General features: G+C 49.3%; 162 protein-coding genes, 7 tRNA genes, 2 riboswitches and 1 other annotated feature. Of the genes, 38 read left to right on the top strand and 131 right to left on the bottom strand.

Annotation, left to right across the window (positions count from 1 at the left end):
• Positions 1 to 241: 241 nt before the first annotated feature.
• Both erpA and BLW29_RS25110 read right to left on the bottom strand, forming a co-directional pair.
• Positions 242 to 604, bottom strand: a complete 363-nt coding sequence (gene erpA, locus BLW29_RS25115) for an iron-sulfur cluster insertion protein ErpA (RefSeq protein WP_090984771.1) — start codon at positions 602 to 604, stop codon at positions 242 to 244.
• 137 nt (positions 605 to 741) lie between these two features.
• A complete protein-coding gene (locus BLW29_RS25110; protein WP_090984769.1) occupies positions 742 to 1,386 on the bottom strand; it encodes a PAQR family membrane homeostasis protein TrhA in 645 nt (214 codons plus the stop codon).
• A gap of 286 nt (positions 1,387 to 1,672) precedes the next feature.
• Here BLW29_RS25110 and mqnE point away from each other — a divergent pair, with 286 nt between their 5' ends.
• Both mqnE and BLW29_RS25100 read left to right on the top strand, forming a co-directional pair.
• On the top strand, positions 1,673 to 2,776 hold the full coding sequence (gene mqnE, locus BLW29_RS25105) for an aminofutalosine synthase MqnE (RefSeq protein ID WP_090984767.1): 1,104 nt from the start codon (positions 1,673 to 1,675) through the stop codon (positions 2,774 to 2,776).
• Between the two features lie 161 nt (positions 2,777 to 2,937).
• Positions 2,938 to 4,005 carry an NAD(P)/FAD-dependent oxidoreductase gene (locus tag BLW29_RS25100; protein WP_090984800.1) on the top strand — a complete coding sequence of 356 codons (1,068 nt, stop codon included), beginning with the start codon at positions 2,938 to 2,940 and terminating at the stop codon, positions 4,003 to 4,005.
• Positions 4,006 to 4,040: 35 nt separating this feature from the next.
• Here the strand turns inward: BLW29_RS25100 and BLW29_RS25095 are convergent, their stop codons facing one another.
• The gene (locus tag BLW29_RS25095) at positions 4,041 to 4,313 is read right to left on the bottom strand and encodes a YuzB family protein (protein WP_090984765.1); all 273 of its coding nucleotides are present in this window, start codon (positions 4,311 to 4,313) and stop codon (positions 4,041 to 4,043) included.
• Positions 4,314 to 4,403: 90 nt separating this feature from the next.
• On the opposite strand from BLW29_RS25095, the gene BLW29_RS25090 reads away from it, so the two are divergent.
• Positions 4,404 to 4,649, top strand: a complete 246-nt coding sequence (locus BLW29_RS25090) for a NifU family protein (protein ID WP_090578360.1) — start codon at positions 4,404 to 4,406, stop codon at positions 4,647 to 4,649.
• Positions 4,650 to 4,734: 85 nt separating this feature from the next.
• On the opposite strand, the gene BLW29_RS25085 is transcribed toward BLW29_RS25090, so the two are convergent.
• From BLW29_RS25085 to BLW29_RS25030, 12 genes are all read right to left on the bottom strand, one after another.
• Entirely contained in the window at positions 4,735 to 5,523 is a 789-nt protein-coding gene (locus BLW29_RS25085) for an SDR family oxidoreductase (protein WP_090984799.1), read from the bottom strand.
• A 27-nt stretch (positions 5,524 to 5,550) separates the two neighbouring features.
• Positions 5,551 to 6,246, bottom strand: coding sequence for a Cthe_2314 family HEPN domain-containing protein (locus BLW29_RS25080; RefSeq protein WP_371264790.1), 696 nt, complete (start codon positions 6,244 to 6,246; stop codon positions 5,551 to 5,553).
• A gap of 54 nt (positions 6,247 to 6,300) precedes the next feature.
• Positions 6,301 to 7,227 carry a COX15/CtaA family protein gene (locus BLW29_RS25075; protein WP_371264789.1) on the bottom strand — a complete coding sequence of 309 codons (927 nt, stop codon included), beginning with the start codon at positions 7,225 to 7,227 and terminating at the stop codon, positions 6,301 to 6,303.
• Between the two features lie 159 nt (positions 7,228 to 7,386).
• Entirely contained in the window at positions 7,387 to 7,737 is a 351-nt protein-coding gene (locus tag BLW29_RS25070) for a thioredoxin family protein (RefSeq protein WP_090984761.1), read from the bottom strand.
• Between the two features lie 36 nt (positions 7,738 to 7,773).
• The gene (locus tag BLW29_RS25065) at positions 7,774 to 9,411 is read right to left on the bottom strand and encodes a copper amine oxidase N-terminal domain-containing protein (protein ID WP_090984759.1); all 1,638 of its coding nucleotides are present in this window, start codon (positions 9,409 to 9,411) and stop codon (positions 7,774 to 7,776) included.
• Positions 9,412 to 9,533: 122 nt separating this feature from the next.
• Positions 9,534 to 11,177, bottom strand: coding sequence for a putative polysaccharide biosynthesis protein (locus BLW29_RS25060; protein ID WP_090984757.1), 1,644 nt, complete (start codon positions 11,175 to 11,177; stop codon positions 9,534 to 9,536).
• 21 nt (positions 11,178 to 11,198) lie between these two features.
• Positions 11,199 to 11,921 (bottom strand): ThuA domain-containing protein, encoded by a 723-nt coding sequence (locus BLW29_RS25055; RefSeq protein WP_090984755.1) that lies wholly within the window; start codon positions 11,919 to 11,921, stop codon positions 11,199 to 11,201.
• Between the two features lie 19 nt (positions 11,922 to 11,940).
• Positions 11,941 to 12,417 (bottom strand): DUF456 domain-containing protein, encoded by a 477-nt coding sequence (locus BLW29_RS25050; RefSeq protein ID WP_090984753.1) that lies wholly within the window; start codon positions 12,415 to 12,417, stop codon positions 11,941 to 11,943.
• Between the two features lie 7 nt (positions 12,418 to 12,424).
• On the bottom strand, positions 12,425 to 13,177 hold the full coding sequence (locus tag BLW29_RS25045; RefSeq protein ID WP_090984751.1) for a Cof-type HAD-IIB family hydrolase: 753 nt from the start codon (positions 13,175 to 13,177) through the stop codon (positions 12,425 to 12,427).
• A gap of 431 nt (positions 13,178 to 13,608) precedes the next feature.
• Positions 13,609 to 15,696, bottom strand: a complete 2,088-nt coding sequence (locus BLW29_RS25040; protein WP_371264788.1) for a peptidoglycan D,D-transpeptidase FtsI family protein — start codon at positions 15,694 to 15,696, stop codon at positions 13,609 to 13,611.
• 22 nt (positions 15,697 to 15,718) lie between these two features.
• Entirely contained in the window at positions 15,719 to 16,900 is a 1,182-nt protein-coding gene (locus BLW29_RS25035) for a transglutaminase-like domain-containing protein (protein WP_090984749.1), read from the bottom strand.
• A 60-nt stretch (positions 16,901 to 16,960) separates the two neighbouring features.
• A complete protein-coding gene (locus BLW29_RS25030) occupies positions 16,961 to 17,416 on the bottom strand; it encodes a hypothetical protein (RefSeq protein WP_090984747.1) in 456 nt (151 codons plus the stop codon).
• A 185-nt stretch (positions 17,417 to 17,601) separates the two neighbouring features.
• Between BLW29_RS25030 and BLW29_RS25025 the strand changes: the two genes are divergently transcribed.
• The 3 genes from BLW29_RS25025 (at position 17,602) to BLW29_RS25020 (ending at position 19,553) form a co-directional block, all read left to right on the top strand.
• Positions 17,602 to 18,810, top strand: a complete 1,209-nt coding sequence (locus tag BLW29_RS25025; protein ID WP_090984745.1) for an MFS transporter — start codon at positions 17,602 to 17,604, stop codon at positions 18,808 to 18,810.
• A gap of 126 nt (positions 18,811 to 18,936) precedes the next feature.
• A complete protein-coding gene (locus BLW29_RS31625; protein ID WP_218147134.1) occupies positions 18,937 to 19,068 on the top strand; it encodes a sporulation protein YjcZ in 132 nt (43 codons plus the stop codon).
• Positions 19,069 to 19,178: 110 nt separating this feature from the next.
• Entirely contained in the window at positions 19,179 to 19,553 is a 375-nt protein-coding gene (locus BLW29_RS25020) for a DNA primase (protein ID WP_090984743.1), read from the top strand.
• A gap of 26 nt (positions 19,554 to 19,579) precedes the next feature.
• Here BLW29_RS25020 and BLW29_RS25015 read toward each other — a convergent pair whose 3' ends face one another.
• The 3 genes from BLW29_RS25015 to cyoE are packed head-to-tail and all read right to left on the bottom strand — an operon-like array spanning position 19,580 to position 22,000.
• Entirely contained in the window at positions 19,580 to 20,506 is a 927-nt protein-coding gene (locus BLW29_RS25015; protein ID WP_090984741.1) for an AEC family transporter, read from the bottom strand.
• A gap of 1 nt (position 20,507) precedes the next feature.
• Positions 20,508 to 21,128 carry an SCO family protein gene (locus BLW29_RS25010; protein WP_090984739.1) on the bottom strand — a complete coding sequence of 207 codons (621 nt, stop codon included), beginning with the start codon at positions 21,126 to 21,128 and terminating at the stop codon, positions 20,508 to 20,510.
• An 11-nt stretch (positions 21,129 to 21,139) separates the two neighbouring features.
• A complete protein-coding gene (gene cyoE / locus BLW29_RS25005; protein ID WP_090984737.1) occupies positions 21,140 to 22,000 on the bottom strand; it encodes a heme o synthase in 861 nt (286 codons plus the stop codon).
• 218 nt (positions 22,001 to 22,218) lie between these two features.
• On the opposite strand from cyoE, the gene BLW29_RS25000 reads away from it, so the two are divergent.
• Both BLW29_RS25000 and gerQ read left to right on the top strand, forming a co-directional pair.
• Entirely contained in the window at positions 22,219 to 22,641 is a 423-nt protein-coding gene (locus BLW29_RS25000) for a cell wall hydrolase (RefSeq protein ID WP_090984735.1), read from the top strand.
• 45 nt (positions 22,642 to 22,686) lie between these two features.
• Positions 22,687 to 23,211, top strand: a complete 525-nt coding sequence (gene gerQ, locus BLW29_RS24995) for a spore coat protein GerQ (RefSeq protein ID WP_090984733.1) — start codon at positions 22,687 to 22,689, stop codon at positions 23,209 to 23,211.
• Here gerQ and BLW29_RS24990 read toward each other — a convergent pair.
• On the bottom strand, positions 23,186 to 23,485 hold the full coding sequence (locus BLW29_RS24990) for a hypothetical protein (protein ID WP_090984731.1): 300 nt from the start codon (positions 23,483 to 23,485) through the stop codon (positions 23,186 to 23,188). The genes gerQ and BLW29_RS24990 overlap by 26 nt on opposite strands.
• 195 nt (positions 23,486 to 23,680) lie before the next feature.
• On the opposite strand from BLW29_RS24990, the gene BLW29_RS24985 reads away from it, so the two are divergent.
• Positions 23,681 to 24,667: a metal-dependent hydrolase gene (locus tag BLW29_RS24985; protein WP_090984729.1), complete on the top strand. Its 987-nt coding sequence runs from the start codon at positions 23,681 to 23,683 to the stop codon at positions 24,665 to 24,667.
• A 180-nt stretch (positions 24,668 to 24,847) separates the two neighbouring features.
• Here the strand turns inward: BLW29_RS24985 and BLW29_RS24980 are convergent, their stop codons facing one another.
• A complete protein-coding gene (locus BLW29_RS24980; protein ID WP_090984727.1) occupies positions 24,848 to 25,078 on the bottom strand; it encodes an alpha/beta-type small acid-soluble spore protein in 231 nt (76 codons plus the stop codon).
• A gap of 117 nt (positions 25,079 to 25,195) precedes the next feature.
• Between BLW29_RS24980 and BLW29_RS31545 the strand changes: the two genes are divergently transcribed.
• Complete coding sequence (locus BLW29_RS31545; protein ID WP_177186814.1) at positions 25,196 to 25,372, top strand: DUF5325 family protein; 177 nt, start codon at positions 25,196 to 25,198, stop codon at positions 25,370 to 25,372.
• Positions 25,373 to 25,418: 46 nt separating this feature from the next.
• On the opposite strand, the gene trpS is transcribed toward BLW29_RS31545, so the two are convergent.
• Positions 25,419 to 26,408, bottom strand: coding sequence for a tryptophan--tRNA ligase (gene trpS, locus BLW29_RS24975; RefSeq protein ID WP_090984725.1), 990 nt, complete (start codon positions 26,406 to 26,408; stop codon positions 25,419 to 25,421).
• Between the two features lie 86 nt (positions 26,409 to 26,494).
• Positions 26,495 to 26,747, bottom strand: a binding site (T-box leader).
• Between the two features lie 173 nt (positions 26,748 to 26,920).
• On the opposite strand from trpS, the gene BLW29_RS24970 reads away from it, so the two are divergent.
• The 3 genes from BLW29_RS24970 to BLW29_RS24960 all read left to right on the top strand — a co-directional run bounded on the left by BLW29_RS24970 (position 26,921) and on the right by BLW29_RS24960 (position 28,494).
• Positions 26,921 to 27,844 (top strand): permease, encoded by a 924-nt coding sequence (locus BLW29_RS24970; protein ID WP_090984723.1) that lies wholly within the window; start codon positions 26,921 to 26,923, stop codon positions 27,842 to 27,844.
• Positions 27,845 to 27,856: 12 nt separating this feature from the next.
• Entirely contained in the window at positions 27,857 to 28,183 is a 327-nt protein-coding gene (locus BLW29_RS24965; RefSeq protein ID WP_090984721.1) for a DUF1980 domain-containing protein, read from the top strand.
• Between the two features lie 104 nt (positions 28,184 to 28,287).
• Positions 28,288 to 28,494, top strand: coding sequence for an alpha/beta-type small acid-soluble spore protein (locus tag BLW29_RS24960; protein ID WP_090984719.1), 207 nt, complete (start codon positions 28,288 to 28,290; stop codon positions 28,492 to 28,494).
• Between the two features lie 65 nt (positions 28,495 to 28,559).
• Here BLW29_RS24960 and BLW29_RS24955 read toward each other — a convergent pair whose 3' ends face one another.
• Positions 28,560 to 28,970: an O-methyltransferase gene (locus BLW29_RS24955; RefSeq protein ID WP_090984717.1), complete on the bottom strand. Its 411-nt coding sequence runs from the start codon at positions 28,968 to 28,970 to the stop codon at positions 28,560 to 28,562.
• A 249-nt stretch (positions 28,971 to 29,219) separates the two neighbouring features.
• Between BLW29_RS24955 and BLW29_RS24950 the strand changes: the two genes are divergently transcribed.
• Entirely contained in the window at positions 29,220 to 30,479 is a 1,260-nt protein-coding gene (locus BLW29_RS24950) for a methyl-accepting chemotaxis protein (RefSeq protein WP_090984715.1), read from the top strand.
• 89 nt (positions 30,480 to 30,568) lie between these two features.
• On the opposite strand, the gene BLW29_RS24945 is transcribed toward BLW29_RS24950, so the two are convergent.
• Positions 30,569 to 31,228 carry an SGNH/GDSL hydrolase family protein gene (locus BLW29_RS24945; protein WP_090984713.1) on the bottom strand — a complete coding sequence of 220 codons (660 nt, stop codon included), beginning with the start codon at positions 31,226 to 31,228 and terminating at the stop codon, positions 30,569 to 30,571.
• Between the two features lie 13 nt (positions 31,229 to 31,241).
• Positions 31,242 to 32,201, bottom strand: coding sequence for an alpha/beta fold hydrolase (locus BLW29_RS24940; protein WP_090984711.1), 960 nt, complete (start codon positions 32,199 to 32,201; stop codon positions 31,242 to 31,244).
• A gap of 73 nt (positions 32,202 to 32,274) precedes the next feature.
• Between BLW29_RS24940 and BLW29_RS24935 the strand changes: the two genes are divergently transcribed.
• Positions 32,275 to 33,264, top strand: coding sequence for a polysaccharide deacetylase family protein (locus tag BLW29_RS24935; RefSeq protein ID WP_256208878.1), 990 nt, complete (start codon positions 32,275 to 32,277; stop codon positions 33,262 to 33,264).
• A gap of 59 nt (positions 33,265 to 33,323) precedes the next feature.
• Here BLW29_RS24935 and BLW29_RS24930 read toward each other — a convergent pair whose 3' ends face one another.
• The 6 genes from BLW29_RS24930 to BLW29_RS24905 form a co-directional block, all read right to left on the bottom strand.
• On the bottom strand, positions 33,324 to 34,094 hold the full coding sequence (locus tag BLW29_RS24930; protein ID WP_090984709.1) for a 3D domain-containing protein: 771 nt from the start codon (positions 34,092 to 34,094) through the stop codon (positions 33,324 to 33,326).
• A gap of 110 nt (positions 34,095 to 34,204) precedes the next feature.
• Positions 34,205 to 34,407, bottom strand: a riboswitch (cyclic di-AMP (ydaO/yuaA leader).
• A 66-nt stretch (positions 34,408 to 34,473) separates the two neighbouring features.
• Positions 34,474 to 35,613: an ATP-binding protein gene (locus BLW29_RS24925; protein WP_090984707.1), complete on the bottom strand. Its 1,140-nt coding sequence runs from the start codon at positions 35,611 to 35,613 to the stop codon at positions 34,474 to 34,476.
• 79 nt (positions 35,614 to 35,692) lie between these two features.
• Positions 35,693 to 36,319, bottom strand: coding sequence for a TetR/AcrR family transcriptional regulator (locus BLW29_RS24920; RefSeq protein WP_143044461.1), 627 nt, complete (start codon positions 36,317 to 36,319; stop codon positions 35,693 to 35,695).
• Positions 36,320 to 36,453: 134 nt separating this feature from the next.
• Positions 36,454 to 37,155 (bottom strand): CAP domain-containing protein, encoded by a 702-nt coding sequence (locus BLW29_RS24915; protein WP_090984705.1) that lies wholly within the window; start codon positions 37,153 to 37,155, stop codon positions 36,454 to 36,456.
• Positions 37,156 to 37,270: 115 nt separating this feature from the next.
• The gene (locus BLW29_RS24910; RefSeq protein WP_143044460.1) at positions 37,271 to 38,230 is read right to left on the bottom strand and encodes an HNH endonuclease; all 960 of its coding nucleotides are present in this window, start codon (positions 38,228 to 38,230) and stop codon (positions 37,271 to 37,273) included.
• Between the two features lie 27 nt (positions 38,231 to 38,257).
• Positions 38,258 to 39,139 (bottom strand): AraC family transcriptional regulator, encoded by an 882-nt coding sequence (locus BLW29_RS24905; protein WP_090984701.1) that lies wholly within the window; start codon positions 39,137 to 39,139, stop codon positions 38,258 to 38,260.
• A 99-nt stretch (positions 39,140 to 39,238) separates the two neighbouring features.
• Here BLW29_RS24905 and BLW29_RS24900 point away from each other — a divergent pair, with 99 nt between their 5' ends.
• Entirely contained in the window at positions 39,239 to 41,269 is a 2,031-nt protein-coding gene (locus BLW29_RS24900) for a beta-galactosidase (protein ID WP_090984699.1), read from the top strand.
• 78 nt (positions 41,270 to 41,347) lie between these two features.
• Entirely contained in the window at positions 41,348 to 42,211 is an 864-nt protein-coding gene (locus BLW29_RS24895) for a CAP domain-containing protein (protein WP_256208877.1), read from the top strand.
• A 145-nt stretch (positions 42,212 to 42,356) separates the two neighbouring features.
• On the opposite strand, the gene BLW29_RS24890 is transcribed toward BLW29_RS24895, so the two are convergent.
• Positions 42,357 to 43,235, bottom strand: a complete 879-nt coding sequence (locus tag BLW29_RS24890; protein ID WP_256208876.1) for an AraC family transcriptional regulator — start codon at positions 43,233 to 43,235, stop codon at positions 42,357 to 42,359.
• Between the two features lie 160 nt (positions 43,236 to 43,395).
• Between BLW29_RS24890 and BLW29_RS24885 the strand changes: the two genes are divergently transcribed.
• Entirely contained in the window at positions 43,396 to 44,238 is an 843-nt protein-coding gene (locus BLW29_RS24885; RefSeq protein ID WP_090984697.1) for a phytanoyl-CoA dioxygenase family protein, read from the top strand.
• A gap of 43 nt (positions 44,239 to 44,281) precedes the next feature.
• On the opposite strand, the gene BLW29_RS24880 is transcribed toward BLW29_RS24885, so the two are convergent.
• The 4 genes from BLW29_RS24880 to BLW29_RS24865 all read right to left on the bottom strand — a co-directional run bounded on the left by BLW29_RS24880 (position 44,282) and on the right by BLW29_RS24865 (position 50,229).
• On the bottom strand, positions 44,282 to 45,298 hold the full coding sequence (locus BLW29_RS24880) for a glycoside hydrolase family 172 protein (RefSeq protein ID WP_177186813.1): 1,017 nt from the start codon (positions 45,296 to 45,298) through the stop codon (positions 44,282 to 44,284).
• Between the two features lie 44 nt (positions 45,299 to 45,342).
• The gene (locus BLW29_RS24875; protein ID WP_143044459.1) at positions 45,343 to 48,180 is read right to left on the bottom strand and encodes an alpha-mannosidase; all 2,838 of its coding nucleotides are present in this window, start codon (positions 48,178 to 48,180) and stop codon (positions 45,343 to 45,345) included.
• Positions 48,181 to 48,395: 215 nt separating this feature from the next.
• The gene (locus BLW29_RS24870; RefSeq protein WP_090984691.1) at positions 48,396 to 49,415 is read right to left on the bottom strand and encodes a Gfo/Idh/MocA family protein; all 1,020 of its coding nucleotides are present in this window, start codon (positions 49,413 to 49,415) and stop codon (positions 48,396 to 48,398) included.
• 28 nt (positions 49,416 to 49,443) lie between these two features.
• The gene (locus BLW29_RS24865) at positions 49,444 to 50,229 is read right to left on the bottom strand and encodes a sugar phosphate isomerase/epimerase family protein (RefSeq protein ID WP_090984689.1); all 786 of its coding nucleotides are present in this window, start codon (positions 50,227 to 50,229) and stop codon (positions 49,444 to 49,446) included.
• 140 nt (positions 50,230 to 50,369) lie between these two features.
• Between BLW29_RS24865 and BLW29_RS24860 the strand changes: the two genes are divergently transcribed.
• From BLW29_RS24860 to sdaAA, 3 genes are all read left to right on the top strand, one after another.
• Positions 50,370 to 51,170: a helix-turn-helix transcriptional regulator gene (locus tag BLW29_RS24860; RefSeq protein ID WP_090984687.1), complete on the top strand. Its 801-nt coding sequence runs from the start codon at positions 50,370 to 50,372 to the stop codon at positions 51,168 to 51,170.
• A gap of 118 nt (positions 51,171 to 51,288) precedes the next feature.
• Entirely contained in the window at positions 51,289 to 51,987 is a 699-nt protein-coding gene (sdaAB, locus tag BLW29_RS24855) for an L-serine ammonia-lyase, iron-sulfur-dependent subunit beta (protein WP_090984685.1), read from the top strand.
• Positions 51,984 to 52,877 (top strand): L-serine ammonia-lyase, iron-sulfur-dependent, subunit alpha, encoded by an 894-nt coding sequence (sdaAA, locus tag BLW29_RS24850; protein WP_090984683.1) that lies wholly within the window; start codon positions 51,984 to 51,986, stop codon positions 52,875 to 52,877. The genes sdaAB and sdaAA overlap by 4 nt, the downstream gene beginning before the upstream one ends.
• Positions 52,878 to 54,033: 1,156 nt before the next feature.
• On the opposite strand, the gene BLW29_RS24845 is transcribed toward sdaAA, so the two are convergent.
• The 6 genes from BLW29_RS24845 to BLW29_RS24820 all read right to left on the bottom strand — a co-directional run bounded on the left by BLW29_RS24845 (position 54,034) and on the right by BLW29_RS24820 (position 63,196).
• A complete protein-coding gene (locus BLW29_RS24845) occupies positions 54,034 to 54,741 on the bottom strand; it encodes a DUF554 domain-containing protein (protein ID WP_090984681.1) in 708 nt (235 codons plus the stop codon).
• A gap of 139 nt (positions 54,742 to 54,880) precedes the next feature.
• Positions 54,881 to 56,968: a right-handed parallel beta-helix repeat-containing protein gene (locus BLW29_RS24840; protein ID WP_090984678.1), complete on the bottom strand. Its 2,088-nt coding sequence runs from the start codon at positions 56,966 to 56,968 to the stop codon at positions 54,881 to 54,883.
• A 98-nt stretch (positions 56,969 to 57,066) separates the two neighbouring features.
• A complete protein-coding gene (locus BLW29_RS24835; RefSeq protein WP_256208885.1) occupies positions 57,067 to 58,644 on the bottom strand; it encodes an ABC transporter substrate-binding protein in 1,578 nt (525 codons plus the stop codon).
• Between the two features lie 107 nt (positions 58,645 to 58,751).
• Positions 58,752 to 59,654, bottom strand: coding sequence for a carbohydrate ABC transporter permease (locus BLW29_RS24830; protein WP_256208874.1), 903 nt, complete (start codon positions 59,652 to 59,654; stop codon positions 58,752 to 58,754).
• A 14-nt stretch (positions 59,655 to 59,668) separates the two neighbouring features.
• Positions 59,669 to 60,616, bottom strand: coding sequence for an ABC transporter permease subunit (locus BLW29_RS24825; protein ID WP_090984674.1), 948 nt, complete (start codon positions 60,614 to 60,616; stop codon positions 59,669 to 59,671).
• A 198-nt stretch (positions 60,617 to 60,814) separates the two neighbouring features.
• Positions 60,815 to 63,196, bottom strand: coding sequence for an AraC family transcriptional regulator (locus tag BLW29_RS24820; RefSeq protein ID WP_090984673.1), 2,382 nt, complete (start codon positions 63,194 to 63,196; stop codon positions 60,815 to 60,817).
• A gap of 153 nt (positions 63,197 to 63,349) precedes the next feature.
• On the opposite strand from BLW29_RS24820, the gene map reads away from it, so the two are divergent.
• A complete protein-coding gene (gene map, locus BLW29_RS24815) occupies positions 63,350 to 64,093 on the top strand; it encodes a type I methionyl aminopeptidase (RefSeq protein ID WP_090984672.1) in 744 nt (247 codons plus the stop codon).
• A gap of 120 nt (positions 64,094 to 64,213) precedes the next feature.
• Here map and pyrB read toward each other — a convergent pair whose 3' ends face one another.
• The 9 genes from pyrB to BLW29_RS24765 all read right to left on the bottom strand — a co-directional run bounded on the left by pyrB (position 64,214) and on the right by BLW29_RS24765 (position 74,182).
• Entirely contained in the window at positions 64,214 to 65,134 is a 921-nt protein-coding gene (gene pyrB, locus BLW29_RS24810; protein ID WP_090984670.1) for an aspartate carbamoyltransferase, read from the bottom strand.
• A gap of 82 nt (positions 65,135 to 65,216) precedes the next feature.
• Complete coding sequence (locus tag BLW29_RS24805; RefSeq protein WP_256208872.1) at positions 65,217 to 66,569, bottom strand: TrkH family potassium uptake protein; 1,353 nt, start codon at positions 66,567 to 66,569, stop codon at positions 65,217 to 65,219.
• 160 nt (positions 66,570 to 66,729) lie between these two features.
• On the bottom strand, positions 66,730 to 68,700 hold the full coding sequence (locus BLW29_RS24800; RefSeq protein ID WP_090984666.1) for a glycoside hydrolase family 127 protein: 1,971 nt from the start codon (positions 68,698 to 68,700) through the stop codon (positions 66,730 to 66,732).
• Between the two features lie 150 nt (positions 68,701 to 68,850).
• Positions 68,851 to 69,216, bottom strand: a complete 366-nt coding sequence (locus BLW29_RS24795) for a hypothetical protein (protein ID WP_090984665.1) — start codon at positions 69,214 to 69,216, stop codon at positions 68,851 to 68,853.
• A gap of 174 nt (positions 69,217 to 69,390) precedes the next feature.
• Positions 69,391 to 72,762, bottom strand: a complete 3,372-nt coding sequence (locus BLW29_RS24790; protein ID WP_177186811.1) for a GH36-type glycosyl hydrolase domain-containing protein — start codon at positions 72,760 to 72,762, stop codon at positions 69,391 to 69,393.
• Positions 72,763 to 72,922: 160 nt separating this feature from the next.
• On the bottom strand, positions 72,923 to 73,576 hold the full coding sequence (locus tag BLW29_RS24785; protein WP_090984663.1) for an HAD family hydrolase: 654 nt from the start codon (positions 73,574 to 73,576) through the stop codon (positions 72,923 to 72,925).
• A gap of 332 nt (positions 73,577 to 73,908) precedes the next feature.
• A tRNA-Leu gene (locus BLW29_RS24775) sits at positions 73,909 to 73,990 on the bottom strand.
• Positions 73,991 to 74,029: 39 nt separating this feature from the next.
• Positions 74,030 to 74,102: transfer RNA gene (locus BLW29_RS24770), tRNA-Lys, on the bottom strand.
• Between the two features lie 5 nt (positions 74,103 to 74,107).
• A tRNA-Glu gene (locus BLW29_RS24765) sits at positions 74,108 to 74,182 on the bottom strand.
• Between the two features lie 269 nt (positions 74,183 to 74,451).
• Between BLW29_RS24765 and BLW29_RS24760 the strand changes: the two genes are divergently transcribed.
• The gene (locus BLW29_RS24760; protein WP_090984659.1) at positions 74,452 to 75,504 is read left to right on the top strand and encodes an LLM class flavin-dependent oxidoreductase; all 1,053 of its coding nucleotides are present in this window, start codon (positions 74,452 to 74,454) and stop codon (positions 75,502 to 75,504) included.
• 69 nt (positions 75,505 to 75,573) lie between these two features.
• Here the strand turns inward: BLW29_RS24760 and BLW29_RS24755 are convergent, their stop codons facing one another.
• From BLW29_RS24755 to BLW29_RS24720, 8 genes are all read right to left on the bottom strand, one after another.
• Positions 75,574 to 77,190 carry a response regulator transcription factor gene (locus tag BLW29_RS24755; protein WP_177186810.1) on the bottom strand — a complete coding sequence of 539 codons (1,617 nt, stop codon included), beginning with the start codon at positions 77,188 to 77,190 and terminating at the stop codon, positions 75,574 to 75,576.
• Between the two features lie 28 nt (positions 77,191 to 77,218).
• Positions 77,219 to 78,997: a sensor histidine kinase gene (locus tag BLW29_RS24750; RefSeq protein ID WP_090984655.1), complete on the bottom strand. Its 1,779-nt coding sequence runs from the start codon at positions 78,995 to 78,997 to the stop codon at positions 77,219 to 77,221.
• Positions 78,998 to 79,103: 106 nt separating this feature from the next.
• Positions 79,104 to 79,985 carry a carbohydrate ABC transporter permease gene (locus BLW29_RS24745; protein WP_256208870.1) on the bottom strand — a complete coding sequence of 294 codons (882 nt, stop codon included), beginning with the start codon at positions 79,983 to 79,985 and terminating at the stop codon, positions 79,104 to 79,106.
• A gap of 19 nt (positions 79,986 to 80,004) precedes the next feature.
• Positions 80,005 to 80,862, bottom strand: coding sequence for an ABC transporter permease (locus BLW29_RS24740; protein ID WP_090984653.1), 858 nt, complete (start codon positions 80,860 to 80,862; stop codon positions 80,005 to 80,007).
• Positions 80,863 to 80,988: 126 nt separating this feature from the next.
• Positions 80,989 to 82,650 carry an extracellular solute-binding protein gene (locus BLW29_RS24735; protein WP_256208868.1) on the bottom strand — a complete coding sequence of 554 codons (1,662 nt, stop codon included), beginning with the start codon at positions 82,648 to 82,650 and terminating at the stop codon, positions 80,989 to 80,991.
• 105 nt (positions 82,651 to 82,755) lie between these two features.
• Complete coding sequence (locus BLW29_RS24730; RefSeq protein WP_090984651.1) at positions 82,756 to 84,060, bottom strand: Gfo/Idh/MocA family protein; 1,305 nt, start codon at positions 84,058 to 84,060, stop codon at positions 82,756 to 82,758.
• A 21-nt stretch (positions 84,061 to 84,081) separates the two neighbouring features.
• Positions 84,082 to 85,071: a Gfo/Idh/MocA family protein gene (locus BLW29_RS24725; RefSeq protein ID WP_090984649.1), complete on the bottom strand. Its 990-nt coding sequence runs from the start codon at positions 85,069 to 85,071 to the stop codon at positions 84,082 to 84,084.
• Positions 85,068 to 86,069 carry a Gfo/Idh/MocA family protein gene (locus BLW29_RS24720; protein WP_090984647.1) on the bottom strand — a complete coding sequence of 334 codons (1,002 nt, stop codon included), beginning with the start codon at positions 86,067 to 86,069 and terminating at the stop codon, positions 85,068 to 85,070. Before BLW29_RS24720 ends, BLW29_RS24725 begins: the two co-directional genes overlap by 4 nt.
• A 141-nt stretch (positions 86,070 to 86,210) precedes the next feature.
• Here BLW29_RS24720 and BLW29_RS24715 point away from each other — a divergent pair, with 141 nt between their 5' ends.
• Positions 86,211 to 87,095, top strand: coding sequence for a helix-turn-helix domain-containing protein (locus BLW29_RS24715; protein WP_090984645.1), 885 nt, complete (start codon positions 86,211 to 86,213; stop codon positions 87,093 to 87,095).
• Between the two features lie 152 nt (positions 87,096 to 87,247).
• Here BLW29_RS24715 and BLW29_RS24710 read toward each other — a convergent pair.
• The 5 genes from BLW29_RS24710 to BLW29_RS24690 form a co-directional block, all read right to left on the bottom strand.
• Positions 87,248 to 87,329: transfer RNA gene (locus BLW29_RS24710), tRNA-Leu, on the bottom strand.
• 36 nt (positions 87,330 to 87,365) lie between these two features.
• Positions 87,366 to 87,440 (bottom strand) — tRNA-Glu (locus tag BLW29_RS24705).
• 83 nt (positions 87,441 to 87,523) lie between these two features.
• Positions 87,524 to 87,614: transfer RNA gene (locus tag BLW29_RS24700), tRNA-Ser, on the bottom strand.
• A 5-nt stretch (positions 87,615 to 87,619) separates the two neighbouring features.
• Positions 87,620 to 87,695 (bottom strand) — tRNA-Asn (locus tag BLW29_RS24695).
• A gap of 28 nt (positions 87,696 to 87,723) precedes the next feature.
• Entirely contained in the window at positions 87,724 to 88,203 is a 480-nt protein-coding gene (locus BLW29_RS24690) for a SprT family protein (protein ID WP_090984643.1), read from the bottom strand.
• A gap of 126 nt (positions 88,204 to 88,329) precedes the next feature.
• On the opposite strand from BLW29_RS24690, the gene BLW29_RS24685 reads away from it, so the two are divergent.
• Positions 88,330 to 88,683: a hydrolase/acyltransferase gene (locus BLW29_RS24685; protein ID WP_090984641.1), complete on the top strand. Its 354-nt coding sequence runs from the start codon at positions 88,330 to 88,332 to the stop codon at positions 88,681 to 88,683.
• Between the two features lie 123 nt (positions 88,684 to 88,806).
• Positions 88,807 to 88,941 carry a cortex morphogenetic protein CmpA gene (gene cmpA, locus BLW29_RS24680; RefSeq protein WP_090984639.1) on the top strand — a complete coding sequence of 45 codons (135 nt, stop codon included), beginning with the start codon at positions 88,807 to 88,809 and terminating at the stop codon, positions 88,939 to 88,941.
• A gap of 101 nt (positions 88,942 to 89,042) precedes the next feature.
• Here cmpA and BLW29_RS24675 read toward each other — a convergent pair whose 3' ends face one another.
• The 4 genes from BLW29_RS24675 to BLW29_RS24660 form a co-directional block, all read right to left on the bottom strand.
• Positions 89,043 to 91,247: a Tex family protein gene (locus BLW29_RS24675; protein ID WP_256208884.1), complete on the bottom strand. Its 2,205-nt coding sequence runs from the start codon at positions 91,245 to 91,247 to the stop codon at positions 89,043 to 89,045.
• Positions 91,248 to 91,356: 109 nt separating this feature from the next.
• Positions 91,357 to 91,992 (bottom strand): MBL fold metallo-hydrolase, encoded by a 636-nt coding sequence (locus BLW29_RS24670; RefSeq protein ID WP_090984635.1) that lies wholly within the window; start codon positions 91,990 to 91,992, stop codon positions 91,357 to 91,359.
• A 1-nt stretch (position 91,993) separates the two neighbouring features.
• Positions 91,994 to 92,560 carry a thioredoxin family protein gene (locus BLW29_RS24665; protein WP_090984633.1) on the bottom strand — a complete coding sequence of 189 codons (567 nt, stop codon included), beginning with the start codon at positions 92,558 to 92,560 and terminating at the stop codon, positions 91,994 to 91,996.
• Between the two features lie 87 nt (positions 92,561 to 92,647).
• A complete protein-coding gene (locus tag BLW29_RS24660; protein ID WP_090984631.1) occupies positions 92,648 to 93,274 on the bottom strand; it encodes an undecaprenyl phosphate transporter UptA in 627 nt (208 codons plus the stop codon).
• 155 nt (positions 93,275 to 93,429) lie between these two features.
• Between BLW29_RS24660 and BLW29_RS24655 the strand changes: the two genes are divergently transcribed.
• The gene (locus BLW29_RS24655; protein WP_090984629.1) at positions 93,430 to 93,876 is read left to right on the top strand and encodes a cupredoxin domain-containing protein; all 447 of its coding nucleotides are present in this window, start codon (positions 93,430 to 93,432) and stop codon (positions 93,874 to 93,876) included.
• Between the two features lie 104 nt (positions 93,877 to 93,980).
• Positions 93,981 to 94,292 carry a dehydrogenase gene (locus BLW29_RS24650; RefSeq protein ID WP_090984627.1) on the top strand — a complete coding sequence of 104 codons (312 nt, stop codon included), beginning with the start codon at positions 93,981 to 93,983 and terminating at the stop codon, positions 94,290 to 94,292.
• 112 nt (positions 94,293 to 94,404) lie between these two features.
• On the opposite strand, the gene BLW29_RS24645 is transcribed toward BLW29_RS24650, so the two are convergent.
• The 15 genes from BLW29_RS24645 to BLW29_RS24575 all read right to left on the bottom strand — a co-directional run bounded on the left by BLW29_RS24645 (position 94,405) and on the right by BLW29_RS24575 (position 108,860).
• Positions 94,405 to 94,767: a hypothetical protein gene (locus BLW29_RS24645; protein WP_090984625.1), complete on the bottom strand. Its 363-nt coding sequence runs from the start codon at positions 94,765 to 94,767 to the stop codon at positions 94,405 to 94,407.
• A gap of 93 nt (positions 94,768 to 94,860) precedes the next feature.
• Entirely contained in the window at positions 94,861 to 95,151 is a 291-nt protein-coding gene (locus tag BLW29_RS24640) for a MazG nucleotide pyrophosphohydrolase domain-containing protein (protein WP_090984623.1), read from the bottom strand.
• A gap of 134 nt (positions 95,152 to 95,285) precedes the next feature.
• Positions 95,286 to 97,382: an O-antigen ligase family protein gene (locus BLW29_RS24635; protein ID WP_090984621.1), complete on the bottom strand. Its 2,097-nt coding sequence runs from the start codon at positions 97,380 to 97,382 to the stop codon at positions 95,286 to 95,288.
• Between the two features lie 153 nt (positions 97,383 to 97,535).
• Positions 97,536 to 98,249, bottom strand: coding sequence for a PilZ domain-containing protein (locus tag BLW29_RS24630; RefSeq protein ID WP_090984619.1), 714 nt, complete (start codon positions 98,247 to 98,249; stop codon positions 97,536 to 97,538).
• Positions 98,250 to 98,378: 129 nt separating this feature from the next.
• Positions 98,379 to 98,482: riboswitch (cyclic di-GMP riboswitch) on the bottom strand.
• A gap of 31 nt (positions 98,483 to 98,513) precedes the next feature.
• On the bottom strand, positions 98,514 to 99,596 hold the full coding sequence (locus tag BLW29_RS24625) for an HD-GYP domain-containing protein (RefSeq protein WP_090984617.1): 1,083 nt from the start codon (positions 99,594 to 99,596) through the stop codon (positions 98,514 to 98,516).
• A 36-nt stretch (positions 99,597 to 99,632) separates the two neighbouring features.
• Complete coding sequence (locus BLW29_RS24620) at positions 99,633 to 100,319, bottom strand: GGDEF domain-containing protein (RefSeq protein ID WP_090984615.1); 687 nt, start codon at positions 100,317 to 100,319, stop codon at positions 99,633 to 99,635.
• 12 nt (positions 100,320 to 100,331) lie between these two features.
• On the bottom strand, positions 100,332 to 102,002 hold the full coding sequence (locus BLW29_RS24615; RefSeq protein WP_143044458.1) for a histidine kinase N-terminal 7TM domain-containing diguanylate cyclase: 1,671 nt from the start codon (positions 102,000 to 102,002) through the stop codon (positions 100,332 to 100,334).
• Between the two features lie 139 nt (positions 102,003 to 102,141).
• Positions 102,142 to 103,335: a class I SAM-dependent methyltransferase gene (locus BLW29_RS24610; protein ID WP_090984611.1), complete on the bottom strand. Its 1,194-nt coding sequence runs from the start codon at positions 103,333 to 103,335 to the stop codon at positions 102,142 to 102,144.
• A gap of 17 nt (positions 103,336 to 103,352) precedes the next feature.
• Positions 103,353 to 104,009 (bottom strand): DUF6483 family protein, encoded by a 657-nt coding sequence (locus BLW29_RS24605; protein WP_090984609.1) that lies wholly within the window; start codon positions 104,007 to 104,009, stop codon positions 103,353 to 103,355.
• 34 nt (positions 104,010 to 104,043) lie between these two features.
• A complete protein-coding gene (locus tag BLW29_RS24600; RefSeq protein WP_090984607.1) occupies positions 104,044 to 104,883 on the bottom strand; it encodes an alpha/beta fold hydrolase in 840 nt (279 codons plus the stop codon).
• A gap of 27 nt (positions 104,884 to 104,910) precedes the next feature.
• The gene (gene yyaC, locus BLW29_RS24595) at positions 104,911 to 105,456 is read right to left on the bottom strand and encodes a spore protease YyaC (RefSeq protein ID WP_090984605.1); all 546 of its coding nucleotides are present in this window, start codon (positions 105,454 to 105,456) and stop codon (positions 104,911 to 104,913) included.
• A 97-nt stretch (positions 105,457 to 105,553) separates the two neighbouring features.
• Positions 105,554 to 106,138 (bottom strand): GNAT family N-acetyltransferase, encoded by a 585-nt coding sequence (locus tag BLW29_RS24590; protein WP_090984604.1) that lies wholly within the window; start codon positions 106,136 to 106,138, stop codon positions 105,554 to 105,556.
• Between the two features lie 18 nt (positions 106,139 to 106,156).
• A complete protein-coding gene (locus BLW29_RS24585) occupies positions 106,157 to 107,305 on the bottom strand; it encodes a Gfo/Idh/MocA family protein (protein ID WP_090984602.1) in 1,149 nt (382 codons plus the stop codon).
• 82 nt (positions 107,306 to 107,387) lie between these two features.
• Complete coding sequence (locus BLW29_RS24580) at positions 107,388 to 108,146, bottom strand: sugar phosphate isomerase/epimerase family protein (protein WP_090984600.1); 759 nt, start codon at positions 108,144 to 108,146, stop codon at positions 107,388 to 107,390.
• Between the two features lie 84 nt (positions 108,147 to 108,230).
• The gene (locus BLW29_RS24575; protein ID WP_090984598.1) at positions 108,231 to 108,860 is read right to left on the bottom strand and encodes a hypothetical protein; all 630 of its coding nucleotides are present in this window, start codon (positions 108,858 to 108,860) and stop codon (positions 108,231 to 108,233) included.
• 104 nt (positions 108,861 to 108,964) lie between these two features.
• Here BLW29_RS24575 and BLW29_RS24570 point away from each other — a divergent pair, with 104 nt between their 5' ends.
• Positions 108,965 to 109,192 carry a DUF1128 domain-containing protein gene (locus tag BLW29_RS24570; RefSeq protein WP_090984596.1) on the top strand — a complete coding sequence of 76 codons (228 nt, stop codon included), beginning with the start codon at positions 108,965 to 108,967 and terminating at the stop codon, positions 109,190 to 109,192.
• 65 nt (positions 109,193 to 109,257) lie between these two features.
• On the opposite strand, the gene BLW29_RS24565 is transcribed toward BLW29_RS24570, so the two are convergent.
• From BLW29_RS24565 to BLW29_RS24550, 4 genes are all read right to left on the bottom strand, one after another.
• Positions 109,258 to 109,716, bottom strand: a complete 459-nt coding sequence (locus BLW29_RS24565) for a hypothetical protein (RefSeq protein WP_090984594.1) — start codon at positions 109,714 to 109,716, stop codon at positions 109,258 to 109,260.
• A 185-nt stretch (positions 109,717 to 109,901) separates the two neighbouring features.
• Positions 109,902 to 111,512, bottom strand: a complete 1,611-nt coding sequence (locus BLW29_RS24560; protein ID WP_090984593.1) for a UDP-glucose--hexose-1-phosphate uridylyltransferase — start codon at positions 111,510 to 111,512, stop codon at positions 109,902 to 109,904.
• 42 nt (positions 111,513 to 111,554) lie between these two features.
• On the bottom strand, positions 111,555 to 112,544 hold the full coding sequence (gene galE, locus BLW29_RS24555; RefSeq protein WP_090984591.1) for a UDP-glucose 4-epimerase GalE: 990 nt from the start codon (positions 112,542 to 112,544) through the stop codon (positions 111,555 to 111,557).
• Between the two features lie 49 nt (positions 112,545 to 112,593).
• Positions 112,594 to 113,769 (bottom strand): galactokinase, encoded by a 1,176-nt coding sequence (locus tag BLW29_RS24550; protein ID WP_090984589.1) that lies wholly within the window; start codon positions 113,767 to 113,769, stop codon positions 112,594 to 112,596.
• Between the two features lie 214 nt (positions 113,770 to 113,983).
• Between BLW29_RS24550 and BLW29_RS24545 the strand changes: the two genes are divergently transcribed.
• A complete protein-coding gene (locus BLW29_RS24545) occupies positions 113,984 to 114,841 on the top strand; it encodes an AraC family transcriptional regulator (RefSeq protein WP_090984587.1) in 858 nt (285 codons plus the stop codon).
• A 111-nt stretch (positions 114,842 to 114,952) separates the two neighbouring features.
• Here the strand turns inward: BLW29_RS24545 and BLW29_RS24540 are convergent, their stop codons facing one another.
• The 4 genes from BLW29_RS24540 to BLW29_RS24530 form a co-directional block, all read right to left on the bottom strand.
• Entirely contained in the window at positions 114,953 to 115,114 is a 162-nt protein-coding gene (locus BLW29_RS24540; protein ID WP_090984779.1) for a DUF1328 domain-containing protein, read from the bottom strand.
• 316 nt (positions 115,115 to 115,430) lie between these two features.
• On the bottom strand, positions 115,431 to 115,559 hold the full coding sequence (locus BLW29_RS31915) for a hypothetical protein (protein WP_256208866.1): 129 nt from the start codon (positions 115,557 to 115,559) through the stop codon (positions 115,431 to 115,433).
• Entirely contained in the window at positions 115,560 to 116,087 is a 528-nt protein-coding gene (locus tag BLW29_RS24535; RefSeq protein WP_090984586.1) for a hypothetical protein, read from the bottom strand. It abuts the gene before it with no gap.
• A 96-nt stretch (positions 116,088 to 116,183) separates the two neighbouring features.
• Positions 116,184 to 117,269, bottom strand: a complete 1,086-nt coding sequence (locus BLW29_RS24530; RefSeq protein ID WP_177186809.1) for an asparaginase — start codon at positions 117,267 to 117,269, stop codon at positions 116,184 to 116,186.
• A gap of 299 nt (positions 117,270 to 117,568) precedes the next feature.
• Between BLW29_RS24530 and BLW29_RS24525 the strand changes: the two genes are divergently transcribed.
• The gene (locus tag BLW29_RS24525) at positions 117,569 to 117,748 is read left to right on the top strand and encodes a hypothetical protein (protein WP_090984583.1); all 180 of its coding nucleotides are present in this window, start codon (positions 117,569 to 117,571) and stop codon (positions 117,746 to 117,748) included.
• 97 nt (positions 117,749 to 117,845) lie between these two features.
• Positions 117,846 to 119,078: an NAD(P)/FAD-dependent oxidoreductase gene (locus tag BLW29_RS24520; protein ID WP_090984581.1), complete on the top strand. Its 1,233-nt coding sequence runs from the start codon at positions 117,846 to 117,848 to the stop codon at positions 119,076 to 119,078.
• Between the two features lie 6 nt (positions 119,079 to 119,084).
• Here the strand turns inward: BLW29_RS24520 and cls are convergent, their stop codons facing one another.
• Positions 119,085 to 120,512 (bottom strand): cardiolipin synthase, encoded by a 1,428-nt coding sequence (cls, locus tag BLW29_RS24515; RefSeq protein ID WP_090984579.1) that lies wholly within the window; start codon positions 120,510 to 120,512, stop codon positions 119,085 to 119,087.
• 156 nt (positions 120,513 to 120,668) lie between these two features.
• Between cls and BLW29_RS24510 the strand changes: the two genes are divergently transcribed.
• Positions 120,669 to 121,121: a bactofilin family protein gene (locus tag BLW29_RS24510; RefSeq protein WP_090984577.1), complete on the top strand. Its 453-nt coding sequence runs from the start codon at positions 120,669 to 120,671 to the stop codon at positions 121,119 to 121,121.
• 120 nt (positions 121,122 to 121,241) lie between these two features.
• Here BLW29_RS24510 and BLW29_RS24505 read toward each other — a convergent pair whose 3' ends face one another.
• The 27 genes from BLW29_RS24505 to BLW29_RS24370 form a co-directional block, all read right to left on the bottom strand.
• Positions 121,242 to 122,024, bottom strand: a complete 783-nt coding sequence (locus BLW29_RS24505; protein ID WP_090984575.1) for a hypothetical protein — start codon at positions 122,022 to 122,024, stop codon at positions 121,242 to 121,244.
• A 224-nt stretch (positions 122,025 to 122,248) separates the two neighbouring features.
• Positions 122,249 to 123,058, bottom strand: a complete 810-nt coding sequence (locus tag BLW29_RS24500) for an ABC transporter permease (protein ID WP_256208864.1) — start codon at positions 123,056 to 123,058, stop codon at positions 122,249 to 122,251.
• On the bottom strand, positions 123,042 to 123,980 hold the full coding sequence (locus BLW29_RS24495; protein ID WP_090984571.1) for an ABC transporter ATP-binding protein: 939 nt from the start codon (positions 123,978 to 123,980) through the stop codon (positions 123,042 to 123,044). Before BLW29_RS24495 ends, BLW29_RS24500 begins: the two co-directional genes overlap by 17 nt.
• Before the next feature lie 111 nt (positions 123,981 to 124,091).
• Positions 124,092 to 124,316 (bottom strand): hypothetical protein, encoded by a 225-nt coding sequence (locus BLW29_RS24490; RefSeq protein WP_090984569.1) that lies wholly within the window; start codon positions 124,314 to 124,316, stop codon positions 124,092 to 124,094.
• A gap of 232 nt (positions 124,317 to 124,548) precedes the next feature.
• Positions 124,549 to 125,001: a hypothetical protein gene (locus BLW29_RS24485; protein ID WP_090984567.1), complete on the bottom strand. Its 453-nt coding sequence runs from the start codon at positions 124,999 to 125,001 to the stop codon at positions 124,549 to 124,551.
• Positions 125,002 to 125,049: 48 nt separating this feature from the next.
• Positions 125,050 to 125,562, bottom strand: a complete 513-nt coding sequence (locus tag BLW29_RS24480) for a DUF1854 domain-containing protein (protein ID WP_090984565.1) — start codon at positions 125,560 to 125,562, stop codon at positions 125,050 to 125,052.
• Between the two features lie 147 nt (positions 125,563 to 125,709).
• Complete coding sequence (locus tag BLW29_RS24475) at positions 125,710 to 127,575, bottom strand: stalk domain-containing protein (RefSeq protein WP_090984563.1); 1,866 nt, start codon at positions 127,573 to 127,575, stop codon at positions 125,710 to 125,712.
• A gap of 299 nt (positions 127,576 to 127,874) precedes the next feature.
• The gene (locus BLW29_RS24465; protein ID WP_090984559.1) at positions 127,875 to 128,384 is read right to left on the bottom strand and encodes a VanZ family protein; all 510 of its coding nucleotides are present in this window, start codon (positions 128,382 to 128,384) and stop codon (positions 127,875 to 127,877) included.
• On the bottom strand, positions 128,374 to 129,330 hold the full coding sequence (locus tag BLW29_RS24460) for an LCP family glycopolymer transferase (protein WP_090984557.1): 957 nt from the start codon (positions 129,328 to 129,330) through the stop codon (positions 128,374 to 128,376). The genes BLW29_RS24465 and BLW29_RS24460 overlap by 11 nt, the downstream gene beginning before the upstream one ends.
• A gap of 121 nt (positions 129,331 to 129,451) precedes the next feature.
• The gene (locus tag BLW29_RS24455) at positions 129,452 to 130,825 is read right to left on the bottom strand and encodes a sugar phosphate nucleotidyltransferase (protein WP_090984555.1); all 1,374 of its coding nucleotides are present in this window, start codon (positions 130,823 to 130,825) and stop codon (positions 129,452 to 129,454) included.
• Positions 130,826 to 130,913: 88 nt separating this feature from the next.
• Positions 130,914 to 131,945 carry a GDP-mannose 4,6-dehydratase gene (locus BLW29_RS24450; protein WP_090984553.1) on the bottom strand — a complete coding sequence of 344 codons (1,032 nt, stop codon included), beginning with the start codon at positions 131,943 to 131,945 and terminating at the stop codon, positions 130,914 to 130,916.
• Positions 131,926 to 133,296, bottom strand: a complete 1,371-nt coding sequence (locus BLW29_RS24445) for a UDP-glucose dehydrogenase family protein (protein WP_090984551.1) — start codon at positions 133,294 to 133,296, stop codon at positions 131,926 to 131,928. Before BLW29_RS24445 ends, BLW29_RS24450 begins: the two co-directional genes overlap by 20 nt.
• Positions 133,297 to 133,309: 13 nt before the next feature.
• A complete protein-coding gene (locus BLW29_RS24440) occupies positions 133,310 to 134,428 on the bottom strand; it encodes a CapA family protein (RefSeq protein WP_090984549.1) in 1,119 nt (372 codons plus the stop codon).
• 41 nt (positions 134,429 to 134,469) lie between these two features.
• Entirely contained in the window at positions 134,470 to 136,062 is a 1,593-nt protein-coding gene (locus BLW29_RS24435; protein ID WP_143044457.1) for a lipopolysaccharide biosynthesis protein, read from the bottom strand.
• On the bottom strand, positions 136,034 to 136,987 hold the full coding sequence (locus BLW29_RS24430) for an ATP-grasp fold amidoligase family protein (protein WP_090984545.1): 954 nt from the start codon (positions 136,985 to 136,987) through the stop codon (positions 136,034 to 136,036). The genes BLW29_RS24435 and BLW29_RS24430 overlap by 29 nt, the downstream gene beginning before the upstream one ends.
• A gap of 82 nt (positions 136,988 to 137,069) precedes the next feature.
• Positions 137,070 to 138,233, bottom strand: coding sequence for a glycosyltransferase (locus BLW29_RS24425; protein WP_090984543.1), 1,164 nt, complete (start codon positions 138,231 to 138,233; stop codon positions 137,070 to 137,072).
• A 50-nt stretch (positions 138,234 to 138,283) separates the two neighbouring features.
• A complete protein-coding gene (locus BLW29_RS24420) occupies positions 138,284 to 139,591 on the bottom strand; it encodes a hypothetical protein (RefSeq protein WP_143044456.1) in 1,308 nt (435 codons plus the stop codon).
• 2 nt (positions 139,592 to 139,593) lie between these two features.
• The gene (locus BLW29_RS24415; RefSeq protein ID WP_090984540.1) at positions 139,594 to 140,688 is read right to left on the bottom strand and encodes a glycosyltransferase; all 1,095 of its coding nucleotides are present in this window, start codon (positions 140,686 to 140,688) and stop codon (positions 139,594 to 139,596) included.
• A 41-nt stretch (positions 140,689 to 140,729) separates the two neighbouring features.
• The gene (locus BLW29_RS24410) at positions 140,730 to 141,935 is read right to left on the bottom strand and encodes a glycosyltransferase (protein ID WP_090984538.1); all 1,206 of its coding nucleotides are present in this window, start codon (positions 141,933 to 141,935) and stop codon (positions 140,730 to 140,732) included.
• Positions 141,932 to 143,041 (bottom strand): glycosyltransferase family 4 protein, encoded by a 1,110-nt coding sequence (locus tag BLW29_RS24405; protein ID WP_218147133.1) that lies wholly within the window; start codon positions 143,039 to 143,041, stop codon positions 141,932 to 141,934. The genes BLW29_RS24410 and BLW29_RS24405 overlap by 4 nt, the downstream gene beginning before the upstream one ends.
• Before the next feature lie 4 nt (positions 143,042 to 143,045).
• The gene (locus tag BLW29_RS24400) at positions 143,046 to 143,807 is read right to left on the bottom strand and encodes a WecB/TagA/CpsF family glycosyltransferase (protein ID WP_218147132.1); all 762 of its coding nucleotides are present in this window, start codon (positions 143,805 to 143,807) and stop codon (positions 143,046 to 143,048) included.
• Between the two features lie 79 nt (positions 143,808 to 143,886).
• Positions 143,887 to 144,882 (bottom strand): GDP-mannose 4,6-dehydratase, encoded by a 996-nt coding sequence (gene gmd, locus BLW29_RS24395; protein ID WP_090984535.1) that lies wholly within the window; start codon positions 144,880 to 144,882, stop codon positions 143,887 to 143,889.
• 24 nt (positions 144,883 to 144,906) lie between these two features.
• Positions 144,907 to 145,845 carry a GDP-L-fucose synthase family protein gene (locus BLW29_RS24390; RefSeq protein ID WP_090984533.1) on the bottom strand — a complete coding sequence of 313 codons (939 nt, stop codon included), beginning with the start codon at positions 145,843 to 145,845 and terminating at the stop codon, positions 144,907 to 144,909.
• A 19-nt stretch (positions 145,846 to 145,864) separates the two neighbouring features.
• Positions 145,865 to 146,563, bottom strand: a complete 699-nt coding sequence (locus tag BLW29_RS24385) for a sugar transferase (protein ID WP_090984531.1) — start codon at positions 146,561 to 146,563, stop codon at positions 145,865 to 145,867.
• A 15-nt stretch (positions 146,564 to 146,578) separates the two neighbouring features.
• Entirely contained in the window at positions 146,579 to 147,469 is an 891-nt protein-coding gene (gene galU, locus BLW29_RS24380) for a UTP--glucose-1-phosphate uridylyltransferase GalU (protein ID WP_090984529.1), read from the bottom strand.
• Positions 147,470 to 147,734: 265 nt separating this feature from the next.
• On the bottom strand, positions 147,735 to 148,424 hold the full coding sequence (locus tag BLW29_RS24375) for a CpsD/CapB family tyrosine-protein kinase (RefSeq protein WP_090984527.1): 690 nt from the start codon (positions 148,422 to 148,424) through the stop codon (positions 147,735 to 147,737).
• Positions 148,405 to 149,154 carry a YveK family protein gene (locus tag BLW29_RS24370; protein ID WP_090984525.1) on the bottom strand — a complete coding sequence of 250 codons (750 nt, stop codon included), beginning with the start codon at positions 149,152 to 149,154 and terminating at the stop codon, positions 148,405 to 148,407. The genes BLW29_RS24375 and BLW29_RS24370 overlap by 20 nt, the downstream gene beginning before the upstream one ends.
• 281 nt (positions 149,155 to 149,435) lie before the next feature.
• On the opposite strand from BLW29_RS24370, the gene BLW29_RS24365 reads away from it, so the two are divergent.
• Positions 149,436 to 149,804, top strand: coding sequence for a helix-turn-helix domain-containing protein (locus BLW29_RS24365; RefSeq protein ID WP_090984523.1), 369 nt, complete (start codon positions 149,436 to 149,438; stop codon positions 149,802 to 149,804).
• Positions 149,805 to 149,861: 57 nt separating this feature from the next.
• On the opposite strand, the gene BLW29_RS31540 is transcribed toward BLW29_RS24365, so the two are convergent.
• The 3 genes from BLW29_RS31540 to gltB form a co-directional block, all read right to left on the bottom strand.
• Positions 149,862 to 150,005: a hypothetical protein gene (locus BLW29_RS31540; protein ID WP_177186808.1), complete on the bottom strand. Its 144-nt coding sequence runs from the start codon at positions 150,003 to 150,005 to the stop codon at positions 149,862 to 149,864.
• Positions 150,006 to 150,349: 344 nt separating this feature from the next.
• Complete coding sequence (locus BLW29_RS31535; RefSeq protein WP_177186807.1) at positions 150,350 to 153,181, bottom strand: right-handed parallel beta-helix repeat-containing protein; 2,832 nt, start codon at positions 153,179 to 153,181, stop codon at positions 150,350 to 150,352.
• 184 nt (positions 153,182 to 153,365) lie between these two features.
• The gene (gene gltB, locus BLW29_RS24355) at positions 153,366 to 157,970 is read right to left on the bottom strand and encodes a glutamate synthase large subunit (protein ID WP_090984521.1); all 4,605 of its coding nucleotides are present in this window, start codon (positions 157,968 to 157,970) and stop codon (positions 153,366 to 153,368) included.
• 321 nt (positions 157,971 to 158,291) lie between these two features.
• Between gltB and BLW29_RS24350 the strand changes: the two genes are divergently transcribed.
• Together BLW29_RS24350 and BLW29_RS24345 are read left to right on the top strand one after the other, a co-directional pair.
• Entirely contained in the window at positions 158,292 to 159,632 is a 1,341-nt protein-coding gene (locus BLW29_RS24350; protein ID WP_177186806.1) for an SGNH/GDSL hydrolase family protein, read from the top strand.
• Between the two features lie 112 nt (positions 159,633 to 159,744).
• Entirely contained in the window at positions 159,745 to 160,116 is a 372-nt protein-coding gene (locus BLW29_RS24345; protein WP_090984517.1) for a hypothetical protein, read from the top strand.
• A 283-nt stretch (positions 160,117 to 160,399) separates the two neighbouring features.
• Here the strand turns inward: BLW29_RS24345 and BLW29_RS24340 are convergent, their stop codons facing one another.
• The 4 genes from BLW29_RS24340 to kapB all read right to left on the bottom strand — a co-directional run bounded on the left by BLW29_RS24340 (position 160,400) and on the right by kapB (position 164,534).
• Complete coding sequence (locus tag BLW29_RS24340; protein ID WP_090984515.1) at positions 160,400 to 162,421, bottom strand: YhgE/Pip domain-containing protein; 2,022 nt, start codon at positions 162,419 to 162,421, stop codon at positions 160,400 to 160,402.
• 433 nt (positions 162,422 to 162,854) lie between these two features.
• On the bottom strand, positions 162,855 to 163,439 hold the full coding sequence (locus tag BLW29_RS24335) for a TetR/AcrR family transcriptional regulator (protein WP_090984513.1): 585 nt from the start codon (positions 163,437 to 163,439) through the stop codon (positions 162,855 to 162,857).
• 92 nt (positions 163,440 to 163,531) lie between these two features.
• Positions 163,532 to 164,098, bottom strand: a complete 567-nt coding sequence (pyrE, locus tag BLW29_RS24330) for an orotate phosphoribosyltransferase (RefSeq protein WP_090984512.1) — start codon at positions 164,096 to 164,098, stop codon at positions 163,532 to 163,534.
• A 43-nt stretch (positions 164,099 to 164,141) separates the two neighbouring features.
• Positions 164,142 to 164,534 carry a sporulation phosphorelay system protein KapB gene (gene kapB, locus BLW29_RS24325; protein ID WP_090984510.1) on the bottom strand — a complete coding sequence of 131 codons (393 nt, stop codon included), beginning with the start codon at positions 164,532 to 164,534 and terminating at the stop codon, positions 164,142 to 164,144.
• A gap of 185 nt (positions 164,535 to 164,719) precedes the next feature.
• Here kapB and BLW29_RS24320 point away from each other — a divergent pair, with 185 nt between their 5' ends.
• A complete protein-coding gene (locus tag BLW29_RS24320; protein ID WP_090984508.1) occupies positions 164,720 to 165,835 on the top strand; it encodes an MGDG synthase family glycosyltransferase in 1,116 nt (371 codons plus the stop codon).
• 544 nt (positions 165,836 to 166,379) lie between these two features.
• Here BLW29_RS24320 and BLW29_RS24315 read toward each other — a convergent pair.
• The 6 genes from BLW29_RS24315 to BLW29_RS24290 form a co-directional block, all read right to left on the bottom strand.
• On the bottom strand, positions 166,380 to 167,369 hold the full coding sequence (locus BLW29_RS24315) for a C40 family peptidase (RefSeq protein ID WP_090984506.1): 990 nt from the start codon (positions 167,367 to 167,369) through the stop codon (positions 166,380 to 166,382).
• 314 nt (positions 167,370 to 167,683) lie between these two features.
• Positions 167,684 to 167,920: a hypothetical protein gene (locus BLW29_RS24310; protein WP_090984504.1), complete on the bottom strand. Its 237-nt coding sequence runs from the start codon at positions 167,918 to 167,920 to the stop codon at positions 167,684 to 167,686.
• Positions 167,921 to 168,025: 105 nt separating this feature from the next.
• Complete coding sequence (locus BLW29_RS24305; RefSeq protein ID WP_090984502.1) at positions 168,026 to 168,604, bottom strand: class I SAM-dependent methyltransferase; 579 nt, start codon at positions 168,602 to 168,604, stop codon at positions 168,026 to 168,028.
• Positions 168,605 to 168,748: 144 nt separating this feature from the next.
• On the bottom strand, positions 168,749 to 169,231 hold the full coding sequence (locus BLW29_RS24300; RefSeq protein ID WP_090984500.1) for a zinc ribbon domain-containing protein: 483 nt from the start codon (positions 169,229 to 169,231) through the stop codon (positions 168,749 to 168,751).
• Positions 169,232 to 169,470: 239 nt separating this feature from the next.
• Positions 169,471 to 171,093: an ABC-F family ATP-binding cassette domain-containing protein gene (locus tag BLW29_RS24295; protein ID WP_090984498.1), complete on the bottom strand. Its 1,623-nt coding sequence runs from the start codon at positions 171,091 to 171,093 to the stop codon at positions 169,471 to 169,473.
• Positions 171,094 to 171,165: 72 nt separating this feature from the next.
• Positions 171,166 to 172,101, bottom strand: a complete 936-nt coding sequence (locus BLW29_RS24290) for an MBL fold metallo-hydrolase (RefSeq protein ID WP_090984773.1) — start codon at positions 172,099 to 172,101, stop codon at positions 171,166 to 171,168.
• 146 nt (positions 172,102 to 172,247) lie between these two features.
• On the opposite strand from BLW29_RS24290, the gene BLW29_RS24285 reads away from it, so the two are divergent.
• On the top strand, positions 172,248 to 173,426 hold the full coding sequence (locus BLW29_RS24285) for a conserved virulence factor C family protein (protein WP_090984496.1): 1,179 nt from the start codon (positions 172,248 to 172,250) through the stop codon (positions 173,424 to 173,426).
• Positions 173,427 to 173,550: the final 124 nt, after the last annotated feature.

Raw genomic sequence — 173,550 nt, 5'->3', positions numbered from 1 at the left:
TGCTTTGTAGCTCTGAAAATGGATGTGTTCTACTTCCATTCTTAACCTACGACTTGAAGCAAATACGGGGCTGTTTTTACGTTCATCATAGCTAGCCGTTCAAAATGGCTGATTTTCATGAAATAGCCACGCTGGCAACCGTTAAACTTTTTTTCCACCGAATCAATTCTTTTCAACGGGTTTTTAGCACAAAAAAACCTCCCGGGACTCAATCCCCAGGAGGTTTCGTACTTTCAAACAATTAGCATTCGCCGGCTTCTGCAGGTTTACCCGCATCTGTTGCCGTTCTGAACGACGAACCGCAGCCGCATGTTGCAGATGCGTTCGGATTGTTAATCGTGAAGCCTCCGCCCATTGCGGATTCTTTGTAGTCAATTTCAAGGCCGTTCAGGTATTTCACGCTGTCTCCGTCCACGACAACCTTCAACCCGCTGAACTCCATCGTTTTGTCTGTATCGTTAAGCTCGTCATCGAAGCCCATGCCGTATGAGAATCCGCTGCAGCCGCCTTCCTTCACGCCAATGCGCAAGAACAACTCAGGTGACTCTTCAGCCTCCAGCATTTCCTTGATTTTCTCGTTTGCAGTCTCGCTTATATTAATCATGGTATCCCTCCTGAAAATAGGGAGTTTGACGGAGTCAAACTCTCACTGATTTGGTTACGTAATAAACTCACTATATATTTTATAGTATACTCCACATCGCAGAAGGACTCAATACACGGACAACCCAATTGTGATGGTTACGCAGGCAGCACATAGAGCAGAATGGCGAAGAAATGCAGCACCGAGCCGCCAAGTACAAATAAATGCCACACGGCATGATGATACTTAAAGCTGCGCCAAACATAGAATAATGTCCCCACCGTATACAACACGCCGCCGATAATCAGCAGTTGCAGTCCACCTGGCGCCAGATGCGCTTTAAGCGGCCCCCAAGCAAATACGATAATCCAGCCCATTGCGATATAAAGCAGCGTGGACGTGAAGAGGAACTTAGAGGCGTAGAACGCCTTGAACACAACGCCGCACAATGCGAGCCCCCATACAATGCCGAACAGCGTCCATCCCGCCGCACCTTGCACAATATGAAGCACGATCGGCGTGTACGTTCCGGCGATGAATAAATAAATGCAGGAATGATCCATAATTTCAAACACATTCTTCGCTTTCCCTTCCGGGAAGCTGTGAACGAGTGTAGACGAAATATACAATAATAGCATCATGGAGCCGTAAATCGTAAAGCTGACCACATGCGAAGCATTTCCTTTCATTGCAGCAAACACGATTAACAGCACCAGCGCAGCAACACTTAGTGCAGCACCTAGGCCATGCGTGATCGCGTTAGCTACTTCTTCCCTGCGAGAATACGTATATGTATTCGCCATGAAGTCCACCTCATTCTTATTAACTGTTTCGACGCTGCTCCTTATTGTAACCCAAATGGCATGGGATCGAAAGGAAGATGCCTCCTGCTGCTTCCATCCATTAGGTCCTCTGGCATGACTTAATAGTTGCCGCTCTTCATGATGAGGTTTATAATAAGGGAAGTTATTTGTGTGGGGTTCTTGGAGTGAGGGTAAGTAATTTTTTTCACAATGTTGTTTTTTTTCAATTTATACATTATACACCGGACCTGTAAATGAGTGCCCGGCGGACTGGGAGGATACTCTTATGAATGTCGTAATACCTACAGATGCTACACGAATGCAAGCTATTGTTGAGAAGGTTCGTGCTGGCGAACGTCTCAATCGGGAAGATGGAGAATTTCTTTATCGTTCCGACGATTTGCTCACCATCGGTCAAATGGCGAACGAAGTCAATCTCAAGAAGAACGGTCGGAAAGTTTATTTTATCGAGAATATGAGCTTATACTTCACAAATGTTTGTGAAGCTCATTGTGCGTTCTGCAACTTCCGCAAGGATGAAGGTCAAGAAGGTGCTTACACGCTTACCGGCGCGCAAATGATCGAGTATGTGGAGAAGCATATTCATCCGGATGTACGCGAATTCCATATCGTCGGCGGCCATAACCCGCATGTGCCTTTCCAGTACTACGTAGATTCGCTTCAAGCGTTGCATGATCGTTTCCCTAATGTTGCGCTCAAGGCGTACACTGCAGCTGAAATCGACTTTTTCTCGCGGATTAGCGGCCTAAGCTACAAAGAGGTTATTCAAGAGCTTATGAAAGCCGGCCTGCAAAGCTTAACGGGCGGCGGCGCCGAAATTCTGTCTGACGAATACCGCAAAAAGATGCGCGTAGACAAAGCCGATGTTTCCCAATATCTTGAGGTACATCGCACGGCTCATAATCTGGGTCTTCGCACACACACAACGATGCTCTACGGATCTGTCGAGAAAACCGAAGATCGCGTCAACCATATGCTTCAAATCCGTGATCTGCAGGATGAAACGAACGGCTTCCAAGTGTTCATTCCACTTTCCATGCAGCCAATCAGCCCCAAAGCAAGCATCCGCCGACGTAATTCCGCCTTTGACGATTTGAAGGCCATTGCGATCAGCCGCTTGCTGCTTGATAATTTCCAGCATATTAAGGCGTATTTCATCAACATTGGTACACAACTCACACAAGTTGCCCTTACAATGGGCGCTTCCGACGTACACGGCACAATGGTAAAAGAACGGATCAGCCATGCAGCTGGCGCACTTACGCCTGAAGGCATTACGCGCGAAGATTTGATCTGGCTCATTAAAGGGGCCGGTCGTATTCCGGTTGAGCGCGATACGTTCTACAACGAAGTGAAGGTTTTCGAATAAGCAGGTTTTGGCATCGTTATTGGATAGGACAAGCACTGATGGCTAAGGTCGCAGAGGCATATACTACGAGTAAGAGCAAACAGCGGACGCCGGCTTCCGGCGCCGCATAACTAACGAAATGCAGAAGATTTCTATTGCACACAGAGAAAGTTGGGATTAAGATGAAACGTTTTGTCATTCTTGGCGGCGGTTATGGAGGACTAACAGTCGCCCACTCCTTGCTGGAGGGCGAACTGCCAGACGACACAGTTGTCGTCCTTATTGACCGTATGCCGTTTCAAGGGTTGAAAACGGAGTATTACTCTTTAGTAGCGGGAACTGCTGCAGATATTGATCTGCGTGTTGCATTCCCTTCCGATCCGCGTTTAATTGTAACTTATGGCGAAGTAACCGATATCGATTTGGATGCGAAGCATATCCAGCTTGCCGGTCAAGATCCGCTTGAATACGAGTGGCTCGTAGTCGCGCTTGGCTGTACGGACAAATATCATGGTATTGATGGTGCGGAGCTCTACTCCAACAGCATTCAGACGTTCTCCGGATCACGTAAAACGTATTTGGCACTAAACGATGTGAAGCCATACGGACAAATAACCATTGTTGGCGGTGGTTTGAGCGGTGTAGAAGTAGCATCGGAGCTGCGCGAAGGCCGTCCTGACCTCAATATCCGGATCGTCGATCGCGGACCGAGCATTCTGTCTGCATTCCCGGGTAAGCTTCAGGAATATGTTTCATCGTGGTTTATCGAGCATGAAGTGGAAATGCGTGGTCATGTTTCGCTGCATAAGCTTGAAGAAGGATGCTTGTATGACCTGAACAATCCAAGCCCTATTCTGTCTGACGTAACGGTTTGGACTGCAGGTATTCAACCTGTTGCGCTGGTTCAGCGTATGAACTTGCCGAAGGACGCACAAGGCCGTCTCATCATCAATGAGCACCACCAGCTGCCGGATTACAATGATGTATTCATCGTCGGCGACTGCGCCTCCCTGCCGTTCTCGCCAAGCGCACAGGCTGCAGAAGGGCAAGGCAAACAGGTTGCAGAAGTCATGCAGGCGATATGGAGCGGCAAAACACCCAAACTTGGCAAAATCAAGCTTAAAGGCGTTCTCGGCTCACTTGGTAAAAAAGCCGGCTTCGGACTCATGGGCCGTACCCCTCTTATGGGCCGCGTGCCACGTGTCCTCAAAAGCGGTGTCTTATGGATGTCGAAGCATCATTTCGGCTAAACTAGTAAGATATGGAACCTAACTGGTAGTACTGGTCACATATCGTCGATAAGTCGATCTAATGCTTCACGGTCAGCTTGCTGCTTCACAATGGCCTTCATCATTAGTTCTTCCAGCTCTTCAATGGTTTCGCCGGCGATGATCTCGCCATTCACGAGACCAAATGGAGCCAAATAGCATTCGCCGCAATTGCCCAGGCAGCCGTACTCGATCACATCATAATCCGGATTTTCCTCTAGTTTCTTCATGAGACGGTCGGTGCCATGGTGCATATTGCTAGCACAAAATTCTATCATAGTTTTTAACATTTTTATTTAGTCACCTACACTTGAGTGGTTGATATCCATTTTCAATTGCTCTGCTTTGTACTATAATAGGGGAGAAAGGAGTGGATTGCAATGAGTGAAAATGCACAAAGCACAATGTACGATGAAGTTTTGGATGTTCTTGACAAGCTGCGCCCGTTCTTGCAGCGCGACGGCGGCGACGTTGAACTCGTCGACGTAGAGGACGGCATCGTGAAACTTCGTTTGGTGGGTGCTTGCGGCAGCTGCCCAAGCTCGACAATTACGCTTAAAGCAGGGATCGAACGCGCTCTGCTTGAGGAAGTCGAAGGCGTACAAGAGGTTATGCAAGTATTCTAATCTCTTAACCTCTTCACCCATTATTTACAATAAAGAGTCTTGCCGTTATCCCGCCTCTAAGGCGGATACGGCAAGACTCTTTTGTTTAGTTGGATGATGTTTTAATGGAGGTCTTAATCGGATCGAAGCCTCCGGTTACATCGACGATATTCCCTGTCAAATAATCCGATTGCGGCAAGCAGAGGAACGTGATGACACGGGCGACATCCTCCCCGCTTCCTGGACGTCCTCTCGGCGATTCATCATCTTGCTCACCGGAAACCTCCGCGATCGTCCTCTCCTTGTTCACGCCGCGAATATCGCCCGGACAAACCATATGAACCGTAATGCCGTTGCCTGCCTCTTCGACAGCCAGCGTCTTCGTGAAGGATACAAGACCCGTCTTGGCAGAAGCATAGACGGCTCTGTGAGGCCATGCACGGCCTTCTCCGGCATGACCGAAGCCGAAGTGGATAATACGTCCCCACTGCCGCTTACGCATCCCTGCGAGCATGTGGTGATCCAGCAGCATGACGCCAAGCAAATTGCCGTTAACCAAGCCGATCACTTCTTCTGCGGTATAATCCGCAAATAACCGCCGCTCGCGAATGAATGGGCCGGCGTTATTGATCAGAATATCAATGCTGCCGGTTTGCGACCATGCCTGCGCCTCTGCGGCCAGACGAGCGACATCGCCTTGAACGGCGACGTCTGCGCCGATTGCCGTTGCACGAACACCAAATTGCCGAGTAATTTCCTCAGCGAGCAAGAGCGCCTCCTGCTCGCTTGATTTATAGTTCAGCACGATGTCGCAGCCCATTTGAGCCAGTGACATCGCTGTCATTTTGCCTAAACCTTTCGCACTGCCTGTAATTAAAGCCGTTCGTCCTTTCAGCTCCATGGGCACCCTCCCAAGTTCAGATCATTTTCTCATCTGGCGATAAGCATGGTGAAAGGTTAGCTTCAATGTGTCCAGCACCATATCCATCATTTCATCCAGATCGCTCATTTGCTGCGAAATATTCTCCAGTTGATGCTGCTCTGAATATGAATCATGGCTTTGTCTGAGATCGTCCTGCATTTCCGAATTCATAAAATGGATCTCCGTATTCCGCCGTTTGCGGATTCGGTTCATCGTCGGTTTACCAAGCTCCTTGAGCTCGAATAAAGGCAGCGCCAGCTCTGAATATGCCTTGCGCTGCACCATCGTACGCAGCACGGTGAAATACGAGAAATGCGGCTTGACCCGCTCTGTTTGTAAACCAAGATAGTCGTTCATCAGCGTCCCTAATTTATCAAGCAGCGAGAACAGACGGATGAAGGCATTCTTGTCAAAGTACACGTAGCGGTGATAGTTCAACTGCTCTTCAGGCGACATAACCGAATAGGAAGCCGACGTGATCATGCCGCTGAATTTGCGGGCTGCATATTGACTTTGCTCAAGCTCATCCAGCGAGGAAATAAGACCAAGTGTGTAAATTTCGTATTTGCGAAGCTTGTGATTCTCATCATGACTCCGCTCGATTAACTTATGAAGCGCAGCAGCGTACTGCTCCATCGCTTGCAAAGTTTCGAGCAGTTTGCCATCCGAGACACGCGGCGGTTCACCAAACAGCATTCTAAGCACTAGGCAGTCCTCCTGAAGTTACAAGTTGTCTTCTTAGAGATGCATTTAACTTCGTCCTTCACGCCACTTCCATGCTCGAATCATAAAGTCGCACAGGATCCCGAACAGAATGGAGATGATGATATTGTGCAATATGCTTGTGAAAACAAACCAATCTTCATTGCCGATCGTCTTCGTAAGCAGTGCTCCGCTCAGCACTTGGCTGATGACAAGCACGAAAACGATAAATATCGAACTGCGAAGCGCCTGATTGCCGCTTGCTACGCGCTTCACATGCATCATTAACCAGGTAATCAAAATAAACAGTACGGCGGCAGCAACACGGTGAATGAAGACGTAACTTGTGGCGCCTTGCATATCGGGAATAAGGTCGCCGTTGCAGAGCGGCCAGCCTATGCATCCGCCCGCTGAATCGGTGTGCCGGATAAAGGCACCTAAGTAAATAACGGCATAGCTATAGATCAGAATAGCTAATGACAAGTAAAACACGGATTGGGGTACAGGAGCAGCAGGCTTGTCCGTTAGCTCGCCTCTCTTCATCCTGCCGGTCCATAGGAGAAGCAGCAGCGTAAACATGAAGGCCATAATAGAGAACCCAAAGTGAAGGGCCAGTACGGCAGGCGTTGTCGGCCATACAACCGCAGCAGCGCCGAGCAAAGCCTGCAACAACGTGAAGAATCCTGAGCCTGACGCGTAAATAATCGGCTCTTTGTAATTGCGGTACCACTTCAGCGTTGCAATAAATGTCGCAAGCACAAGCAGGCCGATGCCTCCGCTAATCAATCGGTGCGAATACTCGATTAACGATTCCAGCGTATACGCCGGTATAAATTTGCCGTTACATAGCGGCCAATCCGTTCCACAGCCGCGACCGGAGTCTGTATTCGTCACAAGCGCACCGGCAATCAACACTAAAAACATCCCTATGCACGTTACAATCGCAAGTGCACGATATCGGTTAGAATTCAACATATCCACCTAACTTCCGGAAAGAATCACCTCAATTATAACGAACTATGTAGGCAAATACCATGTTCAAACTGTGAACACAGACAGCCCTTAGCTCGAGACAGAAATGCCCGCTCTGCGCCAATTCGGACACATTGCGGGCTTCCCTGACCCTGGTATTCGTTATGTGCTTGGAAGTGCTTCCGCCACTTGCACGGCCCGATCCAGAAACTGCTCAATTTCCTCCCGTGACTTGCGCAGCTTGTTGACGAAACGAACAAGCTCCTGGCCTTTCTTGAACGCGATAAAGCTTGGAATGCCAAGAATGTTCAATTCGCTGCACAGATCCGGCAAATCGTCGCGATCGATTTGCAGAAACTGAATGCGATCTCCATAGCTGCTTTCGATATCAGGCATGAAGGGCTCGATATAATGGCAATCCTTGCACCAGGTCGTCTTGAAAACCGCTACCGTTACGAGATCCTCGCGATTTACGGCATCTCGGAATGCTTGTTCAGTTGTAATCATCTGCATGATAATGTTGTACTCCTTTCAATGTTCAGGCTTTGCTTAAGGCTCGCGTGAAATGACCAGATAGTCATCCTCGTAATCGTCGGTATTCCATTGCAGCGTTCCGCCGAACGCCTTCACGAAATCGCGAGCCGGTACATAAGTGACACCATTAATGACCGTAGGCGGGAAGCTCCAATTGACGGTCTTTCCGTTTAGTTTAACATTATTGCTGCCGGTTCTCATCCCAAGCCTAGAACCGGTCGCATCATCGTATACGACTAGTGTGCCTGCTTCCTTCCGAATAGTTGCATGAAAGCCGTTAACAGTTCGGCGAAGCGGAATCAGCGTTATGCCGTCAGGCGTAATAATCGGCGGAGTTGCACTGTATGCCGCATACATTGTAATCGCTTGTTTACTAATATGCGCTTGGTCCCGAAGCAAGCTGTATAAGACGGAATCCGGCTCGAGCGTGCGAAGAACTTCGTAACCCTCCATCCCCATCAATTGCTCGCCATCGATCGCAAGACGCGGAGCTGTCGGTTGATCCGGCGTCACGCTGCCGTTCACATTCCAGCGATCGCTCGTCACTTTGAGCCAGATGCCTTCAATCGGTGAGGAGCCTTCCAGCTCTCCTATTCCTATATGAACGTCATCAAATTCTTCCTCACCAACAACAGCCACAGCTGCTTGATCTGCAGCTGCAGCTTCCTTATCTGCCAAAGCATCCAGCGCTGCCAGATCCGGTTTGATCGAAGCCTCGATCACCGACTTGCGAATATCAAGCTTGCTGTCGATAAACAGATCGCCTTTCACATACGTGTCTTTGGTAAAGATCTGATTAAGCTCCTCTTGACTATTCAGCTCTGTCTCAGCGATTCCGTCCTTCAGCTCTGTGAGCATTTCCACAACGCTGTCGGTCGCTTCCTCTATGCTCTCCCCATCGATCTCTTCTTCAGGCAGCGAACCGAATATGCTCTCTGCACCGGTAGATTGCAGGGCTTCGCTCTGGCTCTGAACCAGATCGAGCAATTGGGTGAGCATGTCTTTCAGTCCATCCTTATCGCTGAGAAGCGCATCTACGTAGGATTGCGCCCAATCCCACAGCTCTATTCCCGTCAGCTCCGCATGAATTTTCATCCCGCTAACGGTTTCGCCGGCTACTTGCTCTTGCCCGACATTGACGGACAAGTGCTTCGGATTCGGCAAATTATGAATCGCATAATCGCCCGCGACATCCATCATCTGCTTGGCGGTTTCCGTCAGCTTAGCTTCTGTGGCATCGTTAAGCCCCCCTGATCCGCCTTCTTCCTCCGAACCAATCAGACTAGCCATATGTAAGACAATCGGGCGTTTCGCCCCTTCAAGGTCAATGACAGTCAGCTTGTCATCCATCTGAGCGTTAAACGCAATGGATTTCTCGCCAAGCGACAGCTTGCCCTTAACGGACATGGCACCGGCCTGCGCGACCATCACATGATCAAGCTCAAGCTTGACCGATGATATCAAATCGAGCACTGCCTTCTCTTCATCTGTAGCATCAGCAAGCGCATTATCCTTCAACAGCAGCTTGAATTCCACGGACTGGCTGCCTTCATACGAGGTAACCTTCAGCGACTGCTTCAGCATCGCATTGAAGTCTACGCCGCCGAGTGCCTGACATCCGGCCATCACCAATACAAGAAGGGATAAGAGCAATAAGCATGAATTCCTCCAGAACCTAGGCCACTTTTTCAATAAAAAAACTCCTCTCCAGCGGTAAAAAGACTAAGGTCCATTTTACCATGAAGAGGAATTTGTGGGAATAACAATCCAGTAAGTTAAGAGCGCGCCGCAACTCGCATCAGCGGATTCAGCAGCTTGCGCAGCGGACCTGGGAACTGCCGGACATCTTCGGCCTTCACGACACGAAGCAGCACAAGCAGCGCGACATAAAGTCCGAACGAGATACCTCCTGCAGCGATACAGGATATCAGGAAGGTCAGCTTAGCCGGGATCCCGCTAATATAGTGTCTGCATATATAATCGATAAGCCAGCCTGCGCCGGATGCCACCACGATTGTAATGGCATAGCCGACCCAACGCCGTCCGAGGATGGACAGCGAAATTTCCTTGCGAATGGCGCGGAAATTGAGCGAAGCAATCGTCATAAAGCAAATCGTCGATGAGAGGATCAGACCGTAAACGCCCAAGAACGGCGCCAGAGCGAGACTCGTCACAACCTTCACGACAATTCCGATCAGAGCATGCCGCATCGGCATATGCGGCTTGTTCATGCTGGTTAGAACGGTATTGCTCGTCATCATCGTAATTTGGAAAATCGTTCCGCCCGTCAATGCAGCAATAGCCAAACTACCGCCCGTATTGGCGAAGAGCAAACCATTAATCGACGTAGCGGCAATCGTCATAATGAGCGCAACCGGTACGCCGGTAAAGACAACGATGCGCATGACAAGCGAGGCTTGACGCTCTACCTCTGTCATATTACGCACGGAGTAAGCGGCGGATATAACCGGAATCATCGATTGACTGAGTGCGATCGCCAGAATCGGTGGAATGCCCGCCAAAGCTTGCGCCTTTAACCCAAGCCAGTCGAGCGTTTGGCGCGCATCAACAGCATTGTAATACCCATGCGTCAGCTTCATGAAGAGCGACGTATCAAAGAAATAAATAAATTGCACGGTCATCGAGGTAATGACGATCGGCACCGATATTCGGAACATTTCCTTATAAATCGTCTTGAAAGACAGAGGTGCACGCCCCGTCTTAGCAGCCGATTTCGTCTCCGCCACCGGAGCCGCGGCTTTCTCCAGCGCATCATGTCTGCGCAGCTTCCTGGCGTAGAATAACATCACGCAGAAAGCGCCGACACTCCCGAACACGCTGCCGAAGGTCGCAGCGGCCGCGATCCAGCTCTGTCCCCAGCCCCAAGCAAGTACGATATAAGCTAAGCCTACCGCTGTAATAACACGGAGAATTTGCTCAATGATCTGAGAGATGCCTCCGGCTGCCATAAGCTGACGACCTTGGAAGTATCCTCTCATCATCGCAATGATCGGGAAGAACAGCAGCGCTGGCGCAATGGCCCGGACGGCCAAATCAGCGCCGGGGTTCTCAGCGATATGCGTCGCATAGAAGGGAGCAAATATAAGCAGCAGAATCGTGATGACCACACCGGTGATGGAACCGAATAAGAGCGCCGCTTTGTAAATCCGCTTCGCTTCATCGGGACGGCCCTGTGCATAACGCTCAGAGACCATTTTGCTAATTGCGCTTGGGATGCCACCGGTTGCTACGATAAGAAGCATTAAATAAATATTATTAGCGACGGTAAAATAACCGCCGCCATTACTGTCTGTCATATAGTCCAGCGGAATGCGCTGGAAGATCCCGAGAAACCGGGCGACCAGCGCTGCCGCTGCGAGTATGATTGTTCCTTTAATTAAAGAATCCTTTTTAACCATTGGTTCTCCTGACCACGAGCTTTATTTCGCTTTGATGACTTCAAGCGGTTGATGGTGACCACGAACCGGTGCAGCCGCATTGGATGGAGCCGCCCAGCGGATACCGTTCTTAATCACTTGAAGGATCGTTTCGTTGTAATAAGTCGGGTACGTCTCGTGACCAGGGCGGAAGTAGAATACTTTACCTTGGCCGCGGTGCCAAGTGCAGCCGCTGCGGAAGACTTCGCCGCCTTCGAACCAGCTGACGAATACGAGATCATCCGGCTGCGGAATGTCGAAGTGTTCGCCGTACATTTCTTCGCGCTCCATCTCGAAATACTCCGGAATGCCTGCTGCGATCGGATGAGCCGGGTTAACGGTCCAGATCCGCTCTTTCTCGTCGGCTTCGCGCCATTTCAGGTCGCAGCCAGTGCCCATGAGCTTCTTGAAGATCTTAGAGAAGTGACCGGAATGAAGCACGATCAGACCCATGCCATTCATAACGCGTTTATGTACACGCTCAACGATCTCATCTTCCACTTTATCGTGAGCCATGTGGCCCCACCAGATCAGAACGTCCGTATTCGCAAGCACTTCTTCCGACAAGCCGTGCTCCGGCTGTTCCAATGTAGCTGTTGCAACTTCGAAACCATCTGTACCGATACCTGCTTTAATAGCTTGGTGAATCCCGTCCGGATAAACCTTAATGACCGCTTCGTTCGTTTTCTCATGCATAAACTCGTTCCATACCGTTACTTTAATCAACTTCGTGCGCCTCCTCAAATTAGATCCAAATGATAAAAATAATAATCATAGCCGCTTGCATAATAAATTTGGCGACCATGCTGGAGAACAACCCAACTACCGCACCAAGCCCTGCTTTGAGGGCCTTGTCCACTTTCGCGCCGGTAAACAGCTCACCGATTACCGCGCCAAGCAGCGGTCCAAGAATGATACCGAAGGCAGGAATGACGAACGGTCCGATAATCAGTCCGATCGTGCTGCCAATCACCGAGGCCCTGGAGCCTCCATACTTCTTGACGCCCCACGCACTGACGGCATAGTCCGCTATGAACAGCGCAACAACAATGAGCGATTGGATCGTCCAGAACCAGAAGCCAAACGGAGAGAACGAGATAAAGAAGCCATAGACGAAGAATGCCGCGTAGATCGCAAGCGCACCCGGCAGAATCGGATAAATGGCTCCGGCCATACCAATTACAAACAAGATGATGACTAAGATCCAACCGGCGATCTCCATGCTGTACTCATCCTCTCAGCACATAGTCCTGAATCACTCGCGCAACCGCATCCTCGTTGTGATGCACCGTGACGACATCCGCCGCGGCCTTCACTTCATCCTGCGCATTGCCCATCGCAACGCCTAGGCCGACGGCGCGGATCATCGCGATATCGTTCAAGCTGTCGCCCATTGCGGCAACCTCCGACATGTCGATGCCTAGCAGCGTGCACAGCTCGCGAATAGCCGAAGCCTTGGATACGCCTTCCGGATTCATCTCCAAATTCCACGGCGAAGAATTCGTAATTTCCAGCCCGCCCCAGCTTGAAGTCTCTCTCAGAATCGCTTCGCGCGTTGCCGCATCCTCGGTGTGATAACCGAATTTCAGCCAATGATGATTCTCGTAGTCGCCGGCAGGCTCGATCCACTGTTCCTTATTGTAGATCCCCATCGTGGAATAAGCCCAGTACCAGCATTCCGGATACTTCAATGCTTCCTTGTGGAGCCTCTTCAATGTGGATGCCGACATCAATGTGCGCTTGTGAAGCACATGCGGACGCTTCCAAATTTCTCCACCGTTCACCGTGATCATCGGCGTATCCAGCTTCAACTGCTCTGCATAAGGCAGTGCGCTCGGAAAGCCTCGTCCGGTCGCGAAACAAACGGTTACGCCGGCATCCAGCGCTCGGTGAATCCACTTCGCATTTTCACTGCTAATCTCTTGCCGATCGTTAAGCAATGTTCCATCCATATCGAGTGCGACTAGCTTGATTGTTCCCATGAAGCCCTCCCTATAAAGCGAACTGCAGATGCTGCAACCGATCAATGTACCAATTCTAGCACACTCTGAACAGAATCCAAACCTGCTCCATGAACGTCCGCGGCAATCGCGCCTAGTTACTTTTCTAATTATAGTGAGTCCTGCACGTAAACGCGTTATTCAATCTTGTGCTTTTTGTGTTCCATCTTGCTCTTATACCCCTAGAAGTGTACCGGTAAGAAATAAAATAGCGTACAGCAGGCGGCGAAGGGCGGCGTGCTTCTTGGAACGGCGCATATGGATCCCTCCTTGCGGTAGTGGATGGCATCCTTTCATGTTTTATCTTATGCAAAAATGTTTCTCATGTGCAACTTATCGGTTCTCATAAAAAAGGAGCTGCCCCTAAGCCAATTTGACTTCGGGACAACTCCATATAAAACTGTATGCTACTCTTATTGTGTCGCTGTATCCGTCTTGCCGTTCCCTGTTGTCGTGCCGGCCGGCGTTCCGGTGGTGCCTGTTGTCCCGTTCGTCGGAGGCGTCACCGGAGTCTTCGGCTTCTTCGGCACGCCATTCAGACCGATGGCATCGTCGTACGCATCGAGAATCTTGCGCGCAACAGGCGCGGCTCCATACGAGCCAAAGCCGCCTTCCGGAATAACGACCGCTACCGCAATGACTGGGTCTTCCGCTGGAGCCGACGCGATAAATACAGAGTTCTCAACGGTTGCTCCACTAACTTGCTGCTGTGAAGTACCGGTTTTGCGGAGCACCTTGTAAGGTGCGTTGTTGAACTCCGTTACGCTAACATTCAACATCCCGTCCTCGATCTCATCCCAATATTTCTCCGGGAAATTAACGGTATTGAGCACCTCAGGCTGAAAGCCCTGCACAACCTTGCCATCCGCATCGCGGATTTCCTTCACGAACTGCGGCTTCATTCGTTTGCCGTGACTGGCAAGCGTTGCTGCATATTGGGCAAGCTGCAGCGTCGTATATCGTCCCATCTGGCCGAAAGAAGCCAGAATTAACGCAGACTGCACGCTGGCTGCTTCTTTCTCATGGAAGTACCCGATAACGCCTTTGCTCTCGTTATGAAGTCCGCTCTCGGTATTTACGCCAAGGCCGAATTGTTTCACATAGGAATCCCAGATCTCAACGCCGTTCTTCGGCTCTTTTCTGTAAAGCGCATCCCCGACCATCTTGGCCATGAAGGGGTTGGAGGATTTCGCGATGGCTTTGGCCGGATCGAGCACACCGTACACATGCCCTTTGGCATTCCCGATTCTGCGGCGGGTACTGCCCTCTCGACCGTAGAAGAACGAACCGGTATCCGTATACGTTTGCGTCGTCGTGAACAGCTTCTCGTTTAGCCCGATCAGGATAGACAACGGCTTCTGCGTCGAGCCCAGGAAGACTACCGAGGATGGATGTTTACGCTGCTCCTTCGGATCGCTGTAAGGACCGATTACCGAGCTGATCGTACCATTCTGCAGCACATACTGGATGCTGTCATAATCATCCTTGCTGATCGTGCCGCCTTCCCAGATGTTCGGATTGTAATCCGGCATACTGGCCATCGCGATGATTTTGCCGGTCTTCACTTCCATCGCTACCGCGTAGCCGGTCTTCGCATTTTTCTCATGGCGATCGGGATCCGAGGTCGTTTGCAGGAAATGAAGCTGATCCATAATCGCTTGTTCCGTAACTTCCTGCACATGACGATTAATGGTCAAATATACGTTATCGCCTTTATCCGGCTTCGTAATGACCGGCGGCCCAATCACTCGGCTTGCGGCGTTCACCGGATACGTCTTCAAGCCGTTCTTGCCTCGCAGCACATCCTGGAACATATACTCCAGGCCGTCGTAGCCGACATCCTCTTGCTGCAAATATTTTAGGCGAGGATCATCGGTTTTGGCCCGATCCTTGTACAGATTATTCTCGGCACCGCCGCCGAATTTCTTCAAGTAACCGACCAATTGGACGGCAAACTGGCTCGTATCGTAATGACGAATGCTTTCCTCTACGATATCGATTCCCTGAAACAAATCGCGGTTCTCCATGAAGTAGGCGATCTCCTGCTGAGTCAGCCCGCTCTTGATGCGTCTAGGGACGGTCACCGTATTTTTCTTATAATCCAGATCCATGTTTTTGATAATTTGCTCTAATGTCACAGCAGTCTTCGGATTTCCGTATTTCTGAAAAACTTCAAACAGCTTCTCGGCAATAGCGATAGAATCTGCCTTCTTCATACCCGGCTCTATGCTGTAATGCAGCGACTGGGTCGAAGTCGAATAGGCAATCGGCGCACCGCCCGAGTCATAGATATTACCGCGAATCGGCGGGATCAGGACATCCTTCGAGCCCCGTTTCTCTTCTTCCTCACGCAGAGAGGGCCCATCAACAAACTGCAAAATTGCTAGCCGAACAATAAGAATACTGAAAACAGCAAACGTAGCAAAAAAGAATAAGTTCAACCGAAACGAAAAATTTCGCCGGTTCACAATCTCCCGCTTCTGCGGATCATCCTGCACCACTGTAAATCTCCTTTCTACACGGTCAAGTTTCCCTTATATGCGTGCTCGAGAACCCAGCCGGGTTAAACCAGTCGCCTGAGGAGGCCCATGTTGCGTCAAGCGGAATCCAAGCACCGCTGCTTGCCAAACGCACCTCATTCCAAGCATGGGGTCCATAGCTGCCGTTGCCTGTTGCGCCGAGTCCCGTAACGACACGCACATCAAGCCCGACTGAACGAGCCATCACCGCATACAATCTAGCCACATCTATACAGACGCCTTTTCGGGTATCAAAAGTTTCAGTTGGCGTTTGTTCTTTCCAAACACCGTGCTCTACATAATTATTGGCTTTATCCCAGTCATATGCAATACGTGAACCGATCCAATCATAGAGTGCCCGCGCCTTCGCCTCGTCATCATCGGATTGTTTCGTCACTTCTGCCGCAGCAGCCTCGATGTTGGCAGGGACCGCTGCATCAATTACCTCATACTTGCGCTGCAGCACACGGCGAAACTCCGCCTGAACCGCATCGGTAATGACCGGTCCGCGCTTCAGCACATCGCCGGCAACCGGGTCCAGCAGCTCTGCAGCCGTCTTCGCATAGATCGCAGACGCTCGAATGGCATCCGCCCCAAGTGCATGTGGAGCAAGTGTAACATACACAAACAGTACGGCAATTACGAGAAAAGCTCGTCCACCGCCCAGCAGTGCGCCGATTAATGCCCCTGTTGTCCTGCTGGCAGTTCCGGAGAGCTTGCCGTATGCGGAAGCCCGGCCCCGCCGAATCACCTGATCCGCCTGGTTCGCCGGCCGCATCACCGCATCATAGAGCATGTAACATAGCGGCTCCAGCAACCGAAGCAAGTATCGAACGAACGTGTACAAGATCAGAAACAGCACGCCGAACCGAAGCAGTTCAAAGTCGCGCAGGCTGGTCACGACCGTGTACCATAACTCTTTCCCCGCACTGAGCTCTTCCTGCGGCACGACGATGTGTCTGCCTTCCAGCCAATCACGGATTACCGGCGATAGCCGCGATGCTCCTTTACCGGCAAGCACGAGCGCAATCACGACCGAAACCGCTTGCCAAATAAAAAAGAAAAGGTGCTTCGCGGATCCCGACGCACCTCTTCTCATGCCTTGAATGAATGAGCCAAGCAGGATAATCAGCACCATGAGCGCAACCGGTTCCGGTTTCAATAAGGGAGCGACCCAAGCATTCATGATGAAGCCTCCTTCCATCGCCTAAACGTAGACTTGTCCATAAACTTGCCTTCGACTAGACTAGACGTTCTTCTTTGCTTGATCAATTAAGGACTGGATTGTCGCATCAATCTTCCAAGTGCCTAGCGGCGTACCCCGGAAGGTCACTTTCACTTCTTTCTGGCCAGGCGTTCCGTCCAGCGCTAAGTTCTTGGTTTTCACCGTAAACGTACCGTCGCTGTTCGTTGTAAATGTAGCATCCTGCGCTTCGCCGGCCATCGCAGAGATTGCCTCTTGCTTCACGCTGTCCGCAACCTTCGTGCCGAGCTCGGATCCGAGATTCTTCAATTCTTCAAGCGAATGTCCGCTATAGAATACGACGCCTGCAAGAATAGCCACTACGATAAGCCATTTCACGACCGTCTTAACGATACGAACGACGATGAACAGCACAACCAGCGCGATAACCAGAAACAGCCATTTGTCCTTGAAGAATTGTACGTACGTGTCCAAATCATAGTTAAAATCCAAGCCCATCGATTGGTCTCCTCCATTATACCTGCCAAAAAGTCTACATACAAAACATTATAACCCATGACCCTACCACCGTAAACCAACTGAACGCCGTGAGACATATCACGGCCTGGCCAAGCGTACAAGTAGTAACATACTGTCCACACTGATATCGCTGCGCGCTTATGCAAATCCGAAGGAGGATTCCCGTGAAAACTGCGATTTGGCTGTATTTGTTTCTGTTTGTGGCATTCTTTGATTTACATGCCCAGTATCCCATCTTGACCCCGTTTGCCGTCTCGCTCGGCGCGGCACCGTCCTTTATCGGGCTGATGATGGGACTTTACTCCATCACCCATCTGCCGGGCAATCTCATAGCCGGTTATGGGGTCGACCGTTACGGCAGCCGACTCTTCATCGTCTTCAGCCTGGCTGCAGCCGGCGGCATCCTGCTGCTGCAAGCCATGGTGACGAATCCATGGCAGCTGCTTGTGCTTCGTTCTATCAGTGGATTTGTACTCGCCTTTCTGTCGCCTGCTTGTATGTCGCTGCTCGCACGCATTGCTACAAGCCAAATCCGGCAGCGCAAGCTCATGGCCGGCAATGGCCTTGTGCACACCGTCGCATCGGTAATCTCGCCCGCAGTCGGCGCTTATCTCGTGGCCCAGATTGGGTTCACGACGGCTTTCACCGTGCTCGGCTGGATTCTCATCGCGACAGCTGCTTGCGCCATGTTCTTTATCCGCGAATTAGCCCCGCTGAAGGCTACTACGCCTGACTCCACAGCGCTGGCAACGCAAGCGAATGCTGAGGCGCTTGGCATGCGGGGAGCCACGAAGGAGGAGCCGGCGCCTCCCATACCATGGCTGATCTTCGTGCTGCCGATTGCGATGAGCTGCGCCCAAGGCATCCTTTCCTTCGAGCTGCCGCTCATGTCAACGACGAAGGAAGGGATGATGACAACGGGGCTCTTGTTCTCCATCGTCAGCCTTGGCGCACTATTCACGCTCAGCATGCTTTTCCTCAACAAGCTCTCGCCGTTTCTTCGCTCGCTCTGGGGAGCCTTCATGCTGGCACTCACTTATTTCGCCATCGCAGCCGGTATCCCGCTTCCCTTCATGGTCATGCTGTTGTTCGTCGGCATGGCCAAAGGCGTCATCTTCCCGGCGCTCTCCTCGCTCCTCATCGAACGAAGCGGCGGAGCCCGGTACGGCCGGATGTTCTCGATCTTATCCATCGCCTTCTCCATCGGCGCTTTCATGGGCCCGATGCTTGCTGGGCAGTTACGCGAATTCATCTCGCCTTATTATATTGCTTTCCTCAGCCTCATGATTGCCGTTTGCGTGCTCCCCTTCTATGCTTCGCCCACCAAAGCGGGCGGATCAAGCTCCAGCGCCCATTTTTCCGGAACTGGGTAATTGCACAGGGCTGTTATCACTCAGGGGCATACATTACAGTGTGGCAAGAGGCTAGATGCTTTTCAAAGTGAAGCAGAGCCCCAAACGCCCTGTTAGACATCATGCGAAAGAGGGGTGACATTCACAATGTCTCAATTCGTAGATGCTGATCGCGGAGGACATGGCTGCCATCAAGGCGCATTTACTTCTGCTGGTTCCATCCTGGTGCTTTTCATCCTGCTCGTCATTGTAATTTGCGGCTGTGGCGGCTGGTACTAATCCACATCCCCAAATCACGGACATAAACGGCTTGCCTAACGGCAGGCCGTTTTTCGTTTTCCATGTTCGCGTAGCATATAATAAGATGGTGGAAAGAGGTGAGAACTGCGATGGATGATATCGCCATTATTGTAGAGGGCAAGAACGACAGAAGCCGGTTGCGCCGTGTGCTTGCGGAGGAGACTCCGATTTTCTGCACGATGGGCACGCCGGGCGTCAACCAAATCGAGAAGCTGCGCCGACAGGTCGGCGACCGACATGCTTACATTTTTACCGATAATGATGCATCCGGCAGACGAATCAGAGGCATGCTGCGGGATGCGTTCCCGGATGCCGACCATATCCATACACGGCGCGGGTTTCCAGGTGTAGAGAAGACGCCAGAGGAATACTTAATTGAGCAATTAGAAAAAGCGGGCCTCGAGGAATACATCGTGTATCCTGCTCAAGGCACCGCCCTATGGAGTAAAGAAGATGGATTCTAAGCATGCAATCCTATAATAGCGAAAAGCTAAACGTTCAATACGAAGATTACGAGCGTTACCGTTATAATGCTTAAGACGGTTGAAGCCAACACAGCCTGCGAAGCAAACTCCTGCTCGTTGTCGAACTCCACTGCGAGCAGCACACTGGACAGCGAGGTTGGTACGCTGGAGGATACGATGAGCGCCTTTGCCATCAGCCCATCCAGTCCAAGCATCCACACTACGGCAAACGCCAGCACCGGTCCCAGCAAGAGACGCATGCTGCACGAAATCAGCACTTCCTTCACCATGAAGCTGTGAATGGAAAACTTCATACTCCCGAGCTGCACGCCAAGCGTAACAAGCGCCGTACCGATAAAGGCGTTAGCCGAATAATCCAGCGGTACGGATAAGGCATCCGGGATCGGCACATGAAATCCTCGCATTAGAAACCCGAGCGGGATCGCATAGATGACTGGCTGCTTAAGAATCGTCCGTATAATCTCCTTGCCGCTGATGCGATGTGCGTTGACGCTGTAGATCCCGTAGGTGTTCGGCAGCAGTGCCTGCAGCATCATAATCAGCACTTGAATGGACAACGTGAACGGATTAGAGGCAAATACAAGCTCATTGAGCGGGATGCCGTAGTTCGCACTGTTATAGAACAGCACGCTGTTTCGCATCGCCCCGCGCCTTCCCCCGGCAATTCCCCGCAGCCGAATGACGGCTTCCACGCAGATGTACATAAGCCCCATAAAGATAACGAAGAACAGCAGGACGGTCATCGCCGATTGCAGCGTTACCTCCGTCGTATACAATAATTTAAAAATAATAGCCGGTGAAAACAAGTAAAAGTTCAGCTTGGATAACGTTTTGATGTCCAAAGAAAAAACCCGATGCAGCGTGATGCCTATAGCAATCATGACTGACAACGGGATAATGTTGTTCCATAATATCGATAAGAATATGGCCATGCTACTCTTCAACCAATGCGTCTATGACGTTAACAATCTTCTCCGGACTTTGCGTCTCGTCGATCGAACCCGTAAGGTACTTGCGAACAACGCCTTTTCGGTCAACGAACGTGATCGTGTCCGTATGCGTGAATAGGTTTGTTGACTCATCCTTGAGAAGTCCCAGGCCAAAGTCCTTCATCAGCTGCTTCGTCTGTTCCTCGCTGTCCTCCCGGAGGAACTTCCAGCCGCTCGCATCGATGTCAAACTTCCCCGCGAATTTCCGCATCGCCTCGGCCGTATCGCGCTTCGGATCGAAGGTGATCGACATGAATTCCACGTCTTTGCCGAAGGTTCCGTTCTCCTTCAGCTTGTCCTGCACCTGTGTCATTAGATAAGTCGTAGGCGGGCAGATGTCCGGGCAATTGGCATAGAAGAAATAAATAACCCGCACTTTGCCTTCGGAATCGTCAAGCGTGACTTCTTTTCCATCCAAATCCGTCAGTTGAAAGCTCGGTGCCTTCAAATTCTGATCCAAATTCGGCTTCGCGTCCTTCGATGAGGAGAGGTACAAGTAAACCGCCATGACCAAACATAAAGCCAGAACTGCAATTGCAAATCCGTATTTGCGAATAATAGGCATGAATCGCCCTCCTAACCGATGCCGTTCGTATCGACGATCATGACTAGAAATACGATCATCAAATAGTTAATGGAAATGATAAAATTCGTCTTCGCCCATTTGTTGTCATCCTTCGCCTTAAGACCGATCAACGTGTGAACCAGCCAGAGCACGCCGCCGAGAAGCGAAATGATCAGAAACGCATAGCCAACGTAGCCATAAGTGAAGAACAGAATGCCTGTCGGAATCAACAGCAGAATGTACGGGTTCATCTGGAGCTTCGTGCGATGAACGCCTTTGACGACCGGCAGCAGCGGGAAACCCGCCGCGCGATATTCCTCCACCCGTCTGATTGCGAGCGACCAGAAATGAGCCGGCTGCCACAGAAACAGGAGTGCAAACAACAACCATGCGCCTTCATCCACAACGCCGGTTACCGCGCAGTAGCCGATTACCGGAGGCATCGCACCTGAAACACCGCCAATGGACGTGCTCCAAGTCGAAGTGCGTTTCAGCCACATGGTGTAAATGACGACATACACGAAAAACCCAAGCAATCCAAGCCAGCCGCTAATCGGATTCACCATCGTGAACAGCACGGTAACGCCTGCAATGCCAAGTACGATCCCGTACACCAATACGTTAGTCGGACTAAGTCGATTGGTCGGAAGCGCGCGGTTCTTCGTGCGTTCCATCTTCTTGTCCAGCTCGCGATCCCAATAGTTATTAATGACACATGCCGAGGCCATCGTGAGTACCGATCCAATCAACATGTAGAGCAGCAGCAACCAATCAATATCCCATTTGGAAGCGACCCAAAAGCCGCCAAACCCCGCGAATGCATTCAATCGTACCAGGTTCGGTTTTGTCAGGGCCACATATTCTTTAAACACAGCCAGTCTCCCCGCTTCCAATGCCTATGAGTGAAAATTAACCCATCTTTTTTGTTTTAAAATCGTTCTTTATCATACCGAAAAAACAAGCTGTTGACAATGTTCGCGGTTCTTGTTCATGAATTTGACACCTTATGGAACCATTTTGCCCATATCTCAATACACTATCAATGTGGTTATTGGCCCACCTGATGGAAAGGATGTGGAACTCAGGCGATATGGCAGCTATTAAATCCAACTCCGAAGAAGTCAAACTGCTTGCAAGGCTCCTCCGCGCTGAAGCTGAAGGCGAAGGCAACCAGGGCATGTTGATGGTAGGTAATGTTGGTGTCAACCGTGTGCTCGGCAACTGCATCGACTTCAAGAACATTCGCACCATTCAACAGATGGTATACCAAAGCCCCGGGGGATTCGAAGCAACGCAGAAAGGCTATTTCTATCAAGCTGCCAGAGACAATGAGCTCGCGCTGGCCAAACGCGTCATTAACGGTGAACGCCTGTGGCCTTCTACGAACGCATTGTGGTACTTCCGTCCGGCAGGCAGTTGCCCTCCAACATGGTGGGATCAGAGGCTCGTCGGTAAATTCAAGGCACATTGCTTCTATGCTCCGAAACAGAGCGAGTGCCCGGCAGTTTATTAATGATCCTTTTAAAGTTGACAATGCGAAAGTGAGGAATTAAATCTTATGTCAAACGGTTATGGGTACAATACAGCGGTTAGTCCAGCAAATACGGGAGGGTTTCCGGGCGGAGGGTATGGCGGCTATGGCTACTACCAGCATCCGACAGCGACACCGATGCCGACACCGGTGCCAACGCCTTTCGTAGCAGGTGCTTCTATGGCTCCGCCCATGGTACCAAGCGGTTCATTCATTACACCGTCCGGCGGTAATGTCGTAACGGTTCCGGTTAGTGAAGAGTCTTATGTAGAGAATATTCTGCGGATGAACCGCGGCAAAATGGCTACCTTTTACATGACGTACGAGAACAACCGGGAATGGAACGCCAAAGTATTCCGCGGAATCATCGAAGCCGCTGGACGCGATCATATCATCATCAGCGATCCGTCGACAGGAATGCGTTACTTACTGCTTACGCTTAATCTCGATTACGTGACATTCGATGGCCCGATCAACTACGAATATACGTTTAACGGCCAAACGATTACGAATACGACGCCGGTAGCTACTCAGGTACCGGCAGGCCGCTAATCGGCTTAAAAGTCCAGGCATGGACTTTAGGGGCGCCGCCCGGCACCCACTGTGACATCTCCCGCCAAGAAGAACGCTCCCCGCAGCGTTCTTTTTTGATGTCGAGCGCTTCCTGCTCGCTAGCCGCTTCCCACATCTCAACGAAGAGCAGCGGCTGGTCGGTGCCCTCGTACAGCTTGAACGCCTCGCCATTGCCGGGCTTGTCCGCAATCCAACTACGATATAAGGCTTCACTTTCAGGTGCAATATGATACTCGACAAAGCAGATATACATGTGGTTTTCTTCCTTTCGACAGCAATGTTAATGAGCCTCGCAGAGCCCGATTCCGCGTTAACAAATATTTATTTATAATCGCCCACGATTCGGAAAATACTTAAGCGTACAAATAGAAGTATCACCGTTCTCTTATTTTTACACAAATTGTGCATTTCCACACCAAGGCATATTGAACATGAGGAGGTTCCCTGTATGGATAGCGGAACGCATTTGGTCATGGGACTTGGACTCGCAGGGCTCGCCTCTGTTGATCCGGCCGTCGCCTCTGACCAAACGCTCTATGCCGCCGTGCTGATCGGCACAGTGCTTGGTTCACAAGCTCCCGATCTCGATGGATTGCTGCGCTTCAAGAGCAACGCGGCTTACATCCGAAACCATCGCGGCGCATCACATTCCCTGCCGGCCATTGCCATCTGGTCCGCGCTGATCACCTTGCTGCTCCAATCGTTTTTTCGCTTTCAGCTTCCATGGCTCCATCTAGGGGGCTGGGTACTGCTCGCAGTCGTCGTCCATGTATTCGTAGACTTGTTCAATACGTACGGCACGCAGGCGATGCGGCCGTTCAATCAGAAATGGATTTCGTGGAACATAATTCATATTTTCGACCCGGTCATCTTCTTGGCTCATCTCATTGCGATCGTCATGTGGGGGCTTAAGATCGGTAATCCGCAAATCGTATTCCCTTTGCTCTACGCGTTCTTAATTGTCTACTATTGCTGGCGCACCGCAGCCCATTACGCACTTCAGAAGCAGCTCGTGCGCATCGATACCGTCCATGAGCCCGGTGACCGCTACATCCTGATTCCAACCATATCGCTATATGATTGGAATGTCGTGAAACGCCGCGCTGACGACTCTTTCCTAATCGGCGACTATCGGCATGGCAAGCTGCGCTGGATGGACCGGGCCAAATGCTCTAACCACCCGGCCGTTGAGAAATCGAAGAACGATCATTCCATTCGCGCTTTCCTCTACTTCACCTCCTTCGCCTGCGCCGAGGTGCAGGAGCATCCTTGGGGCTATGAAGTCCGCTGGTCGGATGTGCGATATCGTCATCGCAAGCAATATCCTTTCGTCGGGGTGCTGCTGATGGATACGGAGTTCAAAACGTTAGGCTCCTACGTCGGATGGCTAAGCGAGGATCGGCTGCAGAAGCGGCTGAGAATGAATACGTATTGACTTAGAGAAGCCTCTTCTTGCACAATAGAAGAGGCTTTTCGCTTGTACTCGTTTAGGAAGCTTATTCGAAAGAAACAATAAGAACATTTGATTCTGTAAACACACAAAGCAGAAGCTCAAGGTTGCCCTTGAGCTTCTGACTGTTACTTCTTCGGTAATTAGTTGTTGCTTAGCAGCGATCTAACGGTAGTTGGATTGACCCGATAGTTGCTGTTCAGCAATTTGGACGAGTTTACGAGTGATGTATCCGCCCAATGAACCTGCGTCTCGAGTCGAGACGTTGCCATAGTAGCCGTCTGAAGGAATTTGAATACCCAACTCTTGCGCTGCCTCAAACTTCATTTGTTGAAGCGCTGCGGTTGCTTGCGGTACGACCAGCGTATTGCTGCTACGAGATTGTTGACTTGCCATGTGGAATTTCTCCTTTCATCTCTTACGATGGTGTGTTGCAAACTTATTATGATTCGTTTGCGAGAAGAATATGCTAAAGTTCAAAAACAATTTTATAAGGTTAAGGAGAGTGCGCAAATGTCGAAGCCAATGGCTTTGTTTTTCGCGGTTTTATCGGTATTGCTCATGAGTGCGACAGCTATTTCCATTAGCTATAATGGGTGGGTTGCCGTGCTTATGTTCCTATTGACCATCTGCAGCATCGGTGCCGGGTTTGTCGTGAATGCCAAAATGAAACGCCGCAATCAAGGGTGAAGCCTCCCTTGGCTGCGGCGTTAAACTTTCTTACAATATAAGAAACTTAAGAACGAGGCAGAAGGAAGCCCATTCTCTCTTTCGCATCGCGAAGCGTCTTATCGGCAATGACGGATACACGCTCTGCACCTTGCTTGAGAATCGCATGAATTTCGCCCGAGCTGCGGATTTCCGCATAACGCTGCTGGAGCGGCTCAAGCTTTGCAACGACATGCTCTGCCAGCTCCTTCTTGAACGCGCCGTAACCTTGCCCCTCATAACGCGCTTCGATTTCATCAAGCGTAAGCCCCGCGCAGTGCGAGTAGATGCTCATCAGGTTGCTGACTTCCGGCTTCTCAGCCGGATTGAACTTCACCTCGCGGCCGGAATCGGTCGTTGCCCGGCTGATTTTCTTGCGGATCACATCAGGCGGATCAAGCAGCGCAATGTAGCTGGCCGGGTTCGGATTGCTCTTGCTCATCTTCTTCGTGCCGTCATCGAGCGACATAATGCGTGCGCCGACTTTCGGAATGTACGGCTCCGGAATGGTGAACATATCGCCGTAGCGCTGATTAAAGCGCTGCGCCAAGTCGCGCGTAAGCTCCAGATGCTGCTTCTGATCGTCGCCAACCGGAACAAGGTCTGCATTGTACATGAGAATGTCGGCAGCCATCAGCGTCGGATAAACGAACAGTCCGGCACCGACGGAGTCTTTCCCTGTTGATTTGTCTTTGAACTGTGTCATCCGTTCAAGCTCGCCCATATAAGCAAGCGTCGTAAACAACCAGCCGAGCTCCGCATGTGCAGATACATGAGATTGCGCGAATACGCTCGCCTTAGCAGGATCAATACCTGCCGCGATGAACAGTGCCGCAACCGATTCCGTTTGTTCTCTTAGAGCCGCCGGCTCTTGAGGCACCGTGATCGCATGCAAGTCTACGACCATGAAGAAACATTCATGGGTTTCCTGAAGTTTAACGAAGTTTTGAATCGCACCGATGTAGTTGCCGAGTGTCAATTGACCGCTTGGCTGGATGCCGGATAATACGCGTGGCATAGTCGGTTCCTCCCTTATGGTTGATTGGTTGTCATTCTGAAGTCGTAATGTAATGCTAAATTTGAACGCAAAAAAAGCCCTCCGCCGCAAGGGACGAGGACCGTGGTGCCACCCTAATTTGTTTACGAACTGCGTATGAGAACGCGCTTCTGCTCCGTAAACCTCAAGCTTCCTAACGCGAAGCGAAACGAAGACGCATACGGCAAGTCGCTTCGGACCGCTTTCCTCATCTCTGCTCAAGGATCCATTCGGCAGTCGGACGCATGCACCGGTTCGCACCACCCACCGGCTCTCTGAAGCATTCATTCCCCGCTTACTTATTCCTATCATTGCATTTACGTGAATTATACTCTCTCCGGATGAAATGTCAAGCGTGCTCTTCGCCTATTCTGTTCACTTAAAATTGTCTCCGGACGGCTGTCCTGCTTGGCCCACTTCGAGCATACCTTGTAACGTAGGGAAGAGCCTGGACGATCCTCCCTCGCCTTGCCGAAAGGAGACCTCGACTAGCCATGCATGATTTCCAGCATATATTCATCAGCATTATCATAGAAGCCTTCCCGTTCATCCTGCTCGGCGTCTTCTTCTCAGCACTCCTGCAGGTGTTCGTTTCCGATGCGATGATCGCCCGAATAACGCCAAACCATCCATTCGTCGGCGTTTTATTCGGCTGTTTGCTCGGGCTGCTCTTACCGTTGTGCGAATGCGGTATGATTCCCGTCGTGAGGCGGCTGATTCGCAAAGGAATGCCTCCTTACATCGGCATGGTGTTTATATTCGCCGGCCCAATCATTAATCCCATCGTATTTGCTTCTACACTGAGCGCTTTCCGCTCCGAGCCCGCCATGGCTTACTCTCGAATCGGACTTGCATTCATCGTATGTATGCTGCTTGGACTGCTCATGGTTCGTTTCATGAAACGAAGTCCGCTCAAGCTCGGCATGCATTCGTTTATTGGCGGACGCTCCGGCGAATCGGCTTACGGCCACAACTACAACTATGGCAGCTTGAACAGCGGCTTCCGCGAACGCATTCACGCTACCTTCAATCATGCCTCCGATGAGTTTTTTGATATCGGCAAATATTTGATCATCGGCGCCTTCCTAACGGCCGTAGTCCAATCCGCAGTCGATCCGAGCGTACTGCTGTCGTTCAGCGAACATCCTGCTGGAGCGAATATCTTCATGATGGGAGCCGCATTCGCATTGTCGCTTTGCTCCACCTCGGACGCTTTTGTCGCCTCGTCGTTTCATGGCATCTTGGGTCCAGGCGCGCTTCTGGGGTTTCTGGTGTTCGGCCCGATGGTAGATGTGAAGAGCTTGCTCATGCTCTTCTCCGCGTTCCGCAGCAAAGTTATTATTGCCATCAGCTTGTACCTGGTAGCTGCTGTGTGGCTCTTGTCCATCGTGACAGAGAAACTCATCTTCAGACAATAAGGAGGCGTGGATATGCTGGCTACCGCGCAGCGACGAGCCGTTATTCATCATCTGATCAGAAGCTGCATTCTCACCGGCTTCGGTGTGTTCATTATCTATTTGGTCCGGACAGGAAGCCTGCTTCAATATGTAGAGCCTGCTCTTAGCCTCTATGTGAAGCTCTCCGCAATGGGACTCTTCGCTACCGCCATCTACCAGCTTCATTCTGCCTGGGACAGCTGGCGAGGTGTTGATGCGGCCGCATGCGACTGCAACCACGACCCTTCCCAATCCGCGATTGCAAATGTCTTCTATTATGGATTGTTCTTGCTCCCTCTTGCACTTGGCTTCCTTCTGTAAGCGGGAAAATAATTGGAAAAAATTACATTCTAAATCATGCCAATTTAATCGTATAAAAGCTTCCAGTGAATCCATACTAAGGGTACACAAAGGAGGTGATTAGGATGGCTTCCAGCTTGGTCGTACCTGGTGCTAGTGCAGCACTTGATCAAATGAAATATGAAGTAGCAAGAAGTCTTGGCATTTCTTTCGCTCAAGACGGATACTACGGCGACATGTTAACTCGTGATGCCGGCTATATCGGCGGAAACATTACTCGCAAACTTGTTGAAATTGCAGAAATGCAGCTTGCAGGTAGATCTTCTCGTTAAATCGCCGTATTTAGGCAAATAAAAAGCTGCCCCAGAGTGCCGAGGCAGCTTTTTGCTGTGTCTTATTAAGGAGCATCCCGAAAAGAATGCTGTGCAAATTTAGGCGTATAGCGGAACATGCTGCTGGCCATGTTGTAGTTGCTCTCGAACAGAATGCTTGCTGACCATGCGCCGGTGCCGGTGCGAACCGAGAAATCGTACATGATTTCTCCATGTGTCCAGTTCCGCTTCAGCTTGATGGAATCGATTGCCATCTGCCTGAAGGCTTGTACTTGTTCATGCGTCATCCCTTGCTCAGACTGCCCGATTTGACCGTTTCTGCTTTCAATCGGATGATGACGAATGCCATATTTGCCGACAGCATTATTGCGAATTTGAATGATTACCGTTCCGGCTTGAGCGTGAAGCAGCTCCTCTGCCAATTGCTTAAAGACGTAGTCCACTTGTCGAGTTAAAGGCATTGCGTCCACATTCATAGGTTTTCGCCTCCACGATCCTTATTTAGATGATTCTTCCAAGTCATCCAATAGGCCCATTATATGACATGAATTTCGTTCGCACAATCATAATTATACAAAAACATTACAAGAATTTAGTTAATTCGACACCTACCTTACAAACTATCCTCCTTCTTTCGACACATTCGCCCCGATATAGACGAATATAGACAAAAAGTACTATGGTGCTATAATATAACTATTCCATATAAAGGAGAGCTTCCCATCATGCAATGGTTCCATTCCTTATCTATTCGAAATAAGCTCCTTGTCGGCTGTTACACGATTGTTGCTGCATTTTCCATCGCTCTATTGCTTGGCCTTGCACTTACCGGCGGAAGTCTCATACTTGGATTAGTCATCATTGTTCTTGCCGCAGCTGTTACTTTTCCTCTTGTCAGAGTAATCGAGACAGCGCTTACATCTTCGATTGATGAAATGACCTCAATCGCGTTTGGTATCGCGAAAGGTGACTTTACGCAGAAGGTGGATGTATCCTCCTCCGCATCGCTCGGCGAACTTGGCCATTCCTTCAACAGCATGGTGGACAAGCTCCGCGATATTCTGAAAGAAACCTCGACCATCTCAAGAATCGTCAACGACACAAGCCGCAGCATCTTTGATAAGAATATTGATTTAAAGAAAGTGATGGAGCAAGTAGCCTCCTCTGCAGGCGAACTTGCAACCGGGGCGAATCAAATTTCCGAGGATGTCGGCGACATGGCTGACTCCATCCGCGAAATCGAAGACAAAGTATCCTCTTACGCGCACTCCACGAAAGTGATGAACGAACGCTCCGAACAGACGCTCAGTTTGGTTGAACGCGGAAGGCAAGCGGTCGAGAGTCAGTCGACGGGGATGTCGCGCAACGTCGAGGCAACCTCCCAAGTATCTGAAGCCATTGAAGAGCTGGCACGCAAAGCAGCGGGTATCTCCGCCATTACGCGCACGATTTCGGATTTGGCTGAGCAAACCAACCTGTTGTCGCTGAACGCATCCATCGAAGCGGCACGCGCCGGTGAGCATGGACGCGGCTTCGCAGTCGTTGCCCAGGAGGTCCGCAAGCTTGCAGAGGAGTCCACTTCCTCCACGAAGGAAGTGTTCAATCTTGTTCGCAGTATCGACACGGGCGTTAAACAAGCCATCCAGAACATCAAAGTCAATGAAGAGGTTGTTCAGCTTCAAATGAAGATGCTTCGGGACTCTGAAGTGATTTTCACGGAGCTTGTGACAAGCGTTGAGTTTATTACCGAGCAGATTGCACAATTCTCCGGCGAGAGCGACCAAATGATGGAGAGCGCCCGCAAAATTTCAAGCGCCATCCAAAGCATCTCTGCGATAACGCAGCAATCCGCAGCGGGAACCGAACAAGTATCTGCATCGATGAACGATCAAATCGGTTCTGTCCAGGCCGTTGTTAACGAAACCGAGAAAATGCAGCAGACGGTTATGCAGCTGCAGCGTACAATGGCGATTTTCAAAATCTAACTACATACCACCATGAAAGAAGACCTCCCGCTCCAGCCTTCGCTGGTTGATCGGGAGGTCTTCTGTTGTATCGGCTGAATCAAATGAACTTATAGCCCTTGTGAATAATCGAATCCGACCGCTTGCAGGAAGGCTCTCGCGAGTACCGCATGACCGGCTTGACTGGGATGAACGCGATCCCATGCGATCGTCGCCGGGTAGATATGCTCCATAACCCGGTTGAAGGCAGCCTGCGTATCCACAAACAGCGCATCATGCTTAGCTGCCAGATCACGAACGATTGCGCCGTAGCGATCCATCTGAGCTCTCATCGCATCGTTTGGATTCGGTTCAAGGTAGAACGGCGTCATGAGTACAAGCCCTTTCAGCTTCGGTCTGGTCTGAACGATGAGTTCCTCCAGTGTTGCTGCGTACTCTTCCGGGTAAACATGCGACTCTGTAATCAAAGGCGTATCGAATTGACGCCACACATCGTTGGTGCCAATCATAATCGAGAGCCAATCCGGCTTCTGATCCAGCACATCCGTTTGCCAGCGCGCCTTCAAATCAAGCACGGTATTGCCGCTCGTTCCGACGTTGACAACGCGAATGCCGCGCTCCGGATAGGCTGCCGTCAATAAAGCATCAACAAGACCCACATAACCTTTGCCAATGGCATCGAACAACCCTTCTCCTACAGGTCGAGCGCGGCCGCAATCCGTGATTGAATCCCCAATCATAACAAGCTTATCCTTGACCTCCAGCAACATGAACGTTCCCTCCCTATTCTGCTAAGAAAAACTGCATAATTTTATCATTCAAGCCCGGTAATCCTTCGTGACCGAAATCCGGGAAAATTTCCAGGCGTTTCGTCGAGTTAATCTTATTATAGGCTGCAAACTGTGTGGACGGCGGGCAGATCGTATCCATTAAACCTACGCCCATCAGCACCTCACCTTGAATCCGGTCGGCCAAATGCTGAATGTCTATGTAACCCAGCTTCGTGAAAATTTCATCTTCGCGCTCATGCTGCGGATCGAAATGACGGAAGTAAGTACGCAGCTCATGGTAGGCGTCCTTCGCCAGATCCATTTCCCATACGCGTCTATAGTCGCTGAGGAACGGGAATACAGGCGCGAGCTTGGCTACTCTCGGCTCAAGCGCCGCGCAAGCAATCGTCAAGGCGCCGCCTTGCGAGCCGCCCATAGCATAGACTCTGCTTGAATCGACTTCAGGCATATTCAGCGCGATGCCTGCCAATTGAGCGGTGTCGAGGAAGATGTGACGGAACAGCAGCTGATCCGGCTCATCGTCAAGACCCCGGATGATATGGCCATGATGGGTATTGCCTTTCACATTGCCGGTGTCTTCGGACTTACCGCCTTGGCCGCGGCAATCCATAGCGAACACAGAATAGCCAAGGGATACATAAGCAAGACGCTCCGTCCAATCGCCGGAGTGCCCGGTATAACCATGAAATTGTACAACTGCAGGATGTGGCGCTTGCGCGTTCCGAGGACGCGCATATTGCGCATGAACACGCGCACCTTTGACGCCGGTAAAGTAGAGATCGAAGCATTCCGCCTGCGGCGTTTGGAAGGAACTAGGAATAAGTTCGACGGCAGCATCAGTCTGGCGCATTTCCGTCAATGCACGTTCCCAGTATGCATCGAAGTCAGCAGGTTTCGGATTGATTCCTGAATACGTTTTCAATTCATGTAGCGGCATATCAATGGCTGGCATGTTCTATCCCCTTTTCAACTTATTCCCTTACATGTTACGTGTTTGAGACTAACCGTGTAAAGAGGGTCTTTTCATGCATGATCAAAGAACGGCAGGGCAAAATGAGAGCGAAAGGTTACTTCACGGCTATAATCGCACGGAGCGGAGGACGAAGACCATGTTCGGGATGCCTGTAACAAAGCGGGTGTTAGTGCTGCTGATTGCTTGGATCGCATTATTAAGCTCCTCTTCGTATGCCGACAATGCCCGGCCCTCATCGGACGGTTTGACGCAAGCCGGCAGCGTCAGAAAGCCTGGGCAAGCGACAGACGGACAGGGGATCAATGCTGGTGCCAAGCATGCCCAGCCTTCTTTCAACAGCGAGCAGAAACGCAGGAAGAAACGAAGCGCCGTGTCATGGGTAAAGCTGCAGCAGCAATTTCCCGGTTCATTCGTTGTATGGGGACCGCGAGGATCAAGAAGAGTGGCGCTGACCTTCGATGACGTGCCTGATCCGCGCTACACGCCTCAGGTACTGGAAATACTGGCTCGCTATAAAGTAAGAGCGACCTTCTTTGTCGTCGGCAACCGCGCAGCGAAACACCCTGCTCTTGTAAGGCGCATGCGCAAGGAAGGCCATATCATCGGCAATCATTCGTATGATCATGCGGTGTTCTCACGCATCTCCCGCTATGCCTTCGAGCAGCAAATTTGGCAAACCGATTGGATTCTGCGTCCTCTAGCCGGATACAGTCCCAAATTTATACGGCCTCCCTACGGCGAGATAACCCCGCAGCAAGTCGACTGGCTGCGGCGGCGTGGTTACATTGTAGTCAATTGGGATGTGGATTCCGTCGATTGGAAAGGCCTGGACAGCAACAGCATTCTCATCAACATCAAGAGAACGCTGCAGCCCGGTTCGATCATATTGCAGCATGCCGGAGGCGGCGAAGGACAAGATTTATCAGGCACGGTCGCGGCGCTGCCAAAGCTCATCCGGCTGCTCCGCAGCAAAGGCTACCAGATCGTCACGCTGCCCGAGCTGTTGAATAAACCTGAAGCTCGCGGTGCACGGACTAGGTAATCGGGAAACGAACAAAACGGCAGCCCCATCGACCGGGCTGCCGTTTGCGTCTCTATATGCTATTCCAGAACGAATACTTTCACGTATTGGAAGCCAAATGTCCTGGCTTGCTCTTGTGATTGCGGTATAAAAATATCAATACGCTGGCCTTTAATGGCACTGCCTGCATCTGCTGCAATGGCCATCATGCCGCCACTCGGAAGTCCACCATGGTCATAGCCGGTAACATAGACCTTGCTGCCAAGCGGGATAACCTTCGGGTCAACTGCAATAGTGCCAAGCTTCAGCGGGTTACCGAAGTAGTCAACAGCGCCCCATGAGCCGTTCTCAGAAGCAGCGGCCGTATAAGCACTTGCTTTAGCTTGAACAACTTCCGAATAGTTATAATTGCTGTTGCCGATGGTGATGATTTCTTCTTTTTTGTCCACCGAGGTCATTTTCATCGACTTGCCTACTGCTGCTTTAGATGCCGTTTTCACAGCTTTTGGCGCAGCCTTCGCTTTGGCTTTCGGAGCCGCCTTTGCTGCTGGCTTAGGTGCTGCTTTAGCCGCAGCCTTAGCTTCCGCCTTCGGCGCTGTCTTCGCATTCGTCGACGTCTTCACAACACTCGAGGCCGGGATCACGATGCTAAGCCCCGCGTAGATGTTGGTAGGTTCAATCATCGGATTAGCTTTCAACATCTGCTCCAATGAAATGCCGAATTGCTTGGAAAGCTCCCAGAAGGTGTCGCCGTCTTTGGCGCTGTACGTCGATGCCGCGTTTGCCGAGTGTGTAAGAACAGCAAAGCTGAGCGCTGCAATGACCGCGCTTTTCTTCCAAAGATGTTTCATCAAGTTGTATTGCCTCCTTTTGATTTACGGCTATCATCCACGTCGTGCTTGTGCGGATTTATTCCGTCATCGCGATAAAGGACACACAGCCATACAAGCTATGTCATAAACTTCCTTATCGCATGCGGCCTGCGAGGTTAGTTGTCGGATTCGGATTGAGGAGTTCAACCCTACGCTTCGTGAAATAAGCGATTCACCCCAGCGCCATATGCGCGTTCAGCGCTGCATTCCCTTATGAGAAATGCAGGCCGGAGGGCAGTTATGCCACTCCCTAAAAGATCCCCCGTACGTTACGTTTCGGCTCGCGTAATAGAATACCATATCCAGCAAAGCAAATCCTACCGGTAAATACAGGGACATCGCGCGAAAATACCTTTTTTTAGACATTTCGCGGAAGAAAAATGCTCACCGTCGTCCCTTTCTCGGGGATGCTCGTAATGTCCATTCGACCTCGATGACCTTCGATAATGCGATAACAAATCATCAGTCCAAGACCTGTCCCGCTGTCCTTCGTCGTGAAGAACGGACCGCCTAGTTTGGGCAGCTGATCCTGTGGTATACCAACACCTTGGTCGATGATCTCGACGATCAATTCGCTCTGCTGGTGCAGCGTCATGTCAATCGTGATTACGCCTCCGCTCGGCATGGCCTCTATCGCATTCTTGAGCACATTGACGAATACCTGCTTCAGCTGATTCTCGTCGCAAAGCAGCTCCGCTGACGTGGCATCCGCATGCGAGACGATCTGCACATCGCGCAGAATGGCCTGCGTCTCAAGCAGCGTCAATACATTTTGAATGATTTTGACCAAGTCATGCTTACGGAACTGATTGGCCTGCGGCTTGGCAAGCGCCATAAATTCCTGCACGATCGAATTGATTCGGTCTAATTCGACAAGCATAATATCGAAATACTCATGATATTGATCAATCTTCGTCTTCAGAAACTTAGAGAAGCCGATCAGCGAAGTCAGGGGGTTGCGAATTTCATGAGCGATTCCTGCGGCCATTTGGCCGGCCACAGACAGCTTCTCCGATTGAATCAGCGCTTCCTCTTCCTTCTTCCTCTCGCGCATATCGCGAAACACGCTTTGCACAACAGTGCCTTTATTCAAGTAATTGCGAATTCGCGTGCTCGATACCTCGACATCGATGATCTCCCCGCCTTCGGCAATCACCTTGCAATCTAGAAATTCATTGGGCTCGTCCGTCTGCATAATCGCTTGAACTCGTTCCGCGGATCGCTCCCAATAATCCGGATGTATGTAACGAAAGGCCTTCTCGCCTGCAAAGATTCCGCTGTCCGTAATATTCAACAGTTTAAGACCTGCTTGATTGGCGAACAGGATTTCGTTCCCGTCATGTACAAAAATCGGCTCCGGCAAATATTTAATCAATCGTTGATAATTGTGCATATCAGACCTGGCATCGACATCGTCCACGCCATGATTCCCTTTACCCAGCTTCCTCTTCACATTCACTGCAAGCGGCTTGTTACAATATACGGCTTTACGCCTCATGTCTCATACCCTCCGGGTGATGAAGTATTCCTAAGGATTTCGCCTCTAATTCTTACAAACCCTGCTCAGTGAGAAAGTTTTAATGTGAATGCATGCCGCGAATCAGCGTATGTATGCCTTGCTTGAAAATCGGCAACGTCCGCGCGAGCAGTTCATCCGTCGGTTCCGAGTGGTTGCTGTAGGTGCTGATGAAGCCTTGCAGGTAGTAAAATAAGATCCGGCCATTATTCAATGCCGCCTCTTGCGTCACTTCCTCTGACCTTTCAGAGACGGCAGTATGCAACACCTTCATAATGTGAGCGAACAATCGGTTGCGAATGACGTTGACCTCGAGTTCCGGCTGCAGTTCATCCACTCGCACCGAGGCGGACATGAACAGGACGGTCTGCAGACTGCCGCTCGTCAGGCTGAAGAGGACATATTCGCTGCATACGGCGAGCAGCTTATCCCGAGCCGCCGTGTCCGGCTTGCTGATTTCGTCCAGCAGCTTCTGTTCGAGCGTGAGCAGCGAAGGAATCGCAATCTGCTGAAGCAGTTCTTCTTTATTTCGGAAATATAAATAAATGGCGGTATGGGAGCAGCCTGCTGCTTTGGCAATTTCACGCATCGTTACGGCAGAATACCCCTTCTCCGCGAACAACGCTGCCGCTGCCGACCGAATCGCGGCTTTCATCTCTTCCGTTAATTGTTGTCTTCTTGTAGTCATAGGACTGGCACCTCGTATTTCGTTCGTTTGATAACCATTGGTCACAGAATAACCGATGGTTATAATAACGTCAACTTTTTCACGCAAAAAAGAGCGGCCACTGTGCGGCCGCTCTTAACTAATTGAATCTATAATTAGGACGTAAACTCTTGTACCCACTCGCCGTTATAATAAGCAACGCCGATTTTATTAAAGTTTTTGCTGAGGATGTTCGCTTTGTGGCCCGGGCTGTTCATCCATGCCTGCATGACTTCTGCCGGCGTACGCTGACCCTTCGCGATATTCTCACCCGCATAAGAGTAAGAAACGCCATAAGCACGCATCATATCAAACGGCGAACCGTATGTGGGCGAATTATGATCAAAGTAGTTGTTCGTATACATATCCTTCGCCTTGTCCAAAGCGACTTTCGTCAAGAGCGTATCGGATTTCAATGTGCCCAGACCTGCATTGGCACGTTCCTTGTTTACCAAAGTGACGACTTGAGCGGCGAACGTGCTCTTATCTGTTGTGCTGGTTCCTGTGTTGGTGTTCGAAGATCCATTGTTTGACGATCCGCTGTTCGAGGAACCTGTCGTTACCGGGACTTTAATCGTCATGCCAGCCCAAATGATATTCGGGTTCGCAATGTTGGGATTCGCAGCAATCAGCTTGCTGAGGCTGACCCCGTATTTCGTGGCGATTTTGTACATCGTGTCGCTGTTCGTAACCTTATACGAGACGGAACTGTTCACTGTGGCTGCTTCTGCCTTCTGCAGGGCTGCTCCTCCTCCGGCTACGATCATACCGGCTGCGAGTACGCTAGCTACACCTATACGAAATGGTTGCATCTTCATGAATATTTCCTCCTTGTTATGGTTATCGTGTGTGCCGACCTTTCGACGCCACCCATGTTAACACGAGGAAATGGCAAAAACACCTCATAAAATATGGAAACGATCCGATTGGATGCTAAAAATCATCGAATACGAAGTCCAATTTGTCCGCCTTCTTCAGGTTGCAGGCGGCGCATGCGCAGACGCAATTGGCGGGAGACGAAAGTCCTCCTTTTGACTTCGGCAGCACATGGTCAATCGTGTCCCCGTAACGGCCGCAATACTTGCAAATATAGTCGTCTCGTTGCAGCACCAGCAGCCGGAAATCCGTCTTCGTATAGAGCTTGTGGATCAAGCCCGGATTGATAATGCCCGCAGCACCTTCCTCCACCATTCGCACAGCCATCTCCGTCGGAATATCGGTCGACCAGCGTTTCCCTGTTTCGCGGTGACCGCGCAGCCGAATATGTCCGCGGCCACGATCGTTAAGGAGCGAAGTTTTGTATGTAAAAGCGCCTTTGATTGGATTTATGTTCCGATTCGGCGGGCGAACTGCAACCTGTTCAACTGCGCTGATTTCCGCTTTTAAGCTTTTGATCTTCGCGGCTTTCGATCGTTTGTGGCGGCGTTTGCGCTTCCGCTTCGCTGCAGGTACTGGCGCTGCTTCGTCCGCGGTAGCCATTGCGGATGATTGTCTTTGTACAGCAGCTGCATCCTTCTGCTCACAGTCACTGGCTGTCGCTACGGAGGCAGCCTGTCCATCATGGACAGGGGCGATCAGCTTGGACCCCACACTGCGCTTCTTGCGGCGACGCTTCCGCTTCCTTACCGGCTTGGCAGGAGTTTCATTCTCGGCATCAGCATCCGTTACGAACTCATGCTCCTCGCCGTGCTCATCCTCATGTTCTTGTTCATATTCCAGAAACCGGACAGCCTCTTCCACGCTGTCAAACGCCGCATCTCCCGGCGCTGTCTGCCGCTTCCTCTTGCGCAGACATGTTCGGCAAATCCCGCGCCTGCCGCTGCTTCCCGCGCGTTTCGTGAATGCTGTAAGCGGCTTCTCTATTCTGCATGCCGTGCATGGCTTCATCTCCATCGCAATCACTTCCGCTCCGTTTCCTTATCAGGTCGTCGTTAAGCCGTGCAGCTTACGAAACTGCTCCGGGGTAATCCCTTCCGCTTTGCCGAATGCGGCAATGAAATGGCTGGGATCGCGGTAGCCGGATAGTTGCGCAATCTCTTTAATCGACCTTTTGTCGCCAAGGCTCATCATTTCCTTGGATTTAATCATCCGCAGTCGAATTAAGTAAGCATAGGCCGTAATGCCGAACGCCTGCCGGAATAGTGAATTTAAATAACGGGAGCTAATGCCAAGCTGCTCCGCCATGTCGGTCAGGCTGATATCCGGATCTCCGTAATGGAAATCCAGCCAATGCAGAAGCGGGTCCAGCTTCTCCAGATGCTGGAATACGGAGGAACGTCCGCCCTTCTGCCCGTAAATTTTGATCATCGTAAGAAACCGGTACAGCTGCGCGGAAGCATTCAGACCTGTCCTGTCCTCATCATGCTGCGCTTGTTTAATCATGCTCTCCAACTGCGAGGTAATTGGCGCGTCTTCGTTCCAATTCAGCCATTCCGTTTGCCGGATGCCGAGGGAAGCCAACATCGAAGCTGCCAAGACTCCGCCGAACGTCACATACATGGTCGCCCACTTCTTGCCCGGCTTCGCTGTATAGAAATGAGGGACGTCCGGAAATAGCAGGGAACCGTTGCCTGGCGGAAGCGAATACTTGATTCCGTTAAGTTCAAACTCGCCTTCGCCCTCTATTGTTTGCAGCCAGTGGAAGCACGGATAGCCCTTTGTCCGGTCCACGGCTTCTTGGTCTGGATTGATTCCGATACTATCTACATAAAGCGGCAGCTCGTACTCACCTAGCGTGAACATGTAGCGGCTGCGCTGCTGACCGTCATTGAACCCTTTATTCCGCTCGATGATTTGTTCCATATTATCATATCCTGCCTATTCTTTTTTATATATCTCTAATCCGCATCTTACCATAAAATAAAGCTGTTATCATTCACTTCACTGGAGGAATTTGCGAATATGGATACTTCGAAACTGCCCAAAATGTTATATGGCGGCGATTATAATCCCGAACAGTGGGATTCCGCCATCTGGCCGGAAGATATGCGTATGTTGGAGCTTGCCGGAATGAACATCGCTACTGTAAATGTTTTCTCATGGGCGATGCTCCAGCCAAGCGAGGATACTTATGATTTTGATACCCTTGATCGGATTATGGACATGCTCCACGCAAACGGCGTTTATGCCTGCCTGGCAACGAGCACAGGTGCTCATCCCGCTTGGATGGCTAAACGTTATCCCGAAATTCTGCGCACGGATTTCGAAGGACGGAAGCATAAATTCGGTGGACGCCATAACTCCTGTCCGAACAGCGCGGTGTACCGGACTTATTCCACTCGTCTTGCCTCGAAGCTTGCAGAGCGTTATCAGAACCATCCTGCCGTTCTGCTGTGGCATGTTTCCAATGAATATGGCGGCGAATGTTACTGCGATCAATGCGAAATCGCATTTCGCGGCTGGCTGCAGAACAAATACGGCACGTTGGACAAACTAAATGAACAATGGAACACCCGTTTCTGGGGACATACCTTCTACGAGTGGGACGAAATTGTGCTGCCAAGCGCGCTATCCGAGCAATGGTCGTATGACAAAACTTGCTTTCAGGGCATCTCGCTCGACTTTAGCCGCTTCAATTCGGACAGCATGCTTGAATGTTACAAGCTGGAATATGATGCGATTAAGGCCTACACGCCTGAAATTCCCGTTACGACTAACTTAATGGGAACCTATAAACAAATTGATTATTTCAAATGGGCCAAGCATATGGACATCATTGCCTGGGATAACTACCCGTCCATGAATACCCCTTCCAGCTACGTGGCGATGACGCATGATCTGATGCGCGGGCTTAAAGGAGGCGCGCCGTTCCTGCTGATGGAGCAAACGCCGAGCCAGCAGAACTGGCAAGCGTATAACACGCTCAAACGTCCCGGAATTATGCGCCTATGGAGCTATCAGGCCGTCGCGCATGGTTCGGACAGCGTCATGTTCTTCCAGTTGCGCCGTTCTGTCGGCGCATGCGAGAAATACCACGGCGCGCTTATTGAGCATGTCGGTCATGAGCATACCCGTGTATTCCGCGAATGCGCACAGCTTGGAGCTGAGTTGAACGCTATGGGTTCGAAGCTTCTTGGTTCGAGACTGCCGAGCCGAGTCGCTATCATGTTCGACTGGGAGAATCGCTGGGCCATCGAATATTCGAGCGGACCGACCGTTGATTTGAAATATCTCGATGAAATTCATAAGTATTACCGCGCGTTCTATGATGGCGGCTACCAAGTGGACGTCGTGTCCTTCGAGGACGATCTCTCCGCATATGACATCGTGATCGCTCCGGTTATGTACATGGTCAAGCCGGGCATGGCTTCGCGAATCGAAGATTTTGTCCGGGACGGCGGCACCTTCGTAACGACCTTCTTCAGCGGAATCGTGAACGAGAACGATATCGTAACGTTAGGCGGATATCCGGGGGAGCTGCGCCCGCTCCTTGGCATCTGGGCCGAAGAAATCGACGCTCTGCTCCCTGACAGCAGCAACTCTGTCGTAATGAAAGATCCATTAGGTTCGCTGGAAGGCACCTATCGCTGCCATTTGCTTTGTGACCTTATCCACAGCGAAGGCGCAGAAGTCATTGCCGAATATGGCGAGGATTTCTATGCCGGCATGCCTGTCCTTACTCGCAATAAGTATGGCAGCGGCGAAGCTTGGTATGTCGCTTCCAGCCCGGATGAACAATTTATGAAGGGTTTCGCTGATGTATTGTGCAAGCAGCACGGTATTGCTCCATTGCCGGGCAAGCAGCCGGGCGTTGAAGTCACGCGCAGAGTGATCGATAATCGCGGTTATTTATTCGTTCTGAACCACAATGCGGAGTCCGTCACGATCGAGCTTGGAACAGATTCTGGCACCGACCTTATTACCGGAAACACATACGCTGGGCAAGCTGTCATTAATGGCCGCGATGTCCTCATCCTTGAGCAATTTGCTTGATATTGCCTAGCTCCGAGATCGAATAGCTCCTTTCCCCGCTGAACATATTAGTTGGTGTGAAAGGAGCTGGTTACTCAAATGAGAAGGTTTTTCGGTACATTATTCGGAATTGTATTAGCTTTTGGTATTGGCGCTCTTATCTACAATGGGGTGTCGGATCGCAACGTCACGCCAAACAACACCTACCACTCGGCAAGCAGACACGACCTCAACCAGCAGCGTTTGAGCATCAAATCCAATGATGATCTTCTGCCGCTGAACACAGGTCATCGCATGCTGCGGACGAATCAGCCAGGCACGATGAGAGCACAAAACCTTGATCTGGGCAAAATTCCGTGGTATCAGCTTTATTACGGCGGTACTTGGAATCCGGGTGGCGGCGGTGCAGCGAATCCGGGCACAGGGTATCCGAACGTTACCTACCCGGGCGGCAATAAGTGGACCGGTAATACCGGAAACACTGGGAATACCGGGAATACAGGTAATACTGGCAATACAGGAAACACCGGTAATGCTGGCAACACCGGCAATGCCGGCGGGTCCAACGCAGCGGACAGCTCCTCCATCTCGCAGCAAATCCTGCAGCTGGTTAATGCAGAACGTTCGAAAGCCGGCCTGCAGCCGCTGTCGCTGAATGCATCGCTGTCCAAAGTGGCACAAGCCAAATCGAATGATATGCGTGACAAAGGTTACTTTGATCACAATTCTCCAACCTACGGCAGTCCGTTCGATATGATGAAACAGTTCGGCATCAACTATTCCTATGCCGGGGAGAACATTGCAGCTGGTCAAAAAGGTGTACAAGCGGTTATGACTGCTTGGATGAACAGCCCGGGTCACCGTGCCAACATCCTCAGTGCTAACTTCACCCAACTTGGCGTCGGCTATGCTCCAGGCGGCAGCATGAGTCCTTATTGGACGCAGCAATTCATCAAACCTTAAGCAATTGTCTAAACAAAAGCTGTCCCAACTTGTGTCACGCGACACTTTGGAGACAGCTTTTGTTTTGATGGAGCGAGATGAGAACTAAGCGTTAGTTTGTCGTTCTTGTTGTGGGATGGCGGCGGTTTTGCAGTCGGGGGTTAGGCTACGTGCAGCGTTTGCTGCGATATTGGCCCGGCGCTTCTCCGACCTCCTTCTTGAACGCTTTCGTAAAATGATGCACGTCGGCAAAGCCGCAGTACGCAGCGATCTCTTCAATGGTATTGTCCGATCCCGTCAACAGCTCCTGCGCATGGTGAATGCGCAATTGGAGCAAGTACCGATGCGGTGAAACCCCTAGCTGCTCCTTGAACTTCGCGCTGAAACGCGAGGGGGAAAGGTTCGCTCTTGCTGCCATTTCACTGACCGTGAGCGGCTCGGCCAAATTCAAGGATAAGAACGATGTAATCCAATTCATCCGCTGCGGCGCCGCCTTCTCCGTTTGCTTCAGATCGGTGTGATCCTCCAGAATGGTTAGAATCACTTCCGTTCCGAGGGACTGTGCTCGAAGCTGCATGAGCGGATCGCGATGCTGCCAGCACTCCACCATCGCGAGAAACTTGTCCCGCAGCGCGATCGGATGCTTAGGCTGCAGCCTGACCGGGATTGTAACACCATGAAAGTCGTTCAGCCTCGGCTGAATGAGATGGCTGTACGGCTCAAGATCAATCTGACCGCTTCGCGTCGGAAATCGGTCCTCCCTGAGCGAATCGTAGAAGAAATCCATATGGGCAAACGGCGTAATCGTATTCGTTTTCCCTTCCAGCACATTCAATACATTCGGTTGAATCAGACAAAAGTCGCCTCTTCGAAACTCGTAAGGGACACCATCTACTTGAAACACGCACTCTCCTTCTTGAAAATAAACGAGCAAATAATCAAGCAATCTCCGTTCCGCAGATAACCACGGCTTCCGGACGGCATAGTCGCTCTCCCGAATGTAAGGAACAATCGGCTGTTTCTCCATCAATTCAGATAAGTACATGTAGGTAAGCTCCTTAGCCGCAATCGGTATGATTTGCTTTTATTATATAATAGGCGCAGTTGTTTTTGACAAAAGAATTGAGAGATCGAAACAAAGTCAGCAGCAGCAGCTGTGCTTTATAATTAAAGCATCTTAGCAGTACTAAGGAGATTCGATCATAATGACGACCACAAATCCATCTAATCTCGCCGAGCTTCCGCAGCTTGACAGCGATTATACGTTGACGACAGAACAAACCGATTTCTATCAGAAGAACGGGCATATCCTGCTGAAGGGCATTGTGACGCCTGATGAAATGAGCTTCTACGAGCCGCTTATCGAACAAACCGTGCGTCAGCACAATAACCATACGAAACCGGTTGAAGAGCGGGATACGTACGGTAAAGCATTCATTCAAATCGGAAACCTATGGGTCATGAATGAAGGAATCAAACGTTTCGTCTTGGCTCGTCGTTTCGCCAAAATCGCAGCCGAGCTTATGGGCGTGGATGGCGTTCGGATCTATCACGATCAAGCGTTGTTCAAAGAACCGGGCGGCGGTCATACGCCGTGGCATCAAGACCAAGTGTATTGGCCGCTTGAAACGCCAAACACCATTACGCTTTGGATGCCGCTTATTCCGATTTCCGAGGAAGTCGGCTCGATGACTTTCGTAGATGGATCACATACGTCCGGCTACATGAGCCGTCAATTCATCTCCGATGAATCACATAAGACGCTTGGTTCCTATATTGAAGGCAAAGGCCTTGCAAAGACGAACTACGGCGCTATGTCCGCAGGTGATGCGACATTCCACGCAGGATGGACACTGCATTCTGCACCGGGCAATCCAACGGATTCCATGCGCGAAGTCATGACCATCATCTATGTCGCCGATGGCGTCAACACGATGGCGCAACCAGACAGCAGCGCGCGCGAGAACGATTTAAAGTCCTGGTTCCCAGGCGTAAAAGCAGGAGAACCCGCTGTTTCCCCGCTCAACCCGCTTGTTTATAAGAAATAATACTAAAGGCTAGCCCTCAAAGCGGGGGCTAGCCTTTTTTTGCTTATGGATAAGATTGATGATCCGTGTCGCGCCGTCTATACATGCTCATCAACTTGTCCACGGGGAGCTCTTCGGGAAGTGCCGCAGCCCTATCCTGATACCAGTAGGCGGTCGAAGAGTACCAGTACGGCTTCAGGTGCTTCGCCTCCCATGGATTCACGAACGAGATGCTGAGATTTTTATCGAATGCAATGGCATCACGTTCGTGGAACCTGTACATGCTGATCATCGAACGCAGCGTGTCTTTGAGCGGTACGCCGTGCAGCTCTGCGTAGAATTCACCATCCCTGAAGTACCATCCGCCATTGAAATAATCTTCGAGTCCGGTGCCAACGATCGTCGGGTGCTCTCTGTCTTCCGTGTCGACGAACATATATTCAGGAGCTTCCAAGTAAGACAAGTAGTTGAGCTCCTCTCCTTGCATGGACAGCGAGCAACCGATGTAATGGCCGCGTCCTTGAATATCTACCAGAGGAAGCGGATCGGTACCTCCAAGACGGGCAGTCCGGAAGAGGCAATGGAACCGCCCGGAGTCCTTCGGCAGTTCGTCGTATACTTCGTAGTTTGCGTTAAAGAAAACATCAAGCGGGATGCTCTCATGCAAGTTCTCGAGCTCAATGCGCACTTGATTAAATGGCATCAAGAAGTAGGAATAGAAGCCTCCGCTCGACATTCCGATATACCGTGAGACGAAGTGTCGAAATTCACAATGGCCGATGCCGAAGAAGTCGCCGATCGGACATTCAACGGACGGTTTAGACTCGCCATCCCAATAGATACGGATGATGAGCTTCTTTAACGTAGATGTATCATTCTCGGCTTGCGTATCCCAATGTCGCCAGAACCATCCGGGAAAGGTCAGCCACATCCGGCTGATAATGCCTGGTGTGTCGCTCTTCACAATCGTGCGAGGAGGCTCCCCGGGCATGATTCTCACCGTCTTGCTCTTGGTGACGTGATCGAAGGTCGTGAATTGCCTTGTTGTCGCTTTTCCAATTTCGTATAAAGGGGGAAACATCCTCATCTCTCCTTATAAAGAGTAAGCCTTTTCATTTAATTTGATTAGAAGTCAATACGTACCGCAGCAAGGGAATACGGCGAAACATCCACGTTTAACGTATCGCCCGCAAGCGTCACGGAGCTATCGCCCGGAATCAGGTTCTCATTCACATCGACCGCGTAAGCTCTTACCGCTCCCTTAAACAGCTTAAAGGAAGCCGTTGCGCTTTTCCCATCCGTTTCGTACATCCGAATAATCCAGCTGGCCCCGCTGTTTCCTTCCGGCACTTTGATCGCCGACACGGCAACCGCGTCATCCAACTGCTCGATATACCCCGCATTCGCCGGCTTCGAGCCTGACCGCTTCAAGCCTGACAGCACATTCAAGGGGTGGTTAATCCGGTACGCATGCTCGATGACATCGCGGCTAGACGCCGATGCCTCCGCCAAACAAACCGACAGTTTAATCCGATGATGGTTGCCAAGCTCCGGATATGGATCCGGTTCATACGAACCTCGAATGAGCGAGACAGACATCGCATTATCCGTTCCCCGGAAACCGTATTTGTTGTTCGTCACGATGAACAACGTTGGCTTATGCGGATCATCAGCACGCAATGCCTGCACAAAGCTGTTACCCGGTAATTCCATGTCTCTGGCTTCCCGGACAATCGTTCCGAACGGAACATCATATTTATAAGCTTCGCTCGCATAGCCAATCGGAAAATAAAACTGCAGCTGCGGAATCCCAACCTCTCTGCTTCCCGCTTCCTGCCAGTCGCATTCTACATGGTAATCAAGGCTTCTGCTGCCTGCATCCAGTGAAACCGCGATGCGAAGCGATGAAGAAGTCTTGAACTTCATTTCATAGCTGATCGTTTGACGCAAGTCACCGGAGACCGTCTTCTTTAAGATGACACGCTCATGAAGGCTGTCGATTTGCATAAACCGCCCGACCCACCATGCCGCCATCCCTTTACTCGGATCCTCCTGAATAAGTCGGAATAACCCTGCGGGTCTGGCCGGATCAATCAGTTCCTCACCGGAGGACTTATCGATCAGGGATATGACAGAGGCATCTCTTGGATCGAAAACAACCCGTACATGATCGTTTTCGAGCGAATAATCCTCATCCCGGTCAACCCTCGGATCGCCGATGATAATTTGCGAGGAGTATCCATCTCCTTCGGCAACAATCAGGGTACCGTAGCCGCACGCCGGCACCTTCACGCGCGCAAGCAATCGCAAGTAATCATGCGACCAATAGGCATTGCGGCCGCTATCCAGAACCTGGCTTGGCATGGTCTCGCCCGCAGCCGTCTTCACGACAATCGACTTAATCGGGCTCTTCCAATCCCAGAGCAGAATCTCGACCGTTTCTTCCCTCGTTTGAAGCGAGGAATTAAAGAGATGCACGATACGCGTGCTCCCGGATCCGCGCTCAACCTGCGTAATCTTGAAATCGCGAGTCCCGAATCCGACACCCGCTCCTTGCGCCGTATTCGTGGCCGTATGGCCGATTTCTATCTCCGACGTATCAATATCGGCTGCGATTCGCTCAAGCGCAAGCTTCCGGTTCGTTCCGGCAATCGCCATCGTATTCTGAAACAACCCTAGGGCATGCTCGCGCGTTTCGATAACCCCGGATCCCGGCAGAATATCATGGAACTGATTAAACATGACGCCACGCCATGCTTCCTCGTAAGCAGCTCCCGGGTAACCTGCCCCATGCGCCGCTGCGGCTACCGAACTGAACAATTCGGCTTCGTTCAGCGTTGCTTCCGAAACACGATTCGCATTCTTAATGCGGGTCTGGGACGTGTAACAGCCTGTGAAGACGACATTCAATTCCCCTTTCACGACCGGCAGTTGATCCTTGATCCGCTCCGCTTCTTTGAAATAATCCGCATAACCGCCGAACCGTATCGTAGGACAAATCGGCCATTCCTGCATCGCCCGCAGACGATTCAAGTCACGTCTGGTCGGCCCGCCACCATGATCGCCTACTCCATAGACATACAGATAAGAATTCAAGCCTGTCCTGCGACAAATATCCGGCACATAAGACGTGAATACAGGACGGACAAAATCGTTATACCAGGTCAGCTCTCGATAGACGATGACCGATTTCCCGGAAGGCCCCTCCCAGCGTGTCAGCGGATCTCCCTCAGCACCGCGGCAGTGGTAGTAATAGCTCACACCGCCACTGGCTAAGATCTCAGGCACCTGCAAGCTATGTCCAAACGTGTCCGGCTCAAAATCCATATTCAAGCTGTCCGGCTCGATATCAAACAATTTGCTAAGATATCGCTTCGTATACAGAATATGCCTCGCCAAACTTTCGCCGCTTGGCATATTCTTATCCGCTTCCACCCAGTGCGAGGCCGTAATTTCCCAGCGACCTTCCTTCACTCGGCGTTTAATCTCCTCCAGCATCGATGGAGCATATTGCTCTACAATTCGGTAAATCGACGCTTGCGATTGAGAAAACGTAAACTCCGGATACTCCTCCATCAGATTGAGCATCGTGCGGAACGTATCGATGGTGACGGAAACCGTCTCATCCCAGCCCCACATCCAATTCATATCGATATGCGCGTGGGACACTGCTATTACGTCGTAACTTTTCGCATCGGCAGCTAAGCTTTGCAGCATTCCTTCCGCCTCAAGCGCAGCTTGCTTTACGATGGCTCCATCCTCGACAATGCGCTGTTCTATGTAATCAAGGGTACTCGCGATAACCGCGTCATACTTTAGTCCATTCACCTTCGAAAGCTCTTGTGCAAATACCAGCTGCGAGAGAATACGATCATTCCATTCATTGCGACCGCTATATTCGAGGTCATCCCAATAAGATTGCGGTTCCGGTCCGATCAGTCGTCTAATTCTCGTTTCGTTCATTTTCAATTCCCTTTCCTCTCCGAATAGGATTTGAAGAAAAAATCAGCACAAACGGCACAAGCTTAGCATAGCGTTCCAAGTCCACTTCCACAATCAGGAATTCTTAATCTATGGTGAGGTAATCTTAGCTTATTAGGACGAAAAAATGACCCGCAAGCAGTCACATTGAATGATCAATTGTGCTGCCTGCGAGTCATCGTAGTTGTAAGTGTGTATTAGAGAGAAATAACGCGGCCTGTCGCTTGGGATTCGAATGCAGCCAGGATAACTGCAAGCGATTTGCGACCTTCTTCGCCGGAGATGCTTGGTTTGGTGTTTGTCAGAAGCGATTCGATGAACGCATCTACAACGCCGCTGGTTTCTTGCTTATCGTTTGTGCTGATTGCACCAACGTTGTAGCGTTCAACTGTGCCGTTACGAAGCTCAACGATGATTTGATCCTTCGGATCCGTACCGATCTTCATAACGCCGTTCTCGCACCAGAATACAGTGGAGTTGTCTTCGCCTTTGTAGTACGTCCAGCTTGCTACAAGCGTGCCGATTGCGCCGCTCTTCATACGAAGCAAGCAAGTCGCGTTATCGTCAACATCTGTTCCTTCTTTATCAAGCGTACCGATGTAGCCTGTAACTTGCGCAACTTCATCGTCAAGCAGGTAACGGATCAAATCGGACTTGTGCACGCCAAGGTCGCCCATTGCGCCCATGATTGCTTCTTCTTTACGGAAGAACCAGCTGCCTTTGCCGTCTACGCTCCAGCCTTCAGGGCCGGGATGGCCGAAGGAAGTACGGAACGTCAATACGCGGCCAAGCGCGCCGCTTTGAAGAAGCTGCTTCGCTTTCACGTGTGGAGGCATCAGGCGTTGGTTGTGACCAACCATCAGATATACGCCGTTCTTGCTGGCAGCTTCGATCATGGCAGCCGCTTCTTCGTCTGTGGAAGCCATTGGCTTCTCAACAAGCACGTGAGCGCCTGCGTTTGCAGCAGCAATTGTAACCGGAGCATGCAGATAGTTCGGCGTACAAACGCTGACAGCCTCTGGTTTAATTTCGCTAAGCATAGCTTCGTAGCTTGTGAATGCTTTCGCATTGTATTTCGCTGCAAGTTCCTCTGCACGTTCGATAACGGGATCTACGAATGCCACGAACTCTACGTTCGGGTTAGCAGCGTATTCCGGAATATGACGGCGCTGAGCGATCGCACCGCAGCCTACGACGGCTACTTTGATTTTCTTCATGTGAAGCAACTCTCCCTTTGATCAATAATTATGCTTTATGGCCGTTTGCTACCAGCCAATTCATGCTTGTTTGTACGGATTCAAGCGGCGGATTTGCACAGCTGTCCTGCTCAACTACCAGCCATTCAACGCCTGCTTTGTTAGCCGCGTCGATAATATCGTTTAGCGCAAGATCACCATTGCCAAGCTCGACGGTGTCGATATGGTTGACCGATGTTTCTTTGCGGAAGTCTTTCAAGTGAAGCAGCGGCAGACGGCCGGCATATTTGGCGATATAAGCGAGCGGATCTTGATTGGAGTATTGCACCCAACCGATGTCCATTTCCACTTTAAGCAGATCAGCATCTACTTTCGTGTACATCGCATCGAAAATGTATTCGCCGTCGATTTGAGCGGCAAATTCAAAGTCATGGTTGTGGTAGCAGAATTGCAGACCTTCGTCGCGCAGACGAGCGCCGAATGTTGCGAATTTCGCGATCAGCTCGCGCCAGAACGCTTCTCCGCCAGCCAATTGCTCAGGGGACAACCAAGGGCAGATCACATAACGTGCGCCAACGGTTTTGAGGTATTGGATTTGTTCGTCCAAGTTTTCTTCAAGCTGCTGCAAGCCAACATGGCTGCCGAATGCTTCAAGGCCAAGCTCTTGCAGAAGGTCGCGCATTTCTTCAGCCGGGATATCTCCGTAGCCTGCAAATTCAACGCCTTCATAACCCATTGCCGCTACTTGGCGAAGCGTGCCTCTGAAATCTTTAGCTGTATCGTCACGCAGTGTAAACAATTGTAATCCGATTTTCACTTGTGATCTTCCTTTCATAATGACGGATGAACGCCTGATCGGCGTCAAGCCCGGTTAGTTGACCAATCTGACAACCATTATAGTGGATATCGAGGCGTTCGTAGATGTATTATATAACAGTGACATGTACAATTTTGCTGCAAAATGGAGAGAGACCTTTGAATACCGAAATTATGAGCTGCAATTACTCCTATCATTCACAGCCATTTCAAATTACCAATCGGGACGGATTACGCGCCTACGTGTTTCGTTTGCAAGTGGACGGCAGCTGTGAGGCATTCGTCGACGGGCGGATGCAGCGAATTGAAGCCGGTGATCTGCTGCTCTTTAAGCCTGGTGACTACTATCAGTTGAACATCGCGCCAAGTCACTCTCAAGAAGAAGAGGATGCGCAAACCGAAATCTCAAGCGGCGATTATTACGTCATCTGTCGCGGGAGCTGGCTCGACGAATGGTGGAGCCGCAAGGATCGCCCTCAGCGGGTAAAGGTTGTTCCGGATGAACGCTGGCTGTCCGTCTGGCAGGCGCTTATCTTAGAGAAACGGCGCTTTGAAGCAGAGGATCGCGAACTGGCCGATTACTTACTGCGCTCGTTATGCCTCTGCATTGACCGTGCGATTACAACACAGTCTGTGTTTCAAGGGAAATCTTTTGTCGCCACACGCATGAAAAACTTCATCGACGAGAATGCCGCACGGTCGTTCACGATTGCGGAGGTTGCCGAATGTGCACGGCTAAGCGTATCGCGCACCGTCCATCTGTTCAAGGAATGCTATGGCATGACCATCATTCAGTATACCCAAAATGTCCGATTATCCATGGCCATTGACCGCATCAAATACAGCACCATGACCTTAGAGCAGATCGCGGTTACATGCGGCTTCGGCAGTTATTCTTACTTCTATCGGGTGTTTCGTCAGAAGTACGGCGTGTCCCCTGCAGCCTATCGGCTGAGCTAGCCATTACGAACATTACGAATAACTTGAACATGAGTTCACTTTGCTGTTCTTGGAAACAATAGCATCATGTTTCCGGCCTAATTTGTCCCCCATATTCTAATCGGAGGTCTGCTGCCGCATGCGATTCAAAGACGTATTCTCCATAATCGGACCCTCCATGGTGGGCCCTTCAAGTTCGCATACCGCAGGTGCAGTCCGTATCGGACTTGTTGCCAGTCAGCTTCTGGGCGGCGTGCCGGATCAAGCGGAAATTATTTTCTACGGCTCCTTCGCCGCCACCTATCAAGGACATGGTACGGATATTGCGATTGTCAGCGGACTCCTTGGATTCGCCACGGATGATTATCGCATCCCGCAAGCGCTCGATATCGCTAGTGATCGCGGCCTTGCCATTTCTTTCGAACAAGGCAAAGGACTTTTCTCCCATCCCAATACCGTAAAACTCGTCTTATCCGTGGATCAGCCTGTCCCGCAGCAGCTATCTTTAATTGGAACCTCCATCGGAGGCGGTAATATCGAAATCGTCGAATTAAATGAATTTGCCGTTAAGCTTACCGGTAACTACCCCACGCTTGTCATTCGGCATGCTGACCGCCCCGGCGTGATTGCCGACCTGACTTCTTTGCTGAAATCGGAAAGCGTCAACATCGGCCATATGTCCGTCGATCGTAAAGGTCGAAGCGGCGATGCACTGACTGTGCTTGAGCTGGATGCTGCCTTGCCAGCTCCGCTGCTGGAGACTATCAAAGAAATCAGCCATGTGCAAGCCATTTATACCGTTGATCTAAGTCAATCAGAGGGGAGTGGTACGTCATGAATTTTCGGACGTTATCCGAGCTTGGCGAGCTGTGCGCGCAGCGCGGGCTTTCGATTGGGCGGTTGATGCTGGAGGAACAAAGCGCGGAGTCAGGCAAGTCTCCTGCGGACGAATTCGCCAAGATGACCGCCTATTACGGCGTCATGAAAGAAGCGGTCCGCCGCGGTCTGCACGAGAATACCACTTCGCGCAGCGGGTTGACCGGTCTAGATGCACAGCGCGTACTGGCGAAGAGACAAGAGCTCGAGCCCAGCCTCGGCGGGTCGGCCAGCGATGCGATGGCGTATGCGCTTGCGGTGTCTGAGGTTAACGCCTCGATGGGCCGCATTATCGCAACGCCAACGGCAGGCTCATGCGGCATTATCCCCGGCGTCTTCGTCAGCACCCAGGAGCGGTTCGGCTTGGCTGACGAAGAACTGGTCTATGCCTTATTCGCCGCCGGCGCCATTGGCTATGTCATCGCCAACAATTCCTTCGTCTCCGGCGCCGAAGGCGGATGCCAGGCGGAGGTTGGCTCCGCCATCGGCATGGCGGCCGGCGCGCTCGTGGAGCTGCGAGGCGGCACACCTGCGCAAGCGATTCATGCCGTAGGTCTCGCGCTGAAGAACACGCTCGGATTAATCTGCGACCCTGTCGGCGGACTTGTAGAAATTCCGTGCATCGTGCGCAACGGATTCGGCGCCGTTACGGCACTGGCTGCCGCGGATATGGCGCTTGCCGGTGTTCGCAGCGTCATCCCCTCCGACGAAGTCATCCAGGTCATGCTCGAGGTTGGCTCAGCCATGCCAGAGATCCACCGCGAAACAGCCGGCGGCGGCCTGGCCCAAACGCCGACCGGCCGCAAAATTATGAGCGACCTGAAGCATAAGAAAAAACCGCAGCAGACGTAACAATTAGCAGCCGCAATAGCACACTCCTGATACCAACCGGATGTATTTAATAGAAATGCTGCCAATTCTGCAACAATTCTACGAAATAAGAGCTTTCTGAGAGAGAATGTTGCATAATAGGCAACATTTTCTCCCGGAAAGTTCTTTTTACTACCTATCCTCTTTGAATTGTTGCATTTAAAGCAGCATTTGATGGAATTCGGCCCCCCAGAGTGTGAATTGTTGCACTTGAGGCAGCATTTCAGCGCAGCGTTGGTCGTGAGAGTCGAGTTGAACCGCTGAGAGTCGGTTTTTCCGACTCTCAGCCTCTTTTCGGCGCGGTTTCGGCGCTGAGAGTCGCATTTTTCGACTCTCAGCTACCGGAGCGGAGGTAGATTAGTTAGTTGAATCGCTGAGAGTCGCTTTTTCCGACTCTCAGCTACTTTTCGGCGCATTTCCAGCGCTGAGAGTCGCATTTTTCGACTCTCAGCTACCGGAGCGGAGGTAGATTAGCTAGTTGAACCGCTGAGAGTCGGCTTTTCCGACTCTCAGCCTCATTTTGGCGCGGTTTCGGCTCTGAGAGTCGGATTTTTCTACTCTCAGCTACCGGAGCGGAGGTAGCTTAGCTAGTTGAATCGCTGAGAGTCGGTTTTTCCGACTCTCAGCCTCATTTTGGAGCGGTTTCGGCGCTGAGAGTCGCATTTTTCGACTCTCAGCTACCGGAGCGGAGGTTGATTAGCTAGTTGAACCGCTGAGAGTCGGTTTTTCCTACTCTCAGCCTCATTTTGGCGCGGTTTCGGCGCTGAGAGTCGGATTTTTCGACTCTCAGCTACCGGAGCGGAGGTAGCTTAGCTAGTTGAATCGCTGAGAGTCGGTTTTTCCGACTCTCAGCCTCATTTTGGAGCGGTTTCGGCGCTGAGAGTCGCATTTTTCGACTCTCAGCTACCGGAGCGGAGGTAGATTAGCTAGTTGAACCGCTGAGAGTCGGTTTTTCCGACTCTCAGCCTCTTTTCGGTGCGGTTTCGGCGCTGAGAGTCGCATTTTTCGACTCTCAGCTACCGGAGCGGAGGTTGATTGGTTAGTTGAATCGATGAGAGTCGGTTTTTCCGACTCTCAGCCTCATTTTGGCGCGGTTTCGGCCTTGAGAGTCGGATTTCCCGACTCTCAGCTACCGCGATCAAATGCCCAGCCACTTTAGAATCGGCACAAGACAAGCGCCAATTAGAATCGACGGCAGCAAATTCGCGACCTTGATTCGCATCACGTTCAAGATATTAATGCCAATGCCCATAATCAAAACCCCGCCGATAGACGTGATTTCTACGATTATATCGTCCAGCATCGTCTGACCGATCCAAGTCGTAATGACGGAAGCAAACAGCGCAAGTGCTCCTTCATACAACAGAATTGGCACCGAGGAGAAAAGTACACCTACGCCTAAGGTCGATGCAAAGAGCAGCGCGAGAAATCCATCCAATATCGATTTAGTAAATAAGATGTCATGGTTGTTATGCAAGCCGCTCTCCAGCGACCCAAGCACCGCCATAGCCCCGATGCAGAATATGAGTGTCGTCGTAACAAACCCTTCCGCGACGCTGCTTGGCTTGTCTTGCGATATTAATTTCTGCAAACGTTCACCTAGTAATTGCAGCTTATGCTCAATGGCAAGCAGCTCGCCAAGAATCCCGCCAATCGCTAAACTAAAGGCCACGAGTACAAAATTGTTGGACTTAAGCGCCATGCCGATACCGAGAACAAGAACAAGAATCCCCATTCCGGCCATAACCGTTTTTCTCATTTCTTCTTTTACATGAGGAAGCACGATGCCAAGCGTGCCTCCCCCAATTATTGCAGCTGCATTTACGACTGCCCCCGTCAATACCACCTTGTTCTACCCCTTTATGGTCACTTCCCGTCTATCGTAACATGGAAGCTACTCGTGATAGAACTCTTCACACACCTCATCCAGTGAAAATTTGCATCTGGCCCCTGCGCGTCGCACTGAGGTAAACTGCTCAATTTATTCAACCCCGCGGAAACGGGAAGGTCTCCTTCAAGCCCATGCTGCTCATATCGATCGCTTCCCAGCCAAGACCGAATGCTGGCGATGCCGGATCCAGCGTAAATTGCACGTGGCCGCCTTCCCCTTCTGTGATTAGCATCGCATCCGCGTTCAAGGTGTGCGCATCAAATTTGCCATCCACCATATTGCGCCAAGCTTCCCATGGAATTGGTACGAGGCCTCGCTTGTCATCCCCGTAGATGCCGCTCACGGTCAGCTCCTTCGTCCCATTGTCATAGAGATTGAAGTCCGCCTCCAGCAGCCGGTCATCCTTCCAATTGACGAAATGATACAGCTGATCCCCCGAGCTCACTGCAAGGTTACGCAGAATCGTTATATCTCGATTCTCCTCACCGGCCATTTCTTGCGTGCCGAAGGCAGCCCGCGCATCGTTCCGTACCAGCAGATTGTTCTCAATCCGGTTGCCGATGCCTTTGGAGAACACAACAAACCACAGCACGCCGCTGCCCGCGCTGTACAAATCATGGATCACATTATGCGAGACGTGATAGTGATCCGATGCATCGTCCAAATAAATACAGAAGCCGAAGGAGAAATAAATGCCGCTGTGATGAAACCGATTGGCGATAATCCGGTTGCCGGTTCCCGCTCCCCAAGACTCCAGCATCCCGCCATCTTGGCTGTCCTTCATCACATCCCAGAAGTTATTGCGAGTAATCAGGTTGTTCCGCGTGTGCGTGAAATCCCAATGATTCTCCCACGTAACCTCCGTCCCGTAATAGGATGACTCCATGGCGCCTTGTCGTAACCCTTTCAGCGAAATGCCATATCTCGGCATGCCGTGAATCTCGTTATGTGACACTTCATTGCTTCCGCTTTGATAAAGCTGAATGCCTGAGCTGTGACCAATGAGTTCACCGCCGAACCGGATCAAATTATTCGTAATGAGATTCCCTTTGCTCACATCAGCCTGCTCGGCGCTATCATAGTCGCCTTCTCCCGGAGCGATGCCGATCACATAGACACCGTTATAGCCGGTATGCTCAATCAGATTGTCCGAGATTTCATTCCCCTGACAATATCCATTCAGTACGATGCCGCTGAAGCCACTGTTCCAGAGCCGGCAGCCTCTAACGGAAATACCGCAGGCATTCTCGAGATAAACGAGTCCATGTCGGCTCTCCAAGTGCTCGCAGTTGCTATCCGGCATTCGATATTCCTGCGCATAATCGGAGCACTCCACCGTTAATCCTTCAAGCACAATGCCCTTCACCGGGGTGTCAGGCGAACTGCCTACCAGCTCAATCACCCGCTTCATAGCAGGAGCTGCAATCACTTGCTCCTCAATGGGCAGCTGCCTCGGATAATAGTATAATTCGCCGCTAGCCGCGTCGAAGTAATATTCCCCCGGTTCCGTCAAGAGCGACAACGCCCCTTGAACTCTGTACCGCGAGCCTTGGTCGATCCCCCATGGCGCAGGTTCTTTGAACGAGACTATCCCTTCTTCCCAACTAATACGGTCGATCGTTTTCGTTTCCGTGAACCAATTCCACTCGCCTTCCCCAGGCCATATGTGGATCTGCGCACCTTGCGTACCCGGCCCGTGCTCGAATCTCGGAACATCCTCCTTATGAAATCGAAACCCGGTTCTCGAATCACCGTCTCCTCTACCGGCAACGACATGGTAACCTTGTTTGGGACTCCTCGCCGTCCATGCGCGTTCCCCATTCTCATAGAGCGTATGAATTGCACTACCTGCATTCAGCCGGACACGATAGGTATGGTCATCATAAGGCTCCCAACCTGTAATCGCGCTTCCGCCGCTAATCGTGACACCTTCTTCATCCTGTGCAGTACCGCGATAGGTCACCGAGTACCCATCAGCAGCAGAATCACGCTCATCCAAACGCAGCGGTTCCGTCAATTCGTACCGCCCGCCGCTAATCCAAACGGTAATGTCCTGCTTATAGGCTTCCGCCAGCTTCATTCGTACCAGTTCCCTAGCGCGTTCAAGTGTCCGAACAGCCGCCTCAGCAGTCATCCCCGTGTTAGCATCATCGCCATCCTTAACCGAAACAAACAACTCCATCTGAATAGCCCTCCCGTTCCATGTAAAAAGAGGCAGAGGTACCGTACTGCTCCCCCTGCCTCTTTGGCTTCGTTACCTCTTACCAGTAACCCTTATGATTACTTCAGGCCTTGCTTCACAAGGAACTCATCCCATTGTTTCTGGATCTCTTGGTCGATCTTCTCTTGACCTGCCGCTTTCAGCTTCTCGATATATTTCGGCATGATATCGGCAGGATCAACGGCACCGGTTTCCAGTGCTTGCGCGAATTCATTGTTAACCGCATTTGTGTTAGCAAGCTCCGACTTGATCGGATCTTGGTTAACGGAGAAGCCATACGATGCAGCAACCATTGCGCTGTTGTTCAGATCGATCGTTTTTTGCCATACATCTGCGGTTTGTGGCGCTTTCAGGTAAGCATTGAACTGGTTACCGAACACCCAGTCTACATTCGGCGCATAACCGGAATCTTTGATCGGCTCGATGTAGTCGCCGTCTTTCTTCGTATAGTGTTTGCCTTCAATACCGTAGCAGATCAAGTTGTACAGGAATTTATCTGTGTTTAACAAGTTAATGAACATTAAAGCACGTTCCGGATTTTTGGACGTTTTGCTAACGACCTGCATAGCGCTCGCGATACCTGTGAAGTAGCTGTCGGAAATCGGAGCATAGATAACTTCATTGCCGCCGTTGTTATTCATTTCATCGATCTCGCCGCCTGGCTTAGTCGTAAATTCAATACCGACTGCGACATTGCCTTTCTTCTCCAGGTCTCCGAAGTTTTTGAGAATCGGAGCATCCTCGTTGATGTAGCCTGCTTTATACCATCTGTGCATCGTTTCGTAGTATTCTTTCTTCGCATTGATTTGCTCTTCACCCGTCAGAATGGAATAATTCGGGTCGTCTTTCTTGTACGAAACGGCCAATCCGTCTGTACCCACCCAGTCAGGACTTGTATAGAAGCCCCATGAGTTCATGCCCATACCGAAAGGAATGACATCCTTTTCGCCTTCTTTAACTTGTTTCAGGAACGGCTCAATGTCTTTATATGTGTGGATGGTGCTGACATCAAGGTTGTATTTGTCGGCAAAACGCTTCTGAATGACCAAGCTCTTCGTCTTAGCCGCAACTTGGTAAACCGGGAAGCCATATACTTTGCCGTCATTGGCTTTCATATCCGGCCAGAATTTATCCGGAATGTTGGCACGTGCTTCAGGTGCATATTTGCTGATCATGTCGTCAGTAAGTTCAAGCAGTGCGCCTTTATCGATGTTTGCTTGATAGCTGAGCAGCCAGTATTTAGAGCCCCATGCGACATCGAATTCTTCGCCTGCAGCCATGATCGTATTGAGCTTCGGATCGTATTCGTCGAAAGAAAGCGGCTTCAAATCAACCGTTGCGTTAATTTTCTCTTTCAAATATTTATTGATTTCGTCATTAACGGCTTGTTGATCCGGTCCTGGCGGGTTACTTGGATAGTAGAACGTTAATTTTACTTCAGGAAGCTCCTCTTTGACAGGCTCTTCTGCCGTATTATTCGCAGCCGGTTCTTCCGTCGTTGTATTGGTTGTATTCGTTGCGGCCGTGTTCTCGGTCGCATTCTTGTTGTTCCCATTGTTATTGCTGGAACAAGCTGCGATGATGCTGAAGCATAGAAGGAGTAAACACCATTTAAGAACAGTAGACGATGATTTCATTTTCACTTGAAAGACACCTCCGTTTTTAGTTAACCCCATACCTTGTATTTAAGCAATAACAACTTTGTAATTCCTTGCCTCCTCACCACCTCTCATGGAATTCGACTTTATCCTTTCAAGGAACCAACCGTGATGCCCTTTACAAAGAACTTCTGGAAGAAAGGGAAGACGATGAGCATTGGCCCACCTGCCATGATCGCCATTGCCATGCGAACCGATAATGTCGGGAAATTAGCGAATTGCAGCTTGCTGGCCGCTTCTGCCAACGGTGAATTGGCCAGAAACTCGATTTGCGACAGGATCCGAACAAGCAGCAGCTGCAGCGGTACAAACTTATCGTTGTCAATAAAGAGCAAGGATGTGAACCAATCATTCCAATAAGCGAATGAAATGAACAGTCCAAGCGTGGCAAGTGCAGGCGTCGATAAGGGAAGGATGATTTGGATAAATATCCGCGTTTCACTGGAGCCGTCTACTTTCGCGGATTCAATGATTTCAAGCGAGATCTTGTCCAGGAAGCCCTTCATAATGAGAATATTGTAGGGACTGAGCAGCAGCGGAATAATAAGCGCACCTAGCGAGTTCTTGAGATGCAAGTACTGTGTCATCAGGATATAGAACGGAATTAATCCACCATTGAACAACATGGTAAAGAACACATAGAACGTGAGCGGGCGGTTATATCGAAAATCTCGCCGAGAGATCGGGTACGCCGTCAGCGCGGTAAGCAGCAGCGCAATCACCGTACCAACGACCGTAATCGTAATCGTGACGCCATAGCCGCGGAGCATAATGGTTGGTTCCTTCAGCACAATGCGGAAGGCCTCCAAACTGAATTCACTCGGAATGAAGCGATACCCATTCTGAACGAGACTATTTTCAGAGGTAATCGATACCGCGATAACGAGCAGAAACGGAAGCACAATAAGCGCGCTGACGATAATGAAAAATACATTGATGAACCAATTAGATTGCTGCATGGATTTCGCATTCGCATTCGCATTCGACATGTCCACAATTCCTCCTAGAATAAAGCGCTGTCCTTATCGACTCTACGCACCAGATAATTCGCTGATACAATGGTCACCAAGCCGACCACAGACTGCAGGAATCCGACAGCTGCGCCTGAGTTAATGTCACCAAGCTTCGTGAGTGCACGATAAACGTAAGTATCAATAATATCCGTCGTAGCAAAGTTGAGCCCCACGTTATTAGGTACAAAGTAGTGCAATCCGAAATCTCCGCGGAAAATATTGCCAAGACCCAAGATAAACAAAATAATAATAAGCGGCTTCAGCAGCGGCAGCGTGATTCGCGTCATCATTTGTACTCTGGATGCACCGTCCAGCCTGGCCGCCTCGTAATATTCGCTGTTAATGCCCATTATGCCGGCGTAATAGACGAGCGTGGAGAAACCGACACCCTTCCATACCGATACTAATGGCAGAATAAAGAGCCAAGGCGTAGTCTCAAAATACCAGTTATGCGGCTCCATCCCGAGATTCTGCAGAATACCGTTCAAATAACCGCTCTTATGCTCCAGGAACGCATAAGCAATGTAACCCACGAGCACCAGCGATATAAAGTAAGGCAGAAACATCGCGGTTTGGTAAATCTTCACCATTCTTCCTGACACTTCATTAAGCAGCAAGGCGAAGAGCAGCGCGGTTACCGTGCCAAGCACGATGTACGTACAGTTGTACAGCAAGGTGTTGCGAATGATACGAAGCGCATCCTGCGACTTGAAGAGAAATTCAAAGTTGTCGAATCCTACCCATCTGCTGCCGAAGATGCCTTGATCATACCGAAAGAACTTAAACGCTAGAATCAAACCGACCATCGGGAAATAATTAATGACTAATTTGTAAAGAATGCCTGGCACGGAAAGCAACAGCAGCTCTCTGTTCTTGCGTACATGCCGCCATTCTCGGCTCAGCCAGTTTCCTTTGCTTCTTTGACCCGAATCCATCATGACTTGTGACCTCCTCCTTCTGACCTTCATGTTGCCATGCCAGGGCAGCGAAATATAGAATACGATTTTCGAAAAGCTGTATCTTGCACGTGTAAAATGTTCGAATTTATGCAGTTTACAGGCTTATAGACCTAATAAAACCGCCGTTCCCACTGCCTCGAGAGGCTTTGTGGAAACGGCGGTCATAAGATAAGTCCGTTATGAGATGGATTTCTTCATTCGATATTCCTTTGGCGTACTTCCAAACTTCCCTTTGAACAACCGGAAGAAATAGCTCGGATTGGAATATCCGCATTTCTCCATAATTTCGATGACCGTATAATCATCCGTTTCCAGCAGCAGCTGTGCATGCTTCAAGCGGACTTCGTTCATGTATTCCGTTATGGACATCGAGGTGCTGTCTTTAAACATCTTGCCGATGTAAGCCGACGATAGCTTCACGGTAGCCGCGATGGATTGCTGACTTAAATTGATATCTGCGTATTTCTGTTCCACCAATTCCTTAATCGTCTCCAGAATCATATCATTGCGTTCCATCGTTGCCGGACGTTGACCTTCGCAGATCCTAGCGCAAAGCGCCAGCAGCGCAATGTACATTTCCTCCAGCGTTTCTTTCTCCTGCGTAATTTGAGTCGCATATTCCAAATCGACATCAAATTTGATAACGCGGTTATTGGCAATGTCCGCCGCCGTATTCTTCACCACCCATGCCAAGTTGGAGACAGCCCTCAGCATATCGTCATATCCGAAGGTTGCAAGCAGCGTAAATGCCTTCTCCAGCTCGCTTCCCGCCTCGGACATTTGACCTTTCTTCAACGCTTCTGACAGTTTACGTTCGATGGCATCCGGGATGGCGGATTGCTTGCTCAGTAAGTTCTCTCTAATCTGTTCGGGGACTATCGTAGCCATATGACCATGGATAATCTTATAGCTGCAGAGCTGCAGAGCCTGATTATAAGCCGACGAAATATACGGAAATTGCGGAATCGGGTCGCTTACGCCGCATGAGAGCGAGATGCCATAGAAATGAAGGATCGTTTGCTGGATTTCTCGCACAATCGGTACGACCTGCTCGGAGAACGTTGTTGCTGAATCCGGTATAAGTGCTGCATGACCGCCTTGGTCAGCGCTCGCTGAATCATTCGATACGATCAACACCACATGGTCGCCTCGCACCTCAACCACTTCGCAGCGATACCGCTTCGCCATAATTTCATGCGCGATGTTAACCATTGCAAAACTGTACAGCTTCTTCGCAGCTCCCGTCGTATTGCGGTCAAACGCCTGAAATTCATCGATTCGCAGGACACAGACCAGTAACTCGTCCTTTACCGCTATGCCAAGCCCATGCTTCTCGATGACTTCGAGCATATCATGATGCGTAAACAGACTGCTGTCCGTCAGCAGCTTGCGCAAATAATATTTGCTCACGATTTGCTCCGAGCTGATCTCCTGCAGCTTATCCGAAAGCCGCATGTAATTGTCGCTCATCAGATGGAACTCATCGCCTTCATAAACGGCAGGATTCTGTTCGTCTCGCGGTGCTTGCAAGCGAATGCGGCGCAGCATCCTTTCGATCGGCGTATAGAGCTTATAGGACAGCCATATCGATAAGCCAATGGACAGGACCAGGAAGATGCCCGTGATGGCAAATGATTTCGTCCGCGTTGATCGAACATCCTTCATCAGCAAATCGTAGGATTGCACGTAGATGATCGTCCAATTCCGAACTCCGTCATCCATATACGAGACGAGCTGCTTTTTCCCATCGATATCCCCGACCACAAAACCGGAGAGCTGCTTGTTCATGTCCTTATCACGCTGCACCAGCTGTTTGATTTGGTCGCGCTTAGCCTTGTCCTGTTCGGTTACAGCGTCGTCGGAGGAATAGAGGTGGCCGTCTTGATCGGCAATGTAAATTTCATTCCCCTCTTTGTCGCTGCTGACGGCATCCATCCGCTTCAAACTCTCGAATACCCAGTCGGACTTGATGTATAGAATAATAGCCGATTCCGCCCTGGAGAACGGTTTCAGCGAGTTCGTAACGAGAAATGCGAAGGCATCGATTCCGCCGTCTGCCTTCTCCAAGCTGACAGGAATCAGCCGCGAGGTTGGATGCGGCTTCGAAGCATCGAAGAGCCAATCGCGAATTTTAGCTTTTGTTTGGCCGCCGTCCAGCAGGAAGGCGCTTGTCGTGCCGTAGATTTCATTTTGCGTGTGATTATAGATGGCCATGGAATGCAGGAAGGAAGCGCTGTCCATAATGCTCGACAGCCGTTGGTAACCGCGAATGAAGTCCATCTTAGGCAGCTTCATGTCGAACAGGAGCGTGGCAAGTTGATTGTCTTTATTGACGTAGTTGGAAAGATGCGTAATGATTTCGTTCATGTAAGTGAGATTATATTGAATTTGCGATAATACCTTGAGGTTAGACTGCTCTTGGTTGCGTCTGACGGAGTCCTCCAGCACATACGTATTCGCTACGGACAGTGCCATGAGCACTACGACCATGGAAAGCATGATGGAGATTAAGACACGCTGCAAATATTTCTTCGACTTATAGATACCGAAGCCTTTCATAGTTGCTCCCCCTTTAGCACCGAAACTTCGTTTACCTATTATTATGTCAAATGTTGATTCAGACTGCTAGATGTATTTAGCGCGGTGTCGTAATGTCGGTTTCTTTACGAAGGGCGATTTTTTCATTATAATTAGCCATTAAAGAGGTGTAACATGATCATAATTAAAACCAAAGATGAAATCGAGCATATGCGCAAAGCAGGCGAAATTCTCGCAGCCTGCCACCGCGAAATCGCAAAAATGATTAAACCCGGCGTTACAACGAATGAAATTGACCAATTTGCCGAGAAATTCATGGAGCAGCACGGCGCGAAGCCGGAGCAGAAAGGTTACAAAGGCTACGCGTACGCAACCTGTGCTTCCGTCAACGACGTCATCTGTCACGGCTTCCCTTCGGCTGTGCCGCTGAAGGAAGGCGATATCGTCACCATTGATATGGTCGTCAACTTGAATGGCTGGCTCGCTGATTCCGCTTGGTCCTATGCGGTAGGCAAAGTATCCGCGCAAGCGAAGAAGCTGCTCAAAGTAACCGAAGAAGCGATGTACAAAGGCATCGAGCAAGCCGTTGTGGGCAACCGCATGGGCGATGTATCGAACGCAATCCAAAAGCATGCCGAAGCAGAAGGCTTCTCCGTTGTTCGTGAGTTTATCGGTCACGGCATCGGGCAAGATATGCATGAAGAACCGCAAGTGCCTCACTATGGACCTGCGGGTCGCGGAATCAGACTGAAAGCCGGCATGGTCATGACCATCGAGCCGATGCTGAATACCGGCGTATGGCAAAGCAAAATCGATTCCGATGGATGGACGGCACGCACGATGGACGGCGGTCTCTCTGCTCAGTATGAGCATACCATCGCCATTACGGACGAAGGTCCGATCATTCTTACCAAATAATAATGACGTATAAAAGGCTGTATTCGGAAAGTGCGCTCTGCGCCGCTTTGCCGAATACAGCCTTTTTATTTTCACCGGCGGGGGACACTGTTCCGGAGAAACAACAACTTCACAATCACTCTAACTAAAGCATTTCTCCACAAGCGCCATCCGAATATACAATCCGTTCTGAGCTTGTCTGAAATAAGCCGCCCGCGGATCGCTGTCGACTTCCGGATGAATTTCTCCGGCACGCGGCAGCGGATGAAGAATCATGGCATTCGCCTTCATCTCATCCAACAGCTTGCGGTCGATAATATACTGGCCTTCCGCCTTGCTGTACTCCTCCGGGGAAGGGAATCGCTCCTTCTGAATTCGCGTCTGGTAGAACACATCCGCCTTCCTGGCAATACCGGACAGATCCGTCGTTTCCTCGTAGGATATGCCTTTCTCATCCAAGTACTGTTTGACATAGGAAGGAATTCGCACATTATCCGGCGAGATAAAGGACAGATGTACATCTTTGTAATTCGCCAGCAGGTAGCTCAGGGAATGCACGGTACGGCCATAAGTCAGGTCGCCGATCATCGCGATATGCAGCCCATCGATTCTGCCGAATTCCTTCTGAATCGTATACAAATCAAGAAGGGCCTGCGTGGGATGCTCGCCGGATCCGTCGCCCGCATTGATGACGGGTACATTGGAAACCGCGGCCGCGCGCTTCGCAGCTCCGATATCCGTATGGCGCATCACGATGAGATCGCTGTAGCCCGAAATAATGCGGATCGTATCCTCCAACGTTTCACCTTTAATGGTGGACGAGAATTGGCTCGCATTCTCCGTACCGATGACGCGGCCGCCCAGTCGGTGCATAGCCGATTCGAACGAGAATCGGGTCCTCGTGCTCGCCTCGAAGAAGAGCGTGCTCATTATTTTGTTCGGGAAACGCTGATTGCCGCCTTCCTTCGCTACCAGCTCCATGCCTTTCGCGGATTCGAACAGCTCATCCAGCTCTCCTCGATCGAATTGCTTCGCTCCGAGTACATGATACAAACCACTCATACTTCGCCATCCCCTTTACGCGCGTTGTCCATTCGATTATAAGCTAGTCCTACCCGTACATTCAAACCATCCTGGTGATAAGTTATCCAATAATCAGCTTCTCTTCAGGGTACTTAATATCCGGTTTCTTCTTCCCGGAAGTGAACAAGGAGAAGAACAGGAACATCCCGATTCGACCGATGAACATGAGTAGAATGAGGGTGATTTTGCCCGAAACATGAAGCGATCCTGTGATGCCCGTCGACAGTCCGCACGTGCCGAAAGCGGAAGTGACCTCGAACAGCACGGCAGAGAGATCATAACGATGCCCTTCCGCCATGAGGACGGCGAATATGCCTACGATGACGAGCAGCACGGACATGCATAAGAAGACAAAGCTCTTATAGACGTCATCCTTGCTAATCGAGCGGTTGAAGAGCCGAATTTCCTTCTCGCCTTTGGCAAAGTTGATCATCACGATAACAATAACGGCAATCGTCGTCGTTCGGATACCTCCGCCAACGCTTGACGGACTTGCCCCTATGAACATCAATACCGAGATGAGCAGCTGTGACGCCTGATGCAGCGAAGACATATCGATGATTGTAAGACCTGCGCTGCGCGACGTGATAGAAGTGAACAACGCATTCATCAATTGCTGATGGATGGGCATATTCGCGAACGAATGGCCCGCTTCCGTGAGCCAAATCACTACGAAGCCGAGCAGAATAAGCACGGCGTGGGTGACCATCGTAACCTTCGTGAATAAGGAAAACCGAAACCGCTTCTGTTTCTTCCTAGCCCATTCGGTCAGTTCCGCAAGTACGGGAAACCCAACTGCACCAAGTACAATCAATAACATCGTTACGCTCTGCACAAAGTAATCGTCCGAGTAACGAATAAGCGAATCCCCGAACAAGTCAAAGCCCGCATTCGTAAAAGCGGAAACGGCGTGGAACAACCCGTTAAAGAAAGCACTCCATATCGTATCTGACGCGCCGGTCGTATAGAAATAAACACCGAATATAACCGTTCCTAGCAGCTCGATCGCAAGCGTGAGCAGCAAGACAAGCCTCATCAATAAGACGAGTCCAGACAGTTGATTCCGGTTCTGATCAATCATAATGAGCTTTCGCTCCAGCAGACCGATATTCTCCCCGAGTAAGAACCAATAGAAACTGCCGAGCGTCATAATACCAATCCCACCGAATTGAAAGGCGAAGATGAGGACAGCCGCTCCGAAGACGCTGAAGGAATCACCTGTGCTGACCGTTGTAAGTCCAGTAACGCTCACTGCGCTGGCAGCAGTGAATAAAGCGTCAATGAATGACAAGCGCACGCCCGGCTTCCAACTGACCGGCAGCATGAGCAGCAGCGTAATGAACAGGATTCCCAACACATAAACAGAAACGATCAGCCTCGCCGGGGACATTTTGCGGATTAATTTTCTGAGCATAAGTAAGAACATGACTCCTTAAGTAGACCTGATATAATACCGACTCTTCTAGTTTAATCGACAATGTTTTTGGATACAACTTCCTGTCAGTCGCTCGGTTCATTCCTACCCAAAAAAGCCGCCCCACGAAAGGGCAGCCTTGGCATGCAGTGTGAATCGTTTACCCGGATAAGTTGGATTCCTTCTGAAGCCACACGGCCATCTCGCCCGGTTCGCGGTTAGCCCATGCAAAGTAAGGAACAGCCGTAAACGTCACGTTCGTGTAGCGGGAGCCGCTTGGACGATACAGCGCCTGATTCCAATCTTCTGTGGACCGTACTGCAGCCTTGCCGTGAAGCATGACCATCGGAACTCCATTAATGTCACTAGTAGAATGACTGTACTCCGGCTGACGAAGAATCGTCATATCGAAGATGGTAAACGGATTGTCTACAGCTTCTAAGCAGTATACAACAGGTCCGCGCATGAGCGCGACTTTCCCGCTGCTCTCGGACACAAGCGGATTGGATTCAATTTCAACAACCGGCATCGGGAAGCGGAGCGAAACCGTACCCTTCCTAATCAAGCTCACCGGTATATGCAGATAACCATTTTTCAATACGAGACCGTCAGTGATTGTGTTGCCGTCAAATACCACTGTACCGTCGATCTCCACTGTTGGATTCGTGCACCAGCCCGGCATACGGAATGCAAGAGCGGCACCTTCGACAGTCTCTCCGCCTACTTGAACCGTTACCGTTTCCGTCCATGGATAATTCGTTGCCTGCTCTACTTGCATCGATCCCGAAGCCAGCTTGATATTCGCTTTGCTCTGCACATATTGGCTGATATACAACGTATCTTGCTCCGTAGCATAGACGTATTCGCCAATGGCCGCAATGAACCTCAGAATGTTCGGCGGGCAGCAGGAGCATTCGAATACACGCTCACGTCGGTAGTTAGGGAACAGATTCCGAGTATCGTGGACGCCTTTCAAGAAATCATTATGAGCCGGCACAGACTGCAGCGCATTATCGTAGAAGAATCCCGTCCCATCAAGAGACAGTCCAGCCAGAGCACCGTTATACATCTGACGCTCAATGATATCGGCATAACGCGTATCCGGCTCAATGGAGAACATCCGCTGCGCGAAGAATGCCATGGCAATAGAAGCGCAAGTCTCCGCATAGGAGCTTTGATTAGGCAGCATATAAGCCGCGCCAATGGCTTCGCCAAACCGTTCAGCGCTTACCCCGCCGGTTACATACATCTTACGAAGCGTTGCATCATCCCATAGCCGTAAGCAAGCTTCATACAATTCCTTATCGTCATACTCTCTGGAGATATCAGCCATCGAGGAGTAGAAATACATCGCTCTCACGGCATGACCTGCTGCAGCTGGCAGCTGGCGCGCTGGCGCATCATCCTGCGCATACGTATCGTTGTACAATAACTGGCTGTTAAGAGGCGGGCTAGCCGGCCAAGTTCCGTTTCTCACGGAGAAAATGCGATCACGCGCTTCCGTACCGCGGATGTCGATAAAATGTTTGGAGAGCTCCAAATAACGATCCTCTCCGGTAGCCTGCCACAACCGAACAAGTGCCAATTCAATTTCCTGGTGACCTGGAGCCGCATAGTTTGCAGTGCCTTCAAGCTTGAATGCGGTTTCAATGCAGTCAGCAAAACGTGTCATGATATTCAGAAAGCGCTTACTACCCGTGGAGTAATAATGAGCCACAGCGGCTTCCATCATATGACCTGCCGTATAGAGCTCATGCGCAGTGCGGTCTTTGAAACGATTCACCGGTTCGCATGTCAAAAAATACGAATTGAAATAACCATCCACATCCTGGCCCTGTTCAATATAATCAATAACCGTTTCCAGTTTCTTGCTAATTTCTTCATCCGGATGGTAGTACAAAATATAAGCTGCGCCTTCCATCCATTTGGCCACATCAGAATCCCAGAAAATATGCGGTTTGTTGTCCATGCCTTCTTGCCAAGACAGTCGCATCGCGTCAATTCGGCCTGTTTCGTTGAATCGGTCATAAATTGCGTTTACGGTAGCGCGGGCATTGGTGTGCTGCCATTTGCCCCAGAAGCCTTCACCTAGTGATATGTCTTTCCAATTCACTTGCGTTAATTTGCTCATTGTAGACTCAAATCTCCTCTGTCTCCATGTCGTATGTGGTCGAACCTCCTCTGTTTCTTCGACATGGAATAGATTAACACCTTCTGCATAATCAAATTTATTATGAGCCAAAAGAAGACAGCCTTCGAAACGATTCGATGGCTGTCTTCTTCAGATGGGTACAAAATAATACGGGCTTTCATCACAATTCAGGTACTCCGTCACAAGCTGCTCCCGCATCTGCTCGATGAAATAAATCGGATCTGCAATGTAAACCGTACCGGATGCCGCAATGGCGTTGATCTTGCACTGAATCTGTTCCATCACCTGCTCAGGGACATAATACGTGCCGTCGGCGGAATCTCTCGCTTTAATCCAGCAAGTGCTGCAAGTCTGGGATTGATACTCCTGCAGCTTGGCAATTGCCTTAAAATTACGGGTATCCAGATAATAATCAATAAGTGCTTCGTTCATGACTGTTGATGCAGCATCGTGCTGGATATAAATCTTGCTGTCGCTGCGCGAATGTTCCTTCATACCGGATCCCTCGCAAACGCAACTATTATGGTAGGTATTCCACACTATTCCATATGAACCACCTTAATACTATATATCACAAAATTTAGGATGTTGGCACTATTTTCAATACAACTTGTATTCAACGCGGTATACAAAAAAGCGCATCGATACGATATCGATGCGCCTTGCAAATTACATATAGATTTCGATTACATTCTGATCTGTTCGCAATCCGGCAAGAAGCGTCTCACGGCTAATCCGTACGCCGCCCTGACGGTAACGGTTCGCTGTCGGCTGAAGCGAAGCCTCCACTCCGTTAAGGGTTACCCGGCGTTCAGCACTGCCGCCATCCAGATGATAGACGAAACGGATCGGCTTAGCCAGCAAACGGAACTCAAACTGCAAACCGTTCAGATGTTTCGGCAGCACAGGGTCAATGACAAGATCGCCGCCCTCTTGGCGAATGCCCAGACAGTTGGAGATGAGCTGGTTCATGTAGATTCCCGGGCCGCTGGAGTACACTCTCCATCCGCCCTTCACTTGAACCTTGCCTTGTCTTAACTCATCGAATCGCTCCTGTGCCTCATAACGGTCGCCAAATTTCCCGTCGGAACTGCTGAAGTAGGCATTGCTCTGACGAATTTCCGCATTCGGCACGACGTCGCGCAACCCAACCGGATTAATCATCTGCAGCCCTTTCCATGCTTCATCTTGGAATCCAAGCTTGGCCATCGCTTCGACAAAGCGGATATGCGCATGCACATATTGCAAACCGATTTCCCGTCCGAAGTTAGAGGCTTGCTCTGCACGCTTGAAGCGCGTGCTAACGCCGCCGTTATAGACGGCCGGTTTGTTCATCAGACGAACGCCATCCGGGAAATACAGCTTTTCCTTAATGATGTCGTAATGGGCATAGGCTTGCTCTTTGGTGAGCAGCTCGCCGATCATGCTCCTGGTCATCGGCAGCAATCGGTACTGGATGCCTGTCTCGTTCTCATCCGGGTGAATCATCAGCTTCACCTGATCCGGATTCTCCATGTACAAGAAGCCCGGAATCGTGCCGGTTGGCAGCATATAACGGTTAAAGTCGGCTTGAATGCCAGATGCCAAAACACTAAGTTCATCCGACAAGTCCTTGTTGTAATTAACGAGTGCCGCAGCTAACTGCTTCATCACTTGGTAGGTCAAGGATACGGTCCAACTACTGACCAGATACTTCTTGAGCTGCGCGTTAGCCGGCTGCAGCGTATCGTCCCAATCCCCGTCACCGTAAGAAGACAAATTCGTGCCGTGCAGGAAATGCGCTTTAATATAATCGATTTCTTTGCGCACATGACCGAGCAGCGAATCCGTCTGTTCCGTTAACCCAAACGTATGCCGATCCGTGTACGGAAGCTGCACTTCCAGAATGCTGTAGTCTTTGGTCACATTCAAATAATCGCCGATGACCTTCAGCGGCCATACAATAATGTCGCCGTGACTTTCTTCCGATTGCACCTTGTTGTACTTGTCGTACATAAACCACTGCGGCCAGTTGCCTGTATCCTCATATTGATGCGTGAATACAGTCTGCAGGATCGTACGAACAACTTCATATTTCTGCGTAGCCATGAAATATTCCACCGGCCCTTGACAGACGTCACGCGAGCCCCAAGCGGCCCCGCCATATTGCTCTAGACCATGCGGCGTGGAGAAATGAACGAGCATGTTGTGCGTATACCACCAAGCGAGCGTATTCACTTTCTCCAGCTCGTCCGATACGGCTCCATCTAAGGAAAGTTCAAAGCCATTCATCACGCTATAATAGAAGTCACGGTAACGAGCTGCTTCATCTTCCACATTGCGAGTCACAAAAGGCAGCTCTTCACCATTCAATAGTCCCTGAATCGTTAAGCTCCAATTTGTGGCAGCAGCAACACTTAACACAACTAATGAAGCATCGCCGGGCTGGACATGTTCCGCCAGCAGTCGCTCATCGCCGATGCTCATCGAAGCGCCTGAGAGCTTCATGCGGTAGCATAGATCTGGGTAAACGGAGCGGCTGTATGAACGATCATCCGCGCGGAATGTAACAACATCGCCTTCTTGCTCCATGCGGAACGGGACTTCGTATTCGTTATTATCCATCGTTACCTGGTTCGTTACCAAATAACGATACGATTTGCCGTTCTCGGAAACAACCTGCAGCTGCACCTCCGGGGTATCCACCGTCGTAAAGCTCGTCACGACAATCTGATCCTCAGGCAATTTATAAACCCACTTGGCATAGTTGAAGCCAATCTCGTAGGCGGATGGCAGTGCCAGCAGACGATAGCTTCCTTCGAGCTCGACATAGATGCGTTGACCGGATGTCTTCATCATATTGAGCGCATTGCGAGCATTGGACATCATTTTGTTAAACGACGTGTTGCCTACTACGATATGCGAATTGAAGATACCATACATGAATGAGGTCGTTGCCAGAACCTGCTCGTTCATCCGATCGTTATTGCCTGTCATCATAATATGACCATGCGGACGTTCTACCCGTAGCTCTTTATCCTTAAGGACAACATGCTCATGCGTAGGCGTAAAGAAGGACAGCAATGTCTCTCCATCCCGCTCTTCCTGTTGACGCGATGGGTAACGCTGCTCAATCTCGGCTTCGGTCAATGATGCCGATTGAAGCGGCTGTCCGATCGTCGAATGAAGCGAAACCTTCTCTACCTCTTGAACAGCGTCCAGCGGCGCCTGTGATTCTGCCCATGCCCAAGCTTCCGCAATCTCGTCACCAAATTCAAGCGCAGCAACGGCATCGGTATGATTGTCCTTGTATAAGCCATAGAACACGACGCGTGCCGAGCCGAACAGCTGTATCCGATCCGATTGCAGTGCCGCATAAGCAAACTCGTATTGGTAGACCTCATTGGCTAATGATGCCTGCTTAAGGCCTGCCGCTTCATTGGTTCCTTTGTAAGACAAGCCGAACAGCTGGAATCCATCGGTGGAATAGCCGATCGCACCCGTTAGCGCCCCTTGCTGCAAATACGGGAATTTCCCTTGCTGAGGCTGATTCTGTCTGGAGCAAATGACGCAGCCTTTGCTCGTGTCTTGGAACACCGAATGACCGATATACTGCGAGACGTAAGCCTCATTAGAGCGGACAGCGCCACGGTTGGCGATGCCGATATCTTGTCCATACACAAGATCCACTTGAACGCCATCACCGCTCAAGGCGATATCCCAGAACCATATGCCGCGATCCGATAACCGGAAAATAACCTTGTAGGAGATACCCTTCGCCGATCCCTCCCACACGGCAGCATGCTCAGAATAAGCAAAGCGGCTTTGCGATTGGACGCCTAACAATGGAAAAACTTCCGCAATCGTTCCATCTTCGGCAAATAGCCTGAGATACACATTGTTAAACGATCCGTCGATAGCATTGGAGAGTACTTGATTGATAAGTACATCTCCGTGAGAGGCCTGATACAAGTCTCCGCTGTTCAAAAAGGTAAACTGCAGGCCTCCCCCGCTTAATGAGATTCTGGAAAGGGATTTGCTCGTTTCGACTGAGTTATTCACGTTAGTCCACTCTCATTTCCATTTTATTCGTTTGTTTTAGTGAAACGTATCACTAACTCTATAATACCATGTTCGGCACCTTTCCCGCATGATCGAATTCACAAAAAAAGGGGAAGCGACGTCGAAACGTCACTTCCCTATTGCCTGATCTATTCGTTCTTCATTTATCCTCGTTCTCAAGCAGCTTATAAAATTGTGCCACACTGTTAAACAAGCCATCCGGCAAAATATCATAAACCGAGCTTTGATAAGTAGATAACCAACGTACGCCGTACGTACGAAGCCCGGCTGCCTTACCTGCGAGAATGTCTGCATTACTATCCCCAACAAATATGGCATTAGATGAATCTACACCTAATATATGCAGCGCTTTATGTATACCTTCCGGATCCGGCTTCGGTTTATCGACGTCATCGCCTGTAATCGTGACATCAAAAAATTGTTGTAATTGTAACGCCTCGGATGAGATCGCAAATGCACGTCTGCTTTTCCCGGTAATGACGCCAATCTTCACACCTTGCTCCTTCAGATGCTGAAGTAAATCTACCAGTTCCTGTTCATTAGGAACATTATGGTCATGTCCCTTCTCATAGAACGAGTAATAATCCTCAATGGCCTGTAAGACCGCAGCTTTGTTTGTGAAGTTCTCATCTATAATGCCTTCCTCTGTCGGACCAAACATGGCAACAAGCTCATCGTTGGTCACCTCGCGATGATCATGCTGTTTAAACACGGATCTAAAGGCATTGAACGATAATGGTAATGTATCGGCGAGCGTTCCATCAAAATCAAATAAGACGGCCTGAATAGACATACGAGAACTCCCCCTTGTTTATAAAAGGATATGATAACCATTTTATCAGATTAACGGCATTCTCACTCATGTAGACTTCCTGGTTCGCTTCTTGCGCCGAAAACCCGGTAATCTCACTCATGTGGACCTCCTGGTTCGCTTCTTGCGCCGAAAACCCGGTAATCCCGCTCATGTAGACCTCCTGTTCCTGCTTCGCTTCTTGCGCCGAAAAACCCGGCATTCCCGCTCATGTAGACCTCCTGGTTCGCTTCTTACGCCGAAAGCCAGATTGTTAATAAACAGAAAAACCCGTAATTCCTTATGCTACAAGGAATTACGGGTTTTTCTTGGAATGCGGTCGGAGGGATTTGAACCCTCACGCCTTGTGAGCGCCACCCCCTCAAGATGGTGTGTCTGCCGTTCCACCACGACCGCGAAGTGATATGTGATTGTCCATATCGAATGAGGTAAAAGTGAGCCATGTAGGACTCGAACCTACGACACCCTGATTAAAAGTCAGGTGCTCTACCAACTGAGCTAATGGCTCGTAAATGGTGACCCGTAGGGGACTCGAACCCCTGTTACCTCCGTGAAAGGGAGGTGTCTTAACCACTTGACCAACGGGCCTAATTTTCGTCGTTTTTCGACATGCTTTTCAAACGACAAGTGTTATTATATCTAAACCATAAAGCAATAGCAAGCATTTTTTTCAATTCATTTCACAACTTATATTTTACAATTATAGCCAAAATAATTCAGCGCCTCCCCCATCGATACGTTCCCCTAAAAACCTACTAACTATTCGATATTAGCTTGTTTTTCTTCCGCAGATCTGAGTACACTAGTAGTAATAAAGGAGGAGAAATAAATTGACCACCACTAGCACTACTGCGAATATGGAAATCGGAATTAGCACTTTCTTAGAAGCAACGAATGACCTTACGACCGGTAAAGCCGTTAACCATGCGGAGAGATTGCGGCATGCGGTTGAAGAAATCGTTCTCGCCGATCAAGTAGGACTTGATGTCTATGGAGTAGGAGAGCATCATCGCTTGGATTATGCCGGCTCCGCCCCTGCTATTGTACTTGCTGCTGCAGCAGCTATGACGAAACGCATCCGACTCACAAGCGCGGTAACTGTTCTGTCCTCGGATGATCCGGTCCGCGTCTATCAATCCTTCTCGACTCTAGACGGCATTTCGAACGGGCGTGCGGAAATTATGGCAGGACGTGGTTCGTTTATTGAGTCCTTCCCGCTCTTCGGTTATGACCTAAACGATTATGATGAACTATTCGAAGAGAAGCTGGAGCTGCTGCTCGCGATTCGCGACTCAGAGAAAGTCAGTTGGCGCGGCGGCCATCGCCCGGCCTTCCAAAATCTCGGCGTCTACCCGCGCTCGGTTCAGCAGCCGCTCCCGGTTTGGATCGCCAGCGGCGGAAATCCGGAATCCGCGGTCAGAGCCGGCATGCTTGGGCTGCCAATTGCGTTCGCCATCATCGGCGGCATGCCCGAGAGCTTCGCTCCGCTAGTCAAACTATATAAAGAAGCGGCCGTTCGCGCGGGACATGATCCGGCAACCTTGCAAATCGCGACTCATTCCCATGGTTTCGTCAGCGATACAACGGAACAAGCCGCTGAAGCCTTCTTCCTCCCGACTCAAGCCCAAATGAACGTCATTGGGCGTGAACGCGGCTGGACCCAGCCTTACAGCCGTGCCACGTTCGACGCGGCGCGCAGCCTTCGCGGCGCTCTCTACGTTGGCGACCCGGAATATGTCGCTGAGAAGATCCTTCTCCTGCACAAGAACTTAGGCGTGACGCGTTTCTTCCTTCATGTGAACGTCGGCACGATGCCGCATAAGGAAACACTGCATGCCATCGAGCTGCTTGGCACCAAAGTAGCACCGATCGTGCGCAAGGAGCTTGCCCGTTTGGAAGCCAACGAATAAAGAAACGAGCGTGCCTATCCTCGCAGCGACATTGCTGCTGAGAATGGGCACGCTCTCTATTCCACTTCGTTAATATTTATGGTTCGCTTCAGAAACAAGAATGGCAGACGACATCTTTCTTCTAAACTCTTGAGGTGTCATCCCATTTTGCTTTTTGAAAAAACGAATAAACGCCATACTCGATTGATAGCCGGCTTTCATTGCGACATCTTGAATTTTAATTTTGTTGCACTTCAACAGTTCCTTAGCCGTTGTATTACGCATATCCGCAATGTAATCAGATAGCGAAATCCCCGTCTTCTGCTTATAGAATCGGGAAAAATACGAAGGATTAAAGTTCACCTGTGAGGCCAGCATAGGAAGTGTCAGATCATCAGCTAAATGTGCCTCGATATACGTATGCAACTTATCGATCCACTCCGGCGAATTCTCGCTTGCCATGGTTCGCTTATACTCGAAAATGGAGGATGCAATTTGCTTATATTGCTGTTGAAGCTCTTCCCAAGGTTTGTCACCGCTAAGATGAATCCTTTTATATATCTCTAAAGCCATGTCCAGCTCATCCGTCATTTGGCAAGCCATGATGTTCGATACAAAAACGGCATGGAGCGCATGAAGGCATTCCAGCTTGTGCAGCCGAAACGTCGAATCCTCCAATAGAAAAGCCTTCAGCTCATGAAACAATTTCGTAAAATCAGCTTCGTTTCCGCTCGCTAAATAATTGTCTAACAACCGAATTTTATGCAGCTGAAAATAGTTTGTACCGCTCTCATTTTTGCCCGATTGTACGGTAGTTTCGCTAAGTGCTCCCGTTTCGATCATTCCCAAAGAAATATCTGTTCCACGGGTGATTTCCCGCTTCAAATTCTCAAAAACATGACGAAACCCACTCCAACCTGCCGGTAAATCGTGCAGAACGAAAGCGATCTGGATATCGAGCAATTTTCGGCACGTTTGGCGAATCGGTTCCAACTTGTTGCGAATATAGGAAACTGTTTCAGCCCCATCATAACCATCGCCGTGCTCTTGAATTAAGAGTAGAAACTGAGAATCATGGCCACTAAGAATAAATAAACGGGCGCAGTCCCCCGTATATTGCTCAATAATATTTTGAACGGTGGCGAGCAGCCCTGCTTTATCTTGCTCCTTCACATCGTCCCACTCTTTAAAGTTCCCCATCACCATCTGCACAGGCAAATCAGCCCGAATAGAGGGGTTCATCCCCACCAATGCATGAATTAGGTCAGTCTCATTCGTTTTCTCTTCGCTTAGCAACTCCCATGCACAGGCTTCCTGTGGAGCCGTATCGGCCAAGGTCATATGCCTTTCAGTACCGTGAATTAAAGTTCTGGCGACGTTTTCTTCGTTCAGACTAGTAATTGCTTTTTCAACGGTCCGGACGATTTTGTCGTCCCCTTCAATTTTCAAAATATATTCGAACCCACCGAGCGATATCGCGCTGCGCACATAGGCAAAGTCATCGTAAGCCGTTAGAAAGATCACTTTGCAGTTTGGCCAGCTCACCTTAATCTCCTTTAGCAGATCGATGCCATGCATGCCGGGCATTTTGATGTCACTCAGCACGATATCGATCTTTTCAGTTCTCAGAATGTCGAGTGCCTTCGTTCCCGAATATGCCTTATACAATTTCAAGTTTAAATGTGTCATGCCTTGCAGCAGCTCCATCAAGCCATCTGCTACGATGGGCATATCGTCAACGACGAGCAACCGATACATCTGATTCCCCTCCCTGCCATGTCCTAAGCTTAATCTGCACGTGCAGTCCGCCAAGACGTGATCTTGCAAAAGTAAGACCGCAGTCCTCCCCATAACGTAACTGAATGCGTCTGTGAACATTTACGATGCCGATCGAGCTATCGATTTCATCCATTTCATTGGTGATTTTCCCGTTCAATAGTTCGATCATGGAATCATCCAAACCATTGCCGTTGTCTTCCGCATGCATGAAAATCTCATCGCCGTTCTTTTCAAAATGAATCCATAGCTTCCCATCGCCCTCTTGATGCTCAAAAACATGCTTGTACACGTTCTCGATGATTGGCTGAAGGACAAAGCGAATGACGGTCCCTTCGTTTGCGATCCATTCAGGTGTCTGAAACTCGACTTTTATTCGATCGCCCAGACAAACCGTCTGGATATCCACATACGTGCGAGCATGATTGATTTCTAGTTCCAACGGAATTTCATCCGTTTTGTCGCGCGTTACGATTTGGAAATAGTTACCCATATACATACAGAATTGATAGGCTTGTTCCGTATCTACTCTCTTGATCAACCGAGACATGACAAAGAAGCAATTATATAAAAAATGCGGATTGATTTGTGACTGCAGTCGCTTCAATTCTGATCGTTGACTTCTGATTTCTTGCTCATAAACCTCCTGAATCAAGCATCTTAGCCGCTCAACCATTTTGTTAAATCCCCGGTATAAATTACCGAACTCATCCTTTCGATTGTCCGGTAAGACCGGATACGTGTGAATGTCCCACGTTCGATTAAAGGCGTATATAAGCTTCCTCATCGGACGCAGGATCACCTTATTAATGGAGTAGGAAAAAAATATGATGATGATGACGGAAACAATAGACATCACCCAAAACCAGTTTTTGAGCGTTGTCATCGGACCGAGCATATAGGCTTCCGGCGTAAACGTCACGAGATAAGTATTGATCGCGGGTGAGAATCGATAAGATACGATGGTTCGCTTCTTATTAAGGCTCATGGTCGTCAAGCCGCTCTGAATTTCCTTGTCCTGCTGGCTGTGTAAAAACGACTTTATTTCCTCGACCTCGGTTTTGTTCCTCTGATCGCCAATCTCCCAATTCTGCTTCAAATTAATAAGTACCGCATTCCCTTGACCGGGTCTTGCTACGGTGTACAGCATGTCCTGTATCTGCTTAGTCGACAGTTCGATGCCGAGCACGAACAATGGGCTTCGTTTCACATTCGCCGGATAGGCCAGACTCAGAAACAATCGGTCGTTCCAAAAAATGATTGGGCCGCCGCTATTCTGCTTCCTCAAGGCTTCGAATTCCGGCTCATTGATACCTTCATCGAAATCAGCCTGCGTGACCGTCCTTCCGATCAAGGGGATGTAAGCTTTGGCTGCGGATATATACAGGCTGGAATACTTCATTAAGTACAGCCGTCTTTGCAGCGCGTTTACAAGTACTATTCGTTCGTACTGACTAATTTCATCACCGATGGAACTTAGTTTCTGAAGATCCTGATCGACGACATATTCGGGTAGCGAATCCGATATCCGACCAATCTCACTCTCCAGCATATTCATAAAATAATCGGTTCTGGCCATCGTAGACTCCGACATTTCGTACCGGATTCCTTCCGATCCCTTCACGTTAATTCGCAAGGTAATTAGATATAGAGGCGTAATAACCAGAAAGAACGTAAGAAACAGCTTTATAAAAATAGAAGGCGTTTTTAACGATGCCAACTTATTCATGAAGTTCATAATATCCACACCTGCTCAACTCATACTCGGAAGAACAATTTCCTCGCTAATTATGTCACGAGCGCATTAGCTTAAGCAATGTGAATGGCTGCCATCCTGAACTCACTTATTCCTTCACGCTTCCCATTACAATTCCTTTTGTAAAAAAACGCTGCAAGAACGGGTATATGATCAGAATAGGTACGGCTGCAACGAAAATTTGTGCGGCTGTACTCGTACGATCCGATAGTCTCAACATATCGAGATCATCCGCGGAGATGAATCTGAAATCTTTCTTAATAATGACGGTCTGCAAGAAAGTTTGCAGCGGGTAATTTTCGGGGCGGTTCATCAGCACGAGCCCGTCAAACCAACTGTTCCAATGTCCTACTATCGTAAACAAGCCAATCGTCGCCAGCGCAGGGGCAGATAGCGGCAAATATATTTTAAACAAGGTAACAAAATGGTTAGCGCCGTCTATTTTAGCCGACTCTTCCAATTCTTTAGGTAAACCGCGGTAAAAGTTAAGCAACAGAATGACATTAAATACCGGTACGGCTCCGGGCAAAATAAGCGCCCAAATCGAATCCAAAAGTCCCGTGGCTTTAATCGTCATATACCACGGAATCAAGCCGCCGCTAAACAATATCGTAATGACGAAGAACCAGGCATAGCCGGTTCGAAAGAGAAAATGACCGGACTCCTTGGATAAGGGGTACGCCGCCAGCACGGTTAACAGCATACTGATGGACGTGCCTAGCAGCACTCTTTTTATCGTAACGATGAACGCCGTAAAATACTGCGGTTTGTTAAAAATATTTTGATAAGCTTCAGTCGTAAATTCAACGGGCCATAGCGACACTGACCCTGCCGAAGCAGCTGAGCCCGAGCTAAAGGATAAAGCAAGGATATGAATCATTGGCAGAATACATAGCAAGGAGAGCGCGCCAAGAAAGATGTAATTCATGATTAAGAACAGAGATCTGCTCCGCGTTAGTTGGTGTATCACAATGCTGCCTCCGTCCTCATTAGAAAATTCTGTAATTGGCTAACCGATAAGCGAGGAAATACGAAAGTGATATGAAAACCAGGGATACGAGCGATTTTATTAGACCGATCGCCGTCGATACACCATATTGGAACTGTTCCATGCCAAGTCGATAGACGAGTGTATCGATAATGTCTCCGCTCTCGTACACTTGCGGGCTATACAAATTAAAAATTTGGTCAAAGCCTGCATTCAGTACATTGCCTAAGCTTAATGTCGCTAATAAGATAATGACGGGCAGCATCCCCGGCAGTGTGATGTGCCATGTTTGCTTCCATCTTCCTGCACCATCCATCGAAGCGGCCTCATATAAAGAAGGATTAATTGACGTAAGCGCTGCCAAATAAACAATGGTACTAAAGCCAAACTCTTTCCAAACGTCAGAAATGACGATAACAAAAGGAAACCATCGATTGTCCCCCAGAAAATAAATCGGCTCGATTCCCAGCATGCCCAGCGCCTTCGCCACAATCCCCGTCGAAGGTGAAAGAATATCGATCAAAATACCTCCGAGCAGTACCCATGACAAAAAGTGCGGCAAATAAACGAGTGTTTGAAATACCCTCTTGAACAGCACCTTGCGAATTTCGTTCAATAAGAGAGATACAATCAGCGGTACAATCAAACCAGCCGCCATTTTCATTAGGGCGATGCTAATCGTATTGAACAATACGCGTTGAAGATCGGGATATTCTAAGAAAAACTGGAAATTCTTCCATCCTACCTTAGGTGAATGCAAGATTCCTTTCGAGGGAATAAACTTTTCGAATGCGATCGCAATCCCGAACATGGGGATGTAGCTGTAAATAAAAAGGAGGATGACACTTGGAAAAATCATCAGATGCAGCGGCCACTCCCGGATCAACCTTTTACCCAACACTCGTTACACCCCATTTAGGATCAAATAGTAAATAAAATGAATATAGGAGGGTTCCCCCTCCTATATGGTTATAATTAGCTTTGCTTATTGTTGCTTCGCATACCAATCGTTGACTTCCTTCGTCATCTCTTCGCCGCCAAGCTTGTTCCATTCGGTCACGAACTTGTCGAATTCATCAATGGAAGTTTGGTTCATAATGATTTTGGTGAATACTTCCCGCTCTTTTGCAACCAGTATCCCCTTCTTATCCTGCATCGTTTGCGTAGGCGCTCCAAAGAATTGATCCTGCTCGAATCGATTTTCTTTCGAATATTGCGTCATGATCGAGAAGGAACCGCCTGGCTTGGCGATCATCCAATGGAACCAGCCGCTAATGTCGCCATTCAAGTATTTCTGTGCCGCATCGTAACGATTAAGCAAGTCCGGATCGTTATTCAAACCGCTAGGGTCCTTCGACTCAATCGCTTTAGGAAGCGTAATGCCTGCTTGAATATAACCATCCTGCGCTAACACGCGGATCGGATTGGCTTTGAAATAGAGCTTGCCTTTATCTTCAAGTTCTTTCCCGTTATAGTACACTTTCTCTTGATCCGACATTTTGAGCTGTACTTTGACCCACTGGTTGATCAGTTGAATGACGGCTTCCGGATTTTTGCAGTTTTTCGAAACGACAACATACCCGTTAACGCCTAAACCGATCTGTGTTTTAGCAGGAGTCTCATCAATCGATGGCAATCCATAGACTTGCCAATCCTGAACCAATTTGTTGTCTTTGATCGCTGCGCTTGCGATTGGCCATGCGCTTAAATAGAAACCGCCGTAAGCCATCCCGATTTTATTGGCTGCAACGAGTTCATTTTCTTTATCCGGATCCTTCGTACCGAATTCCGGATCGATTTGACCTGCTTTATACATATCTTGCAGTTGTTTCAAAGCCACTTTTGTCTGAGGTTGAATACTGCCGTAAACGAGCTTACCGTCCGCATCCTTCTGCCAAATGCCCGGATAAGCATGGTACCCGTTAAAAAATCCGCTCAGTCCATAATCGTCCATCAGTTCTTTGTGCAGCGCCAGACCGTACGATTTACCTGTCCCGCCTGGGTCCTTATTCGTAAATTCCTCGGCAATTTTCAATACGTCTTGCATCGTTTTCGGCTCGGGCAGATTCAGCTTGGTCAACCAATCCTTACGAATCCATAAATAATTCGACGAGTTATACGGGCTGTCCGAAAGCGGTATGGCAAGCAGCTTGCCATCTACTTGTGCGGATTTCATCTGAACTCCGCCATCTTTCGTAAAATGCTTCTTCGTTTCTTCGCTGGCATATTTATCGAATACTTCAGTCAAATCCATAATCATATCGGCGTCAATCAATTGCTGCAGTTGAACCTGGCCATTAACAGAGAAGAAGTCGGGAATGTCATTGGATGCAATCATCATGTTAAGCTTTTGTTCAGCCTGTTTCGAATCTGCAACCCACACATTTTTAATACGAATACCCAAATCTTTCTCATAGGCGTCGTAAACGGCGTTTTTGTCCATCGACTCGCCCGGGTCCCATTTAATATCGGATGGATTACTGCGAACTGTCGTCAACTCGACTACTTTTTTGTCTGAATTAGCAGTTGACGTTGAGTTAGACGCGCTTTGTGAAGTTTCATCCGTGTTACCGGAACTGCAAGCGCTTGAAAGCACAAGCGCACATGCGACAAAACCAAAAGCCGTTGTTCTTTTCCACATCTTCATTGCGTGTGTCCCCCTTAATGATTCTCTACATTAATCCGACTTCATTAATTATGATAGAGCTAAGGGCAATGAAATTCTATCTACCCGTTTTTACTTTGTATACGATTATTTACTTGTTTCCCTATACCCAATGGATCTATCCTTACGAACGGAAGACGCAGCCATAATATGCTTGCCGAATTCAGCAATCTCGATGGATCTCCCTTTGTTTAAGCGCGATTCTTCGGCTGCAAACGCCATCAAGTGACTACGTACCGAAGCCGCTGCGGAAGTCAAGCTTTCCCCGCCTGTATACGTGCGGACTTCGCTTATGAAGCTGCTCATAACCCCTGCATCCCCGCCGCCGTGGCCGCTGCTCGGCACATGAATCGAAATTTCATTCTTCTCTTTCGTTACGAAATCGTGCACGACGATTTTATCGTCGTGGCCGCTAATTTGACCCTTCGTGCCCATGATTTGTATGATTCGTTCCTGCTCCATTGTGAATCCGCACATGCTGAAAGTAGCCGTGGCACCGTTTGCGAACTCCATGTTCACAACCTGATGGTCCACCACATTATTATCAGATTTATACACACACCGCCCGTATGGGGATGTTTGCAGCCCTTTTACGATCGCTTCTCTGCTGGCATCCTGTGTGAAATGCCAAGCCCAGCCCTTGCCATCGCCCAGATAGAATCTCGGCGCCGAATAAGGGCATTGCGCTTCCACTGCGCAGCCGTCTAAACAACGATCCGCAGAGCCTTCCGGCGCATTGCCGGAATGAAAATGCATCAACGAGCCATACGAGCTGACGCGAACGCACGGCTGGTCCATCAGCCAGGATAATATGTCCATGTCATGGCAGGACTTCGATAGAATCATCGGGCTTGACGTATCGGAGTTGTTCCAGTTGCCGCGAACGAAACTGTGTGCAATATGCCAATAGCCAACATTTTCGTTCAGCTGAATGGAGGCCACTTCGCCAATTCGTCCTTCATCAATAATCCGTTTAACCGTTGACCAGAAGGGGGTATAACGCAGCACGTGACAAATCGTCAGCAAACGATTGTTTTCCTTTGCCGCCTGCTCCATTTCGATGCATTCTCGCGGATCTGGCGACATCGGTTTCTCGAGCAGAACATGATAGCCCTTATTGAGAGACTGAATCGTCGGCTCATGATGCATACGATCCTGCGTACAAATCATCATAATATCCGCCAGTTGCGGCTGCTCGAGCACTTCTTCCCAAGAAGCAAAGCATTGTTCTGCAGGTATGTGATGTTCTTGCGCAAACTTCTCGCGTCGTTCTTTATCCGGCTCGGCTACCGCGACAATCTTCAATTCGTGCGGGTAATCGAGTGCATAAGGCGCATAGCTTCGAGCACCTCGGGATCCTGCTCCAAGAAGTACAGCTGTCAATGGTTTCATGATCTATCCTTCTCTCTACGTTTACTCTAAAGATACCGGTTGCCCATTCGCTGCTGATTTGTACCCAGCTAAGGCAACTATCGTTGAACGCAAGCCATCTTCGCCAGTAATTGGCACCTGTTCTCCATTCAGCAAGGCATGGACAAAGGATTTTACTAAGAGATCATCCATGGAGTCTCCCCAATAGGTCCATTCGCCTTTGCCGGTTTCTTCACTATACAGATCATTTTTTTGCGCAAAACCATCGATCGAAAGCGTCCCCTTTGTCCCAATGACCGTCATGGTGACATCTCCCCACGTAGGGAAAGCAGAGTTCCGTGACCAGCTTGTGTCCAAGACGCCAACAGCCCCATTTGCGAATTTGACATGGATCATTCCGGCATCATCAATATCGATCTTTTCGTGAAATAACGTGCCAGCATAGGCGTATACTTCTTTCACTTCAGACTGGGTAAACCAATTCATTAAGTCCATGACGTGAACGGTATGGTCTAATAAAGCTCCGCCGCCGGCAAGCTCTTTTTGAAGAAACCAGCCTGAAGGAAGTGAACCGCGATTAGTTCCCTTAATGGCTAAGATATCGCCAATCTGACCTTGATCAATGGCTTCTTTCGCTTTAATAACAGCTGCCAAGTAGCGGCAGGGAAACGCCGTCATAAGCTGGACTCCGTTTTCTTTACACGCAGCAATCATGGCTTCCATCTCTGTAACGGAGAGGCCAAGAGGCTTTTCACAAAGCACATGCTTACCGGATTTCGCTGCTGCTATAGTGATCTCTGCATGTCGGCTGTTTTCCGCACAGATCACAACCGCATCCACGTCTACGGCCAGCAAATCCTGATATTTCTCAAAATAAGGCAGCTCGTATTTGCCGATAACGTTCTCAACGCGGCTATAAAGCTCGTCTGCGATGCCCACGACTTCGACATTGGCCATTGCCCTAAGTGCATTCAAATACGAATGAACATGGCCATGAGCAAAACTAATCATTCCGATTTTTAATCTCTTCATGGTGTTACCTCCCCTAGCGCCTTGCTCCGTTGCAGATGGACACATTTGCCTGTTCGTATAGACTCCAGTGCAGCTTGAGTAATTTCTAACGCTTTATAGGCATCGTGATCAGTTACGATTGGTTCCGTGCCTTCTCGTATGCATTGAATAAAATGGGCTAATTCCAAGTTATAAGGGCTAGTGAATCCAGGACTTTGAGGTACTTCCGCGAAACGTCGGTCTTCCGAGTCGGAAGGCGCTTTGCAAATTTGCAAGGAGCTGTTTTTCTGACTGTCGCTGCGAATAATGCCTTTGCTTCCGGCGATTTCTACAGCGGTTTGGAAAGGACCCTGATAGCCCCAGAAAGCTTCCAGATTCGCAACGGCTCCGCTTTCAAAGAGCAGCGTAACCAATGCGTAATCAATGTCATCCGCACGTTGGTTTAAGCCAAATACAGACTTGACCTCCCCCATCGCCCATCGGAAGAAATCAATATCGTGAATCATGAGATCGGTAATAACGCCGCCGCTTTTATCATCATCAAAGAACCAGCGTCCGGGGTGAGAGCCAATGCGTTTGGCATGGACTACACCAATGCGCCCCAGTTTCCCATCATCGATCGCTTGCTTCATTTGAACGTATTCGGGGAAAAATCGGACAACATGTCCGACAAAAAGCCGAACACCATGTTGTTCACAACAGCGGATCATCTCTGCGGCATCTTCGAGATGTAACGCAAGCGGTTTTTCACAGATCACATGCTTGCCGGCTGCGGCTGCTTTCAAAGTAAATTCTTTATGTAGATAGCTGGGTAATGTCACACTGAGAATATCGAATTCTATTTCTCTCAGCATGACGTCAAATGAGGTGAAAGCCGTTGCTCCCGTCTTCTTGGATAGTTCTTGCGCTAAACTGAAATCGATATCGCAGACGCCTACCAGCTTTACATCCGGGATATTCATGTAACCGCGGGCGTGCACATTTCCCAATCCCCCGCAACCAACAATGGCTACTTTCATTCTGCTTCACTCCTTATTTTCGTCTTTCATAACGACTGACTACGTTATATGATATAAACATTGTCGCTTATCCGAAATGCGGGCATTTATGCTTTTTATATCCATATTCGTGCTTATTGAAAGTGTGGTGTCGAGGTATACATGCGTATTTTCAAAGAACCGATCCCTTATCAAAACCCTTCACTCTGCATGAAAGTGTGGAGGTTTACGGATTCAAGCAAAGAGCGGAAGAGCTCAAATACCTGGCATTATCACAATGAGGTTGAGTTCATATTGGTCGAGAAGGGCAGCCACGAAATGCAAACACCGAATCATACCTACACGCTTAATGCGGGAGACGTGATGGTGATTGGATCTTCTCAACTGCACACCGGAAGAAAGCTCAGTGACAACGATCTCAGTTACATTGTGCTTCACATTGACTTCCGGCCTTTTTTCGATCCGGCCATGATGATGTACTATCGGCATTTCCTGGAGATCCTTCATCCCTTAGAGAAGCTGAATTACATTTTCCAGGAAAACGAACGCGTGAGAAATGACATTGCGAGGATGATTTCCGAAACACATGAAGAGGTTATGGATAAAAAGAAGGGCTACGAAATCGCGGTTAGCATGCATATCAAGTATTTGTTGTTGATGCTGCTTCGCTATGATACGCGGGAGCTGTTAACGTCACAGTCGCATGTGGATGCGGATGTAGACGTGATTCGATCGCTCGTCACCTATGTGGATGAACATTTGGCAGAGAAAATAGACATGGGAGCGGCAAGTCAACTTGCCGGCATGAGCTACTCCTATTTTTCGAAGTATTTTAAAAAGAAGATGGGCTCGTCCTTTACGGATTATGTGAATCAGAAACGAATTTCTAAAGCGGAACGACTGCTCGTTACCGAAAACCGCAGCGTGAACGAAATTGCCGAGTCCGTAGGGATCGAAAATATGGCTCATTTCTACGAGCTGTTCAAGCGATTCAATGGATGTACGCCAAAGCAATACGTAAGCAAAATGAACGGGAGAATAAACTAGAGGCTCCTCCAGCTGCGCAACCTACAACAGCCCCCACCATGAAAGCATGGTGGGGGCTGTTTAACCTTAATGAAAGGTTTCCATCATTATTGCATCTGGTATAAAACAAAAAAACCCTTAAATAATAAGGGTTTCTTGTTTTAAAACGGGAATGCGGTCGGAGGGATTTGAACCCTCACGCCTTGTGAGCGCCACCCCCTCAAGATGGTGTGTCTGCCGTTCCACCACGACCGCGAAGTGATATGTGATTGTCCATATCGAGAATGAAGATGGTGACCCGTAGGGGACTCGAACCCCTGTTACCTCCGTGAAAGGGAGGTGTCTTAACCACTTGACCAACGGGCCTCTTTGTTGCAAGCTCCCTCTCGCTGCTAACGAGATTGGAGAATTGAATGTCCACGAAATAAGTGCGTTCCATTCAGAAAAAATGGCGGAGAAGGAGGGATTCGAACCCTCGCACCACTTACGCAGTCTAACCCCTTAGCAGAGGGTCCCCTTGAGCCACTTGGGTACTTCTCCATCAATGGCTCCCCGAACAGGACTCGAACCTGTGACAACTCGATTAACAGTCGAGTGCTCTACCAACTGAGCTATCAGGGAATAGTAATGAGTGACAAGAAATAATGTATCATGTCTGAGAATTGAAGTCAAGCCTATAAAGCAACAAAATCCCCCGGCATTTTCCACATGCATAGCGGCGCGGATCGGTCTTTCTTTTGCGCAAATATTCAGTCCCGCAGCTGCGACAAACGAGCTTAAATCGATAGGGTTCCTGCTTGCGTTTGATCCCATCCGGCAGAGATTTGCAAAATCGCGTTCCGCCTACTTTGGCTAGCAGCAGCTTGAAATCCGCATCTCGATGCTGGTATCCCCGCTTCAATATATGCAAATGATAATGACAGAGCTCATGCTTGATGATCTTCTCGGTTTCCTCTTCACCGTAATTGGTCAATTGATGAGGGCTGATCTCGATATTGTGCGACTTCGTAAAATAGCGTCCTCCCGTAGACTTCAGTCTTCCGTTGAAGGTTGCTTGGTGCCGAAATGGAATCCCGAAATACTGCAAGGAAACCCGTTCCACCCATTCCTGTAGCTGATTATCCTGCATTTGATGGACTCCCTTGAATTTGTAACCTCATAATACTTGAATTTTAAAGGATGAATACGCTACACTGTCAAGTAGTAAAGATGAATATCAGCTTTGATGATTGGTTTATAGAGGGGAGAAGCTATCATGCCAGAAATGCGTTATATCATAATGAAAAACGGACAAGATGTTTCGTTCGTAGAAATGCCTGCCTCGCATGCGTATCAATTAAGCGCGCTTAATTTGCGCCTGCATAAAGAAATCGACAAGCTCACCGCCTCCGAAGTGCCGGTACTTCCTTACGCGATTGCAGAATGCGCAGATGCAGAGCTTCACGATAAGTCTATTGTCATCCACTCCGGGCTTGATTACATGAATCAGCTGGAGAAAGACTTCTCGTCCGTTGAAGAGAAATCTTACCCGCTCATCTCGCTGCTCACTGAAATTCGCGCGTTGCAGGCGCAATTAGAGCAGTGGTACGAGGAAGAACTCGACATTTAAGCTTCCGCTTCGCCTGTTTTTGCAAAATCTTGAACATTCGCGCTAGTTGGACCTGCACGGACATTCGCCCACTTCCATACACTTATTAGTACAACAAGTGATGGCTGGAAGGAGGGCGAAGCTATGCCGCAATGGCTGTGCAATCAACTGATGCGCGCTTTTCTGAAGAAAGACCACAGGCAAATTCGTCTATTGAACGATTGCTGGTATTTCTACCGTACGAGTCAACGGCCTGATGAGGATTCTGCAAGCTTGTAAGCGATTTGTAGAAAAAGGGTGCTATCTCTTTGCAGTGACGCTTGTGTCGTGACTGCTCGAAGATAACACCCTTTTTGCCGTGTAGAGTTGTGCTGTGCTGATTAATCCGGTTTGCGCATCGTCAGGCTGACTCTGCCCTTCTTAAGATCGACGCTAAGCACCCAGACCGTAACGGTATCCCCGACGGAGACAACATCCATGGGATGTTTTACGAATTTGTTGCTCAGCTGCGAAATATGGACGAGCCCGTCATTCTTAATGCCGATATCAACGAACGCGCCGAAGTCGATAACATTGCGTACCGTACCATGAAGCTCCATACCCGCCGTCAAATCCTCGATGCTTAACACATCCGTGTGGAATATCGGAGCAGGCAGCTCTTCACGCGGATCTCTTCCCGGACGCAGCAAGCTGTCCACGATATCTCTCAGCGTCGGCACGCCAACGCCCAGTGTTTGTGCGACTTCTTCCGCATTGATCGCGGAGATGGCCGCTTTAAACGCCTCTGTTCCCAATTGATCCAGCTTCAAGCCAATTGCCTTGCAAAGCTTATCTACGACGGCATACGATTCCGGATGAATCGGCGTACGATCCAGTGGATTGCTGCTCTCCGGAATTCGGATGAAGCCGATACACTGCTCGTAGGTTTTGGCACCGAGTCTTGGCACGCTCTGCAGTGTCTTGCGATCGCTGAACTTGCCTTTCTCTTCGCGGTACTTCACGATGTTCTTCGCCGTTGTCGCATTGATCCCAGCTACGTAGGATAGCAGCGATGGAGATGCCGTATTCACATCGACGCCGACGTGGTTAACCGCAGACTCCACGACGCCGCCAAGCGTCTCTTCCAACCGCTTCTGGCTGACATCATGCTGATATTGACCTACGCCGATCGCTTTGGGCTCAATCTTCACCAGCTCAGCCAGCGGATCCTGCAAACGACGCGCAATCGAAACCGCGCTTCGCTCGGCAACGTCCAGCTTCGGGAACTCCTCTGCAGCAAGCTTGGACGCCGAGTAGACACTCGCTCCTGCTTCATTGACGATAATATATTTAAGTGCATCTGCTCCGGGAAGCTTCGCTTTCTTGCGTTTGCCGATGAGCTCTGCGATGAATTGCTCCGTCTCGCGTGAAGCTGTGCCATTGCCGATTACAATAAGCTCTACGCTGTATTGGTCGATTAAGCCGCCAATCAGCTTCTCAGCCTCGGCTACTTTATTGTGAGGCGCCGTCGGATAGGAAACCGCGACTTCAAGCAGCTTGCCCGTTTCATCGATGACAGCGAGCTTGCAGCCTGTCCGGAAGGCCGGGTCAACGCCAAGCACGACATTGCCGCGAACCGGCGGTTGAAGCAGCAGATTACGCAGGTTTGTCGAGAAGATGCTGATGGCATGTTCTTCCGCTTTCTCCGTCAATTCACCGCGTACTTCGCGCTCGATCGAAGGTGCGATTAATCGCTTATAAGCATCCTCTATCGTTTGCAGCAAGATGCTGCGGATCGCTGGTGCCGTCTGCGGACGAATCGTTTGGCGATCGATATAGTCATGGACTTTCTCCGGCTGCAAATCCAGCGTGACGCGAAGAACTTCTTCACGCTCCGCGCGGTTGATGGCAAGCGTACGATGCGGCGGGAGCTTCTTCAGCGGCTCTTGATACGCATAATACATCTCGTACACCGTTTCCTGCTTCGCATCCTTCGCTTCTGTACGCATGATACCTTGATCGAATGTATAACGGCGTACCCATGTGCGAATCTTCGCATCATCAGCTAACTGCTCGGCAATGATGTCCATTGCGCCTTGAAGCGCGTCTTCGGCTGTTGGAACGCCTTTTCCTTCGTCTATGTAACGTGCAGCCTCGCGTGCAGGATCCGCTTGACGAGGCTGCGACAGCAGCCACTGCGCCAGCGGCTCCAAGCCGCGCTCCTTCGCTACGCTCGCACGGGTTTTTCTCTTCTGGCGGTATGGACGGTACAGATCTTCGATCTCCTGCAGCTTCACTGAAGCAATAATGGAGCCACGAAGCTCTTCCGTCAGTTTGCCCTGCTCCTCGATCAGTCGAATGACTTCGCGCTTGCGGCTCTCCAGGTTACGCATGTACTGCAGCTTCTCTTCGATGCCGCGCAGCTCGTTCTCATCCAGCTCGCCCGTCATTTCCTTCCGATATCTCGCGATAAAAGGAATCGTATTGCCCTCATCAAGCAGCGATACCGCCGATTTCACTTTACCAAGCGGCAGGTTTAGCTCCGCGGAGACACGCTTGACGATGCGCTCCTGTTCGGCTGCTTTCTCTTCAGGGGACAGCTCGATCTTGCCGCCAGCGCTTCCCTCGAGTTCTTCATCCTTCAACTTCTGTTTCGTTTCAGCCACGAATCAATTCCTCCATCAAGTAACGGAATAGAACCCTTAAGGCCAGCTGTTAAGCCGGCACAAAAGGGTTGTTTGCCATTTCATAACCAATCGTCGTCTGCGGACCATGTCCCGGATAGACCCGAACGGCAGGGTCCAGCTTGTATAATTTCAGACGGATAGAATCGTACAAATCGCGTTCCTTGCCGCCTGGCAAGTCACTGCGGCCGACGGATTGCTTGAAGAGAACATCGCCGCTAATCAGATGTCCGCCGCATAGCAAGCTGACACTGCCCGGAGAATGTCCCGGCGTGTGCAGTATGCTGAAGGTATGTCCGATCAGCTCCAGCTTCTGCCCTTCGGACAGCCCGAATTCGGCAGGCTCCGTCGTGAGCGGCTCCGTTACATCCGCCCAGCGGGCAGAGCCGTTCTTCTTGGCATCCGTCAGCCAATCGGCTTCGGCATCATGGAGATAAACCGGGCAATCGAAGGCACGGCGCAGCTCATCGACACCTGCCATATGGTCGAAATGCGCATGCGTCAACACAATGGCTTCAATAATAAGCCCGCGCTCGCGGATTCGCTCGATGAGTCGTTTCGGTCCCATGCCGGGATCAATAACGAAAGCGCGTTTACCGGTTTCCTCGGTGAGAAGGTAACAGTTCGTTTGCAGAGGACCCAGTGTAAATGTCTCAATCTTGAACATATTAGACCGATGCTAGCAGCGTGCGCAGCTCTTTAATGATGTCTTGCTGATACGCCGTACCTTCACCATAGCGGCGGACCACTTCTTGACGCGCAAGGGCGATGTTCGCTTGGTAATCGGCAGCGTCACGGTCGTTGTTCGCCAGTTTGAAAGCAGTCATCGGCTCTTGCACATAAGCGGAACGAGGACCCCATTGGCCAAGCACATGACCGCCGGTGTCTGCAAGAATGACGATCGGAATTCCGCGTCCGCCCATGGTCAGAAACTCGTCCATCGTATCCAAATGCTCTTCCATAACAAGGACGTCAATCGGCATGCCAGTCAGTTCCAGCGCTTTGAAAATAACCGGTACGTTGCGAACGACATCGCCGCACCAATCCGCCATCAGAATCAAACAGCGCAGATCGTCGCGGTTGTTGATCGATTCGAAGAACTCGCGGTCATCCTCGCTCGCCCATTCAAAACGGGTTCCCCAATCCTGAAACGCCTCTTTATTCTTGGTCATGGAGTCTAGAAATTGTTGAGGGCTAATGCCTTTATTTAACTTGCTTGCTACATTCTTGGCCATGAGAAATTGCCTCCTCTTGGAATCTTATTCCTAACCTATATTGTATCAAATGTTTCTGCCTGCGCACAAACCACAAAACGACTCGTCCTAGATAGACTTGCCTTTACGTTTCAACACTTTAAACAGCACATACACGATCAGTAGAGCAAGCGCAATGAGAATCGCCGGCTGAACGTACGGTGCCGCTTTCTCGTCAATATTGTGCCAGTTCGCCCCTAGCGAGCGGCCCAAGTACACGAAGAGAATCGCCCATGGAATGGAAGCCAATGCCGTGAGCACCGTAAACCTCATGAAAGACATCCGCGCCATCCCCGCAGGAATGGAAATGACCTGACGCATAACCGGGACAAAACGTGCCGTAAATACGATGCCTGACCCGTAACGCAGAAACCACTTTTCGGCGATGTCGATATGCTTCGGTTTGATTTTGATAAATTTGCCGTACTTCTCGAAGAATGGTCGGCCCGCATAGCGTCCGATTGCATAGAGGATCCATTGTTGTGCTACCGCGCCGATAGTACCGAATATGACCGCACCGAGAAAAGAAATCCTTCCTTCGTGCACCAAGTAACCTGCATAACCTAGAACAATTTCACTCGGGATAACTTCGATCATGAGGCCGATGAGAATTCCAAAATACCCCAAACTCTCAATCCATTGCAGCAATGAATCAACTATTTCATGAAACCAGGCCACTCTGTCAACTCCTATCATTCCCTATATTGAGACTTATCGATTTCCAGCCGGAAACGAAGCCTCTCTCCCCATATTCTAGCATACTTCCCTACCTCGCCTCCACCGCAGGCATTCAGGGCCAAGCTTTCGCATAGACTAGCTGTACCTTTTATAGGAAAGCCGGGTGAGCGAACATGTCGAATATTTTTGTAGTCAGCAGAAAACAGCTCTGGTTATTCACCCTATTGGTTCTCATCATCGTCATTGCAGCCGCGAGTTTAAGATGGAACCATTCCAGAACGGCAAGCGCCTTGCAGCAGAAGTCGCGCGTCTATCAGCTTGTAACCGGAGAGTTCAAAACCAAAACAGATGACGGTAAGGAGCTGGAGGTGTACCGCTTCGATCCCGGCACCCTCGTCGTGAATAAAGGCGAGCATGTCGAGCTGCGCATTACGGGCATTAACGGGAAATCGCATCCTTTTGTCATCCAGGAGCTTGGCGTTAAAGGAGAAGTCAATAAGGGGCAAACAACGGTGGTTCACTTCACTGCCGATCAGCGCGGGACCTATCCGATCGTCTGTCTGGCACATACATCGCTAACGAACGGCGGGCCGATGATAGGGTATATTGTGGTGCAGTAGGACTGTGGAACATGTCGGTGGGCGTGGTCTGAAGCGGACTTTCGCGGACTGTGACCAAGGTGTGCATCCGTGCATATATAGGGGGTAGAGAGGAGTCGGTTACGATGAAGCCTTCTACCCAAAAGCACACCTCGGAGTACCCTTCTGCACGCAAAATCAGACGCGCTTGCGAGAACGAGCTTTACCGCACCGTGAAACGGCTTGGCGTGTACATTCCCAAGGACAAGATGGAGCTCGCCGAGAAGCTCTATGTCCAGAAGGTTTTTCTCCATTCGCAGTGGATTCATGAGCATGCCAGCAATCGAAAACTGCTGTCCGACTGGTTTGACGAGAACGTCAGCGCCGATATCGCCGCGTTATGGGAAGTGGAGCAGCCTAAGCTATGTAAGGCATTCCGCGATGCCTTCGGAGGATGACGGGGGCAAGCCCTGCAACATAAAACAGCAGCACAGCTCTCTCTGAAGAGCCGTGCTGCTGTTGTCGTTAATGAGAGTTTTGCAGGCAGGCAGGTAGAACGATAAGTCCGGCTTAGCCAATGATTGCATAGGTTTGAACACCGGAAGGAATGGTACGTGTACGAAACAGCACACCGTTCGAATTATAGGTGCGGATCGTGTAAGTCACATTTGTTAATGTAGTGATGTTGTCAAAGCGAACAACGCCGAACGAGTCGAAGAAAGCTGTGGAGACGACTTGATTGTTCCGGAACAAACGAGCGAAGAAGCCGGTTGTCAGGAAAGGCACGCCATTCTGCGCGACCCAAACAACAGAGAGCCGATTGAACGTAGGTCCTGTCAACGTGGTTTCATTTAACGTTTTGGGCACAGTTGTGCGGATGACTTTGCCGGAGCTTGGCAAATAATATTTCGGTCTTACGCGTGATATTGCCATAAGCATCACTCCTCTCAGGGTTGCTTACAGCTTATGCCGAGACTGACGAGGAAGAGTGGACAATCCTCACGGGCGAAGAGCCTGTTTTGAAGATTACGCCCACGTCCGCGTGTTATTAATCTGCATCTTCTCCTTGAAGGCTTGCTCCAGATCGATCCCCAGCATATTCGCCAGATCGAAAATATTCCAAACCACGTCATACATCTCGTGGCCCAGGTTCGCTTTACGTTCCGCATCCGGATGGTAGGAGACGGACAGCACTTCTTTAGCCAGCTCGCCGACTTCCGTCATTAGAAACAACATCCTCTGCTCCATGGAGCTCTGGTCGAACCCTTGGAGCGCGCTCCACTCTTTCACATACTGCTGAAATTCGGCTGTATTCATATTCTTAGTTCCTTTCTATATGTGGGATTGTGCAACGTACACAGAGCTGAGCAAGATGCGAAATTGAAATCAGCAAGATGCGAAAATGAAATGAGCAAAATGCGAAATTGAAATCAGCAAGATGATAGAGCTGCTTAGCCCGCTGCGGGGCCGAGCTGCTTGAGCAGCAGTCGGCTCTGATTCGCCGCTGCCTGGGACGCTGCCGTGACGGCAAACTTGCGGCCGTTCACGCCGGGGTTGTCCTTCTGCGCCTCATACGCTTCGAAGAAGGTGACGGCCGTCTGCGCGGCCAGCCTGGCATCCGCGAGGCGCGAAGCAGCTCGCATGCCATCCGCGAGCTGCGCCATCGTGACGACCGCGTCCGTCTGCTTCTCGCGGTCGTAACGATCATAGTGCAAGGCGAGGCGCCAATACGCCGCCGCGCCGTGCACATCGCTCTGCTCGGCTGCCGCTGCGCCGAGCGCCCACAAGAGCGGCACGGACTGCGGCTCATACCGCAGTCCGGCCGCCAGCAGCACCGCCCGTTCCGGCGGCGGTGCCAATGCGGCAAGCTCGAGTCGAATCCGCGTCCAATACGGATTCAACTCGAGCGCCGCGCGAAGCGCGGCTGTTTGCGCAGCAGTACTGCGAGCGGCTGACACAGCCGCCTCGCGGTGCTGCACGGCACGGTCGAACTGCACGCTGAGCACAGCAGCGGCGGTTAGACCTACCGCGGCCGCGGCAAGCAGCGCGGTCCGCAGCGATCGCAGCGGCGGCGCCGCAGCAATGGCGCGCCTTCCTTCCGGCCTGCTTTCGCCTAAATAGTAGACGACCAAGCTGAGCAGCAAGAGCCAATAATACCCGAAGGACATATCGAAATCCACTGCCGCATGCAGAAGCAGCACACTAATAGGCAGAAAGCCCACCCGATTCGATCGCCACACTTGCCGCAGCAGGAAGAACAGCACCATGGCACAAACCAGCAGCCCGACTAGGCCAAGATCTAGCGCAATTTCGATGTAACCGCTATGTACTTCATTGCCCACATAAGGCGCTGTTTGAATTTGGGTAAACAACATTCGCCACGTATCGCCGCCTCGTCCGAAGAACAGCGCTTCTTTCATGAGCAGCCACGCATCCTGATAGAATAACCCGCGTGCGCCAGCCGTCTGGTACCCGCCGCTCAACCGACCTTGAATGACAGCTGGAAGCAGCATGATCATACCAAGTAAACCTACAAGCCAGAAACCCCATGCGATCCGGCCAAGCAGCTGCTCTCTTCCTCTTGCCAGCATCCACTGCAAACCTATGAATCCGGTAAGCACAGCCGCACAGATAAGCAGCAATAGCACGGTTTCTTGTGAAGTCGCGCCATGCTGAGCAGCTTGGACACTCTCGCCCGCAGCCGTACCTGCATTACCGCTTCGCAATCCTGCATGAACGACAGCCCTATACGCAGCCCCTCCGCCAATCAAAGCCCAGCCGCTGTAGATAAGCCATGCTATGCGCTCCTTCCTTCGAAGCATGAGGAGTCCGCCGAGCCATACAAACGCAGTTACAAGCCATGCTCCCCTTGATTCGGTCAACAGCAGCGCCAAGGCAGTTGGCACTACCGCTGCCGCTGCCCCTATGAACCAACATGCACCTGCCTTTGATCGAATTAGCAAGATCAAGTAGAACAGGAGATAGGCTCCTGCAACAGCGCCTAGGAAATTCGGATATTGCATGAACCCGGACAAGCGAGCTCCAACAGCGGACAGCCTTACATCACCGGTAGTCATGATGATCTCGGGGAACGTGATCCATCCCATCCAACCCGCAATCGCCCCAACGATAACGAAAACGCCTGAGCCTTGAATCGCCGCAGAAAGCCACTTCAAACGCTGTTCCCGCACAGCCGTATCGGAACTGGTACAGAACCAGCTGTACAAGGTGATGGCAAAAGCCGCATTGGCCATCCATCGCAGCGCCTCATCAAGGCTGCCAAGCACGGATGCTGGTTGATGAAACAGCGAAATCCCGTATAACATCGCAATTGCAAACAGTCCGTAGATCGATAAAGGCACACATTGGCTGAACCGCCTGTCCTCATGGCGAGCTTGAACAACCGAACCAGCTCCAATGACGAGTACACCTACGACCATGATGATCCATTCCCACCGATAGAAGATCGTATCAAAGAACATCCCGTTGCGATAAGCCGAACAAGCCAGTACAATTGCCACGGCCAGCGCAGCCAGTCCACTTCGCATAACCACTTCCCCTTTTACTCAAACCCGATCTCAATTACGTTATTTTTCCAATTGTACCATATTTGATGATCCGACTATAACAAAAGAAGGCGCTGACCGGATGACCCTCATCCGTTCAAACGCCTTCTACTATGTGCAACGCTGAAATCGCGTTTATCTGCCCTTCTTAGCCGTTGATTTCTCCTTCTTAAGCTTGAAATAGGCTTCAATTTGCATACGCAGCAAGTAAGCTCGAAGCGCCCGCTGCTGCTGCTCATCCAACTCTTGAAAACGAGCTCCATAAAATTTCCATTCATTCCCATCATCCTTGCGGATAATTTCAACCTTGCAATCCAATTGAAAACCCAGCGCTAAACTCGCCTGGAGTATCTCGCCTTGCGCAAGTGTCGGTGGACTCATTAAGGAAAACCCTATACCGGTGTCGCTTATATTCCTAAGCTCGATATCGAAGCTGTCTGTAGCTTCGATCGTCATTTTATTCCCTTTGGAGTCTTCAACCTCTTGCGAATACGTACGCGATATCGTTCCTCTTGCCTCAATATCGATACGAGGCGATTCCCGTTTCTCATCAAGACCCGAAAGCGAGCGAAGCGGAAAAATAACAGCGATCGAACCTTCCGCCTTCGCAATAATCGTCGATTGCAGCCGTTGAATGCCCACCGGTGAATAGATCGTTAAACTAACCGGTTCACCGAGCTCGAAGTTTTTGAATTCCGTCAGTTCGACTTCCATCATTTCGCCTTCTGCGTGGGCAAGCACTCCTGTCGCAACATAACCTTCTTTCTCGACCATCGTACGGCTGTGGAGCAGTGCTTTTATGGCAAAGTTAGGTTTACCTGATCCCATTCGTTCATTTAAGCCTGACATTCACTTTTCCCCCTTCACCTATGAAGAAACGCTCCCGCAACGTCAGTACGGCGCTATAAAATAGAAAAAGCGCTTCCTCATGTAAAACTGGAGCCGCTTCCGGAACCGCGAGATAACTCGGGTGTTCATTTCGGCAGTCAGGCTGTCATATGTTCGCTTCCATCAAGTAGAGCGGACATTTAGACCCTTTAACTTTGCGTCCTTACCTTTCGGTAAGTTTGCCAGTATCGATGATATGCAGTTGTCAGCAGCTAGCTAACCTGCCTACAGTTCTTTCACGATCATTAGTTTATGTTGGTCTTTGAGGTCGATCTGATAAGCTGCAGCAGGCGCTGTTCCGTCAGGCTCTCGGATGATCCGAACCGTTGGACGATGAACCGCGAGCGGGTCATTCAAAGCAACGACGGCCACTTGCCCTGAACTGAGCAGTACCGTTGTTGCGACCGGATAAATGGATATATGCTTACAGAAAATTTTGATTAAATCTAATTCAAAATAGGTATTTCCCGCAGCGAACAAAAACTCGATCGCTTCCGATGGCGTATAGCGTTTGCGATAAGGCCTTGAAGAAGTAAGCGCATCGTATACATCGGCGATTGCCACGATTTGAGCGTATTCATGAATAGCCTCCCGCTTAAGCTTGCGCGGATAACCTGACCCGTCATATCGCTCGTGATGCTGCAGCGCGCAGTGTGCCGAGAGTAAACTAATATCATGCTGTGCTCTAATGATGTTGAAGCCATCCTCGGTATGCTTCTCCATGAGCGTCCGTTCGCTTGGCGTTAATGCAGTCGTCTTCGTCAATATCTCTTTCGGCAGTCGCGTCATGCCGATATCGAACAACATCGCACCCATGCCAAGCTCTTCGAGCTGCGTTCGGTTATACCCTCTGGCTAGCCCCATAATTCCTGCAAGTATCGTGACATTCAAGGAATGGTGGAACAAGTAGCTGTCCGCCACGTGAATGTTCGTCAAGTTGACCATCACATCTTCACGTCTAATGAGATCCTGCATAATATCGCCGAATACTTTACGGAAGGTGCGGCCAAGCTCAGGGGCAATCGTTCGCCCTTTCGTAACTTGTTGATCCATCAGCGTATTCATCGTCTTAAAAATCGTATCCGATGCCGCTTTGCGCGTGCTGTCTTGAATAGCCGTAGTCGGCTCTAAACCCTCTGTCAGGGGATCATCAATGAAAAGCATGTCGATGCCTAGACCAACCAATCTGTCGATAAATCGTTGATTTAACTCCACACCGGCGCCAAGCAATATGTTCCCATTCTCCTGCAAAATAGGGCGAGCTAACTTTTCTCCCGGCTGAACGGAGTTGATGTGAACTTTTCTCATCGGTGTTTATTCCCGCCTTTACCGCATGCTCCCGGATTAAGCTTGTAAAGCTGCCGGTTCGGTCAACTGCGCCTTACGGACATATTTCTCAGCGTACATTCGTTTGTCCGCAGCTTGCAGCAGCTGGCCAATTTCCATTCCGTGTTCCGGGAACGAAGCATGTCCAACCGAAACTGACAATCGTAATCCGGTTCGCAATGAAATGCTATAGAGCTGTTCGTGAATGAGCTTTACGATTCGGTCAATACCTTTGTCATCTGCGTAGGGACAAATAAGGATGAATTCATCGCCGCCCCAGCGGCCGATAATTTCACCGTAGTTTGCGCATTCCGTAAGTGTTCTTGCAATTAGCGCAAGTGCGGTATCGCCTTGGCTATGGCCCATACGGTCGTTGACTTCTTTGAAATCATTGACATCAAGCAGCATGACCGTCATTTTCTTACGATTACGCTTAGCTTTAGTCGCCAGCTTCTTGAAATTGGATTCAATGAACCTGCGATTATACAATCCTGTTAAGCTGTCTAGAATGGAAGCTTCCTTCAATCGATCGTATTTGAGTCCTAAGTAATAGCCGATAGGCAGGGCTGCCGCTGCAAATGCAGCGGTACCGATTAGATAAGCGAGCGGCGTAGGTGTCTTACTTGCAAGCAGGCATAGACTCGCTGTAGCTAGTGTTGTTCCACATGATGCCACACACGCTGTAAGACGTCCGTTACGCGACATTCGCTGTCCTCCTTATAAATTCACTACCCGATTACGACCATTGTCTTTGGCTCTGTACAGGGCGGAATCCACCCTCGAGAACAAGTCCTTAATATAACCTTTGACGTCTTCGATCTGAAGCTCGGACTGCTCTTCCACCACAAGCATTCCCATGCTGATTGTTACAGATACCGGAGAGCGCCCGCGACCTATGGCAATCTCGTTGTTCTGAACAACTTCACGAATACGCTGCGCGAGCATGTCTGCTTGCTCTTTGTTCGTATGAGGCAAATAGACCGTAAACTCTTCCCCGCCATAGCGTGCCAATATATCTGTTCTTCTCAATGCGCCACGAACGGCATCGGCCGTTCTCCGAATGACTTCGTCACCGATCACATGACCGTACGTATCGTTGACGAGCTTGAACAAATCGATATCGAATAATAAGAGCGCAAACGGAATCTTGTAACGGACATTCGTCAGCACCTCATGCTCCAGCTGCTGCATCAGAAATCTACGGTTGAAGCAGCCCGTCAGACTATCCGTAATCGCCATCTGTTCCAGCTTGCGATTCGCTTGAAACAGCTCGTCCTGCATAAAGATGAGCGCACGGTTGCGCTCTTGCATCGAAGCATACTGTTCCTGCGACTTGAAGATCAGGGACTTAAGCTCAGAAATTTCTTGAAACGTGATGACCTTGCCGATTCTGCCTTTATTCACAATGATTGGCCCGACATGCAAGGAAAAGTACTGCTTGTGGGCGTTATCCTGTTCGATCATGATTTCGGTCTGAATTCGCTGCGAAGGGTCCATCCTGTACGCGTGCAGAAACTCTTCTTCATTCACTTTGTCAATATTACACCAAGTGAGCAGTTCCTCCATATTGAGCGTTTCGCCGATAACAATCTGAAGACGGGGACTGACGATCCGGTTCATCTCAATGACATTGTCATGCTCATCCAGCACGATAATGCCTACAGACAACGTATCCATCACATCCTGCTGCGCGATCTTGATCAAGTCGAGCGAACGATGCTTCTTCAAGGAGAATACGAAATACAGATCAGACAACACGATGCCAAGCGACGTAAGGCCGGGAATAACCGGCAGCCACGGATCAAGAATGACGTTTACCACTAAATCCATTAGTGGAAACGCCATCATAATAAATATTCCCGTGAGCGCGTTGGCGATTCGTGCCCGATCCTGCGAAAGCTTCCGTGAATGGTACGCCTTCAGTAAGATCCGTACCGTATATACGTAATACGAAATTAACAAACCTACCATCGCCCAGAAGATAGGCCCATAGACCCTCTCGTCATACGTATTACCCACCGTCGTAGCGAAGGCATTCCACGGATTCCATAACACGCCAATCGAGATGAGAACAGATGGGAGCATCATATATACAAGTGCGGGGCGACTCGGCCTGTAGTTGACGTTCACCAGAAATTTCGTAAACAGGAGCCACCCAAAGCCAAGCATCGATAAACCAACAAAGGAAATATTAATGTATATAATCTGGAGGTGTGGTTGATCCGTTGTGTGGATGCCGACTTGACCGAGTGGCCAAATCATCATGAAGAAGTGAAATAATAGATAGACCTTATGCTGCGTTGTGATCACATTAAATGCAAATACATAGATGAAAATGGTGAACAAAAAAAGAAATAGGCTCAAGTCCAGCCCTGTCATTAGTCCCATTCGCTTCACCCAAATCACAATCAAATTGTTAGACGTATCAAAGAAGTGGGACAATCTACTTAGAAGTAACTACATTCTACCATACTGTTTATTTATTCGACAATAAAGTTGTTACCTTTATTGACATGTACAAAAAATATTATTTGTGTGCCTGCTTTAATCGATCGCCAAGCGCCTGCTCCAAGTAAGGTTTCACCTGCAGCATGTCGCGGAAGACCACATACTCCTGCCATTTGCGCGCCGAATCAGCCGCAGAGCCCGCCGTACGGACTGCTCGGATCAGCATGTTTTTGGGCGTATGCTCCGGGTCGATAAATTCCAGCAGCTGCGTGCGATAGCCCAGCACTTCCAAGAGCTGCGTGCGGATGGCATCCGTCGCAAGCGCAGAGAACCTTTCCTTAAGAAGGCCATGCGTCAGAAGAGGCGCCATGGCGTCGTTCTGAATTTGCCGAAACAGCTCATGCTGACAGCAAGGGACGGACAGAATGACGGAAGCTCCCCACTCTACTGCTTTCACCAGAGCCGCGTCCGTCGCCGTATCGCAAGCATGCAGCGTAACGACCATATCCACCTTGGATTGATCCTTATACTGCGCAATATCTCCGACCTGGAATTTCAATTTATCGTAACCGAGCTTCTGTGCAAGCTCGGAGCAGAATGCGATGACATCGGCCTTCAAATCAAGGCCGACTACCGAGATGCTTCGCTGCTGCTTCACAGCAAGCAAATGATAGAGGGCAAACGTCAAATAGGACTTGCCGCAGCCGAAGTCCACAATCGTAATATCGCGATCAGCCGGCAAATGCGGCAGCACATCTGTCACCATCTCTAAGAACCGGTTGATCTGACGAAACTTATCCTGTTTCTTCGCAATTACTTGACCATCTTTGGTCATAATGCCCAGCTCCACCATGAACGGAGCCGCTTCGCCCTCTTGAACGACGCGCTGCTTCTGTCTATTATGCGATAGCGATTCCGAATCTGCTTTAGCTGTAGCAGGTTTAGTAACGATTGCAGCTTTGCCTTTCTTCGAGAACAGTACCTGTACATCGGCGTCATTCGTCTTGAACAACGCCTGCCGGTAATGCTGCTCCAGCCAAGCTGTAATTCGATCCGCCGCGTCCGATTGCGGCACATTCTCATGCGTCACTTTATTGTCGATGTAATATTGAAATTGATAGTGCAGCGTTCCCTTGAGTTCAATCGGACGAATAACCGTCTTAGCCGGCACTTGGCCGTCCTTACGGCGCAGTTGGCTAAAGGTCGCCTGCCGCAGCTGACCGCTGCCCACCCACTGCTCGATATCCGATTGCCATTGTTCCTTGCTTTCCATCTGTTACTGTTCAGCTCCTAAGCTTGCGTCAATTGTTGCCTCATTCGTTCTAACCCTTCATTCACCTCATCGCGAGGCAAGCCGCCTTGCAGGAGCGACTCGTCCGGCAGCAGCAGCAATCGGCGATAGAACGCCATCGCTTCCTCCGCCTCTACCGCGCCATCCTCCGAAAGCTCATGCAGCACATTCTCGGCCTCATCATAGCGTCCATCGCTTTCATGCCATTCCCATATCAACAGCTTCGTCTCTCTTGGAAGCTCATAGATACCGAGCTTCGCTTCAAGCTCCGCCGCTTCTTCCGAAGGCGTGCGCAGCATCGCCGGCGCATCCAGAATAGCTAACCTCATGAAGAGATGAAAGGCCTTCAGCTGCAGCGGATACCCCTGCTCCTGCCGGCCAAGCTCGGTAAGAATTTCGCCTTCTTCCTTGATCAGAAGCGCCACCGCATGCAGGTTCGCGGTTTCTACGATCCCGTTCGTCGTCATCATGCGGACCAGATCTGCATCCGACAGCTGACGAATCAGCTTCCCATTCATCCGAAATTGCCGATCTAGCAGCTCATCAATGACAAGCAGCGCCTCCTCTTGCTTGCGCTGCTGCCTCAGCCCCATTACTTGGCCGACTACTTCACTCATCTGCTCGATCATCCGCATAAAATAATCCCTTTGAAACAATGGTCGCATCCCCTCTCCACTTCATGCTTGCCGCTTAAAGCGACTTCAAAAACGCGACCATTTCTTCAACCAGCTGCTCCGGAGCCTCTATCATGCTCATATGACCGGAGCCTTCAAGAAGCGCTTGCGTAACATGCGGGCCATCCACCGTAAACGTGTTCGCAGGGGCGATGACTCCATCCTCCGATCCCGCAATGAGTAGACGCGGCACGTTTAATTGTTCCAGCACACCGGTCCGATCAGGACGCGCCTTCATTCCGAGCGCTGTCGCCGCCGCTCCGGCCGCCGAAGTCCCTCGTCCGATCTCGATCATATCCGTTATAGCCGCTGCCATCGTTTCTTTATGATCAGGGGCAAACAGCTTCGGAACCAGTCCCTCTACAAATGGACCAACGCCATCAGCAAGCAGCGCTTTCGCCGCTTTATCCCGGTTTCCCTTGGCTTCCTCGCCATCTGGCTTTGCAGTAGAATGCACGAGGGCAAACGACTTCAGCAGCTCCGGATGCCGCTCTGCGAATGCAAGCGACACATAGCCCCCGAGCGAGTGTCCGAATAAACTGATGCGCTCGATGCCGAGCTCGCGCGCCAGAACGAACAGATCCTCTGCGAATTGCTCCATTTCGTAGGGAGAATGATCCGGTGCCGAACTTCCGCCATGCCCCCGAAGATCCGGCGCAATAACACGCCCATGCGCAGAAAGTTGGGACACTACCTCTACCCAATAGGCAGAGCTTCCGCAGAAGCCATGCAAGAGCACGATCGCCGTATCGTCCACCGATTCACCGGCTTGCGGCTTGGAATCATAATAAGCAATCGTTTGACCATTCGGTAACTGAAAGGCGTTATTCGCCAGAGAAAGCTGCTTTTTCGTCATTTGGCTTCTTCCCTTCTCATTCCATTCTTATAGCGTCCATACCTCATTTATTGTATCCGAGAGATTGCGAGCCATTCCCATCACTTCGAATAAGGAAGCGTGCTGCAGCACCCAATAAGGTTTCACGCTGTGCGGCGCCACGATTCCGGCAATGCTGTAATCGCCGATCGGCGGCAATCGCTTGCCGACTGCCTGCGCCGGGAACAACGGTCCTCTCCCAATCATATAACAGGGCTCCTCATTTTTCTTACCCAAGCAAGCATCTATAGCAACCACCGTCATAAATGACGGAATGTCGGCAACGAGCCTTTCATAGTGATCCGCATCGCAGGGATGCTCCAAAGTTCCGATCACATTCGGCCAGCCAGCCTCCTTCAGCATCGTGCCCACCCAAGGACCGAACGAATCGCCTGTAGAGCAATCCGTTCCGATGCATACGAAGAGAACCTTTGATTGGTCAGGCTGTGTTACTGCCGCTTCCCGCAGCATGGCCCTGGTCCCGTCGATGCCTGCGCGCTCCCGGACAACCGGGTCTTCATTTCGATGTCTGCGCGCTTTCGCCCGACTTCCCATGATGAACGACTCCTTCGAACATTGCTGACTTCATTGTAACGAAATGCGGCTCCCTCTTCAAATCTCCCTTCTCAATGCAATGAGGCATTCTCGCTTTTTAAGAGTGAGGTTCAAGAACCAGCGGCGTACCATCCAACTGAATAACGTCTATCGAACAATTCAGCTTGTTCGCCAGAGCTTGCCAGCGAGCATGATGTCCACTGTCTGTACAGACAGGTACGAACCCGAGATTCAAGTACGTCTTGACGGCAGGGATGCGGTAATCATCCGTGTTCAGCACCGCTCGCGTAAAGCCTTCTCGCGCCATATGCAGCAGTGCTGCCAGGCTGACATACAGCCCCAGCTTCTTCCCTCCTTGCGATTGGAGGAGACCTACCATATGCAAGTAGCCTGTCGATTCACCGAATTGGGGGCGGAACCATGCGGAAGCAGTCGCAATCGGTACATCCTGTTCATCTGTAATGAACCATACCCGCTCCGGCGTATACGGCTCGTCGGATGCCATCTCTCTATCGAATGGATGGTTCCCTCCGAAGGAGTCGTTAATGATATGCTCCCAAGCTTTCTCATCTCCAGGCTGCAGGCTGCGTACGCCATATCCGGCGGGAAGCGTAAGTGCGGGCAAGGTGGAAATATCCTCTCTAACCATAAACAATTGAGATGAATGCTGTTGTTCGCTCATAGATTGATTGCTCCTTTATTAAAGTTTAATGATCTGATCCTTGAAGGATGAGCTTGTCTTGAAATTCGGCATGTCGATCGTCCGTCCGCCGTTCATGATGGATAACTCCGATAAGAGCGCAACTGCCGTCCATTCGCAAGCATCATAGACATCGATAGCAGACTTGCGATTCCCCTTCACCGCTTCAACAAAGTCTTCCACGATAAAATAATCGCCGCCCCAGTGGCCTGCTGCCTTCTGCTCTTCAGTCACATTCTTATAACGCTCAGGCAAATAGTCGTTGTAATCGCTGAGCGGCCGCCAAGCTGCATGATCCTCCGGATCTCCCATGCTCTCGAGCCAAATCTTGTGCGTATCGCCGAGTCCACGAGGCGCCTCGAAGCTGCCTTGCGTCCCTTGCAGCGTGTAATAGCTCATATTGTGCGGACGCTTCGAAATGCAGTCAATCCGCAGCTTAATCAGCTTCCCGCTTTCCATCTGGCACATCGTAACGGACGTATCCTCTTGGCGAAAACGTTTATCGGTATGCCAGCCTGTTCCGAAGCAGGATACGGAACGAATGCGATCTCCCTGAAACCACTGCATCACCGGTCCAAGACTGTGCGTCGGATAATAAGCGCCTCGTTTACCAAGCTGCCAATAGTTGCGCCAAGTCGGTTTCGAACCTCCTGCTGCGCCTTCACGGTTGAACCGTGTGGCAAGACTACGAATGTCATGCAAGTACTCGCCTTCTCCGAAATAAACATCACCGAACAACCCTTGCTTCACCATATTCAAGATCTGTTGATTTTGCGGGATGTAGCAGTAATTCTCTGCCATCATATACACCTTATTCGTTGACTCCACGGTTTCCTTCAGCCACCACAATTCGTCCATCGTAACGCCTGCCGTCACTTCGCTTAACACATGCTTGCCTGCTTGCAAGGCAGCAATCGTTTGCGGGACATGCAGCTGCATAGGCGTCGAAACAACAACGACATCAATATCCGACTCCAGCATATCCTCGAATACGCGGTAGGTCCGAGGAATCCCATTCTTCGCTGCAGCTTCTTTCACATAATCGCCGTCCAAATCGCAAAGCGCTACTACCTCAGTATCCGGGATGCACCGAAATCCTTGCAGTGTACTAAGTCCTCTAGCGCCCACGATACCTACTTTAATCGTCATCTTCCAGCCGCCTCCGCATGTTAGATTCTTATAAAGAAAACGATTGTCTCAGTTCCCCGAAACAATCGTTCTGTTTGCCGTATTAGATCAAGCCTGCTTCTTTCAAATTCAAGTAGCTTGCCGTGATGGTTTCCATCGGAGTCAGATTGCGCAGATTATCCTGCTCCACGACCATCCAATCCACGCCGATTTCACGGGCTGCGCGAATGGAATCGCTAATGTTGACAACGCCTGTTCCGACTGCGGTCCAGTGACCTTTCTCGCTTGTGCTGAACACATCCTTGATGTGAATGGAGGGAACGCGTCCGGCCATCCAGCCCAGCACTTGTACGGGATCCGCTTTGCCCATCGTAATCCAGGCAATGTCCATTTCGAAGAATACCGATTGGGGATCGGTGTACTCCACGAGAATATCCATCGCCGACACGCCGTTAAAGGAGGTCAGAAATTCATGCTCATGATTGTGGTACAACAGCTTTATGCCTTCCTCAGCCAGCCTCGCGCCGGCAGCATTGTACAGCTCGGCGTCTTGAAGCAGCTGTTCTTTGGAATTACACGGCCCCCACCACACGGATACATGGGAGGTTTGTACCGCTTTGGCATTCGTAATAATCGTATCCAGCTCACCGCGCAGTGTTTCACGGCTGGCACTCAGCGTGATGGCATGAAGCCCGAGATCTTGGAACCGACGTACATTCTCCGCTGTATCGCCCGGAAGCAGCAGCTCCGCTCCCTCAATTCCTTGATAGCCGATATCCGCGATTCGGCGAAGTGTCCCCCATAAATCCGCTTTCATTTCTTCATGCATAATGCCGATTAAACCCAGTTTAGGTGAAGTCATAGTCAAGTTAATCCTCCGTTTGGTAGGTGTTTGATCCTATTCTGATTATAAAGCAGCTTCGTTGCTGTTTATTGACTTCTTCTCTCAAAATTCAGCAGGATATGAACGAACCAGCGGCTGCCATTCTATTGATCTGATCCGTACATTGCGGATTTGAATGAAGCTTGCGTAAGCTTCGAATCCAACCTTCGTGTGGAGCTGCGAATCGATCGGATCATAATCGGTCAGCTCAAGCAGCAGCTTGCCGTCCACACAGACGAAACAATGTCCGTCGATACTGCCGGCTTGAATACGGTAAATACGTCCAGGCTCAAAATCGAACAACGGCGTAGCTGCATTCAATTTATATTCGGGAGACTTCTCGAGGCCGATTTTACCTTCCCACCAGCCTTGAAGTCCGGCGACGTAAGCGGCGCCGCGCATGTTCTTCTCCTCATCCCAGCTCGTATTCCACATCAGATTGATATCATGCGTACTCGGCAGAACCGTGCGGCCTTCAAATTCCACCAGCACATTGCCGGGATAATCCTGCTTGCTCAGCAGCACGCCCGGTGCATTCAGCGGATTCCTGCCCTGCAGCCAGCCGTCCTCGACCCACCACTCTCCGCTGCAAATCCGCCAATTATCCAGCTCTTGTTCATGCTCGAAGCTCGTTTCATATAATAGCGGGCATTGCTCAGTATCAACTTGTTTATGCAATAAACGTATCTTCATCCATATCCTCCACTCTTTGAAAACGGCTTATTAGGCGTAGCATGTACGCTGTGAGGCATGTTACAATACGAGCACAGACCTGTATGGAGAGGAGTTATCAACCAATGAGCAACTTATCGGAAGCAACCCAAGACAACGTCGCGTTTATGATTGATACCATAAAGAATAAGCTGCGCATGGCTTCAGGCGCAGCCATGCAAGCGAATAATTTCAGCTTAGAGCGGTACGAGGATTTGAAGGATATCTACGATATTGTCGCGAGCAAAGATAAATTCAGCATCAGTGAAGTGGAAGCCATCGTTTCCGAGCTTGGCCAGCTTAGAGAGAAATAGGAGTCAAATCGAAAAACCGAGACGGGACGCGCTCGGTTTTTCTTATTTTTCCCTTATGTATGAAACTAGATGTCTGCGCTCTCATCATTGCCAGCTTGTACCGCCTTGGATGCCGAGATGGAGAGCTTGATGGAAACCGCTTTATGCTCGCCTTTCAGAAAATGGGCCAGACGCTCCAGCTTATCTGCGAGCTCTGGGCCACTCAGTGTTACATTCAGCTCATAACCGAATTGATCGGCCGGAACGGATCTTTCACTATACGTATAAACGCCTGCAGTATATGCCTCTGGGCCTGTTCTGGATGTTAGAATTTGCTCTGGTGAGAATTTGTCTGACTTGTTCACGACACGCTCGTAGATGCGCAGCTTCTTCAGCAGCATGTAATACTGAGCCGAATGCTTGAACCCCCACGCTTCACGAATATCCTTAAGCGTATAGTCCATTTTCCACTGCTTCAGCTTCTCGACTTGATCATCTGTCGACAACGCCAGAAATTCATCAATAGGAATAATTGGAAGCGGCATTAAACATCCCCCTGACTTTGAAATACGATTACTATATATTTTTTCGCCATAACTACCGATATCCCTCTTCAATTTCTATAATTATTACAAATAATATAATTATTTGTTCATAAATTATCAATTTCTCACCACTTGGGAATAGAAAAAGCCCACCTCTTCTGTCACAAGTAATGGGCATTTGTCGATTAAACTCGGTTTAAGCCAAGTGAGAAAAGGAATCGCGCAAAAGCTTCCGCGCCTTGAGCCGTACGCTTGAAGACCCCTGCATCCATAAGTACTTCAAGGAACTTGCGTCCGACTTCATCGCGAAGAAGTGCCTCTGCTTGCTCCGCTGTATGCGACGATCCATGCGTCTGCACGATGGATGCAATCCACTCCGCGTGTTTCTCAAGCGAGCCGCCGACATGGGAGGCTTGATCAAACGCTTGCTCTCCGGTTAGGATGTGCGAGATTTCTTCCAATTCGGCACTGAGCCGGCCCGGGAGTACCGCGAGTCCCATGACCTCGATGAGACCGATATTCTCTTTCTTAATATGATGCAAATGCTGATGAGGGTGGAAAATGCCGTCCGGATGCTCTTCGCTTGTACGGTTGTTGCGCAGCACCAGATCGAGCTCGTATTCGCCGTTATCACGCAGTCTGGCGATTGGCGTAATCGTATTATGTGGTACCTGCTCGCCATTCTTCTCGGAGAATGCGAGGATATCCGCCTCCGTATCGCTGTATGCACGCCATGCATCCAGCATGCTGCCTGCAGCGCGCAGCACTGCTTCTTTGTCCGTTCCGTTCAGTCGAACGACCGACATTGGCCAAGCTACGGTGCTGTAAGTTACGCCATCCCCTTGCGGATGAGCAAATACTTGCTCGACAGCTGCTGTTTCCATTGGGAAGACATGACGACCAGCTTGGAAATGATCATGATTCAGGATGGAGCCGCCTACAATCGGCAGGTCTGCATTGGAGCCGATAAAGTAATGCGGAACGGCTTCAACGAAATCCAGCAGCCGTGCAAACGTGAGCGACGAAATGCGCATCGGGACATGCTTGCTGTGGAATACGATACTGTGCTCGTTGTAATACACATACGGCGAGTATTGGAAGTACCACGTCTCGCCTTGCAGCTCAAGCGGCACAATACGCAGATTCTGACGCGCAGGATGGTCTGCTCGGCCGGCGTAGCCTACATTGTCCGCGCAGAGCAGACATTTGGGATAGTTGCTTTTGACAGGCGCGAGCGACTTTAGTAACGCAATCTCCCGCGGATCCTTCTCCGGCTTGGAGAGATTGATGGTGATCTCCAAGCTGCCGTATGCCGTCGGCTGCTCCCAATATTGATTCTTCGCGATGCGATCCATCCGAATATAGTTGGAATCGATGCTCAGTCGGTAGAACTCATCGGTTGCTTTGCTAACCCCTTCGTTCTCAGCTGTCCGGCGAAACTTCGCAGCCGCTTCCGAGGGACGCGGCATGAGCAGTCCCATAATACGCGCATCCAGCAGATCGCGGAAAGTGGTTGTATTGTCTGCAATCAATCCGATCGAAGCTCCGTAGTCCAGCAGAGGTTCAAGCAGCGGTACGGCGCTCTCCAGCCGTTCCTCCGGGACGACGCCTTCATACGCTTCGTTAAACCCGAATAGTTCAAGCAGCGCATTACGGGATGCATAGACATCCAGCGGAGGCTCGATCATTCCGCGCTGCACCGCAAATTGCACAAGCCGTTCTATATGAAGGAGCACGGTTTCCGCGCTCGTGTTGGATGGATGTTGTTGTTGATGCTGATGCTGATGGTCAGTCATTGGACTTACTCCTCTCGCTCGCTCTCGCGACACGCGTACGTACTAGTTTTTGTTGTAGCCGCTTGGATTGGCCTGATGCCAAGCCCATGCGCTGCCAATGATGTCTTCCAGCTTGTTGCGGGAAGGGTTCCAGCCGAGCTCTTGGCGTGCCCGGTCCGAAGAAGCAACAAGCACTGCCGGGTCGCCGGCGCGGCGTGTCTCCATGACAGCCGGAATGTCGCGGCCTGTCACTTGACGAGCGATATCGATGACCTGCTTCACGGAGAAGCCTGTTCCGTTGCCGAGGTTGTAGATCGCGCTGTCTCCGCCTTTACGCAGCCGTTCTACGGCAAGGACATGCGCGTCTGCCAGATCGCTAACGTGGATGTAATCTCGTACGCAAGTACCGTCTTCGGTCGCATAGTCGTCACCGAAAATCGAGATATGGCTGCGCTGGCCAAGCGCTGTTTGGAGCACGAGCGGCACTAAGTGCGTCTCCGGATTATGATCTTCGCCGATTCGGCCGCTAGCATGCGCGCCTGCAGCGTTGAAATAACGCAGCGACACATATTTCATGTCATAAGCGGTATCGAACCACTTCATCATTTTCTCCATCGACAGCTTCGTTTCGCCGTACGTATTGGTCGGCAGCGTACGATCCTCCTCGTGAATCGGAATGTTCTCCGGTTCGCCGTAGGTAGCTGCGGTTGACGAGAACACGATTCTCTTCACGCCGTATTGGTTCATTTTCTCAAGCAAGCATAGTGTGCCGTAGACATTGTTATGGTAGTACTTGCCGGGATCCTTCATGCTCTCGCCAACGAGCGAGTTTGCCGCAAAATGGATGACGGCATCAATCGCATTCTCGCCGAATACCGTGTCCAGGAAATCGCCGTCACGCAGATCCCCTACATACAATTTACCGCCAAGCACCGCTTCCTTATGACCCTGCTGCAAATTATCGATGATTACAATTTCCTCGCCGCGTTCATGCAAAGCCGCCACCGCGTGCGACCCGATGTATCCTGCGCCTCCTGTTACTAGAACTGCCATAGTTCTCTCCTCCTCTATATCTGTGTAATGATGGTGGTTATGATGATGATTATTGTTGTTGTTCGACTCCGTTGCCGATGGTGCATACGTAGAAGTCAGGTACTAGCCCGGTAGCTTCTGTATAGATGCGTCCAACCTCAGCCTTGAACGTCTCTACGCTGTCTTTATGAACAAGGGATACGGTGCAGCCGCCAAAGCCTGCGCCTGTCATACGTGAGCCGAGTACGCCATCAACGGTGCGGGCCGCAGCAACCATTGTATCCAGTTCGTCTCCTGTTACTTCGTACAGGTCGCGAAGCGAATCGTGAGAGGCGTTCATTAATTGCCCGAAAGCTTGCAGATCATTTTCTTTGAGCACTTTCATCGATTGAAGCACGCGGTCGATTTCTTCCACGACATGCTTCGCACGCTTAAGCACGATTTCATCTTGAATGAGGTGCTGGTTGGCTTGGAATTGCTCCAAGGAAAGCTGACCGAGCAGCGTGAGCTCAGGGAATGCTGCCTTCAGATCCTCAACCGCTTGATTGCACTGGCTGCGGCGCTCATTATACTTGGAGTCCACCAGCCCGCGTCGTTTGTTTGTATTGCCGATGACGATCTGGTAATCGCCGGATTTAAACGGAATCAATTCAAATTCAAGCGTGTCGCACATAAGCAGAATCGCATGATCCCTCTTGCCGTTCGCAACTGCGAATTGATCCATGATGCCGCATTGCACACCATTGAATTCATTCTCGGACTTCTGTGCCAGGCGTGCGATTTGGACGGTGTCCGTTACATGACCTGCCATAGTGAGCAGAGCATAAGCCGTTACCACTTCAATGGATGCCGAGGATGACAAGCCTGCACCGTTCGGAATTTCACCATGGAACAAGAGATCGAATCCTTGGCTGAACGTGATGCCGCGCTGCTCCAGCTCGTTCACAATGCCCTTGGGGTAGTTCATCCAGTCATCCGCTTCGTCATGGACGATCGGCGAAATCGGAATATGTTTATGAAGATCGAAGTTGGTGGAAGCAAGTCCAAGCTGTTGATCCGCGCGTTTGCGAATAAGCAGTGTAGTTCCGAAGGTCAGTGCAGCCGGAAAAACGTAGCCGCCATTGTAGTCCGTATGCTCGCCGATCAAATTGACGCGGCCCGGTGCGTGGAATACTGCGATTTGCTCTGTCGACTCCTTGCCGTATGTGTTCAGAAACCGCTCAGTCAATTCATGGATGTTCGCCATTGTGTGCTACACCGCTTTCTTGGATTATATTTGTTTGTTTTATAGGTTTAGTATAGCGGAATAGCTAGCGGAACAAAATGGCTTGATGTGAACTTCACATGGAATTTTGTGACCTGTTAACGATATTAATGAGCATGCTGTGTTACAATAGCTGTAAGCTATTTACAGGTTATTTACAAGCTATTCACATGAAAAATGGAGGTGTTTCAGCACGATGTCGCTGCAGCCTACCTATACGGTTCTGTCCAATCCGGTTCCTAACGAACATGGTGATTTATATGTATTATTCTCGGGGGAAAGCCAGACAAAGCCCGATCATCTGATCGGGCCTAAAGTCTATGATTTTTATTTGATGCATCATATCCTGTCCGGCGCCGGCACCTTCGCTTATGCCGGCGGACAATATGAACTGCGAGCCGGGCAGACCTTTCTTATCCCGCCCGGGCAGCTGATCAGTTACGCATCCAGCGAAGCCGATCCGTGGCGGTATCGCTGGATTGCGTTTGAAGGCCGGCTCGCGGAGCAGCTGGTGGGCGGCGCCGGTCTCGATTCGGCGATGCCGATCGTCGATACGGGAGGCAATCCGCGCGTAGGCGTGTTGTTCCGCAGCATCCAGCGAACCTTCCGCCTTGGCGGTGGGGCGGCGCATCTGCGCGCAGTCGGTTACTTGTACTTGTTATTCGCGGAGTTCGGCGCGGCTCTGCCCGATACGGGATCCGGCGCGGCGCAGCGCGGGCAAGACAGCGAAGCGTTAACCGGCGACGTCATCCGGTATCTGTCGACGCAGTACGCCGAGCCGATCTCGATCGAGCATATGGCCGATGCGCTCGGCTACAATCGCGCTTATTTGTCGCGCATCTTCAAGCAGCAGACGGGCATTACACCCGTCACGTTTCTGCTGAAGCTGCGCATCGACAAAGCGCATTTGCTGCTGCGCGAGCGCCTCGAGCTGACGATCGAGCAGATCGCGGCGTCCGTCGGTTTCCAGGACGCGCTGTACTTCTCGAAGCAATTCCGCCGCTTCTATGGGCAGTCGCCGACGGCCTATCGCGAAGCGATGCGGCGGCTATAGCGCGGTTCGCGGCTTGGCGCGAATGCAGCTTGCTGCTAGACGCGATTGTCGCCGCTGATTAGACGCTTAGCGGCACCGCGTTGTCGTGTCGCTAGGCGCTTGAGCGTTATGCTAAACGCGTCTGCGGCCGAAAATAAACGAAATCACAAACAACACCAGAAACACTACGAACAAGATTTTCGCTATGCCGGCTGCTGCTGACGCGAGCGTGAAAAACCCTAGAAAACCTGCGATTAAAGCAACGATAAAAAACATAAGTGCATATCCCAACATCATTCCTCACCCTTTCGGTTCGATTCGTTTGTATGGTGCAGCACCTTGCTTACTTTGCTTTAAACAGCCTGTTCCTACTTGAAACGCAAAATAAGGTTGCCTCATCATCCACACTCCCGGATGAACGGAGGCAACCCTTTGATTTTGCTTGTTTTAAAGTTAGTTAGAAACAGGAGAGGTTCCCAGTGCCTTTCATACGACGAAATCCGGCCGGTTTGGCCGAATGTACGGTACTGCGCGCCGCTCATTCGAGTAATTCAGGCGATCTCGCTGTATGTACCGTACTGCGTACTGCTCTTAAAGCTAATTAGGTCGATCATATTGCAAGTGCGGTAGCTGGTACCTCAAAACCATCCAAAGCTTCTTGCTCGAAAATCGCTGCATTAGCCTCCATGTAGACCTCTGGGCTCGCTTCTTGCTCGAAAATTGCTGCAATGGCCTCCATTTAGACCTCTGGGTTCGCTTCTTGCTCGAAAATCGCTGCATTAGCCTCCATGTAGACCTCTGGGTTCGCTTCTTGCTCGAAAATCGCTGCATTAGCCTCCATGTAGACCTCTAGGTTCGCTTCTTGCTCGAAAATCGCTGCATTAGCCTCCATGTAGACCTCTAGGTTCGCTTCTTGCTCGAAAATCGCTGCATTAGCCTCCATGTAGACCTCTAGGTTCGCTTCTTGCTCGAAAATCGCTGCATTAGCCTCCATGTAGACCTCTAGGTTCGCTTCTTGCTCGAAAATCGCTGCATTAGCCTCCATGTAGACCTCTGGGTTCGCTTCTTGCTCGAAAATCGCTGCATTAGCCTCCATGTAGACCTCTAGGTTCGCTTCTTGCTCGAAAATCGCTGCATTAGTCTCCATGTAGACCTCTGGGTTCGCTTTCTGTGTTGCTCCCAGAGCTACTCTTTCGCCGAATCCGACCGTTTCCCACCAATGTGTTGCTCCTAGTATCACTCTTCCACCAAATCCGACGGTTTCCACCAATGTGTTGCTCCTAGTACTAAACTTCCGCAGTAATCTAGGGTTCCCATTCTTTGTATCACTCCCTGAGCTACTCTTGGCGAAGCAAATTGGCGGTTATGCGTTCAGCTTTAGCGTTAAACAGGATTCGCGGTGACCGACGAGCTGACCGGCGTCGTTTCGGATCTCAGGTGAGATTTGGCTGCGGATACGCGTGATAAGTGCTTCGCCGAGCTTGAGCTGCTCGAGAATGGCGCAAACTACTTCTGGCCACGGGGACTCTCCGCCATCTGCCAGCTTAATCACAACGGCGAGCCGCTCCTTGCGGAGGCCGAATACGAAGACGCCTTGCGCGCCGCTCTTGGCGACGACATTCCCGTCACCCAGCATAATGCTCGCCAGACGGTCTGGTCCCTCCACTAGGGTCGGATGGCTGATCATCGCTGCGGCGATGCGCTTCGCAGCCGCTGCAATAGCTGCTACCTCAGGTGCTGCCGGGTCTCCACCTTCGACGCTAGCAGACCCCGCCTCCGCTTCGCTGCCCCAAGCGGCAAACCGCGCATAAACAAGCGCGAGCCGCCACATCGGCATCGCGAACACCGGCAGGCCGCAGCCGTCGATGGCGCTGCCAATCTCCGCCGGAGCAAGCTCCGCCATCATCGCTACTGTGAGCAGAAGTTCCTGCTGGAGCGGATGTTCCGGCTGCGTATACGTCTCAAGCGGCCAGCCGCGCAGCTTGCATAACGCAAGCATGCCGATGTGCTTGCCCGCACATACATGAAACAGCTTGCGTGGAGCCCCGCCCTGGCGGAGCAGCTCATCGCGAGCTTCCTGATTGGCCGGGAGCATCGGCCCGAAAACCAGTTGTTCCTCGCGAACGCCGGTTTGCTCCAGCATTTGTTCCAGCACGGCAATATGTGCCGGCGTACCTTGATGGGATGCGCACATCAGCGCAATAGCCTCATCCTTCAATCCGTATGTGTCAACGACGCCGCCAAGCACGGCGGGCAAGGCTTGAATGGGTTTAGCCGTAGAGCGCATAAACGTCCATATGGACGCATCCCCAACCTGCGCGATGAGTTCACCGTCCCATGTCACGACTGCCGCATGACCGCTGTGAACATTTTCTACCCACTCGCCTCGTGTCGTCTGAACGAGCGGAACTCCCAGCACACTCGCTGCTGTTGTTGCTGTCTGTATCATCGTGCTCACCTCTGGCATTTTTCCAATCCCACTCCCAATTCTGTTTCCCCACACCTATACTTCCGACAACACGAAAGGGTTACCTTACTTTGCCGTACTCTTCCGTATTTCCCCTTACTTTCCCCTACAATCCCTCAATCCCTACCAGCTTATTCGAGAGCCCAAACTTCGGTTTCACGTTTCAACTGCTTCTGTCTGTGGTATATAGAAGTCAAGTATACACCTTATCGAACAATAAGGTTAAAGCCAGCGCACCTGGTGCCAATGCTTAATCCAGTATACCAAAGGAGCCATCGATCATGGAAAATCTAATCTGCGGGCAAGCCGGAAGCAAGTCGAAGCCAGTCTCGAACGCCAAGAACGGTTCAATGGTTCAAGACTACCAAGACATGAAACGACTCGGCTATGACATGAAAAATATGAAGACGAACAGCCAACTGCAGGATGAAGGTCTCATACCTGACCCGATTCAAGAATAGCATGCTTGTGCAGCCTAAATAAGTGGAGGGATCGTGAAAGATCCCTCTTTTTTCTTGTCCAAAAATGGGCATAGTAGCTACTGGAGGTATGATACTGATGAAAATACTACATAAAGGCCATCTCTATTGGCCGGAGACACTAACGAATTATGCAGCTTACCCTACGCTAGACGGCGATACGGAAGCTGAAGTTGCCATCATCGGAGGCGGGATGTCGGGCTCGATATGCGCGTACAAGCTCGCCCAGCAGGGAGTGAAGACCATTCTGCTCGAGCGAGGCGATGTCGCAGGCGGCAGCACGACGGCCAACACGGGCTTGCTGCAATTTTGCAACGACATTATGCTGTGCGATTTAATCGACCAAATTGGCGAGCGGGATGCGGTTCTCTTCTATAAAGGCTGCGCCGAAGCAATCGTTCAATTGGGGGAAGTCGCCGCTGAGCTGGAAGCAGATGTTGGTTTCGGCCCGAAAATCAGTTTATACGTAGCAAGCACCGAACAGGATCTGCCCAAGCTGAAGCGCGAATACGAGACGTTGAAGCGTCATGGCTTCGACGTGAGCTACTGGGAGCCGGATCAAATTGCCGCAGCCTTCCCATTCCGTAAGCCAGGCGCAATCGTAACTCGCGGTGACGCGCAGGTGAATCCGTTTCGATTCGTTCATTCCGTTATCGAAGCAGCAGCCAGCCGCTACAAGCTTGCTGTTCACGAACATACCGATGTGGTCAGCCATGAAACGGAAGCAGACGGAACGCATGTGCTTCGTACTTCGGCACAGGCTGTCATACGAGCCAAGCATGTCATCTATGCGATCGGCTATGAACCGGAGGAACTGCACGGACAACTTATCAAAGCCAATTTGGACCGTACCTTTGTCATCGTAACCGAGCCGCAGACTCATCTTCAGCCTTCGTACAAGGACTATTTTGTATGGGAAACCGCCCGTCCATATTTCTATATGCGCATCACCGACGATGGCCGGGTAATTGCCGGTGGCTATGATGAAGAATCCCCTGTACCGCTCGAAGAAAAGAATGCGAGAAACAAACATGCGGAGCTGCTGCTCACTCGCGTGCAAGCCTTCTACCCTTCCTTCGATGCGCCGATTGCGCATGAATGGAATGCAACCTTCGGACTCTCGCGCGACAACTTGCCTTTCATCGGGGAAGATCCGAATTGGAGCGGTGTCTATTATTGCCTCGGTTACGGAGGGAACGGCACCGTCTACAGCATGATGGGAGCCAACCTGCTCTATGCCCAAATTTCCCAAACCGCTCACGAGCTATCGCCCATCGTGGCTTTAAACCGACCCTCCTTGCAAAACGTATAAACCGCGTTACAACAGCGGCGAGAGCATTCGCGCGACAGCCTCTCCGGCCTTCTGCCGAAGCGGACGCTTCATAAACGCCTCGAGCGTAACCTCGCCGCTATCCTCCATATCCTTCATGAAATCCGCCTCCAGTCGATCGATCGCCTTCTCATCGAACAGCAGCGCGTTGATTTCGAAATTGCTGAAGAAGCTTCGCATATCCATATTCGCCGTCCCAACCGATGCCAGCAAGTGATCGACAATGAGCACTTTGGCATGCATGAAACCTTTGCGATACCGATAAATCCGCACACCTGCCGCGAGCATTTCCTCCGCATAAGAAAGCGTCGCATTCAACACCAGCTTTGTGTCCGGCACATACGGAATGATAATTCGCACATCGACGCCGCTTAGCGCTGCCGTTCGAAGTCCCATTAACAGGCTGGGATCCGGAATGAAATAAGGGGTTTCGATATAAATGCGCGATTTGGCAACCGATACCGCTGCAAACACGCATTCCAGTATGGCTTCATCTCTGCTGTTCGGTCCGCTGGCTACAATCTGAACCTGCTCACTGCCGGAGCAAGAGTGCGCAGGCATATAAAGTTGATCTGCCAGCTGCTGCTTCGAGGCGTACCACCAATCCTGCATAAACACTTCCTGCAGAAAATAAACCGCATCCCCTCTAAGCTGCAAATGCGTATCCCGCCAGAAGCCGAGCTTCGGATTGCCACCAAGGTATTCATCTCCGATGTTAATACCGCCGAGATAGCCGACCAGTCCGTCTACGACGACGATTTTGCGATGATTTCGGAAATTCATCCGCTTATCAAAGAATGCCATCCGTGGCGGCAAGAAACAGCTCATGTGTACACCGGCCCGCTCAAGTTCCTTCACATATTTGCGGCTTAAACTCAAGCTGCCAATGCCATCATAGATGACCCGCACCTCAATGCCTGCCCTCGCTTGGCGAATAAGCGCCTCCTTAAGCCGCTGCCCGACGCGATCATCTCGGATCGTATAAAACTCGATATGGATATGATGCCTGGCTTCCTCAATGGCTTGAAAAATAGCACCGTAAGCAGCATCTGCATCTGTCAGCACAATAGATTCATTGCGGCTCGTAATCGGCGACAACGTCAGCCGCTGCAGGATATAATAGAGTCTCTCCTGCTCGGCAAACTCTTCGCCATGCATATCGCTCGGTCGATGCACCTGCTCGCACTGCGACAGCGCTTTGCGTCTCAACCCTTCGGCGGAGCTGCTGATGGTACGAAATTCTTGCTGACGCTTGTACGTTTGCGCGAGAAAATAATACATCACAAAGCCGATGATCGGCAGCACAAACAAGATCAGCAGCCAGGCGACGCTTTTGGCCGGACGACGATATTCGAGTGCAAGAATTGTAGCGATTTGAAAGATAAATATGACCAGTGCCGCGAGTATCCACCCCAAGTCCAGCCCCCCTTTTCATGCGATAACAGCCATTCCTTCTTAGACTAGCTTTCACCCCCCTTCTAGCGGGTATACATGCGGAATTGGCATGTTTTAAAGCTTCCAAGAATAAATAGCTATATGACCTACCGTACGAGAGGGAGGATGATCGCAGCGATGTTCAAAGAGTCCAAACGGTCTGGTTCGGCCGAAACTCTGATCGGACTAGGCACGCATGTAGAAGGGAAGTTAGTTAGTGAAAGCAGCATTCGGATCGAAGGTGAATACCGGGGGGATATCGATTGTAAAGGCGATGTCATTATCGGGGAATGCGGCGTGGCGAGATCGGGCATTATTGCGCGCGACCTAACGATTGCAGGTAAGGTATTCGGAGATATCGTGGCAAAAGGAAGATTGACCATCACCGCCTCCGGTCAATTGTTCGGCAATGTGCTCGCCCACACGATGCTGATTCAAGACGGAGGCATCTATAACGGCAACTGCCGCATGGAGCGTGCTGTCGAGCAGCGAAATCGGCATTCGCAGGACGGAGTCGCTGAACCTGCACTCCAGCAGCAACAACAGGTGAAGGAAACACAAGCGAAGGAAAAAGCCCGGCAGGCCGGTTGAGACCTGCGAGCTAGCCTTCTGCCTTTAGCAACATATAGAGCGCCGCTTCCCGTCACTTACGTAGTGAAGGCAGCGGCTCTTTTTCTTTCTTGAGCTAGATGACTGTTAAGCTTTGATCAATTAGTTCGTAACATCAATAAGCGTTGTGTCAATACTGTTGATTTCGTCAGCAGACAATGGGTTGTCTCCATTGGTTTGAGCGCCAACTGCATCAGATGCATGGCCGGCATCTTGTACAGCTTGGTTGGCGTTGTTAAGCTCTGTGTTCAACCGCTCAACCTCAGTCCCCTGTTCAGTTTGGTTGGCATCGCTAAGCTCTGCTTTCAACCGCTCTATCTCTGCCTCCTGTTCAGTATTTTTAGCTTGCAGTTCTGCTTTTTCATCATTTAGCCATCCGATTTGTTCATTAAGATTCATAATCGTGTTACCCAATTGTCCAATCTGGCTCTGCAGCTGCTCAATTAATAGACCATACCCACGTTGATTCACTCTGAGTTGTTGGTTTTCTAGATCTAATTTTTCGAGTTGTTTTTGAACATCAATAACTTGAGCCTGAAGCTGGCTGACTTGTCCAACAAGTTGAGCGTTATCAGCTTGCTTAGCCGCCAATTCAGTTTTAAGATTTAGAATAAGTTCGTTTGCTGACGCAATGCGCGAGTTTGCGTTTGCCTTTACATCATTGATCTTTGCAAGCAACTTGGACTCATTTGCTTCGTAAGTATGTACCTTGTTACCAAGACCCGTTAACTGATTAGTGATGTTAGCAAGTGTTGCACTTCCTGTGAATGTTAATCCTACTGTTGCTGCATATGCGCTGCCTGCGATCATAGTAAGTGCAATTGCCCCTGATGCTATTGCGATTACTACTTTCTTATTTCTTGGCTTTTTGTTCGTTAATCTCATGGAACTTTAATCTCCTTTTGCGCCGCTGCGCGTTTTACTTTTAATAAACAGAATTGTAATAAGCTACTTGCACCGAAATGATACCGAACGTATATAGCAATGATACGAAATGTATATCAAATAAGTTGTCGAACTTTGCACCACAATGAAATTTAAGCGTGGCCTTCCAGTCAATTGAATGCAAACAAAAAGAGAGAAGGGTGATTAACCCTTCTCTCTTTCCATTAAGTAGCAACATCACGTTTATTAAATATCAGCCACGTGATGCTCACGAATACAATATAGTAAACTGCCAGTACCGCCAGCGAGAAGCCCATGGTCAATTCATGTATATTGTGCGTGATGACCGAGCTCTGCAGGTATTGCTTCAAATCCAAGTGAAGGAACAGCAGATATTCTACCCATGCATACTTGAGATTGAAGAGCAAACCGCTTGCAATCAGCCCGAAGAAGTAGATGAACATCGATAAGCCGATGGCCAGACCGCCGCTGCGGAAGATCGTCGAGAGCATGAAAGCGAATGTGACAATCATGATAAGCCCGATGTAATCCAGCAGATACACTTGAATCATATAGGACAGCGGATGAGAGTTGTTTAGCACGCCCAGTGCCGCATTTGCAGTTGCACTGTCGTTATAGCCGAACAAGATCAAGTTAAGCACATAGGATGACACCAGCATCAAGACGGAGAGCGTCAGTGCGAACAACAGCAGCGCTATGTATTTGGAAAGCAAGATCTTCGAGCGACTCCACGGGCGAATCAGCAGCAGCTTTATCGTGCCTGCCGAGAACTCGCCGGCTACACACTCCGCCGAGACTACGACGGTGAAGATGGTAATGAGGTAATAGGTAAACTGTTCGATCCCGTTCATAATCGTCCACATCGTATCATGCTCAGAGAATGCTTTGGACAGCGAGCTGACAACGATAACGATCAGCAGAATAATGCCGAGCATGATCCAGGTGCCGATACGGCGATAAATCTTCATATTCTCATTACGTACGAGCTGCAGGAAATCAAACAACCTGCTCACCTCCTGTCATCTCTAGGAACTGATCTTCCAGCGACTTGTTCAGGACGCGAATGCCGTACACTTTAATGCCCGCTTCAACGAGTTCGGCATTGAGCCGCGCGATCGTTTCCCGGTCAGCCCTTACAAGCGCCGCATCCGCTTCTCGAGATGCGCCATGCTCAGCCATCAGCTGCACAGCGGCATCCGGCTGATCCACCTCGAAGAGCACTTGATTCGTCTCATCCGCGAGCGGTGTGCCGGGACGAATACTGCGAACATCGATGAGCTTGCCTGCTTGGATAATCGCAACCCGATCGCACATGAGCTCCATCTCGCTGAGCAAATGACTCGAGACGAATACCGTGATGCCTTCTTCCTTGGACAGCTTCCTTAAATAATCGCGAAGCTCACGAATCCCGGCTGGGTCAAGCCCATTCGTAGGCTCGTCCAAGATGAGAAGCGACGGTTTATGCATAATGGCTTGCGCGACGCCAAGCCGTTGACGCATGCCGAGCGAGTAGGTTTTCACTTTATCGTGAATCCGACTTTTCAACCCGACAAGCTCAACGACCTCGTCTATGCGCTGCTTCGTTATTCCCGGCACCATCCGCGAGTAGTGCAGCAGATTTTGAAAACCGGTCAAATATTTGTACATTTCAGGATTCTCTACGATAGCTCCGACATGACGAATGGCGTTCTCATAATCTGTCCGGATGCTGTGTCCTTCAATAAGGACGTCGCCTTTGGTCAGCTTCATCAAACCTACCATCATCCGAATTGTCGTCGTTTTGCCGGCTCCGTTAGGCCCAAGAAATCCGAATACTTCCGACCTAGGTAAATCCAATGTAAGATCCTCGATGATGGTGCGTCTACCGATGACTTTCGTTACCTGCTGAAGACGAACGAGCGGCTGCTGCTCGTCTTGCTCGGACCGATAATCCACATCTATCCCCTCCTGCTTTAGGGAAGCCGAATGGTACTCATTCCAACTTCACATCTCCATCAGTATAACGAAGTAAGGAAGGGATTGGAAGTTTTACGTTCACTCGACCGATTAGCTATACGCAACAAGCAGGTGTTCCGCATTATAGGAACGGGTAAAGTCTGCAACAAGTGCATCTCTTTGCTGTTCATTTTCTTGCGATTGGATAAAGCAAGCCTTGCATAAACCCAGCGGATGGATGACTCGATAAAAGCCGGTTACAAACACCACTTCCGCATCCATACTCGTAAGCGTCCCTCCGCAGCCTACACAATGAAATTGTTCCTTATTCGTCATGTCAATCGCCCCTTCTTGATCGGATTCTAACTACTATATGTAGCAATTCATATAATAATGTTACGAAATGTATCGAAGTTAGAATACGACAATTATCGCTACATGTCAATAGGGAAGAACGTGAATAAAGCAAGAATTTGTCGTGTATGCGCTTTCATAACAAAATAAAAATAGATGGGCAATGCGGAGTCTTAATCAGCACTAAAGCTGATCTCTCCCCATCGCCCTTTGCTTAGCCCCTAACATCCAATCGCGCGTAGCTTGATTCTTTCCTATAGTTCATGCGCTTGTACAATTCATGAATTCGCTGCTGCTTCGGACGCATAGCCTGCAGCTTTGCAAGCAACGCACAAAGTAATCCTTTACGGATTCCCTCATCCGGAAGTAAAGCACAGCCGTAAATGTAATGATTGCCTTCAAGTCTCCTCCACACCGTATGTGCGAGCAGACTGAACTGCCACTCTCCGAGTGTAACCACAACTTGGAGCATATAGCTTCGGTTGACAGGCAGTCGGAGATGGCTCAGAACCTGTAAGCCCGATGGACTCATATTTTGAATTAGAATCGGCGTTGGCTTACTGGTATCCCCATCGTATCCTTCAATGTGACAAATTGACATTTCAGCCCGTACGCCGCCGATTAGCTTCATTCTCACATGCTCCCGCGGCTTCATCTCCGTCTCCATTGTCGCTACGCCTCGTTTCGTCGTATGTTACAAAACGTATCTTTAACATTAAAAAAAAGGGTCCCTGCTATTGATCCACCAATACTGGCTCTCCGCATCCATGTTCTCCACATTCGAAAGCATATACCGACGGCCATCCATATCGGTAATAATCCAGCGGCCAGCGTTGATTGCATGGACATGATCGAGCAGGTTATCCATCGTAATGGTGAGTCTGCCGAAGTCGGTGTCCACCTGCCAGTTCCATTCTGTACAATGCTTACGGATAGACGTGATCCTTCTAATAGAAGGAACTAAGTTCTGCCTGTTCAGCTCTTCCCTTGCTGCTCTTTGGCTGCGTTCATCCAATTGATCAATTTCGTGCAGCAGCATGATCTCCTCGTTCAGTTCACTTCGAATGGAAATGAAGCGATCCGGAAACGAATGGGGAAGCTCTCGCACCAGCTTCACTCGCTGGTACTGCCGTCCATCCTTATCCTCTGCCATTAAAGTGCCGTCCTCTGAGCGATAAAGTAGAATCGGACCCGCTTTCTTCGGTTTCATGTAGACAAGATTGCTCATGAATCAGATCACCTCCTGGGCATCTATTCGATGGTTAGCAGCGATGGGATCAGGAAATAGAGCAGGCCAAGGCCTGCCCTCTTCCATAGATTAATCTATTCGCGATCGTCTCTTTAAATTTATGATACAATACGTATCATGTCAAGCTTAATCTGTAGTTTTAATGGTAGCTACTTTATTATCGTTATCCCAGCTGACTTTGGCACCGGCAGCTTCACTGATAAATCGCAGATTCACATAAAACATGCTTTCCGTTGAAACAAATGGGGCAGGCGTTATTTGGAACTCCTTGTTATTCACACTTGCTTTATAACTGCCGCCAGCCATCTTAATGGTTATATTCTCTTTGGAAGCAATGACCGATTTGGTCGCATTGTTCCATTCCACCATCATACCCAGCGCCTCAAAAATTTGACGGAAAGGAACCATCGTCACACCTTTAATAATCGTTGGCTTTGCTTCAAAACTAAGCGCTCTGTCGTTAACGATGATCGTACTGAATCTACTTCCGACCGATCCGCTATAAGGAACACTTTCCTGACTATAACCAAGCGACGTATCCGATTTCAAGCTCGCGAACGGTCCGAGATTTTGATTAATAGGGTTCCTGCCGATGCCAACCTTACCGATCGGTGTCCTGCCTCCGATGTAATAGTTGGTATTCGCGAATCGGACGCTTGGATTCCAGCCGGAAGGATCCAGAATGGACAAAGCCAACGTATAGGTTCCGTTCGGCACCGATTTCGGAATTGTAAACATGCCATTAACCGTATTCACGGCCGGAGCTTCATTGTAGGCTCGAGTCGCACTGTTCCAATCGTCACCGGGCAGCCAATTTCGAATATCCGCTTGAAACAGCCCTTTCCAGGCAACCGTTCCGTCACTCTTCAGCAGACTCGCTTCAACAGGCCAATCATAGTAGAACGGAGAGGAGCCTTTATTGGTCACTTGGAACAACACGTTCATCGTCCCGCCGGGTGTCACATTGCCCGTAAACGTTACCTGATTCAGCACGTACCGATAACCAAGCACCTTCTGCATCGCTTTAGCCCCTGCTGAGACTGCTGCGTTGTTTGCTGAAAAATCCGAAATCCACCCCAAGCTAGAGGTGTGTGTTTTCATAATCCAGTCAATGACATAATCCGTATTTGCGATGTTGCTAAGCGTTCCATCCGGATTGCCGCCCAGTTTGGACTGATTTCCCCAATTGTAGGCTACCTCACCGCTATTGATCTGCGTCCGCCAAGTATCACGTCGAATCTCCCCATTCCCGCCGGAAGCATCATCCGGTAGCGCGAAGGAATCCCATTGAATGCCGAATTCGTAATCCTTGAACGTCTCCGGATAACGCACGAGTACTTTCTTGTTATGGAAGGCAGCCTCGTACGCATCCCCAAGCGCAATTTGGAAACTGAGCGGAATTTGATTGGAGCGGTCTGCAAATTTTCTGGGATGAATATGCTGCTCTCCCCAGTTTCCATATAGTCCAAGCTCTACAAAAGCTACTCGCGGGTCATTATCCCAAGCTTGCCCGATCTTTGCGATAAACGCCACAAGTCGCGATTTCAAGTCTTCTGACAGCCATTGATTAACGGGATCGCCATGTTCGACCCCATTCGGCCAATATTCCCCTGCACCCGGGTAAACTATGACGACTCTAGGAACAACCTTAATATTTTTCTTCTCAATGCCTGCCCAGGCTCTGTTGCTCCAATCGATGATCTTCTGTACAGAGTCCGTTGCATCGTATTCTAGATCGGTGTACTTGATATAATGTTTATAGATATCTGCATATTCCCGTTTCGGAAATGATCTATCATTGATGTTGCGCGACGGTCTGAAGCCCATGATCGGATTATTGAAAGCTTCCGATGTTTCGGTTAATTGAACCGTAATTGGCCCTACTGCCCCATCCGCATGCTCGTAAAAGCTCGTTCCCCTTCCGCTCCAGATCCAGATCAACGTGAGCAACGTTGCCATACAAAGGAGCAGTCTTAAACTTCGTTTCTTCACCTTGTCCCTCCTATAATAAACTCAGATTCGCACGTCGCCTACTGATCCGCTTTAATGATGCGAACCACTCTATGTTCTTCATTTTGAAGAAGAATAGCATATACTTTATCACCTATGTATAACGGTGTTTCTGGCATAAAATTAGTTTCACTGAACAAACAATGAGATTCTAATCCATTCGTTGCCTCGTAACAATGCTCATGCGGGCATTCCACAATGGTATAAAGGGATACTTCAGTGGGCGTGTTGTTCAATATACCAATTAGCAACGCTAAGATTTTAATCGAAGATGGTATCATTTATAGACTCGCTCCTCTCCTCATACGCTTTCCAAAATAACTACCCGCCAAATAAACAAACAAGCCTATGCAGCCTCCAGTAATATCTACTAGGACGTCCTGGGAATTGGAGGTTCGACCCGGAGATACACGCTGGTTTAATTCATCTAGCGAAGCGATCATAAGGACAATAAAGAGAGGAATCGGCCATCTTCTGGCGGGATGATTCTTCATATTCGTAGCGATAGCTGCTCCAATGGAAAGAACACCATACATGAATAAATGCGCGCCTTTACGAAATAAAAATTCAATGAACAAATATGGATCCCCATGGGAGGAATAGAGTCTGTGATGATAGTGGAAGGTTACATCCGGCAGCACCTCTCTGAGTGCATTTTCCGTCACGAGTCGATGCAGGACAGGTTGAATGCTCTGTTCCTGATAGGACTGAGATGAAAAGATGAAGATGAAAGCAATCCAGCAGACTACGACGATTAAACTAATCATATACCTCCTGCCTTTATTGCTCATTGGAAGGTACCTGCTGAAGTTGATCTTTGATTATATTATGAATGCGATCTCGTTCGCTGTCGTCCACCAAGTAATACCAAACCTTTTTAATAGTTTTCCCATTTCCTTTTATTTCCACCGTGTCGATGTTAGTAATCATAGGCCGATAATCGGTAACGAATTGTTTCATCTCATTAAAGCTCACATTCGTCTTCACGCTGTTTCCAAGCTCGCCCAGAAGAGAATGCAGGTGAGTCACATTGGAGATGTTCATCGCGTTGTTCATCACTTGCTGCAGAATCTCGCGCTGCCTGGAGTTGCGGCCGAAATCTCCCCGTGGATCATCATAACGCATGCGAGAGTATTTCAAGGCGTCCGAACCATTTAACATCAAGTGGCCTTTCTTGAACATATGACCCTCGTAGTCGAATGCAAACGGATTATCCACCTCAACGCCGCCTATTAAATCGATCAATCGCGCGAAACCTTCCATATTCACTTTGGCATAATAATCAATGGGATAATCCAGAAAATGCTCTACCGTTTGGATCGACATCTCCAAGCCGCCAAACGCATAAGCGTGATTGATTTTGTCTACCGTGCCGTGACCGATGATATCGGTTCGTGTATCCCTGGGAATGTTGAACATCAGAATGGAATGCTTCGCCGGATTAACAGCCAGCACAATCATCGTATCAGAACGCCCTCGATCATGCTCTCGCTCATCCACACCTAGGACAAGAACGGAGAACGGGGCCAGATTTTTCATTTGGACCGGCTCAGGTGGAGCCTTTTTCAATTCAACATCTTTACTAACATAGACCGTTTTCGTTGGTTTAACCTCTTCATACATCTTCGCAGCAGCCTGCTCGACAGAGTCGTATAAATACCAAGCTACTCCACCTGCAATCACAAGGATTACTGCAGCTCCAGCACTCGCCCAAACCAGAAATCGCTTCAGCTTCATGTTCAAGACTCCTTATTGATCACATAGTTTGCACCGTAGTGCCGAGGGATGCTTGTCGTAATCAGGCGTACAGCACAAAGGCCTGCCTACCGGATCGTAAGCAAGGCCTTTGTACCGAACATTACACTTTAATACAGCTGTCCGTAATTTCTTTCCATGTGGTATATAACTCGACGATTCGATTGACTTCTTGACTTTGACCGCTCTGAACCACAATCATCTCAATCTCTTTCACCGCTCGTAATGTATGGAGAGTTTTCATTGGAATATGAAGGATATTGCCTGCCTTTACATGCATGTAATTCCCGTTCTGAAGGAACTCCCCTTCGCCGTTCACGATGGTCCATACTTCTTCTCGGTACGTATGCATGCGGTAGCTAAGGTTTTCTCCAGTTCGGATTCCAACACGCTTGGTAGCTACACACCGGCCATCCTCATAGATCTGGTCGTCAAGAACTCTGACCCAGCCCCATTTGCGTTCTTCATATTTCGGCTTCTGATTGTAGTTGATATAATCTTTGATTCTAGTGCTTGCGCTCTTGCTGGAAACCAGAATTCCGTCAGGACTGGCTGCGACAACGATATTCGACAAGCCCACAATGGAGACGGGAATATCGATTTCGTTGATTAAATGCGTATTGTTACAATCCTCGCTTATGGTTCCTTTACCAATTTGGTTATTTCTCATTTCTTCGGTCAACGTATTCCAAGTACCGAGGTCCTTCCAGCCCCCTTCATAGGGAACCACCACGATACTGCTGGCTTTCTCTACAACCTGATAGTCAAAGCTAATCTTAGGAAGGAGCTGATATTGCTTACGCAGCTCATCATATTGAATCGGCATGTTCAACTGCTCCAGAAGCGAAATCAGATAGCCGAGCTTAAACGAGAATACGCCGCAGTTCCACAGAGCCTGCTGTGCCAGAAGCTCCACGGCTTGCGCTTCTGTCGGCTTTTCGCGGAAATTAAGAACTTGCTTATATTCTTTATCCAGAGTTTCTTCGGCAACTGCAGGAATAATGTATCCATATTTGGAAGATGGATAAGTTGGCTTTACGCCTATCAAGGCCAAATCGGCTTTCGATTCGTTCAGCACGTCTTCCAATTCCTTAATGGTTTCAAAGAAATTATTGTCTACCAATGGATCCACAGGCACGATCGTAATCGTCTCACTCAAGCTAACCTCTTCAACCGAGTAGAGATATACGGCAGCCAAAGCGATTGCAGGAAACGTATCTCTGCGCTCCGGTTCAATAATTAACGGAACGTCTGTACCAATCTGACTTTGCATCATTTCAACCTGGCTTTGACTGGTTGCGATGTAACTATGCTCACTTAGACGGCTGGTTTCCAGCTGTCCCCATAACTGCTGTACCATCGAAATCAATTGCTGCTCATCATTCTCGAGTACCTTAAGAAACTGCTTCGATCTAGCATCATTAGAAAGCGGCCAAAGCCTAGTTCCGGAACCACCGGATAGCAGAATAAGTTTCATCCTTCACTCCTCCATTCTCTCTACGAAACGAAATTCCATGAAACAGCAAATTGGGAGCAGCTTATGAAAGCCACTCCCAATCTGTGGATTAATTCAATCGATAATATTCACAATACCAATCCGTGAAATGCTGCAATCCTGCTTCAATTGACGTCTTCGGCTTAAACGCAATGACTTTATCTAATAATTCCGTTGATGCATAAGTAGCAGGCACATCGCCGGGCTTAATCGGTTCAAATACTTTCTCGAAGAATACTTCCTTGCCTAATGAAATGCTCAGGCACTTCTCCAGCGTTCCAATGAAAGTCATTAATTTCTCCGGGCTATTATTGCCGATATTATACACTTGATGGGGAGCATTCTTCTCCGCTGACGGAGGGTTACTGAGCAAACGCTCGATCCCTTCCACAATGTCATCGACATAGGTGAAATCTCGGTACAAGTCATTCTCGTAATCACCGTTGTTGAAGATTTTAATTGGCTTACCTGAGAAATAGTGCTGCGTAAAGCCAAAATAAGCCATGTCCGGCCGACCTAATGGGCCATACACCGTAAAGAAACGTAATCCCGACGTTGGTATCTGATACAAATGACTGTACGTATGAGCCATTAATTCGTTGGACTTCTTGGTAGCCGCATAGAGGGATACAGGTTGATCAACGCGATCGGACTCCTCGAAGGGAACCTTCTGATTGGCGCCGTAGACGGAGCTTGAAGAAGCATAGAGGAGATGCTCAACAGGGTAATGTCTGCATGCCTCAAGAATCGTATGGAAGCCGACAATATTACTTTGAATATAAACATCGGGGTTCTCTATCGAGTACCTAACACCGGCTTGAGCGGCTAAATTCACCACAACATGAGGCTTATATTCCTCAAATGCAGACATGATCAGATTCTTATCCGAGATATCACCTTTAATAAAGGTAAACCTCTTGTAGGGCTGCAACAGATCTAATCGCGTATATTTAAGGTTGATGTCGTAGTAATCATTGATGTTGTCAATCCCAATTACGCGGCAGCCTTGTTCCAATAGTTTTCTGGCTAGATAATAACCGATGAACCCTGCCGCCCCGGTAATTAGATAAGTCTTACTCTTATCAAGAATACTGTAATTCAATGTGCTTCGACTCCTTCAACCTATCTTTTCTTGCAGACATTCTTCCAATGGAGTGATACTCTACCCCTGCCTCTTGCATCTGTGCAACACTGTACATATTTCTCCCATCATAGACTAGTGGAGTTCTCATCAGGTTCTTATAGGTATCCGGAGATACTGCCTTTACCTCTCCCCATTCCGTAAAGAGAAAACACACATTGGCTCCGTCCAAAGCCTGCTCGATAGTAGAGGCATACGTCATACTTCCGCTTCCATTCTTGCCTGCCGGATGCTGTTTAGCAAAGTTCTCCGCTCCGACCGGATCATACGCCCATATATCCGCACCTTGCTCCAGTAATAATGGAATATTCTCAAGCGATGCAGCTTCCCTCAAATCATCCGTTCCCGGCTTAAAGGTTAAGCCTAAGACGGCTACCTTAAGACCATTGAAGGTAATGAGCCTTTTACTGGCTTTCCTGTATAAGAGCGTCTTCTGTTCTTTGTTAACATCAATCGCAGCCTCGACCGTCTTTAACTCATAGCCCTGCTGCCTTGCTATGTACGCTAATGCTTTCGTATCCTTCGGAAAACATGAACCGCCGTAACCTATTCCGGCATTTAAGAATTTGCTTCCAATCCGTTCATCGTAGCTCATTCCTCTCGCAACATCCTCGATGTCCGCACCGACAAGCTCGCATAGATTGGCAATATCATTCATATAGGATATCTTTAGCGCTAAGAAATCATTGGAAGCATATTTGATCATTTCTGCCGATCTTCTGTTTACCGCTACGATAGGCAAATGAAAAGGCTGATAGATCTGCTTAAGCAGCTCCTCAGCCCATTTGCTTTCCGTTCCTATAATAATTCGCTCGGCGTGCAAGGTGTCATGTACGGCCGAACCTTGTGCCAGAAATTCCGGATTCGATGCTACTTCCACATTCACATCATGGACTAAGAAATCCCGAATGAATTGCTCCACCTTGTCATTGGTACCTACAGGAACGGTTGATTTGACTACAATCAAGCAATCCTTCTCTACCGATTCCGCAATCTGCCTGGCGACTGTTGCGATGTAGGTAAGATTGGCAGATCCATCCGGCTGCTCCGGCGTTCCTACACCGATAAAGATAGCATCAGCATCTCTGTAGGATGCTTTGTAATCCGTCGTATAAGTGATTCTCCCCGCTTCATAATTTCGCTGCATCAAGGCTTCCAATCCCGCCTCATAAATCGGGGAAACACCGGATTGCATGACCTTTACTTTATTCTCATCTATATCCACACAAGTGACTTGATGTCCGACTTCCGCAAAACATACGCCTGCAACCAATCCGACATACCCGGTTCCCGCAACTGCGATTTTAAACATGTAAAGCCCCCTCTTATTTTGTCTTAAGGCCCGCTAACAACAACTCCCGATGGGCTTCGCATTCTATAAAATTTTGCATCGCTAACAAGTTAGGTTTGGAGTACCTTTGTTTTAATAGCCGGCCATTCAGCAGCTTTCGATCGATTCTTGACATCCATTTACCTAGTCCGGAGAAAGCCTTTAGATAGGCCTCTGTATTGGTATGGGCAAATTCCTGATATCGCCGCTCTACAAAACCCTCTTGGCTTATTTCCTCAGATCGGCTATAGAAGCCATTAAGTATGTTGTCCACTTCGCTGCCTTGAGCTGCTCGGATTACATGCTTCTGTTTGACAACCGGTACATAATTGACTTCCAATCGTTCGCCAATATGTATCTTTATCAATAGACTGGATTGCCAATACTCACTATCCATATAATCAAATATGAAATTGCCATGTCCATAAATGATCTTGGAATCCAGATAATTTTCATAAGCTCCGACACAATGACTATGCTGGCAGATGACAAGATCTGCGCCTTTCTGCACCATTTTCCTGCATACTCGCTGAACATTGGGAGATGGATATCGATAGTGCTCTTTTCCGCCGTGGTATAGCACAATCACGTAATCACACTTTTGTTTAAGTTCTTGTATATGATCAAGACTCTCTAGTGGATCAAATGGATTCGCCCCTGCAGAGGTAGCAGTGGCTATCGTAAATTCATTCTCCGCACAAGCATAGATGCCTACGGAAATGCCATCTTGATGAAGGATATGAGGTTTAGCAGCTTCAACGACATTGTCTGCAGCTCCCACGAAGGGAATATTGTATTGCTCCAGTAAGCGCTTCGTACTATGGAATCCTTGCGTTCCCTGGTCTAAGATGTGGTTATTAGCTAGTGTCACTAGTGTAGGCTGTAATTGCTTTATACCGTGTATGGTTCTTGTCTTGGCTATAAGATTAGGGCCGGTTTTCGCAATCGGCGTTTCTTGATCCGTAAGCGGAACTTCTAAATTAAACACTCTCATATCCGAGGCGTTCCAAATCTTGAACAGCTCTTCCCCAAGCAATGCACGAATATCTCCTTGAGCGAATAAATCTTCATTTGATCCAGTCGGAACCAGATCACTTGCAATCAATATTTCCACGTATGCTCACCCTCTTACTATGAAATGAAACGACTTATTCTTTACCACTTTTTTATCACGATTCCTTGGGTCAATGGTGTCACAGTGTTTCTTCTCCGCAGCTTAGTAGATAACATACTCGTTAAGTAGACGTAACTATCTATATTGAATAAGTGGGACGCCCCGACATAGATGATTGCACCACCGACAATTTGTAACAACAGAATCAAGATTGCCGGAAGTGCCAGCCATGAGATCGTATAGATGCTCCCACCCATTACAAGCGATAATAATAAGGAAGGTGCTAAATCGCGGAATTGTTCCCGCATGGAGTAATTCATCAATTTTTTATTTGGCATCATATTGATGATCATGGAGATACATGCAAAAACAGCATTGGATAGTGCAATTGCATAGACGCTTATATTCATACTGATCAGCAAGAGAGATACACCGATTATTTTCTTAATAATCTCCAGCTTCACAAGCATGTCGCTTCTTCCGAGTGCCTTAATGGCTTGCCAGTTAGCCGTTTGCATCGGTTGAAACAACCAATAAACGCAGCATATCTGCAAGAAGGGAACGGCGGCCGCCCATTTCTGAGTCAATAAAACCACGATTAATGAGGGTGCAATGCTCAAGAGGCCAATCATAAGTGGAAAGATCAAATAAGCGGTAATTTTCATGGACCGCCTGGTTACATTTTTCAAGTGAGCGACATCGTGATTTACTTCTGCCATCGCCGGGAATAACACTTTACCAATCGCTGTATCGATGCTGTTAATCAGAAGTGTAGGAAACTGATTGCCTCGGTTGTAATAAGCCAATGCTGTCACTGTATACAGCTTGCCTATCATCAAACTTCTTAATTCGAAATAGAAGATATTAATAAAATTAGCGGCTACAAGCTTCCATCCAAATCCTACAAGCTTCTTGATAGCCTCCATCGAAAATAACAATTTTGGTCTCCATGGCGCTATAAAGAAAAGCACGATTGTATTTACGATCGCATTCACTAAATATTGGGCTACAAGCGACCATACACCGTACCCGAGATAGGCCATCCCAATACCAATCAAACCGGAAGCTATCGTCCCGCCAATGGTCGATATAAACATCTTTTTAAACATCATTTTCTTCGATACATAAGCCTGTTGAATGGTAATAATCGACGACAGAGGCAGTATAAGTGCAATGACTCGCAATACCGATACTAATTCGGAATTGTCATAAAAAGCGCCAATAAATGGTGCAGAGAAGAACAATATTGTATAAAGAGCTATAGAGAATACCACGCTAAAATAAAAGAGAGAAGAAAAGTCCGTTTCATCTGCATCCTTTTTTTGAATCAATGTTTCGCCCATACCGTTTGTGACAAAAACATTCGCCAAATTGGTAAATACCAGTACCAACGCGATTAATCCGTACTCGCTGGGCATGAGCAGCCGCGCTAACAGGATCGACAAAATGAATGAAACGCCCTGCGAAACAATGCGTTCGCTGAATGCCCAAAATACGCCCGATACTACTTTATTCTTTAATCCGCTATCTCTCATGTTATCTCCACTCCGAAAAAATCCACCTTCAACAACATCGCAATGATTAATTGTTGAAGGTGGATTAGGGTTACCTTCCTTTAATAGATCCTTTAACAAGCGAATTAGGCTGCTTCTCGTGCAAGTAAGGTAACACCAGTTTATCGCCGATCATTTTGTTGTTCTCTACAGGGTAAAACGTGCCAATGCCGTTATTCGGATAAAACGTCATTTCGCCGAAATAAATTTTGCCGGCAAAATTATAGAAATCGATTCTTACAAATGGAAATCCATTGGCCAGCAATGTAGCGTAACATAACATTTCATCCAAATTATGCGGCTTTGGGATTTCTACCGAAGAATTAGCTACAATAAACCGTAAATCCATTTGGGACCAGTCCACATTGTAATAATTTCTTCGGTGCTCGCCAAAGCGATCGATGTCCAATTGAATGATTTCCGGTTTACCATGAAAGCATAAGATCTTGAAGTCGGCCGGTGAACGGCCATTATCATCCAGATACTCTTCAATGATGATTAATGGCTTGATATCCTTGTATGCCCACTCCCTGCCATAGAAGTAATGATTGGATTTTAAGTAGCCTTTAATTTTAGAGAAGGCTTGATTGAAATCCATTTTACTCTTATCTTTGCATATTATGTTTTGACCGCTGCCGTGATTTACCTTGATGACAAAGGAGTCCGGCAGTGCCGCTAGATCTATGTCCTCTACCTTTTCGTAGACGCCATAGAGTTTATTTAATACCTCGCTGCCTATCTTCTCCTCCACATAACTCCGTACCGCATATTTATCCGCACACTTCGTCATCATCGGATTATGCCAGTGAAGCTTAAACCATTGGATCTTTTCATTAATCGTCTCCGGATTGCTTAGATCGATTTTCTTACCCATTTGTTTTCTGTATTGCATTTTGATGTAGAGTTCGTCAGGGACAAAGCTGGAAATTTTCTTCCTGGCTTCCCTCGCTTTAATTACCGCTGTATATAAGATTGGGCTGCGCTTTATTATGTCTTTAACCCTCATTCATTTGACCTCCCAAGAGATAGAGAATCCAACAACAATAACCCGTCATACGATGATGACGAGATCGTTTTGAAGCTGTTAGTTAAATATTTACAAGCGCATGTTGAATCTTCCCAACCCAATTACGGTAATCGAATTTATTTTCGGCGCATTCCCTTGCATTCGTTGATAGCTCCACGATTTCATCCGGTGTCATTGTAAGTGCTTGACTTACTTTCTCGTAACACACTTCGATATTGCAGCCATCAAAGATTAAACTATTCACATTATCCTCCAGATAATATTTCGTATAATCTCCAACGCGCGACACGATCGGTACTACACCATAACACATGACTTCCGGTACTTTACTTGGAAAGTTAGCCAGCGTCATTTGGTTCTCTTCCCTAGCCAGCACCAGGAAATGCATCGCCTGATACAATGTAATCAACTCTTTGTATTTCATCCATTTGTGGATGACGATGATATCTCTTAGGTTCTCATATTCTTCCGGAGTCAATAATCCTATAATTTGCTCCTCCTTGACTCCGCACAAATGCAATTCAGTACGTTTCTTTTGTTGCGAGGTCAACCGGCTAAAACTTTTTAGGATCACTTCGATGGAATCCTTCATGAGCCCATTGCCTGGAAAAACAAATTTAATCTTATCAAACGACTTCGTTCCGATGGGATGTTCGCGTACATCGGCCATAATCGGCAAGCGCATCGTATTACAGTTTTTCTCAATCAAATAGTTTTGGATATAACTTGAGATGGGAAAAAGCAAGTCATGTCGGGGGAGAAATCGATCGTAATAAGTACTATAAGCTTTCCCTTCGCGCCTTGACTTAAATGCGCTGGCAGGAAACCACTCTGTTGCCACGCATGCAGTCTTGAATCCAATTTTCTCCTTGTACTTTAAAACTTCTCGATGCACGTATAAGTCCGGAGAATATAACAGTACAATATCTTCACTCGTCAAATGATGCCTCTTCAATATATTGACTAAGATACGCCCCTTCCCATAGTCAAATTCTAAGCGGCGTAATATTCTTTTCTTAGATATTTGAAATGGAATGATCTTAATTGTTTTATAGGACATGAAACCCTCTTGCTCTTGAAGCGTAAACTCTTCATTAATATTGCTAATCACGTAAACATCGTAATTCGCCTCCTTCAATGCATAGCTTAAATACTGAGTGTAATTAGCTGCTGCCGATCCGCGAGGGTAGTTTAAAAAACCAAAAAGAAAGATTCGTTTATTCATTGCAGTCCTCCACTAGTTATCCTATTGTTCTCTCTATTTAGGAATTATTTTCAACCATTTTTAATCGCAATCCCGTCATATACCGCACCTTTAATCACCGGGGTCCTTGTTCTTGGCTCGCTATAGCGCTTACGCTCCTTAGCTTCGCTCATCAATGAAACTCCGCGACCAATAAAAATAAGCACGAATAATGTACTAAGATTCCAACCAAATTTAAAATAGACGGACAAGCCGCCTAATGCTGCCAAATAGAAAAAACTCATAAACCGACATCCGATAATATAGGCTTGTTCCTCAAGCGTTAACCGATCCTTGTTTATTTTTCTAAATAAGCCACCGATCACACCAAATAAACAAAGCACCGGCACAATGCCATAATGAAACATGATATAGATAAATTGATTATCAAAGTATCGATAGTTTGTATTCCCAAGAAAGGTATAACTTCCATGCTGTCCATTTCCCCATAGCAAACTGGCTGCATCTACTTGCGAGAAGAAAGTCTCGTACTGACCGGATCGCGTATCCTCACCCATCCGGTTAAATAAACCCTCCGTAACACTAGGCAGCAGAATGATAATTAAGAGGAAGACGAGCACCACGCTAAAGGCGGCAACAATTTTCCGGAGTAAAGCATTCTTACCAGCGCTGTAGGCTAACATCGTATACAAAAGCAAGATGCATTGAACCATCCAGCCTCGGGATTGAATAAGAAAAGCACAAATTAATAAACAAATCCCTAGCACTAACTTAAATGTTCGATGGTGCTTTTTACTTTCGGGCATGCCCAGTGCGTAGCACCAATAGGCACTAATCACAATTGAAAACATTTCCTTACTTGGCGATGTTCTTGTTTCCGCTGAGAACCCATACTGGAATACAAAAGTTAAGCTGCTCCACAAAATCAAAGCAACCATCAGGATAACAATGTATGGAATCATTCTTTTTACACTATTGAATATGGCCTTCTCATACCCTAGCAAATACAATAAAGGAATAAGAATAATATTGATAGAAACATCATCCAGAAGAACTTCTTGGACATTCGTTTCGTAGATGGCATAAAAACCCCAAACAATAAATACGAGGGTGCTTATATATACAAATAATAGTGCTTTTCCCTTCTTCTGATTACTCCAGATGCAAATAAACAATAACAGATAAAGTAAATAACTCCCCAAAGTGCAGCATAAGGATGTAAGGTTTGAATAGTGGTGTATATACGTAAAAGCCTTAGAATTGGCCTCTCTCACCCAAGTCCCCGTAACGCCCGGAACAATTAATTGAATGAGCATCAGCACAATAATGCCGGTAAAGAGAATACCGATTAAATCCACTTTCATCTCGTTTGGCTTCATGTTCATGAGCACCCTTTTATCCCGTTTATTTCTCTAATAAATTTATCGATAATGATATCTACTTGATATTCTTCTTTCATTTTTTTCTTGGCTGCTTTCCCTGCTTCATTGCAAAATGCCGGATTCGTCACACAATAATTAATTGCTGCTGCCAGCTCGCTGACGTTATTACGCCTCACCAGAATACCGTCTGACATGTTGTTAATTAAGTCGCTGGGGCCAGTCGGGCAATCCGTGGAGATACACGGCAAGCCGACAGCCATCGCTTCCATTAAGGCGTTCGGCATCCCTTCATAGTTTGACGATAAAACAAACAGATCGGTAGATACCAGCGCTTCAGCGACGTTCGATACTCTTCCTCTAAACGTTACAGCATCCTGAATGCCCCGCTTCTTCACCAAATCCTTCAAATTATCTGCTTCTTCACCCGCCCCGTACAAGCTCAATCGTAAGGTCGGATTAGTTTCATAAGCCACTGCAAAAGCCTCGATTAACAGCTCCTGGTTCTTCTGGGTATTCAATCTCCCGAATGTAGCTATTTCCTGAATGGAGTCCCGCTTCGGATAATGAGAATCGATTAATTCATTGCTAACCGGATTCGGAACCACAAGCGTTTTACGCTTTGCAAATTTCGGAAAAAAGCCGGCTTGTTCTTCCGTTTGAAGCATTATACCGGTTGAACACAACGCAACGATCTTACCAACGGCTCTCTTTCGTTTCGAATCCGGATATTGAAACGGGTTATTTCTAACCGTAGAAACGAAAGGAATATTCATAAATCGCGATGCAACAAAGAAGTGGTTCACTTGATCCGGCAAGAAGGGAATGATGATGTGGGGGTCGACTTCGCGTATCGTCCGTCTCATGGCTGCGAGTTTTTTCGCAAAATACTTGATTCGGCTTTCACCCTTATTTTTAGGCAGTAGATGAATATGTACTTTGTCAGATATCGGATATTCATGCTGTACCCGTTCATACAGGATTAAATGAACTTCGTACCCTCTCTCAGCAATACCGCTTGCTAATATGGAGACCACACGCTCCGCGCCTCCGGAAGAAAGAGAATTCGTTACAAATAAATACTTGTCAACAGCCATATCACTAATCCCCTTCAAGCAAAATTCAACTTCCAGCGCGCTTAGCCGATATGCCTATAATACATTTCGATTAGCTCTTCATTGCCATACTCATGCTTAATTAAATACTCACTAAGCTGCTTACTCTTGCGGGGATCATTTATTAAGTTTATAACGGCTTGCGCGATTTGATCCGGCTCCAGCGGGACAATGATACCTTCTGCATCCTCAATAATTTGATCCTTCACGGTATCATAATTCGAAACAATGATCGGTTTCGCCAGAATTTTAGCTTCATCCAGCGCAACGGACTTCCCTTCGTATCGAGAGGGCTGCACGAAAATATTACAATGATAGTAGTAGGGATATGGATTCTCCCTAATCCCCAATAAGATGAATCGCTGCTCAACATGAGCTTCAATAATTTGCTTCTGCAGCTTCTCTCTAAGCTCACCTTGGCCGATAATGTACCAGATAAAATTGATGTTCTGATCCTGCATGACTTTTGCCGCCTGAATGGCCACATCAAATCCTTTTTGAGTGACAAGCCTGCCAATGGAAAGCAGGATCACCTTATCAGGATCACTTCGCCTGGCCTCCACATACTCAACCGGTTGGAACTCCCTCGCCATTTGCTTGATCAAAGATGATGATGTGAGATTGGGGATGTAAACGGTTCGAGCCGCGGCATCAGGAAAGCTATCACAGAATATATTTACACACTCATCAGAGATGGAGACGATTTTATCGAATTTCGCAACATACGGCCGATCCAACTCTTTATTGAAGCCCTCAGCGTTGTAATCGTTGTGCACCCAAATCATTTTTTTCTTGGCATGCACCTTATCCGCGACGTAGTACATTGCTTCACCATGCATATACGAAATGGCTACGTCATAATCGCCGGGCAGTTCCTTAATCGCTTGCTTAAATAACAGGTTCCAGCGAATCTGAGATCCCAAATTTCGGTTGCTTTTATATTTGACTCGCGTCAAAAAGACACCTAAATACCTTCTAATATTAGAATTCAAAGATGACAATTGTTTCATGCCATCTGCATCGAGCGCCTTAAACGCATATTTCAACGTGTTCGGTATGGGTAGAATGTTAACCTCTTTGGGCACCTGTTTGATGAAAATGCCCTCTTGTTTAAATAACAGCAGATCTACGCGGTACGTTGAATAATCAAACAGATTTAAGAGATTGACTAAGCTCTTTTCTGCTCCGCCGGTTGTTAATGTTGGGATGACAAAGAGAACCTTTTTCATTCGCTTAAAACCCCTACTTGATTATTTTTGTTTGCGGTCAATACGTATTGATATAAACGAGTTAATCGGTTTATGTGCCCTTCAAAGGAGTAGCCTTGCCTCACGATATTCACACTGGAATCTCCGTATTGCCTGCAGAGCTCTTCATTCTGGAGCATCTTTATTAAAGCATCGCTGAGCTTCTCTACATCCCCGGGCTTACAAGCATAACCGTTCTTCCCATCATGAACGATTTTGGGAACGCCGCCTACGCAGGTGCTTACAACTGGCATCCCATAGCCCATTGCATCTAAGATAGCCATTGGCATCCCTTCGTTGTAGGAAGGAAGAAAGAAGATGTCGCTCTCACGGAGCAGCCGATCTTTGTCTTCGCCTCTTACCCAGCCAGGGAAGAGCACATGCTGTTCCACGCCTCTTTCGAATAACGCATGCCTTACCGATTCAATATCTCCGCTGCCGCCGAGTACAAATTTCACACTTGGAAATTTGCGAGCGACCCGCTCCACAACAGCCGGGATGTCGTAACAGCCCTTTCGCTGTCCAATTTCACCTAAGAAGAGAATCTGATGATTGCTGCTTCGGTTTGCTCTCTCTTGTATGGCATCTTCATGGATTCTGCTATAATTCTCAATGACTTCAATTCTCTCATGCTGCACGATCGTACTAAGCCGTTCTTTCCATTCCGTAGAAAGGGCAAGCATGGTCGTACATTTGTTATATGCTTTTTGAACAAGCTTCTTCTTCCCGGGACTCGCGTTTATATAGAAGGAATCGAAATCCGCACCGTGACAATGATTGATAATAGGGACCTTAAACCAGGAGGCCATGTAGATAAACGGCAGCTTCCGATAGAAACTCGGTCCGAATGAAGAATGAATATGGACAAGCTCTGGTTTCTCCATCAGAAGCACACGGAGAAAATCAACGTATCCCGCAATGGCTTTGAAGAGCTTTCTGTATTTGTCCCCGTCCATATAAGATTCAACATATCTGACTTGATAGTCATTCTCCAATATAGACCCACGGTACCCGCCTACGACTGCAGCGATTCCACCTTTGACCAAGGGATGTTGAACAATCATACAGATTTTAGGATGCTTAGCCATAGATTCATTTCCCTCTCGCTACAAGCCATATAAACCTCGTGTTCGTATGAAAATACCTCTTAAACAACCGTTTGGGATCCTGTATCAGCCTGTACAGCCATTCTAAATTATGGTTCTGCATCCATTCAGGAGCACGTGCTATATTCGCTGCATAATAATCAAATCCGGCTCCAATGCCGATCATCAAACCGTTCACCTTGCCCTGATGAGCTGCCATCCACTTTTCCTGCTTCGGTGCCCCGAGCCCAACCCATATAAAATCAGGTTTACTTGCATTGATCAGCTCAACAATGGCTTTATCCTCTTCATCTGTCATCGGTCGGAACGGAGGACTGTATAGCCCGGCGATTTCAATGCCTGCATGACTATCCTTCAGCTTGGTATGCAGCTTGTTTAACGTTTCTTCAGTAGAACCATAGAAGAAGTGGCGGTACCCTTTCTCTACCGAAACCTGAAAAACTTCCTCCATAAGACTAGGACCGGTCGTCCTGGCCATGTTCTCATATCCGCGTTTTCTGCCAATGCTAGATAGTGGACCCCCGTCTGGAATGGCCAAAATACCGCCATTCTGAACAGCCCGATACTCCGGCTCTTCATAGCTGATTACGGTAGTATGAACGTTGGAAACACAAATATAGTCACCGGCTAATTTCTCGATATTCTCATTCAAATAGTCAAGCAGCCACTTCATATTAATTGCAGCTACATTCACCCCTAGAATGTTGCATGTAGGGATCTTCGACTTATCAACTGTGCGAATAATCACGAGATACCTCCTCACAACGAAAAAGGGCATCTTTGGGATGCCCTTCTCTGCTCATGAATTTGATATTATATGTAGAAACTCAGTGCGCCAGCATGAGCTGATTGTAAGAATCCTCAGCTCTGACTCGCTTCAAATCTTCATCTACCATCATCTGAATCAGCTGATGGAATCCAACCTTTAATTCCCAGCCTAGTTTTTCCTTCGCCTTTGTGCAATCTCCGAGCAACAAATCCACTTCGGCAGGGCGCACAAATTCTTGATCTATGACTACATAATCCTCATAATTTAATCCCACATAGGAAAATGCCACTTCAAGAAGCTCTTTAACAGTGTGCATTTCACCTGTTGAAATTACATAATCTTCTGGCTCATCCTGTTGGAGCATCAGCCACATCGCTTTCACATAATCCCCTGCAAAACCCCAATCGCGCAACGAATCGAGATTGCCCATTCTAAGCTCTTTTTGCAGACCCAGCTTAATTCTGGCAACCGCATCTGTTACTTTACGTGTAACAAACTCTTGTCCGCGGCGAGGCGACTCATGATTAAATAAAATGCCGGAGCAAGCAAACATTTGAAAGCTTTCCCGATAGTTGACTGTAATCCAATGCCCATACACCTTAGCTACCCCATATGGACTGCGTGGATAGAATGGTGTTGTTTCCTTCTGCGGTGTTTCCACTACTTTTCCATACATTTCACTGCTCGATGCTTGGTAGAATCTCGCAGTAGGCTTAATAATCCTTACGGCCTCCAGCATATTCGTGACAGATAATGCCGTGATTTGGCCCGTCAGTAAAGGCTGTGGCCAAGAAGCCGCCACAAAGGATTGAGCTGCCAGATTATAAACTTCATCCGGGTCAGAAGCTTTGACTGCCTCAATAAGGGAGGCGAGATCTGTCAGGTCTCCTGAAATCCATTTGATCTGATCTTTAATGTGGCTCACATTCTCGTAATTAGGCGTACTGGTCCTTCTTCTCAACCCATAGACCTCATAGCCTTTATCAAGCAGGAGTTCTGCCAGATAGGATCCATCTTGACCGGTAATACCCGTAATTAGAGCACGCTTTTGCATATGTTTTCCTCCACTTGATCTTTTTTATTGGTTAACTAAACAGTCATTTTGGAATGCCATGTATGCGGATCTAACGCCGTCCTCCAAGGAGATTCTAGCCTTCCAGCCTAGACGGTTGATCTTCGTAACATCAACCAATTTCCTTGGTGTTCCATCCGGCAACGAGGTATTGAATCGTATCTCTCCTTGATAGCCCACTATTCGCTTGATTAATTCCGCCAACTCTCGAATGGAAATATCATCGCCTACGCCGACATTCACGATTTCACTATCCGCATATTGTTCCATTAGAAATAGGCACGCTTCTGCCAGATCATCCGAGTGTAGAAACTCACGTCTCGGCTGTCCTGTTCCCCATACCTCAACGTGATCGGCATTAGCTGCTTTAGCTTCATGAAACTTCCGGATAAGTGCAGGTAATACATGTGAAGTCTTCAAATCGAAGTTATCATTTGGCCCATACATATTGGTAGGCATTACGGAGATGAATTGTGTTCCATATTGACGGTTATAGGACTGACACATACTAATCCCGGCAATTTTGGCAACGGCGTATGGTTGATTGGTAGGCTCAAGCTCACCGGTCAACAGATATTCTTCCTTAAGCGGCTGCGGTGCAAACTTCGGGTAAATGCATGTGGAGCCCAGAAACATGAGTTTCTTCACGTTGGCACGATAAGCGGAATCGATCACATTCGTTTGAATCAGTAAGTTATCACGAATGAAATCTGCCGGAAAATCATTGTTCGCCACGATACCGCCTACTTTAGCCGCAGCCAGAAACACATAGTCAATGTGATGATTCTGGAAGAAGTCCTGAACTTGATCAAACTTCCTTAAATCCAGCTCTTTACTGGATCGGTAAATTAAATTCTCGTACCCTCTTCTCTCTAATTCCCTTAGAATTGCCGAACCTACCAAACCTCTATGGCCGGCAACGTATATCGTCGAGCTCTTATCCATATTTGCACCTCGAATCAAGTTAAAAGGCATCTTTCCTGCCAACGATTACTTTTACGGTCTTGCACATAATTTTGATATCGAAGTAAATGCTTCTTTGTTCGATGTAGGCCAGATCTAACTCCACCATCTCACCGAAGCTTAAGCCGTTTCTGCCGCTGATCTGCCACAAACCGGTGCAACCGGGCATTGCTTTGAGTCGTAATTTGTCATAACTCGTATATTCCGCTACTTCTCTGGGTAAAGGTGGCCTGGGGCCGACAATGGACATTTCGCCTTTAATGACATTCCATAGCTGCGGCAGTTCATCGATACTGGTTTTTCTGATGAACCTCCCGACTCTTGTAACACGGGGATCTTCTTTCATCTTGAACATGGCTCCATGAATTTCGTTCTGACTTAATAGCTCATCAAGCAAGACTTCTGCATTGGATACCATCGAGCGGAACTTATACATGCGAAACGGTTTTTCATTTTTGCCGATCCGAACCTGATGAAAAAAAATAGGACCACGCGGGTCCTCCACTTTGATTATAATCGCTACGATAATGAACAAAGGAATTAAGCAGATCAGCCCGATAGCTGCACAAACAATATCAATTGCTCGTTTCAGCATCAGGTACTGAACAAGACCTCTTACTCTCTCTCTCGATTGCATTGAAGCAGAAAGCTTGGCTTTGAGCACGACATCCCCATCATTGCGCTGTGTGGATAAACTCATTCTTTCCCACCTGTCCTACATTTTATATTTCTTCAAACGTTCATGTTCAAGTGTCTCTTCAAGCGCTGTAAGTAGAGGAAGACGTAATTCATTATTGAGCAGTGCAAAATCAATCATTGTCGTAATAAAACCAAGTTTCTCACCAACATCATAACGTTTGCCATCAAAATCATAGGCATAAACACCTTGAAATTCATTTAACCGCTGAATGGCATCCGTCAGTTGAATTTCTCCACCTGCTCCGACTTCTTGATTCTCTAGAAAATCAAAGATTTCAGGTGTTAGAATGTATCTGCCCATAATAGCCAAATTAGAAGGCGCAGTACCTAACTTGGGTTTCTCTACAAAACGATTGACAGAATAGAGCTTGCCATAAGCCTCTAGAGGGTCAACTACCCCATAACGCTCAGTCATTTCAATGGAAATAGCTTGAACACCAATTACGGACCGTTGTACTTGCTCATATTGTGCGATCAACTGTTTGGTGCATGGCATGTCGGCAACTACGATATCGTCTCCTAAGAGCACGGCAAATGGTTCATTCCCGATGAACTTACGAGCACACCATACCGCATGTCCCAAACCTTTCGGTTCTTTCTGCCGGATATAATGAATATCGACACTTGATGATTTGCGCACTTCCCCGAGCAGCTCCATCTTCCCTTTCTCCATCAAGCTGGATTCCAGCTCGAAAGCAATGTCGAAGTGGTCCTCGATTGCACGCTTCCCTTTGCCCGTAACGATAATAATATCTTCGATCCCGGAGGCTATTGCTTCTTCCACGATGTATTGAATGGTAGGTTTGTCTACAATCGGAAGCATCTCTTTGGGCATAGCCTTCGTTGCTGGTAAGAATCGCGTCCCTAAACCTGCAGCTGGAATGATCGCTTTTCTAACCTGTTTCATCATCATCCACCCCTATTATTCTAATTTCTTAAGGAATATGCTGCTGTTAAAAAAACCAGCTATACCTTTATTTGCATTAAAAACATAGCTCGTTTTTTTAGCCGTTTATGGCCGCAGTATTTGAGGGCATTAAACCCTGCCTCACATCACACCCTTGACGATGAACGTCTAAGGCTGGCAAGCCAGCCCACAGCATGATCGAGTGCCTACGTGTGATACAGGTCCAGTAGACATCACCTATGGAATGTTCACTTGCCGCAAACATTTATTTTCTACCGTAATAATAGTAATATTGTCCATCATGCTTAGAGCGCTCATTATTATTGAGAACGACACCTAATATGCGGGATTTGGCATGCTCCAAGCTGGCTTTCGCTTTCTTTAGAAGCTCTTTCTTCACTTTGCCTGCATGAATGACAAGGATGATTCCGTCGCAATAGGAAGTAACAATAAGGCTATCAGCTACTGGAAGAACCGGCGGCGTATCAAAGAGAATGACATCGAACATGCTCTTCAGCTCATCGACCAGTGTATGCATGCGCTGCGACCCCAATATTTCAGAAGGATTAGGCGGAATAGGCCCGGATGTGAGGACGAAGAGATTTTCTACACTCGTCTCCTTAATAACATCCGCAAGTACTTGCTGATTCAGAATGGCACTGGTAAACCCCGATCGATTCGTTAGTTGAAATATATGATGTAAGGTAGGTCTCCGCAGATCCGTATCAACGAGAAGCACTCTCTTCCCTTCTTGTGCGTAAGTCACGGCAAGATTCGTAATCGTAGTTGTCTTGCCCTCTCCTTCACTAGCAGAGGCAACCATAAGCACTTTCATGGGTTGATCAATTGCAGAGAATTGTATATTCGTACGCAAGGTGCGATACGCTTCAGAGATTGGAGACATCGGATTAATAGCCGAAATGAGATGGCGCTGCTTATTGTCTTGCTGTGACATATGTGCCTTCACCTACTTTTTTTTCGGATATACGCGTCTTTCGGGGATTCAAATCTGATTTACTGATCTTCGTAATATTTGACAGTACCGGCAGCTCGAGCGATTGGAGAACATCATCTTCACTCTTGATTGTGTCATCCAAGTAATCGAGCAAGAAGACAAAGCCGATCGCCAGCATTAGAGATACGATAAAGCTCAAGGCGATGTAGAAAATAGGGCTTTTATTAATTGAAGATCCATCTGAGTTTGGATTCGCTTCTGACAAAATGGTAACGTTATCCACCTTCATAATGGACGGGATTTCATTCTTGAAGACTGTAGCAACGGCATTCACGATATGGGCTGCCCGTTCATAAGAAATGTCTGTTGCGCGTATATTCATGACCTGTGAATCACTCGCTGCACTAACTTCCAACAAGGAGCTTAGCTCGCCGGGTGAAGCTTTTAAATCAGGATAGTTACTCACTACTTTGTTTAAGATGGCTGACGAATTGATGATTTCTTTATAAGAGCTTATAAGCCTGATATTAGATTGAATGACATCCCAGTCTATTGTTCTTGTGCCGCCAACTTCAAAGGATTGACTCACAATCAGTTTCGCAGTAGCTTGATATACCAGGTCTGTGTAAAGGTAGGTTTTAACCCCGATTAACACACAAGTCACCATTACGATTGCTGAGATAAGGAGGAGCCTCTTGCGAATGATCTTCAAATAATCCTTCAGTTCCACTTAAATACCTCCAGTTAAATAATTTAGAAATATCATTTTATAGAGAAAAAATTGGAGTATTGTGAATGTCAGCAGGTATAATCGGTGCTTCTCTGGGTAATGAATAATACCAGTTGATTGATACAATTTGTATCTCTTTTCATGATTTACTTTACGATACGAATCGTAGCATGTCAATAGTTTTTTCATGCTTTCAGATACAATGTGACATTTCGTAGCAATGAATGCATTTGTAAGCGTTTCGTATTAATATGGAGTTATAGCCTGTTAGGAGGAGAAATATGAATATTGGTGACCGTATTGCCAAACTGAGGGATGATCGGGGTTGGACACAAGAACAGACAGCGGGATTACTTGGAATCTCACGCGCAGCCTTATCCCATTATGAGAAAAACCGCCGAGAACCGGATACGGAAACACTATCTAAGTTTGCCGATTTATTCAAAGTTTCTGTCGACTACCTTGTCGGAAGAACGAATGTGCCTCATATCACATTGGACGAGCCTGTTCGTGAATTTGTTGACCAGCTGGAGCTCTCCGAAGAAGATTTGCTAAGCAGACTTGCGCTGGCTATCGATGGAAAGAAATTATCACCGGAAGAAACAAGACGTTTCGTCGCTTTCGTTCGAGCAGAGAGAAATATGAAATAGTTCTTCTATTAAATAGTAAAACCATAGTCCGTATCGACTATGGTTTTTATTGTCCGCTTATTTATTTCTTTGTAGTGGAGGTAAATCTGAAGGCCATTTGGAAAGATCAATACCAAGCTGCTCCATAATAGTGAGTACATCCAACTCAATCGTTCCCTTAGATAAATGCGCATCTTTGCTTTGATCTTCAATTTTTCTCATACCTCGGCTCCGACTCCCTCTATTTATAATGAATCTAACGCCTTCCGCTCGAACTTAGCTGCAACTCTGGTTACTTCAACTACATGAACCTCGCCCGTTATTATTTATCTCTCTACATCTGGTTCTACTTGTCTTCACTAATTATATCCAACCTCATCCAAAAAGGATGTCGAAGGTTGTGGGACCTTTCTCACATTTAAAATCTTTTTTTGTCGATTATCCGTACATTTTATTAACTTATGATAGAATTGTTAACATTCGTTTACAAACAAAAAATAGACCACTCTTTTGAGAAAAGTGGCCTACAGTGAATCACTACAATATTCCCTTTTTATTCCATCCGTTTAATAAAATCCAACTCGAATGTTGCGAATGGATGCAACGATGTCAGCAGCCGCTAACGTTGTTGTCTGATTGCAACTAATATTGATTTCCAAATTGACGGCGAATCCAGCCTCTCTTGAATAGCTCAAAGGCTTATAAGCGGCAATAGGCATCCATTGTGAGTTCTTATTCACATTAATAATGCGGACTTGGCCTGTTGTAACAGGCGTTGGATGCGCTGTGCTGGATTCGGAAATGTTGATAAACACACTGAGTCCTCCAGGAACCGTTTCGAGCACCTTCGAATCATAGGCAATGAACACCCTGCTCTTGCCTGCCGGACTGTTTGCCCCTGTAAACCCTGCCATAGTGAGTGCTACTCTATTGAAATAAAATTCCCCATTAGCCGCTAAAGTCTTACTTGCAGTTTGGGTAAGGTTAACCTGCGTACCGCCATTGACGGACGAAGCAGCGATAACAAAGTTTGCACTGCTGCCTTGATTAGCACCCGTTCCGATAGTGGCGTTCGTTCCAACAACGACAGATGTCGAAGGAAAGTTGAAATAGTCCATATTATTTACTTTGAAAATAGACGAAATGTCATTAACTGTCGCTGTGAACGGCGTTGTGACATGTTTTGCTTTATTGGAGTAAACAAGTTCGTATGGATAGTAATTAATGTCGAATTTGTTGTAGCAGCATTTATCATCTTGCACAATGCCGTTAAGACCCGGGGTATTATATGGAGGATCAAAACTTGTAAATCGACCATCGATCATTGTCGCATCAATTTTATTAAACGATGAATTGATTAATCTTAATTGTGCATATGATCCGGTTAGACCGACTTTGTTGTTACTGTCCAGTACAGTCGCCATAATGGAAGAACCAACAACGTTCGTAAACAGGATGCCGTCATAAACATTCTGCTGAATTTCACAGCCCGATAAGTTTACGCCCAGGGTATTGCTTGCCTCTAAGCCTGCATATCCCGGCGCGTTTCGGCCATTCATATAGATTTTTGTTCCAACAAAGCGGAAATTGCCTCCATCAATTGAAACACCCGCTTTACCTGAGCTGCCGATATTACAATTGGTCATCAGACTATCCGATAAATTGCGACCATATAACCCATACCCGCCGGAATTATCAATAAAACACGTATCAAAGATATAATCGAGTCCGCGACCTGTTAAATGAAATGTATTACCACCTATATTATAAGTAACAAGATCGTTAAAATGATACCTTTCATACCAGTCGGTACGAGCTCCGTCAAAGTCCGCAAAACCGTGAATATTCATCCCTAAACCATGAATATAAAATTTCTCGAAGGTGACATAGTCGCCTTTAATGGAAAACAAAGAACCTGTAGCACCTGTATAAGGTTGGATGACGGAATTGAATCCTTCACCGCGAACGGTAGCTCCTCTGTTCACATAGACTGTCTTTATCTTATACACGCCTGTTGGAATATAAGCGAAATTATTAGCATCCAAACAAGCTTGAAACGCAGCTGTATCATCGGTTGCGCCATCACCTTTGGCACCATAGTTGAGTACATTCCCGCGCATGCCACCGTCTGCTGAAGTATTGGACCAAGCTGCTTTCTCCGCATCGGTTACAAATCGGTGCGTGGTGTCTTCTGTTATCATCGTCGCTGGATGTGTGGCTGGATGCGTATAGTTATTTGCTCCGACCGCAACACCGTCTAATTTTGATTTATCCGATGCGGGCATTAGCCCTTTTGCATTTGGCGTAACGGTTGGAATGGTTGCATTGATCGTGACATTGGTAGAACCGTCAAAAGTAGTCGAACCTGTTACATCTCCGTTAATGGCGATCGTCCGTGCTGCTTGCAGCTTCTCAGCTTGATCGACGACGCCGTCATTGTCCGTATCATAAACGGAACGCATCATATCCCCTTTTACGGTATTCCAAGCTGCTTTCTCCGTATCCGTAACGAAGCGATGATCCGTATCTTCGGTAATCATGGTTGCAGGATGAGTGGCAGGATGGGTGTAGTTGTTCGCCCCGGTTGCTACTCCATCCAGCTTTGATTTATCTGCTGCACTTAAAAGTCCCTTAACGTTCGGTGTTGCAGTAGGTATAGCTGCGTTAATCGTAACATTGGCGGAACCGTCGAAGGTCGTCGTACCGGTTACATCCCCGTTGATTGCGATCGTTCTTGCCGTTTGCAGCTTCTCTGCTTGATCGACGACGCCGTCATTATCCGTATCATAAACAGAGCGCATCATATCCCCTTTTACGGTATTCCAGGCTGCTTTCTCCGTATCCGAAACGAAGCGATGTCCCGTATCTTCGGTAATCATGGTTGCAGGGTGAGTTGCAGGATGCGTGTAATTATTTGCCCCGGCAGCTACTCCATCGAGCTTTGTTTTATCTTCGGCACTGAATAGACCCTTCGCACTTGGTGTCGCAATTGGGATGGTCGATTGAATGGAGGTGTTCGCAGATCCGTCAAAAGCTGCGCTTCCTGTCACATCACCTGTTAATGCAATGGTTCTGGCTACCTGCAGCTTAGCCGCTAGGTCAACAATACCGTCCTTATTCACATCATAGACCGATTTCAGCATGTCTCCGTCCTCACTTGGCGGAGCAACGTTATTTGAAAGTCGTAAATAAGCGGCATTCTCAGGTGTTCCCGGCGTTCCAGCTGCTACATAGACATCTGAGAATTGTTCCATTGCTACCATTAACAAATCTACGTCCTTATTCGCTGCTAGAAGCGTTTGCAGATAGGTTGGCATGATACCGTCCATAAAAACATCAAACTGCTGCAATCCTTCATCCGGAAGTGTAGGGCCCGCATAGATCTGAGTTACTCCCATTTTATCTACCTCCTCTATTAGATTTGAATAAAACTATCAACGTATCATATGCGAGAACGAGAGCATCTGTACTGAGCGATTGACGGGCTTGTGTTCAACTTGTACAGCGGCATTGTACACGTTGCCCATACGCAAAAAAAGACCGATAACGGGATATCCCGTTATCGGTCTCTTCATATAAAACTTAGTTACCGCCTACTCGAGCAAGCTCTTTCATGTTGGCTTCAAATGCCGCAAGAAGGGCTTCGTCGCCGGCTAGGCCGGTTTGTTCCATCTTCTCGATTTGTTCCAGCATCCGCTTGTAATCTTTCGGAATGATTTTGATGAATTTCGTCTTGGATTTCTCCCAATCGGAGAGTAGACGATCGCCGATCGCGCTGCCCGTGTATTCCACATGGCGTTTGATCATACCTTCCAGCTCTTCGGAATCGCGTGGATCCTCTACGCGCTCCAGAAGAACCATTTCGATGTTGCAGTGTTTGTAGAAATCGCCTGCTTCATCGAGGACGTAAGCGACACCGCCGGACATACCGGCTGCGAAGTTACGGCCTGTGCCTCCGAGAATTACGACGCGGCCGCCTGTCATATACTCACAGCCGTGGTCGCCAACACCTTCAACGACTACCTTCACGCCGGAGTTACGAACTGCGAAACGCTCACCCGCGATACCGCGGATGTAAGCTTCACCGTTTGTCGCGCCGTAGAAAGCCGTGTTGCCGATAATGACATTCTCTTCTGCCTTGAATGTTGCTTTCTTGGATGGAGCTACAATCACTTTACCGCCGGAAAGTCCTTTACCGACATAGTCATTGGAGTCGCCTTCCAAGGAAAGCGTGATGCCTTTCGGTACGAATGCGCCGAAGCTTTGACCGGCGGAGCCGACAAAGTGGAACGAAATCGTATCATCAGGCAATCCTTTCGCGCCGTACTTGCGAGTCACTTCACTACCTACAATCGTACCAACTACGCGGTTGATGTTCGTGATCGGCAATGTTGCGCGAACTTGCTCACCGGTTTCGATCGCAGGCAATGCGAGCGGCAGCAATTGCTGCATATCCAGCGATTCGTGCAGTTTATGATCCTGCTCCTGCGTACAGTAGCGTGCCGCATCCTGCGGAACTTCCATCTGGTGCAGAAGCGGTCTAAGGTCGATGCCTTTGAGCTTGTAGTGCTCAATAAGATCCTTCGTTTGCAAACGATCTACACGGCCGACCATTTCTTGAATCGTACGGAAGCCAAGCTCTGCCATAATTTCGCGCAGTTCTTGCGCAACGAACAGCATGTAGTTCGCTACGTGGCTCGGATCGCCCATGAACTTCGCACGAAGCTCAGGGTTTTGCGTAGCAACACCAACCGGACAAGTATCCAATTGGCAGACACGCATCATGATGCAGCCAAGTACGACAAGCGGTGCAGTCGAGAAGCCGTATTCTTCGGCGCCAAGAAGAGCTGCAATGGCAAGGTCGCGGCCGTTCATGATTTTGCCGTCTGTCTCAACGACTACGCGGTCACGCAGGTTGTTGATCATCAGCGTTTGGTGCGTTTCAGCAAGTCCAAGCTCCCACGGCATACCGGCATGACGGATCGATGCCAGCGGCGAAGCGCCTGTTCCGCCATCGTAGCCGCTGACGAGGATAACATCTGCGCGGCCTTTGGCAACGCCGGCAGCAATTGTTCCTACGCCTGCTTCGGATACGAGCTTCACGTTAATGCGTGCACGAGGGTTGGCGTTCTTCAAATCATGGATAAGCTCAGCCAAGTCCTCAATGGAATAGATATCGTGATGCGGAGGCGGGGAGATGAGTCCTACGCCAGGAGTGGAACCACGAACTTCTGCAACCCAAGGATAAACCTTACGTCCAGGAAGCTGGCCGCCTTCACCCGGCTTCGCGCCTTGCGCCATTTTAATTTGAATTTCGTCGGCATTAATCAAGTAGTTGCTCGTTACGCCGAAACGGCCGGAAGCCACTTGCTTGATCGCACTGCGGCGGGAATCGCCGTTAGCATCCGGAATATAACGCGCCGGATCTTCGCCGCCCTCGCCAGTATTGGATCGGCCGCCGATGCGGTTCATCGCAATAGCGAGTGCTTCATGCGCTTCTTTACTGATTGAACCATAGGACATCGCACCGGTCTTGAAGCGTTTCACGATGGATTCAACGGATTCGACTTCGTCAATCGAAACCGGAGCTGCATCGTAGTTGAAATCAAGCAACGAACGCAGTGTCAGATGTTTCTTGTCTTCGCCTTGAACAAGCGCGGAGAATTTCTTGTAGAGCTTATAGTCATTCGAACGGGAAGCCATCTGCAGCGTATGAATCGTCTGCGGGCTGAACAAGTGGTCTTCGCCGTCTTTACGCCATTGATATTCGCCGCCGGAGTCAAGCTCCTTCACGCGGCCTTCTTGCTCTGCGAAAGCACGGTTATGATGCTTCAGCGTCTCTTCTGCGATTACGTCGAGACCAATACCGCCAATACGTGTAGTCGTCCAAGTGAAGTACTCATCAACGAGCTCTTCCTTCAAGCCGACTGCTTCAAAAATTTGTGCGCCACGGTACGATTGGATCGTGGAGATACCCATTTTGGATAGAATCTTTACGACGCCTTTCGTAGCCGCTTTAATGAAGTTCTTAACGGCTTTCTCATGCGTTACGCCTCTGAGCAGACCTTGACGAATCATATCGTCGAGCGTTTCGAAAGCAAGGTAAGGATTCACGGCGCTTACGCCATAACCGAGCAGCAATGCAAAGTGGTGCACTTCGCGCGGCTCGCCGGATTCCAGCAAAATGCTGACACGTGTACGCGTACCTTCGCGAATCAAATGGTGATGCAGAGAAGATACAGCGAGCAGCGACGGAATCGCCGCATTCTCGCGGTCTACGCCGCGGTCAGACAGAATAAGAATATTATGGCCTTTGCCAATTACGCGGTCAGCCGCTTCGCACATTTGCTTAATCGCAAAACGCAAGCCAGCTTCGCCTTCTGCCGCATTAAACAGCGTAGGCAGCGTAATGGATTTGAACCCAGGACGGCGCACATGGCGCAGTTTCGCGAACTCTTCGTTCGATAATACAGGAGAAGCTAATTTAATATGACGGCAGCTTTCAGGCTCGGCAAGGAGCAGATTTCGCTCAGGACCCAGCGTTGTGCCTGTAGCTGTAATAATTTCTTCGCGAATCGCGTCGATTGGCGGATTCGTAACTTGTGCGAACATTTGTTTAAAGTAGTTGAACAAACGCTGCGGACGCTCAGACAGAATCGCAAGCGGCGCATCATAACCCATGGAAGCGATTGGCTCTACGCCGCTGCCTGCCATTGGCTCAAGTACTTTACGCAGATCTTCGAACGTATAGCCGAATGCTTGTTGACGATTCTCAACGGTTTCATGATCCGGTTCCGGAAGCTCAGGAGCATCAGGAAGCTCGTCAAGACCGATAAGATGCTCATCAAGCCACTCGCGGTAAGGGTTCTCCGCTGCGATTTGAGCTTTAACCTCTTCATCCGATACGATGCGGCCTTCTTTGGTATCGACAAGCAGCATACGACCTGGGCGAAGACGGTCTTTATAAAGGATGTTCTCAGGATCGATTGGAACGGTACCAGCTTCAGAGCCGAGAATGATAACGTCATCCTTCGTTACATAATAACGGGCAGGACGAAGACCGTTACGGTCAAGAATGGCTCCGATTTGCGTGCCATCCGTAAATGCCATCGCTGCTGGTCCGTCCCACGGCTCCATCAAACAGCTGTGGTATTCGTAGAAGGCTTTCTTCTCGTCACTCATGCCTTCGTGGTTGGACCAAGGCTCCGGAACCATCATCATCGCCGCATGCGGCAAAGAGCGACCGGATAGGTAAAGGAATTCAAGCGTGTTGTCGAACATCGCCGTATCCGATCCGTCCGGATTGATAATCGGTTTGATTTTGTCCAGATCGTCGCCGAATAGCTCCGAAGCAACCATCGTTTGACGAGCATGCATCCAGTTCACGTTACCGCGAAGCGTGTTGATCTCGCCGTTATGAATAAGATAACGGTATGGATGCGCGCGCTCCCAGCTCGGGAACGTGTTCGTGGAGAAACGGGAGTGAACAAGCGCGATAGCTGTTTCCATCGCTTCGTCGTTAAGCTCAACATAGAACGAGCGAACCTGCTCTGTCGTGAGCATCCCTTTGTACACGATTTTCTTGCTGGACATGCTGGAGAAATAGAAGCTGTCTGCGCCTTCTGCGCCGGAATAGCGAATCGCGATTTCCGCGCGCTTGCGAATGACATAAATCTTGCGTTCGAAAGCAAGCTCATCTTGAAGCTCAGCGCTGCGGCCAATGAACACTTGACGAACATACGGTTTAACCGATTTCGCCGAGTGGCCCAACTTCTCATCATTCGTAGGAACGGTACGCCAGCCAAGCAGCGTCTGGCCTTCCTCACGAATGATCGCTTCGAGCTCACGCTCATGCTTCACGCGAATGTTCTCGTCTTGTGACAGGAACAGCATACCTACGGCATATTCGCCGCTTGCAGGCAGTTCGACACCGAGCTCTCTGAGTTCACGAGAGAAGAAGCCATGCGGGATTTGCAATAAAATCCCTGCTCCGTCTCCTGTGTTAGGCTCGCTGCCCTGACCGCCGCGATGCTCCATGTTCTCGAGCACCGTCAGCGCCTGCTGAATAATTGTGTGTGATTTAATTCCCTTGATGTTAGCCACAAAGCCCATTCCGCAGGCGTCTTTCTCAAATTGCGGATCGTATAGACCTTGCTTCGGCGGCAATCCTAAACGGTTCTCTTTCACTTGGATGCAACCTTTCTATGAGAAATTTTTAAATAAACGGATGGAATGGATTCTTATTCATGGAATCCGGCTTCATTTCGAAAGCGAAATCGCATAAAATGAAGGTGTACACGCAGGTTAATGAAAAGGTTGCGTTCCAATAATACATCCCTTGAAAAAAGTTATTATATTATTTTAACACCAGTGCATTACGATATCAATTTAATATTTTTATGATTGTGATAAGTGTTCTTTACCACGACACAGCAGCAATTCAAAAAAATAACTGAAAATTGATACCACCAAATAAAACGCATAATTATGCAAAAGGATGTGGTGAATATGTATAGCAAATTCAGGAAATTGCCCAAGTGGACAATCACTTTCACGGCGGCCGCTTTGTTAGTAGGTACAGTTGGAAGCAGCGGAGCTTGGGCTTCTGCGGCAGCTTCATTTTCAACGCCTATTATGGCTGTTTCAGCAATCACCGCTCCGAAGGCTGAGGTTAACCAACCGCTTCGTATTGTTGGCGTTGGCGATTCATTGACGCTTGGTTATGAGCTGGGCATGTCGGAGAGCTCGGTTCCTTACGGCTATGTCGATCGACTGTACGAGCAGGCGCTGTATCACGGACGTGCTGAGCTGGTGAATTACGGGATTCTAGGTTTGAAATCGCCCGGATTGCAAAAACTACTGGAAGCGGCGGCGGCGGGAACACGTATAACGGCAGATCAGTTGCAACCGAATTTATCTACTTATCCACTGGCTGAAGCAACTGTCGCGAAGAGCGCACAGCTTGGCGAAGATCTGAAGAAAGCGAATTTGATCGTGCTCACGATTGGCGGGAATGATTTCACGCCGATCTTCAATGACATTTTAAATGATGAAGAAATCAGTGCGTCGGCGCTGCAAACTCGGTTAGATGCCTTATTGGCTAGTTATTATCCTTCATTAGAAGCATCGCTGCGCACGATTCTCAAGTTAAACCCAAAAGCTACGGTTGTGTTTGCCGACCAGTACCTGCCTGCGCCGAAGCCTTCCACGATTAATCAAACCATCACACAAGAACAGTATGCGGTATTAACCGATGGCGTGGCTAAGTTGAAAACACAAACCGAAGCGATTGCCGCTAAGCTAACGAAAGAAGGCTTCGATGTGCGAACCGTCGATGTATCGACGCCATTCCGCGGTAAAGAGCTCAGCTACACCTCTATCCTTAGAGGAGATATTCATCCGAAGCAATCCGGTTACGACGTGATGGGAAGAGTGTTTGCCCAAGGAATCTGGGGCGACTATCGCGACCCGGAAGCTCTGGATGCGGGAACGCCGCTGCGTGTTGTCGTAAACGGGAAAGCATTGAAGAGCGATAATAAACCGGTTTTGAAAAATAACACGACGTTCCTCCCCATGCGCGACGTCACGAAAGCGTTGAACGCCACTCTCGTCTGGGATGGCCCGTCGCGCACGGCTACCATTAAGTCCGGGGACAAGGTCGTTGCCTTCACCATTGGAGCAGACACGATGAAAGTAAACGGTCAAACCGTTCCGCTTGAGACGCCTGCATACCTGCAGCAGTCCGGCGGCAGCTCAGTGACCTACCTGCCGCTCGCGGCATTGTCCAAGGGTCTTGGCTATCAGGTCGTTTATCGCAAACCGATTGCGACTGTGTTTATCCAGTCTTAAGTTGTTAGGAAGAAGGCATGAATTCACTGGGTTAGTGAATTCGTGCTTTTTTTGTTGTTTGCGGAGGTGGGAATGTGGCGCGTGGGACGCTGGGCTACATTAGAGGAAATACATGGAATTGGCTCAACATGTGGACCTGCTGGTGGGCTTCTTTGCGCTAAAACCGGTGGATTTGCTCCATGTGGACTTGCTGGTTGGCTTCTTTGTGCTAGAACCGGTGGATTTGCTCCATGTAGACTTGCTGGTTCGCTTCTTGAGGATAAAACCGGTGGAGTTGCTCCATGTGGACTTCCTGGTACGCTACTTTGTGCTAAAACCGGTGGAATTGCTTCATGTGGACTTGCTGGTGGGCTTCTTGAAGCTAAAACCGGTGGAGTTGCTCCTTGTAGACTTGCTGGTTCGCTTCTTTCGAGTAAATTCTTGGGACACGCTCGATGTGGATCGAATGGTGATTTTTTTGCAAACCTTGTGGAGTACCCAGTAACGCTTTTTTGCTACTTTAGCTCTGGGAGCTACACTTGCACTAAAACTTATGTTGGTTGAACAAAGAGTAGCTCTGGGAGCTACTTTTGCACCAAAACTAATGTTAGTTGAACAAAGAGTAGCTCTGGGAGCTACTCTTTCGTTAATTTCGCGGCGGTTTAGCCAATCTGTAGCTCTGGGAGCTACACTTGCACTAAAACTAATGTTAGTTGAACAAAGAGTAGCTCCGGGAGCTACTCTTTCGTTCATTTCGCGGTGTTTTAGCCAATGTGTGGCTTTGGGAGCTACGCTGTTGTTGTGAGTTCTGTTGTTGTAGTGCGTTTTGTTTTGCGATGCAGCATGAGGAAGACGAGTAGGGATAGTACTGCAAACACGACTGCAAAGCTTGCTGTGTGCAGTGCTTTGCTGCCGACAGTCAGCAGTTCGTTTCCTGTCACGATTTCGCGGAAGGCGCTAATTGTGTATGTCATCGGCAGCCATGCACTGATATGCTGCAGCCATGATGGGACGAGCTCAGATGGATACGTGCCGGCACTGCCAGTGAGTTGCAGAATGAGCAGCATGACAGCGACGAAACGTCCCGGTTGATCAAGCAATGTAACCAGGAACTGTACGATCATCATGAAAGTGACACTTGCCAGCATCGACATGCCTATGAAAGCACCTAAATGGTTCACTTTGAGACCGATTCCGTAGAGCAGAATCGCATCTGCAATTAATGCTTGCACGATACCAACTACGATGAAGAGCAATACTTTGCTGACGAACCAGCTCCAGCCGGAGCGAGGCTTCAGTCCGGTTTCGCGCATCGGGAGGACCATTGTGGAAAGCAGTGCTCCTACAAACAGACCAAGTGACAGGAAGTACGGCGTGAAGCCCGTACCGTAGTTCGGCACGTCGGTCAGCTTGTGCTCATCGACATGGACAGGATTCGCGAACATGTCGTACAGGGCATCGGTTCCGGTGATGCCCCCGGTTTGCTTCGCGGCATCGCCGAGCTTGCCTGACAGCTCGGCCGTGCCGCCTGCGAGCTGCTCCGCGCCGCTCGCAAGTGCGGCGGAGCCGCTAGCCAGCTTGCCGGAGCCCCCGGCAAGCTCGGCCGCGCCGCGGCCTGCCGCGGCGGCGCCGTCCGCCAGCTTCGCGGCACCGGCCGCGGCGCTCTCGGCGCCGGCGGCTAGCTTGGCGCCGCCTTGCTGCGCGGCTGCGAGCTGCGCGTGCAGCGCCGCTAGCCCTTGCTGCAGCTGCAGCTGGCCCTGCTGCAGCTGCGCGCCGCCGGCGGCCAGCTTCGCGCTGCCGCCAGAGAGCTCGGCTGCGCCCGCGGATACCGCGCGGGCTGCGAAGAGGAGCTCCTGCAGCGCGGGAGCCTGCGCTGCATCCGGCGAAGCTGCGGCGGCGTACGCCTCAAGCGCCGCCGACAGCTTCTCGGCTGCGCCGGCGAGCTGCGCCCCGCCTTGCTCCGCCGAGGCAAGCCCCTCGGCCAGCTGCGCACCGGCCTCGGCGGCTTGCTTAGCTCCGCCGCCGAGCTGCGCGCCGGCAGCCTCGAGCTTGCCGAGCCCGGCTGCGAGCGCCGCCGAGCCGTCACGAACCGTGGCCGTGCCGGCCGCCAATTGTCCGGCGCCGCTGCCAAGCGCCTTAACGCCTCCGGCGAGCTGCTCCGTGCCGGAAGCGAGCTTCGATACATTATCGCGCAGCAGCTTGGTACCTTTCTCCGCATCCAAAGCGCCATCGCTCAGCTTTCCCGCACCTTCGCTCGCTTGTACAATACCATCGGACGCATCGCCAATGCTGGAGAAAACCGCCTCCGCATAGGCTTTTGTCACCTGCTGCGAAATTTCGGTTTGCAGCTTCTCAATGGCAGCTTGCCCGATCTTGGCCGCTAAGTAATTGCCGCTATCGTTGGACACGTACCGGATAGCCGCAGGCTGCGGCTTCTCATCCAGCAGCGTGGTCGCTTGCTTGGAGAAGGACTCCGGAATTTCAATGACATAATAGTAATCCCCATCCTGAACGCCTTTCTCCGCTTCAGCGCGGCTCACAAAAGCCCAATCAAATTCCGGATTCGCCTTCAATTCGTCCACCAAATCCTGTCCGACAGCCAGCGGTTTCCCTTCGAATTGTGCGCCGGCATCCTCATTCACGACCGCCACCGGAAGCTCACTCAGCTTCCCATACGGGTCCCAAAAAGACCCAATCAACATGCCGCTGTACATAATCGGGATGAACAACACCCCAACAATCGGAATCAGGAGCTTCGGATTTCGAACAATCCGGCTAAACTCCTTGCCAAACAATGATAAACCTCGCATAGTGCTTTCCCCTCCATAACAGAAATGAATAAATGACTGATTTGGTTTTTCGGTCAATTTACTTCAAAAAAAATGACTAGTCCACCTTCCCCAACTAGCCGATGCACTCCGAACTTCTGTCTGAGCGCACGTTCTCACCGAACTTCTGCATGCACGCCACGTTGTCTCCGAACTCTGCCTGCACGCACGTTCTCAACGAACTTCTACCTGCACGCAAGTACTCTCCGAACTACTGCCTGCACACACGTCCCTCTCCGAACCTCAGACTGCACGCGCGTCCCTCTCCGAACTTTTGCCTACACGCAAGTACTCTCCGCACTTCTGCCTGCACACACGTTCTCTCCGAACTTCTGCCTCGCACGCAAGTCCTCTCCGCACTTCAACCTACACATTGCAGCCGACCAACTCCGTCACTCAGCTAGACACACTTACCTTACTTCACGCCAACACCTTCACGCAGCAAACTCGTAAAATAAGCCGCAAGCTCTTCACGCGACAACTGGTGACTTCGGTTCCACTCGACGCCGATTGCAACATACAGCTTCAAGATTACAAAAGCAGTAAGCGCCGGATCAACTCCGCGCAGCTCTTTCTTCTCAATTGCAAGCTCAATCTCATGCTGGATAAAAGCGTAAATGGCCTGTTCAAGCCTCGCCACGCCATCTTTCGCCATCGGCGTACCCAGATCGCGAATCTCCTGCGACAATTTCACGATAAGCTCATGCTTCTCGCGAAACAACAGCAGCTCGTGCAGTACGGCGGCTAAGTTATCGAAGAAGTTCCGCTTGCGATCAATCGTGCGCTCCGCCAAGCTCCGAAGCTCGGCAGCCAGCTGCCCGATGATTTCATTAAATAAGTCTTCTTTCGTTGCAAAAAACGTATAAATCGTTCCCTTGCCGACTGCAGCGATTTTGGAAACCAGCTCCATCGTCGTCGCCTTATAGCCAAACATGGCAAACGATTTCCCTGCCGCCTCCACAATTTGCATTCTGCGGTCGACCGTTTTCTTCTGATCCATTGCGCTGCAGCCTCCTTCTTCAACATGATATAAGCCATAATAGCACCAACTGACCAAAATTACAATATGGTCATTCGGTCACCAATTACTCATCAATCGCTCCAATCTTCTCCCAAAGGCGCTGCATCCACCTTACTGCCCGCTGCCTCAAGCTCTTCGATCGTAAACAAAGCATGCAGCTTCAGTCCCGCTTCCTCGAGCTTCTTGCGACCATCCGGGTTCCGTTCGATGACACAAATAACATCCTCTACAATAGCGCCGGCTGCGCGCAGTTCCGCAACGCTAAGCAGGATCTGTCCGCCGGTTGTGACGACATCTTCCACGACGCATACGTTCTGGCCGCGCACTTCCGCGCCTTCGGCAAGCTTGCATGTCCCATAATTCTTCGCCTGCTTCCGTACGAAAGCCGCGGGGATATTCGTTTCCAGCGACAGAGCCGTCGCAATAGGGATGCCGCCCATCTCAAGTCCGGCAAGGACATCGATGCCAACCGGAATGCATAAGGCCAGTTCACAGGCAATCGCGCCAAGCAAGCGAGGGTTCGCTTCAAATAAATATTTGTCAAAATACGTCTCCGACACTTGACCGGAACGCAGCGTAAAACTCCCCGACAAATGCGAGCTGTTATATATCCCTTGTGCCAAATCATTTCTATTCATACCGTGTCCCCCTCCGGCTGCCTAAGCTGCTCTCGTCATTCCCTTACTTATACTCTTTCTCCAACTGCCTCAGCTGCTCAAGACCGCGCTCCGCCCAGCGCTTCAGACGGTCGATCGCCTCGATCTCAGCCGCCACTGCTCTTGTAAGCGACTCTTTGTACGATGGGACTTCTCCCCGGTAAAGTCCGCTGATATCTCCATAAGGTACATTCGTTTTCTCGGTGTAGCTAAGCGCTCTGCGTTCATGGAACATCGGCACATCGGGATTGTAGGGATTGTGCAAATCCCCCTGCTCCGGGTGCTTCAATACCGCCAGTACTTTAATCAATGCGCGTGGTCCGCCTGTTTCCATAACTTCCCCTGCATAGTTGCCTGATTTATAGGTAAACGTTACGATAGAGCCTTGTTCCGGAATAAACTTTTGATTTTGCTGCATGTTGTAACCACTCCATTCTTGTCCGTATTCGCTGCTTCCGCGAACCGCCTAATTTTTAGCATAGAATAAGGATGCAATCATACGCAAGTCTTAATTCCAATCTTGTGCTGCAAAGGGAAAACAGCGTAATATGAGATAGAGAGTTCTTAGGGATTCCTGAACCGGTAGAAGAAGCAGGTGATAATGTGCGAAAAAAAAGAGTATTGCTCCTTTCCGAAGGGTTCGGTTCCGGGCATACCCAGGCGGCTTACGCGCTTGCGGTAGGTCTTCGTTCACTTGATTCTACAATTCAGACTCGCGTCATTGAGCTGGGCAATTTTCTTAATCCGGTCATCGGCCCGCTGATTGTATCCGCATATCGCAAAACAGTGACTAAACAACCGAAGCTGCTCGGAAAGCTTTACCGCAGACAATATAAAAAATCACTTAACCGATTCGCTCAGCTGGCGCTGCATCGTATTTTCTACACGCATACTTCGCAGGTGATCGCCCAATTGAAGCCGGATCTGATCGTATGCACGCACCCGGTACCTAATGCAGTCGTTTCGCGGCTGAAGAGGCTTGGGCTGCAAGTTCCACTCTATACGCTCATTACCGATTATGATGCTCATGGCACATGGACAAGCTCCGAGGTGACCAAATATCTGGTGTCCACCAATGAGGTGAAGACCAAGCTGACCGACCGCGGCATCTCACCTGGGCGAATTGAGGTTACCGGCATTCCGGTACATCCGAACTTCTGGCAAACGCATGACAAGTCGGAGCTGCAGGCGCAGTTTGATTTGAAACCATTGCCAACCGTCCTTATTATGGGCGGTGGTTGGGGGATTATGTACAGCGACGATTTGCTCAGCTACATGACCCGTTGGCGCGATAAGATTCAGCTGATCTATTGTGTCGGCAACAACGAGAAAGTACGCGAGCGGATGCTGGCCGATCCGAGCTTCCAGCATTCAAACATCAAGGTGCTTGGGTTTACCAAAGAAATCAACAAGCTGATGGACGTCTCCGACCTGTTGATTACGAAGCCCGGCGGCATGACATGTACGGAAGGGTTAAGCAAAAGCATCCCGATGCTGTTCTACGAACCGATTCCAGGACAAGAAGAAGTGAACTGCGAATACTTCGTCGCGAGCGGTTTTGGCGAGATGCTAATCTCTTCTGAAACGATCGATAAATGGTTCGCCCTTATTCAAGAACCTTATACTTCCGGACAGCACCGGCTTGATCTAATAAACAAACGCAACCAACAATATAATCCGATGGAATGCTCCCGCGCCGTCCTGCAGTTTCTGCAGTGACGGTTTTTTTCTGTTCGGTTTACTGGTGAAGAAGTTAGTTGGGGGCTGGGGCTGGGGCTGGGGTTGGGGTTGGGGTTGAGTTTGAATTTGAGTTTGAGGTTGAGGTCGGGGCGGGTTGGGTTTGAGGTTGAGGTTGAGGTTGATTTGAGTTAGAGGTTGAGGTCGGGGGCGAGGTTGGCATTGGCGTTGGGTTCGGGGTCGGCGAGGTTGGCTGGTTCAGAAATTCTAAATTGTTGCACAAAATGCATCATTTCTGCCACCTAGTATAAGAAATCCACCAAATCCTGCTCAAAATGCAACATTTTCGGTCCGACGGCCTCCTATTATGAACTACAGCACACATATGATGCATTTTGCGCAACATTTTCTGATTTCAAGCATGATTTCCAGTGAAATGCTGCGTTTTCTGCAACATTTCGTGTATCCCGTCACCAGCTTCCCGCTTCTGCTCCAGCTCTCTGACACTAGCCTCCAACCACCAACAACAACAACAAAAAAACCGGAATGGCCCAAGGCCCTTCCGGTTTCGTCAATCTACTATTCTTTAAAGCACGCTTCCGCCAAACAAGAAGCGGTTCTCCCATTGTCCGCCCGAGATGTCGTTGGTACGAACGCCGCCGGATTCTGTGGAATACGTATGTAGGATTTGGCCATTTCCAAGGTAGATGCCTACGTGAGTGATGGTTTCAGTCGCTTTGTTGATGCCTGCATAGTTGGAAGCTTTGGAGCCTTTGTACTCCATGAAGAACATCAGGTCGCCGCGTTTCAGCGAACGCCAATCGGATTTCGTTGCGCCTTTGGCTTTCACATAGTCGCCTTGCTTGCGCGAATCAGCAGGAAGCGTCAGCTTTGCCCCTTCGCGGAATGCCGTGCGTACGAAGTCGGAGCAATCGAATGTAGTCGTCGTATCACGATCGGAGCCGAACTCATATGGCGTTCCCCAATATTTCATGCCGGCTGCGATTGTGTTCTCGATCAATTGCGGTGCGCTCGGAGTCGTGTCTCCGCCGCCTGTGCCTGAACCAGGCTTCGTGCCGCTAGGCAGCGAGAAGCTTGCACCAAGCGATATGTACTGTTCACTAGTGCTAACATAACCTTTAACACCTTTGGAATCCGTTACAGCAAACCATGCGCTGTTTGGCTGACCTGTGACCAGGACCGATTCACCTTTGCTCAGATAGCGTAGACGCGTGCCGTCTGTGGAAGCGGATTTACGGAACGAAACGGATGAAACGATCGATGCGTTATAGATGATTTCAATATATTTATCGGAAGAAGAGACATATGCGATGGTGCCGAGAACGTCTTGTACTTTGTACCAGCTTGCGTTCGTTTGCTCCAAGATGACAACGTTATCGCCAGCCTTCAAGTATTTGTAAACGGTTGAAGAAGTAGACGGTGCGCTGCGGAAACTTACACTGGATTGAATTTCTCCGACGACAGGTGCTGGAGCCGGTGAGGCCCCCATCACTGCTGGCATTACAAGTAGAGCAGATAAAATCAAGACTAGCAGTGATGCGGTAAACTTTTTCATTTTGATCCTCCTTGTGTTGGTCGTGCTGTAGGCTTTTTGCCCTAATGCCAATTGTACGGTTCTACGGAAGATGCATATATCGTCCACATGTCTCATTTGTCATCCCGCTCGCTAGTCGGATAGCCCTATCACACAAACCTAAACACGCAAAAAAGACACCTCCTTATCGGAGATGTCTTCAAGCGGACCCAAGCATTTCCTATGTTTCACCCCAAAGCACTTCAGTCCTATAAGAAAGCCTAAAGCACTAGTTTCTTCTGCGCCTTCTGCAATCATGTAAATAATTCCAATATCGTTCTCCTACGAATGGCCTGTTAATTCCTTTCCAATTCCGGAAAAAATGCATGAAGCTCTGATTCACTTTGGCTTTTCTTGGTCACCAGCATGAGGGTATCATAACGGTTTGGAGAATCGATGACCGACTGATAATCAAGTTTCCCGATGGACGAGAAAATAGCCACATCTCCTGTATGGTAGTACAAATACAAAGATGCCTCGTCCTCATTATACGAACAGAATGCGATTTGTTTGGATTCCACGGGTACGAGCATAGCCAACGCCTCCCAAGTGTAAGATATCGCAAGGACATTACTATATATATCCAAATTGTAACCATAACAGCACTATAGTGAATCGATATCCGTACAAAATATTATTTATCCCAAATACTTAATGGCCAGCAGGGCATCAATAGGCGTATGCTCCAAGCCAAATGCGTGAACAAAAGCCGGATTTCGCTGATCATGCATGCCTTTCATAATGGTGACCTCGTAACCCAGCTCCTCCAGTTCTGCCGGCTCCCAGCCGCTGCGATGCGTTTGGAACTTCTCCCCGTTCAGTCCAAAGTGATCCACATACTGCTGCGGGAAGAAACCTCGCGGCGTATAAACGATGACATGGTGCTTGGCAATCGCCTCCGCCTTCTGCAGGAGCAAATGCGCATCATGCTTGGTGAAATGCTCGATAGAATCGATGAACGCTACCGCTGAGAACGACTTTGGCACAAACAACTTATTCATTTCCCTGGCATCCGCATTTAAGGGAATAATATGACTGGCATTCGTTGCCCGGTTAATCAGATAAGGCCGATGAATCTCAAGCGCGACAATATGTGCATAGGGAAAAGTGTCCAGCAGGACACAGGGACCACTCCCGATATCGAGCAAACTCTCCCTATTCGTAAGCTTCTGATGAAGCATTGCATTGAAATCTCGGTCCGTTGTTTCGTATGCCACTTCTGCTACCTCCTTCGCCTGACAGCTCTTCTGTTAGTTTATGAGCATGTCCTTGTAACGTAACGGCACATGTACAACAATAAAAAAAGCAGTCCCCGTACACCAATAGGCGCATAGGGACTGCTTTGTAATAATATTAAGGTGCTAATATCCGGAACCGGAGGCGGATAAGCCCGAGCCGCAAGAAACGCAGAATTTAGCATTCAGCTCGTTCTCGGTTTTGCAGGTGTTGCAGATGACAACGATTTCGCCGACAGTCGTTTCATTCTTCAGTTCATCGCCAAGTGCAGATCCGCAATCCGGGCAGAACTTCGTATCCAGCGCAACGACTTTGCCGCAGCTGCACGTTTTCTCGAAACGAATCATCTTGATTCGCTCCTCTAGCTGGCCGACTTCTACATGCAGCTCATCTACCTGCAAGCAGCAGCTTGACACTTCATGCTCGGCAGAAGCCATGTCATGCGCTTGATGCGCACGGTAAACCGCTGCTCCGATGGTAGCATACACTTTCTCGATTTCTCTTTCTTTACCGGAAATCTGGGCTTTCAGCTTCGTGATTTCAACGGTTTGTTGTGCTTTTTTCGCCGCTTCCGATGCACCTTGTTTGACTTTATCGAAAAAGGACATTTACGATCGACTCCTTCAACTATTTATCTATTATTGTCATTTTAACATAAACCGCCCTGACAGGTCATGCACATCCAAAGTCCTAATATACGACAGAACCCTACAATAGGCTATTGCTATAGTTTATGTGCCAGACAAGTGCGCAAGAACAAATTAAAGCATTACATAGCAAAAAAGGACTGCCGAGAAGCATCTCGGTCAGTCCTTTCGTCAACCATGCGCGATTGAATAGATATAGACTATTCGGCTGGATACATACGCTCGCGAATCGCTTTCACTTCAGCGCTCTCGAGGTACTCATCGTAGGACATCATACGGTCAATTACACCGTTAGGCGTAATTTCGATAATCCGGTTCGCAATCGTTTGGACGAACTGATGGTCATGCGATGTGAAGATCAGCGTGCCGTCGAAGTCGATCAAGCCGTTGTTAAGCGCCGTAATGGATTCGAGATCCAAATGGTTCGTCGGTTCATCCATAAGAAGAACGTTCGAGCTGGACAGCATCATTTTGGACAGCATGCAGCGAACTTTCTCGCCCCCGGACAGTACGCTTGCTTTCTTAAGCGCCTCGTCTCCGGAGAAGAGCATCCGGCCAAGGAAGCCGCGGATGAAGCTCTCGTCCTGATCCTTGGAATATTGGCGAAGCCAGTCGACCAGGTTCATCTCTACGCCGTCGAAATATTCGGAGTTGTCTTTAGGGAAGTACGCTTGCGTCGTTGTAATCCCCCATTGGTACGACCCTGCATCCGGTTCGATCTCACCCGTAAGCAATTGGAACAAGATGGTCTTCGGCAGCGTGTTCGGTCCAACAAGTGCGATTTTGTCGCCTTTGTTGATTGCGATCGTCAGGTTGTCGATCAGATTCACGCCGTCAACAGTCTTCGTTAAACCTTCCGTCAGCAGCAATTGTTTGCCTGCCTCGCGCTCCGGCTTGAAGTTGATGAACGGATATTTACGGCTCGAAGGACGAATGTCATCCAGGGAAATTTTATCAAGAAGCTTCTTACGGGAAGTCGCTTGCTTGGATTTGGATTTGTTCGCGCTGAAACGTTGAATGAACGCTTGCAGCTCCTTGATCTTGTCTTCCTTCTTCTTGTTGTTGTCGCGCATGAGCGTCAGCGCCAATTGGCTGGATTCGTACCAGAAGTCGTAGTTACCGACATACATCTGGATTTTGCCGAAATCGATATCCGCAATATGCGTACACACTTGGTTCAAGAAGTGACGGTCATGGGATACTACGATGACAGTGCCTTCATAGCGGGAGAGGAAATCCTCCAGCCAGCCGATGGATTGCATGTCGAGATGGTTGGTAGGCTCATCGAGCAGCAGGATGTTCGGGGAACCGAACAAGGCTTGTGCCAAGAGCACGCGGACTTTCTCGTTACCGGAAAGCTCAGCCATCTTCTTGTCGTGCAGATCCGGCGTAATGCCAAGACCGTTCAGCATGCCTGCTGCTTCGGACTCCGCTTCCCAGCCATTCATGTCTGCGAATTCCGCTTCCAATTCGCCTGCACGCATGCCGTCTTCATCGGTGAATTCCGCTTTCGCATAGATCGCGTCTTTCTCTTTCATGACTTCATATAGCTTCTTGTGACCCATAATAACCGTTTCGAGCACGAGGAACTCATCGTATTCGTAATGGTTCTGCTTCAGGACCGCATAGCGTTCACCTGGCGTAATATGAACCTCGCCGCTCGTTTGCTCTACTTCGCCGGAAAGAATCTTCAGAAACGTCGATTTGCCTGCGCCGTTTGCACCAATCAAGCCGTAGCAGTTGCCAGGCGTAAATTTAATATTTACATCTTCAAATAGCGCACGCTTACCGAAACGAAGCGTTATGCCGCTTGTACTAATCATTGTAAACAATCCCGTCCTTCACTAAAAGATCTACTCATCACACCATTATAGCATAAAATCGCGAAGGATTGCCTACTTGTTATCATTTAATCGAACGGTTTCCCCATGAGGCAGGATCATAACGCTTCCTCGCGGCAGCGAAAGCCGCTTGCTCTCTGCCTCCAGTCGATCCAATGCTTCGCGCGGTGTGTCATCGGCTAATTTATACGAGCCGTAATGCATCGGAACGAACCGCTTGGCGCGCACATCGAGGAAGGCTTGCAACGCCTCCTCAGGCGTCACATGCTGCTGCCCCATGAACCATTCCGGTTCATAAGCTCCGATCGGCATCAGTGCAACATCGATATCGAAACGATTGCCAATTTCTGCGAATCCGTCGAAATACCCGCTATCCCCTGCAAAATATACCGTAGGCGCCAGTTCGGATTCGATGATGAATCCGCCCCAGTGCGACTTGTTCGTGTCCGTCAAGGTACGGCGCGTCCAGTGCTGTGCCGGTACAAAAGTAAACGTGATGCCGCTGATTGAAGCCGACTGCCACCACGCCAGCTCAATAATGGAGGAGAAGCCTCTGCGACGCAGTTTATTTGCCAGCCCGGCAGGGACGATCAATGTTTTGCTGCCTTTGAGCTGTTCGAGTGATTTCATATGAAGATGATCATAATGAGAATGAGAAATTAAGACGACATCGATTGGCGGTACATCTTGAATTGCCAGACCCGGCGGAGACAGCCGGCGTTGCAACGCAAGCTTCTCGGCCCAAATCGGATCCGTCATAATATTAAGTCCCGAGTGCTGGATTAGAAAAGTAGAGTGACCGATCCACGTCAACGACGGGTCAGCTGAATTGGAATGCAAATAAATCAAGTCCGGATCTGCGGTCGGGACGGTATAGGAATAGTCTTTGTGCTTGATCTTGCCGGCGCGTTCCCTGCGCCATTGTCTGACTTCCTTGAATGTTTTCGGTACGACTTCCCGATTTATATTTTCAAAGCGCATGGTGCTCACGTCTCCCGTCGTGTTGTCTGTTTCAAAGATACCAAGCTTAAATCCATTACGCAAACAGCGTTCAGCAGTTTGAATTCCGATTGTAGTCCCCTTGCCAAATGGTTTACAATATAGTCTAACAATCAACGGGAATGGGGGAAAACCACATGAAATTACTTGGTATTGAACCGACGCCAAGTCCAAATACAATGAAATTGAATGTGAATGAGAAGCTCCCATCCGGGCAGCGCTTTAGCCTTGCCCTTAGTGATGCCGACAGTGCGGTTGAACCGCTGCACAGCTTGCTTCGCATCGACGGCGTGCGCGGCTTGTTCCGCACGACCGATTTTATCGCGCTTGACCGGAAGCCGGGGGCTGACTGGGAGCGGATTCTGGCCGAAGCGCGGCGCATCCTTGTGAGCGGCGATGAGGCCGGCTCGGCCGAAGGCTCTGGTACGGGCACTGGCGCAGTCGTGCCCGGCGCAGAGAGCTTCGGCGAAGCGCACGCGTTCGTGCAGCTGTATCGGGGCATCCCGATGCAGGTGCGCGTACGCACGCCCGGCGGCGAAGCGCGTGCGGCGCTACCCGCGCAGTTCACGGAGGCGGTGACGCGGGCAGCCGCCTCGTCGATGATTCGCGAGCGAATGCTGGAGGAGCTCGGGGTCCGCTACGGCGAGCCCGATGAGATTGCAGCGGAGCTTGTGAGGGAGCTTGAAGCCGCGTATCCGCAGGAGCGGCTCGAGGAACTTATCGCGGCAGCGATCGCGCTCGGCGCCGCGCCTGGCGATGCGCCGGCGGCCCCGGCTGCGCGGCCTGCGCCGCTGACGGCAGAGCAGCTCGCCGAGCGGCTCGCATCGCCGGAGTGGAGCGTGCGCTACGAGGCGCTCTCGCGAACCGCGCCGGAGTCGGCGATGCTCCCGCTGCTCGCCCAAGCCATTTCCGACGACAACGTCTCCATCCGGAGACTGGCCGTCGTCTATCTCGGCGAGCTGCGCCTGCCGGAGGCGATGCCGCTCCTCATCGCGGCACTGCGCGACGCTTCCGCTTCCGTGCGGCGCACCGCCGGCGACACGCTATCGGATCTTGGCGACCCCGCCGCGATCCCAGCCATGATTGAAGCGCTGCGCGACCGCAACAAGCTCGTCCGCTGGCGGGCCGCCCGCTTCCTCTACGAGGTCGGCGACGACTCCGCGGCAGAGGCGCTGCAAGCAGCTGCGGCTGACCCGGAATTCGAGGTCAGCCTGCAGGCGCGCATCGCCCTGGAACGAATCGAGCGCGGCGAAGAAGCTGCCGGATCCGTCTGGCAGCAAATGACAGCGCAAAGAAGCAATAAATCACAACCATAATTACTTAGCCTGCTAGCTTCAGCTTGAGCGTTGGGGTTGGGGTTGGGGTTGGGGTTGGGGTTGGGGTTGGGGTTGGGGTTGGGGTTGGGGTTGGGGTTGGGGGTGGGGTTGGGGGTGGGGTTGG

The sequence above is a fragment of the Paenibacillus sp. CF384 genome, from assembly GCF_900106745.1.
Classification (GTDB): Bacteria; Bacillota; Bacilli; order Paenibacillales; family Paenibacillaceae; genus Paenibacillus_Z.
This window is presented reverse-complemented; position numbering and strand designations above follow the sequence as displayed.

Excerpts from the sequence above, each read along its gene's own strand:
- cmpA (WP_090984639.1), top strand. The coding sequence starts at position 88,807 with ATGCCGCAATGGCTGTGCAATCAACTGATGCGCGCTTTTCTGAAGAAA.
- BLW29_RS24885 (WP_090984697.1), top strand. The coding sequence starts at position 43,396 with ATGACGACCACAAATCCATCTAATCTCGCCGAGCTTCCGCAGCTTGAC.
- BLW29_RS24520 (WP_090984581.1), top strand. The coding sequence starts at position 117,846 with ATGAAAATACTACATAAAGGCCATCTCTATTGGCCGGAGACACTAACG.
- BLW29_RS24625 (WP_090984617.1), bottom strand. The coding sequence starts at position 99,596 with ATGAGAAAAGTTCACATCAACTCCGTTCAGCCGGGAGAAAAGTTAGCT.
- BLW29_RS24390 (WP_090984533.1), bottom strand. The coding sequence starts at position 145,845 with ATGGATAAGAGCTCGACGATATACGTTGCCGGCCATAGAGGTTTGGTA.
- BLW29_RS24960 (WP_090984719.1), top strand. The coding sequence starts at position 28,288 with ATGGCTTCCAGCTTGGTCGTACCTGGTGCTAGTGCAGCACTTGATCAA.
- BLW29_RS24510 (WP_090984577.1), top strand. The coding sequence starts at position 120,669 with ATGTTCAAAGAGTCCAAACGGTCTGGTTCGGCCGAAACTCTGATCGGA.
- BLW29_RS24635 (WP_090984621.1), bottom strand. The coding sequence starts at position 97,382 with ATGCGAAGTGGACTGGCTGCGCTGGCCGTGGCAATTGTACTGGCTTGT.
- BLW29_RS24740 (WP_090984653.1), bottom strand. The coding sequence starts at position 80,862 with ATGATTTTTCCAAGTGTCATCCTCCTTTTTATTTACAGCTACATCCCC.
- BLW29_RS24430 (WP_090984545.1), bottom strand. The coding sequence starts at position 136,987 with ATGAGGGTTAAAGACATAATAAAGCGCAGCCCAATCTTATATACAGCG.
- BLW29_RS24610 (WP_090984611.1), bottom strand. The coding sequence starts at position 103,335 with ATGGAAAGCAAGGAACAATGGCAATCGGATATCGAGCAGTGGGTGGGC.
- BLW29_RS31535 (WP_177186807.1), bottom strand. The coding sequence starts at position 153,181 with ATGGGAGTAACTCAGATCTATGCGGGCCCTACACTTCCGGATGAAGGA.
- BLW29_RS24945 (WP_090984713.1), bottom strand. The coding sequence starts at position 31,228 with ATGTTGCTGGAGGTCAAGGATAAGCTTGTTATGATTGGGGATTCAATC.
- BLW29_RS24910 (WP_143044460.1), bottom strand. The coding sequence starts at position 38,230 with ATGGAGATGAAGCCATGCACGGCATGCAGAATAGAGAAGCCGCTTACA.
- BLW29_RS24455 (WP_090984555.1), bottom strand. The coding sequence starts at position 130,825 with ATGAAACTTATTCTGCTATCCGGTGGTTCCGGAACTAGGCTTTGGCCG.
- BLW29_RS24655 (WP_090984629.1), top strand. The coding sequence starts at position 93,430 with ATGTCGAATATTTTTGTAGTCAGCAGAAAACAGCTCTGGTTATTCACC.
- BLW29_RS25050 (WP_090984753.1), bottom strand. The coding sequence starts at position 12,417 with ATGGAGATCGCCGGTTGGATCTTAGTCATCATCTTGTTTGTAATTGGT.
- BLW29_RS24445 (WP_090984551.1), bottom strand. The coding sequence starts at position 133,296 with ATGTTTAAAATCGCAGTTGCGGGAACCGGGTATGTCGGATTGGTTGCA.
- BLW29_RS25020 (WP_090984743.1), top strand. The coding sequence starts at position 19,179 with ATGGATGATATCGCCATTATTGTAGAGGGCAAGAACGACAGAAGCCGG.
- yyaC (WP_090984605.1), bottom strand. The coding sequence starts at position 105,456 with ATGGGAAGTCGGGCGAAAGCGCGCAGACATCGAAATGAAGACCCGGTT.
- sdaAB (WP_090984685.1), top strand. The coding sequence starts at position 51,289 with ATGCGATTCAAAGACGTATTCTCCATAATCGGACCCTCCATGGTGGGC.
- BLW29_RS24865 (WP_090984689.1), bottom strand. The coding sequence starts at position 50,229 with ATGAAAGGAAGATCACAAGTGAAAATCGGATTACAATTGTTTACACTG.
- BLW29_RS24350 (WP_177186806.1), top strand. The coding sequence starts at position 158,292 with ATGTATAGCAAATTCAGGAAATTGCCCAAGTGGACAATCACTTTCACG.
- BLW29_RS24955 (WP_090984717.1), bottom strand. The coding sequence starts at position 28,970 with ATGAATGTGGACGCAATGCCTTTAACTCGACAAGTGGACTACGTCTTT.
- BLW29_RS24755 (WP_177186810.1), bottom strand. The coding sequence starts at position 77,190 with ATGGAGCTGCTGCAAGGCATGACACATTTAAACTTGAAATTGTATAAG.
- BLW29_RS24970 (WP_090984723.1), top strand. The coding sequence starts at position 26,921 with ATGCATGATTTCCAGCATATATTCATCAGCATTATCATAGAAGCCTTC.
- BLW29_RS24725 (WP_090984649.1), bottom strand. The coding sequence starts at position 85,071 with ATGAAGAGATTAAAAATCGGAATGATTAGTTTTGCTCATGGCCATGTT.
- BLW29_RS24335 (WP_090984513.1), bottom strand. The coding sequence starts at position 163,439 with ATGGATCAGAAGAAAACGGTCGACCGCAGAATGCAAATTGTGGAGGCG.
- BLW29_RS24565 (WP_090984594.1), bottom strand. The coding sequence starts at position 109,716 with ATGCCGCTTCCAATTATTCCTATTGATGAATTTCTGGCGTTGTCGACA.
- BLW29_RS24890 (WP_256208876.1), bottom strand. The coding sequence starts at position 43,235 with ATGTACTTATCTGAATTGATGGAGAAACAGCCGATTGTTCCTTACATT.
- BLW29_RS24645 (WP_090984625.1), bottom strand. The coding sequence starts at position 94,767 with ATGGCAATATCACGCGTAAGACCGAAATATTATTTGCCAAGCTCCGGC.
- BLW29_RS24425 (WP_090984543.1), bottom strand. The coding sequence starts at position 138,233 with ATGAATAAACGAATCTTTCTTTTTGGTTTTTTAAACTACCCTCGCGGA.
- BLW29_RS25110 (WP_090984769.1), bottom strand. The coding sequence starts at position 1,386 with ATGGCGAATACATATACGTATTCTCGCAGGGAAGAAGTAGCTAACGCG.
- BLW29_RS24615 (WP_143044458.1), bottom strand. The coding sequence starts at position 102,002 with ATGGGACTAATGACAGGGCTGGACTTGAGCCTATTTCTTTTTTTGTTC.
- BLW29_RS25060 (WP_090984757.1), bottom strand. The coding sequence starts at position 11,177 with ATGGTTAAAAAGGATTCTTTAATTAAAGGAACAATCATACTCGCAGCG.
- BLW29_RS24685 (WP_090984641.1), top strand. The coding sequence starts at position 88,330 with ATGCCAGAAATGCGTTATATCATAATGAAAAACGGACAAGATGTTTCG.
- map (WP_090984672.1), top strand. The coding sequence starts at position 63,350 with ATGATCATAATTAAAACCAAAGATGAAATCGAGCATATGCGCAAAGCA.
- BLW29_RS25070 (WP_090984761.1), bottom strand. The coding sequence starts at position 7,737 with ATGCAGATGATTACAACTGAACAAGCATTCCGAGATGCCGTAAATCGC.
- BLW29_RS24340 (WP_090984515.1), bottom strand. The coding sequence starts at position 162,421 with ATGCGAGGTTTATCATTGTTTGGCAAGGAGTTTAGCCGGATTGTTCGA.
- BLW29_RS24940 (WP_090984711.1), bottom strand. The coding sequence starts at position 32,201 with ATGCCAGCCATTGATATGCCGCTACATGAATTGAAAACGTATTCAGGA.
- BLW29_RS24640 (WP_090984623.1), bottom strand. The coding sequence starts at position 95,151 with ATGAATACAGCCGAATTTCAGCAGTATGTGAAAGAGTGGAGCGCGCTC.
- BLW29_RS24980 (WP_090984727.1), bottom strand. The coding sequence starts at position 25,078 with ATGGCAAGTCAACAATCTCGTAGCAGCAATACGCTGGTCGTACCGCAA.
- BLW29_RS25000 (WP_090984735.1), top strand. The coding sequence starts at position 22,219 with ATGGCAGCTATTAAATCCAACTCCGAAGAAGTCAAACTGCTTGCAAGG.
- BLW29_RS31540 (WP_177186808.1), bottom strand. The coding sequence starts at position 150,005 with ATGAGAAAAATTGAAGATCAAAGCAAAGATGCGCATTTATCTAAGGGA.
- BLW29_RS24985 (WP_090984729.1), top strand. The coding sequence starts at position 23,681 with ATGGATAGCGGAACGCATTTGGTCATGGGACTTGGACTCGCAGGGCTC.
- BLW29_RS24925 (WP_090984707.1), bottom strand. The coding sequence starts at position 35,613 with ATGAGGCGTAAAGCCGTATATTGTAACAAGCCGCTTGCAGTGAATGTG.
- BLW29_RS24600 (WP_090984607.1), bottom strand. The coding sequence starts at position 104,883 with ATGACGAAAAAGCAGCTTTCTCTGGCGAATAACGCCTTTCAGTTACCG.
- BLW29_RS24785 (WP_090984663.1), bottom strand. The coding sequence starts at position 73,576 with ATGTCTATTCAGGCCGTCTTATTTGATTTTGATGGAACGCTCGCCGAT.
- BLW29_RS24575 (WP_090984598.1), bottom strand. The coding sequence starts at position 108,860 with ATGAAGATACGTTTATTGCATAAACAAGTTGATACTGAGCAATGCCCG.
- BLW29_RS24900 (WP_090984699.1), top strand. The coding sequence starts at position 39,239 with ATGGATACTTCGAAACTGCCCAAAATGTTATATGGCGGCGATTATAAT.
- BLW29_RS24720 (WP_090984647.1), bottom strand. The coding sequence starts at position 86,069 with ATGAAAGTAGCCATTGTTGGTTGCGGGGGATTGGGAAATGTGCACGCC.
- BLW29_RS24920 (WP_143044461.1), bottom strand. The coding sequence starts at position 36,319 with ATGACTACAAGAAGACAACAATTAACGGAAGAGATGAAAGCCGCGATT.
- BLW29_RS24315 (WP_090984506.1), bottom strand. The coding sequence starts at position 167,369 with ATGAAAAAGTTTACCGCATCACTGCTAGTCTTGATTTTATCTGCTCTA.
- BLW29_RS24405 (WP_218147133.1), bottom strand. The coding sequence starts at position 143,041 with ATGGCTAAGCATCCTAAAATCTGTATGATTGTTCAACATCCCTTGGTC.
- BLW29_RS24760 (WP_090984659.1), top strand. The coding sequence starts at position 74,452 with ATGGAAATCGGAATTAGCACTTTCTTAGAAGCAACGAATGACCTTACG.
- BLW29_RS24505 (WP_090984575.1), bottom strand. The coding sequence starts at position 122,024 with ATGAGATTAACGAACAAAAAGCCAAGAAATAAGAAAGTAGTAATCGCA.
- BLW29_RS24830 (WP_256208874.1), bottom strand. The coding sequence starts at position 59,654 with ATGTCGAATGCGAATGCGAATGCGAAATCCATGCAGCAATCTAATTGG.
- galU (WP_090984529.1), bottom strand. The coding sequence starts at position 147,469 with ATGAAACAGGTTAGAAAAGCGATCATTCCAGCTGCAGGTTTAGGGACG.
- BLW29_RS24570 (WP_090984596.1), top strand. The coding sequence starts at position 108,965 with ATGAGCAACTTATCGGAAGCAACCCAAGACAACGTCGCGTTTATGATT.
- BLW29_RS24670 (WP_090984635.1), bottom strand. The coding sequence starts at position 91,992 with ATGTTCAAGATTGAGACATTTACACTGGGTCCTCTGCAAACGAACTGT.
- gmd (WP_090984535.1), bottom strand. The coding sequence starts at position 144,882 with ATGCAAAAGCGTGCTCTAATTACGGGTATTACCGGTCAAGATGGATCC.
- BLW29_RS25075 (WP_371264789.1), bottom strand. The coding sequence starts at position 7,227 with ATGTTGAATTCTAACCGATATCGTGCACTTGCGATTGTAACGTGCATA.
- erpA (WP_090984771.1), bottom strand. The coding sequence starts at position 604 with ATGATTAATATAAGCGAGACTGCAAACGAGAAAATCAAGGAAATGCTG.
- BLW29_RS24480 (WP_090984565.1), bottom strand. The coding sequence starts at position 125,562 with ATGAGCAATCTTGTCTACATGAAACCGAAGAAAGCGGGTCCGATTCTA.
- BLW29_RS24530 (WP_177186809.1), bottom strand. The coding sequence starts at position 117,269 with ATGATACAGACAGCAACAACAGCAGCGAGTGTGCTGGGAGTTCCGCTC.
- BLW29_RS31545 (WP_177186814.1), top strand. The coding sequence starts at position 25,196 with ATGTCGAAGCCAATGGCTTTGTTTTTCGCGGTTTTATCGGTATTGCTC.
- BLW29_RS24875 (WP_143044459.1), bottom strand. The coding sequence starts at position 48,180 with ATGAACGAAACGAGAATTAGACGACTGATCGGACCGGAACCGCAATCT.
- BLW29_RS24905 (WP_090984701.1), bottom strand. The coding sequence starts at position 39,139 with ATGGAACAAATCATCGAGCGGAATAAAGGGTTCAATGACGGTCAGCAG.
- BLW29_RS24880 (WP_177186813.1), bottom strand. The coding sequence starts at position 45,298 with ATGTTTCCCCCTTTATACGAAATTGGAAAAGCGACAACAAGGCAATTC.
- BLW29_RS25015 (WP_090984741.1), bottom strand. The coding sequence starts at position 20,506 with ATGGCCATATTCTTATCGATATTATGGAACAACATTATCCCGTTGTCA.
- BLW29_RS25080 (WP_371264790.1), bottom strand. The coding sequence starts at position 6,246 with ATGCTGTTTGGTGAACCGCCGCGTGTCTCGGATGGCAAACTGCTCGAA.
- trpS (WP_090984725.1), bottom strand. The coding sequence starts at position 26,408 with ATGCCACGCGTATTATCCGGCATCCAGCCAAGCGGTCAATTGACACTC.
- BLW29_RS24560 (WP_090984593.1), bottom strand. The coding sequence starts at position 111,512 with ATGACTGACCATCAGCATCAGCATCAACAACAACATCCATCCAACACG.
- BLW29_RS24965 (WP_090984721.1), top strand. The coding sequence starts at position 27,857 with ATGCTGGCTACCGCGCAGCGACGAGCCGTTATTCATCATCTGATCAGA.
- BLW29_RS25010 (WP_090984739.1), bottom strand. The coding sequence starts at position 21,128 with ATGCCTATTATTCGCAAATACGGATTTGCAATTGCAGTTCTGGCTTTA.
- BLW29_RS24930 (WP_090984709.1), bottom strand. The coding sequence starts at position 34,094 with ATGAAACATCTTTGGAAGAAAAGCGCGGTCATTGCAGCGCTCAGCTTT.
- BLW29_RS24805 (WP_256208872.1), bottom strand. The coding sequence starts at position 66,569 with ATGCTCAGAAAATTAATCCGCAAAATGTCCCCGGCGAGGCTGATCGTT.
- BLW29_RS24630 (WP_090984619.1), bottom strand. The coding sequence starts at position 98,249 with ATGTCAGGCTTAAATGAACGAATGGGATCAGGTAAACCTAACTTTGCC.
- BLW29_RS25095 (WP_090984765.1), bottom strand. The coding sequence starts at position 4,313 with ATGTTAAAAACTATGATAGAATTTTGTGCTAGCAATATGCACCATGGC.
- sdaAA (WP_090984683.1), top strand. The coding sequence starts at position 51,984 with ATGAATTTTCGGACGTTATCCGAGCTTGGCGAGCTGTGCGCGCAGCGC.
- pyrB (WP_090984670.1), bottom strand. The coding sequence starts at position 65,134 with ATGAGTGGTTTGTATCATGTACTCGGAGCGAAGCAATTCGATCGAGGA.
- BLW29_RS25100 (WP_090984800.1), top strand. The coding sequence starts at position 2,938 with ATGAAACGTTTTGTCATTCTTGGCGGCGGTTATGGAGGACTAACAGTC.
- kapB (WP_090984510.1), bottom strand. The coding sequence starts at position 164,534 with ATGCAGCAAAATCAAAAGTTTATTCCGGAACAAGGCTCTATCGTAACG.
- BLW29_RS24750 (WP_090984655.1), bottom strand. The coding sequence starts at position 78,997 with ATGAACTTCATGAATAAGTTGGCATCGTTAAAAACGCCTTCTATTTTT.
- BLW29_RS24730 (WP_090984651.1), bottom strand. The coding sequence starts at position 84,060 with ATGAAACCATTGACAGCTGTACTTCTTGGAGCAGGATCCCGAGGTGCT.
- pyrE (WP_090984512.1), bottom strand. The coding sequence starts at position 164,098 with ATGAATAGAAATGATTTGGCACAAGGGATATATAACAGCTCGCATTTG.
- BLW29_RS31915 (WP_256208866.1), bottom strand. The coding sequence starts at position 115,559 with ATGGAGGCCATTGCAGCAATTTTCGAGCAAGAAGCGAGCCCAGAGGTC.
- BLW29_RS24545 (WP_090984587.1), top strand. The coding sequence starts at position 113,984 with ATGTCGCTGCAGCCTACCTATACGGTTCTGTCCAATCCGGTTCCTAAC.
- BLW29_RS24950 (WP_090984715.1), top strand. The coding sequence starts at position 29,220 with ATGCAATGGTTCCATTCCTTATCTATTCGAAATAAGCTCCTTGTCGGC.
- BLW29_RS24550 (WP_090984589.1), bottom strand. The coding sequence starts at position 113,769 with ATGGCGAACATCCATGAATTGACTGAGCGGTTTCTGAACACATACGGC.
- BLW29_RS24715 (WP_090984645.1), top strand. The coding sequence starts at position 86,211 with ATGCGTATTTTCAAAGAACCGATCCCTTATCAAAACCCTTCACTCTGC.
- gerQ (WP_090984733.1), top strand. The coding sequence starts at position 22,687 with ATGTCAAACGGTTATGGGTACAATACAGCGGTTAGTCCAGCAAATACG.
- BLW29_RS24580 (WP_090984600.1), bottom strand. The coding sequence starts at position 108,146 with ATGACTTCACCTAAACTGGGTTTAATCGGCATTATGCATGAAGAAATG.
- BLW29_RS24385 (WP_090984531.1), bottom strand. The coding sequence starts at position 146,563 with ATGAGTTTATCCACACAGCGCAATGATGGGGATGTCGTGCTCAAAGCC.
- BLW29_RS24540 (WP_090984779.1), bottom strand. The coding sequence starts at position 115,114 with ATGTTGGGATATGCACTTATGTTTTTTATCGTTGCTTTAATCGCAGGT.
- BLW29_RS24415 (WP_090984540.1), bottom strand. The coding sequence starts at position 140,688 with ATGGCTGTTGACAAGTATTTATTTGTAACGAATTCTCTTTCTTCCGGA.
- BLW29_RS24485 (WP_090984567.1), bottom strand. The coding sequence starts at position 125,001 with ATGGAGACGGAGATGAAGCCGCGGGAGCATGTGAGAATGAAGCTAATC.
- BLW29_RS24585 (WP_090984602.1), bottom strand. The coding sequence starts at position 107,305 with ATGACGATTAAAGTAGGTATCGTGGGCGCTAGAGGACTTAGTACACTG.
- BLW29_RS24835 (WP_256208885.1), bottom strand. The coding sequence starts at position 58,644 with ATGAAATCATCGTCTACTGTTCTTAAATGGTGTTTACTCCTTCTATGC.
- BLW29_RS24300 (WP_090984500.1), bottom strand. The coding sequence starts at position 169,231 with ATGTCCTTTTTCGATAAAGTCAAACAAGGTGCATCGGAAGCGGCGAAA.
- BLW29_RS24465 (WP_090984559.1), bottom strand. The coding sequence starts at position 128,384 with ATGAGCAATAAAGGCAGGAGGTATATGATTAGTTTAATCGTCGTAGTC.
- BLW29_RS24895 (WP_256208877.1), top strand. The coding sequence starts at position 41,348 with ATGAGAAGGTTTTTCGGTACATTATTCGGAATTGTATTAGCTTTTGGT.
- BLW29_RS24295 (WP_090984498.1), bottom strand. The coding sequence starts at position 171,093 with ATGATTAGTACAAGCGGCATAACGCTTCGTTTCGGTAAGCGTGCGCTA.
- BLW29_RS24870 (WP_090984691.1), bottom strand. The coding sequence starts at position 49,415 with ATGAAGAAAATCAAAGTAGCCGTCGTAGGCTGCGGTGCGATCGCTCAG.
- BLW29_RS24660 (WP_090984631.1), bottom strand. The coding sequence starts at position 93,274 with ATGATAGGAGTTGACAGAGTGGCCTGGTTTCATGAAATAGTTGATTCA.
- BLW29_RS24460 (WP_090984557.1), bottom strand. The coding sequence starts at position 129,330 with ATGAAGCTGAAGCGATTTCTGGTTTGGGCGAGTGCTGGAGCTGCAGTA.
- BLW29_RS24820 (WP_090984673.1), bottom strand. The coding sequence starts at position 63,196 with ATGAAAGGCTTCGGTATCTATAAGTCGAAGAAATATTTGCAGCGTGTC.
- BLW29_RS24690 (WP_090984643.1), bottom strand. The coding sequence starts at position 88,203 with ATGCAGGATAATCAGCTACAGGAATGGGTGGAACGGGTTTCCTTGCAG.
- BLW29_RS24410 (WP_090984538.1), bottom strand. The coding sequence starts at position 141,935 with ATGAAAAAGGTTCTCTTTGTCATCCCAACATTAACAACCGGCGGAGCA.
- BLW29_RS24735 (WP_256208868.1), bottom strand. The coding sequence starts at position 82,650 with ATGAAGATGTGGAAAAGAACAACGGCTTTTGGTTTTGTCGCATGTGCG.
- BLW29_RS24990 (WP_090984731.1), bottom strand. The coding sequence starts at position 23,485 with ATGTATATCTGCTTTGTCGAGTATCATATTGCACCTGAAAGTGAAGCC.
- BLW29_RS24420 (WP_143044456.1), bottom strand. The coding sequence starts at position 139,591 with ATGAAGCCAAACGAGATGAAAGTGGATTTAATCGGTATTCTCTTTACC.
- BLW29_RS24795 (WP_090984665.1), bottom strand. The coding sequence starts at position 69,216 with ATGAAGGAACATTCGCGCAGCGACAGCAAGATTTATATCCAGCACGAT.
- BLW29_RS25045 (WP_090984751.1), bottom strand. The coding sequence starts at position 13,177 with ATGGGAACAATCAAGCTAGTCGCACTCGATATGGATGGAACATTGCTT.
- BLW29_RS24375 (WP_090984527.1), bottom strand. The coding sequence starts at position 148,424 with ATGTCACAGCAAGACAATAAGCAGCGCCATCTCATTTCGGCTATTAAT.
- BLW29_RS24665 (WP_090984633.1), bottom strand. The coding sequence starts at position 92,560 with ATGGCCAAGAATGTAGCAAGCAAGTTAAATAAAGGCATTAGCCCTCAA.
- mqnE (WP_090984767.1), top strand. The coding sequence starts at position 1,673 with ATGAATGTCGTAATACCTACAGATGCTACACGAATGCAAGCTATTGTT.
- BLW29_RS24915 (WP_090984705.1), bottom strand. The coding sequence starts at position 37,155 with ATGAAGATGCAACCATTTCGTATAGGTGTAGCTAGCGTACTCGCAGCC.
- BLW29_RS31625 (WP_218147134.1), top strand. The coding sequence starts at position 18,937 with ATGTCTCAATTCGTAGATGCTGATCGCGGAGGACATGGCTGCCATCAA.
- BLW29_RS24620 (WP_090984615.1), bottom strand. The coding sequence starts at position 100,319 with ATGTCGCGTAACGGACGTCTTACAGCGTGTGTGGCATCATGTGGAACA.
- BLW29_RS24825 (WP_090984674.1), bottom strand. The coding sequence starts at position 60,616 with ATGATGGATTCGGGTCAAAGAAGCAAAGGAAACTGGCTGAGCCGAGAA.
- BLW29_RS24935 (WP_256208878.1), top strand. The coding sequence starts at position 32,275 with ATGCATGATCAAAGAACGGCAGGGCAAAATGAGAGCGAAAGGTTACTT.
- BLW29_RS24345 (WP_090984517.1), top strand. The coding sequence starts at position 159,745 with ATGGAATTGGCTCAACATGTGGACCTGCTGGTGGGCTTCTTTGCGCTA.
- BLW29_RS25090 (WP_090578360.1), top strand. The coding sequence starts at position 4,404 with ATGAGTGAAAATGCACAAAGCACAATGTACGATGAAGTTTTGGATGTT.
- BLW29_RS24490 (WP_090984569.1), bottom strand. The coding sequence starts at position 124,316 with ATGACGAATAAGGAACAATTTCATTGTGTAGGCTGCGGAGGGACGCTT.
- BLW29_RS25035 (WP_090984749.1), bottom strand. The coding sequence starts at position 16,900 with ATGAATGCTTGGGTCGCTCCCTTATTGAAACCGGAACCGGTTGCGCTC.
- BLW29_RS24285 (WP_090984496.1), top strand. The coding sequence starts at position 172,248 with ATGAAATTACTTGGTATTGAACCGACGCCAAGTCCAAATACAATGAAA.
- galE (WP_090984591.1), bottom strand. The coding sequence starts at position 112,544 with ATGGCAGTTCTAGTAACAGGAGGCGCAGGATACATCGGGTCGCACGCG.
- BLW29_RS24650 (WP_090984627.1), top strand. The coding sequence starts at position 93,981 with ATGAAGCCTTCTACCCAAAAGCACACCTCGGAGTACCCTTCTGCACGC.
- BLW29_RS25030 (WP_090984747.1), bottom strand. The coding sequence starts at position 17,416 with ATGGGCTTGGATTTTAACTATGATTTGGACACGTACGTACAATTCTTC.
- BLW29_RS24525 (WP_090984583.1), top strand. The coding sequence starts at position 117,569 with ATGGAAAATCTAATCTGCGGGCAAGCCGGAAGCAAGTCGAAGCCAGTC.
- BLW29_RS24800 (WP_090984666.1), bottom strand. The coding sequence starts at position 68,700 with ATGAGCAAATTAACGCAAGTGAATTGGAAAGACATATCACTAGGTGAA.
- BLW29_RS24840 (WP_090984678.1), bottom strand. The coding sequence starts at position 56,968 with ATGGAGTTGTTTGTTTCGGTTAAGGATGGCGATGATGCTAACACGGGG.
- BLW29_RS24310 (WP_090984504.1), bottom strand. The coding sequence starts at position 167,920 with ATGCTCGTACCCGTGGAATCCAAACAAATCGCATTCTGTTCGTATAAT.
- BLW29_RS24365 (WP_090984523.1), top strand. The coding sequence starts at position 149,436 with ATGAATATTGGTGACCGTATTGCCAAACTGAGGGATGATCGGGGTTGG.
- BLW29_RS24590 (WP_090984604.1), bottom strand. The coding sequence starts at position 106,138 with ATGAGCGAACAACAGCATTCATCTCAATTGTTTATGGTTAGAGAGGAT.